Consider the following 201,103-nt stretch of genomic DNA (forward strand, 5'->3'; position numbering starts at 1 on the left):
GCACAAGCTCGTTGCCGTTCCATGTGCCCGTAGCCGGTGTGACCGGCACCAAACCCATCGAGTCGAACTGATGCATGGTGACGACGTCGTTCGGCTGATCGAAGCCGAACACATTATGCGCGCCGAACGAGATCGTGCCGTCGCGGCGCTGGCGGTAGCGCTGGACCACGAACTGGCCGCCGAACTGCGCGTCCGCAAGCACTTCCGAAGTCGCGGCGCCGGCATCGGTCCATTGCGTCGCCGCGACATCTTCCTCGCCACGCCACGCGCCGACCAGCGCCTGCAGGCGCTGGTGATCGGCCGAGAGGGATGAGAAAGGCGTCGCGTTCATGGCTCAGAGCCGCTTCAGATCGGTGACGGTGAGGTCGCTTTGGGCATTGCCGGTGTTGAGGGTGGTCGCCGGCTCGAACATAAGCACCACGGGCTCGATAGTCAGCGAACGCGGCCGATGCTCGACGCCGCGCGGCACGACAATGAAATCGCCCTCGCCGAGCTCGACCGGTCCATCGCGGAAATCGATGGCGATCTTGCCGCGCAGCACGAGGAAGGCCTCGTCCTCGTGATCATGCGCGTGCCAGTCGAAAACCTCGCCGAACTTGGCGACCTTGGCCTGGCTGTCGTTGACGTCGCCGGCGATGTGCGGATCGAAGACCTTGGCGATCTTCGCATCCGCCGCCTCGACCAGGTTTATCTTGCGCGGAGGCATCCGCTTTAGCCCTTCACCGCCCTGACGATCTTCTTGGCCGCGTCGTCGAGGTCGTCTGCCGAGACGACGTTCAAGCCGCTGTCATTGATGATCTTCTTGCCGAGCTCGGCATTGGTGCCTTCCAGCCGCACGACCAGCGGCACCTTCAGCCCGACTTCCTTGACCGCGGCGATCACGCCCTCGGCGATGACATCGCACTTCATGATGCCGCCGAAGATGTTGATCAGGATGCCTTCGACCGCCGGATCCTTGGTGATGATCTTGAAGGCCGCCGTCACCTTCTCCTTCGAGGCTCCGCCGCCAACGTCGAGGAAGTTGGCCGGCTCGGCACCGTAGAGCTTGATGATGTCCATCGTCGCCATGGCGAGGCCGGCGCCGTTGACCATGCAGCCGATATTGCCGTCGAGCGCGACATAGGCGAGGTCGTATTTCGACGCCTCGATCTCCTTCTCATCCTCTTCGGTGGTGTCGCGCAGCTCCATCACGTCGGGATGGCGGAAGAGAGCGTTGTTGTCGAACGACACCTTGGCGTCCAGCACGCGCAGCCGGCCGTTCTTCATGACGATCAGCGGATTGACCTCGAGCAGGCTCATGTCCTTCTCGACGAAGGCCCTGTAGAGCAGCGGGAACAGCGTGCCGCCGTCTTGCGCCGCATCGCCGTCGAGCTGCAGCGCGGCGTTGAGCTTCTTCACATCATCGGCCGTCACGCCCTTTTCCGGATCGATGGCGACGGTGAGGATCTTTTCCGGCGTGTCATGCGCGACCGCCTCGATATCCATGCCGCCCTCGGTCGAGACGACGAAGGCGATGCGCCCGACGGAACGGTCGACCAGGATCGACAGATAGAGCTCGCGGTCGATATCGGCGCCGTCCTCGATATAGAGGCGATTGACCTGCTTGCCGGCCGGTCCGGTCTGCTTGGTGACCAGCGTTTGGCCGAGCATCTCGTTGGCGTTGGCGACCACTTCGGCCGCCGACTTCGCCAGCCGCACGCCGCCCTTGGCGTCGGGGCCGAGTTCCTTGAACTTGCCCTTGCCGCGGCCGCCGGCATGGATCTGGCTCTTCACCACATAGAGCGGGCCGGGCAGCGTCTTGGCGGCGGCTTCCGCCTCGCTCGCCTTGAACACCGGAACGCCGCTTGCGACGGGCGCGCCGAACGACTTCAGCAGCGCCTTGGCCTGATATTCATGGATGTTCATGCGCTTGGTCTCCGGAGAGGGACGATTACTTGCCGGCGAGATGCGGGGCGATCTTGGTGCAGGCCTCGGTGAGGCCCTGCACGGCCGCCACCGAATTGTCGAACATCTTCTGCTCGGCCTTGGAGAGGTCGATCTCGATGACGCGCTCGACACCGCCGGCGCCGATCACCACGGGGACGCCGACATAGGTCCCCTTGACGCCGTACTGGCCAGACAGGTGCGCAGCGCAGGGCAGCACGCGCTTCTTGTCTTTCAGGTACGATTCGGCCATGGCGATGGCCGAGGCGGCCGGCGCGTAATAGGCTGAGCCCGTTTTCAAGAGGCCGACGATCTCGGCGCCGCCGTCGCGGGTGCGCTGCACGATCTGGTCGAGCTTGTCCTTGGAGGTCCAGCCCATCTTGACGAGGTCGGGCAGCGGGATGCCCGACACGGTCGAATAGCGGATCATCGGCACCATCGAATCGCCATGGCCGCCGAGCACGAAGGCGGTGACGTCCTCGACCGAGACCTTGAACTCTTCCGCCAGGAAGTAGCGGAAGCGGGCGCTGTCCAGCACGCCGGCCATGCCGATGACATGGCTGGTCGGCAGGCCCGAAAACTTCTGCAGTGCCCAGACCATGGCATCGAGCGGGTTGGTGATGCAGATGACGAACGCCTTCGGCGCGTATTTCTTGAGACCCGCGCCGACCTGTTCCATGACCTTGAGATTGATGCCGAGAAGATCGTCGCGGCTCATGCCGGGCTTGCGCGGCACGCCGGCGGTGACGATGCAGACATCCGCGCCCTCGATGCCGGCATAGTCGTTGACGCCTGTCAGTCTGGAGTCAAATCCGTCGACCGGCGAGGACTGGGCGATGTCGAGACCCTTGCCCTGCGGAATGCCCTCGGCGATGTCGAACAGCACCACGTCGCCGAGATCCTTCAGGCCGATCATATGGGCGAGCGTGCCGCCGATCATGCCCGAGCCGATGAGCGCTATCTTGTTGCGTGCCATGTCAGGATGTTTTCCCTTTGTCTGTGACGGTGCCGTGACGGGGGCCGGGGGCCGGAAGGAATGCGGGAAACCGCAGGATTTCGCCGAACCCAATAGCTCCGGCATGGAGAAAATTCAAACGGTTATTTTGCACCTAGTGTTTTCAATCGGTTAGATGCATTGGGAATTACGTAAACGTCAAAATTTTCGAGGTAACTGAACAGAATTTATACAATAAACGATGAAATCAGAAGGCCTTCATCCCGGCGATGACGCCGTTGTGATTTTAGGACGGGCGGACAGAGGCAAGTGGGGCGGCCGAGCGGTTTGGCAGGTGCGCATTCAGGCGACGAAGCGCTTATCGCTTCGCGTCGCTCTGTCTAAGGATGACGACTCCAGGCGGCTACGTTCACGCCTGCCGCGCCTCCGCGGGTTCCGCCCCGACTTGCCGCCTCTCCGCCCAGCCTTCCAGCCAGTCGCGGCTCTGCATTTCGATCAGTCGCGAGGCAGTGCGCTCGAATTCGAAGACTTCCGTGCCGCGCCTGGCGGTGTAGAGCCCCTCGGGGGGCGCGGCGGCGCTCATCACCAGCCGCATGTGGTGGTCGTAAAGCGTGTCGATGAGCAGAATAAAACGCTTGGCTTCGTTGCGCTTGCCTTCGCCGAGCACCGGCACATGGTCGATGAAGACGGTCGAGAAGCGGTCGGCGATGGCCAGATAGTCGCGCGCGCCGAGCGGCTTTTCGCAGAGATCGGCGAAGGAGAAACGGGCGGCATCGCCGGCAGCGCGCGGCACCACGAGCTGACGCCCTTTCAGCGTCAGCGTCATCGCCGCGGTCGGCCTGCCATGTGTCATCGTCTTCCAAGCGTCGTCGAGCGCGCGGTCGGCCGCGGCGTCGGCGGGCGTGACATAGATCGGCAAGCGGTTGAGCTTTTCCTGCCGGTAGTCCTTTTCGGCATCCAGCGTCAGCACATGCGCATGACGTTCGAGCAGGCCGATGAAGGGCAGGAAAAGCTGCCGGTTGAGGCCGTCTCGATAAAGGTCATGAGGCGCGACGTTGGAGGTGGCGACCAGCACGACGCCTTTGGAAAACAGCGCCGAGAACAGGCGCGACAGGATCATGGCATCGGCAATGTCGGTGACCGAAAACTCGTCGAAGCACAGCACCCAGGCCTCCTCGGCCAGCGCCCGCGCCACCGGCGGGATCGGATCGTCTTCCTTGACATCGCCGTTCTTGCGCGCCGCCCGGTGTTTTTGGATGCGGTCCTGCACGTCGGCCATGAAATCGTTGAAATGGACGCGGCGCTTTCGCCTGACCGGCAGGAGATCGAAGAACATGTCCATCAGCATCGTCTTGCCGCGCCCGACGCCGCCATGGATGTAAAGGCCCTTGACAGCCTCGCGCGGCTTGTTGCTGCGCGCAAACAGCCAGCCCAGCGCGCTCGATTTCTGCGCCAGCCTTTTTGCGGAGATCTCGTCGGTCAGCCGGTCGAGCGCAGCGACGACGCGCTCCTGCGCAGGATCGCGTTCGACCACGCCGGTTTCCACCAGATGGTCGTAGCGCTGCCTGACGGTCGCATGCGTCTGAAGGCCGTCACGCAGGTGCATAGGTCACGTCGTTCTCGGGCAATTCGGAAAGCGGCTTGCCGTCCGAAACTGCGTGAAACAATAGGGGAGGGTCCGCCCTACCTTGTAAGCGAGATCGGCTGGCCGTTGGAAGTCTGGCCGTCGAACTTTTCGCCGCCGGAGGAATAGAGCCTGGCCAGCGTGCCGCCGTTTTCGTCGTAGAGCGTCAGCTGCTTGCCGGCGACATTCCACGACTTGATGCCGTCGATCGGAGCCGGGCAATGCAGCGGACCGGCGCGGTAGCCGGCGCCGAACTTGGTCTGCGGCGTCGCCACTTTGCAGCTCTGGCCGGAGACACTGACATTCCAGACGCCGGCGACGCTGGCCGCGGTCAGGTCCGCGGCGCCCGTGGGCGCCGAACCGTCCGGCGGCAGCGAAGCCATCTGACTGTTCTTCGGCGCGGTGGGGAATTGCGACGGGTCGGTGGTGCCCGGAGCAGCCGGCGGCGGCAGCTGGTTCTGCGTCACCGTGCCGGAGGGCGCCGGCGTGAGCGGCGCCGGCTGCTGATCGTCCATCGATGAGAAGCGCGAGGTCGAGCAGCCGCTCGCAACGAGCGCGGCCAGCGATACGGCCAAAAGGCCAGTCTTCGAAAAAATCATTCCAACCTCCGTCGGATCCGGTGGGGGGCGCCGTCCGCGTAAACACTCGCTTCACCAAGATGGCGAAGGTGGCAGAATTTCAACCCGATATGGTTAAAATAGGGTTTTCGGAGCTGGTGTTGCAAATTTGTCGCGACGGCCTTCCTTACCGGGGCGCCAGTCGAGAAATTGGACCGTAACGTCTTGAAATTTCAGGCTTGCAGCGGCGCGCTGGGCACGAAGAGATACCCGTCCGGACCAACGATATAGCATTCGCGCAAGCCATGCGGCTTGTCGATCGAACCGGCCAACACGATGTGGCCGAGTGCTGCCGCCTTTTTTTCGACCGCATCCGGATCGGCGCCATAGAGGCGCAGCTCGATGCCGGCGCCACGCGTTTCGGCTCCGGCAAAGACGCCGGTCATCGGATTGTCGAGATAGGAATGGTCGGCATGCAGCATGAAGATCGAGCCCAGCAGCTCGATGGCCGCGAAATCCTCGTCGGCATAGATGATGCGCGCGCCTAGCACATCGCGGCAGAAAGCCTCCATCGCCGCCATGTCGGTGACAAGCAAGTTGACGCCCAGCCCATGCGGCAGCGAGCGGCCGAAATCCTCGGCCTTCATCCACGGTGTCCCGGTCCGCTTCTTCGCCACGGTGCTGTCCCTCCACACATCGTCGATCCTAGTCGAAGCCGACCGTTGGCCCTTGGCATTCCCCAGCAAAATGCTTGCGCCAGGCGGCGGCGTCCTTATTTCAGGACAAGCGACAGGGAGTGGGCGGAGAAACGATGGCCGCAAGAACAAGAGCAGCCAACCGCTACTATAGCGGCCCACTCAGCGATCATTTCGACGGTAGCCTCTTTTTCAATCCCGAGGGCAGGCCGCCGGCGCGCTTCACCGATTTGCTGAAATGGCAATTGAGCGGTGGGCGCTCGAAATGGCCGGCGGCCTGGCCGAGCCCATATCCCCAGGCGAAGCCCGAACAACGGATCGAAGGCGCCGCGCTTCGGCTCACCATGGTGGGTCACGCCTCGCTGCTCATCCAGACAGCCGGCCTGAATATCCTGACCGACCCGGTTTGGTCCGAGCGTGCCTCGCCTTTCGGCTTCGCCGGACCGAAGCGGGTCAACGCGCCGGGCATCGCCTTTTGCGACTTGCCGCCGATCGACCTGGTGCTGCTCAGTCACAACCACTACGACCATCTCGACCTCGCGACCCTCAAGCGGCTAAAGCAAAGCCACGACCCGATGGTGATCACGCCGCTCGGCAACGATGCGATCATCGGCACTGCCGTGCCCGGCATGCGAGTGTCGGTACATGATTGGGGCGACAGCGTCGAAGTCGCCAGCGGCGACATCATCCACATCGAGCCGGTGCATCACTGGTCGGCGCGTGGCGGGCGCGACCGGCGCATGGCGCTGTGGGCGGGCTTCGTCGTCGATACGGCGGGCGGCAAGGTCTATTTCGCCGGCGACACCGGCTTCCACGGCGGCACCAACTACCGCCGAATGGCGGAAAAGCATGGCGGGTTTCGGCTGGCCATCCTGCCGATCGGCGCCTATGAGCCGCTGGTTCATGGCCCCGCAGCACCAGAATCCGGCGGAAGCCGTCCAGGGCATGAGGCTGTGCGGCGCCGTCCATGCTGCCGGCTGCCACTGGGGCACCTTTCAGCTCACCGACGAGCCGATCGAGGAACCGGCGCAAAAGCTCGCCGAGGCACTGACGGCCGAAGGCATTTCGCCGAAGCGTTTTCGCGCCATGCGCCCGGGCGAAGCATGGGATGTGCCGCCGCCTGGCTAAGGAACCCAGCCCGGGCAAACGCGTTGGTTGCACAGCGCAAATCCGCCTCGGAGCTTTCCATGATCAAGTGGATCATCATCCTTCTTATCGTTGCCGCTGCGGCAAGCCTGCTTGGCATGCCCGCGCTCGCCGGCGCCGCCGCCACAGGTGCCCGCATCCTGATCGGTATTGTGCTGATCATCTTCCTGCTGATCGTGCTCGGCGTCTTCGCCGTGACTTAGCTCGCATATTCGCCGCGGCAGGCCAGAGCCGCGTTCCTGGCCAGGAGTCGCGTTGCACTGGTAATTCCCGCCCGTTTCCGCCATATAGCGCCAAACGGAATTGGAACGACCGGTTAGATGGCAGGCACTGCCCCATTCGCCAAGATGAACGGCATCGGCAACGAGATCATCGTCGCCGATATGCGCGGCCGTGGCGACAAGGTGACCGCAGCCGCGGCGATTGCCCTCAATGCCGACGCGGCGACCAAGTTCGATCAGATCATGGCGATCCATGATCCGCGCACGACCGGCACTGCTTATTACGTCGACATCTTGAATTCGGACGGCACCGGTGCGCAGGCCTGCGGCAATGGCATGCGCTGCGTCGTGCAGGCGCTTGCGGCCGAGACCGGCCAAAAGACCTTCACCTTCGAAACCCGCGCCGGCATTCTCAATGCTCAGGAACATGCCGACGGCTCGATCTCGGTCGACATGGGCAAGCCGCGTTTCGGCTGGCAGGAGATCCCGCTTGCCGAGGAGTTCCGCGACACTCGCATGATCGAACTGCAGATCGGCCCGATCGATGCGCCGGTGCTGCACTCGCCTTCGGTCGTCTCGATGGGCAATCCGCACGCGATCTTCTGGGTCGACCGCGACGTCTGGTCCTACGAGCTCGACCGATTCGGTCCGCTGCTCGAGAACCATCCGATCTTTCCCGAGCGCGCCAACATCACCATCGCTCAGGTCACCTCGCCGGAGACGATGATCATCCGCACCTGGGAGCGCGGCGCGGGTCTCACCAAGGCCTGCGGCTCCGCGGCCTGCGCCGCCGTGGTGGCAGCCGCCCGCACCAAGCGCACCGGCCGCAGCGTGTCGCTGGTCACGCCCGGCGGCGGCGAGCTCAATGTCGAGTGGCGCGACGACGATCACGTCATTTTGACTGGCGCCGCCGAATGGGAGTTTTCCGGCAGCTTCGACCCTTCGAACGGCGCCTGGGCCCGCGACACCGAAAGCGCCGCCTGATGTCCGCTCTTCAAAAGGGCCCGGCGCCCGAAGGGCCTATCGGCAACGGTATCGACGTGGTCACGTTCGGCTGCCGCCTCAACACCTATGAATCGGAGGTGATGCGCCGCGAGGCCGAGAGCGCCGGCCTCGGCGCGCTGGAAGGCGGCGCCGTCATCTTCAACACCTGCGCCGTCACCGCCGAAGCCGTGCGCCAGGCCAAGCAGGCGATCCGCAAGGCCCGTCGCGAGAACCCTGAAGCGCGCATCATCGTCACCGGCTGCGCCGCGCAGACCGAGCCGCAGAACTTCGTCGCCATGGACGAGGTAGACCTGGTGCTCGGCAATGAGGAGAAGCTCAAGGCGAACTCCTACCGCGCGCTGCCGGACTTCGGCGTCAACGATACCGAGAAGGCGCGCGTCAACGACATCTTCTCGGTGCGCGAGACGGCGAGCCACATGGTCGACGCCATTGAGGGCCGGGCGCGCGCCTTCGTGCAGGTGCAGAATGGCTGCGACCATCGCTGCACCTTCTGCATCATTCCTTACGGCCGCGGCAATTCGCGCTCGGTGCCGATGGGCGTCGTGGTCGAGCAGGTCAAGCGTCTCGCAGGCAACGGCTATGCCGAGATCGTGCTCACCGGCGTCGACATGACCAGCTTCGGCGCCGACTTGCCGGGCAGCCCGAAGCTTGGGAAGCTGGTGAAGACGATCCTGCGCCAGGTGCCCGAGGTGAAGCGCCTGAGGCTGTCGTCGATCGATTCGATAGAAGCCGACGACGAGCTGCTCGACGCGATTGCCACCGAGCCGCGGCTGATGCCGCATTTGCATCTGTCGCTGCAATCGGGCGACGACATGATCCTGAAGCGCATGAAGCGGCGGCATTTGCGCGATCAGTCGATCCGCTTCTGCGAGGACGTGCGGAAGCTCCGTCCCGGCATCGTCTTCGGAGCCGACATCATCGCCGGCTTCCCGACCGAGACCGAGGCTATGTTCAAAAACTCGGAGAAAATCGTCGAGGAATGCGGCCTGACGCATCTTCACGTCTTCCCGTTCAGCCCGCGCGAGGGCACGCCCGCCGCGCGCATGCCGCAGCTGCGCCGCGAGGTGGTGAAAGAGCGCGCCGCACGGCTGCGCGCCGCCGGCGAGGCCGCCTATCGCCGCCATCTGGCCGCCCTTGCCGGCACGCGGCAGTCGATCCTGATCGAGCGCGACGGGCTCGGCCGCACCGAAGGTTTCACGCTTGCCGCGATTGGCGTTGGACAGCCGGGCGAGATCGTCGAGGCGGTTGTCACCGGCCATGACGGCGCCCGGCTGATCGCGGCGCCGCTCGCCGCGCAAGCCGCCTGAGACTGCAAGACGTATGGCTGGTTTCTTCAAGAAGATATTTTCGTTCGGCAAGAAGGAAGTCGTCGAGGAGCGCGTCGACGAGACCGCGCCCCTGCCGCCGATCAAATGGGACGCGCTCGAGGCGCTGAAACCGGAAACCGAGCAGGAGCCTGCGTCCCGCAGCGCCGACGCCGGCGCCAATCACCCTCGAGCTGCGCTCGGGACCTCCCCCATCGAGGGGGAGGCAGGACCTGCGCCACAACCGGTTCCCGAGGAGCCGAAGCCCGAACCCGCACCGGACATTGCGCCGGCGCCGGAACCCGTCATCCCGCCGGCACCGGAGCCGGTCGTTCCATCCGAGCCGGAGCCGCTGCCGCAGCCCCAGCCGGAAGAAGAGCCGCGGCCCGCCCCGGAGCAGCCGCAGCCGCCTGCACCCGAGGAAGTGCCCGCTCCGCCCGGACCTGCACCTGAGCCGGTGCCCGCGCCGGCACCGCAGGAGGTGCCTGCACCCGCGCCGGCCGAGCCGGAGATCGAGCCTTCGCGTCCGGAGCCGCAGCCGGTGCCGGGGCCCGTCGAAGTGCCGACGACGCCCAGCGAAGTCCCGGCCGAGGCGCCAGCGCCGATCGAAGTTCCACCGGGCGAGGCACCTTCTATCGAGCCATCTTTAGAGGTCGGCGCCGCGCCCCATCCGCCTGCCGGCACCTTCTCCCCGTATAGTGACGGGGAGAAGGAAGAAGCGCCAACGCCAACGCCCCCTTCTCCCCGTTCTTCACGGGGAGAGGATGAGGGTGAGGCGCAGCGTAAGCCTGCGGAGGATTTGCCGCCACCGGAGCCGGCTCCGCCGGCGGAAGCCCTGCCTCCCATTCGCCAGGCTGCGCCGGTCGAGCCGGGGCGGATCCTTGCCGAGATTGCGCCCGAGCCGGAAGCCATTCCCGCCGCGCCGCCGACCCCCTCTGCCGGCAAGGTGACGGTCGCCAAAAAGGTCGAGCAGAAGGCCGAGCCGCAGAAGGCACCGGAGCCGGCGCCGCGGCGGTCCTGGTTCCAGCGCATGCGCGACGGGCTTGCCCGTTCCTCGCGCGAGCTCACCGGCAACATCGCCGGCGTCTTCACCAAGCGCAAGCTGGACGAAGACACGCTGCAGGATCTGGAGGACGTGCTGATCCGCGCCGATCTTGGCGTCGAGACGGCGCTGCGCGTCACCGATTCTCTCGCCTCAAGCCGATACGGCAAGGACGTTTCCGACTCGGAGGTCCGCGCCGTGATGGCGGCGGAAGTCGAAAAAGTCCTGACCCCGGTCGCCAGGCCGCTCGAGCTCGATCTCAGCCACAAGCCGCATGTCATCCTGGTCGTCGGCGTCAATGGCACCGGCAAGACCACGACCATCGGCAAGCTAGCTGCCAAGCTGACCGAAGGCGGACTTTCGGTCATGCTGGCGGCCGGCGACACGTTCCGCGCGGCCGCCATCGAGCAGCTGAAGATCTGGGGCGAACGCACGAAGTCGCCGGTCATCGCCACCAAGCTTGGCGCCGACGCCGCCGGCCTCGCCTACGATGCCTTCGAGAAGGCGAAGGAGGCAGGCTCCGACGTGCTGATCATCGATACGGCCGGCCGCCTGCAGAACAAGACCGAGCTGATGGCGGAGCTGGAAAAGATCGTGCGCGTGCTGGGCAAGCTCGATCCGGAGGCGCCGCACACCGTGCTGCAGACCGTCGACGCCACCACCGGTCAGAATGCGCTCAGCCAAGTCGAAATCTTCCGCAACGTCGCCGGCGTCAACGGCCTGGTGATGACCAAGCTGGACGGCACGGCGCGCGGCGGTATTCTGGTGGCGATCGCCGCCAAGCATAGATTGCCGGTCTATTTTATCGGCGTCGGCGAGCAGGTCGACGACCTCGAACCCTTCTCGGCCAGCGAATTCGCCAGGGCGATCGCTGGCGTTGCTTGAACGACCCAAAAGCGCCGACTTTCGGGACAACAAGGACTTTCATGAACATCCTCGAACGCGACCCGTCCGACCCGCAGAAACAGAAGAAGGAGGGCATCAACCCCCCGCTCAAGCTGGTACTCGAGCTCGGGCCGCTGCTGGTCTTCTTCTTCGCCAATGCGCGCGGCGAATGGCTGGCGCAGAAATTTCCGGCCTTGGCCGAGCTCGGCGGCCCGATCTTCGTCGCCACCGGCCTGTTCATGGCCGCCACCGCGTTGGCGCTGATCGCCTCGTGGCTGCTCACCCGCACCTTGCCGATCATGCCGCTGGTGTCGGGCGTCGTCGTCCTTATCTTCGGCGCGCTGACGCTCTATTTGCAGGACGACGTCTTCATCAAGATGAAGCCGACCATCGTCAACACGCTGTTCGGCGGCGTGCTGCTCGGCGGCCTTTTCTTCGGCAAGTCGCTGCTTGGCTATGTCTTCGACTCGGCTTTCAGCCTCGATGCCGAAGGCTGGCGCAAGCTCACCTTCCGCTGGGGTCTGTTCTTCCTCTTCCTGGCCCTCGTCAATGAAGTCGTGTGGCGGAATTTTTCAACCGATGCCTGGGTTACCTTTAAGGTCTGGGGCATCATGCCGATCACGCTTCTCTTCACCTTCAGCCAGATGCCGCTGATCATGCGCCACTCGCTGGAGGAAAAAACAAAGGAAGAGCAGGCGAGTAAATAGAGCAGGTTCCGGGAGGGGCGGCATGGAATTCCTCACCACGCGCGATGAGCTGAGGACGATCTACAAGACGCCGCGGCCGACCGACGGGTCGATCCGCAAGGAACTCAAGGCGCTCGATGGCCACTGCCGTTCCTTCATCGGCAAGAGCCCATTCGTGCTGATCGGCTCCTCCGACGGCGCCGGCAATGCCGACGTGACCCCGAAGGGCGACAAGCCCGGCTTCACCGCCATCCTCGACAGTTCCACCATCGCCATCCCTGACCGTCCAGGCAACAACCGGCTGGACACGCTGGAAAACATCGTTCGTTACCCGTCGGTAGGGCTGCTCTTCCTCATTCCCGGCATGAACGAGACGCTGCGCGTCAACGGCGAAGCCCACATAACCATCGACGCCGGACTGCGCGCCCGCCTGGCCGTCGACGGCAAGGAGCCGCTGAGCGTCATCGTGGTGACGGTCAAGGCCGCTTACATGCACTGCGCCAGGGCCTTTATGCGCTCCGAGCTGTGGGAGCCGGAGACCTGGTATGACCGCGCGAGCCTGCCGACGCTCGGCCAGATCATCCGCGACCAGCTGGCGCTTACAGAGAGTGCCGGCGAGATCGACCGCGAACTGGACGACGATTACCGGCAGACCATGTGGTAGGCTCCCGGGCTATTCGTCCGAACCGCCCCCGTCACCCTTGCTGAACCTCCTCGCCATATCCGGCAGCCTGCGCGCCGCCTCGACCAATTCGGCCCTTGTCGCGGCGCTTGCCGCCAACGTGCCCGCGGATTGCCGCGTCACCGTCTATGACGGGCTCGGCCGCTTGCCGATCTTCAACCCGGATGAAGAGGGCGCGCGCACGCCGTGTGAGGCAAGATACCTGATCGAGGCCGTCACCCGCGCCGATGGCGTCATCGTCTCCTGTCCCGAATACGCCCATGGCGTGCCGGGCGGCATGAAGAACGGGCTCGACTGGCTGGTGTCGCGCGACGCCGCCGTCGGCAAGCCGGCGTTGCTGGTGCACGCCTCGCCGCGGTCGCTCTTTGCCCGCGCCGCCCTTGCCGAGATCATGCGCACGATGTCCTTCGCGCTTTACGAAGAGAGCGCGCTGGAGATCGCGCTGCTCGGCAAGAAGCCGCCGGAGGTGGAAGAAATCCTGGCTGAGCCGACCAGTCGGCAGGCGATGCGCGACGCGGTTCGGGCTTTCGCCGGCTTTATCCGCGGCCGCTGACGCCGTTGCCGGTCAATAGGTCTTGGCCCCATTCACCATCAGCCAGACCACATAGAGCGAGGTGGTGCCGCAGATGTAGAGGCGGTTGCGCTTGGCGCCGCCGAAGACGCAATTGGCGACGACTTCCGGCACTTTGATCTTGCCGATCAGCGTGCCGTCCGGATCGTAGCAATGGATGCCGTCGGCGGCGCTCGTCCAGATGCGCCCGCTTTCGTCCAGCCGGAAGCCGTCGAACAGGCCGGCCGTGCAGTCGGCGAAGACCTTGCCGCCCGAGACCTTCTTGCCGGCCTTGCCGACATTGAAGACGCGGATATGCGCGGGGTTCTTGGCGCCATGGGTGCGGCCCGTGTCGGCGACATAGAGCAGGCTTTCATCGAGCGAGAAGGCGAGCCCATTGGGCCTGACCATGTCGGTGATGACGGCGTCGATCTCGCCCGTGCCGGGGTCGACGCGGTAGACATTGCAGGCGCCGATTTCGCTCTCGGCGTGGTCGCCTTCATAATCGCTGTCGATGCCGTAGGCCGGATCGGTGAACCAGATCGAGCCGTCGGAACGGACGACGACGTCGTTTGGCGAGTTGAGCCGCTTGCCGCGCCATTTGTCGGCGATGGTGGTGACCGAACCGTCATGCTCGGTGCGGCTGACGCGGCGGCCCGAATGCTCGCAGGTGATCAGCCGGCCCTGCCGGTCGACGGTGTTGCCGTTGGAATTGCCGGACGGCTGGCGGAAGACGCTCACGCTGCCATCGGTCTCATCGTAGCGCAGCATGCGGTTGTTGGGGATGTCGGACCAGACGAGGTAGCGGCCGGCGGCGAACCAGGCCGGGCCTTCCGCCCACCGGCACCCGGTGAACAGCTTCTCAACCCGCTCATTGGCGTTGAACAGCCGCGAGAAACGCGGATCGAGAAGTTCATAGTCAGCGGCCGTCATGCTTTCCCTCCCGGCAATCAAAAGACGCGCGATCAAGCCAGCACAGAGCGGAGAAGGCAAGATCGCGGATGCCTCTCACGGCATGTTGACGCGTGTAGGGGCTAAGACGCCATTAACCGGCTATGCGCTGCTTGCAATGGTGCATTGCAACATCTTTCTTTTGCAATGCACCATTCCTATGTCATTCTCGCAATCGATCAGGGAGGAATAACTCAGAAGGAACCTCGTCATGATCTTCGACAACCTCGTCACCCGCGCTCGCACCAACCTCGCCAAGCGCCGCCACTACAATCGTCTCGTCGCAGAAATCGAGAACCTGTCGAGCCGCGATCTCGCCGATCTGCGTGCCGACCGCTCCGAGATGCTCTACCAGATCCACAAGCAGATTTACGGTTGAGTCCGAGGCCGGTCGAGCCGGCCTTTGCGCCGCGTCGCTTCGCTCCTTGCCTCGCACTGGAATGACGACGCAAGGGGCGCCTAACCCGAAACCGCCAGGGCCTTCTCGATCTGCGGCAACAGCAAATCCTTCGCCGATTCCGGCGTCAGCGGCCCGACATGCTTGTAGGCAATCTTGCCGTCCTTGCCGATGACGAAGGTCTCCGGCACGCCGTAGACGCCCCAGTTGATCGCCGCGCGCCCGGCCGGATCGACGCCGATCGCCTGGTAGGGATTGCCGAGATCGCCAAGGAAGCGACGGGCGTTTGCCAGCTCGTCCTTGTAGTTCAGCGCGGCAAGCGTGAACCGCTTGTCCTGCGACAGCGCCAAAAGCACCGGATGCTCTTCCCGGCACGGCGCGCACCATGATGCGAAGACGTTGACCAGCGTCACCTTGCCGGCGAAGGATTTCGAGTCCAGCCCTGGCAGGTTCGAGCCTTCGAGCGGCGCCAGGTTCGTCTGCGGCGCCGGCAGGCCGATCAGGGCCGAGGGAATTTCAGACTCGTCGCGGCCGGACAAAAGCTGCGACAGGAACAACCCCGCCAAGCCCAGGAATACCAGCAGCGGAAGCAGCACGAACAGGCGGCGACGGGGCGATGCCGGGGCTCCGGTTTCCGCGCTCACGGCTTCGCCGTCCCGGCCTTGTCGGAGCGCCGCCGCACGCCGGCCGCGTCGAGCGCCGCGAGCTCACGCTTGCGCGCCCGCTGGTCGAGCAGGATCCAGCCGATCAGCCCGACGAGCACGATCGCGCTGATGGCATAGGCGGCGGCGACATAGAGAGCATGCGCGCTCATATCAGCCGCTCCATCTGCGCACCTTCCGCGCCTGCCATGCCAATCCGTTCGACCATGCCTTCCCTTAACTCTGCGGCACATGCCGCGCAATCAGGCGCGGCGCCGCAGTTGAGAAACGCCCCAGCGCCTCAATCCGTCCCGTGCCTCAACGCCAGCGCCGCGGCCAGCGGTCCGACCACGGCAAGAAACAGCGTCAGCGCGGCAAGAATGAGGAAGGGCTGCAGGAACGGCGCGGGATCGGCCACCGCGCCATAGCTCGCCGAGACGCCGAAGATCAGCACCGGAATGGTGAGCGGCAGCACCAGCACGGAGATCAAGAGCCCGCCGCGCGGCAGCGCCACAGCCACAGCCGCTCCGGCGGCGCCGATGAAGGTTATGGCCGGCGTGCCGACAAGAAGCGTAAATGCCGTCGCGCCGATACCGAGCGGCTCCATGTTCATGAACAGGCCGAGCAAAGGTGCCGCGATCACCAGCGGCAGCACGCTGCCCGCCCAATGCGCCAGACACTTGGTCAGCACCGTCAACGCCAGCATGTGACGGTCGCTGTTGAGCACCAGAAGATCGAGCGAGCCGTCCTCCCGATCGGCCTGGAAGAGGCGATCGAGCCCAAGCAGGCAGGCGAGCAGGGCGGCGATCCACAGGATCGCCGGACCGATGCGCGACAACAGGTTGAGGTCGGGCCCGACGCCGAACGGGATCGTGGCAATCACCGCCAGGAAGAAGATGACGCCGATCAGCGCGCCGCCGCCGGCGCGGATGGAGAGGCGGATATCGCGGAGGAAGAGGGCTAGCATGACTTGATATGCCTTCGCCCAGGGGTGCCTCGGGCCGACATCAGTCACCCATCCTCAACGTCTTTGCTCCCTCGAGCCCGAGCGGCAAATGCGTGGCCGCCACGATGATGCCTCCCTCTCGGCAATGCCCTCTCATCAATCCCGCGAATCGTTCCTCCGAAGCCTTGTCCAGCCCAGCGGTCGGTTCGTCGAGCAGCCAGACCGGCCGGCGGCTGACCAGGAGCTTCGCGATCGACGCGCGCCGCTTTTGCCCGGTCGAAAGGTAGCCGAACGGCAGGTGCCCGAGCCCATCCAATCCGACCGTCTCCAGCGCCTGCCCCACGCTCAAACCAGCCTCGCCCTGGAAGGCGCGCCAGAAGCCCAGGTCTTCTTCGACGCTCAATGCCGTCTTCATCGCATTGAGATGGCCGAGATAGTGCGAGGCCGAAGCGACCGATGGAAACTCGTCGCCGCCGCCCTCGACCTTCACCTTGCCTTCGGCCGGCGGCAGCAAGCCGGCGATGACCCGCAAAAGCGTCGATTTGCCGGCGCCGTTCGGCCCGGTGACGACGAGCGCCTCGCCCCTTTCGAGGGCGAATTCGATACCGGAAAAAACCGTCTCGCCGCCGCGCTCGCCGCCCAGATTTTCGGCGATCAGCCGCATCCTTGCCCGTCCCGAAAGCACCGTTTCGCGGCCGCCGCCGCATCGCACAAATTTGCTTTTCGACTGTCTAGAACTATTCCAGAAAATTCTCTATATGCGGTTCATCCGTGCCAGCGGTCGGCGCGGGAACAGAATTAGCGCCGAACCAGCGCACGCGCCGCCTTCAACGGCTCGGGTTGCTCGGGAGCGGACAGCGGAAATGGCCGTACCCGCACCTTTGCGCGTGATTGCATGCCAACGGCGTCCGTTCCCTTTCAGGCTGAACAGACAAGGACGGATCTCCGTGACGAAATCCCTCGATAGTTTCAACTGCCGCCGCACCCTGACCGTGGGTGGCGCGGACTATGTCTATTTCGACCTCGCAGAGGCGGAGAAAAACGGCCTTGGCGGCATTGCCCAGCTGCCCTATTCGATGAAGGTGCTGCTGGAGAACCTGCTGCGCAACGAAGACGGCCGCTCGGTCACCAAGGAAAGCATCCAGGCGGTCGCGGCATGGCTCACCGACAAGGGCACTGCCGGCGTCGAGATCGCCTACCGCCCGGCGCGCGTGCTGATGCAGGATTTCACCGGCGTTCCGGCCGTTGTCGATCTCGCGGCCATGCGCGACGGCATCAGGGCGCTCGGCGGCGATCCGGAAAAGATCAACCCGTTGGTGCCTGTGGATCTCGTCATCGACCACTCCGTCATCGTCGACGAATTCGGCACGCCGATGGCCTTCGCCCGCAATGTCGAGCTCGAATATGAGCGCAACGAGGAGCGCTACAAGTTCCTGAAGTGGGGCCAGCAGGCCTTCCGCAACTTCCGCGTCGTGCCGCCGGGCACCGGCATCTGCCACCAGGTCAATCTCGAATATCTGGGACAGGTGGTGTGGACCAACGCGGAAGAGGGCGAGACCACAGCCTATCCCGACACCTGTGTCGGCACCGATTCGCACACCACCATGATCAACGGCCTGGGCGTGCTCGGCTGGGGCGTCGGCGGCATCGAGGCCGAGGCCGCGATGCTTGGCCAGCCGGTCTCCATGCTTCTGCCGGAGGTGATCGGCTTCCGCCTCACCGGCAGGCTCAAGGAAGGCGTCACCGCCACCGACCTCGTGCTCACCGTCACCCAGATGCTGCGCAAGAAGGGCGTCGTCGGCAAGTTCGTCGAGTTCTTCGGCCCAGGCCTGTCCAACATGACGCTGGCCGACCGCGCCACCATCGGCAACATGGCGCCGGAATATGGCGCCACCTGCGGCTTTTTCCCGGTCGATAGCGAGACCATCCGCTATCTGACAATGTCCGGCCGCGAGGAAAGCCGCATCGCGCTGGTCGAGGCCTATTCTAAGGCGCAGGGCATGTGGCGCGACGCCGGCTCGGCCGATCCGGTCTTTACCGATCTGCTCGAGCTCGATCTCGGCGACGTCGTGCCGTCGATGGCCGGCCCGAAGCGCCCGGAAGGCCGCGTCGCGCTGCAGGATATTCCCGCCGGCTTCGCCAAGGCGATGGAGACCGAGTACAAAAAGGCCGTCGAGATCTCGAAGCGTTACGCCGTCGAAGGCACCGCTCACGATCTCGGCCATGGCGACGTCGTGATCGCCGCCATCACTTCGTGCACCAACACCTCTAACCCAAGCGTCTTGATCGGCGCCGGCCTGTTGGCTCGCAATGCCAACCGGCGCGGCCTGAAGCAGAAGCCGTGGGTGAAGACCTCGCTGGCGCCCGGAAGCCAGGTGGTCGCCGAATATCTCGAGAAATCCGGCCTGCAGACGGAACTCGACCAGATCGGCTTCAACCTGGTCGGCTTCGGCTGCACCACCTGCATCGGCAATTCCGGCCCACTGCCGGCGCCGATCTCCAAGACCATCAACGACAAAGGCCTGATTGCTGCCGCGGTGTTGTCCGGCAACCGCAACTTCGAAGGCCGGGTTTCTCCGGACGTCCAGGCGAACTATCTCGCCTCGCCGCCGCTGGTGGTGGCGCATGCGCTGGCCGGCACCGTCACCAAGGACCTCACCACCGAGCCGCTCGGCGAGGGCAGCGACGGCAAGCCGGTCTATCTCGAGGACATCTGGCCGACCTCGGCCGAGATCCAGGAGTTCATCGAGAAGAACGTCACGCGCGAGCTTTTCGCCCGCAAATATGCCGACGTCTTCAAGGGCGACGAATATTGGCAGAAGGTGAAGGCGCCGGAAGGCCAGACCTATGCCTGGGACGATCATTCGACCTATGTGCAGAACCCGCCTTATTTCGCCGGCATGGGCCGCGCCTTCGGCAAAGTGGGCGACATCAAGGGCGCGCGCGTGCTTGGTCTCTTCGGCGACAAGATCACCACCGACCACATCTCGCCGGCCGGCTCGATCAAGGCGGCTTCGCCGGCAGGCAAGTACCTCACCGAGCACGGCGTCGGCGTCGCCGACTTCAACCAGTACGGCACGCGGCGCGGCAACCATGAGGTGATGATGCGCGGCACCTTCGCCAACATCCGCATCCGCAACCACATGCTGGGCGAGAACGGCCGCGAAGGCGGCTACACGATCCACTATCCTTCGAAGGAGGAGATGTCGATCTACGACGCCGCCATGGAATACAAGAAGGAAGGCGTGCCGCTAGTCATCTTCGCCGGCGTCGAATATGGCAACGGCTCCTCGCGCGACTGGGCAGCCAAGGGAACCAACCTCCTTGGTGTCCGCGCCGTCATCGCCCAGTCCTTCGAGCGCATCCACCGCTCGAACCTGGTCGGCATGGGGGTCATCCCCTTCGTCTTCGAGGACGGCACCTCATGGGCTTCCCTCAACCTCAAGGGCGACGAGCTGGTCGAGATCGACGGCCTGGATGCCATCAAGCCGCGCCAGAAGATGACGGCCAAGGTCACCTATGGCGACGGCACGCTGAAGAACGTGCCGATCATCTGTCGCATCGATACGCTGGACGAACTCGACTACTTCAAGAACGGCGGCATCCTGCAATACGTGCTGCGCGATTTGGCTGCGTAGCGACAGGGAATAGGGTAGGCATAGGCAGGGGGGAGATACTCCCACTGCCTAGTGCCTACTGACGTTCTAATTAAACTGCGGCAGGCCAAGCATTCTCCGCCCGGCTCAAAGTCCAAGTCCGATTGGCGCGCAATAGAAATCCTCCGGCAGCAGCAAACTTACCCCTTCGCGGCGATGCGGTCCCGAAATCGAACCGGGTCGAAGAATGCAGTGGCCCCTCCTGTCGCCGCCTTACCTACGGTCGCGGCGACAAAATTTCACCGCAACGTGACTTCCCGTTGACTGTCCGTTCTGCCACATATTTTAGCAACCAGAACAAGGCCGGCGTGACCGGCGGGAATTGGAACGGTCATGGCATTGCGAGGACCATTGCGGCTTACGGCAGTTGCGCTGGTCCTCACGGCGTTGAGCCGCGTGGCCTCGGCAGCCGAGCTTGAGAAAGCCGCGACCGGCAAGCCGCAGACTGAAAAGCCTTTGGGTGTCGTCGAGTTGTTCACCAGCCAGGGCTGCAGCTCCTGTCCGCCGGCCGATGAATTCTTCGCCGAGCTGGCGGCGAAGGAAAATGTCGTCGCGCTCGCATATCACGTCAATTACTGGGACTATCTGGGCTGGCAGGACACGCTGAGCAACAAAGAGAACACCGAGCGGCAGTATGACTATATGCGCGCCTTTGGCAGCCGTTCGGTCTATACCCCGCAAGCCGTCATCAACGGCCGCAGCCATGTCAACGGCGCCAACCGCAAGGAGATAGACGGCGCGCTGGCCCGCATGGACAGGACCGGCGAGGGCATGCGGGTCGGCATCAAGGTGAGCCGCACCAGCGATCGGGTCATGATTGACGCCGGCGATGCCGGCAATGGGCCGACCGACGCCCATGTGGTGATCGTCTATTTCGATCCGCCGCAGATGGTGAAGATCGGCCAGGGCGAAAACAGCGGCCGCAACATGACCTATTGGAACGCCGTTTCCGACATCCAGATCGCCGGCATGTGGAACGGCAAGGCGCAGCGTTACGAGCTGCCGATGACGGAGATTGCGAAGAAGGGCGGCTGTGCCGTGCTGCTGCAGTCCGTCGGCAAGGACGGCGTCCCGGGACCGATTCTCGGCGCCGCGCTCATCCGCAAGCCTGACCGGCTCTGACGGCTCCGCTGACAAAACCTGATCGCCGACGAAAGCCGGCCGGGGCCCACGAAGCAGAGCATCCATGGCAAAGCGACCCGAGCCGCACCCGATTCTCCTGACGACGCGGCTACGCCTGCGTCAGTTCAGGGCTGAGGACACGGATGCGATGCACGAATGCTTTGCCGACCCGGAGGCGATGCGGTTTTGGAACGCACCAGTCCACACCAAGCGGACCGAGACCGAGCGCACCGTGCTCAGATATGTCGCCTGCACCCCGTCCTACCATCGGCACTGGGCGGTCGCCGACATTGAGACTGACCGCTGCCTCGGCCTCGTCAGCTATCACGATGGCCACATCCGCAACAAGCGTGCGGCCATCGGCTATTTCATCAACCCCGCATATCAGAGCCGAGGCATGGCCACCGAGGCTGTCTCGGCGATGCTCGACTTCTGTTTCGACGATCTCGGCCTGCACCGTCTGCAGGCGTTCATCGATCCCAACAACACCCCGTCGCGCAAATTGGTCGAGAAACTCGGATTCGGGCGCGAAGGCCTACTGCGTGATCATTTGCGTGTCGGCGGCATCTGGCGCGATGAGATCCTGTATGCGCTCCTTAGGACTGGTCGCTCATCCAGCGCAGCGGTTCCAGCTCTCATTCCCTGAGCGTGCATTGTGATGACGCCCGCCTGGCCGCGAGACAGGGGCCGGCGGGCCAGAGCGGACAGGCATGAAAAAACCGGCGTCAGCTTGCTTCTGACGCCGGTTATTCAGGTTTTGGGATCGTCGCACCTGATTTTTCCAAGGAAAAACCGAGGTTGGTTCGATCCGACGCTGACCCGTGGGCGGGGGGCTTGGGGTTTACGAGCCGGTGCCGGACCGAACCGTCTCAGGCAACGCGGGTAAACTCGTCGGACATTGGGGCATGAGCGCGGATAATTTGTGGCGACAATGTGGCAGAGCATCACCAATTCCAACACGCGTTTTGCAAACGTGACTGGACCTTTCGGAAACGGCGGACCGCAAGCCTGCTTCGCCGGCCCTTGCAATTCGGCCGCGAAAGCGCGAACCTTGGCCGGCGCAAGATTCAATCGAAGGATCGCGGCATGACCGATCACAGCAGCGGGACGGAGGATGGGGAAGCATCCGGAATACTGATCCCGCTGCATGAGGCGCGCAGCGCACGCCTCGACCAGCCGGTGCGCTTCGACCGGCGCGAGCTCGACCAGATCCTAAGGCTTTACGGACGCATGGTGGCGGCCAATGAATGGCGCGACTATGCGATCGACCATCTTTCCGATCGCGCTGTCTTTTCGGTCTTCCGCCGCGCCAGCGAAGTGCCGCTGTTCCAGATCGTCAAGGACCCGAAATTGGCGCGCCGACAGGGCGCCTTCGCCGTCATCGCCGCCGGCGGACGCATCCTCAAGCGCGGCCAGGAACTCGGCCGCGTGCTCGGCGTATTCGATCCCAAGCTGAAGCTGGTCGAAGCTTAACTATCCAATTTGCCGCGAAATCTCCGCTCCGGCAGTGACTCCGGATCCGGCGGCACTTCCGCGCCGCCGTTGAGCGGCAGCTGCATGAACACGGTGTCCAGCCAGCGCCCATGCTTGTAGCCGGAGCCTTCCAGGCGCCCGGAGTGACGAAAGCCGAGCTTCTCGTGCAGGCGCACCGAGGCGCTGTCGGCATGGCCGTCGCCGATCACCGCGACGATCTGGCGAAAGCCGGCCAGGCGTGCCGCCTCGATGAGCGCCAGCATCAGCAGGCGGCCGATGCCCTGGCCCTTGGCCTCGGGCGCCACATAGACCGAGTCCTCGACGGTGAAGCGATAGGCGGGCCGGGGCCGGAAGGGTCCGGCATAGGCGTAGCCGAGCACGACGCCCTCCCTTTCAGCCACAAGATAGGGAAAGCCGCCTCGTGCCAAACTGTCGAATCGATCGCCCATTTCGGCGCGGCTGGGCGGCTCCAGTTCGTAGCTTGCGGTGCCGTGCGTGACCGCGTCCGCATAGATTTCGGTTATTCGGTCGAGGTCGGCCGCAGTAGCGGCTCTGATCGCCAGATTGCTCATAATTTGTGCAGTTCTTCCTGTTGCCTCAATATCAGCAGAGGAGCGCACAAAAGGAAAGGGCGGCCGTTGGGTCGCCCTTTCCGAAGTCTATGGTCCAGCCGGACGGCGTTTAGCGGCGGTCGCCCATGAACTGCAGCAGGAACATGAACAGGTTGATGAAGTCGAGATAGAGCTGCAGCGCGCCCATGATCGCCTTGCGGCCGGCGACATCCGCGACGTCACCCTCGAAATACATCTCCTTGATGCGCTGCGTGTCGTAGGCGGTCAGACCCGCGAACACCAGCACGCCGATCGCCGAGATGGCGAAGGCCAGCGCCGACGACGCCAGGAAGATGTTGATGACCATCGCGATCAGCAGGCCGATCACGCCCATGATCAGGAACGAGCCGAACGCGCTCAAATCGCGCCTGGTCGTGTAGCCGTAGAGCGACAGGCCGCCGAAGGCCGCGGCCGTGGCGAAGAAGGTCTGGGTGATGCTGGTGCCGGTGTAGACGAGGAAGATCGTCGACAGCGACAGGCCGACAAGGCCGGCATAAACCCAGAATGTGGTCTGCGCCGCAGCCACGCTCATCGATTGGATCCTGAAGGACAGGAACATCACGGCAGCGAGAGGCGCCAGGATAACGACCCAGCGGAACGCGCTAGCATAGATGAGCTGGCCGAAGGCGGTGAGCTGGCCGTCGCCGGTGACGGCCAGCTGGAATGCGCCCCAGGCGGCAATGCCTGTGATGAGCAGGCCAAGCCCCATCAGGTTATAGACTTTGATCATATAGGCCCGCAGGCCCTGATCGATATCGACGCGCGCGCCGGAGGCGGCGGACGTCTGGTAGTTGCGAATGGGATCAGCCATTGGAAATCCTCTATTGCTTCTGCCCCGTCCGGTGACAGGTCCTTGGAGCGACCTCCTTGGACCAGGCGCCGCTGGCGGGACTCCAGCATGCCTAGCGCGAAATATGAGCGTTCTCGACCTCAAGAACAAGACGGTAACGAGCGGTAACGCTTCGTGAGAAGGCAAAAGCCCGATTTTCAGCCTTTTCCCGCCGGCATTCTTACCAAGATTTAACGCAGACAGGCCACCGAAGGGCGCTGCCGGATCAAAGCTCGCGCAGCACCGGCGCCGCCTTGTGGCCAAGCACCCGCCAGGTGCCGGCAAGGCCGATGCCGACGGTGACGGCGAGCGAGACGAGGATCGTCGCCACCGCAACTTCCGGCATGAAGTGCGACGGCAGCGTCATGATGCGGGCCACCACGAACCACGCCGCGACGCCGCCCGCGGCAAGCGCGAACAGCGCGGTCGCAAGACCTGTCAGCACATATTCCAGCGAGAAGGCCGCAATCAGCGTCCTCCTTGTCGCGCCGAGCGTCTTCAGCACCACCGCGTCGTGGATGCGCGCCCGGTTGCCGGCGGCCAAAGCCCCGGAGAGCACCAGCACGGAGGCGATCAGCGCCACGCCGGCTGCGGCGCGGATCGCAGTGCCCAGCTGCGCGACCAGCCGGTTGACGATGTCGAGCGCGTCCTTGACCCTCACCGTCGTCACTGCCGGAAAGGCGCGGGTGACCGCGTTGAGCAGCCGCGCGTCGTCGGCCGTGGTGGCCTTTCGGTCGGTCAGCGTCGCCAGCCAGCCATGCGGCGCGCCGGCGAACGTATTGGGCGAGAAGATCATGACGAAATTGATACCCATGGTTTCCCACTCGACCTGGCGGAAGCTGGCTATTCTTGCCGTCACGTTGCGGCCGAGCACGTTGACCGTGACCGTGTCGCCGAGCTTCAGCCCGATCGCTTTGCCTTCCTCGGCCGAGAACGACACCAGCGGCTCGCCGGAATAGTCCTGCGGCCACCATTTGCCTTCGGTCAGCGTAGCGTTTTCCGGCTGCTTTGCGTCATAGGTCAGCCCGCGGTCGCCGCGCAGCACCCAGGCGCCGTCGGTGGGGACCTTCACCTTGTCGACGTCGATGCCGTTGAGCGCCATGATCCGGCCGCGCAGCATCGGCACCTTGAGCAGCATCCCTTGTGGCGCTTCCTTTTCGACCAGGCCGGCAAAGGCATCGACATCGCTGCTCTGGATGTCGACGAAGAAGAAGTTCGGCGCCCGCTCCGGCAGGCTGCCGGAGATCTGGCGTCTGAGATTCCCGTCGATCAGCGCCAGCGTCACCAGCAGCGTCAGGCCGAGCCCGAGCGACAGCACCACCGATGGCGTCAGCGCGCCGGGCCGATGGATATTGCCGAGCGCCAGCCTGAGAGAGACCGACCGCAGCCGCGGGCTTCGCCGGGCCAGCCATTGGACCAGCGCCGCCACCAGCCGCAGCACCAGGAAGGCAAAGACGGTGGCGCCGACGAAGATCGAGGCGATGCGCCGATCGTCGGCGGAAAGGATGGCGAGCGCCGCCAGCGCGAGCACGATCGTCAGCGCGGCGCCGACATAGGGCAGGCGCGGCAGGCCGCGGCTTTCGAACCCCATCTCGCGAAACAGCGCCGTTGCCGGCACGTCGCGGGCGCGGCCGAGCGGCAGCAGCGCGAAGGCCAGCGTCACCAAAAGGCCGAACAGTGCCGCCATCGCAAGCGCGCCGGGATAAAAGCCGCCTTGCGCCGGCACCGGAATGACCGACTGCAGGAGCGCGCTCGCCACGAACGGCATTGCCGCACCCAGGATCAGGCCGAGCACGATGCCGAGGCCGGCAATCAAAAGGATCTGCACGAGATAGATGGCGAAGACGAAGCCCCCGGAGGCGCCGAGGCTCTTGAAGGTGGCGATGACGCCGCGCTTGCCGTCGAGATAGGCGCGGACCGCATTCGCCACGCCGACGCCGCCGACCACAAGCGCCGTCAGCCCGACCAGCGTCAGGAACTGCGAGAAGCGCTGGATGTTGGCGGAAAGCGCCGGGGCTGCGTTGCTGCGCGTGCGGATCGACCAGCCGGCCTGCGGAAAGTCCTTCGCCGCTTCGGCTTGAATGCCTTTGATCCGCGCCTCGCTCGCGCCATCGGGCAGTCGGATCTTATAGGCGTTCTCGACCAGGCTGCCGGGCTGAACCAGCCCTGACGCGACCAGCCCGTCGTGCGAAATCATCAGCCGCGGCGCGAAGCCGAAACCGTCGGAAATCGCGTCGGGTTCGCTGACCAATCGGGCCCTCAGCTCGAACGTTGCGCCGCCAAGCTTCAAGCGGTCGCCGATATGCAAATTGAGGCGATCGAACAAGAGAGCGGGCGCGGCGGCGCCGAAGATGCCGGATCTTTCGCCGAACAATTCATTCCTGGGCAGCTGCGGATCGGTCTCCAGCGTGCCGTAAAGCGGATAGGCGTCGTCGACCGCCTTGGCTTCGACCAGCGCCTGGTCGGAGCCGTCCTCGAGCCGCGCCATCGAGCGCATGCCGGAATTCAGCGAGACCGTGCCGAGGCTCTTGATGAAGCCGAGCTCGGCGTCCGAAGCGCTGCGCTGGTTGATCTGGAAGCGCAGGTCGCCGCCGAGCAGCGTCTGGCCCTGGTTGGCGACGCCGGCGGTAATCGCCTGCGCCACCGAATTGACGCCGCCGATCGCCGCGACGCCAAGCGCGATGCAGGCGAGGAAGATCATGAAGCCGGACAGGCCGCCGCGCATCTCGCGCAGCGAGAAGCGGAGGGCCAGCCTCAAAGTCCGCATCAGGCCGGCACCCTAGCCTGTCTTGGCGCGTCCTCGATGCGTCCCGAGCGCATCGACACCTGACGCGAGCAGCGGCCCGCAAGCGCCGGATCGTGCGTGACCAGCACCAGCGTCATGCCGCGCTCGGCCGCCTTGGCGAAGAGGAGGTCGGCGATCTGCTTTCCCGTCGCCTGGTCGAGGTTGCCGGTCGGCTCGTCGGCAATGAGGATGCGCGGCGAGGGCGCCAGCGCCCTGGCGATCGCCACGCGCTGCTGCTCGCCGCCCGAAAGCTCTCCCGGATAGTGCGTCACGCGGTCGCTCAAGCCGACCGCCGCGAGTTCCTGCGCGGCCACGCCGAACGGGTCGTTGTGCCCAGCGAGCTCCAGCGGCACCGCGACATTCTCGAGCGCCGTCATGTTGGGGATGAGGTGGAAGGACTGGAAGACAATGCCGATGTTTCGCCCTCGAAACGAAGCAATCTGGTCCTCGCTTTTGCCGTTGAGCAATTCGCCGGCGATCCGCACCGTGCCCGAATCGACCCTTTCCAGCCCGGCCAGAACCATCAGCAAGGTGGACTTGCCGGATCCGGACGGGCCGACGATGCCGGTGGCTTCGCCGGCGGCCACATCGAGGCTGACGCCCTTCAGCACATGGACGGAGGAGGCGCCCTCGCCGAGCGTCAGCGAGACATCCCTCAATGCGATGACGGCTTCTGTCACAATGAATGCGCCCTATATGGTGGAAGAAGGAGGCAAAAAATGTCTCCTTTGCATGAATCGTGTCGGTCATATGGGGCTCGCCGCATGGCTTTCAAACACTCAGCTGCCGCAGCCCTCACTCTTCTCCTGGCGGTTTGCGGCGCTATTTCGCCGGCGCGCGCCGATACGTTCAAGATCGTCGGCTTCGGCGACAGCCTGATGGCGGGGTTCAGCCTTGGTCCCGATGAGGGCTTCACCGATAAATTGCAGGCGGCCTTGAAGGCAAAAGGCCTCAACGTCGCCGTCGGCAATGCCGGGGTTTCCGGCGACACCACAAGCGGCGGCCTCGCGCGGCTCGACTGGTCGGTGCCCGACGGCACCGGGCTCGTCATCCTCGAGCTCGGCGCCAACGACATGCTGCGCGGCGTGTCGCCCGAGATCGCCGAGAAAAATCTCGACGCTATGTTGGCCAAGTTGAAGCAGCGGAACATCCCGGTGCTCCTGGCAGGCATGCTTGCAGCGCCCAATCTTGGCGCCGAGTACCAGAAGGCCTTCGACGCCATCTACCCGAAGCTTGCCGCGAAATACGCCGTTCCGCTCTATCCGTTTTTTCTTGACGGGGTCGCCGGCCACCCGGCCATGCAGCTGGAGGACGGTCTTCATCCCAACCCGAAGGGAATAGACGTCATGGTCAAAGGCATTCTACCGGTCGTGGAAAAAGCCATCGCCGCCAAGGGCGGCGCGTGATGGGACCAAAACGCCACGGTTTCCCCAGGGGAAAGCTTGTGGACAACAAACCGCTTGCCCCGCATGGCTATCGATGATTCGCTAGGGGCGAGAGTTTCGATTCGAGGACAGGAGGCTTCCCATGCCACGTCTTTTCACCGCCCTCGAAATTCCGCGTGATGCCGCGCTTTCACTCTCGCTGCTCCGGGGCGGCCTGCCCGGAGCCCGCTGGATCGACGTCGAAAACTATCATCTGACGCTGCGCTTCATCGGCGATGTGGAGGGCCATATCGCCGACGACATCGCCAATGCGCTCGATCGCGTCAACCGTCCCTCCTTCCCCCTGGCGCTCTCCGGCGTGGGCGCTTTCGGCGGCAAGAAGCCGCACGCCGTATGGGCCGGCGTGTCCGCCTCGCCGGACCTGGTGGCACTGCAGGGCGAGATCGACCGCATCTGCCAGCGGCTCGGCCTGCCGGCCGATCCGCGCAAATTCTCGCCGCATGTGACGCTCGCGCGCCTGCGCAATTCGAGCCCGGCGGATGTCGCGCAATATCTGTCGGCGCGCGGCAACTTTTCCACGCTGCCCTTCCGGGTCGGCCGCTTCGTCTTGATGTCGTCGCGCGATTCGGTCGGCGGCGGCCCCTACATCGTCGAGGAAGCCTGGCCGCTGGTTGGCGCCGATCCGCTCGCCTCCAGCCGCTTCGCCAGCGCCTCCGACGCCTCGCGGATCATGCGGTAGACCGAAACGAAGGCCTGCTGGTCTTCGTAATAGGGGTCCGGCACATCGCGCGCGATACCGCTTGCAAACTCCAGAAAGAGATGGATGCGGTCGCGCGCGGCCTGCGGCGCTAACGCCTTCAGATCGCGCACATTCGTCCGGTCCATGCCGAGAATCAGGTCGAAGCGCGAGAAATCGTCCAGCGCTATTTTGCGCGCCTTTTGCGCGGAAATGTCGATGCCGTGCCTTGTGGCTACCGCGATCGAACGCGGATCGGGCGCGGAGCCGACCTCCCAGCCGCTGGTCGCGGCCGAATCGAGAAGGATGTCCCGGCCTTCCCCGCGCTCGGTCCACACGGCGCGGAAGACGCCTTCGGCCAAGGGCGAGCGGCAGATGTTACCGAGGCAGACGAACAGAATGGATTTTATGGGCTTTGCGCTCATCGATCCGGCGCTATGGTTGGATTACCTCCGAATAGCACGGGAACCCGACATGACCAGGGAAAAACTCAACAAGGAAGCGATCACCGCAGCGCTGGCGGAACTCGAAGGCTGGTCGCTGGCGGCCGACGGCGCCTCCATCAAGCGCAGCTTCGGCTTCAAGAACTTCTCCGAGGCCTTCGCCTTCATGACCCGCGTGGCGCTGGCCGCCGAGAAGATGGACCACCACCCCGATTGGTCGAACGTCTACAAGACCGTCGACGTCACGCTGAACACGCATGACGCCGGCGGCGTCACGGCGCTCGACATCGAACTGGCGAAGCGGATGAACCGCTATTTCGGCTGACGACTGCCGATAAGTCCGATTCCGATTTGCCGGGCTGGCAACGGTGGAGACCTTGCAGGGGGGTGCCGCTTTCACCACATCTCCCGCGGTGGCCGCAACGCAAGCTGGCGCGTGGCCGAGGAGAGATTGATGGCGCAGGAATCCCGTTTCGATTTCTTTGGCTTCGGCGACAGGCTCGCCGGCGGAGGCGAGGTGCGCGAGAAGTTCTGGCGCACGGCCAAGAAGGCTGCCCGGCAGATCCCGTTCATGGAAGAGGTGGTCGCCGCCTACTATTGTGCCATGGACAAGGACACGCCGCTGCGCACCAAGGGTACCCTGCTTGCCGCGCTCGGCTATTTCGTGCTGCCGGTGGATTTCATCCCCGACTTCGTGCTCGGTCTCGGGTTCACCGATGACCTTGCCGTGCTCACCGCGGCAATCACCGCCGTCAGCGCCCATATCACCCCGGCGCACCTGCAGGCCGCCAGGGACGCCCTCGCCGACAAAGGTTGATCCTGGCTGACTTTTCGCCACAACGAAACCCCGAAACCGCCCGCGCGAAAAGACAAACTCTTGCCGCTTTCGTGCCCTCCAAGTTCGCGCCGGGACATCGCGACCGCCGCGTGGAAGCGGCGGCGCGAATGGCGGCGGTTTCCTGGGGTGAGTTCCTTTTGTTGGGAAAAATTCACCGTTTGGTAACCCTGATTAAATCAAAATGAAGCGACGGCAGGACGCCATGCGACCCGCCTCCGCACCATTTCGGAATACGGGAAGAACGATGCGCGGATTGATTGCTACAGTTTCCAGCCTGGTCCTGGCGGCCGCCTTCGCGGCGCCGGCGCTGGCGCAGCAGGCGACCAAGATCGGCCAGCACAACGCCTGGGGCACCTACAGCTATCAGTCGGCAGGCGGCAAGGTCTGCTATGTGCTGACGGTGCCGACCGACAAGCAGCCGCCAAAGCTCGACCATGGCGACATGTTCTTCTTCGTCAGCCAACGGCCCGGGCAGCAGGTGTCCTATGAGCCGCAGTTCATCGCCGGCTACAACTTCCAGGAAGGCTCCAAGGCCACCGTCACCATCGACAAGAAGTCCTTCTCGATGTTCACCCGCGGCAAGTCGGCCTGGGTCGAGAACGCCGCTGAAGAGCCGGTGCTGATCGCCGCCATGAAGACGGGCACCGACATGAAGGTGCAGGCGAAGTCCGGCCGCGGCAACCCGACTTCCTACGTCTTTTCGCTGAAGGGCATCTCGGCCGCGCTGGCCTCGATCGCCAAGTGCAAATAGACTGAGGCTCCCTTGGCGGAGGATAGCAATATCGAAGTCCGCCTCCCGCAAGCGCGGCCAGGGACAAGCGACTAAGGCGACAGCGCCAAGCTCGCCATTCAGCCTTGCTGCTCGACGGCCCTGCGCCGCCTGATCGCCTCGGCGATGAACACGCGCGACAGCGCGTGATAGAGCGGCTCGTTGGCAATCAGCCGCGCCGTGCCGTAGCCCAGCATCGCCGCGCACATCAGCGCGATGACGTTGTCATGGTTGCCGGTCATCTCGAGGATGATGACGAAGGCCGTCATCGGCGCCTGCACGACGCCGGCGAAATAACCGGCCATGCCGAGCAGCGCGGCGAGGCCTGTTCCGGCGCCGAACGCCAGGCCAAGCGTGCTGCCGAGACCGGCGCCCACCGCCAACGACGGCGCGAAGATGCCGCCCGGAATGCCCGACACCATCGACAGCAAGCCGGCCGCGAATTTTTCCAGGAAGAAGAACGCGGGTAGCGGCGCGCCTTCGACGGCGCCGCGGGCCTGAGTGTAGCCGGTTCCGAAGGTAAGGCCGCCCGAGACGAGACCGATCGCGGCAACCGCCAAGCCGCAGATGCCTGCCACGAGCAGCGCGCGCCACAATGGCTGCAGGCCATTCCAGCGTCGGACGCGCCGCGTGATCCTCAGCGCCAACAGCGAAAACAGCGCGCCGAAGCCGCCGCCGATGACGCCGCAGGCAATCACCAGCGGCCAGTCGGTGGCGAAGGCCACCGTGTCCCTGGCGACGCCGAAATAGGTGTAGTTGCCGAGCAGGCCGAGCGAGGCGAGGCCGGCGAGGATCACCGCCGTCAGCACCAGCCCGTTGGTCCGTGACTCATAGGCGCGACCCATCTCCTCGATGGCGAAGACGATGCCGGCGAGCGGCGTGTTGAAGGCGGCGGCGACGCCGGCAGCCGAGCCGGCCAGGATCAGGCCGCGCGCCTGCGCCATGCCGCCCCAGCGCGCCGCCTGAAGCATGAGCGAGGCGCCGACCTGCACCGTCGGGCCCTCGCGGCCGATCGATCCGCCGGAGGCGAGACCGATGACGGTAAGCGCAACCTTGCCCGCTGCCAGGCGCAGCGAAAGAAGATGGCCGCGATCCTCGTCATCGCGCAGGTGACGGGCGGCGATCGCCTGCGGAATGCCGCTGCCTTGCGATCCCGGAAAGAAGGAATGGGCAAGCCAGGCGCAAATCACGAAGCCCGCGGGCGTCATGACCAGCGGCAGATAAAAGCGCCAGCTGCCGCTATCGCCGCCGGTGACGACGTGGAACAGCGCCTGCGCCCGGTCGGCCAGCAGGGCGAACAGCACGCTGATCAACCCGATCGAGATGGCGCCGGCCCAGAACACAAGGCGCGGCTGCCAGACGCGGCGCGACGCCCACATAGCCTGCGAGCGCCGCAGCATCGGGTATCTACGCGATATGCCGGCCATGCCTGTCCTCTGGGTGATGACCCGCCCCTAGCACACTGAGAGGGAGGATCAAGCCTGCGAGGTCAGGTCAGGTCGAGGCGAGCGACGAAAATCGGAGATCGGGGAGCCAGGGCAGGACCGCGGTTTGGATATCCCGCCGGCCTGCGCCGGCGGGCAGCAGGGTTGGCGAGTCCGACCACTCTCACATCGCCATCTTTTCACATTCGGCCTGGGCCTTCTTGGTCGACGTATCGATCATGTAGGCTTTGCCTTTGGCGTCGGTGATTATCATCATGCAATGCTTGATCGGCTTCGCCATCTTCATCATTTCGGCGCTCATCTTGGCGTCAGGCATCATGGTGCCCATATGGCCGTCGGGCATGATCGCCGTCACTTGCCCACCCTTCATCATGGTCATCGTGCCCATCGTATCCTCGGCGAACGCCTGCGAGGCAAAAAGGCTTGCGAGACCGGCGACGGCAACAAGCTTGATCGAATGCATTCCGCGTACTCCCATTTCTGCAAGGGCATAGTCGCCCCTTTCAGGTTCGCGGGTGCGCTTCGAACTGTTACGCCAACACGAATATGTGATCTCACCCGAGGCGGGAATAGCGACACCGGCCGCCTCTGCCGCCGACATGACTCCGGCCGCAAGCTGTGCTATGCGCCGCGCTTCATTTCAGGCACGATGCTGAAATCGGCCGCAAACCGCTTATATTGGCGCAACCATGACCCTTTCATTCGATCTGACCGCCGAAGGCGCCCGCGACGCCTTGCGCGCCCGCGCCACGCCGGCCGAAAAGCCGTCGCTGATCGGCCTGACGCGCGCAGAGCTTGGCGCCGCTCTGGTTGACGCCGGCATCGTGCCGGAGCGCCAGGCGAAGATGCGCGCCCAGCAGCTCTGGCACTGGATGTATGTGCGCGGGGTCTCCGACTTCGCCCATATGTTCAACATCTCCAAGGATCTGCGCGCCGAGCTCGATAAGCACTTCACCGTTGCGCGGCCCGACATCGTCGAGGAGCAGATCTCTTCCGACGGCACGCGCAAATGGCTGTTTCGCTTTCCGCCGCGCGGCGCCGGCCGTCCGGTCGAGATCGAGACCGTCTATATTCCGGAGGAAGGCCGCGGCACGCTCTGCATCTCCTCGCAGGTCGGCTGCACGCTGACCTGCTCTTTCTGCCACACCGGCACGCAGAAGCTGGTGCGCAATCTGACGACGGAAGAAATCCTGGCGCAGCTGCTCACCGCGCGCGACCGCCTCGGTGACTTCCCCGACCGCGACACGCCGGACGGCGCCATCGTGCCGGCCGAGGGCCGCAAGGTGTCCAACATCGTCATGATGGGCATGGGCGAGCCGCTCTACAATTTCGAGGCGGTGAAGAAGGCGCTGCTGATCGCTTCCGACGGCGACGGACTTTCCCTATCGAAAAGACGCATCACGCTGTCGACCTCGGGGGTCGTGCCGGAGATTGCCCGCACCGGCGAGGAGATCGGCGTTATGCTGGCGATCTCGCTGCATGCCACCAATGACGACCTGCGCGACCTGCTGGTGCCGATCAACAAGAAGTATCCGCTGAAGGAACTGATCGCTGCCTGCCGCGCCTATCCGGGTCTCTCCAACGCCCGCCGCATCACCTTCGAATATGTGATGCTGAAGGACGTCAACGATTCCCTCGAGGACGCCAAGGCGCTGGTCAAGCTGCTCAAGGGCATTCCAGCCAAGATCAACCTGATCCCGTTCAACCCGTGGCCCGGCACCAACTATCAGTGCTCGGACTGGGAGACGATCGAGAAGTTCGCCGACTACATCAACAATGCCGGCTACGCCTCGCCGATCCGCACGCCGCGCGGCCGCGACATCCTCGCCGCCTGCGGCCAGCTCAAGTCGGAATCGGAACGCATGCGCAAGGTCGACCGGCTGGCGCTTGAAGCGATGATGATCGCGGGGCACGGCGAGGCGTGAGGCGTATCATCGCCTATCTCGTCCGCTTCGCCGCCATCCTGATCGGCTATGTGATCGCCTCGCTGGCGGCGAGCGCCTTTCTCAACGTGCTGTTCCTCGGCTATTTCGGCTATGCGCCGGAGCCCGGACATCAGACGATCGCGCCCGCGCTCTATTTTTCGGTGCCTTTCCTGGCATTGTTCGTCGCCTATTTCGGCTTCATGCCGGCAGCGATCGTCATCCTGATCGCGGAAGTGCTCGGCCGCCGCGACTGGCTGTTCTATGCGCTGGGCGGCGCCGTCATCGCCGTCGTCTTCCTCGGCTTCGCGCACAACGTCGGCGACGGCGATTTCGATGTCGCCGACAACAATGTCAGGCTCGCGCTGATCGGCAGCGGCATGGTCGGCGGCATCTTCTATTGGCTCTCCGCCGGCCGATCTGCCGGCAGTTGGCGCCGCGAGCCGTTGCCGGAGCCCTGAGCTCGGCGCGGGCTCTACTTCGCCTGTGCCGTCAGGATCTTGAGCGCGAAGGCCGAGAACACGCCGCCGAACAGATAGTCGACCACACGCGTGACGCGCGGGCTCGCCTTCATCGCCGCCGAGAACTTTTCCGCCGCCAGCACCATGGGCGCCGTCACCGGGATCGACAGCACGATGAACATCATGCCGAGGAAGAACAGTTTCGCCGAGGCGTTCAGATCGTGCGCGGAGACGAATTGCGGCAGGAAGGTCATGAAGAACAGGATGATCTTCGGGTTGAGCAGGTTGACGCCGAGCCCGGCCGCCCAACTGCGGAACAAGGAGACTTGCGGTCCGGTTCTCTTTTCCGGCGAGAAGGCCGAGCCCTTGGCGATCGCCTGCCAGGCCAGGAACACCAGATAGCCGGCGCCGAAGATCTTCAAGGCGAAGAAGGCCATCGGCGAGGCGACGATCAGCGCCGAGATGCCGACCACCACCAGTGTGGTATGGATCAGCGTGCCGCAGAGCGCGCCGGCCATCGAGGCGAAGCCGGTGGCGCGGCCCTGGCTCAGCGTGCGCGAGACGAACAGCGTCATGTCCGGCCCCGGCGTGATCGCCAGGATGACGGTGGCGATGGCGAACTGGATGAGCGTCGAAGTGTCGGGAATGAAGGACATGGGTCGCCTTGGGGGTCGCCTCGGACTGGATCGCACTGCCTATAGCGCGGCGTTTTTTCCCTCGCCAGCCCCTGCCGGAGCAAACATCTGGCCCAGCCTGTGCCATGGCGAGGCGCAGCTTCGTCTCTTGCGCCGCCCGGAAAGGCCGTGATACCTCGCCCGCGAAGCTCTTTCCCGCGGAACCGCCAAAAATGTCCAAGACCAAGAACGTCAAGAAAGTCGTGCTCGCCTATTCCGGCGGCCTCGACACCTCCATCATCCTGAAGTGGCTGCAGACCGAGCTCGGCGCCGAGGTCGTCACCTTCACCGCCGATCTCGGCCAGGGCGGCGAGCTGGAGCCCGCGCGCCGCAAGGCCGAGATGATGGGCATCAAGGACATCCGCATCGTCGACGTGCGCGAGGAATTCGTTTCGGACTTCGTCTTCCCGATGTTTCGCGCCAACGCCGTCTATGAGGGTACATATCTGCTCGGCACTTCGATCGCCCGGCCGCTGATCTCCAAGCACCTGGTCGAGATCGCCAAAGAAACAGGTGCCGACGCCATCGCCCATGGCGCCACCGGCAAGGGCAACGACCAGGTCCGCTTCGAATTGTCGGCTTACGCGCTGAACCCCGACATCAAGGTCATCGCGCCGTGGCGCGACTGGTCGTTCAAGTCGCGCACCGATCTCATCAACTTCGCCGAGCAGCATCAGATCCCGGTGCCGAAGGACAAGCGCGGCGATGCGCCGTTCTCGGTCGACGCCAACCTTTTGCATTCCTCCTCGGAAGGCAAGGTGCTCGAGGATCCGTGGAGCGAGCCGCCGGAATTCGTCCACCAGCGCACCGTCTCGCCGATGGACGCGCCGGACGTCGTCACCGAGATCGAGATCGAGTTCCTGAAGGGCGATCCGGTCGCGCTCAATGGCAAGAAGCTGTCGCCGGCTGCCATGCTGGCGGCGCTCAACGACCTCGGCCGCGACAACGGCATCGGCCGTCTCGACCTTGTCGAAAACCGCTTCGTCGGCATGAAGTCGCGCGGCGTCTACGAGACCCCCGGCGGCACCATCCTGATCGCCGCCCACCGGGCGATCGAATCGATCACGCTCGACCGCGGTGCCGCGCACCTCAAGGACGAGTTCATGCCGCGCTATGCCGAGCTGATCTACAACGGCTTCTGGTTCTCGCCCGAGCGCGTGATGCTGCAGGCAATGATCGACAAGAGCCAGGAAGACGTCGAAGGCGCGGTGCGGCTGAAGCTCTACAAGGGCAATGTCATCGTCACCGGCCGCAGGTCGAAGAAGACGCTCTATTCCGATGCGCTGGTCACCTTCGAGGACGACCGCGGCGCTTACGACCAGAAGGACGCCGCCGGCTTCATCCGTCTCAACGCGCTGCGGTTGCGGACGCTGGCGGCAAGGAACCGCGAAGGCTGATATCCGAACGTCGAAAGTTGAGATAAGCGGGAAAACCCGGCGGAGACGCCGGGTTTTATTTCGCGTATCTAATCTAAGAAAAGTTCAGACCACTTCAGAGAAATTATCGTTTGACCTTTCCGCCGCTCCAATCAAGTTCGCTAGCGGGATGCGGGGGGTTTCAACAGTGGCGGTTGCTGCGGCCACAACGGCGCCGCGGAACTCTAAATTCCGTACCTGCTCAAATGTTATCACCGGCTCCTTCGAGGTTGCCGCTTCCGAGAAATGCCCCGTAGGCGGCAGCTACTCGCAAGCTGCCGGAGTCCCGACGGTGATCGAGGACAGGCCGAAGGCGGCTCCTTCAGCGCCGCGGAACCCCAAATTCCGTACCTGCAACGGCACTACCGGTACCTTCCAGATTCCCGTTTCCCGGAAATGTCCATTGAGCGGCTACGCGAACGATTGAGAGTTAGGTGATGAGATCGAACCTGGTCGTTCCGGGTGGTTGGGTTTTGATCCTTGCTCCGTAACAAAAAGCCCGGCGCAGGCCGGGCTTCTCGTTGGAATGGAGATATTGCATCAGTTGGCGTCGATCGCCTCGGCGATGCGGGCGATGGCCTGCTGGTAGACGCTTGCCGAATTCCAGCCGGCGATGGCGCCCATATTCGCCTCATATCCCGCGCCGGCCTGCCAGCCATGGGCTTTGAGGAAGTTGGCGGTGGAAGCCAGCGCGGTGTTCCTGTCGCGCAGATTTCCGTTGCCGACGCCATACTTCAGAACATTTCCGGGCAGGAACTGCGTATGGCCGATCTCGCCATGCATGGCGCCGACCGAGGAGGCGGTCAGCGCGCCGCGATCGACCAGCTTCAGGGCGGCGATGGCATGGGGGGTGAAATAGTCCGGGCGGCGGCAATCATAGGCCAGCGTCAGAATGGCGGAGACCGTGTTCTGGTTGCCCATCGACGCGCCGAAGCCAGTCTCCATGCCCCAGATCGCAAGCAGGACGCCCGGCGGCACGCCGTAAGTCTGTTCGATCCTGTCGAACATCGCCGCGTTCTGCTTCTTCAACGCACGGCCCTTGGAAATAATCGCGGCCCCGCCACGACGCTGCATGAACGCTTCCACCGAGCCGCTGAAAGCCTTGTGGATCGCGCGGTCGGCAGCGATCGTCCTTGTCGCGTAAGTCGCGCCGGCCAACGCGGACAGACCCCTCTGGCCCACGCCCTCGGCTTGTGCTTCCGCGGCAAATTGCTGTTTCCATGCGTCGAAGCCGGCGCCGTTCTTGCCGCAGCTGGCCGCGGCCTGCGCGCCTGTCGCCAGCCCGAAAGCCGCCACAACGGCGGCCATGAAAATCCTTCCCTTGGCAAAAAATGCCATATCGTTCTCCTGGTTGCCTGAATCACGTCCCGGCTGCAAATCTGCCAGTGAAGCGCCCGGTTGTCACCGCCCGCGCGGGCTGCGCGGCGCTTGAAGCTGGCGAATGCCGGGGAATTTGCCCACGATCAAGCATAAATTATGGCGCAAGGATTTATTGTGGCGTGTCTTGAGGGAAGACGTCGATATTGTGATCATTGGCGCAGGCTCGGCTATGCGGCTGCCCATCCCGGCTGTTCCGAAGCGCGCGCCACACTGATGCAGGCGGTGGCGGAGAAGATCTTCTTCGCCGGCGAGCATGTCGCCGGACCGCTCACCCAGGCTTTGTTGCGGCGCGACATTGTCAGGCGAAAGCGTGGCCAGGCGGGGCGTCGCCCTGCTCGCGACGAAATAGAAACGGAACGACGGCCGGCGACGGGCGTTTGGGCGTTGCCCAACTTCGTTGACCTTTTTCTCGCGGTTCGATGACCGATGAAGCTGTTCGACTGCCCTCATTGCGGCCACCGTCTCTATTTCGAGAACGCGCAATGCCTGAACTGTTCAAGCCTGGTGCTTTACGATCCGGAGCGGGCGTGTTTCGTGCTTTGCGGCGGCGACGCCGTTCCATGCGGAAATGCCGACGAGTGCGCCTGCAACTGGCGGGCCGAGCCGGGCAGGATTTTCTGCCGCGCTTGCGCGCTCAACCAATTGATCCCCGACCTTTCGGTGGAGGGCAACCGCCGGCGCTGGATCCGCGTCGAGGCGGCCAAGAAACGCGCCGTCTATTCGCTGCTTGCCTTCGGCTTCCCGGTGGCGCCCAAGGCCGGACCGCAGGACGAGGCCGGGCTCGCTTTCGACTTCCTCGCCGATCCGATCGGCGGCGGACCAGGCGGCGAGCGCATCCTGACCGGCCACGACAACGGCAGGATCACCCTCAACGTCGCCGAGGCCGATTCCGCCGAGCGCGAGCGGCGGCGCGTCGAAATGGGCGAGAACTACCGCACCTTGCTCGGTCACTTCCGCCACGAGCTCGGCCATTATTACTGGGACCGGCTGATCCGCGACGATCCCGAGCGACTTTCGAGCTTTCGCGCTCTGTTCGGCGACGAGCGGGTTGACTACGAGCAAGCGCTGAAGGCCCACTACGCCAAGGGCGCGCCGCCGGACTGGGAGCAGCGCCACATCTCGGCCTATGCGGCATCCCACCCCTGGGAAGACTGGGCCGAGACCTGGGCGCACCACCTGCACATCACGGACACGCTGGAGATGGTGCATGCGCTGAATTTTCCGCTCGGCCGGCTGGAGACAGTGGAAGCCAACGACCTGCCGCCTGGCGATACAGGGGGAGATCCGCTGCGGGAGCCCGCCGAACCCGATCCGGCGCCGGAACCGTTCGAAAGGATCCTCGCCCGCTGGCTGGTGCTGTCGGAGGCCTCCAATTCGATCAACCGCTGCATGGGTCTGCCCGACCTTTATCCCTTCGTCATTTCGGAGATGACGGCGCAAAAACTGGCCTTCGTTCACCAGCTTTTGACCGACTTGCCCACAACAAATGGAACAATTCGTGAGCAGGCGACGGCACTTTAGCCGGAACGCATAAGGTTCTGGTTCGTTTTCGAGCCCGAGGGAGCGTTGAGAACGGAGAGAAATCATGAAAAGTCTATTGTTTCCGGCACTTGCCGGTGCGCTGCTTGCCATGTCGGGCGCGGCGCTTGCCGACACGCCCGTCTCGGCAGTGACGGATCTGAATGTCCGCGCCGGCCCTGGCCCGCAATATCCCGTTATCGGCGTGCTGGCTGCCGGCCAGTCGGCGACGCTCAGAGGCTGCATCGAAGGCAGTAAATGGTGCACCATCGCCGAAGCCGGCGGCAAAGGTTGGGTTTATTCCGACTATGTGACAGCCGAATTCGGCGGCAGCCGTGTTGTGGTGACGCGCCGGCCGGCCGATGCCGGCATTGCCGTCGTGGCTCCGCCGACCGATGATATCTACACCACTGACACCTACACCGGCGCCATCGTTTCCGGCGACGATGCCATCGAGCCGATCGCCAGGCCGCCGGCCGAGGTCGGCACCTATGTCACCACGCACCGGGTCGAACCGGTCTATCTCGAGGGCGAAGTGGTGACCGGCGCGGTGCTGCCCGACACGGTCGAGCTGCGCGAGATCCCGGATTACAACTACCGCTATGTCTATGTGAACAACCAGCCGGCGCTGGTTGATCCGGGCACGCGGCGCATCGTCTATGTGATGCGCTGATCCAGGGTATTCGAAAGGCGGCCGCCGGGAAACGGGCGGCCGCCTTTCGAAGAATGTCAAGGTTGGGTCAGGCTACCTGCAGCTGCTCGACAGCCGCCGATTTCGACCTGCAGCCTCGATTTCAGGGTTCACTCCGCTCGTTGCTCCGTCTTGGCACGAGGAAGCGGGGTGGCTCCGTCAAACGCTTCACGCCCTTGGATGCGCCCGGTCGTAAATGTCGAGCAGCCTTGCCGTGTCGACGCCGGTATAGATCTGGGTGGTCGACAGGCTGGCATGGCCGAGCAGTTCCTGGATGGTGCGCAGGTCGCCGCCACGGCCGAGCAGATGCGTGGCGAAGGAATGGCGCAAGGCATGCGGCGTCGCGGTGTCCGGCAGGTTGAGAGCCGAGCGTAGCTTGGCCATCTCGCGCTGGACGATGGCCGGATTGAGCGGGCCGCCGCGAGTGCCGCGGAACAGCAGCTCTTTCGGATCGATGTGGAAGGGACACAGCCGCCGGTATTCGGCGACCGCCCTGAGCGCCACCGGCAGCACCGGCACCAGCCTTGTCTTGCCGCCCTTGCCGGTGATGCGCAGGACCGTGTCAGCCTCGGTGGCGAGATCGGCCCCGGCTAAGCCCAGCGCTTCCGAGATGCGCAGGCCGGAGCCGTAGAGCAGCGTCAGCACGGCGGCGTTGCGGGCGGCGATCCAGGGTTCCTCCGCCAGTTGGCCCTCGACAGTCACGACCTGCTTGGCATCGCTCGCCGTCAGTGGTTTCGGTAGCGATTTCGGCTGGCGCGGCGCGCGCAGGGCGGCCGCACCCGCCGCGTTGACGAGGCCGCGCTTTTCGAGAAAGCGCAGCAGCGAACGGATGCCGGCCAGGCCGCGGCCGAGCGTGCGGGCGCCGGCGCCGCCGTTGCGGCGCGCGGCGAGGAAGCCGCGCAGGTCGGCCGGCCGCAGGTCGGCGATATCGGAGATGCCGGGCGGGCCGCCGCGATGCCCGGTCAGGAAATGCAGGAACTGGCGCGTGTCGCGCTCATAGGCTTCGACCGTTTCGGGCGACAGCCGGCGCTCGCGCGCGAGCATCTTGAGCCAGCTCTCGCGCGCCGCCTGGAGGTCGGGTTTTGCCGGGATGAGGAATTCCTGCATGCGGGCATTTTCGGGCAGTCAGGTTAGGAAGCGGTGAAGAGCCGATCATTGAAATGGCGGCTTCAGAGGGTTAGAGCAGGGCAAAGGAAGTGATGCCGATGTCGAAGCTCGAGAACCCTGTACAGATGGCCGTGATCGGCGCCGCGCACGGCATCAAGGGCGAGTTGCGGGTGAAAACCTTCACCGGCGATCCGCTGGCGCTGGCCGACTACGGGCCGCTGCATGCCAAGGATGGCCGAGCCTTCCAGATCCTCGACATCCGGCCGGCCGGCACGGTCGTGGTGGTGCGCTTCAAGGGCGTCAGCGACCGCAACACGGCCGAGGCGCTTGCCGGCACGGAGCTGTTCGTCGACCGTTCGGTGCTGCCGGACGACGGCGAGGAGGACGAGTTCTACCATGCCGACCTCATCGGCCTTGAGGTGAGGGACGATACCGGCGTCATCGGCAGGGTCGTCGCCGTGCATAATTTCGGCGGCGGCGACATACTCGACGTCACGCTCGCGGGCCGCAAGGGCGTGCTGATCCCGTTCACGCAAGCCGCGGTGCCGCATGTGTCGATCGCCGACGGCTTCGTTCAGGTCGATCCCCTGGCGGCGGGGCTGGTCGAGGACGAGGATAGCGAAGCCGCCGGGCGGCCCGGTTTCGACCCGAAGGGCCGGCCGCGCGGACCGAAGGACGCCGGGGGCAACCGGTGAGCTTTGCCGCCTCGGTGCTGACGCTCTATCCGGAGATGTTTCCGGGTGCGCTTGGGCTTTCGCTCGCCGGCCGGGCGCTGGAAGCCGGCACCTGGTCGCTGGAAGCGATCCAGATCCGCGATTTCGCCACTGACCGGCATCGCACCGTCGACGATACGCCGGCCGGCGGCGGCGCCGGCATGGTGATGCGCGCCGACGTGCTGGCCAGGGCGATCGACCACGTTTCGCCGCAGGGCGATGAACGTCCAAGGCTGCTGATGAGCCCGCGTGGAAAGCCGCTGACGCAGGCCAGGGTGCGCGGGCTCGCCGCCGGGCCCGGTGCCGTCATCCTGTGCGGCCGCTTCGAGGGCGTCGACCAGCGGCTGATCGAGGCGCGCGGTCTGGAGGAAGTCTCGATCGGCGATTTCATCCTGTCGGGCGGCGAGCCGGCCGCACTTGTGTTGCTCGATGCGGTGGTGCGGCTGCTGCCGGGGGTGATGGGCAACGCCGTCTCGGGCGAGGAAGAAAGCTTTGAGAACGGCCTGCTCGAGCATCCGCATTACACGCGGCCGCAGGAGTTCGAGGGCAGGCAAATCCCCGAAGTGCTGACCTCCGGGAATCACAGGAAGATCGCCGCGTGGCGTCGCGCCGAGGCTGAGAAGCTGACGCGGGAGCGCCGGCCCGATCTGCTGGCCGGTGCTCAGCCCTTGGTAAAGTAATAAAAGGCCAGAAACAGGCCGACGGCGACGACGAAGCCGCGCACGACACCTTGCGGCACGCGCCTGGCGATCCACACCCCGGCATAGCCGCCCAGCGCCCCGCCGGGGATCATGACGATCGCCTGCGGCCAGGCGACGACGCCGCCCGAAACGAAAACCAGGATGGCGATTGCCGCGATGACCACCGCTAGCATGTTCTTCAACGCGTTCAGCTTGTGGTAGTCGCCGGCCTGCGTCAGGCCGAGGGTGGCAAGCATCATCACGCCCATGCCGGCGCCGAAGAAGCCGCCATAGACCGAGGTCAGGAACTGCGCCAGCGACCCGGCGAGCGAGCCGACCGAGGCCTGGTGCTCCGGTCCGGCCGCCGGCTTCAGCCACGGACCGGCCGCGAACAGGGCGGTCGCGGCGATCAGCAGCCAGGGCACAAGCGCGCGGAAGGACGTGTTGGAGAGCGCCAGCAGAATGAGCGAACCGGCCAGCGCGCCAAAGCCCGATATCACGCAGAGCACAAGCGCCTGGCGCCAGAAATGCCTGATGTCGTCGAGATAGGCGAGCGTCGAGGTGATGTAGCCCGGAAACTGTGTCACCGAGGACGTTGCGTTGGCAACGATCGGCGGCAGGCCGACCAGCGTCATGGCACCGAAGGTGACGAAAGTGCCGCCGCCGGCGACGGCGTTCACCGCGCCCGAGACAAAGCCCGCGAAGAAGAGCAGGACGGCATCGAAGAATGTCATCGAGGGAGGCCTGGGAAATAGCTTTCTCCGACTTAGAAAGCTTGCATGGCGCGCGCAACCCGGCACGGCGGCAATATGATGGGGCCATAGTTTTCAAAAATTAGGCGTCAAAGGCGTGACAAAGCGCCGAAATAGCTGTATGTCGCCGCCCGAACCGGAAGAACGATCTTCCGGACCCGTCAACAAATGGCGGTGTAGCCGTCCCTGTCCGATGCCCCCGATTTGAATGTCTGGGCAAAGGACATAGCCGAGCGGTCATTGGAACTGCAAGGCAAGTCGAGGACGCTCTGGCTGTCGGAAGAACAAGAAGTGGATATTTGAGATGGATCTCATCCGTCAGCTCGAGGCCGAGCAGGCCGCCAAGATCGAAGCCAAGCGCAAGCTGCCCGAATTCCAGCCTGGCGACACCGTGCGCGTCCAGGTGCGCGTCACCGAAGGCAGCCGCACCCGCGTCCAGGCCTATGAGGGCGTCGTCATCGCCCGTTCCGGCTCCGGCTTCCAGGAGAATTTCACCGTCCGCAAGATTTCCTACGGCGAAGGCGTGGAGCGCGTGTTCCCGGTCTACTCGCCGATGGTCGAAGGCGTCGAGATCGTGCGCCGTGGCAAGGTGCGCCGCGCCAAGCTCTATTACCTGCGCGACCGTCGCGGCAAGTCGGCCCGCATTTCGGAAAACACCGGCGTGCGCGCCCGCAAGCTGAACGATGAAGAGCGTGATGCGCTGAACGCCGAACGCGCCCGCATCGAGGCCGAGAAGGTCGCCGCCGCCGAGGCTCTGGCTGCGGAGAAAGCCGCGCAGGACGCCGCCGAGAAGAAGGCTGCCGAGTCCGCGTCGGCCGAATAAGGCGCTTCCGCAGATCGTTTTGGAAAGGCGGCTTCGGTCGCCTTTTTCGTTTGGCGGTAGGCAACGTCGTCATCGCAGGGCGCGGCACGGGCGCAACTCCGTCGCGGAGACCCTGGATCCCTCGCTCGTAGGGGCCGCCGCGATGCCGCCGACGAGTGCAGGGTGCTGGTCGAGCCGACAGCCAACGGCCAGGCGCTGCGGTCGAACATGAAGGATGTGCAAGCGGCGCTTGCCTGCAGCATGCCGCCGGAACGCGCCGAGCTGAAAGCCCTGCATGGCACGCTGACCCGGCTGGTCGCCGGGTTGCGCGAAGCGGTTGCGGATTGCGCGGATGGTCCGTCGCAGGCTGGGTTCGGGAAGCGTGCCGATCAGAGCATGGGAATCCGCTTTGGCGCTCATCGGTGCAGCGGATCGGCTTGCAAGGCGCTTGCGGAAAGCTAAAGTCGGCGCCGGTTTTCTCTTGGGGCGAGCGTAGCGCCGCCAATCAAGTCGGGAGTTCGTCATGATCAAGTCGAAACTGCTGCTGGCCGGCCTGCTGGCCTGCCTTCTCGCGCCCGCTGCGGCGCTCGCCGACACGCTGCCCGATCTCGGCGGCAGAAAGGTCGTGGTGGTGACCGAAAACGCTTACCCGCCGCTGCAGTTCATCGACAAGAAGACCGGCAAGCAGATCGGCTGGGAATATGACGCGATGGATGAGATCGCCAAGCGGCTGCATTTCAAGGTCGAGTACCAGAACACCTCCTGGGACGCGATGATCCAGGCCGTTTCCGACAACCAGTACAATATCGGCATGACCGGCATCACCATCAAGGACGAGCGCAAGGCGAAGGTCGACTTCTCGGACCCTTACATGCGATCGGAACAGTTCATGCTGGTGCGCGGCGACGAGAGCCGCTTCACCGACGCCAAGAGCTTTGCCGCCTTCAAGGACGGGCTGATCGGCGCGCAAGCCGGCACGACGCCCTTCTACACCGCCGTCTACAGCGTGCTCGACGGCAATGAGCAGAACCCGCGCATAAAATTGTTCGAGACCTTCGGCGCCAGCGTGCAGGCGCTGAAGTCCGGCGATGTCGACGTGGTGCTGACGGACGGCACCGCCGGCAAGGGCTATGTCGACGCCTCCGAGGGCAAGCTGAAGCTGATCGGCGGGCCGCTCGGCAGTGAGGATTTCGGCTTCATCTTCCCCAAGGGCTCCGACCTGGTGAAGCCGGTCAACGCCGCGATCGCCGCGCTCAAGGCCGATGGCACGCTCGATGCGCTGAACAAGAAGTGGTTCCTCGACTACAAGATGGGGCAGTAGCCCACGTTGTTGACGGCAGTGCCTGTGCAGGAAATCGCGCTGACTTGGCGCATGAGCACCCCCCTCTGCCCTGCCGGGCATCTCCCCCTCAGGGTGGGAGATTGGCAGTTTCAGCGCCTCCGCACATTCTGCATCGATGGTTTGCGAAAGCCGATCGACCATCTGATCTCCCGCCTTGAGGGGGAGATGGCCTGCAGGCCAGAGCGGGGTACCTGGGCGCCATCCTTTCTGGGTCGTTACACCGGCGGCACATCCTGATGACCGCCACGACGTCCACCGCCAAATCCGAATTCCCCTGGTGGCTGGCCGCAGCGGCCGTCCTGGCGCTCGCCGCGGCGCTGGCCATCGCCGCCAGCGACCTTTACGCTGAGGTCTTCGCCACCGTCGCCAAGGGCATCGGCATCACCGTCTTCGTCACCGTGGTCGGCTTCGCGCTGGCCTCGGCGCTTGGACTCGGCATCGCGCTGATGGCCTTGTCGGGGTCGCAATGGCTGCGCCAGATCGCGCGCTTCTATGTCGAGATCATCCGCGGCGTGCCGATCCTGGTGCTGCTGTTCTGGATCGCTTTTGCCGGGGCGCCGGCATTCGTCGCGGCGTGGAACGCGCTGACGGCGCCGCTGCAGAGCGCCGGCTGGATCGGCGAGCTCCTGGTGCGCGACATCTCGCTTCTGTGGCGCGCCATCATGGCTCTGACCATCGGCTATTCGGCCTTCATCTCGGAAGTGTTCCGGGCCGGCATCCTGTCGGTCGAGAAGGGTCAGATCGAGGCGGCAAAGGCGCTCGGGCTGACGCGCGTGCAGCGCTTCCGGCTGATTGTCTTTCCGCAGGCGATCCGCACCATCCTGCCGCCGCTCGGCAACGATTTCGTCGCCATGGTCAAGGACTCCTCGCTGGTCTCGGTGCTGGGCGTTGCCGACATCACGCAGATCGGCAAGGTCTATGCCGCCGGCTCGTTCCGCTTCTTCGAGACCTATTCGATCGTCGCCTATATCTATCTGATCTTGACGGTCGGCCTGTCGCTGGCGCTGCGGGCGCTCGAGAAACGGCTGCGACGGCAGCATGAGCAATAGCCCCCGGGCCAAGAGCGCGCTACGCTTCCTGGGTTAGTAACGTCCAGGAGCTGACCCATGAATTTCGACAAGGCCAATGCGGCGCTGGATTCCGTCTATTCGGCCGAGACGCCGGAGGCGCTCGCCAAGGCCTATGCCGAATGGGCGGCGACCTATGACGGCGAGACCGCCTCGCTCGGCTATCTGCTGCCCTTCCTTATCACCGCCTGGGTGGCGCGGCATGTGCCGGCGGGCGAAGGCCCGCTGCTCGACGCCGGCTGCGGCACCGGCCTGTCCGGGCCGTCATTGAAAGCGCTGGGCTATGGCGACATCTGCGGTCTCGACCTTTCAGACGACATGCTGAAGATCGCAGGCAGCCGCAATGCCTATGGCGAGCTGAAGAAGGCGATGCTCGGCGGTCCGCTGCCCTGGCCCGACAGTCATTTCCGCGCCTTCTTCTCGACCGGCGTCTTCACCATCGGCCACGCGCCGGCCGAGGGCCTGCACGAACTCGTGCGCATCACGAAGAGCGGCGGCCACGCCATCTTCACAGTGCGCGACCAGGTTTTTGAGAGCGGTGGCTTCCAGGCGGTGTTCGACGATCTCAGGCAGGCAAGGAAATGGCGGCTGGCCGAGGAAAGTCCGTGGTTTCGCTGCTATGCGATCGGCGACCCGGACGCGCTGGTGAAGACTTTCGTATTCGAGGTGCTGTGAGCGCGGCTTCCCCTTCTCCCACAAGGGGAGAAGGCAAAGCTACCGCAATTGCCGAAAAGCCAAAACGTTGATATGAGCAGCGCCATGGAAGAGCTTTTCGGCGATCCGGCCTATAAGGGTTTCGTGCTGCAGGACAGGAAGCGCCTGCCGTCGCGATTTGCCGCGCGCGTCTGCGGCGCGCTCACCAGCCGACTTAGCTGAGGCGACTTATCCGATCGCTTCGCCGGTCGGAAGCCCCGGCGACAGCTTTTGCCATTCTCATATCGACGGATTTACGCACATGAGCGCACCGCGCACCCTCTACGACAAGATCTTCGACGACCATGTCGTCGACCGCCAGGACGACGGAACCTGCCTGCTCTATATCGACCGCCACCTCGTCCATGAGGTCACCAGCCCGCAGGCCTTCGAAGGCCTGCGCATGAGCGGCCGAGACGTTCGCCATCCTGAGAAGACGCTCGCCGTGGTCGACCACAACGTGCCGACCTCGCCCGAGCGCAAGTTCGGCATCAAGAACGAGGAAAGCCGCATCCAGGTCGAGGCGCTGGCCAAGAATGCCAAGGATTTCGGCATCGAATATTATTCGGAGAACGACGTCCGCCAGGGCATCGTCCACATCATCGGGCCGGAGCAAGGCTTCACGCTGCCCGGCATGACCATCGTCTGCGGCGACAGCCACACCTCCACGCATGGCGCGTTCGGCGCGCTGGCGCACGGCATCGGCACTTCGGAGGTCGAGCATGTGCTGGCGACGCAAACTTTGATCCAGCGCAAGGCCAAGAACATGCTGGTGCGCGTTGACGGCCAGCTTCCGGAAGGCGTCACCGCCAAGGACATCATCCTCGCCATCATCGGCGAGATCGGCACCGCCGGCGGCACCGGCTACGTCATCGAATATGCCGGCGAGGCGATCCGCTCGCTGTCGATGGAAGGCCGCATGACGATCTGCAACATGTCGATCGAAGGCGGTGCGCGCGCCGGCCTGATCGCGCCGGACGAGACCACCTTCGCCTATGTGAAGGACAAGCCGCGCGCGCCGAAGGGTGCCGCCTGGGACGCCGCGCTTGCCTACTGGAAGACGCTGCATTCCGACGAAGGTGCGCATTTCGACAAGGTGGTCGTGCTCGATGCGCAAAAACTGCCGCCGATCGTCTCCTGGGGCTCCTCGCCCGAGGATGTCGTCTCGGTGCAGGGTTTCGTGCCGAATCCGGCCGACATCGCCGACGAGAACAAGCGTTCCTCGAAGCTCCGCGCGCTCGACTATATGGGGCTGACGCCCGGAACCAAGATCACCGACATCGCGCTCGACCGCGTCTTCATCGGGTCCTGCACCAATGGCCGCATCGAGGACCTGCGCGCCGCCGCCAAGGTGGTCGAGGGCAAAAAGGTCAATCCGCGCGTGAACGCCATGATCGTGCCGGGCTCCGGCCTGGTGAAGGAGCAAGCCGAAGCCGAAGGGCTCGACAAGATCTTCGTCGCCGCGGGCTTCGACTGGCGCGAGCCCGGCTGCTCGATGTGCCTGGCGATGAACGACGACCGGCTGAAGCCGCATGAGCGCTGCGCCTCGACTTCGAACCGCAATTTCGAGGGCCGGCAGGGTTTTAAGGGCCGCACCCATCTTGTCTCGCCGGCCATGGCGGCGGCGGCGGCAATCGCCGGCCATTTCGTCGATATCCGCGACTGGAAGTGACGGCCTGCCGCGGAGGCGATCAAAGGCCCGGAGCGCACCGCGTTCCGGGCCTTTTGTCGCTCAGCGGTCGCCGAGCCGGATAATCTCGTGGAACTCCTCACGTCGGCCAGGCTCGTCGGCAGCGACGATCAGCGCCAGTTGCTGCTCGTCGAAAATCTTGAACCACTCGTCCCATTCGACCAGCTCGTAGCCACCGGCGTTGGGAGGCCGCTCCGGGCGGTCGTCGTCCTCATAGGCGTTCTGGCCAAAAACCAGGCGCAGCATGGGTTGCGTGCCGGCCTCGGGCGAAATGTCGACAATGGCCGGAAATCCGGCGCGCGCCGCCGCCCAGGAACGGATCGCATCGTGCTCGGTCAGGGTGATTGTACCGGCCATAGGCGTTCTCCTGTTTTGTGTTGAGAACGCCGGCCTCCCGGAGCTGTTCCGTGCCGTCGCTTAACCGCTTGTTTGTGCTTCCGGACTAGCATCTCCCCCTGGGTAACTTGGGGAAGTCACGGTCCGTTGGACACCGGTCTGCTCATAGCGCTGCTCAATCCGACGATAGCGCTGGCGCTCGGCGCTGCGTTCCTCGTGCTGTGGTTCTATCAGCGCCATCGTCCGTATCTGGCGGTGCTGGCGGCGAGCTACTGCCTGTCGGCGTCGGGTTTCCTGCTGCAATATTTCACGCTGCCGCTCGGCATCGTGGCGACCAAGCTGATCTCCAACATATGTTTCACGATAGCCGCCTGCTGCCTTTCCGGCGCGATCATCGCCCGCTACGGCCGGCGCGTGCCCTATTTCGGCATCGGCCTCATGGCCGGCGGCGGGCTCGCCGCCTTCGCATGGTTCATGTTCGTCGAGCCGGATCTTACCTGGCGCGTGCTCAGCATGAATTTCGGCTTCGGCGGCCTGAGCCTGCTCGTCGCCGCCGAGCTCAGGACAGTGCGCAACAATGGCCCTGAGAAAATCCTGGTCGCGCTGGCCCTGCTTTCCGCGCTGAACTTCACCGCCCGTACCCTGATCGTCGTCATCGCGCATGGACCGTTCCCAAGCTATGACGGCTTCTACGGCTCGTCCTACTGGACGACGGCGCTGCTCTCGCACGCGCTTTTGTCGCTTCTGATCGCGCTCTGCCTGTTCACGGCGGCCGCCCTCGATGTGCTGAAGGCACTGAAGGCCGAGACGCACACCGACCCGTTGTCCGGCCTTCTCAACCGGCGCGGCTTCGAGGACCGGGCAGCACTTCTGCTCGATCAATGCGCCAAGGCCGGGTTTCCCGTCGCGTTGGTGCTTGCCGACCTCGATCACTTCAAGGCGCTCAATGACCAGCACGGACATGAGGCAGGCGACCGAGTGATTGCCGATTTCGCTGCCAAGCTGCGCTTTGCCACCGGCGCGCGCGGCGCAGCGGGCCGCATCGGCGGCGAGGAGTTCGCCGTGCTCCTGCCGCTTAGCGATCTCGCCGCGGCGCGCCTGTTCGCCGAAGCGATCCGCACCTTCTATTCGGCCGGGGCCGTCGACGGCCTGCCGCTCGGCACCAGGGTGACAGCGAGCTTCGGCGTCGCCGCCCGCAGCGGCGCGGAAGGGCTGGCGCCGCTGATGCGGCGCGCCGACGAGGCGCTTTACAAGGCCAAGAGGAATGGCCGCGACAGCGTCCGCCTTTCCTACGAGCGCCCCGAAACCGCCTTCGTGCCCGAAGCGGTGAGCGTCGGCTGAAAATCGCAGGCTCCAGAGCACCTGACAACAGCCAACATCACTGCCCGAAGGCGACGGACGTTAACGTGTTTTTCGCCCGTCGATGGTTTTCTGCCCGGGGGGCTTCGAAGGGAACATGGGCAGCGCTGATTTCATCCTGGTGATCAATCTGCTCGTCGCCGGGCTGTTGGCCGCGGCCTTCGCGGCGATCGCCGTCCACGACGTCGGGCGTGTGTCGGCGCGCTGGCTGGCTTTCGGCTATTTGCTCGGCATGGCCTATTTTGCCATCGAGTTCAGTATCCCCGCTTTTGCCGATGCCCGGCTGCCGGTCGTCATGGCCTTCGCTGTCTTCCTCGGCGCAACCATCGCTTTCAACGGCGGGCTTGCCCACAAATATGGCGTGACGCCGCCCTGGGCGCCGATGCTGGTCTTCCTGGCCGTGGCCTCGGCCGCCGTCTATCTGGTGCAGGACCTGCCGCGATACTCGCTCACCCGCATGTTGGCCTATCAGCTTCCTTATGCGGCCATGCAGTGCACCGCGCTTGGCATCGTGCTGTCCTCCAGGCAGCGGCTCGAGCGGCTCGATCACCTCCTGATGCTCGTGCTCGCGGCAAGCGCCCTGCAGTTCGCATCAAAGCCTTTCATCGCCGGCGCGCTGGGCGGCTGGGGCGCCAATCCGCAATCCTATGTGCAGACGGGTTATGCACTGGTGTCGCAGTCGCTTGGCACCGTGTTCGGTCTGGCGCTGGCGCTGCTCGCGCTCGCCATCCTGGTGCGCGACGTGCTGGCCGAGGCGATGTCGAAATCGGAGACGGACACGCTGTCGCGGCTCCTCAACCGCGGCGGTTTCGAACGCCATGCCGAGTTGGCGTTGCGCGATGCGGTGCGCCGGGGCGTACCGGTGGCGCTGGTCATTGCCGACCTCGATCACTTCAAGAGGATCAACGACAGCTACGGGCATGTCTGCGGCGATCGTGTCATCGAGACCTTCGCAGGCCTGCTGCGCGAGGCGGCGGCCGAGCATCACGTCGCCGGCCGCATCGGCGGCGAGGAATTCGCCATCATCCTGCCCGGTACCAACCTTGCTGCCGCGCGATTGTTCGCGGAAGGCGCGCGCAGCGCGTTTGGCGGGCTGCCGATCGAAGGCCTGCCCGCCGATCATCGCTGCAGCGCGAGCTTCGGCGTCGCCGAGCTTGCCACGGATGAGGATTTTCCAGATCTGCTGCGGCGCGCCGACGAAGCGCTTTACGCGGCCAAGAATGCCGGCCGCGACTGCGTGCGCGTCTCGCTCGGGACCGCGCGCCGGCAGTTCCCGGCGGTCAGCGGCAGGGGCTGAGGTTGGGCATCTCGCCGTCGGAGAGGCCGTACATATAGGAACGGCCCTTGATGAAGACCGGCGGCTGGTAGCAGCCCGGGGCGCCGGCAGCGTCGGAATCGTAGATGACATCTGGCTGGCCGGCGCCGGTGAAGTTCGAGAGCTGCTTGGCGTGCCGGCCCTCGCCGACGATGATGCGCTTGTAGCCGGCGGCGCTGTCGATGACGAGATTGCCGAAGGAATCGGCATAGACGCGGTCATGATGGCGCAGGCCGGCTTCGGCCGGCACAGCAACGGCGGTGGCAAGTGCAGCCAGCGTCGCGACCGCCAGGCCTGCCCGCACTGAATTCGAACGCATGTCGCTCTCCCTTGGACGGTGCGACCCTCGGGATCGCCCTGCAAACGTCGTGCGAATCGGAAATTAACCCTTTCTTAACCTTTGTTAAGGGGCAGACAGGCTTCAGGAGGGGAACTTAATGAACATGGTTAATTTCGGCGCCTTGGCTCCACTCCGTCCATCGCCCCGCCCCGGCCCAGGCGAGCTTGATCTTGGCGCATTGCGTGGCTAGCGTGCCGCGCACGAAAGGGGCAGCACATGATGTTTGGCCGTGCGATTTGGGTGTCGCTCGTTGTTCCGCTGCTTCTTGCGGCTGCGGCCTGTATGCCGCAGGACGGCGTGCCGAAGGCGGCGAATACTTTATCGCCAACAGTCTCGCCCGTTCCAACCAGCCAACCCGTCGCTCCCGGGGCCGGAGCTGCCGCAGCGCCCAAGACATCGGCAACAGCTTCGCCACCCGCAACCAAAATCACCACCGACTTGACCATGCCGCGAGCCGGCGTCGGAACGGCCACCTACAGATGCGGCGATGGCGGCATGATCACCATCCAAAATCTCGGCTCTTCGCTGCGCGTGCTCGGGCCGGATGGCTCGGCCGAAGTGTTTCCAGCGTCGCCCGCCAACCAGACCAGCCGCTACCAGGAAGCGGCGACGCATGACGCAATCGTGATCGACGGTCGCGAGGCGCTGGTGATGAAAAAGGGGTCCACGCCGCAGAGCTGCAAAAGATAACGGATCTTATTGCACTGCAGCGACGTTGCGCCGGCTGCAGATCGGCCGCTAATCGATTGAAGCTGAATTTCCCCGTTTTGTCAGACTAAATGACGTTTCCAAAACGATTTTCCGGCTTTGACGCGGTGCAAAAAGCGCATTAGAAACCCGCTATCCGAGGCCCTATGTCGTGGCGGCAAAAGCCGCATCCTTCGCGGCTCAGGAACGCCGATCTGGGGGAGCCATGAGCAAATCACCAGCCACCCGCGCAATTGCCAGACGTGAACGGCCGCTTTCGCCGCACCTGACGATTTACAGGCCCCCGATCACGATGACGATGTCGATCATCCATCGCATCACCGGCGGCGCGCTCTATTTCGGTACGCTCCTGGTGGCGGCCTGGTTGATCGCTGCGTCGAGTTCGCAGGCTGCGTTCGACTGGGTCAACTGGGCCTTCGGCTCCTGGCTCGGCCGACTGGTCCTGTTCGGCTACACCTGGGCGCTGATGCACCACATGCTGGGCGGGTTGCGCCATCTCGTCTGGGACACCGGCGCCGGGCTCGAAAAACACACCGCCTCGAGGATCGCATGGGCAACGCTCGCCGGCTCGATCGTGCTGACGCTGCTGATCTGGATCGCGGGCTACATGGCGCGGGGGGCACTCTGATGACCGCAAAGAATTCGGACATGCGCACGCCGCTCGGGAGGGTTCGCGGCCTTGGTTCGGCCCGTGAGGGTACCGGCCATTTCTGGCGCCAGCGGCTGACGGCGGTGGCCAATATCCCGCTCATCCTGTTCTTCGTCGGCTTCCTGATCGCCCTCAACGGCCACGGCTATGCTGAAGTGCGGGCGTCGCTCGCGAACCCCTTCGTGGCGCTGGTGCTGTCGTTGGTGCTGATTTCCGCGCTCTACCACATGCGGATCGGCATGCAGGTCATCATCGAGGACTATGTGCATGGCGAGGGCATGAAGCTGGCGCTGATCGCCGTCAACACATTCTTCTCAATAGCAGTCGGCGTCGCCTCACTCTTCGCTCTGCTCAAACTCGCATTCGGAGGCTGACGTCTTGGCCAACGCAAACACAGCCAGCACGGCTTCGGCCTACACCTTTGTCGATCACAAATTCGATGTGGTGATCGTCGGCGCCGGCGGCGCCGGGTTGCGCGCCACGCTCGGCATGGCCGAGCAGGGGCTGCGCACCGCCTGCATCACCAAGGTGTTCCCGACGCGCTCGCACACGGTCGCGGCGCAAGGCGGCATCGCCGCCTCGCTCTCCAACATGGGCCCCGATTCCTGGCAATGGCACATGTACGACACCGTCAAGGGCTCAGACTGGCTGGGCGACGTCGACGCCATGGAATACATGGTGCGCGAGGCGCCGGCCGCCGTCTATGAGCTCGAGCATTACGGCGTGCCATTCTCGCGCACCGAAGAGGGCAAGATCTATCAGCGGCCGTTCGGCGGCCACATGATGAATTATGGCGACGGCCCGCCGGTTCAGCGCACCTGCGCCGCCGCCGACCGCACCGGGCACGCCATCCTGCATACGCTCTACGGCCAGTCGCTGAAGAACAACGCGCAGTTCTTCATCGAGTATTTCGCGCTCGACCTGATCATGGAGCCGGGCGGCACATGCACCGGCGTGGTGGCGTGGAACCTCGACGACGGCACCATCCACCGCTTCTCGGCAAAGATGGTGGTGCTGGCGACCGGCGGCTATGGCCGCGCCTATTTCTCCGCCACCTCGGCGCATACCTGCACCGGCGACGGCGGCGGCATGGCCGCGCGGGCCGGGCTGCCGCTGCAGGACATGGAGTTCGTGCAGTTCCATCCGACCGGCATCTACGGCGCCGGCTGCCTGATCACCGAAGGCGCGCGCGGCGAGGGCGGCTATCTCGTCAATTCCGAGGGTGAGCGCTTCATGGAGCGCTACGCGCCGTCGGCCAAGGACCTCGCCTCGCGCGACGTGGTCTCGCGCTGCATGACGCTGGAGATCCGCGAGGGCCGCGGCGTCGGCAAGAACAAGGACCACATCTTCCTGCATCTCGACCATCTCGATCCGGCGGTGCTGCACGAGCGGCTGCCGGGCATCTCGGAATCGGCCAAGATCTTCGCCGGCGTCGACCTGACCAAGGAGCCGATCCCGGTGCTGCCGACGGTCCACTACAATATGGGCGGCGTGCCGACCAATTATTGGGGCGAGGCGCTCAACCCGAGCTTCGACAACCCCGACCGCGTGTCGCCCGGCCTGATGGCGGTGGGCGAAGCCGGCTGCGCCTCCGTGCATGGCGCCAACCGGCTCGGCTCCAACTCGCTGATCGATCTGGTCGTGTTCGGCCGCGCGGCCGCAATCCGCGCCGGCCAGGTGATCGATCGCAAGTCGGCGATTGCGTCGCCCAATCAGGAATCGGTCGACAAGATCATGGATCGCTTCGACAAGCTGCGCCACGCCAGCGGCTCGACCCCGACCGCGGCGCTGCGCGAAAAGATGCAGCGGGCGATGCAGGAAGACGCGGCGGTGTTCCGCACGCAGGAATCGCTGGAAAATGGCTGCAAGCGCGTTTCTCAAATCTGGAGCGAGCTCAAGGACGTCAAGGTCTTCGACCGCTCGATGATCTGGAACTCGGACCTGGTCGAGACGCTGGAGCTCGAAAACCTGATGATCAATGCCATCGCCACGGTCTACGGCGCCGAGGCGCGCAAGGAGAGCCGCGGCGCGCATGCGCGAGAGGATTTCTCGGCGCGCGACGACGCCAACTGGCGCAAGCACACGCTGGCCCACGTCGGCGAGGACGGCAAGGTGACGCTTTCCTACCGCCCGGTGCACACCGACCCGCTGCTGGCGGAAAAGGACGGCGGCATCAGCCTGGCCAAGATCGCGCCAAAGGCCAGGGTCTACTGACATGGCATTGGCGGCCGCGGGATATTCCGGCACGCCCCTTGCGGCCAAGCTCGGCCTGAAGGACGGCATGGTCGCCGCCTTCATCGCGCTGCCGCCGGAGCTCGACGAGTTGGCTGGGGCCGTCGCGTTTGCCGGGGTCGACCGAGTGCCCAACTGGTCGGCGATCTCGGGCAACCGGAAATACGATGCCGTGCACGCGTTCACCCGGCAGCGCGCCGAGATCGAGGACGGCCTGGCCGGCATCGAGACGGCGATCAAGCGCGACGGCATGGTCTGGGTCTCCTGGCCGAAGAAGGCTTCGAACGTGCCGACCGACGTCACCGAGGACGTCATCCGCGCCGAGGCGCTCAAGCGCGACCTTGTCGACGTCAAGGTCGCGGCCGTCAACGATATCTGGTCCGGGCTGAAGCTCGTCATCCGAAAGGACCGCAGGTAATGGTCGAACTCACGCTACCCAAGAATTCGAAAGTCCAGCAGGGCAAGACCTGGCCGAAGCCGGAGGGCGCCACCAATCTGCGCGAATACCGCATCTACCGCTGGTCGCCGGACGACGACGAGAATCCGCGCATGGACACTTATTTCGTCGACATGGACGATTGCGGCCCGATGGTGCTCGACGCGCTGCTGTGGATCAAGAACAAGATCGACCCGACGCTGACGCTGCGCCGCTCCTGCCGCGAAGGCATTTGCGGGTCCTGCGCCATGAACATCGACGGCTCGAACACGCTCGCCTGCACCAAGGGCGCCGACGACATTTCCGGCGCGGTGAAGATCTATCCGCTGCCGCATATGCCGGTGATCAAGGACCTCGTGCCCGACCTCACCAACTTCTATGCCCAGCATGCCTCGATCGAGCCATGGCTGAAGACGGTCTCGCCGACGCCCGCCAAGGAATGGCTGCAAAGCCATGAAGACCGCGAGAAGCTCGATGGGCTCTATGAGTGCATCCTGTGCGCCTGCTGCTCGACCTCGTGCCCAAGCTACTGGTGGAACGGCGAGCGCTATCTCGGCCCGGCAACGCTGCTGCAGGCCTATCGCTGGCTGATCGATTCCCGCGATGAGGCGACCGGCGAGCGGCTCGACAATCTCGAGGATCCGTTCCGGCTCTATCGCTGTCACACCATCATGAACTGCGCGCAAACTTGCCCGAAGGGGCTCAATCCGGCGAAGGCGATCGCGGAGATCAAGAAGATGATGGTGGAGCGGCGCGTCTAGAGTTTAGCGGCTCAAGTTCGTACGCAGCGATTCTTCGCGCCCCCCTCTGGCCTGCCGGCCATCTCCCTCACGGGTGGGGAGATTGGCTGTCATCGCGGCTTTCGCCAATCGCCAACGTTGAAGGATGAGCGCCGTCGGCGAAGCTGCTGATCTCCCCCCAAGTGGGGGAGATGTCCGGCAGGACAGAGGGGGGCGCTGTCCCGCCGACGTTCCGAAGGTTCTGCCTTGTCGCGGCGATCCGATTTCTGTCAAAATCGGTACCCGGAGAACCGACCTTATCGAAAAGCCAAACCCAATGACCGATCTCCCCGTCCTCTCTTCCGTCGAAGCCCGCGTGCTCGGCTCGCTGATCGAGAAGAAGGAGCTGACGCCGGACGTCTATCCGCTGACGCTGAACGGTGCGCATGCCGCGGCCAACCAGAAGACGGCGCGCGAGCCGGTGATGGCGCTGGAGCTGACCGACGTTAGGCGCGCGCTCAGCTCGCTCGAACAGAAGGGTCTGGTGCGCCAGGCTTTTGCTTCGCGGGTCGAGCGCTACGAACATCTGATGGCGCAGCGCTTTTCGCTGACCACGCCGCAGATCGCGATCGTCGGTCTGCTGCTCCTGCGCGGCGCGCAGACGGCGCATGAGCTGCTCGCCCGTTCCGAGCGCATGGCGCGCTTCGGGTCGATCGAAGAGCTTCGCGACAATCTCGACCTGATGATCGGCCGCCGTCCGCCGCTCATTCTGCTGCTCGAACGTGCGCCCGGGCAGCGCGAGGAGCGCTATGTGCATCTGCTCAGCGGTCCGGTGGAAGTATCAGCGGCGGCAGCGCCATGGCAACCGCCGGCGTCCTCCGACGCTTCCGATCTCGAAGCGCGGGTGCGGGCGCTCGAGGAAGAGGTCGGCGCGTTGCGTGCCAAAATCGAGGCGCTGGGCGGCTAGCGTGAGATGATGGCGGGAGAGCGCCCCCCTCTGTCCTGCCGGACATCTCCCCCACGAGGGGGGAGATTGGCAGTTCCAGCGCCTCGCCCGCGGCGTCGGTGATTGGCGAAAGCCGGCGCGAATATCCGATCTTCCCCCTCGTGGGGGAGATGTCCGGCAGGGCAGAGAGGGGCGCGACTGATCCCTGCCCCGCGCAGTCTACGTCAGCCCAGCCTGGCGTCGAGCGAGACCTTGATGGCGCCGAGCGCCTTTGAGACCGGGCACTCGGCCTTGGCCTTCTCGGCCAGTTCCTGGAACTTTGCCGCATCGATGCCCGGGACCTTGCCGACCAGGGTGATGGCGCTGCCGGTTATGCCGGTGCCGGGCACCAGTGTCACAACAGCCTTGGAGTCGAGCGCGGTGGCCGGGGTGCCGTTCTCGGCGAGGAAATGCGACAGCTGCATGGCGTAGCATCCGGCATGGGCGGCGGCGATCAGCTCTTCCGGATTGGTGCCGGATTTGCCGCTCTCATCCTCGAAGCGCGCCTTGAAGGAATAGGGTATGCCCTTCAGAGTCCCGCTCTGCGTCTCCAGCGTGCCCTTGCCCTCTTTAAGATTGCCTTTCCAGACGGCGTTTGCGGTGCGGTCCATGAAGTCCTCCTGGCTTGTCGGGGTTCGCGCCGGCGGGCGCCGGCGTTCCGCTGAACTATAGCGCGAGCGCGCCGGAAGACCATGGCGCGATTGGGTCGACGCCCGCGAAAAAATTCTCAAAAAAAGCGCGTGCAGAATGTCGACTTCCCGGCGGCCGGACCGTCCTGGGGGCGGCCACGAAGTTCGGGGCCGAAGGAGGTTGAAGATGGACAATCTGTTTTTCGGACTTTGGAGGCGCCCCGGCGGAAGGGTGCAGCGACCGGAAGAGTTCTGGCTGGATCCCCCGGCCTTCGGCCTCGGCCGGCTGGCGGCGGCCGTGGCCATAATCGGGATTGCGGCATGCCTGCTCGATCATGCGGCGGCCAGAAGCAAGGCTGACAGCATCGCGGTCGCCTCCTATGGTTCATCGCAGGAAGGGAACTGACAATGAAATATGTCCTGCTGGTCTACGGCGAGGAAAAGGACCTCTTCGCGCTCACGCCGGAACGATCCGCCAAGCTCGACGCCGATTCGCTCGCCTATGACAGGGAACTCGATCGACAAGGCAAGCTGATCATCGCGCAGGCGCTGCAGCCGGTGAAGATGTCGAAGTCGCTCAGGCGTCGCAAGGGCAAGCGGCTGGTTACCGACGGGCCGTTCGCCGAGACGAAAGAACAGCTGCTCGGCTTCGTCATGGTCGAGGCCGCGGATCTTGACGAGGCGATGGCGATCGCAGACGGCATTCCGCTGGCCGAGCTCGGCACCGTCGAGGTCAGGGCTGTCTACGACATACCGGGGTCATGACCCGGAGCTATTAGCGGTTTGTTCATCGCCGCAATTGTCGCGAGTTGAAGCGATGCTGTACTTCTTCTATCGTTGCCGCGGTTTCGGGGGAATTCGGCATGCCTTTTCTGCTCGCTATGCTTGGCCTGCTCGGCGTGGCGGCCATCTGGTGGTACCGGCTGAAGGCGATGAACGAGGCGGCCAGCGAGGTCGCCGACGTTATCGGCCGCGTGCAGGGCAATATCCGCCGCAAGAAGCTGCGCAAACAGGCGGCACTTTCGCCGCTGACGGCGATCGACGATCCGGTCGTGGCCGCCGCGACGCTGATCACCGCGATCGTTTCGGAACATGGCCCGATCCTGCCGCAGCGCGAAGCCGTCATCCGTGAGGTGATCGCGCAGATTGCCGACAACCCTAAGAAAACCGACGAGGCCGTCGTCTACGCCAAATGGGCGGCCGCGCAGGTCGACGACACCACGATCGTCATCGACAAGCTGGCGCCGTTCCTGCGCGAGCGCCTCGAGCCGCACGAACGGGACGATCTGCTCAGCATGCTGAACCGGGTGGCACAGGGCGGCGAGCACCGCCTGCGCATCGCCGATCAGCGGATGGTGAGGCTGCGGCAGAAGCTGGGTTTTGAGGTCAATTAAGCTGAAGCAGTGGCGGCCGGATCGCCTACCTTCGTGATTGGCCGAAACGCTTCTCGCATCGTCATTCTATGGCGGAGCAAGGAGCGAAGCGACGCGGCGCAGACCATAGAATCCATTCCGTTACCTATAAGCGTTGCAGCGGTGCAGAATTCTGCTCGGCGGCATTCTTCGACCAAGGTCACCGCATGGATCCTCGGGTCTTGGCGTCCGCTTCGCTCCCGCTCCGCCCGTGGATGACGACGTCGCGTAGGCACCGGCCAATTGCTAGGCGCTAGATCGCTTCGCCCTTCAATAGCCGCGGCGTGTCGCCTGACAGGCCAGACGCCTGACGGATGAAGAAGTCCTTGAGCTTCGGCATGCGCTCGACGAGGCCGAGGCCGAGGTCGCGCACGGCGCGCAGCGGGCCGATGTCGTTGGAAAACAGGCGGTTCAGCACGTCGGTGGTGACGCCCATCTGCAGCGTGTCGAAGCGGCGCCATTGCTGGTAGCGCTCGAGCACGTCGAGCGCGCCGATATCCTGGCCGAGCCGGTCGGCCTCGACCACCACTTCGGCAAGTGCTGCGACATCCTTGAAGCCGAGATTGAGGCCCTGACCGGCGATCGGATGGATGCCGTGCGCCGCATCGCCGGCGAGCGCGATGCGCGGTGCGACGAAGGCGCGCGCAAGGATCAGGCCGAGCGGCCAGGCGCGCGGCTTGTCGGCGACGCGGATCTCGCCGAGCTTCAGCCCAAAGCGCTGCTCCAGCTCATGCTCGAAGACGAATTCGTCGCCCTCGACCAGCTTCTGCGCGTCTTCCGTGCGCTCCACCCAGACGATCGAGGAGCGATTGGTGCCGTCCTCCTCAGGCTTCAGCGGCAAGGTGGCGAAGGGGCCGGCGGGCAAAAAATGTTCCTCGGCGCGGCCATTGTGCGGGCGCTCATGCGCGACCGTGCAGACGATACCGGACTGGCCGTATTCCCATTTCACCGTCTTGATGCCGGCCATGTCGCGCAGCTTCGAATTGACGCCGTCAGCGGCGACGAGCAGGCAGGCCTTAAGCGCGGCGCCGTCGGCCAGATGCACGGTGATGCCGGCGCCGTTCGTGTCGAAGGCGCTGACGGCCATGCCTTCGATGACGTCGATGCCGAGTTTTTCGGCGCGGCGGCGCAGCGCGCCGTTTAGGACCCGGTTGGCCACCATATGGGCGAAGGGTTCGCCGGGCGCCACCTCGCCGTCGAAGGTCAAAAACACCGGCCGCACCGGATCGGCGGCACGCGAATCGGTGATGATCATCTCGGTGATCGCCTGCGCCTCGGGCGCGATCTCGTCCCAGACGCCGAGCTGCTCCAGCATGCGGCAGGCTGCTGCGGCGATCGCCGAGGCGCGGCCGTCCTTCTGCCAGACGCCGGCAGGCGCGGCATCGACAATGGCGACGGCAAGGCTCGGTCGCGCCTGCTTCAGCGACACGGCCGCGGCAAGGCCGACATAGCCGGCGCCCGCCACCAGCACGTCCACCGAGCTTTTGTCCGCTGCATCCGCCTTGCGGTCGACCATGGCACTTTCCTTTCGCGACCTACGGCCACCGCGGCGGCCGTTGCAGCTTGACTGCCCGGCTCTCCTGTCCGAAACCCGCCATGACACATCTTCAAGGGAGGTGGAACATGACGGCGGCCATGGACGAGCTTCTCGACATTCTCGACCTCGAGCAGCTCGAACACAACCTGTATCGTGGTCGCAGCCCCAAGCTCGACTGGCAGCGCGTGTTCGGCGGCCAGACGATCGCTCAGGCGCTGGTCGCCGCCCAGCGTACTGTCGAGCCGGGGCGCCATGTGCATTCGCTGCACGGCTATTTCATGCGGCCCGGCGACACCAAGGTTCCGATCGTCTATGAGGTCGACCGCATCCGCGACGGCGGCTCTTTCACCACGCGCCGGGTGGTGGCGATCCAGCATGGGCAGGCGATCTTCTCGCTGGAAGCCTCGTTCCAGCAGGACGAGGTCGGGCTGGAGCATCAGCTGCCGATGCCACGCAACGTGCCGGCGCCCGACACGCTTCTGTCGCAGCGCGAGCTGCTCGGCAAGTTCGGCGAGGCGGTGCCGGAAGGCATCAAACGCTACTGGGAGCGCGACCGGCCGATCGAGATGAAGCCGGTAATGCTCAAGCACTATACCAGCCGCGAAAAGCTGGAGCCGGAGCAGAATATCTGGATCCGCACCACGGGCCCGGTGCCGGAAGACCGCGCCACGCAGGCGGCGGTGCTTGCCTATCTCTCCGACATGACGCTGCTCGACACCTCAACCTTCGCGCATGGCCGCGCCATCTTCGATCGCGACATCCAGGCGGCCAGCCTCGACCATGCCATGTGGTTCCACCGCAGTTATTCGCTGGACGACTGGATCCTCTACACGCAGGACAGCCCCTCCACGCAAGGCTCGCGCGGTTTCACCCGCGGATCGCTGTTCGCGCGCGACGGAACGCTGATCGCCTCGGTCGCGCAGGAAGGCCTCATCCGGCTGAAACGCTGAGCCGGCTTCGAGGCAAGCCTAGAAAGCAGGCATTTTCCAAATTTTGCCCGTTTTTTAATCATGAGCCATTGCGGCACTGCGCCCGTTTGTTGAGCAAGGGCTGCGGATCCCGTTTGTTTACAACAGGTTAATGCCCTGCTTCGGCAATTGGCACGGAGCTTGAATCCTGTCCTGCACTCTCCGGCTCTCCTCAGGATCGGTGAAGGTGTGCAAACGCGGGGGACCGCAACAGCAAAGGGTGAAACCTTATGAAAATCGTGATGGCAATCATCAAGCCGTTCAAGCTCGACGAGGTGCGCGAAGCGCTCACCGCCGTCGGCATCCAGGGCCTGACCGTCACCGAAGTCAAAGGCTACGGGCGTCAGAAGGGACATACGGAAATCTATCGCGGCGCCGAATACGCGGTCAGCTTCCTGCCCAAAATCAAGATCGAGGTCGCCGTCGGCGCCGACATGGTCGACAAGGCCGTCGAAGCCATCAGCTCCGCCGCCAAGACCGGCCAGATCGGCGACGGCAAGATCTTCGTCTTCGGCATCGACCAGGCGGTGCGCATCCGCACCAGCGAAACAGACACCGACGCGCTCTGAGCGGCGACCAGCTATTCCAACGGAGAGTTCAATGAATATTCCTTCCCCCTTGAAGACGACGGGACGCGCGGCCGCTGCGCTCGCTCTCGTAGCGTTCAGCACCGCCGCCGCCTTCGCGCAGGAGGCCGCTCCGGCAGCCACGGCCGCAGCGCCGGCCGCCCCGGCACCCGCGCTCGACACCGGCAACACCGCCTGGATGCTGACCTCGACGGCGTTGGTGCTGATGATGACCATCCCGGGCCTGGCGCTGTTTTACGGCGGCATGGTGCGCAAGAAGAACGTGCTCGCCACCATCATGCAGAGCTTCGCCATCACCTGCCTGGTGACGGTGCTGTGGTTCATGTTCGGCTACTCGCTGGCCTTCTCCGACGGCGGCGGCATGAACAAGTTTATCGGCGGTGCCTCGAAATTCTTCCACCACGGCATCACCACTTCCTCGCTGTGGGCGCCCGGTGTGGCGAACATCCCTGAATTCGTCTTCTCGATGTTCCAGATGACCTTCGCCATCATCACCCCGGCGCTGATCGCCGGCGCCTTCGCCGAACGCTTGAAGTTCTCGGCGCTGCTCATCTTCATGGCGCTGTGGCTGCTGGTCGTCTACGCGCCGGTCGCGCACTGGGTATGGGGCGGCGGCTTCCTCGCCACCGCCGGGGTGCTCGATTTCGCCGGCGGCACGGTCGTCCATATCAATGCCGGTGTCGCGGGCCTGGTCTGCGCGCTCGTTCTCGGCAAGCGCGAGGGCTACGGCACCACCAACATGGCGCCGCACAACCTGGTCTATTCGGTGATCGGCGCCTCGCTGCTGTGGGTCGGCTGGTTCGGCTTCAACGCCGGTTCGGAACTGGCCGCCGACGGCCTCGCCGGCGCTGCGATGTTGAACACGCAGGTCGCCACCGCAGCGGCGGCGCTGGCCTGGATGTTCGCCGAATGGATCGTCGCCAAGAAGCCTTCGGTGCTCGGCATCATCTCGGGCGCCGTCGCGGGCCTTGTCGCGGTGACGCCTGCTTCCGGCTTCGTCAACCCGACCGGCGCCTTCTTCGTCGGCATCATCGCCGGCGTCGTCTGCTACCTGTCGGCGGTCAAGCTCAAGCACGCCATGGGCTATGACGATTCACTCGACGCCTTCGGCGTCCACGGCGTCGGCGGCATCGTCGGCGCACTGCTGACCGGTGTGCTCGCCGATCCGGCGATCAACAGCCTGTCGTCGGGCGCCTCGCTCGCCAAGCAGGCATACGGCGTCGCTGTCACCATCGTATGGACGGCGGTCGCCACCTTGGTGATCCTCTACATCGTCAAGGCGCTGGTCGGCCTGCGTCCGAGCACCCAGGAAGAGGTCGAGGGTCTCGACGTCACCCAGCACGGCGAAGTCGTGCCGTAAGGGACCCTGCCAATGACCGGCGGATACTCCTCCCGCCGGTCCGGATATCAAGGAAAGCCGCGGCGCGGCTTTCCCGATTTACTCCCAAGATCCCGTCGTGATGCTCTCGAAAGGGGCTCACGCCTTGAGGCCCGGAAGATCTTCCGGGCCTCCTTTTTTCTGGGATATGAGCATGGAGCGTTTCGATCACATTCACTTGATCGCGAATGTGTGAAACGTCCGCCCTTCCGGTTCCGTACTGGGATTGCGAGCGCCATCGTGGTGTCGCCAAACATCAGGGAAGGAACCGACCAATGAACTGCAAGAACATCTTCCTGGGAGCAATGGCTCTGTCGATGGTCAGCGGTGTTGCACTTGCTGGCGCGCTCGACTCGCCTGACAATATGGCCCCGTTCTTCACCGATTCCAGCATGAAGACCATGAAGTCCGAGGCCGATTTCAAGGCCGCCTGGGCGACGACGGCAAAAGACAAGCAGGACGCGATGATGAAGGAGTGCCAGGACGCGGCGATGAGCAAGCCGCATGCCGAATTCTGCGCCAACCTGATGCAGTACGCCGGCCATAAGTGATTTGCGGCAGGTCGGGTCCTTACGGGCCTGACCGTTTCATCTTTGCCAATGAGAGATGGCGGGCTTCATGGGCCCGCCATCTCCTTTCCGGGGAGCATCTCGGTAAAAGGCCATGGTTAATGCGCCCTTAACCTTCCCGCCGATAGTCTGGGAGACGAATCTCCCGGCATGCGTCACGCATCCGGCCAGGCATCGACACACGGGGAAGAGGCATGCGTTCAGGCGCTTCAGCACCGCTCGCGCTGACCGATACGGGACACGGCATCCGGGCGTTCGCGCGGCGGCAGGTTGGGCGCCTGGTCGGCGCCGGGATGTTCGTGTTCACCGCTTTCGGCGTCGCCAGCCTCGCTACCTGGAACGTCGCCGATCCAAGCTTCTCGCACGCCACCAACAACCTCGTCACCAACGCCATGGGCTATGCGGGCGCGGTGTGTTCCGACCTTGCCATGCAGTTCTTCGGCCTTGCCGCCGTCGCTGGGCTGGTGCCGGCGGTGATCTGGGGTTTTCTGCTCTTCTCCGCCCGCGGCGTCGACAGGCTGGGCAAGCGCGGGCTTGCCTGGTTCGGCTTCGCGCTGCTTGCCGCGGCGATCGTCGGCTGCGTGACGCCGCCCAACACCTGGCCGCTGCCGACCGGTCTCGGCGGCGTGTTCGGCGATATGGTGCTGAAGATCCCGGGCATCGCCGTCGGCGGCTATCCGAAGGGCCTTTTCGCCACCATCATCGCCGTTGTGCTCGCGACGCCGGCGCTCTGGCTGTTCGCCTATGGCTCGGCGCTGATCGCGCGCAAGAACGGCTTTGCCGTCATGGAGCGCGCCGCCGAGCCGGAACCGCGCGAGCAGGACGATCTGCTCTTCGATGAGGATGAAGACGAGGGCGACGAAGGCATTCTTGCGCTCGGCGCCATCACCCATTGGTGGCTGTCGTTCCGTGCATGGATGCATCGGCGTGCCGCGCGCCGCAGGCAGGAGCGTGACGAGTTCGAGCCTCAGATGGAGCCGCGGGCCAGCGCCTGGCGCCGCGCCGCCGAACGGGTCGAATCGGCCGAGTACGCCGAATCCAGGATGAGCCCCGGCGGCCGCGCCCGTGTCGAGCCGGAATTCTTCGCCGCAATGGTCAACGACCGCAGCGCTTCGGTCGATCCCGTGGACGACAACGTCTTCGACGACGAGGAGGCCGATCTCGACGACTTCGACGACGAAGAGCCGGTCCAGCGCCGCGCCAATGTGCGCAATTTCCGCTCGGACGCGGCGACGCGCGTGGAGGCGCCTGCGCCGCGTCCGGTGCAAGGCGCACGCGTTCAGCGCGAGGCGCAGACCTCGCTCATTAGCTCCGGTACGTTCGAGATGCCGTCGCTGCATTTCCTGTCCGAACCGAAGAACGTGGCGAAAGACCCTAGCCTGTCGAAGGACGCGCTGGAGCAGAACGCAAGGCTGCTCGAAGGCGTGCTCGAGGATTTCGGCGTCAAGGGCGAGATCATCCATGTCCGCCCGGGTCCGGTCGTCACGCTCTATGAGCTGGAGCCTGCGCCCGGCATCAAATCCTCGCGCGTCATCGGCCTTTCCGACGACATCGCCCGCTCGATGAGCGCGATCGCTTGCCGCGTCGCCGTCGTGCCCGGCCGCAACGCCATCGGCATCGAGCTGCCGAATGCCAAGCGCGAGACGGTCTATCTGCGCGAGATCATGGCGAGCCGCGACTTCGAAACCACCAAGGCGAAGCTCGCCTTGGCGCTCGGCAAGACCATCAACGGCGAGGCGGTCATCGTCGACATCGCCAAGATGCCGCATGTGCTGGTCGCCGGCACCACCGGCTCGGGCAAGTCGGTCGCCATCAACACCATGATCCTGTCGCTGCTCTACCGGCTCACCCCGCAGGAATGCCGGCTGATCATGATCGATCCGAAGATGCTCGAGCTCTCGGTCTATGACGGCATCCCGCATCTGCTCACGCCCGTCGTCACCGATCCGAAGAAGGCCGTGGTGGCGCTGAAATGGACGGTGCGCGAGATGGAAGACCGCTACCGCAAGATGTCCAAGGTCGGCGTGCGCAATATCGACGGCTTCAACGCACGCGTCAGCCAGGCCGAAAAGAAGGGTGAGAAAATCTCGCGCACAGTGCAGACCGGCTTCGACCGCCAGACCGGCGAGGCGATCTACGAGACGGAGGATCTCGACCTCGAGCCGATGCCCTATATCGTCGTCATCATCGACGAAATGGCCGACCTGATGATGGTGGCCGGCAAGGACATCGAAGGCGCGGTGCAGCGCCTGGCGCAGATGGCGCGCGCCGCCGGCATCCACGTCATCATGGCGACGCAGCGCCCGTCGGTCGACGTCATAACCGGCACCATCAAAGCCAACTTCCCCACCCGCATCTCATTCCAGGTGACGTCGAAGATCGACAGCCGCACGATCCTGGGCGAGCAGGGCGCCGAGCAGCTGCTCGGCATGGGCGACATGCTCTACATGGCGGGCGGCGGCCGCATCCAGCGTGTCCACGGTCCCTTCGTCTCGGACGACGAGGTCGAACGCATCGTCGGCCATCTCAAACTGCAGGGCGTGCCGGAGTATCTCGACGCCATCACCGAGGATGACGAGGAAGACGATGAGGACGGCGCCTCGGGCCGGGGCGGTTCCGGCGGCGGCGGTGGGGGCGGCAATTTCGAGGATTCCGACGATCCCTACGATCAGGCGGTGGCCGTGGTGCTGCGCGACGGCAAGGCCTCGACCAGCTACATCCAGCGCCGGCTGGGCATCGGCTACAACCGCGCGGCGTCAATCATCGAAAAGATGGAGAAGGAAGGCATCGTCGGCCCGGCCAACCACGCCGGCAAACGCGAGATTCTCGTTCCCACCGAGGACGATAAGTTCTAGAGCGGCGACGTCCACGGGAGGCGGCCGGCAACTTTGAACCCTCTGGCGCGTTGATGCGACCAAGCGCCGTGCGACCCGCCAAACTTAGGCCCAACTGGCGGTCCAGAGACTGCGACCAAGGCAAATCACAGGAAGTGACCGGCATGAAGACCCAGACAGATTTCGCTCCGACCCGCCGACAGCTGCTCGGCCTTGGCCTGGTGCTTGCGGGCGCCGCCGCCATCAATGTCGTGCCGGGCTTCCAACTTCTGGCCTTGGCTCAGGCCGCCGTTCCGCCGGCGGCGCAAAAGATCGCCGACCATTTTTCCTCGGTCAAATCGATGAGCGGCGAATTCGTGCAGTTCGGCCCGAAGGGCGAGCAGACCGGCGGCAAGTTCTTCCTCGAACGTCCCGGCAAAATCCGTTTCAACTATGACGGATCGTCGAATTTCCGGGTGATCTCGGACGGCAAGTCGGTCGTCATCCTCAACAAGAAGCTGAACACCTCCGACCTCTATCCGCTGTCGAAGACGCCCTTGAAGCTTTTGCTCGACGACCGGATCGATCTCTCCGGCGGGCGCGTGAAGGCCGTCAAGGAAGAAGACGACCTCACCACCATCCAACTCTCCGACAAGTCGGTGTTCGGCAACGCCAAGATCACCATGATGTTTGATCCGAAGACCTATGAACTGCGCCAGTGGACGATCACCGACGCGCAGGGCAAGGACACGACGGTGATGATCTTCAACGTCAAGGAAGGCGTCTCCATTCCGGACGGCACCTTCGCCATCGACTATACGGCGAACCGCGAGCTCAATACCAAGACGCGGTAGGTCCGCCCATATTCAGGGCAGGGCCGGCTTGCAGCGCGGGCCGGCTTGTCTTTATGGCGCGTGGCTGGCAGTAGATCGGCGATCTTTTGCCGGACCTGCCTGAATGCCCTTCACCATAGCCACCTGGAACATCAACTCGGTGCGTCTGCGCATGCCGATCGTCGAGCGGCTGCTCAAGGAGCACGCGCCGGACGTGCTCTGCCTGCAGGAAACCAAGGTCCCGGACGAGCTGTTTCCGGAAAAGGCTTTCCGCAAGGCCGGATACCAGCACATCCTGTTCCACGGCCAGAAAGGCTATCACGGCGTGGCGACGGTCGCGCGCCGGCCGATCGCGCTGGTCGAGAAGCGGCGTTTCTGCGAGATCGACGACAGCCGGCATCTCTCGGTCAGGGTCCAGGCCGGCGGCAGGTCGATTCTGCTGCACAATTTCTACGTTCCGGCCGGCGGCGATGAGCCCGACCCGGAGATCAACCGGAAATTCCGCCACAAGCTCGATTTCGTCTATGAGATGAACAGCGTGCCGGCGAGCGAGCACGATGCCTCGATCCTGGTGGGCGACCTCAACATCGCGCCGCAGGAGCATGACGTGTGGTCGCACAAGCAATTGCTCAACGTCGTCAGCCACACGCCGGTCGAGACCGAAAACTTCGAGGCGATGCGGCGGGCCGGCGGCTGGGTTGACCTGATGCGGCTCAACGTGCCGGCCGAGCAAAAGCTCTACACCTGGTGGAGCTACCGCGCGAAGGACTGGCAAGCATCGGACCGCGGCCGGCGGCTCGACCATATCTGGTCGTCCGCCAATCTGGTGCCGAGCTTTGCCGGTTACGAGATTGTCAAGGCGGCGCGCGGCTGGGAGAAGCCGTCGGACCATGTGCCGGTCATCGCTAAGTTTGAATTGGATTGAGCGCTATCAATCGGCAGAGACGCTGCGGCGCGTCTATTCCGTAAACCGCGGCGCCAGCTCCTCGATGCGGGCGATCATCTCTTGGAATTCCTCCAGGATGCGCTCGTGCAGCTGCACCGCGAGCTCCGGATATTCCTCGAGGATGCGGCGAAACATCTTTCGGCTCAAGCGGATAACTTCCGAATCGATCGCGGCCGAGGCGCTGGTCAGCCGGTTGGTGTCGGCGATAAGGGCCAGTTCGCTGAGCATGGCGCCGGGGCCTGCCGTGCCGATCGGGACGCGTTCGCCGGTGCCTTGCTCGCGATAGAGGACTATGCGCCCGCTGACGACGATATAGGCCGAGTCGGCCACGTCATCCTCGCGGTAGAGCTTGTGGTCGGCCTGCAGAAAAGTGGTCTCGGCGCCGAAGGCCAGCAGGCGCAACTGTTCCTGCGTGAAGCCCTGAAAAAGCTTCACGGCGGACAGGATGCGGATGTCGTCATCCAGCGCCATGCTAGCTGTGTCCCCGAGCGGTCAGTCCAGTCCCTCCTTTGGAGCGCCGTCTCCTTGCGGGAGCGCGCACTCCAACTTTCAATCACGCATCGTGCGATGCGTGCAGCGAGCCGATCCATCACCCTCCAGCATCAGGATCGTACCCGAGGCAATCCCGCCCGACCGCCTATCTGTTTGGTTCGACGCAATTCCGATCGGAAAACCGCTTTCACACTTTTCCTGGAATCGCTCTAGATCATGAAATGTTTAAGGAACCAGCTTGTAGCCGCCGCTTTCTGTCACAAGAATTTCGGCATTGGAAGGATCGCGCTCAATCTTCTGGCGCAGCCGGTAGACATGGGTTTCCAGCGTGTGGGTGGTGACGCCGGAATTGTAACCCCACACTTCTTCCAAGAGCACGTCGCGCGTTACCACCTTCTGGTCGGCGCGATAGAGATATTTGATGATCGAGGCTTCCTTTTCGGTCAGCCGCACCTTGGCGCCGCGCGGATCGATCAAAAGCTTCTGGCTGGGCTTGAAGGTGTAGGGGCCGACCGAGAAGGTGGCGTCCTCGCTCTGCTCGTGCTGGCGCAACTGCGCACGGATGCGCGCCAAGAGCACCGCGAAGCGGAAAGGCTTGGTGACGTAATCGTTGGCGCCGGCCTCGAGCCCCAGAATGGTGTCGGAATCGGTGTCGTGGCCGGTCAGCATGATGATCGGGGCCTTATAGCCGCCCTTGCGCAGGATCTTCACCGCCTCGCGACCGTCCATGTCCGGCAGGCCGACGTCCATGATGAGCAGATCGACAAGGCCGCCGCGCGCCGTGGCGACGCCTTTTGCGGCAGTGGCTTCCTGCTGGACGTCGAATTCCTCGTAAAGCGCCAGTTGCTCGACGAGGGTGGCTCGCAGGTCGTCGTCGTCGTCAACGATCAGAATGGTGCGTGATGTCATGATCAATCCGTTGTTTTAAAAAGAATATTCAGTTGACCTCCCCCCATTTATGCGGAAGCTCACCGGCGCAACAGTCGTTCACAGTGATTTGTTCCGTGAGACAATCATACAAGAAAAAACGCGCGCGCAATGCGGCAGGCGAATTTTTGCCGAAGGGGCTGCATGTCCTGGTTGTGCGTGCGAGGCCCGGCAACCCTGCGCAGGGATTGCTGCAAGCCGGCCAAACGGTGTTTCCCTGCGCCCTCGGGCGCGGCGGCATTTCCGCCAGCAAGCGTGAGGGCGACGGCGCGACGCCACTGGCTGCGATGCGGATATTGTCAGGCTATTTCCGCAACGACCAGTTTCCCGGCGGCCGCCGGACGGGGCTGGCGATGGCGCCGATCGGCCCGGATCTCGGCTGGTGCGAGGTGCCGGACGACCGCAACTACAATCGGCCGGTGAAGATCCCTTACGGCGCCAGCCATGAACGGATGCGGCGCGCCGACCGGCTCTACGATGTGTGCCTGGTGCTGGACTGGAACATCGTGCCGCGCCGGCGCGGGTGCGGCAGCGCGATCTTCTTCCATCTGGCGCGTCCCGGCTTCACGCCGACGCAAGGCTGCGTCGCGGTGACGGCGCGCACCATGGCGAGGCTGCTGCCGCTGCTGTCGGACCGGACGGTGGTGAAGGTGGTGAGGTAGGGAGTAGGGGGTAGGGGGTAGGGGAGTAGGATATGTCACGGAGGACGCACGTCCACCGAAGCGAGATTCTCTGCCTACTCCCCTATTCCCTCAGTGCCGCTTAGGCTGCTGCCAGCCGGTATCCAGCAATCCGATCCGGCCAAGGTCCCGGTTCATCGCCTTTGCGACGTCCCTGCGCTCGACGCCGATGTCGCGCAGCTGACGGTCGGAGAGATCCTCGACGGATTCGTCGGGAAGCCGAGCGGCGACCCCGGCCTGGCGCAGCCACTCGAATGCCGAACGCAGCCAAAGCGTGATGCCGGAGTTGGATTTCGGAGCGGCGTGGGACTTCAGGACGATCTCGGTCATGGCGCTATCCGTGTTCTTCGGATATCAAATCCGGTTTGATGGTTTATCGATGCAGCCATCTTGCCGGATTGAAAAACAAACGGGAAACGAGTAGTTCTTGTCCGATTATCAAGTTTTTTTTGGAGATAGGGATGGCCCGCTTGCTGCCCGGAACGCGTGCGTTGAGGACGTTCGAGGCAGCGGCGAGGCACCTCAATTTTACCCGTGCCGCGGACGAGCTTGGCCTGACGCCGGCGGCGGTCAGCCACCAGATCAAGGAAATAGAGGATCAGCTCGACCTCGTGCTGTTCACGCGCACCAGCCGCACCATGCGGCTGACCGAAGCGGGAAACGTTCTGTTCGAAGCCTCGGTCGATGCGCTCGACCTGCTTGGCCGCGCCGTTACCCGCGCGCGCAAGATGGCGAGAGGCACGGCGCTGCTGAAAGTGACGCTCGACGCGCAGTTCGCAACCAAGTGGCTGATGCGGCGCGTCGACGGTTTCCGCCGGCAAAAGCCGGGCGTCGAGTTGCGCTTCGACATTACCTATGAAGTCAGAGATTTCGAGCGGGACGATGTCGATATCGGCATTCGTTTCGGTACCGGTAAATATCCCGGGCTCTGCGCGCACCGGCTGTTCGAGAACATCATCATCCCCGTCTGCAGCCCGGCGCTGCTCGCCTCAGGCCCGCCGCTGAAGGAGCCGCGCGATCTCTTCCACCATACGCTGGCGCATATCGAATGGTCTCGGCAGGGCGTCACTTGGCCGAACTGGAGCATGTGGATGCACGCGGCAGGGGTCGAAGATTTCGACGACAGCCGCACCCTTGTCTTCGCGTCCTCGACCGATGCCGCGCAGGCGGCGCTCGACGGCAATGCGGTGGCGCTTGCCGACTTCGCCATGGTGGCCAACGACCTTTCGCAAGGGCGGCTGATCCGGCCCTTCGAACTCGGCATCAAGGTCGCGCCGGAGTTCGCCTATTTCCTGGTTTATCCGGAAGCGATGAAGGACGACGCGCGCATCGTCGCCTTCCGCGAATGGCTTCTCGACGAAGTCACGAAAGACGCAGACGCGGGTTAGCGACGCTCCGGACCGCGCTCTCTCTCTGTTTGGCGCAATTCCGACGGAACCGTTTCACACTTTTCCTGGAAGTGCCCTAGCCTGCCGGCGCGGCCGGCGCGCCGAACCAACCGATCACGGCGCCGATGATGAGCAGCACGCCGAGCCAATGGCCGGCATCGATCAGCGTTAGGTCCCAGCCAAAGCCCTGATAGCGGTGGTTGACCGACAGCGTGGTGGCGACAAAGCCAAACCAGAGCACAAAGCCGAAGATCACGCCGGCGAGCGGGTTGGGCTCGCCGCCGGTCATCGCGCCGACCACCAGCGCCATGACCAGCGCCATGACGAGCTCGGCGACGAAGCTGACGATGAACGGAACGGCCGAGCGCTTCATCGTCGCCGGATCGAGCTTTGCCGCCTTCAGCCAGGGCCTGCTCAGGCCCATGTACCAGGCGGCACCGAACAGCCACGCCATGACGGCCGCGGCGATCACCGCCAGCCAGTTCACCGTTGAGAAATCCATAGAATCCCCTTCCCGAAAGATGAGCGATGGAATCCCTGTTGGCCGGCTGCGTCAAGCCGAAGCGGCGGAAACCCATCGCCACACGGTCGTGCGCTTGACCTCGGCATCCTCCAGCACGCGCGTCACCGGTACCTGGTAGACGGCGAGCGATTGCAGTCCGGTCTTCGGCAGATAGGCGCGCCCGGGATCGCCGACGAGGATGTCGGCGCCGCGCGCCTTGAGGCTCGTGAACCACGGCGTCAACCTCTCCGCCAAAGGCTTGTCGTAGAAGACATCGCCGGCCAAGACGACGTCCCAGCCGTCATCCGTGCCGATGGAGTCCGCATCCAGGAAATCGGCCTTCACGCCATTGGCTTCCAGGTTGAGGGCGATAACCGTCGCGCAAAAGGGATCGATATCGGCCGCGGTCAGTTCAGCCGCGCCGGCCTTCAAGGCAGCGATGGCGACCATGCCGGAGCCGGAAGCGAAGTCGAGCACGCGTTTGCCCTGCAACGTCGCCGGATGGTCGAGCACATAGCGGGCAAGGCCCTGGCCGCCGGCCCAGGCGAAAGCCCAGAAGGGCGGCGGCAGGCCGATCTCGGCCAGCTCCTCCTCGGTGCGCAGCCAGAGGTCGTGCGCCTCGTCAGCCAGGTGCAGCAGCACTTCCGGCACGTGCGGCGGCGCCATCAGCGCCGTATTGTCGAGGATGAATGTCCTTGCGTTTTTGGGGGTGAGTCTGGTCACGGTGCCGGGTCGAGGCCGGCCATGCGGCAGACTTCTTTCCACTCTGCCGGCGTCACCGGCTGCACGGAAAGCCGGCCAAGCCGCACCAGCGCCATGTCGGCCAGCTTCGGATTGGCCTTGACCTGTTCCAGCGTCACCGGCTTCGGCACGTCCTTGCAGGCGCGGATGTCGACGCATTCCCAGCGTGGATCGTCGGTGGTGGAGTCGGGGTGGGCAAGCGCGCAAACCTCGGCGATGCCGACGATGTCGAGGCCTTCATTGGAATGGTAGAAAAAGCCGAGATCGCCGATCTGCATGGCTTTCATGTTGTTGCGCGCGGCGTAGTTGCGCACGCCGTCCCACTGCGTGCCGGCCTTGCCCTTCGCCTTCAGCGCCTCGAAGGAAAAGACCGAAGGTTCGGACTTGAACAGCCAGTAGTTCATCTCAGTTGTCCCCTTGCCATTGTCGGTTCGCCCCGATTGAAGCGTTGGCGCTCTTCCTTATCCTTTCCCCGTTCTCGCGGGGAGAGGGAGCGCCGCGACCGGTCACGCGGCGGCGGGCTTCTGGAAGACCCAGTTCCATGGACGGATTTCGACGCTTTCGAACAGGCCGGCCTTGGCATAGGGGTCGGCGGCCGCCAGGGCTTGCGCGCCGGCCATGTCGGGCGCCTCGATCATCACCAGGCTTCCGTCAGGCTTGCCGGCAGCGTCGAGGAAGGGACCTGCAAAGGCAAGTCTTCCTTCGCTGATCAGGCCTTCCAGGAACGCCGCATGCGCCGGCCTTGTGTCGGCGCGCAGCTGCAAGCTGCCGGGCTTGTCCTTGCAAATCAACGCAAACAGCATGTTTCAACTCCGAGGCTTCAGATGTCGGTTTCGGTTTTGAGCGGCCGCGTCATCAGCGCCGTCACAGCCTGGCCGATGGTCACTTTGCCATCGAGGATGGCGGCGACCGCGGCAATGATCGGCGCCTCGATGCCGCGCTCGGCGGCGATGCGGGCAGCAATGCCGGCCGTCGGCACACCTTCGGCGAGCGGCAGGCCGGTGAGCTCCTTGCCTTGGCCGAGCGCCAGGCCGTAGGCGAAGTTGCGCGACTGCGCCGAGGAACAGGTGAGCAGCAGGTCGCCGAGGCCGGAGAGCCCCATCAGCGTCTCCGGCCTGGCGCCGAAGGCGGCGCCGATGCGGCGCAGCTCGACGAAGCCTCGCGTCACCATGGCGGCCTGGGCGCTGGCACCAAGCTTGGCTCCGGTGACGGCGCCGGCAGCAATGGCGAAGACGTTCTTCAGCGCGCCGCCGATCTCGACGCCGATGAGATCGTCGCTGGAATAGCAGCGCAGGTTCTCGGCCGAGAAGCGGGCAGCGAGATCGGCCGCCAGTTCTCCGTCGCGGCCGGCCACCACCACGGCCGTCGGCAGGCCGCGCGCGACATCGCTGGCGAAGCTCGGGCCGGAAAGTGCTGCGACCGGATTGTCGGGCAGGTTTTCCTCGACGATCGAGGACAGCAGCGCGCCGGTGTCGCGCTCGATCCCCTTGGCACAGAGGACGAGCGGCACGCCGGATGGCACATGGCCGGCGGCGGCGGTCAGCACCACGCGCAGCGATTGCGCGGGCGTTACCGCCAGCACGCAATTCGCACCGTCGAGCGCAGCAGCGATATCGCTGGTGGCGACGATGCCGGGCTCGATCGCGATGCCGGGCAGATAGTGCGGGTTTTCGCCACGGTCGATCGCGGCGACGGTGTCGGGATCGCGGGCATAGAGGCGGACAAAATGGCCGGCGCGCAGCATGGCGAGCGCCAGCGCCGTGCCCCAGGCGCCGCCGCCAAGCACCGCTACGCGCCAGCCGCTGGGCGCCTTGGTTTGTGCGCCGTTCGTGACCGCGTCAGTCATGCCTTTGCCCCGCGACGGCCCGAGCCGACCAAGGGAGCGGAAACACTGTCCAGCGGCCAGCGCGAGCGCGGCACGAAGTCGGCGGCGCTCGCGTCGGCCACCCCGGCGCGCAGCCGCTCGATGCCGGCCCAGGCGATCATCGCGGCATTGTCGGTGCAAAGCTTTTGCGGCGGCGCGACGAATGCGAAGCCGGCCTTGGAACAGCGCGCCTCCAACGTCGCCTTGATCGTGCGGTTGGCGGCGACGCCGCCGGCGACGACCAGCGCCGGCTTTGCCGTCTCGGGAAATTCCTTGCGGAAACGGGCGAGCGCCCGCGCGACACGGTCGCCCAGCGCATCGGCCACCGCAGCCTGGAAGGAGGCGCAGATGTCGGCGACGTCCTGGTCCCTGAGCGGCGCGATTGCCGTTGCCGCCTGGCGCACAGCCGTCTTCAGGCCGGAGAAGGAGAAATCCGGCTGCGCCGACCCTTTCATCGGACGCGGGAAGGCAAAGCGGCTCGCATCGCCGCCGGCCGCTGTCTTTTCTACGTTGGGCCCGCCCGGATAGGGCAGGCCAAGCATCTTGGCCGTCTTGTCGAAGGCTTCGCCCAGCGCATCGTCGATGGTCGTTGCCCAGCGCTGGTAGTCGCCGACGCCGCGTACAGCGACGATCTGGGTGTGGCCGCCGGAGACCAGCAAGAGCAGATAGGGAAAGTCGAGCCCCTCGGTCAGCCGGGCAGTCAGCGCGTGACCTTCGAGGTGGTTGATGGCGATCAGCGGCTTGTTCGCGGCGGCGGCGATCGCCTTGGCGGTCATCAGACCAACGATCAGCCCGCCGACCAGCCCCGGCCCGGCAGTCGCGGCGACGGCGTCGACCCCATCGAGCGATACGGCCGAATCGGTCAGCGCTGCCTCGACGATCCCATCCAGCGCCTCGACATGGGCGCGCGCGGCAATCTCGGGCACGACGCCGCCGAAGGCGGCATGCTCCTCGATCTGGCTCAAGACGACATTGGAGAGGATTTCGGGCGCGGAGTCGCCGTCCAGCGCCACCACGCTGGCGGCCGTCTCATCGCAGCTTGTCTCAATGCCCAGAACGCGGATCAATTCGTCGCTGTCCTCGAAGATTGTGTCTCCGACCTTTCCTATATAGGAGGTCTGTCGATAGTCAGGTCGTGCCAGCCTGCGAATGGCGGTTTTCTGCGCTTCCGGCGCTCACGTACCCAAAAGTACGCTCCGCTCCGGTTCTCGAGATCCGCTTTTTTCGGCTCGGCCTGACCTGAATCTCGGCAGACCTCGAAATCGCCTCGGGGGTTATCACGGACCGCGCGCCATGCAAACCACCTTGAAAATCGGAACACGCGGCAGCCCGCTGGCGCTCGCCCAGGCGCATGAAACGCGGGCGCGGCTTATGCAGGCGCATGGCCTGCCCGAGCAGGCCTTCGACGTTGTGCCGATCTCGACCAGCGGCGACCGCATTCAGGACCGGCCGTTGTCGGAAGCGGGCGGCAAAGGCCTGTTCACCAAGGAGATCGAGGAAGCGCTGCTCGATCGCCGCATCGATATCGCCGTGCATTCCTCGAAGGACATGCCGACGGTGCTGCCCAACGGGCTGGAGCTTTCCGTCTTCCTGCCGCGCGAGGACGCGCGCGACGCCTTCATCGGCAAGACCGCGAAGCGGATCGCCGATCTGCCGCATGGCGCCACGATCGGCTCGTCGTCGCTCCGGCGCCAGGCGCTGCTCCGCCGGATGCGGCCGGACCTCAATGTGGTGATGTTCCGCGGCAATGTGCAGACCAGACTGCGCAAGCTGGATGAGGGCGTGGCCGAAGGCACCATCCTCGCCTATGCCGGGCTGAAGCGGCTCGGGCTCGAGAGCGTGATCACCGATCTGATGCCGCTGGATGTCTTTCCGCCGGCGCCGGGGCAGGGGGCGATCGGCATCGAAAGCCGCATCGGCGACGGCGTGGTCGACAATATGTTGGCGGCTATTCACGACATGCCGACCGGTCAGGCGCTGGCCTGCGAGCGCGCTTTTCTTGCTGCGCTCGACGGCTCCTGCCGCACGCCGATCGCCGGCCATGCGACCGTCTCGGACGAAAACCTGTCTTTCGCCGGGCTGATCATCTCGCCCAACGGCACCGAGTCGCATGAGGTCAAATTGGACGGCCGGGCCCGGGACGCGGCGAATATCGGCGCGGAAGCCGCGCGGGCCGTGCGCGCCAAGGCCGGCGCAAAATTCTTCGACGGCTGGGCCTGATATGGCCCGCGTCCTGGTGACGAGGCCGGAACCGGGCGCCTCCCGCACGGCCCGGCGCCTTGAAGCCCAGGGGTTCCAGCCCGTGCTGCTGCCACTGACAAAAACGGCGGCGCTGCCGGTCGAGGCACGCGTCCTTGCCGCTGCTGCCGCGGTTGCCGTTACCAGCGCCAATGCGGTGCGCTATGCGCCCAAGGAACTGGTCGCCGCGCTTGCCGCCCTGCCTTGCCATGCGGTCGGGACAAGGACGGCGGAAGCCTGCCGTGCGGCTGGATTTACGTCCGTCTTTGAAGGCCCAGGCGATGCCGAAGCACTGGCCGGCCAGATAACCGCCGAACTTACGGGCAAGGAGATGGTTTATCTTTGTGGCCGGGTGCGCTTTCCGGTGTTCGAAGAACGGCTGGCGGCAGCCCGGGTGCGTGTCCGGCCTGTCGAGACCTACGACACCATCGAATTCGATTATGGCGACGATGCCGTCGTTGCCCGATTGTCGGGCACGCCGGTCGAGGCAGTGCTGCTCTATTCGGCCAAGGCGGCACCCATGATGATTGGCCTGGCCATGCGCCCAGCACTGCGGCATCTCTTTGAACGGGCGGAGTTTTTGGCCCTGTCCGTAAGAATCGCCAAAGAATTGGACGGGGTTGGCGGGCAAAAGGTTCGCATTGCCTCTCAACCCGACGAGGACGCGCTGTTCCAGCTTTTGTCGCTACCGGGCTGAGCCGCGTCATCACACCGCCCCTTTTCACCGCTTGGTGATGTGGTAGAGCATCCTTGAGCTGTAGACCCTTTGAACCATCCTCAAGCCAATTTGCGGAGCCCAAGCATGGTCAAGACGCCTAAGGTGCGACATTCGAAGAGCCGCCGCGAGCCGGTGACCATCGAACTCGAACCCGGCGCCGTCTCGCGAATCACCGACGAGGATGCCGACAATACCGATACCAACACGGAACGAACCGACGAGGCGAAGGCAGAGGAAGGGGCTGCTGCTTCGCAGCCGGAAGCTCCCGAAGAGCCGATCCATGCCGAACAGGCCGACATCGAGCCGTGGGAACACACCGACGCGGCGCGGGGCGGAGCTGACCAGGCTGGAACCAACAAGGATGGGGCGCAAGCATCCTATCCGGGCACGGATGAGGCTCCGAAGAGCGAACCAAAAAGCTTCGGCTACAGTGCCGAGGATGCGTCGGCAGCCAAGACCAGTTCTGCCGCCTCGGCGTCGAAGCCGAGCGAAACCCGAAGCGACGATCGCGACTTCCCGGCCGCCAGGCGCTCAGGCGTCAACATGATTGCTGCCGGCGTGATCGGCGGCGTTGTCGCGCTTGCCGGCGCCGGCCTTCTGCAAGCGGTAGGGCTGCTCGGTTCTCCGACTTCGGTCGGCGGGCCCTCGCCCGACGGCGTCACCGGCGAGATCGCTTCGCTGAGAAGCCAAATCGCGGCGCTTAAGGAGGTGGCCGATACCGGCGCTTCGGCCAAGGTCGACGGCCTGTCCTCGGCGCTCGACCAGGTGAAGTCGGACGTCGCGGCGCTGAAATCCTCGGCCGGACAGGGCGGCGACGGCGCCGCGCTCAAGGCGCTCACCGACAAGGTCGGCCAGATCGAGACGTCGGTCGCCGACCTGCAGAAGGCCGGAAATGCTGCACCGGTCGATCTCGCCCCGCTCAACGAGAAGCTCGCCGGGCTCGACGCGCTTGTGAAATCGGCGGGCGACGCGGCGAAGGCGGCGGACAGCCGGATCGCTGCGCTGGAACAGTCGGTGCAGCAGCTCTCCGGCAAGGTCGACGCGCAGGCCTCGCAGCCGAAGATCGCGTTGGCGATTGCCGCTTCGGCGCTGAAGGCGGCGCTCGATCGCGGTGCGCCGTTCGCGACCGAGCTCGACACGTTCGCCGCCATTGCGCCTGACTCGCCGGAGCTTGGCGTTCTGCGCGGCTATGCGGAAAAAGGCGTGCCCACGCGAGCCACCATCGCTTCCGAGGCCGAAGCCGCCGCCAACGCCATGATCGAAGCGGCAACGCCGGTCGACCAGAATGCCGGCTTCTTCCAAAGCCTGGTGTCGAGCGCGAAATCGCTGGTGCAGGTGCGGCCGGTCGGCGCCGTCGAAGGCAAGGGCGTGCCGGAAACGGTCGCGCGCATTGAAGTGGCAGTCGACCAGGGCGACTATGCCAAGGCGCTCGCCGAATACGATACCCTGCCCGATGCGTCGAAGGCGGCCGGCGCCGACTTCGCCAGCAAACTGAAGGCGCGGCTCGAAGTCGAAAAGCAGATCGAAGCGCTGATTGCCGGCGCGACCAAGGCATGAGGACCGTCAGATGATCCGCATCCTCGCCTTCCTCGCCGTCGTGTTCGCGCTGGGGCTCGGCTTTGCCTGGCTGGCCGACCGTCCGGGCGAGATGATCATCACCTTCAACGGTTACCAGTACCAGGTCACGCTGATGGTGGCGGCGGTGGCGATCGTCGCCGTGGTCGCAGCGGTGATGATCGTCTGGTGGCTGATCAAGTCGCTGTGGAACAGCCCCTATGCGATCTCGCGCTATTTCCGGGTCCGCCGCCGCGATCGCGGCTACCAGGCGCTGTCGACGGGGATGATCGCAGCCGGCGCCGGCGACGGCGCGCTGGCGCGCAAGAAGACCAAGGAGGCGGCCAAGTTGATCAGTTCCGACCAGGAGCCGCTGATCAACCTGCTCGATGCGCAGGCCTCGCTGCTCGAAGGCGACCATGACGGCGCGCGGGAAAAGTTCGAGCGCATGCTCGATGATCCGGAGATGCGACTGCTCGGCCTGCGCGGGCTCTATCTCGAAGCTGAGCGACTGGGCGACCGCAACGCCGCGCGCCACTATGCCGGTCGTGCCGCAGCTGTGGCACCGCAGCTTGCCTGGGCGGCGGAATCGACGCTTGAAGAGCTGACCGAGCGCGGCGACTGGGACGGCGCGTTGAAGCTGGTCGAGGCGCAGAAATCGACAAGGCAAATCGAACGCGATGCCGCCAACCGCCGCCGCGCCGTGCTGCTCACTGCCAAGGCGCAGGCGCTGGTCGACAGCGATCCGAACGCTGCCCGGACCGCGGCGCTCGAAGCCAACAAGCTGGCGCCCGATTTCGCGCCGGCCGCGGTGATCGCGGCCAACCTGCTGATTAAGCACAACGATGTGCGCAAGGGTTCCAAGATCCTGGAGACGGCTTGGCGGGCCGAACCGCATCCGGACATCGCCGAGCTCTACATCCATGCGAGGCCGGGCGATGCCGTGCTCGATCGCCTCAACCGGGCGAAAAAGCTGCAGGAATTGAAGAAGAACCATGCCGAATCGTCGATGGCCGTGGCACGCGCCGCGCTCGACGCGCAGGATTTCGCCACCGCCAGGCGCGAGGCGGAATCCGCCATCCGCATTGATCGCCGCGAAGGCGCCTATCTGTTGCTGGCCGACATCGAGGAGGCCGAAAGCGGCGACCAGGGCAAGGTGCGGCAGCTGCTGTCCAAGGCTGTGCGCGCGCCGCGCGATCCGGCCTGGGTGGCGGACGGTGTCGTCTCGGAGCGCTGGGCGCCGGTATCGCCGATCACCGGCAAGCTCGACGCGTTCACTTGGCGCGCGCCGATGGAGCGGCTCGGGCAACTAATCGACAGCGAGGTTGAGGAGGCGGTTCCCGCGATCGCTGCATCGGCGCCCGCTTTGCCGGCTGACGAGAGAGCGATCGACCTTGAGCGCGATAGTTCGGCCGAGAAGGCGGCCGCCGAGGCGCCGAACGGCATCGAGAGGGAAACCGAGGTCGCCGCCGCCGATGACATGGTGGTCGAGCAGGCGCCGGAGTTGCCGCGCTTGCCGGATGATCCCGGCGTCACGCCGGAAGACGAGGCGGAAAAATCGCCGCGCCGGTTTCGTTTGTTTTGAGGCTCGGCTTGGCGGACAGGGAAAAAGCATCGATGTTCGAACGCGTATTGTCCTTCCTGAGGGATTTGCCTGCTGCGGGCGCGAGCAAGCCAAGCGCGGACGATCCGCGCGTCGCGGCCTCGGCGCTGCTCTATCACGTGATGAACGCCGACGGCGTGCGCCAGGATATCGAGTGGGAGCGCTTCAAGGAGATCCTGGCCGAGACCTATTCGATCAGCGGCGACGACCTCGACGCGCTGGCCGCCGCCGGCGAGCGTGCCGATAACGAGGCGATCGACCTCTATGCCTTCACCAGCGTGCTCAAGCGCCATCTGGATGCCGAGGCGCGCAAGGCCTTCATCGGCCTGATGTGGGAGATCGTCTACGCCGACGGCGAGCTGCACGAGCTCGAGGACAACACCGTCTGGCGCGTCGCCGAACTGATCGGTGTCGAGCGCCACGACCGCATCGAGGCGCGCCGCAAGGCGGCGGCCGAAGCGCCGGGCGCGCGGGGCACATCGAGCGACGAATAGCTGGACCTTTCTTCTTCCATGCCACCCAGACCCAGGCCGAGACCAAAAATCCTGATCGTGCTGCATCAGGAGACTTCGAGCCCCGGCCGCGTCGGCCATATGCTTCTGGAAGAAGGTTTCGATCTCGACATTCGCCGGCCGCCGCTTGGCGAAGAGCTTCCCTGCACTTTGGACGGCCACGCCGGGGCGGTGATCTTCGGCGGGCCGATGAGCGCCAACGACCAGGACGAGTTCGTCCGGCGTGAGACCGAGTGGATCGAAATCCCGCTCAAGGAAAACCGGCCTTTTCTTGGGATCTGCCTCGGCGCGCAAATGCTCGCCAGGCATCTTGGCGGCAGGGTCGAGGGCCATGGCGAAGGACTGGTCGAGATCGGCTGGTATCCGCTGAAGGCGACCGACGCCGGCAAGAAACTGCTGCACTGGCCGGAGATGGTCTACCAGTTCCACCGCGAGGGCTTTTCCCTGCCGAAGGACGCGACGCTGCTCGCCACGGCCGAAACCTATCCCAACCAGGCTTTTCGTTATGGCGAGAATGCCTGGGGCATTCAGTTTCATGGCGAGCTGACCAGGGTGATGATGCAGCGCTGGGTGGTGCGAGGCGCGCATCGCTTCGAGCTGCCCGGCGCGCAGCCCGGCCGCGATCATCTCGGCGGTCGGCTGATCTGGGACATGCACCTCAAGCGCTGGCTCGGCGAATTTTTGAGCCTGATCTTCGGCAAGCCGGCCGTCGGATAGATTTTGCCAAGTTGCTGCGCCGGCAATTAGTTCCTGCTATTCAAATGCCGCACCTGCCGCAGCGCAGGGAACAACCAAGCCCAGATCCCGGCAACCGCGATGGCGCCGATGCCGCCGATCACCACCGCCGGCACGGTGCCGATCAGCGCCGCCATGGTGCCGGCGCGGAACTCGCCAACCTCGTTGGAAGCGCCGACGAAGACCTGGTTGACGGCGTTGACGCGGCCGCGCACCTCGTCCGGCGTCCAGAGCTGGATCAGCGTCTCGCGGATATAGACGCTGAACATGTCGGTGGCTCCGAGCATGGCGAGCGCCACGATCGACAGCCAGGTGATGGTCGAGACGCCGAACAGGACGGTGAAGGCGCCGAACAAGGCGACGAAACCGAGCATGATCTTGCCGGCATGGTCGCGGATCGGATGGCCGGCGAGCCAGACCGCCACGGCGATGGCGCCGATGCCAGGCGCCGAGCGCAGCAGGCCGAGGCCCCAGGGCCCAAGCTCCAGAATGTCGCGGGCATAGACCGGCAGCAGCGCCGAGGCGCCGGAGAGCAGCACCGCGAACAGGTCGAGCGAGATCGCGCCGAGCACGATCTTCTCGCCCCAGATGTAACGAAAGCCGGCAAACAGGGTCTGCATCGTCGGCTTGTCGGTGGCCGTCTGCTGCGCGGGCTTGGGGATGGTGAAGACGAGCAGCGCGGCGACAAGCATCAGGATCGCCGCAGTAGCGTAGGCGATCTCCGCCGAAAGGCCGTAGAGCAGGCCGCCGGCGACCGGGCCGACGATGGTTGCCGTCTGCCAGGCCGACGAATTCCAGGCAATGGCGTTGGCGAAATCCTGTGGCGGCACCAGATTGGCGACCAGCGAGGACGAGGCCGGCCCGTAGAAGGCGCGGGCGATGCCGAACATGGCGAGCACGACGAAGATCGGCAGCGGGCCGCCAAGGCCGCGCAGCGTCAGCAACAACAGAGTGAGCGCACAGCCGGCCTCGACGAACGACGCCAATGTCATGATCAGGCGGCGGCCGAAGCGGTCGGCGACGACGCCGGTGACAAGCACCAAGAGCAGCGACGGCAGGAACTGGACGATGCCGACGATGCCGAGGTCGAAGGGATTGCGCGTCAGGTCGTAGATCTGCCAGCCGACGGCGACGGAGACGATCTGGGTGGCGAAAGTGGTGAGGAAGCGCGCCGTCCAGTAGCTGAGATACGGCCGGTGCCGGAAGGCGGCGTAGCGCTGTTCAGGTGAAGTTGCTTCGGCGGTCATGATTCGAGGGCCCCGTTGTGACATCGGCCGGCGGGGCACTTCCACGGTGGGCGCTGTTCCGGCCGGAGACCCTTAGCCCAGTTCGCCTCGTCGCGCGCGCAAAAAATCGGCGCCGCATGAAGGATCTTCGGGATTGTCGTTCGCGGTGGAAAGAGGCTCAGTCTCCCAGCGCAGCGGAAATCGCTTGCAACCCGCCGCGCAATTCCGCCTCTTTCGGCCAGCCGAAGCCGACGCGGAAGAAGCGCTTCGGCATCTCGAACCAGTGGCCGGGGCCGACATAAGTGCCGTGTTCTTCCAGGAGCCGCAAGTAGAACCGGTCGAGGTCGAAATCCGCATCGACATTCAGCCGCGGGAAGCCGACCACACCGCCTTGCGGACGCACCCAGTCGACCAGCGGCTCGCCGTCGATCCAAGCCTGGACGATATCGCGGCGCTTGGCCATCTCCGGCAACAACGATGCAAGGAAGGCATCGCGCCGCTCGAGCATGAAGCGTGCGATCGCCTCGTCGATGACACTGCCGCAGATGCCGATCTGCTCCTTGGCGGCGAGGAAAGTCTCTTGCAGAGCGTGGTCCTTGCTGACCAGCCAGCCGATGCGGATGCCCGGAATGCCGAATGCTTTCGAAAGGGAACAGACGCTGATCGCGCTTGGACTGAGCGATGCCGCGGAGGGCAGGCGCTCGCCATAGGACAGATCGCGATAGGTTTCGTCGACCAGCAGCCGGCAGCGGCGGGTTTCGGCAAGCGCGACCAGCGCGTCGAGATCGGCGCCGGTCATCATCGTGCCGGTCGGGTTGTGCGGGCAGGTGACGCTGATCAGCCTGGTGTTCGGCCGCACCGCCGCCGCGACGCGCGCGGCATCCACGGCGAAGCCCTCGTCGAAGTCGAGATCGACATAGGTGATGGCGCAGCCGATCGCCTTGGGCGTCTCGATATTGGTGGCATAGTTCGGCCGCACGACGACGAGATGGTCATCGGCCGAAAGCAGCGAGGTAGCAATGATGAACAGCGCGCCGGCAGCGCCGGCTGTAACCAGCACGTCGTCCGGGGAGAGCCCTTTGTCCTGCCCGGCGATCAGCGCGCGCAATTCCTTGTCGCCGCGATGCTCGCCGTAGAACAAGGTGAGGTCGGGCAGCGAGAGGCCGATATCGGCAAGCTTCTGGTCGGCGATCGAGCTTTCGGAGAGATTGAAGCGGATCCGGTCGTAGCCGTATTCCTCCGGCGCTTCCTTCTCGATCACCATCCTCGCATAGTTCATGGCTCACCCGAACAGCATTCGCTTGTCTTATCCAAGCCAAAAGCAGGAAGCCTGCCAAGGCGGATTCCTTGGCAGGCTTCTTCAAACCGTTGGCACAGGGCCAAGATCGTTCAGGCGGGGGCCTTTACCTTCCTGGCCTTTGCCGGCTTCTCCGGCTCGGCTTCGGCCTTGCGGCCGAGGCCGATCGACTTGGCGAGCTCGGAGCGCGATGCCGCGTAGTTAGGCGCGACCATCGGGTAGTCTGCCGCCAGGCCCCATTTGGTCCGGTAGGCTTCCGGGCTCAGCCCGAAATGCACGCCGATATGACGCTTCAGCGATTTGAACTTCTTGCCGTCCTCGAGGCAGATGATGTAATCCGGCGTCACCGAGCGCCGGGGATTGACGGCAGGAACGGGCGGCGGTGCCGGCGGAGTCGGCGGCTGGTTCAGGGCGCCGATCGAGGAGGCGACACTGGCGATGAGCTCGCCCAGGCCCGAAGCAGGCAGCCGGTTCTTGGCGACATAGGCCGACACGATGTGGGCGGTGAGCTCGAGCAGGTCGACATCTTCCTTGGCTGCATTGGTTTCCTCGTCCACGTCAGTCCTCCTCTATGCCGCACGGCCACAAATCGGGATGTAAAATCAGCGCGCTGCCGCGCCCTTGGCGCGCCGAGGCAGGCGCATGTGCGGCAGGCCGGCGGATTCCTAGTCGGCAAACCTGCGCGGCGCAACGACAGGTCGTGCGACTACACGTTATTTTGAACGACTATACTGAAAAGTAAAAATATCAGACGATCAGCGCCTTATCGCGCCACAGTCGAAACCCGCCTTCGAAGGCACGTGTGTTGTCGCCGCGCCTGGATTTTGCAGGCAATTCATCGAGCTTGTCGACATTGCCGCCGCCGATGACCACATAGTCCGGCTGCAAGGCGGCGCGAAGCCTGTTTACGACATCGAAAACGTATCTGCGCCATTTTTTCTTGCCGCGCTTTTCCAGGCCGCGCTCGCCGACATAGTCCTCGAAGCTGCCGCCCTTCTTGTAAGGAAGATGAGCAAGCTCCATCGGCTGCCCGACATTGTCGAGGATCATGGCGGCGCCCAGGCCGGTGCCGAGGCCGAGGAACAGCATACGGCCGCCGTCATAGCTGCCGATCGCCTGCAGGAGCGCGTCGTTGACGACTTTGACCGGCTTGCCGAAGGCGGCGGCGAAATCATAGCCGTTCCAGCCCTTGCCGAGATTGAAGGGATCGAGCGACGGCTTGTTGTCCCTGACCGGACCGGGATAGCCCATCGAAATGACGTCGTAATCCAGGCCCTCGGCCAGCTTCTTCACCGAAGCCACCATCTGCTCAGGTGTCAGGCCCGGCCCGGACTCGGTGCGGCGCATCTCGCCGCCCGCGCTGGTGAGAATTTTCACACGCGATCCGCCGACGTCGATGGTGAGGACGACTTGCCCGTCCTTCGTCGAAGCCCGTTTTGCTGCTTTCGCCATCCGGTCCCCCGAGAAGCTATTTCGTCGGATTGATCCAGCCATTGGGCGGGCCGAAGCCGTTCATGGCGTCGGCCGGCCCCCAGGTCTTCGGCGCGTAAATCGGAGGCGGCGTGGTGTCGCCAAGCACCGGTCCGACGATCCGCCATGCAAGCTCGGCCGCGTCCTGGCGCGTGAAGAGCTGGCCGTTGCCGTTCATCGCGTCGCCGATCAGCCGCTCATAGGGCGGCATGTCGCCCTTGGTGTCGTCGAGCGCGGTCAGTTCCACCTGCTCGCCGATCATGTCGTCGCCGGCTACCTTGCGCTGGGCGCCGATCGAGATCGCCACCTGCGGATCGATACGGAAACGGACATAGTTGGCGTCGCCCGGCTTGATCGGATCGAAGACGTCGAGCGGCGGACGCTTCAGCCGCACGATCACTTCGGTCGCATGCACCGGCATGTTCTTGCCGGCGCGGATGAAGAAGGGCACGTCCTGCCAGCGCCAGGTGTCGACGAAGAAGCGTACGGCGGCGAAGGTCTCGACCGGCGAGTTCGGCCGCACGCCCGGTTCGGCCAGATAGCCGTCGAACTGGCCGCGCACGACATCGTCCTTGGTCAAGGTGCGGATGGCGCGCAGCACCTGCACCTTCTCGTCGATCAAATCGTCGGCAGAGCGGCCGACCGGCGGCTCCATGGCGAGCAACAGCAGGATGTTGAGCAGATGGTTCTCGATGACGTCGCGGATGCAGCCGACGTCGTCATAGAACTTGCCGCGGCCTTCGATGCCGAAATCCTCGGCCATGGTTATCTGCACGCTCTCGACGAAGTTGCGGTTCCAGATCGGCTCGAGGAAGGCGTTGGCGAAACGGAAATAGAGCAGGTTCTGGATCGCTTCCTTGCCGAGATAGTGGTCGATGCGGAAGATCGACTGTTCGTCGAACACCAGGTGCAACACGCGGTTCAGCCAGCGGGCCGACTGCAAATCGTGGCCGAAAGGCTTTTCGACCATCAATCTGGCGCCCCGCGCGGTGCCGGATTGTTCGAGCCCCTGGACGACGGTTTCGAACATGGTGGGCGGCACTGCCATGTAATGCAGCGGCCGCTGCGCCGAGCCGAGCGCTGCTTTCAATTTCTCGAATGTCGCCGGATCTCGATAGTCGCCGCTGACATAGCGCAGCAGCGAGGCGAGCCTGGCGAACACCTTGTCGTCGACGCCGCCCAGCGCATTGACGACGCCGTCGCGGGCACGGTCCACCAGCTTGCCAAGATCCCAGGGATCGAATGCGACGCCGATCACCGGCTCGCTCAGCGTCCCCTTGGCGACCATGTGATAGAGGGCCGGAAATATCTTCTTGTGCGCAAGGTCGCCGGTCGCCCCGAAAAGCACCAGCGTGTCGGATCTCTCCTGGCTCATCCCGTCACTCCCGCCCTCACGCCTTCGGCTTTTCGACATGGCCGCCGAAAGCGTAGCGCATGGCGGACAAGAGCTTGTCGGCAAAGGCGGATTCGCCTTGCGAGGAGAAGCGGTCGAACAGGGCCGAGGAGAGCACCGGCGCCGGAACGCCGGTGTCGATCGCGGCCTTCAAGGTCCAGCGGCCTTCGCCGGAATCGGAGACGCGGCCGCCGAACTGGGCGAGCGACGGATCGTTCTTCAGCGCGCCGGCGGTGAGATCGAGCAGCCAGGAGCCGATGACGCTGCCGTGGCGCCAGACTTCGGCCACGGCGGGCAGGTCGATGTCGAACTGATAGTATTGCGGGCTTTCGAGCGGGCTGGTTTCAGCGTCCGCCGTGCGGGCGCGCTTGCCGGCATTGGCCGATTTCAGGATGTTGATGCCCTCGGCGTAAGCGGCCATGACGCCGTATTCGATGCCGTTATGAACCATCTTGACGAAATGGCCGGCGCCGCTCGGCCCGCAATGCAGATAGCCGTAAGGCGCGGTTCCGGCGTCCTTCGGCGGATTGGAGCCCGGGTCGGCGCCCGGCGCCAGCGTGGCGAAGACCGAATCCAGGTGTTTCACGGCGTCGTCGGGGCCGCCGATCATCAGGCAGTAGCCGCGCTCCAGTCCCCAGACGCCGCCGCTGGTGCCGACATCGACGAAATTTATGCCCTTGGTCGCCAACTTCGCCGCCTGGTCGACGGCGTCGTGATAATAGGAATTGCCGCCGTCGATGATGATATCGCCCGGCTCCATCAGCGCCGCAACCTGGTCGACGATCCTGCCGGTGATCGCCGCCGGCAGCATCAGCCAGGCGCAGCGCGGCTTGGCGAGCTTGGCGACGAACTCCTCCAGCGAGGCGGCGCCGATGGCGCCGTCCTTGACCATGCCGGCGACACTTGCCGAATTGATGTCGTAGACGACGCATTCGTGGCCGTCGCGCATCAGGCGGCGCACCATGTTGGCGCCCATCCTGCCCAGTCCCATCATTCCGATCTGCATGGTGTTATCCTAATAGCTTGAGGAAAGAACCTTACTGGCTATCCGAAGGATCGATGCCGACGGTGAAGTCGACATTCTCCCAACGGCTCGCTTCGGGCCAGAAAAATGTGAAGACGACCGTCGATCCCGGCTGCAGGCCGGCGACATCCAGGTCAACCAGGTGGACGCCGAAGGCGTTCTCCACCGTGTTGTCGTCGCGCACCGTCAGCCATTTGTCGCTACTCCAGTGAACCACGCCGCGCGCCGCAAGTTCCACGCGCAGGAGCTTGCCGGCGGGAAGCGAGCGGATCTTGTTGTTGAAGCGCCATGTCCTGAACGGCGACACGGTTTTGCGCTTGATGTAGCGCTCGACGCCCTGCGGCGGCATGTCGAAGACCTTGCCGTCGCGCAGCGAGCGCAGCAGCTTGATGTGCTCGGCATGCGCCCAGACCAGCGGCATGGCGCTGCCCGATGGCGCGCCGAGCCGCAATTCGCGCTCCGGCAGGTCGGGTCTGTCCCAGACCTGCTCCGGCAGCAGGCCGCCTGCACCGGCAGAGCGCTCGAAGGTCTCGAGCAGCTCGGCCGCTTTGCCGGGTCGCCCGGCGGCCAGCTCGTAATGCGCGCGCTCGCCGGCGAGCAGCGGCCAGGGCCGGCCCCGGCCGGTGCCATCGAAGGGCGAACCATCCTCATGCTCGCCATAGCCGTCGCCGGTATAGCGGTACCAGAGCGGGCCCTGCGGCAACTCGCAGCGCAGAAGCGCGTCGATGGCTTTGACCGTGTTCACGATGCGCGCATCGTCGGCGGCTCTCAGTCCGAAGCGGACCAGCGCCAGCGCGTCGGGACTTATGATGGCCTCGGCCGGCCGATGGCTATCGCCGGGCGGCCGGTTCTTGATCGGCACGAAACCGTCCTTCGGCGAAGCGGCGCCAGCACGGTCGGGCGGTGCGATGCGGACATAGTAGCCGTCGACGCCCTCCCTAGCGCAGAGTTCGGTGCCGGTGACATAGGTCCAGCGCTCGATCTGGTCGTTCCAGCAATCGGCCGTCTCGCGCAGATAGTTTGCCGGCTCTTTTTTGTCGCAAGCATCCAGCATGTCAGCCGCCGCAAGCAGCGCCGCGATCTCGACGGCGAGCGTGAACGGGCTGTAGCCGGCGTCCTCTTCCCAGCGGTCCTCGCCGGTGACCGGGCCGTTGCGCACCACATAGGAAGCCGCGCTTTCGATCATGGCTAGGAAGTCGTCGAGCTTCGCGCGCGGCAGATGACCCGCGCGGCGGAGCGCGTCGGCAAGCAGCAGCGGAAAGGCGCATTCGTCCATCTGAATGCCAGGCCAGTAGGGCGTGCCGCTCGCCCAGCAGTTCTGCGGCCAATGACCGTCCGGCTGTTGGTTCGAGCGGAGATAGGTGAGAATATCGAGCGCCTGCCAGGCGTCGCCGGCTGCAAGGAAGCCCCCCGCCGTTTCGACCAGGTCGCGCGGCCAGACCAGATGGTAGCCGCCGAGATCGTCGTCGCCCTTGTTGAAGCCCCAGGGGATCGAAAGACTGGCGACTGCGGCTCCAGGCCTGGCGATCGACAGATGCGAGGCAAGCACCGCGGTACTGACGCGGTAGGTATTCAGGCCGGAGGCGGCTTGCCTGTCGAGCGTCTCCAGGCCGGACTGAAATTTCCGCCAGCTGGCGGCATAGGTTTCGGCGGCCGCATCGAAACCGTCCTTCAGGCTGGCCAGCGCGGCTTCAGCCGCCTCTTCCTGCGAGGCGCCGAAGCCGAGCGCCAGCAATGCGGTGCCCTTGCCTGTCGAGAAGCCGATCTCGCCGGTCAGCGCCACATTGCCATCCTCCGCGCGCTGAGCGGCAGGATCGAGCGCGCCGCTATTTCGCAGCTGCTGCCAGCCGTCGGAGAAACCGACATAGCCGGCCGAGCAGGCGCCCCAGGGCAGCGAGGCGGCAAGCGCGAGCGAGACGCCGCGGCCTGACGCAAAGAGGATACGCTGCCCCTTGTGCTCGCCGAGCCAGCCGGTGTTGCCCATGCCGCGATTGACGAGATGCGGCGCGAGCAGCGCGTAGACCTGGTAGTCCGAGGCTGAGCCTTTGAGCGCCGCGAATGTAATTTCCTGCAGCAGAACGGGCCGTTTCGAATCCGTAACAATGCGCTTTTCAATCCGATAGGAGCCATTGACCGCCGTGTTGACCAGGCGATAGCCGGGGACGCCGGCTTCAAATGGCTCGACAAGGTGGGCGGCATCGCGTTTCTCTTCCGAGAAATAGCCACCGGGACCGGTAATGATCAGCCCCAAGTCGCGCGTGCAGGCGCTGTCGAGGCGGGGATAATAGACCTCGTTCAATATGCCGTGACTGATGGTGAACCAAAGCGGGCTGTTCGCTGAAAGCCCGGTGCCGACGCCGCTCTTGGCGCTTGACGTCCAGCGCGCGGGAATTCCCGGGGCGCCCTGAGCAACGGTCGGCGTCACTGCCATCAATTGGCCTCCTGCGGCCGTTCCTAGACCAGGAGCCGGCGGCTTTTCAATCGCCGCACCCGAAGTTGATCGGGCTCGGGTCGCTTGACCCATCGTTGACAGCGGCGCCGTCAAGCGCTCACTATTTCTCGGGCAGGGAGGAACTGCGGAAAACAGGATCGAGGCCGCGCGGCGCGGCTTGGCTGTCGTTCCACGGCATTCATCAGGGGGACAGGGAGGAGACATGTCGGAGGTATCTCCCCAGCTGATCGATCGGCTGCTCGCGATCTCGCGGGCGCTCGCCGGCCATATCGATCCGGGCTCAGCGTTCCGGGCGACAGCGATCGAAATCGGCACGCTCATCCCGCACGACCATATCGATCTGGCGGTGTTGTCGCTCGATGGGCGCATGCATGCCTGCTACGAGGCCGGCTTCCATACCAGCTGGAGCGATCTGGCGCAGCATCCGGTCGAGGGCAGCCCGATCCGGCGCGTGCTGTGGGGCGACACGCCTTATCTTCTGACCGACAACGCGCTTCTCGACGACCGATTCCACTTCGAGGGAGCGTTCGACGGACCGATCTTCGCCGCCAAGCTGCGCAGCCGCATCATCGTGCCGCTGCGGGCACGCGGCAGCGTGATCGGCGCGCTCAACATCAGCCGGCACAAGGCCGGCTGCTACTCGCAAGAGGACGTCGAGGTCGCTCAGCAATGCGCCGACCTCATCGGGCCCTATATGTTCGCGCTGATCCAGACAGAGGAAGCGCGCCGCGCCATGCTCGCCGAAAGCGAGGCGCGCAACCGGGCGGAACTGCTGAGAGTCGGCGCCTCGCAACTGACCGAGGGCATGGAGCGCGAGCGGCGCCGCATGGCCATGGACCTGCACGACCAGACGCTCGCCGACCTTGCCCGCATCGCACGTCAGGTTTCTGCGTTCCGCAGCCGGGGCGTGGCGCGGACGGCCCAGCTTGCCGATCTCGAGCAGGAGGTGGCGGGCTGCCTGGCGGAGCTGCGCCACATCGTCGACGACATGCGGCCGAGCGTCCTGGAACTGTTCGGCCTGCGCGACGCGGTCGAGGCACATCTCAACCGCAGCGTTGCCAGGGCCAAGCCGCCGATCGCGGTGCGCATCGCCGACACCAGCGACGGCAGCGCCGACGGCCTGTCGGAAACACTTCGCACCGCGCTCTATCGCATCGTGCAGGAAGCCATCAACAATGCGGTCCGTCATGCCGCGCCAAGCCGCATCGAGGTGCAGCTGGCGTCGACGGCAACCACATTCAACGTGACCGTCACCGACGACGGGCATGGCTGCGGCGCGATCGATCCCGCCGCTCAAGGCGGCATCGGCCACATGCACACGCGAGCGGCCCTTGTCGGGGCGCGGCTGCGTTTCGAGCCGGCCGACCGCAAGGGCGGCACCAGGGTCGTGATCGAGATCGATCGCGAGTCCGCCGAGGCCGAGGCGGCGGCGTACGGCACCGCGATAACCGAAGCTCAGCCGGTGGCGGAGGCAGTCTGATGCTGGTCATGATCGCCGAAAATGACGGGCTGCACCGCACCTTCGCGCGGCGGACCGTCGAGCAATTGTGGCCCGGCGATGTCGAGGTGATCGAAGCCGGCGACGGCGAGGACGCCATCAATCTTGCGGCGGAACGGCAGCCGCCGCATGTCGTGCTCGACCTGCAACTGCCCAAGGCGACCGGGATCGAGGTGGCGCGCGCCATCTGGAGCCAGCGCGCCGGCACGCATATCCTGTTCTGGTCCAACTTCGCCGACGAGGCCTATGTGCGCGGCGTGGCGCGCATCGTGCCGCCGGGGTCGGTCTATGGCTATGTGCTGAAATCGGCGACGGAAGAAGGCATGCGCTCGGCGCTGCGGGGCGTGTTCCGCGAGGGGCATTGCATCATCGATCGCGAGATCCGCGGCATCCAGCACCGCGTCCAGGACCGGTTCGAGGGCATCACCGACGGCGAGTATGAAAGCCTGATCGACATCGCGCTCGGCCTCACCGACCGAGCGATCGCGGCGCGGCGCGGCCTGTCGATCCGCGGCGCGCAGAGCCGCATCAAGCATGTCTATGACAAGCTCGGAATAGTGCCGCCGGAGGAGGGTGCTGGCGAGGCGTCGGTGTTCAATTCGCGCACCCGCGCAATCTATCTGGCCATGGCGCGCGGCCTGATCAACATCGACGCGCTGCGGCGCGAGCAGGAGCAGCTCGACGCCTGGCTCGCGCAGGCAACGCCGTTGCAGGAGCAGTAAGCCCCGCGATGGGTGAACAGGCTCAGCTTGAATGCTGATTGCTCTTGGCCCTCAGAACGATCGGCTCGGTTTCGATCAATCGAAGCGACCTGACCATATCAGCCGTCCGCGCCTTGTATTTGAGAAAGTGCGGCGCGGTCAGGTGGGCGTGGTAGGCGGAATGATCGACGTAGCATTCGATGACGCGCACCGTTTCGGGCGAACCCTTTTATCGAGACCGCGTGCAGGAACAACACGCCGGGCTCGTTCTGCACCGAGGCCTCGATCTCTTCGGCGAGCAAGGCCCTGAAGATGTCGAGCTGGAAGGCATCGATCTCCAGCTCCGCAATCCGTACGATCGGCCTGCCGCATCTCTCCGCCATCAATGGTTCTCCTGTCTGCAGCCGCGGATGCCGGCGCCGACTGTGCAAAACCACAGTCGGTGCTGCGCTTAGACCGCTATCGCCCGGTCCGCGTCCCGACTAGCTTTTGTCCTACAAAAACAAGAATCACGGGGAAGCGCTCATGCCGTTCGTCAGCATACGGATACTCGAGGGTCATTCGCAAAAGCGCAAGAACGAGATCTCTCGCCGGGTCACCGAGGCGATCAGCGAGGTCGCCGGACTGCCCATGGACGCGATCTGGGTGGTGATCGAGGACGTGCCGGGCAGCGACTGGTTCGTCGCCGGCAAGCCGGTGCGGGAACCCAAGAGCCCGTGATGTCGATCCCGGCGCGCGCCCGTCATTCCGGCTTTGATGACGTCGTCGGCAATGCGGCGATGGAGCGGCTCGCCACCGGCTACGGCTTCATCGAAGGTCCGGTGTGGCATCCCTATGAGAAATGGCTGGTCTTTTCCGATATTCCGCAAAGCCGCATGTACCGGCGCAGCGCTTCCGGCGAAATCGCGGCGTTCCGCGACCCGAGCCACATGGCCAACGGCAACACGCTCGACCGGCAGGGGCGGCTGGTGACCTGCGAGCACGCTAGCAGCCGCGTTACCCGCGCCGAGCCGGGCGGCACCACGACCGTTCTCGCCACGCATTACCAGGGCAAGCAGCTCAACAGCCCGAACGACATTGTCGTCGCCACTGGAGGCTCGATCTATTTCACCGATCCGACCTACGGCCGAGCGGAATTCTACGGCGTGCCGAGGCCGCAGGAACTGTCCTACCAGGGCGTCTACCGGATCGACGGCGACGGCGCCGGGCTGACGTTGCTTGCCGACGATTTCGCGCAGCCCAACGGGCTCTGCTTCTCGCTCGATGAATCGCGGCTCTTCGTCAACGATACCACGCGTGGCCACATCCGTGTGTTCGGCGTCGAATCCAATGGTGACCTCAATGGCGGCGCCGTATGGGCTGTGACCGAGGGCGATGCGCCAGGCGCGCCGGATGGGATGAAGATCGACAGCCGCGGCAACCTCTATTGCACCGGCCCGGGCGGCATCCATGTCTTTGACGCGTCGGGCGATCTCCTCGGCGTCATCGCGACGCCGGAAGATTGTGCCAATTTCACCTTCGGCGACGAGGACCTGCGGAGCCTCTACATCGCCGCGTCGACGTCGCTCTACCGGCTGAGGGTACGGGTGCCGGGATTGAGGCTGTTTTGAGCGGGACCGTTCGCGCTCAGATCGGATGGGAGTGAAGCCGGCCCGCAGGGGCCGGTGGGAAGTGCAGCAGTCAACACATCTGGGAGGATAATGACATGAAGAAACTACTGGTCTTGAGCGCCTTTGCAGCCATGCTCGCCTCGGGCACCGCGCTTGCCGACACGAGCGGCAAGAAGATCGCCTTCTCCAACAATTATGCCGGCAATTCGTGGCGCCAGGCGATGCTCGACAGCTACGCCATCGTCACCAAGAAAGCGGTCGAGGACAAGGTCGTGGCGGCGGCGGATGTCTTCACCACCGCCGACAAGGAAGTGCCGACGCAAGCCGCGCAGGTGCAGAACCTGATCCTGCAGGGCTATGACGCCATCGTCATCAACGCCGCCTCGCCGGATGCGCTGAACGGCGCCATCAAGCAGGCCTGCGACGCCGGCATCGTCGTCGTTTCCTTCGACGGCATCGTGACCGAGCCTTGCGCCTACCGCGTCGTCGTCGACTTCAAGGACATGGGTAGGCAGGAAGTCGAGCAGATGGCCAAGTTCCAGCCGAAGGGCGGCAATTTGCTGGAAATCCGCGGGCTGGCAGGCACCTCGATCGACGATGCCATCCATGCCGGTATCCTCGAAGGCGTCGCCGCCCATCCCGAGTTCAAGATCGTCGGCTCCGTGACCGGCGACTGGGACCAGACCACGGCGCAGAAGGCGGTGGCGACCATCCTGCCGTCGCTGCCGGAGATCGTCGGCGTCGTCGACCAGGGCGGCGACGGCTACGGCGCCGCGCAAGCGTTCGCCGCCGCCGGCAAGCCGCGTCCGACCATCATCATGGGCAACCGTCAGGACGAGCTGAAGTGGTGGAAGGAGCAGAAGGACAAGGACGGCTACCAGACCTGGTCGGCCTCGATCGCGCCCGGCGTGTCGACGCTCGCCTTCTGGGTAGCGCAGCAGGTGCTCGACGGCCGCAAGGACGTGCCGCACGATCTGCTGGTGCCGTATCTCGCCTTCACCCAGGACAATTTCGAGGCCGCGCTGCCGAAGATCAAGGAAGGCGGCGTCGCTACCCACGAATACACCCAGGAAGACGCGATCGCGGCCATCAAGGCCAACATCAAGCAATAGCGGCGCGACATTGCCAGCCGCATCGCCGACCGGATATCGTTGAGGATGCTCCAGGCTATTGCAGACATCGTCAGGCTGGACGGCGCCGAAAAGCACTTCGGCGCCGTCCGCGCGCTCAACGGCGTCGACTTCCATGTCGGCGCCGGCGAATGCGTCGGGCTGGTCGGGCACAACGGCGCCGGCAAGTCGACGCTGATGCATATGGTTGCGGGCACGCTGCGGCCCGATGGCGGGCAGATCGCGGTGCGTGGCAACCAGGAAGCGAGCTATTCCGTGGCGCGCGCGCTCGAGCTCGGCATACGCTGCGTGTTCCAGGAGCTGTCGCTCTGCCCAAACCTCAGCGTCGCCGAGAACACGCGCATCAACCATCCCTCGCTCAGCGGGCTCGGCTGGCGGCGCAAGGCCGCCGATCTCATCCAGGCCAAGCTCGACGAGATCTTTCCCGACCACGGCATCGCGGCGGACGACATTGCCGGCGATCTGTCGATCGGACGCCGCCAGATGGTCGAGGTGGCGCGCGCCTTCACGCTGACCCGCGAGCCGCTGCATCTGGTCATCCTCGACGAGCCGACCTCGTCGCTCGATGCGCACACGGCCGGCCAGCTGCTTTCATTCGTGCGCCGCTTCGTCGCCGCGGGCGGCAGCTGCATCCTGATCTCCCATGTGCTGGGCGAGGTGCTGCAGAATGCCGACCGCATCGTGGTGATGCGCGACGGCAAGGTGGTCGCCGCCGACGCCGCAAGCGCGTTCGACCGGGACAAGCTGGTCGCCGCGATGGGCGGCGCCGGGGAACATCAGAAGGCCGCCGCCGAGACCCGCAAGGTCGCGGTTGGGGCTCTCAGGGTGCGGGCGCGCCCGGCGCGGCAGCAGGATGGCAAGGAGCTTGTCGCCCGGGCGGGCGAGATCATCGGCCTTGCCGGACTCGCGGGGCATGGCCAGACGGACCTGCTGCTCGCGATCTTCTCGGCCGCCTCGCGCGCCAGGGCCGGCATCGAAGTGACGGCGCCGGTGGCGCTGGTCGCCGGCGACCGCCAGGCGGACGGCATCTTCGCCCAATGGTCGATCGCCCAGAACATCGGCATCCGCTCGCTTCAGCGCCTGCGCGACGGCCTGCTGATCTCGCCGCAGCGCGAGGCGGAGCTGGCCGAATTCTGGAAGAAGAAGATCGGCATCCGCACGCCGGACATGAACAACAACATCTATTCGCTGTCGGGCGGCAATCAGCAGAAGGCGCTGTTTGCGCGCGCGCTCGGCTCCGATGCCGAGATCGTGCTGATGGACGATCCGATGCGCGGCGTCGACATCGGCACCAAGCTCGAAGTCTACGACCTCGTGCGCGAGGAGGCCGGAAAGGGCCGCACCTTCCTCTGGTACACGACCGAAACCGAAGAGCTCGACAATTGCGACCATGTCTATGTCTTCAAGAACGGCCGCATCGTCGCCAATCTTAGGCGCGACGAACTGACGGAGGAGAAGATCATCCAGTCCTCGTTCGGCGACACGGCCTGAGATGACGGCGATCGCTCCCGGCACGGTCCCCAAATCCTCGCGCGGCAGCGCGGCCCGCGCACGCACGCTGCGCAGCCTGCTGCCGGCGCTGTCGCTGGCGCTGGTGCTGATGGCCATCTCCTGGCTCAATCCGCGCGCCATCAGCTATTTCGGCTTCAATCTAATGCTGAACCTGGCGATCCCGATCGCGCTGGCGACGATCGCGCAGATGTTCGTCATCGCCGGCAATGAGCTCGATCTCTCGATCGGCACTTTCGTCGGCTTTGTCGGCTGCGTCACCGCCACCTGGCTCAGGGATGCGCCGTTCATCGGTGTCGCTGTGCTGCTCGGTTCAATCGGCGTCTACGCGCTGCTCGGCGCGCTGATCCATCTGCGCAACCTGCCCTCGATCGTGGTGACGCTCGGCATGAGCTTCGTCTGGCAGGGGCTGGCTATCCTCATCCTGCCGAAGCCGGGCGGCAAGGCTCCGGACTGGCTGCTGGCGATCATGTCTTTCAAGCCGCCCTATATCCCGTTCCCTATCCTGGCGGCATTGCTCATCGCGGCGATCGTGCATTTTGGCCTGATGCGCACTTCATATGGCGTCATCCTGCGCGGTTCCGGCGGCAATGCCGCGGCGCTCAGGCGCGCCGGCTGGTCGCTGCTCAAGACAAAGATCGTGCTCTTCGCGCTGACGGGCCTGTTCGGCGTGCTTTCCGGCATGGCGCTGATCGGCATCACCACTTCGGCCGACGCCAATATCGGCAACGGCTACACGCTGCTTTCGATTGCCGGCGTCATCCTTGGCGGCGGCGAGTTCGTCGGCGGCCGGGTGTCGCCGATCGGCGCGGTCATCGGCGCGCTGACGCTGGCTTTGGCCGCCTCGCCGCTCCTGACCTTCATGCACATCCCGCCCGATTGGCAAGTGGCCGCCAATGGCGCGATCCTGATCATCGTGCTGGCGGCCCGGGTGCTGATCAGCCGCAGGGAGAGGTGAACGATGACCTCTGTCCGGATGCTGCTTGAAAAACCCTGGCTCTGGTCCTTCGTCGGCGCCGTTCTCGTGTGGGTGGCGACCGTCGCCTTCACCGGCGGCTATGGCGCCGGCGGTATGGTCACGGCGGCACTTTCGCTTGCCGTCTTCACCGTCATCGTCGGCGTCGGCCAGATGTTCGTCATCACGCTCGGCCCCGGCAATGTCGACCTGTCGCTGCCCGCCAATATCGGACTGGCGAGCGCGGTGGCGATGAAGGTTATGGGCGGCAGCGATTCGATGATCGTCGTCGGGCTGTTGGCGGCGCTCGCCTGCGGCGCGGCGATCGGCGCCATCAACTATCTGCTGATCTGGGCGCTCAGGATTCCGCCGATCATCGCGACGCTGTCGGCGAGCTTCATCATCCAGTCGGTCGACATCAGCTACGGGCGCGGCCTGCAGATCAAGCCGCCGCCTGGCTTTGCCGATTTCACCAACTGGCAGGTGCTGGGGATCCCGGTGCTGGCGATGCTGACGGTGGTCTTCACCATCGCCGCGGCGCTGGCGCTGCAGCGCATGATCTATGGCCGCTCGGTGCTGGCGATCGGGCAGAACATCCGCGCCGCCTGGCTGGCCGGCGTCAATGTCGGCCGCATCCGCTTCCTCACCTACACGCTTTGCGGCGCGCTGGGTGGCATCGACGGCGCGCTGCTTGCCGGCTATTTCCGCGGCGCCAATGTCGATATCGGCAATGAATATCTGCTCGCCTCCATCGCGGTCGTCGTCATCGGCGGCACCTCGGTCGCCGGCGGCAAGGCCAACGTGCCCGGCGTCTGGGGCGCCGGCCTGTTCCTGGTGCTTTTGCTCACCATGCTCAACACCTTCGGCGTCAGCGCCGGCGTGCGGCTGGTGCTGACCGGGCTGATCATCGTCGGGGTGATCACGGCGGCGGGTGGCGAGAAGGCTGTGCGGTGACAAGTCGCGAGGAGGGGGTCGCTCTGCGGGGTCTCTCCAGCCAAATTTGACCATGTGGACAAAGGTCGGGCGTCGTTCCATAGTCCTCCCGTCTGACATGTTTTGAACGGCCGGCTCGACACGGTCGTCGAGCAGAGGGGATTTCAATGGAAAACGATCATCGCAAAACGCAACGCGCCGGCCTGTCGCGGCGCAATGTGCTGGAACTCGGCGCCCTCGGGCTGACCGCGGCGGCGCTGCCCGGCGTGGCCTTCGCCAAGGACAAGAAGCTGAAGGTGGCGGCGATCTTCGCGACGCCGATCGAGGAGCCCTGGGACAACCAGATCCATGTCGCCCTGCAGAAGGCCGAGAAGGAGCTGGGCATCGAATACAAATGGTCGGAGAAGGTGCAGACCGCCGACTTCAGCCGCGTGATGCGCGAATATGCGCAAGGCGGCTACCAGTTGGTGCTGGGCGACGCCTTCGCCGCCGAGCGCGAATCGCGGCGCACGGCAAAACAGTTCCCGAAGACGGCCTGGCTGTTCGGCTCCGGCGCCGGGCCTGCGGAACCCAATTTCGGCGTCTTCGACAACTGGATCCACGAGCCGGCCTATCTCTCCGGGCTGATCGCCGGCAAGATGTCGAAGTCGGGCACGATCGGCGCTGTCGCGGCAATGGGCATTCCGGAAGTGAACCGCCTGGTCAACGCCTTCTTCGCCGGCGCCAAGGAGGTCAATCCAAACATCAAGCGGAAGGTCGCCTTCATCGGCTCCTTCTTCGATCCGCCGAAGGCCAAGGAGGCCGCGATCGCGCAGATCGATGCCGGCGTCGACGTCATCTATGCCGAGCGTTTCGGCGTCATCGAAGCGGCGGTCGAAAAGAAGATCTACGCCATCTCCAACATGTCCGATCAGTCGAGCCTCGGACCCGACACGGTGATCACCGGCCCGGTATGGAATATGTATCCGACGGTCGAGCAGGCGATCAAGCTGGTCAAGGCGGGCGTCTTCACCGCGCAGGACTATGGCGACTTCTCGCGCATGGCCAAGGGCGGCTCCGATCTCGCCCCCTATCACAAGTTCGAGAAGACGCTGCCGGCCGAGGCCAAGGACCTGGTCGCCAAGAAGAGAGCCGAGATCCTGGAAGGCAATTTCCGCGTCGACGTCGACGAGAACACGCCGGTGTCGGATTGACCAGTACCCTCCCCCTTGCGGGGAGGGGTGCCGAGCGAAGCGAGGCGGGAGGGGTCGTCTCAACCGCTCGACCTTGACGACTGAAGATGGAGCGCGTCGCGGGCGACCCCACCCGGCCCTGCAGGCCACCCTCCCCTCGAGGGGGAGGGATATTAGGAGCATCCTTGCCCGTCCCACTGATCGAAATGCGCGGCATCACCAAGAGCTTCGGCGCCGTCAAGGCGAACGAGGGCGTAGATCTCAGCGTCGCCCCCGGCGAGATCCTTGGCCTGCTCGGCGAGAACGGCGCCGGCAAGACGACGCTCATGAACGTACTGTTCGGCGCTTATGCGCCGGATGCGGGCGAGATCCTGGTCGAGGGCAGGCCGGTCGCCATCCACAATTCGGCCGATGCACTCGCGGCCGGCATCGGCATGGTGCATCAGCATTTTCATCTGGCGCCGCGGCTGACGGTGCTGGAAAACCTCTTGATCGGCATTGCCGGCAAGTCCGGCCGCATCGACCGCACGGGCGGGCTGGCGCGGCTGAAGGAGATCGGCCGCCAACATGGCTTACATCTCGATCCCGGCCTGCCGGTCTCGGCGCTCTCGATCGGCGAGCAGCAGCGGCTGGAAATCATCAAGGCGCTGTTTCGCGGCGCCAGGCTCCTGATCCTTGACGAGCCGACGGCGGTGCTGGCGCCCAGCGAGGTCGATGGCCTCTTCGCCGCGCTGCGCTCGATGGCGGCGCAAGGGCTCGGCATCATCTTCATCTCGCACAAGCTCAACGAAGTCAGGGCGCTCACGCATCGTTGCGTCGTGCTTCGGCATGGCAAGGTCGCCGGCCGCGTCGATCATCCGGCAGGAACCACCTCGGCCGAGATGGCCAAGCTGATGTGCGGCCACGAAATCATGCCGCCGATCAAGGAGGTCTCGACGCCGGGCGCGCCCGTGCTGACGCTCGACGGCGTTTCCACCTCAGGTCACGGCGGCACGCCGCTGCGCGAGGTCTCGCTCTTTGTCCGCGCCGGCGAGATCCTCGGCGTTGCCGGCGTCTCCGGCAATGGCCAGCGGGCGCTGGCTGATGTGATCTCCGGCATGCTGTCGCCGAGTGCCGGTTCGATGACGATAGCCGGCAAAGCAGTTGCACAATTTTCGCCGCGGGCGCTGCAGGCGCTCGGACTCGGCCGCATCCCGGAAGACCGGATGACGACCGGGCTGGTCACCAATCTGCCTTTAGCCGACTCCATGGTGCTGCCCCGCATCGGCACCGAGGCCTTCAGCCGCATGGGGCTGCTCGATCCGGTGGCGATCCGCGCCTTCGCCGAAGCGCAGATCAAGGCCTATGACATACGCTGTCCCGGGCCCATGACGCGCGCCGGCGCGCTTTCCGGCGGCAATCTGCAGAAGGCGCTTTTGGCGCGCGAGCTCGCCTTCGACCCGAAGGTGCTGATCGTTTCGCAGCCGACGCGCGGCCTCGACATCGGCGCTGCACGGTTCATCCACGAAAAATTCCTGGCCATGCGGGCGAAGGGTTGCGGGATCATCGTGATTGGCGAGGATCTCGAGGAATTGCTGATGCTCTGCGACCGCATCACGGTGATGTATGAGGGTCGCATCGCCGGCACGCTTTCCGGCCCGGAGGCCACCGTCGCGAGGCTTGGGCTGCTGATGACCGGCGCGGAGGGGAGGGCGTAGAGCTATGGAATTGCCTCGGGAGCACGCCTGATGTTCCGTCTCGAAGTCCGCAGCTCGACGCCGGCCTGGTTCAATCTCGCACTACCGCTACTCGCCATCGCCGTCGCGCTGGTTTTGTGCAGCGGTCTCATCGCCGTCGCCGGCGCCGGTGTCATCGAAGCCTATGGCGTGATGCTCTCGGCCTCGCTCGGCGACAGCTACGCAATCACCGAGACGCTGGTGCGCGCCGCGCCGATGATCTTCACCGGCCTTGCGGTGGCGATCGCCTTCCGCGCCAAATTCTGGAACATCGGGGCCGAAGGCCAGCTGCTGGCCGGCGCGGTTGCGAGTTGTGCCGTAGGCGCCATCCCGATGCCAGGACCGCTCGCCATCCTGCTGATGGCGCTGGCCGGCGCGGCGGCCGGCGCCCTCGTCGCGCTGGTGCCGGCGACGTTGCGCGTCAAATTCAAGGTCGACGACGTGGTCAGCTCGCTGCTGCTCAACTCGGTCATCTATTACGCGCTGATGGCGCTGATCGAGGGGCCGTGGAAGGACACCTTTTCCGGTTATCCGATCTCGCCGCCAATCGAGGATTCCGCCAATTTCCCGGTGCTGATCGAAGGCACAAGGCTGCATATCGGCGTCGTCGTGGCGCTGATCGCAGCGCCCGTTTGCTGGTTCCTGATCGCGCGCACCACGCTCGGCTTCCGCATCCGCGTCACCGGCGAGAATGCGGAGGCGGCCCGCTATGGCGGCATCAATACCCAGCGCGTGCTGCTCTCCACCGCGCTGCTTTCCGGCGCGCTGGCCGGACTGGCCGGCGTCGGCGAGGTTGGTGGCGTCCATTTCCAGGTGATGAGCGACATCTCGCCGGGCTACGGCTATTCCGGCATCGTCGTCGCGATGCTCGCCAGGCTCAATCCGCTCGGCGTCGTGCCGGCCGCGATCTTCCTTGCCGCGGTCATGACCGGCGCCGAGGCGATGTCGCGCGCGACCGGCGTGCCGGCCTTCCTCAGTGAGGTCATCCAGGGTACAGCGCTGCTTGCGATGCTGGTGGCGCTGCTCTTCACCGCCTATCGCATCCGCCGCGTGGGGGCGTCCGCATGAGCGCGGTGTTAGAGCAGATTTTTCAGGTCGGCTTTCTCGCCGCCATCATCCGTATCGCCACACCGCTCGCCTTCGCCACGCTAGGCGAGATGTTTTCCGAGCGGGCGGGCGTGCTCAATCTCGGCATTGAAGGCATCATGCTGTTGGCGGCCATGGCCGGCTTCACCGCCGCGAGCCTGAGCGGCAGCCTGTGGCTGGGCATGCTGGTGGCCGTGCTTGTCGGGGCGGCGATGGGCGCGGTGCATGGGCTGTTCACGGTGGTCTTGGGCCTCAGCCAGCATGTCTGCGGCATCGGAGTGACGCTGTTCTGCTCTGGGCTCGCCTATTTCCTCTACCGGCTGATCTTCGGCCAGCAATCGGTGCCGCCCAGCATCAAGGGCTTTCAGCCGGCGCCGATCCCCCTGCTGTCGGACATTCCGATCCTGGGGCCGGCGGTGTTCAACCAGTTCACGCTGGTTTATCTCGCGATCATCGCCGTTCCGTTTGCCGCCTTCGTGCTCTACCGCACGCCCTGGGGGCTGTCGGTGCGCATGGTCGGCGAGAACCCGCGCGCGGCGGATTCCGCCGGCGTCAGCGTGATCGCCACGCGCTTCCAGGCCGTGATCCTCGGCGGCGCGCTGATGGGTCTTGCCGGCGCCTTTCTCACCATGGCGCAGTTCAACGCCTTCACCTTCGGCGTGGTGTCGGGGCGCGGCTGGGTGGCGATCGCGCTGGTGGTGTTCGGCCGCTGGGACCCGTGGCGTTCGGCGGGCGCGGCATTGCTCTTTGCCTTCGTCGACGCGCTGCAGCTCAGGATGCAGGCCAGCGGCCTCGGGCACATCCCTTACGAAGCCTTCCTGATGCTGCCCTTCATCTTCACCATCGTCGCCATGGCCTTCATTTCGCGCAACGCGGTCGCGCCTTCGGCGCTGCTGAAGCCGTTTCGACGCGAGGAACGGTAGGTAGATTCTTTCCTCGACGGTTGCAAGGTGGTTCCCCCAACGGATCAAGGTGCAAGAACCTTCCTGCACCGCCAAGGGTCGACCCCCCACTCCGTCGAGCTGCGCTCGACACCTCTCCCCCGATCGACGGGGTAGAGGAAGGGCGCCCAGCTTGGGACGCCTCAGATCGCCGTGAAGGCGTTGTCGACGAACAGATGCGCGCCGTTGACGAAGCTCGATTCGTCGCTCGCCAGGAACAGCGCCGCCTTGGCCACTTCCTCCGGCTCGCCGATGCGGCCCTGTTGCGCGGCCATGGCGGCATCGGAAACATCGACGCCGAGCTTCCCGAGGTCGGCGACCTCGCGCATTCCGTGCGGCGTGCGGATGAAGCCGGGACAGATGGCATTGCAGCGGATGTTGCGATCGCGGAACTCCACCGCGATGGCACGCGCGAACATGTGGCAGGCGCCTTTAGTGGTGTCATAGAGCACTTCGTTCGGCGTCGCTGCCACCGCCGAGATCGACGAGGTGCAGACGATCGAGCCGCCGCCGGCGGCGATCATGCCGGGCAGCACCGCGCGCGTCATCAGGAACATCGAGCGCACATTGACGGCGTGCAGCCAGTCCCATTCCTGCAGGGTCGTCTCCAAGAAGGGTTTAATCACGATGGTGCCGGCGTGGTTGAACAGCACGGTCACCGGCCCGAATTTTTCCGCGGCCGCCTTCGCCGCCGCCTCGACCTGCGCCTCGTCGGAAACGTCGGCTACGAAATGTTCCGCGACATGGCCGCGCGCGCGGATCGCCACGGCGGTCTTGCCGGCGGCCCCGCCATTGCGGTCGATGATCGCAACCTTGGCGCCTTCGGCGGCAAACAGCTCGGAAGCCGCTCCACCCATGCCCGTCGCGCCGCCCGAGATTATGGCGACCTTGCCCGCCAGCCTTCCACCCATGTTTTTCTCCCTGAGTCCTGTGAGACTATTTTGATGCTATCCCCTCGCGTACCGAATAGCCAAGCGCTTGAACGAGGCCGTTTGCCGCCGAAAAGCCGGAGCTACAGGCATTTTGTCGGATCCTCCCGGTGGCGCATCTCCGCACGTTTTTCGATCTCGGTGAGAATAAACGCCCCTCAAGTTTGCCGTTTCCGAGGACGTCCTTCCAAAAACCGGCGCAAAATAGCACTCGACAAAGTCTACTAACTTTATAGATTAATGGCCGAGAACGAGGTTCGACCATGACCTACATGCAGAATGCTCAGCGCAAGGGCCAGAGGCTGACCGCCGACCAGAGCTGGAGGCCCGCCTATGGCGGAACCTTCGCCTATCTCGTTTTCGCGCTGGCATTCGTGTTCACCGGCGCGGTGGTGCTTGGGATCATCCCCTGACAGAGCCGGGGGCCCTACGGCCCCGCCGTCCAAAAATCTGAGTTGGAGTAACCGGAGTAGATAACTGGCCGAGCGCCAGGGCGCGTCGGCGCGCCTGCGCGCATTGGATTGTTCGAGGTGGAGCGGGGCAAGCCAACGTGACGGAGGAGATGGCAATGCCGATCGAGTTCACGCATGTTCCCGGTAAGCCTGCGAATGGCAGCTTCTTCTACGATTTCGCCGAGACGGCGACCAAGCTGTCGCTGATCGAGGATGCGGGGTTCCGCAAGCTGGTGATCGACGATCCGGCCGGCCTGCTCGCCAACATGGACATCGCCGCGCAGACGCTCGACCGCACCCCGGCGCTGGAAGTGGTGCTGACGCACTGGGCCGGTGTGGTCGAGCCGGCGGTGGCGGCAAGGCAGCTCGCGGCGCTCGACCGCAGAGGCGGCGGCCGCCTGTCGCTCAGGATGCTGAGCGAGCCGCTCCAGGACAGTGATGCCGAGGCGCGGCCGGTCGGCCACAGCGTGGTGTGGCAACGCATCGACGAATATCTTGTGCTGCTGAAGCGGCTGTGGTCGAACGACAAGCCCTTCGACCATGAAGGCGCCTTCTACAGCGTCAAAGGCGGTTACGTGCCGCGCAAGGGCCCGCATGGCGGCAACCTCACCATCCGGCTTGGCGGCCAGTCCGGCACAGCGCTGAAGGTCGCCGGCCGGCATGCCGATATATTCGAGCTGGCGGCCGGCTCGCCGGACGAAGTCGCGCAGTTGATGCAGCGTGTGCGCGGCGCTGCAGCCGAGCACGGCCGCGCCGGCAGATTGCGCTTCGCGCTTCCCGTCCGCATTCGCCCCGAAGGCTGGTCCGGCGCCTCCGACCACAAGGCGGTCGAGGTCGCGGGGCCGCCGGCGCGGCTTGCGCTCTCGCTGTTGCCCTATGCCGCGCTAGGCATCGAGGAATTCATGATCGGCGGTATCGACCGTCCCAGCGAGATCGCGCGGATCGCGAGACGGTCACGCTGATCGCGAATTCGCTGGCTCGGTGCGACGCCGACACCCTGGCGCCAGGAACGTTCGCGTCGCGCTCGTTCACCGGGGCACACCTTCGGTGAAATCGCGGAGCGAGGTGAGATCGGCCGCTGCGGCTGCCGGTTTCATCAAGACGGGACATAGTGAAGACATTGATCAAGGTCACTGCGGTCGACATGGCTTGGCTCCGTCTGTCTTGGCGGCGGCGGCTAACCGTGAAGACGAAAGCGATGCCGGGAACGGAACGGTGCACGCAAAAAGATTTGTGACCGGCGGATTCTGCGATCCCGAAATCCCGATATCAATCCCGTTCTTCTGCGATCCGCGACAGCGCGGCGATGACCGCCTCCGAGCTCGCCAGCGCGCCGAAGACGCCGTCCTCGACCGTCACCATATGCAGCGCGGCTTCGTGCGCCCGGCCGTCGCCGCTGGCGCAGGCGTCCGCAATCGTCAGGCATTGGAAATTGCGGTCGCAGGCCTCGCGCAGCGTCGTGTGAACGCAGACATCGGTCGTGCAGCCGGTGAACATCAGATGGGTGATGCCGCGCGCCCTCAGCACCAGTTCCAGATCCGTATAGGTGAAGGCGCCGTTACAGGTCTTGTCGACAATGATGTCCTCGGGCCTGACTTCTATGTCGGCGACGATCTGGAAGCCTGGGCTGGAGCGCAGCAGGATATCGGTGCCGTCCAGTCCCGCCCGCTTGCGGCGCCATTTTTCGTAAGCCGTCATATCGGCCATGTCGGCGCGGTAGCCTTGCCTCGTATGGACGATTGCGAGGCCGGCGGCGCGCGCGGCCGCAATCAGCCGATTCACCGTCGGCAGAATGGCCCGCAGCGGCGAAGGGTCATAGCCTTTCCTGGCGAAATAGCCTGTCGGCGACAGGAAATCCGCCTGCAGGTCGATCACGAGCAGGGCGGTGTCTTGCGGCACCAGCCTTCCGTCATAGGGGAAGTCGAACGGGGTCGCCTTGATCATCGCCTGCTGCCTCGGTTGTGGCTGACATGGTGGCCCAGCGACGGCGTCGCAGTCCAGACCTCACGGCGTCCCCGGCTACCGGCGCGCGACCCGGATATTTGATGGTGATGGACATCTTAATAGTTGACTCGCTAACTCATGTTTTCTAGTCAGACGGCATTGGCGTGCAATGATGAAGCGAGGACTAGCCTTGTCCCGGAACAGTCTTTTTGTGGTGCTGGCCGCGTTCGCCATTCTTGCGGCCGGCTCCTTTCTTCCCGACGTCGCGCTGGCGCAGGAGCAGCCGGCACCCGCGGCACCGGCCGCACAAGCGCCCGCTCAGCAGCCCATAACAGCTCCGGCAGTCGTGCAGGCAGCTCAGGCCCCGGCCGCGGCACAGCCCCCGGCGACGGAGGCACCAACCGCTGCCGCACCGACCGAACCGCGCGTTCAGCCGGCGCCGGGCACTGCCGGGGGCGAAGAGACTTCCGCCGTTGCGCTGACGCTGCCGCATGACCTGTCGCCCTGGGGCATGTTCATGAATGCCGACATCGTGGTGAAGGCGGTGATGGTCGGACTTGCTCTCGCTTCTCTGGTCACCTGGACGATCTGGCTCGCCAAGTCGCTGGAGATCCTCGGCGGCAAGCTCAAGGCGCGGCGCGCGGCGAACGCGATCGGCAATGCCGCGACGCTGATGCAGGCCGGCCGCGCGCTCGGCCACAGCGGCGGCCCGGGCGCGCTGCTGGTGCGGGCGGCGGAGGAAGAGCGCGCGCTCTCGGCCGGTGCGTTGGATCACATCTCGGGCGACGGCCTGAAGGAGCGCGTCACCTCGCGGCTGTCGCGCATCGAGGCGGCAGCTTCCCGGCGCATGTCGCGCGGCACCGGCCTGCTCGCCACCATCGGCTCCACGGCGCCCTTCGTCGGCCTGTTCGGCACAGTCTGGGGCATCATGAACGCCTTCATCGGCATCTCGCAGGCGCAGACCACCAATCTTGCGGTGGTGGCGCCGGGCATCGCCGAAGCCCTGCTCGCCACGGCAATGGGTCTGGTGGCTGCGATCCCGGCGGTGGTGATCTACAACGTCTTCGCGCGATCGATAGCCGGCTACAGGCAGATCCTCGCCGACGCCTCGGCAGGCGTCGAGCGGCTGGTCAGCCGTGACCTCGATTTTCGCACGGTGCCGCCGGCAACCGCGTTGGCAGCGGAGTGAGCGGCCAATGGCGGCGCGGATTCGCGAGACGGCCGGCGACGATCTCGAGGAAAGCCACGAGATCAACGTCACCCCGTTCATCGACGTCATCCTGGTGCTTTTGATGATCTTCATGGTCGCGGCTCCGCTTGCGACCGTCGACGTCAATGTCGACCTGCCCGGGTCGACGGCGACGCCGGCGCCACGGCCGGAGACACCGCTGTTCCTGACGCTGAAAAGCGATCTTTCTCTGGCGATCGGCAATGAGGCTGTGCCGCGACCGAGCTTCGCCACCGTGCTCCACAGCCGCACCAAGGGCGACAAGCAGACGCGCATCTTCCTGCGCGCCGACAAGACGGTGGGCTATGGCGAGCTGATGGAGGTAATGAACCTGCTGCGCGCTGCGGGCTACCTCAAGATCGCGCTGGTCGGGCTGGAGACGGCGTCCGGCACCGGGGCTGCGGCCGCGGGCGCCACCTCCGCGCCGGCGACAAGCGGAAGCGCGGCGCAATGACGCAAGCGATCGCCGCCTTGTCCACCCAGCCACGCTTCGGCTTCCGCGAAGCCGGTCTGTGGGCAAGCGCGGCCACGGTTATTTTCGCCGCGCATGTCGCGGTCGCTTATGCGGTGCAGAATCTGAGCTTTACCGAGGTGCCGGACGGCGGCCCGCCGCCGGCGCTGGCAGTCGAGATGACGCCGCTGCCGACGACGCCTGGCGTGCCGGAAGAGGCGGCCATGCTGGACACGGTCACGCCGGAGCCGCCCGATGCAATCAAGGAGGCGCCGGCGGTCAGCGAAGTGAAGCCGGTGATCGATCCGGCGCCGGTCATGAAAAGGGTCGAGCCGGTCGCCGAGCCGCCGGTCGATTCCGACAAGGCGGAGGAGGCCGAACCGGCGGAGACAGCAGCTGCGCTCAGCGAGCGGCCGCCGCTAGACGAGGTCGTGCCCGACCCAGTCGAGACAGTTACTCCCGACGGCTCCGTTCCGCTGCCGCAGCCAAAGCCTGTCGAGGCGCAGCCGAAGGCAAGCCAACCCGTCGAGGCGAGGAAAAAAGCGGAAAAGAAGCCGGTCGAAAAGCCGAACCAGAGGAAAAGGGCAAAGGCCGCGCCGCCAAAGGCCGTGACGATGGCCAGCATCGATGCCAACGCAGGCGCGAAAGCCGCCGCGCCGCAATCCTCCGAGTCGGTGTCGCGATCGAGCGTCAGCCCGTCGCGCTGGAATTCCAGCTTGGCGGCATGGATCAGGCGGAATATCCGGTATCCGAGCGCGGCGCGCTCCAGGCGCGTCGAGGGCACGCCTACCGTAACCTTCACGGTAGACGTCTCCGGCAGGGTGGTCTCTGCCCGGCTGGCGCAATCCTCGGGCGATCCGGATCTCGATCGCGCCGCGCTCGGCGTGTTGCAGGGCGCGTCGGTGCCGGCGCCGCCGGCCGAACTCGGCGCCCACGTCACCCGCACCGCGCCTTTCGTCTTCAGCCTGCGCGATTAGATGCCCCGCCGCGCCATGCAACTTTGAGGCTTGACTGGCGGGCGGTAGGGAATAGGGTAGCTGCGAACATATCGGCCTCGGTCGCCGGACGGCAAGAATGCCTCGTATGCCTCGCCTGTCGGCGGCGGCTGCGGGGCTTTTTCATTTTTGGGGCATTGCTTGAAACGGCGTATCGAGATCGGCGTCCTCTATTCGCGATCCGGCAGCTACCAGCTCGTCTCGGACGCGTGCCGTACGGGCGCGATGCGGGCGATCGCCGACATCAATGCCGACCGAAGCTGCGGGATCGAGCTGGTGCCGGTCGAACGCGATCCGCAAAGCAATGCCGACCGCTACGCCTCACTTTGCGAGGATATCTTCCGGACCAGCAGCGCCCGCCACGTGATCGGCTGCATTACCTCCTGGAGCCGCAAAGAGACGATCCCTGTGCTGGAGAAGGCGGGCGGCATGCTCTGGTATGCCTGCCCCTATGAGGGGTTCGAGGCCAACGAGCATGTCGTCTACATGCATGCCTGCCCGAACCAGCATCTGGTTCCGCTGATGGCTCATGTAGCGCCGCGTTTCGGCGCCAACGGCTTCCTGCTAGGCTCGAACTATATCTGGGGCTGGGAGATGAACCGCGTCGCGCGCGACCTGATCGCCGACGCTGCGGGCAAGGTGCTCGGCGAGCGCTACCTGCGCATCGGCGAAACCGACGTTTCGCGCCTGATCGATGAAATCCGCGCCACGCGGCCGAACTTCATCCTCAACAACCTCATCGGCACCTCGTCCTATGCCTTCCTGGCGGCATATCGCGACTTGGGACGCGAGAATGCGGCCTTCAAGGCCGATGCCTGCCCGGTCATATCCTGCAATCTCACCGAGGGCGAGTTGCCGGCGATCGGCGAAACGGGCAGGGGCCATTTGTCGGCCGGACCCTATTTCGCGCCGCGCCCGGCTGCCTTCGCCTCGTCCTTCGAGGCGTCCGCCTATGCATCGGTGCAAGTGATGGCGGACGTGCTCTCCGGCGATCCCGACGCCGGCCCGGCGGCGTTCTCAAAAGCCTTCGCCGGGCGCCGCTTCAGGACCCGCCTGGGGCCTATCGCAATCGATCCGCACACGCAGCATGCAACCCTGCCGGTGATCATCGGGCGCATCGCCGATGGATTTTTCGAGGTCGTCAGCCGCGAGGAAGAGGTGGCGCCCGATCCCTATCTGTCGCGTTACGACCCGGCGAAGACCTTCGGCCGTCCGCGGCTCAGGGTGGTGTCGTGAGCCGGTCCGCACGCATCCCCAATCTCGGCGGCGCGCGGGCCTTCGTGCTGCATCGCCCGCACGCGACGGTGCAGGCGATCACCAGGCAGCTGTCGGCGATCGGCCTTGAGGCGGTCGAATGCTGGCCGCAATTGCCGGCAGAGGCGCTTGCCGCGGATTTCGTCTTCTTCGACGCCGATCTCGGCTTCGACGAGCAGTTCCCGTGGCAGCCGGGCGAGGCGCCGATGCCCCTGGTGGCGCTGATCGGTTCGGAAGCGCCGGGCCGCATCGAATGGGCGCTGTCGCAAAAAGCCGACGCGCAATTGTTGAAACCGGTCGGCAATGCGGGCGTGTACAGCGCGCTGCTGATCGCCCGGCAAAGCTTCGAGGCGGGGAAACGGCTGGCCGACGAGATCGCGTCGCTGCGCCAGCGCGTCGGCGAGCGCCAGACCATCGTGCGCGCGGTCGCGGCGCTGTCGAAAGGCAGCGACGACGATCGCGCCTATGCGCAGTTGCGGTCGCTGGCGATGAGCTGGCAGATCAGCGTCGAGGAAGCGGCCCGGCGGATCGTGGCGATGACGGAAAACGAGGATGGCGGTGACCAATCCCATCGCGCCTGATCTCCCGGCGCCGGGCCAAATGCCGGTCAAGCCGCGCGCCGGCGTCTGGCGCCGGCTGCTCAAGCGGCCGCTGGCGCTGCTCGGACTCTTCATCGTCGCCATCGTGCTTGCTGGCGCCATCCTGGCGCCGTGGCTGACCGGCTACGATCCCAACGAGCAGATGTTCGACGGACTGACGCTGGAAGGTTCGCCCTTGCCGCCGAACGCCAAGTTCTGGCTGGGCACCGACCTGCTCGGCCGCGACCTGTTGACCCGCATCCTGTTCGGCGCTCGCACCTCGCTGATCATCGGCATCGTCGCCAACGGCGTGGCGCTTCTGATCGGTACGCTGGTCGGCGTCACGGCCGGTTATTTCCGCGGCTGGATCGGCAGCGCGCTGATGCGCTTCACCGACCTGATGATGGCCTTCCCGGCACTGCTTCTCGCCATCTGCCTGGCGGCGGTGTTCGAGCCGAGCCTTTGGATCGTTGCCATGGTGATCGCGCTGGTCAACTGGGTGCAGACCGCGCGCGTCATCTACACCGAAACCTCGTCGCTGTCGGAGCGCGAGTTCATCGATGCCGAGCGCACGATAGGGGCGAGCGCGCCGCGCATCCTGTTGCGCCATATCCTGCCGCATCTGCTGCCGACCATCATCGTCTGGGGCACGCTCGGCATCTCGACCACGGTGCTGCTCGAAGCCACGCTCAGCTATCTCGGCATCGGCGTGCAGCCGCCGACGGCCTCCTGGGGCAACATCATCTTCGAGAACCAGACCTATTTCCAGGCGGCGCCCTGGCTGGTGTTCTTCCCCGGCGCCGCGATCCTGGCGCTTGCGCTTGCCTTCAACCTGATCGGCGACGCGCTGCGCGACATCCTCGACCCGACGCAGAGGGGGCGGGCATGATCGCCTATCTCGGCCGACGTCTCATCCAGTCGCTGCTCATCCTGCTCGGCGTCTCGCTGATCACCTTCGCGCTGCTCTATCTGCTGCCGGCTGATCCAGTGCGCCAGATCGCCGGCCGCAGCGCGACGCCCGACACGGTTGAAAACATCCGCAGGCAGCTCGGCCTCGACCAGCCCTTCATCGTCCAGTACTGGCACTATCTCACAAGGCTGCTCCGCGGCGATCTCGGCCGCTCCTACATCCAGCGCTCGGAAGTCACCGAGCTCATCGTCTCGCGGCTGCCGGCGAGCCTGCTTCTGATGGTCGGCGCCATCCTGTGCGAGCTCGCGATCGGCCTTACCATGGGCCTGATCGCCGCCGTCAAGCGCGGCACCTCCACCGATCAGACCTTGATGGTCGCCTCCTTCGTCGGCGTCTCGGCGCCGCAATTCGTCGTCGGCCTGCTCCTGCTCTATGTCTTCGCCGTCCGGCTCGGCTGGTTCCCGATCGGCGGCTACGGCAGTTGGCGGCATCTTGTGCTGCCCTCGCTGACCATGGGCATACTCGGCGCCGGCTGGTATGCGCGCATGATGCGCTCGTCGATGATCGACGTTCTGCGCCAGGACTATATGCGCACCGCCCGCGCCAAGGGCCTGGCGCGCGGCGCCATCCTGTTCCGCCATGCGCTGCCCAACGCCATCCTGCCGGTGGTCGCCATGATCGGCATCGACATCGGCGTCTTCATGGGCGGCATCGTGGTGGTCGAAAGCGTCTTCGGCTGGCCCGGCATCGGCCAGCTCGCCTGGCAGGCCATCCAGCGCGTCGACATCCCGATCATCATGGGCGTCACCCTGGTCTCGGCCTTCGCCATCGTGCTCGGCAACCTGCTGGCCGACGTCATCGCGCCCTTCATCGACCCCCGAATTAAACTCAGATGAACAAGGCAACAACCAGAGAAAGGGAACAGTGACATGAGACGATTTCTGGCATCCACCGTGGCGGCCTCGGCGCTTGCGCTGATGCTCGGCATGGCAAGCGCGCGCGCCGACGACGCGATCGACCCTAACGCCAAGCAGGGCGGCGCCATCACCATCACCTACAAGGACGATGTCGCGACGCTCGATCCGGCGATCGGCTACGACTGGCAGAACTGGTCGATGATCAAGAGCTTGTTCGATGGCCTCATGGATTACGAGCCCGGCACCACCAAGTTGAAGCCCGACCTTGCCGAAAGCTACGAGATCTCGCCGGACGGCAAGACCTTCACCTTCAAGCTGCGCCACGGCGTGAAGTTCCACAATGGCCGGGAGATGACGGCCGACGACGTTAAATACTCGCTCGACCGCGTCACCAATCCGAAGACGCAGAGCCCGGGCGCCGGCTTCTTCGGCTCGATCAAAGGCTATGACGAGGTCGCCGCCGGCAAAGCGAACAGCCTCTCCGGCGTCACCGCGGTCGATCCCTATACGATCAAATTCGAGCTGACCCGCCCGGACGCCACCTTCCTGCATGTCATGGCGATCAATTTCTCGCATGTGGTGCCGAAGGAGGAGGTCGAGAAATACGGCGCCGACTTCGGCAAGCATCCGGTCGGCACCGGCGCCTTCAAGCTTGCCGAATGGACGCTCGGCCAGCGCATCGTCTTCGAGCGCAACCCCGACTACTGGCACAAGGGCCTGCCGCATCTCGACAAAATCACCTTCGAGATCGGCCAGGAGCCGATCGTGGCGCTGCTGCGCCTGCAGAAGGGCGAGATCGACGTGCCCGGCGACGGCATTCCGCCGGCCAAGTTCCAGGAGGTGATGAACGATCCGGAGCAGAAGGCCCGCGTCGTGGTGGGCGGGCAATTGCACACCGGCTACATCACCATGAACACCACCATGCCGCCCTTCGACAATGTGAAGGTGCGCCAGGCGGTGAACATGGCGATCAACAAGGACCGCATCGTTCAGATGATCAACAACCGCGCGGTGCCGGCCAATCAGCCGCTGCCGCCGTCGATGCCCGGTTACGACAAGGCATTCAAGGGCTATCCCTATGACGTCGCCAAGGCCAAGGCCCTGCTTGCCGAGGCCGGCCACCCCGATGGCTTCGAAACGCAGTTGTTCGCCATGAACACCGACCCCAATCCGCGTATCGCGCAGGCGATCCAGCAGGACCTGGCTGCCATCGGCATCAAGGCCAGCATCCAATCGCTCGCCCAGGCCAACGTGATTGCCGCCGGCGGCGACAAGTCCGGCGCGCCGATGATCTGGTCGGGCGGCATGGCCTGGATCGCCGATTTCCCGGATCCGTCCAACTTCTACGGACCGATCCTCGGCTGCGCCGGCGCGGTGCCGGGCGGCTGGAATTGGGCGTGGTACTGCAACAAGGATCTCGACGCCAAGGCGGCCGAAGCCGATTCGGTCGTCGATCCGGCAAAGTCCGCGGATCGCGAGAAGATGTGGAGCGCGATCTACGACAAGATCATGGAGGACGCACCCTGGGCGCCGGTCTTCAACGAGCAGCGCTTCACGCTGAAGTCGGCCCGCATGGGCGGCGCCGACAATCTCTATGTCGACCCGGTCCATATCCCTATCAACTACGACAATGTGTATGTGAAAGATGTGCAGTAACTGCGACTACACCATCCACGGGCGCCATCACCACTTCGGCTGGGACAATTCCTTTGCCCCGGCCGAGCGCGTGGCGCCTGGCTCGACGATCGAGTTCCAGTGCCTGGATTCCTCCGGCGGGCAGCTCAAGGCCGACAGCACCGTCGGCGATATCGCCAGCCTCGATTTCGGCATGATCAACCCGGTGACCGGGCCGATCTTCGTCGAGGGCGCCGAGCCCGGCGACGCGCTGAAGGTGACGATCGAAATGTTCAAGCCGTCCGGCTTCGGCTGGACGGCGAACATTCCGGGCTTCGGTCTGCTTGCCGACGACTTCAAGGAGCCGGCACTCAACATCTGGAAATATGACCCCGGCTCGCTCGAGCCGGCGCTGTTCGGCAGACAAGGCCGCGTGCCGCTGAAGCCGTTTGCCGGCACGATCGGCAACGCGCCGGGCGAGATGGGCCACCATTCGGTGGTGCCGCCGCGGCGCGTCGGCGGCAATCTCGACATAAGGGACCTTGCCGCCGGCACCATTCTCTATCTGCCGGTGGAAGTGGCAGGCGCGCTGTTTTCGGTCGGCGACACGCATGCCGCGCAGGGCGACGGCGAAGTGTGCGGCACTGCGATCGAGAGTCCCATGGACGTCGTGCTCAAGCTCGACCTGGTGAAGGACGCGCGGCTGAAGACGCCGCGCTTCACCACGCCGGGCCCGGTGACGCGGCATCTCGACGCCAAAGGTTATGAGGTGACGACCGGGATCGGGCCCGACCTGATGACCGGCGCCAAGCAGGCGGTCAGTCAGATGGTCGACCTGCTGGCCGGCCGATACAAGCTCGACCCGGTCGACGCCTATATGCTGGTCTCGGTCTCCGGCGATCTCAGGATCAGCGAGATCGTCGACATGCCGAACTGGGTGGTGTCGTTCTACTTCCCGCGCTGCGTGTTTGAATGAGAGGTCGGCGCCCCACCCCCGCCCCGCTGCTTCGCAGCGACCCTTCCAACAAGAGGGAGGGTAAAACGCCAGCGCCTTACCTCCCCCTCGTCGGGAGGTCGGACCAAAGGTCCGGGTGGGGACCGGCGCTCCGACTTGCTCGGGGAGAGCAATGACGCAAAGCGTTCGCGAAGTTCCATCAGCGCTGGCCGGCGAGGCGGTGCTGGAAATCGCCGGCCTCAGCGTCAGCGTGCGCGGCGAGGATGGCGAGCGCGAGGTGGTATCCGGCCTATCGCTGTCTCTCAAACGCGGCGAGACGCTGTGCATCGCCGGCGAGTCCGGCTCCGGCAAGTCGATGACCGCGCTGGCAATCATGCAATTGCTGCCGCAGCCGGCCGGCCGCATCGCCGCCGGCACGATCCGGCTTTGCGATAAGGATGGCAGTGCCGTCGAGCTGACGGTGCTCGACGAACGGCGCATGCGCGACATTCGTGGCGACCGCATCGCCATGATCTTCCAGGAGCCGATGACCTCGCTCAATCCGGTGCTGTCGATCGGCCGGCAGCTCACCGAGTCGATCGAGGCGCATACCGGTGTATCCCACACGGAGGCCAAGCTGCGCGCGGTCGCGGCGCTAAAGGCGGTGCGCATCTCCGAGGCCGAAAGCCGGCTGAAACAATTTCCGCACGAGCTGTCCGGCGGCATGCGCCAGCGGGTGATGATCGCGATGGCGCTGGCGCTCGAACCCGCAGTGCTGATCGCCGACGAGCCGACGACGGCGCTCGACGTGACGGTGCAGGGCGAGGTGCTGGAACTGCTGCGCGACCTGCAGCGCCAGCACGGCACCAGCGTGATCCTGATCACCCACGACATGGGCGTCGTGGCCGAAATGGCCGATCGGGTGATCGTCATGCGCAACGGCCGCATGGTCGAAGAGGGGACGACATCGGCTATTTTTGCCAGGCCGCAAGCCGCGTATACGCGCGAGCTCCTTGCCGCCGTTCCGCGCATCGGCTCCGGCGCGCGCCGCCGGGCTTCCGGCGAGTCCGACGTGGCGGCAATGCAAGACAAGGTGGCGGTCGTGAAAGACCTGCATGTCCGCTTCGACCTGCGCGGTGGCTTCTTCGGCCGCGTCAACCGAAGGGTGCATGCCGTCGAAGGCATTAGCTTCTCGATCGCGCCGAACGAGACGCTGGCGCTGGTCGGCGAATCCGGCTGCGGCAAGTCGACCACCGCCAAGGCGCTGGCCGGCCTCGTTCCTTATAGCGGCGGCGTGACGATCGGCGGACGCGAATTGTCCCGCCTCGGGCGCGACGAGCGCAAGGCGGTGCGACGAGACGTGCAGATGGTCTTCCAGGACCCTTATGCCTCGCTCGACCCGCGCATGCGCGTCGGCGAGCTGGTGGCGGAGCCGCTGCTGATCCATGGCATCGGCTCGAAGGAAGAACGGCGGGAGCGCGTGGCAGCGCTGTTCGAGCGGGTCGGTCTCTCGTCTGAGCAGATGGAGCTTTATCCGCATGAATTCTCGGGCGGCCAACGCCAACGCATCTGCATCGCGCGGGCGCTGGCGCTGAGGCCGAAGCTGATCATCGCCGACGAGAGCGTTTCGGCGCTCGACGTTTCGGTGCAAGCGCGCGTGCTCGATCTCTTGAAGGAGCTGCAGCGCGAATTCGGCGTCGCCTATCTGTTCATCTCGCACGACATGGCGGTGGTCGAAAACGTCTCGGATCGTGTCGCCGTCATGTATCTCGGCCAGATCGTCGAGATCGGCAGTCGCGACCAGGTGTTCTCCAATCCGCGCCATCCCTATACGCGGCGGCTGATCGAGGCCGTGCCTGTTCCCGATCCGTCATTGCGCCGGACACGCTTTGCCCGTCTCGACCGCGAAATTCCAAGCGCGACGCGGCGGATCGGCGAGAGCGTGCCGAAACTGTTGCTCAAGGATTTCGGCGGCGGACATTTCGCCGCCGTCGGAGATTGATCAGGATCACGGCCTGCCGCATTCAGCCTGGCATTCGATTGGCTTTCGGGAGCGGCGATCTGTCCGTTTCGGGATGTACGCGAATGATGGTAGAGCCTGAAGCCGCCACTCACCCATTCCGGATTCTCAATGTCGGTCCTCACACGCCGCAAACTCCTGCAGGGCGCCGCGGCGGCCGGCGCGGCCGGCATCGGCCTCTCGACCGCCGGCAAGTTTGCCGGTTGGGCGGCGGCGAAACCCGAACCGCTGATCTTGAAGACGGCAGGCATAGCAGCGCAGTTGATGGCCGGCGCGCCAACGAAGAATGTCCTGACCTATGGCGAGGCCGGCCCGCCGCCGGTCATCAGGATGAAGAAAGGCAAGCCATTCGCTGCGCGGCTCGTCAACGGCATCGACGACCCGACGACCATCCATTGGCATGGCATCCGCGTTCCCAACAAGATGGACGGCGTGCCGTTCATGATCCAGCCCTATGTGTATCAGGGCGATCATTTCGACTACGCCTTCGCGCCGCCAGACGCCGGCACCTTCTGGTATCATCCGCATTGCAACACGCTGGAACAGATGGGCCATGGGCTGACCGGCGTCATCGTGGTGGAAAACCCGAACGATCCTCCCTTCGATGCCGAAGTGGCGCTCAATCTGCGCGACTGGCGCCTCGGCGATGACGGCCAGTTCATCGCGCAGTTCCGGCCGCGCGATGCGGCGCGCAGCGGCACCTATGGCACGGTGCGCACGGCCAACTGGCTCGACCAGCCGCAATATGACGCGCCGGCCGGCGGGCTGGTGCGGCTGCGGGCCGCCATCACCGACGTCACGCGCATTTATGGCTTCCGCGTCGACGGCGCCGAGGCCACCGTCATCGCGCTCGACGGCAATCCGGTGCCGCAGCGCTTTGCGCCCGACGCCCTGCAGCTCGGGCCCGGACAACGGCTGGAGCTTGCCATCCGCATGCCCGACGACGAAGGCGCGATCGTCAGCCTGCGGGATGTCAGGGGCACGAAGCCAAAGGTTCTGGCGACACTGCGTGCGGTCGGCCAATCGCTCAAGCGCGATCTTCGCGATCTCGGCCCGCTCGAGCCCAATCCGGTGGCGGAGGTGGACGTCGCCGCCGCGAGGCGCATTCCGCTGGCGCTGAGCGCCACGGCCGAAAATGTCGCGGCCGACAGCATCTGTGGGTCGCTCGGCTATAGTTTCTGGGCGATCAACAAAGTGCCGTGGCCGGGCGACACGCCGGACCCGACCGCGCCGCTGGCCGAGCTGAAACTCGGCCAAAGCTACATCATCGACATGGAAAACCTGACGCCGCACGCGCACCCGATCCACCTGCACGGCATGAGCTTCAAGGTGCTGTCGTCCTCGACGCGCGCGGTCCAGCCGCTTATCTCCGACACCTATCTCATCCAGCCCGACGAGAAGGTGCAGCTGGGCTTCGTCGCCGACAACCCCGGCGACTGGCTGCTCCACTGCCACATCATCGAGCACCAGAAGACGGGCATGACGAGCTATTTGCGGGTGACGTGAACACGTAGAGCGATAGGCGCCCTCGCCTTTGACGGGAATTCGCGGACCTCGACGGGTTGACGCCGTTGCCCGCTTGCCTAGGTAGGCAAGAGGCGCTGGGGCGGCACGCAACTCCGACCGACGGCATGACAACTTTGCGCATTCAAAAACTTGCCCTTGTTGCGGCAGGCATCTCCATCCTGTCGTCCTGCGTCATCCCCGACGATACGTCGCGGGTCGCGAAAGAGGATGCCACCACGGCCGCCGCCCGCAGGGAAATGGTCGGCCTCAGCGAGGCCGATGTCCGCATGTGCGCCGGCTTTCCGACCGCGACCGCCGATGTGGGACCTTCCGGCCAGATCTGGACCTATCAGCGCAGCGTGCAGCGCGGCAATCTCAACATCGCGGTGCCGACCATGGCCCTGGGCGCTATCCCCGCAGTTGGAGGGTCCGTCAACGTCGCGCCCGGCGGCTATTGCAACACGCAGATTCGCATGCTCGGCGGCCGTGTCGCGGAAGTGACCTATGCCGGCGACAACAATTTGCCCAACAGCATCGATGCGCTCTGCGTCAGCACGGTGGACGCCTGCGTGGCCTATGCGCGACAGCGCAATCGCAAAGCGACGGCGGTCTCCAGGTGATCGGGCAATACCGGCCACGCGGAGCCTCCAGTTGGCACTTATCCTGGAGCTGCTTTAGCGTCCGCCGGGATGAATGGCGCCGGGCTCTTTTTCGGAGGCGCCGGGTGAAATTTGCCGGCCCATGTTTGTGCGGGTTTCGGGCGGCGAGGCATCCATCAGGTTCCTGACCTTGGCGTTGCTGTGCGCATGGATGATGGCTCGGCCGAGATGGAGCAGGATTCCCACCACTGACATTGGTACTTCTCCGTTGAGATGGCGGATATGTCGGCGGCGGGACGCCCAACCCAATGCGCCCCGTCTGTTTCGTGGGAATGACGCGGAAGATGGCTTCTCGTTGCCAATTCGTGACCTGGAAACAGAGCAGGCCGGCGTGCAGGACGCAGGATGCTAGTGGAAACATGATCTGACGCCCATATGTGCGGCGGGAACGAAAAGTGATCCTGGTCGCCGCAAATCGTCCTGAATCCGAAGGTCTTTCGGCCGCCCAATTCGAGACGATGGAGAGGTCGATGAAATTGTCCGTCCTTACCCTTGCCGGCACCATGCTGGCGCTGGCGCCCGCGGTTCAGGCGGCGCCGATGATCGGTATCCCGGCTGGAGACGGCCTCGTGCAGCAGGCGCATGTGACATGCGCGTACCTGACGGAAGACGGCTATTGCGTGAGCCCGCACAAGAAGCACAAGCATTGGAAGCGCGAGCGGCACTACCGGCCGATCTATCGCACCTACGAGCCGCAGCCGTCGGACGAGTATTACTGGCGCTACGAGCGCCAGCGGCCGATTGTCCGCGTCATCCCCAGCTATCCGCGGCAGGATGAAGATAATTGGGACGATTGGGATGACTGAGCGACTGGCGGGCCCAGAGCCCGCCCCTGCTTTCGGCTGGTGGAGCTGAGGGGGATCGAACCCCTGACCTCATCATTGCGAACGATGCGCTCTCCCAGCTGAGCTACAGCCCCGTTCCAGCGGATCGGCTTGTATCGGTCGCGGCGGTTTGATGTCAAGGCGAAACGGCTGCCCGGCATCGAGCGCCGAAACGGCCGGGCCTTGCCGGTTCCGCGCGCAATGGCTACATGTCGGCGACAATTTGGAGACCGGCATGATCGCCCTTATTCAAACCATCGTCATGGCGCTTGATATCTACTGGTGGATCATCATCGCCTCGGCGATCTTTTCCTGGCTCTATGCCTTCAACGTCGTCAACTCGCGCAACCAGTTTGTCGGCACCGTCGGCAATATGCTTTACCGTCTGACCGAGCCGGCGCTGCGGCCGATCCGCCGCTACATGCCCGATCTTGGCGGCATCGACATCTCGCCGATCATTCTTCTTTTGATCATCTTCTTCATCCGCCAGTTTTTGATCACCACCGTCTTCTCCTGGGTCGCTTAAGGCCGATCCATGGCCTCGCCGTTCCGTCCGCGCGACGACGGCATCGACCTTTTCGTGCGGCTGACGCCGAAGGCGGCGGTGGATCGGATCGAAGGCATTGAGACGGCCGCCGACGGGCGCAGCCATCTCAAGGCGCGTGTGCGCGCGGTGCCGGAGAACGGCGCCGCCAATACTGCGCTGGAGCGGATGATGGCGAAGGCGCTTGGCGTGCCGGGATCGGCGGTTTCGGTGGTGGCCGGAGGCACGTCCCGGCTTAAGACGCTGCGGATCTGGGGTGATGCGGTTGAGCTGGCGAAGAGCGTCGAGGCGCTTTCCGGGTAATCCAAACTTGAGAGGCGAGGCGGGCCAGCGCCCGCCTCTGTCCTGCCGGACATTTCCTCCGCTTGGGTTCCCACTCGGGGCGATCGGCAGTTCAGCGCCGGCGCTTCAATCTCCCAGCGGCAGCTTCGGATCGTCGACCTTCAGCGTGTTCACGCTCTGCTTGATGCGGCGCAGGTTCTCCAGCACCTTCGGCCCGCGCGATTCCGCCACCGTGGTGGCGATCATGTCGAGAATGGCAAGCAGTGCGTAGCGCGACGAGGTCGGCTTGTAGATATTGCCGTCCTCGAAAGACTGCAGCTGGATGACCGTGTCGGCGACCTTGGCCAAAGCCGAATCGGGCGCGGTGATGGCGACGGTGGCTGCCCCATATTGCTGCGCGACCTCGACCGCCTCGATGACCGAGCGGGCATAGCCCGAGACCGAGAAGGCGACCAGCGTCGTCTCCGGTGTCGCGACCGCCGCATACATGCGCTGTAACTGGCCGTCGACCTGGGCGAGCGCCGAGAGGCCCAGCCGGAACAGCCGATTTTGCATCTCCGTCGCCATCATCGAGGAGATGCCGCCGGAGCCGATGCACAGCACATTGCCGGAACCGGCGATGCGGGCGCCGACAGCCATCAGCGTCGTCATGTCGAGATTTTCGCTGGCGCGCTGGATGGCGGCGACCGCTGCCTCGGTAATGGCGGAAGCGATGCGCTGCTCCCGCGCGTCGCGGCTGAGCGGTTCCGGCGACAGGTACTGACCGCCGATGGCGATCGCCTGCGCCAAATAGAATTTGAAATCGCGCAGGCCCTCGCAGCCGAGATTGCGGCAGAAGCGGGTGACGGTCGGCTCGCTGACGCCGACACGCGCGGCAATCTCCGAAATCGCTGCCTTGGAGGCGAAATCGAGATCGGAAAGCACCAAGCCGGCCAGCCGGCGGTCCGATTTGGTGCCGTCCTGCGACATCAGTTGCAGGCGGGTGATGATGTCGGCCGGGGTCTTCATCCTTTCATCTCACAGCGGCAGGCCCGTCGCCTTGTCGAAGAGATGGATGTTGCGCGGGTCGACGCTCACTGGCAGCCGGTCACCCGGCTTCACCTGCAGCCGGTCGCGGAACACGGCGCGTACCGTGTCGTCGCCGATCGAGCCATAGACATGGGTCTCTGAGCCGGTCGGCTCGACCACGTCGACGTCGATGGCGATGGCATCGTCACGCGCGCCGATGATGAAATGCTCGGGGCGGATGCCCGCCTCGACCGTGTCGCCGCCGGACGCTGTCTTGCCGGCAAGCGCCAGCCGGCCGCCGCCTTTGGTCTCGAACCAGGACTTGGCGTCGGCGGTCTTCAGCGCGCCGGAAACAAAACTCATCGACGGCGAGCCGATGAAGCCGGCGACGAACTTGTTGGCCGGCCGGTCGTAGAGTTCGAGCGGCTGTCCGACCTGTTGGATGCGACCACGATCCATCACGACGATGCGGTCGGCCATGGTCATGGCCTCGATCTGGTCGTGGGTGACGTAGACGATGGTCGATTTCAGCCGCTGGTGCAGCGCCTTGATCTCGGTGCGCATCTGCACGCGCAACTGCGCGTCGAGATTGGAGAGCGGCTCATCGAACAGAAAGACGGAGGGCTCACGCACGATGGCGCGGCCCATGGCGACGCGCTGACGCTGGCCGCCGGACAACTGCCTGGGATAGCGGTCGAGATAGGAGAAGAGGTTGAGCACGCCGGACGCTCTCTTCACCTTGTCGTCGATCGCGGCACGCGTCTCGCCGCGGATCTTCGGGCCGAAGCCGATATTGTCGGCGGCCCTCAGATGCGGGAACAGGGCATAGGACTGGAAGACCATGGCGATGTTGCGCTTCTGCGGCGGCAGGTCGTTGGCACGGGTGCCGCCGATCACGAGATCACCGGAGGAGATCGTCTCCAGCCCGGCCAGCATGCGCAGGAGCGTGGACTTACCGCAGCCGGACGGACCAACCAGCACGACGAACTCGCCGCTTTTGATCTCGAGGTTGATGTCCTCGAGGATTTTATGCTGGCCGAAGGATTTCGACAGGTTGCGAAACTGGACATCGGTCATGGTCACGCTCCCAAAATGTCGTCGATGAAAGGCAGGTAGCCGGCTGTCAGTCCGGCGTCCACCGGCACCACGGCGCCCGTTATGCCGGATGCGCGGTCGGAGGCAAGGAAAGCCACGGCCTCGGCCACTTCCGACGCATTCACGATGCGGCCGAGCGGATAGAGCCGCTTCAGCCGGCCGAGGATCTCGGGATCCTTAGCCAGGCGATGATCCCAGGCGGCAGTGCGGATCGAGCCAGGGCAGACGACGTTGGCGCGCACGCCGCTGCGGCCAAGCTCGACGGCGATCGACTTGGCGTAGGCGTTGATGCCGGCCTTGGCGGCGGCATAGGCCGGATTGCCGAAATGCGCGATGGCGTTGACCGAGGAGATGAAGACGACGCTGCCCGAGCCGCGCGCGGCCATCGCCTTGACCAGCGGATCGGCGAAACTCATCACACCGGCGAGGTTGAGATCGAGCTCCTGTTCTATTCTCTCCGGCGTCAACGCTTTCAGCGTCTCGGCGCGCGTCCAGCCGGCATTGTTGACAAGGATATCCGGCACGCCGTCCTTGTCGAGCAGGCTTGAGATCGCCGCTTCGATCGAGGTGCGGTCGAGCAGGTTGAAAACGTGACACGAGGCGATGTGCGGGCTGGTCAGCGCCTCGGCCGACTGGTCGCAGCCGACGATGCGGCCGCCGCGCTCGGCCATCAGCGCCACGATCGCCGAGCCAAGACCGCCGCCGGCGCCGGTGACGACAATTGTCTTGCCCTCGAAATCGCCCTGCGACACCACGATCAGTGCTCCTCGCCACTTCCGACAGGGAGAGAACGCTACTCAACGAAATGTAATTAAGCAACATGATAAACTGCTTGCTTCCCCGAAAACCATCGATAATGTAGGAAAGTAACATAAATCCTGTGCCAACCGGCCAGGCGCGAATGCGCATTATGGGAGGAGATCAGATGAGCCTTGCGAAATGGACTGTCGGCCTGTTGGCCGGAATGAGCATGCTGGCGCTTGCCGCGCCGGCCGATGCGGGCGAGGTGCGCGTCACCGTCGCCGAATACAGCGCCAAGACTGGCCCCTATTTCGAAGAGGTGAAGAAGGAGTTCGAGGCGGCCAATCCCGGCATTACCATCAAATATGAAGTGGTGCCGTGGGACGTGCTCCTACAGAAGCTGACCACCGACATCACTGCCGGCACCAATGCCGATCTGTCGATCATCGGGACGCGCTGGCTGATCGACTTCGTGCAGCAAGACGTCGCCGAGCCGCTCGACAGCTACATCAAGCCCGAGTTCAAGGACCGCTTCATAGATACCTTCCTGCAGCCCTCGATCATGAACGGCCATACCTATGGCCTGCCGATCGCCGCCTCGGCGCGTGCCATGTATTACAACAAGGAGCTGTTCGAGAAGGCCGGCATAGCCAAGCCGCCGGCAACCTGGACCGAGTTGCAGGAGGACGCGCGCAAGATCAAGGCGGTCGGCGCCTTCGGCTACGGCCTGCAAGGCAAGGAGATCGAGACGGACGTCTATTACTACTACGCGATGTGGTCATTCGGCACCGAGATCCTCAACAAGGACGGCACGTCGGGTCTGAGCACGCCGGGCGCGCTTGAAGCGGCCAAGCTTTACAAGTCGATGATCGACGAGGGCCTGACCGAGCCTGGCGTGACCTCCAACAACCGCGAGGACGTGCAGAACCTGTTCAAGCAGGGCAAGGTCGGCATGATGATCACCGCGCCATTCCTCTCCAACCAGATCAAGGAAGAGGCACCGAGCCTGAAATACGGCGTCGCCGCCATTCCGGCCGGGCCGACCGGCGCGCGCGGCACCTATGGCGTCACCGATTCCATAATCATGTTCAAGAACTCCAAGAACAAGGACGAGGCCTGGAAGCTGCTCGACTTCCTGTTCACCAAGGAGCAGCGCGCCAAGTTCACGCAAGGCGAAGGCTTCCTGCCCGTGAACAAGGAAGAGGCGAAGATGGAGTATTACGTCAACAACGCCGACCTCGCCGCCTTCACCGCGCTGTTGCCCGACGCTCGCTTCGCGCCGGTCATCCCGGGCTGGGAAGAAATCGCCCAGATCACTTCCGACGCCATGCAGAAGATCTATCTCGGCAGCGCCGAGCCGGAGGCCGCTTTGAAGGAGGCGGCAGACAAGGCCAACGGCGTACTGAAGAAATAGGGCGTATCTCCCTGCGCCCGTGGCGCGCCCCACCCCGTCGGGGCGCGCCACATCTCTCCGGCTTGGCAATCCCAGGAGAACGGGCGCGGTTTTCTGTCGGATTGCGGAAGAACGACCGGGCAATCGGTTCAGACAAGGACAATCATCGATGTCGGCTCAAACGCCGGCGAGGAATGCAAATCCTGAAGCAATTGCCCAGGAAGAACGACAGCCAAGCCGGCAGGCCAGCGAAATTCCAATGCGGGGACCGTGCCTTGAGCACCAATGCCACTGCCATCTACCCGCAACGCGGTGCAAGCCAGCCGATGCAAAGCCGTGTCGTGCCCTATCTGCTGACGCTTCCCAGCCTTTTGCTGGCGGCGGTGGTGATCTTCTGGCCCGTCTGGGATCTCGTGCAGATCTCGACGCATGACGTGAATCGCTTTGGCCAGCTGCGCGACTTCAGCGGCCTGGCCAATTTCCGGGCGCTTGCTGCCGATCCCGATTTTGTCGCCGCCCTGTGGCGCACCGGCCTATGGACCGTGCTGGTGGTCGGCGGGGCGCTGCTCTTGTCGATCCCGGTGGCGATCATACTCAATACCGACTTCTACGGCCGTGGGCTGGCCCGCGTCATCATCATGCTGCCCTGGGCGGTGTCGCTCACCATGACGGCGGTGGTATGGCGCTGGGCGCTCAACGGCGAAAGCGGCATGCTGAACTCGGGGCTGATGAAGCTCGGCCTAATCAGCCAGAACATCCAGTGGCTGGCGAGCGCCGAGACCGCCTTCCCGATGCAGGTGCTGATCGGCATACTGGTGACGGTGCCGTTCACCACCACGATCTTCCTCGGCGGCCTGTCGTCGATCCCCGACGATCTCTACGAAGCCGCGGCGCTGGAGGGCGCGACCCCCTTACAGCAGTTCCGCGAGATCACCTTTCCGCTCCTAAAACCGTTCATCAACATCGCGATCGTGCTCAACACGATCTACGTCTTCAACTCCTTCCCGATCATCTGGGTGATGACTCAAGGGGGACCGGCGAACTCCACCGACATATTGGTCACCCATCTCTACAAGCTCGCCTTCCGCATCGGCAAGCTGGGCGAGGCTTCGGCGGTGTCGCTGGTGATGTTCGTCATCCTGCTCATCTTCACCATGATCTATGTGCGGCTCGCCATGCGGGAGCAACGCGCATGAGAAAGGGCAAGCTGAAACGCTCGATCATCGCCTGGCTGCTGCTTGCGCCATTGATCGTGGTGACGATCTTCCCCTTCGCGGTGATGTTCCTCACCGCGGTCAAGCCGCGGACCGAAGTGCTGACGCCAACATGGTGGCCGAGCGAATTCCGCTGGTCGAATTTTGCCGATATGTGGGTGGCGACCGGTTTCGGCCAGGCGCTTCTCAATTCGCTCTATGTCTCGGCGCTGGCGACGATCGGCGCCATCCTGATCTCGGTGCCGGCGGCATATGCCATGTCGCGCTTCCGCTTTGCCGGTTATGGCGCCTTCCGCCAGTTCCTGCTGATCTCGCAGATGATCTCGCCGATCGTGCTGGTGCTTGGCCTGTTCAGGCTGATGGCCGCCTGGGGGCTGGTCGAGAGCACGACGGCACTCGGCTTCATCTACATGGCCTTCAACGTCGCCTTCACCGTCTGGATGCTGCAGAGCTATTTCGACACCATTCCGCGCGACCTCGAGGAGGCCGCCTGGATGGAAGGCGCCGGCCGCTGGCTGACGCTGCGCAAAGTGTTCCTGCCGCTTTGCCTGCCGGCAATCGCTGTGACGGCGATCTTCACCTTCATCAACGCCTGGAACGAGTTCGTCGTGGCGCTCACCATGCTGCGCAGCCAGGAAAGCTACACGCTGCCGATCCAGGTTTTCTCGCTGGTCGCCGGCCGCTACACGATCGAATGGCACCACGTCATGGCGGCCACGCTGCTGGCGACGCTGCCGGTGGCGATCCTCTTCATCTGGCTGCAGCGCTACCTGGTGCGCGGGCTGGCATTAGGAGCGGTGAAATAGCAATCCCGGCAATTCCAGGAAAACTGTGGAGCGGTTTTCCGTCCGGAATTGCCAAAAACAAATAGTCCACGGAGTTTTGATGCGCATCTTCACCGCCTCCCTGGCGACGGAAACCAACACTTTCTCGCCGGTGCCGACCGACCGGGCCTCGTTCGAGATGGCCTTCTATGCCGAACCGGGAAAACATCCGGAGACGCCGACGCTGTGCTCCTCGCCGATCGTGGCGCTGCGCCGGCGCGCGACGAGCGAAGGCCTGACCGTCATCGAAGGCACCGCCACCTGGGCGGAGCCCGGTGGGCTGGTGCAGCGGCAGACTTTTGAGGCGCTGCGCGACGAGATCCTCGACCAGCTCAATGCCGCCCTGCCGGTCGATGCGGTGATCCTCGGCCTGCACGGCGCGATGGTGGCGCAGGGTTATGACGACTGCGAGGGCGACCTGCTGGAGCGTGTGCGCGCTATCGTCGGGCCGAAGGTGGTGATCGCCTCGGAATTCGATCCGCACAGCCATCTGACGCCCAAGCGCGTCGCGGCCTCCGACATCATGGCCTATTTCCTCGAATTCCCGCACACCGATTTCTACGAGCGCGGCGAGCATGTGGTCGAGCTCGGCCTTGCCGCGGCGCGGGGCGAAATCAAGCCGGTGATCTCGACCTTCGACTGCCGCATGATCCAGGTGCTGCCGACCAGCCGCGAGCCGATGCGCTCCTTCGTCGACAAGATCAAAGCGCTGCACGGCAAGGACGGCGTGCTGTCGGTCTCGGTCATCCACGGTTTCATGGCCGCCGACGTGCCGGAAATGGGCACGCGAATCCTGGTCATCACCGACAACGACAAGGAAAAGGGCGAGAAGTTTGCCGAGACGCTGGGACGCGAGCTCTATGCGCTGCGCGAAAAGACGGCGATGACGATGCTCTCCGCCTCCGCCGGCATCGAGCGGGCGCTTGCCGTGCGTGCGGCACAGAAGGACAAGCCGGTCGTGATCGCCGATATCTGGGACAATCCGGGCGGCGGCGTGCCGGGCGACGGCACCATCGTGCTCTCCGAATTGTTAGCGCGCGGGATCGACAGGGTCGGCGTCGCCACGATCTGGGATCCGATCGCGGTGACCTTCTGCCAGGCCGCCGGCGAGGGCGCCGTCATCGACCTGCGCTTCGGCGGCAAGGCCGGGCCGCAGGCGGGCGAGCCGATCGACGCACGCGTCACGGTGCTCAAGGCCGTCAGCGAGGGCTGGCAAAGCTTCGGGCCGAGCCGGGTGACGCTCGGGCCGGCTGCGGTGGTTCGCATCGAGGGCACCGAGGTCGACGTCATCCTCAACACCAACCGCACCCAGACCTTCGAGCCGGACATCTTCTCCAATATCGGCGTCGATCCGATGTCGAAGGACATCCTGCTGATCAAGTCGACCAACCATTTCTACGCCGGCTTCGCGCCGATCGCCGCCGAGGTCATCTATGTCGCGGCGCCGAGTTCTTATCCCAGCAATCCGGCGGTGACGGATTACAGGAAGCTGAGGAGACCGATATGGCCGAGGGTGAAGGATCCGTGGAAGGATGAGGCTCCTCCTTCTCCCCCTGTGGGAGAAGGTGTCGCCGCAGGCGACGGATGAGGGGTGCTCCAAGGAATGCTGACGTCTCACTCCGCTGGAACACCCCTTGTATCTGCGCGGAGGAGACTTTGTGCGAGAAGAGCGACTGAGCCTCGAACCGGACGGCCATCCGATTCGAGGCTTGGCGAAGTCGCCCGACACCCCTGCGGTCACAACCGTGGATGAGCCAGGGATCTTCGCCTCCGTCACGTACGACCGAATAGTCGCTTGGCTCCAATCGCACGCACAAGGCAGGTTACCGTGGACAAGACCATCTGTGGAGTGGACGTTTCGAAAGAATGGCTCGATGCCCATGTCGAGCCGAACGGGGCGGCAGGCCGCTTCCGTAACGATGCGGCAGGCATCACCGATCTGGTCGCTTGGTGTCAGGGCCATGGCGTCGAGCTTGCCGTCATGGAGGCCAGCGGCGGCTACGAGCGGCTGGCCTTGCTGCTGCTGTGGGATCTGAGCCTGCCTTGCGCTCTCGTCAATGCGCGCAGCGTGCGCCGTTTTGCAGAGGCGATGGGCTTCCTGGAAAAGACCGATGGGATCGATGCCGCCATGATCGCCGGCTACGCGCAGGCCAAGCGCGTACAGCCGACTCTGCCGCCGAGCCCGGCCCAGCAGCGGCTCAAGGCCTTGGTGGCACGGCTCGGTCAGGTCACCGGCGATCTCACCATCCAGAAGCAGCGCAAGAGTGCTGCCGCCGACACCGAAACCATCGCCAGCCTCGATGAGGTCATCGCGTTGCTCGTGCGCCAGAGCCGCAGGCTCGAGGGCGAGATCGCCTCGCTGATCGACGACGATCCGTTGTGGGCATGCCTTGACCGCGCCTTTCGCTCGCTCAAAGGGATCGCCTCGCGCAGCGTTGCTCGCCTGATGGCCGAATTGCCCGAGATCGGCATCCTGTCCAACAAGGCCATCGCCAAGCTGGCCGGCTTGGCGCCGATCGCCAATGACAGCGGTAAGCGCAGCGGCCGAAGACCGGTGCGTGGCGGTCGCGCCGGGCCCCCCGGGGCGTGCTCTTCCTCGTTGCCCGCATCGTTGCCAAATACGATCCGCACCTGGCCGCCTTCCAGCACCGGTTGCAGGACGCTGGAAAGGAAAAGATGGTCATCCGCATCGCTCTCGCCAGAAAGCTGCTCGTCATTCTCAATGCAAAAGCACGCGACGCGCGAACCGAGTTCGCAAATGCAACTTGACACCTCAGATAGTCGCTCATCCGTCTCGGCGCTCCGCGCCGATCCACCTTCTCTCACATGGGGAGAAGGGAGGGGCGCGCTACACCAACCCTCTTTTCACCATCATCGCCTCGGGCGAAGGCATCTTGCCGCGGAAGGCCGTGTAAAGCTCTTCCGGATCCTTCGCTCCGCCGGCGGCGTAGATGTTCTTCCTCAGCCGCTCGGCCAGTTCCGGGTTGAAAGGATCGCCTGTTTCCTCGAAGGCGGAAAAGGCGTCGGCGTCCAGCACCTCCGACCACATGTAGGAATAGTAGCCGGCTGAATAACCTTCGCCGGCGAAGATATGACCGAAATGCGGGGTGCGATGACGCATGGCGATGGTGTTGGGCATATGCAGCTTTTCCAGCGTTTCAGCCTCGAACGGAAGCGGCTCGGCCGGCGCGTCCGGCCTTGCGTGATAAGCCATGTCGATCAGCGCCGAGGCGGTGAACTCGACCGTGGCGAAGCCGGCGCCGAAGGTGCGTGCGGCGAGCATCTTGTCGAGCAGGTCCTTCGGCATCGGCTTGCCGGTCTTGACGTGCAGCGCATGCTTTTCCAGCACCGCCGGCACCGTCAGCCAATGCTCATAGAGCTGCGAGGGCAGTTCGACGAAGTCGCGGCTGACCGAGGTGCCGGAGACCGACGGCCAAGTGACGTCGGTCAGCATGCCGTGCAGCGCATGGCCGAATTCGTGAAACAGCGTCTTTGCTTCGTCGACGGAGAGAAGGGCCTGCTCGCCGGCCGGCGGCTTGGCGAAGTTCATGATGTTGTAGATGACGGGCTTCGCGCCTTTCCCAAGCTTGTAGCCGGATTTCAGCGCGCTCATCCAGGCGCCGGAGCGTTTCGAGGGCCGCGCGAAGTAATCCGCCAGAAACAGGCCGCGCTCGCTGCCGTCCGCGTTCTTGACCACGAAGACGCGCGCGTCGGGATGCCAGGCGGCAATGCCCTTCTTCTCCTCGAAGCTGACGCCGAACAGCTTGGTCGCGACATCGAAGCAGGCGTCGATGATGCGCTCAAGCTGCAGGTAGGGCTTCAGCTCGGCTTCGTCGAAAGCGAATTTCTCCGTGCGCAGCTTCTCCTGGTAGAAGCGCCAGTCCCATGCCGCGAATTTGTCGTTGCTGCCGGCTTCGGTGGCCAGCCGCTCCAACTCCTTCTGATCGGCGGCCGCTTTTTCCAGCGCCTTTTCCCAGACCGGATCGAGCAGGTTGTGCACCGCCTTCGGCGTCTTCGCCATCGTGTCGTCGAGCTTAAGCGCCGCGAAAGACTCATAGCCGAGCAGCTTCGCCTTCTCGGCGCGCAGCTTCAGCATGTCGCGCACCACATCGGTATTGTCGCTGGCGCCGCCATTCTGGCCGCGCATGATGAAGGCGCGGAAGGCGATCTCGCGCAGGTCGCGGCGCTCCGAGAAGGTCGAGAACGGCTCGTAGATCGAGCGCGACAGCGTCACCGCATAGCGACCTTTCTGGCCACGCATCTCGGCCGCCTCGGCCATCGAGCTCTTCAAGAAATCCGGCAGGCCGACGAGATCAGCCTCGTCGAGGAACAGCGCCCAGTCGCGTTCGTCGGCCAGCACATTCTGGCCGAATTTGGTGCCGAGCGAGGAGAGTTCCTCGTTGATTGCCGCCAGCCGCTTCTTGCCTTCCGCATCGAGCTTCGCACCGGAGCGGACGAAGCCTTTCCAGGTCTTTTCCAGCACACGCAACGTCTCGGGATCGAGGCTCAGCCTGTCGCGGCGCTGGTAGAGGTCGTCGATGCGGGCAAACAGCTTCTCGTTCATCGAGATCGCGGAGAAGTGCCGCGACATCCTGGGCGAAATCTCGCGCTCCAGCTGCTGGATGGTGTCGTTGGTGTGGGCGCCGGCACGACACCAGAAGATCGACGAGACATGGTCGAGCGGCTCGCCGGCGAGCTCAAGTGCAGCCAGCGTGTTTTCGATCGTTGCCGCCTCGCTGTTGCCGGCGATCGCGTCGATCTCAGCCTGGTGCGCTGCCAGCGCCGCGTCGAAGACCGGCCCGAAATCATTGTCGCCGATGCGGGTGAAATCGGGCAGGCCGAGCGGGCCTTGCCAAAGCGTCAGCGGATGGGCGGCGAGGTCGACGGTCTTTGACATGGGCAAATCCATAGGCGCTTTTGGTGGGGCTGAATGCAGGCGGGTTATCCCGATGTAGGGCGGTGCTCGGCACCGCGCAACAACAGGATCAGTAGGCGCTGCAGTCCTGCGCGACCGCCGTCTGAGTGCTGGCGGTGATCCGGCCGCCGACGACGGTGAAGGTCTCGCGCATCAGCGTGTCGTTCTCGGGGAAATCGTAGCAGGCGAGCACCGTGGTCTCGCCCTTTTCGCTCTTCTCGATGCGATGGCGGGCGGCGCCGGCAACCGCGCCTTGCCATTCGTCGATCGACGCGAGGAATTCCTGCTTGTCCTGGACGACGCCGACATCGTCGAGCTTCACGTGCACCTCTTCAGAAAGCAATTCGGACAGTTCGGTGCGGTCGGCGACCAGGAGTGCCGAATACCAACGATCGATGACGGCGCTGTCATCGGCGCTGGCGCTGATCGTCGCGGACAGCAGCAGCGCTGCCGCAAGGAGAAACCTACACCAGATCCGCTCCATCAGCCCTCCATCAAAGCTCCGGCCGCTCGAAATCGCCGGTCTCCTTGTTCATCACCCAGAGCTCGCCGGTCGAGATGTCGAACCAGGCGCCGTGCAGGGTAAGCTTGCCCTTGCCCTCGAGGATCGAAACGCAGGGGAATGTCCTGAGATTGGCGATCGAATAGCGGATCGAGATGCGCTCCAGCGCCGTCTGCCGCTCGGTCGCCGTCATGAAGGTGCTGGACGAGACGGTCTCGGCAGCCGGCGCGATCAGGCTCATCCATTTGCCGATGAAATCGCCGGGCGACAGCGGCGCAAAATTGGTATCGAGCGCGGCGCGGATGCCGCCGCAGCGGCCATGGCCCATCACCACGATGTTCTTAACCCTCAGGCTCTGCACGGCGAACTCGAGCGCGGCAGAGGTCGAGTGGAACTCGCCGTCCGGCTCATAGGGCGGCACGAGATTGCCGACATTGCGCAGCACGAAGAGCTCGCCCGGCCCGGCATCGAAGATCGCTTCGGGGGCCGAGCGGGAATCGCAGCAGGCTACGATCATGGTCTCGGGCGCCTGGCCCTCGCGCGCCAGCGAGCGGTAGCGGTCGCTTTCGGCGGGATAGCGGCCGCTCATGAAGTTGCGATAGCCGGTCAGCAGATGTTCGGGGAGATGGGGCATGGGCGCCTTTCCGGGTTTGGGGCGGCAGCTCGTTGCGATCGAAAAAGCCTCTAGCGGCAAAAGCCGGTCGCGGGCAATGCCGAATTGCGGATGGCGGCGTCGCAAACGGATGCCGGCCGCCCCGTTCGGTCATGCCCAGATGGCGACCTGAATGCCGAAGCGGTCGGTCAGCGGCGGATCGGGCGAGGGCCGCGCCTCGCCGCTGGCGATGCGGCCGGCGATCAGCATCATGGCGGCCGCGTCGAGGAAGTCGTCGCTGGCGGCACCCTTCGGCGGCGCCTGGTTGAGGAAGGTCTTGTCATAGCCTTGCCGGCAAAGCAGCGCCTTGCGCTCCTCCATGCCGGCCGGGTTGATAGTGCCCTTGATCTTCTTGGGCAGGATCATCGCGGTGCCGCCGTTCAGCCGACAGAAGGCGACTTCCGGGTGCGATTCGAAGATGCGGCCGCGTAAATCCGGTCGCGCGATCAACAGCTGGTCGATCTCGCGAATCTTCGAAAAAATACCGAAGGCCTGGATGGAAACGCCGCGCGGCGGATCGGAAGTCGTCATAGCCACCTCGCTTGCCCGCCGGTGCGCGGCATACCAGGCTTCCTCCGTGGTGAAGTTGCCGGTATCGGCGTAAAGCGCAGCGCGCGATGGTATGGCAAAGACGCTCGACTGCCGTGCTCCGAGCAGCGGCCGCACCAGCGCCTCCGGCCCGCGACCGCCGCGGTTGGAAAAATCAGGCAGGCCGATCGGCATGTCGACGGCGATCGTGGCGTCGGGCAGGGCGTGTAGCAGAGCCTCGAAAGTCGCGAAGACCGATGCCGATGGCGGCGCGCCAGGCTGGCGATGGACGGCGATCCAGCCGGCCTTGCAGCCGTCGACGCCGGCCAGCACGCCGCCGCCTGGCCTCACGCCCGCTTGTCCCGCCCCGGGTGGAGGAGATGGCGAAGCTGCACCATGGCCATCGGATGCGACAGGCTCTGCGCGTCGGTCTCGAGCTGCAGCTCGTCGCCGCCGCGTTTCGCCGTGCGCGCCAGGATCTCATAGACGGCGGCGGTGGTCGACTGCAGCGCCTTCGCCGCCGGCTGGCCGGAAAGGATGCGGGCGAGATAGACGGCGGCCGTCAGGTCGCCCAACCCGTTCGGCGGCTTCTCGATCAGGCGGTGCTCGGCAAGCAGCGCCTGGCGGCCGTCGAGGAGGAAGTTACCGGTGCCGCCCGCCATCATCGAGGGTGCCGAGGTGACCAGCATGGTGGCGGGACCGGCGTGCAGGGCGGCCGCCGTCACCGATTTGATGTCGGGTAGCGGCGCTCCGGCCATCCATTCGAGCTCGTAGCGGTTGGGCGTGGCGATGTCGGCGATCGGCATCAGCCTGTCGCGCAGCGCGACGGCCGTCGGCTCCGGCACATAGAGCCCGCCTGAATCGCCCATCACCGGGTCGCATACATAAAGGGCATCCGGCGTCCTCGCCTTGACGGCCGCAACCAGCGAAGCGACGGCCTCCGCCTGGCCGGCCTCACCGAGATAGCCCGAGAGCACCGCGCTCACCTCGCCCAGCCACGGCGCGCGCTCGAGGTCGGCCATCAGCGCCTTGAACTGATCGAGCGGCGGCACGATGCGGGTGGCGCGGCTGTGGCCTGGGTGCCAGGGCAGGATCACGGTCGGCACCGCCCAGACCGGGAAACCCAGCGTCTCCAGCGCGAAGACCGCGGCGCGGTTGCCGACCGAGCCGCGGGCGACATGGCTGGAGATGACGATGACCGCGCGCGGCGCGTCGGTTTTTTCAGCATTCATGAAATTCGGTTCCTAGCCACCCTGCGTGGCGGCATACACCAGCCAGACCAGCAGCCCAATGGCGATGATGAGGCCGAGCGTTCGGCCAATGCGGGTGCCCCAAACTTCGATCGGATCGGAGCGGTCGGCATCGGCCGCGGTCACGTGGTCGCGTGCGTCCTTCGCGGTGCGGGCGACGAAGGAAGCGCCGCCCGGCGTCGTTTCGCGCGCCACGCGCTCGAGGATGCGGCGCGATTCGTTCTCGTCGTCCCGGCGCTCGGCCATGGCAAATGTCCTTTCCAGCCCGGAGCTTAGCCTGTTCGATCGCGTATTCACAGGGGGCGAGCGGCCGGACCAAGGCTGCGTCATCACCGGGTCATTTTCTTGCGCACGGATTGTGGTAATGCTTCGCATCACAACTTCTGTCGAGGGGACCAATCATGTTCGCCGAGCGCCTTCTTCTACCCTCCGCTTTCCGCAATTTGCCGGCCTTGCTGATGATGGCCTTCGTGCTGCCGCTGCTTGCCGGCTGCGGCTACAACACCATCCCGACGGCGGAGGAGAATGCCAGGGCGGCCTGGAGCGAGGTGCTCAACCAGTATCAGCGCCGCGCCGACCTGATCCCCAACCTGGTCGAGACGGTGAAGGGCTACGCCTCGCACGAGAAGGACACGCTCGACGCGGTCGTCCAGGCGCGCGCCAAGGCGACGCAGGTCACGGTGACGCCGGAGACGCTGAAAGATCCGGAGGCTCTCAAAAGATTCCAGGATGCCCAGGCCGGGCTGACGGGCGCGCTGTCGCGGTTGATCGCGGTCTCGGAAAACTATCCCGACCTCAAGGCCAACCAGAATTTCCTCGCGCTGCAGGCGCAGCTCGAAGGCACCGAGAACCGCATCGCGGTGGCGCGTCGCGACTACATCCAGGCGGTCAGGGAGTACAATCTGACACTGAGGACCTTCCCGTCGGTGCTGTGGGCGACATTCTGGTTCCGCGGCAATGAGCCGTTTGCGAACTTCACCGTAGAGGAAGACAAGATGCAGGTGCCGAAGGTGGATTTCGGCACGAGCACCAAGCAGGGCGGGTGAGCGGCGCGACTCAAATTTATTCGAGCTTGCAGCCTTGCGTTCCTTCGCGCCCCCCTCTGTCCTGCCGGACATCTCCCCCTCTTGGGGGGAGATCGGCAGTTTCGCTGACCGTGCATCTCCTGCAACGCAGGCGGTTGGCGAAGGCGGCGGTGACATCCAATCTCCCTCCTTGCGGGGGAGATGGCCGGCGGGCCAGAGGGGGGTGGGACGGAGTGCCTTCATTGGCCTTTTGCTGAGCATCTTCTGCCTCCTCCTCCCCATCGCCGCCCTTGCCGCCGACCTGCCCCCGCTTAGCGGCCGTGTCGTCGACAATGCCGGCATTATCGATGCCGGCACGCGCGCGGCGCTGACCCAGAAACTCGCCGATTTCGAGAAGAAAGGCTCCGATCAGATCGTCGTCGCGACCATCCCCACCCTCGGCGGCGAGGAGATCGAGCCCTACGCCAACCGGCTGTTCCGCTTCTGGAAGCTCGGCCAGGCCAAAGAGAACAATGGTGTTCTTCTCCTGGTTGCGCCGAACGATCGCAAGATGCGCATCGAGGTCGGCTACGGGCTGGAAGGCACGCTGACCGACCTGCACACCAAGCTGATCATCGAAAACGACATGGTGCCGGCCTTCCGCGCCGGAGACTTCTCCGGCGGCATCAGCAAGGCCGTCGACGACATGATCATGGTGCTGGAGGGCAATCCGGAGGAGCTGGAGGCGCGCGGCAAGCGCAACGAGCAGGCGCCGTTCAACTCCGACGACCTGTTCTTCGCCATCTTCATCACCCTCTGGGCGCTGATCTTCTTCGGCAGCATCGCCCTGACGGTGCTGCCGCCGATCTTCGGCCAGAAGATCGGGCCCGGCCGCTACCGCTGGCTCGGCATGACCTTCGAGCCCAGCCGGCGATCCTCCGGCGGATGGTCGTCCGGTGGCGGAGGCTGGTCGTCGGGCGGTGGAGGTTGGTCCTCCGGTGGCGGCGGTGGCGGGTTTTCCGGCGGCGGCGGTTCGTCGGGCGGCGGCGGCTCCTCTGGAAGCTGGTGAGAAACCATGGCAACGCGACCGATCAGCCCCGAGGACCATGACCGCATCGCCGAGACCATCCGTGCCGCGGAAGCAAGGACCGACGGCGAGATATACTGCGTCGTGGCGGGGTCCAGCGACGGCTATTTCTTCCCGGCCGCGTTCGCGGCGGCGCTCGCCACGATTGTCGTCAGCCTCGCAGTGGCCTACGGGCTGGAAGCCTTGTGGCTGACCATCCGTTTGCCGCATTTCGTGCTTGCTCAGCTTCTGGCGTTTGGCTGCATGCTTGCGCTCCTCTGGGCGCTGCCCGGCTTGCGAATTCACCTCGTGCCGAAACGGCTGCGCTACCAGGCGGCGCATGCCAATGCGATGAAGCAATTTCTCGCCCGCAACGTCCACCGCACCCAGGCGAGGACGGGCGTGCTGATCTTCGTCTCCATCGCCGAGCGCTATGCCGAGGTGGTGGCCGACAGCGGCATCGACGCTAAGGTCAGCCAGCATGTCTGGGATGGCGTGGTGCGGGACCTGACAACGCACGCGGGCGACGACCGACTCGCCGACGGTTTCGCCAAGGCGATCGAATCGGTCGGCGCGGTGCTGGCCGAGCATTTCCCGGTTACCGCCGACGACACCAATGAATTGGATGACCATCTCGTCGAGATCTGACGGAACTGGCTGAAAATCTGCTCTGCCGGGGCCGGGTGAGGGCTGGTTTTCGGCGCCTCCGATGCCGCCAAGCTCGCTTGTGAGAAAGCGCGGGCGCGACAGCGCGGACTCTTTGCAGTCGGGCCAAGCGGGTTTATGATTAACAAATCATGAACACGCTGACGATCGACATCCGGAAAGCCGACCCTCGCGATGCAATGGCTATCGCGGACGTGCACCAGGAGGCATGGCGCGGCGCCTATTCCGGCATCATCCCGCATCGCACGCTGACGGCCATGATCAATCGCCGCGGCCCCGATTGGTGGGCGAACGCAATTCGCAAGGCGGCTACCGTGCTGGTGGTCGAGATCGGGGGCACGATCGCCGGCTATGCCACGATCGGCAGGAACCGCGCCCGCGAGCTCAGGCAGCAGGGCGAGATCTACGAGCTGTACCTGCGTCCGGAATATCAGGGCATTGGCCTCGGCAGCAGGCTGTTCAAGGCGGCGCGGACGCGCCTTGCCGACCATGGGCTCAGAGGCCTGGTGGTGTGGGCGTTGGAAGACAATTACAACGCGCTGGCCTTTTATGCCGGCAATGGCGGCCGCGACGTCGCCGAAGGCGTCGAGGTCTTCGAGCAGAAGGCGCTGAAGAAGGTTGCCTTCGTCTGGGAATGATGGCCGCCACTTAAAACGCGTTGCGGTGACGTGCTTCAAGTCTTCGTTTGATGCATATCGTTTGCCCAAAACCGCTGCGCAGCCTTGGGCGACATGCATTGGGTTACAATCCATCACAAACTGTGCGCTTCCATTAGCGTCCAGTGCTATTCGCCGCATTGCACCATGAAGCGCCGCCCGCTATCGATCTCACAAATCGAGAGAGGGATTTGAGCATGCGTATCGAAGCCGTACCAACGGGGAAGAATCCGCCCGAGGACATCAACGTCATCATCGAGGTGCCGATCGGCGGCGAGCCGATCAAGTACGAGATGGACAAGGAGGCCGGCACGCTGTTCGTCGACCGCTTCCTGCACACCTCGATGCGCTATCCCGGCAATTACGGCTTCGTGCCGCACACTCTGTCCGGCGACGGCGACCCGATCGACGTGCTCGTCTGCAACACGCGCGCGCTGGTGCCGGGCTGCGTCATCAATGTGCGGCCGATCGGCGTCTTGATCATGGAAGACAATGCCGGCCAGGACGAGAAGGTGATCGCGGTTCCCTCGCCGAAGCTGACGCTGCGCTACGAGAATGTCACCGAATACACGCACCTGCCGGAAATCACCCGCCAGCAGGTGCAGCACTTCTTCGAGCACTACAAGGATCTCGAGCCCGGCAAATGGGTCAAGATCGAGGGCTGGCACGATTCCAACTATGCCAAGAAGATGATCGTCGAGGCGATCGAACGGGCGAAGGCGGTCAATTAAGTAAGCGGCAGCCAACGGCTGGGCGATGGGGCTTGGGCGAAGCCCTCAACGTCGTCATCCCAGGGCGAAGCAGGAGCGCAGCTCCGTCGCGGAGACCCTGGGATCCATGCCGTGAGGTCGCGCGAAGATCGTTACGGAACAGAATTACTGCACCGTGGCAACGCCTTGATGTAACGGCATGGATTCTTGGGTCTGCGCCGCGTCGCTTCGCTCCTTGCTCCGCCCAAGGATGACGAATGCGCAACCTTCGCCGTCTCGCATTCGTCGAACACCCTCTGATTTCTAGTTATCTACTCGCCCGAAGTCCGGCACGTTGCCGATCACCTCGCGCTTGTCCTTGCCGCAAGCAAAACCCTTCGCCTTTTGGTCGGCGAGCTTGCGGGCCTGATCGTTGGCCTGAGGGTTGCCGGTAGCGAGCACGAGGCCGATTGTGCAGCCCTCATGCTCCTCCGGCTGCGCGACCTTGGCGACGACCAGCACCTCGGTCGGCTTGTTTTCGTTTTCGGGATTGCTGATCTCGCGACGATGAATCACGGCGAAGGGCACCGCCTTGTCGCCATTGGTTTCGATGCGCCACTCGACCTTCGCCCCAGCGGTGTTGAACCCGGAGAAACTCTCCCAGATGGCGGTCATGTCGTCGGAGGGAAAACCGTAGTAGACGGACTCGCGCGCGTCGTCATAGCCGATCAGCACCGGATAGCCGCGATAGCCCGCGCAGGCGAGGTTCGCCCAGTCGCCGTCGCCTTCTTCCGATTGCGCGTAGGTCACGCAGTCCTTCTTCCAGTCGAGGTCGGTATAGTCGCTGGAAATGTCGCCGGCATGGGCCGAGCCACCAAGGATGACAAAGGCAGTAAGAGCAAGCCAGGCGCGCATCCGAAGACCTCCGTTTGGTGCAGCAGCGTAGCGTTAAAACCCGCGTGAGCCTAGGAAGCTGGGTTGGCGCGAAGGGTCAATTGTCTAGGCCACCGACGCCCGGAACTGGGCAGTCGGACGGTGCGGACCACTATTTCTTCAAGCTGGCTTCAATCAGCAGATCGGCGTTGCGGGCGACTGATGCCGCCGGTCCGCCGAGGCCGAACAATTGGCCGCTGATATAGGCGCCCTCGATCAGCAGCAGCAGCCCATCGCCCAGCGTGTCGGAATCAGTCGCACCCATCGCGGCTGCCATGGCGCGCAGGCGCCGGCGCAATTCCTGCTTGTTGTTCTCGCTCACCACCCGCGCGGGATGGCCGTGCTCGGGATATTCGACCGCCGCATTGGTCATGCCGCAGCCGCGATAGTTCGGCCTCTGCGTGCGTTTGCCGACGCGGGTGAGGAATGCGATGATCTGCGCGCGCGGATTGCCAGGATGCGCGTCCACAGCCTCGTCGAACCGCTGCCAGAATTCGAGGTCGTACTTGCGCAGATAGGAAGCGGCGAGTTCGTCCTTGGACGGGAAGGTCCGGTACAGGCTGGGCTTGGTGACGCCGGCGCGCCTGACGATCTCATCGACGCCGATCGCCCGGATGCCTTCGCGATAGAACAGGTCGCGCGCCACGTCGAGGATCTTGTCGGCAGCCTTCGGTGCCGGCGCCGTGCCGGCTCCGCTGATCGACGCTTCAATTTTATTGTCCGATGGCATTCAACAAACTCGCTTGACAATGTTACTGACCGGTACGTATGAATGGAGCCGCTCCATTGCAACGTACCGGTCAGTAACATGATAGCTCATTCCCGTCCCTTTGGCCAGCGCTACGCCTTCGTCGTCGTCGCAGTCATCTTCTTCTGCCTGCTCATCGCCGCCGGGCTTCGTTCCGCGCCGGCGGTCATGATGCTGCCGCTGGAAGAGAGCTTCGGCTGGCGGCGCGATGTCGTCTCGCTTGCCGCTGCTGTCGGCATCTTCCTCTATGGCCTCACCGGGCCGTTTGCCGCGGCGTTGATGGAGCGGATCGGGCTACGCCGCACGCTGCTTGCCGCGCTGCTGATCATGTCGGGTTCCACAGCGCTCAGCCTGCTGATGACCAAGCCGTGGCATCTGCTGATCACATGGGGGGTATTTTCGGGCATCGGCTCGGGCGCGGTCGCGACCGTGCTCGGAGCCACCATCGTCAATCGCTGGTTCAAGACCAATCGCGGCCTGGTGATGGGGCTGATGTCCGCCTCGAGCGCGACCGGCCTGCTGGTGTTCCTGCCGCTGCTCGCCTCGCTGGCTCAGTCGGGAGGTTGGAAGCCGGTCGCCGTTGCCATCGCCATTGCCACGGCGGCTCTCGTGCCGCTGGTCTTTCTGCTGGTGCCGGAGCGCCCGGCTTCCATCGGCCAGGTGCGTTATGGCGCCGATGCCGACGACGTGCCGCCGGTGTCGCCGGCCGCGCAAGGCAATTTCCTGGCGCATACGCTGAACACGTTGCGCCGTGCCGCGGGAACCAGGGTGTTCTGGTACCTGTTCGCCACATTCTTCGTCTGCGGTTTCACCACAAACGGCCTCGTCGGCACGCACCTCATCGCATTTTGCGGCGACATGGGCATCGGCGAGGTGCAGGCAGCCGGGCTGTTGTCGATGATGGGCATCTTCGACCTGATCGGCACGACGCTGTCCGGCTGGCTCACCGACCGTTTCGATCCGCGCAAGCTGCTTGGCGTCTATTATGCCGTGCGCGGCCTGTCGCTGATCTATCTGCCCTATTCCGGCTTCTCGGCCGTCAGCCTGGTCATCTTCGCCGTGCTCTATGGGCTCGACTGGATCGCCACCGTGCCGCCGACGCTCAGGCTCGCCAACGAAGCTTTCGGCGACCGCAGCGGCCCGATCGTGTTCGGCTGGATCGTCGCCGGCCACCAAGTGGGCGCCGCGGCGGCGGCGGCCTTCGGCGGCACGATGCGCGAATTGCAGGGCAATTACGAGCTTGCCTTCCTGATCGCCGGCATGACCGGCATAGCCGCGGCCTGTATTTCGCTCTTGATCAACACGAGCAAGCCGGCTTTTGAGCCGGAACCGCAGGCGGCGTAAGCGCGACTTCCCTTCTCCCGCAAGGGGAGAAGGGGAGAGCTGTGACCTGTTATCAAAATTTCATGGTTCCGATATGCGCCTGAAACATTGAGGCCGGAGGTTGGCGGTCCCGTTCAACGCCATCCGGAGACAGCCATGAACAAGCTCTCGTTAACCCGCCGCCCTTTCGTCACCTCGGCCAGCGCCTTTGGCCTAGTCGGCGCCTCCGGACTCGCGTTGCCTTACTATTCGCGCGCCAATCAGCGCCCGGCCTTCACCCACGGCGTCCAGTCCGGCGATATCGACGCCACCTCCGGCATGGTCTGGACCCGCACCGACCGGCCGGCGCGCGTGATGTACGAAGTGTCGACCACCGAAAGCTTCGTCGACGCCGTCAGGCTGGCGCCGCTCGATACCTCGCCCGCCAGCGACTATACGGTGAAGCGGCTGCTCACCGACCTCGCCGCCGACCAGGACATTTTCTTCCGGATGACGGCCGCCGATCTTTCCGACATCAACGCCATCTCCGAGCCGATCGTCGGCCGTTTCCGCACCGCGCCGGCGTCGAAGCGCGACGTGCGCTTCGCGTGGTCGGGCGACACCGCCGGCCAGGGCTGGGGCATCGACGAGACCGGCATGAAGACCTACTCCACCATCGCCAAGCACACGCCTGACTTCTTCCTCCATTCCGGCGACACGATCTATGCCGACGGCGCCATGAAGGACGAGGTCGACCTGCCCGGCGGCGGCAAGTGGAAGAACGTCGTCATGATCGACGGCAAGCGCAAGGTCGCCGAAACGCTGGACGAATATCGCGACCAGTGGAAGTACAACATGATGGACAAGCACGTGCTCGCGCTTAGCGCCATCTGCCCGACCTTCTACCAGTGGGACGACCACGAGGTGGTGAACAACTGGTCGGATTCGAAGGACCTGACGGCCGACAACCGCTACACGGAAAAATCCATCCATGTGCTGGCGGCCCGAGCGGCGCGCGCCTTCCATGAAATGACGACCATCCGCTACGAGCCTTCGGAACCGGGACGCGTCTATCGCAAGATCGCCCACGGGCCGCTGCTCGACGTGTTCTTCCTCGACATGCGCTCCTACCGCGGCCCGAACGGCCCCGACATGGAGGACACGCTGACGCCGAAGTCGCGCATGCTCGGCGAGCAGCAGACGCAGTGGCTGAAGCGCGAGCTGGCGAATTCCAAGGCGACCTGGAAGATCATCGCCGCCGACATGCCGCTCGGCCTCGTCGTCTGGAACGACGCGGCCAAAAAGGTCGGAGCCGAGGCGGTCAGCAACGGCGACAATGGCGCGCCGAAGGGCCGCGAGCTCGAATTCGCCGACCTGCTGCGCTACATCAAGACCGCCGGGATCACCAACACGGTGTGGCTGACCGCCGACGTCCACTACACGGCGGCGCATTACTACAATCCGGACAAGGCGCAGTTCCAGGATTTCAACCCGTTCTGGGAATTCGTCTCCGGCCCGATCCACGCCGGCACCTTCGGTCCCAACGATCTCGACATGACCTTCGGGCCCGAGCTGAAGTTCATCAAGGCGCCGAGCGCCGAGCAGGGCCAGAACCTGCCGCCATCAGCGGGCCTGCAGTTCTTCGGCCTGGTCGACATTTCCGGCGCCACCGAGCAGCTAACGGTGCGGCTGATGGATCGCGACGACAACCAGCTCTACAAGGTCACGCTCGATCCGGTGCGGTCGGCTTAGGGTCGGCGCCAGGCAACCCTCTCTGTCCTGTCGGACTGTCCGTCACGGCAGAGGAGGGTGTGCCGGAGTGCTACCTTTGTCGATAGCCGTCGCAATATTAATCCGGATAGCAAGTCGCGGGAATGCTCGGCCAGACGGCGGTGTCGCAGTTGGCTGCCTTCTGGCGCTGCTTGAAGGCGGCGCTGACCGGGCCGGTGACGATCGGGTCGACCCCGTCCGGGGCGTCGGCAAACATCTGCTGCGCGGTTTTGGCATCAGGGGGCGAGGGGTCAGCTTCTCTCAGGGCGGCCGCCGACTGCGCGGCGCCAGCCGCAACAAGCACGCCAAGCGCTGCCCACGCGAAAACCGGACGCAATCTGGACATCTGATCGGTCATGAACATGAAATTGCCCGGCCCCTCAAAGGTTCCGCCTTGGTTAACAGAATCATTTCACACCAAGACGTTTAAGAATCAGTGACCATTTATTTGGCGCGGGGCCTCCCCTTTCGCAATTGCGAAAAACCTTGTATGAGCCGCCCAACGAAAAAGGCGGCGCTTTCGGGCCTGCTGCCTGCAACGCTCCCGAGACCAGACAATGAACCTCCGCAATATCGCGATCATCGCGCATGTCGACCATGGGAAAACCACGCTCGTCGACCAACTCCTGAAACAGTCCGGCGCCTTCCGCGAAAACCAGCGCGTCGCCGAGCGCGCCATGGACTCCAACGACCTCGAAAAAGAACGCGGCATCACCATCCTGGCCAAGGCGACCTCGGTCGATTGGAAGGGCACCCGCATCAACATCGTCGACACGCCCGGACACGCCGACTTCGGCGGCGAGGTCGAGCGCATCCTGTCGATGGTGGATTCGGCGATCGTGCTCGTCGACGCCGCCGAAGGGCCGATGCCGCAGACCAAATTCGTCGTCGGCAAGGCGCTGAAGGTAGGTCTGCGGCCGATCGTCGTCATCAACAAGATCGACCGCCCGGACGCCCGTCACATCGAGGTGGTCAACGAGGTGTTCGACCTGTTCGCGGCGCTCGATGCGACCGACGAACAGCTCGACTTCCCGATCCTCTACGGCTCGGGCCGCGACGGCTGGGTGTCGGAAAATCCTGAAGGCCCGAAAGACCAGGGCCTTGCGCCGCTGTTCGATCTCGTCGTCAAGCATGTGCCGGCGCCGACGGTGCATCCCGGTCCGTTCCGCATGATCGGTACGATCCTCGAAGCCAATCCGTTCCTCGGCCGCATCATCACCGGCCGCATCGAGTCCGGTTCGCTGAAGCCCAACCAGGCGGTCAAGGTGCTGCACCATGACGGCACGCAGATCGAGACCGGACGAATCTCGAAAATCCTCGCCTTCCGCGGGCTCGAGCGCCAGCCGATCGAGGAAGCCCAGGCGGGCGACATCGTCGCCATCGCCGGCCTGTCGAAGGGCACCGTCGCCGACACCTTCTGCGATCCGAGCGTGAGCGAGCCGCTGCATGCGCAGCCGATCGACCCGCCGACGGTGACCATGTCCTTCCTGGTCAACGACAGTCCGCTTGCCGGCACCGAGGGCGACAAGGTGACCAGCCGCGTCATTCGCGACCGGCTGCTGCGCGAGGCCGAAGGCAATGTGGCGCTCAAGATCGAGGAATCGCCGGAGAAGGATTCCTTCTTCGTCTCCGGTCGCGGCGAGTTGCAGCTTGCCGTGCTGATCGAGACGATGCGCCGCGAAGGCTTCGAGATCGCCGTGTCGCGCCCGCGGGTCGTCATGCAGAAGGGCGATGACGGCCAGTTGCTGGAGCCGGTCGAGGAAGTCGTCATCGACGTCGACGAGGAGCACGCCGGCGTGGTCGTGCAGAAGATGTCGGAACGCAAGGCCGAGATGGTCGAGCTGCGCCCCTCCGGCGGCAACCGCCAGCGCCTTGTCTTCCATGCGCCGACCCGCGGCCTGATCGGCTACCAGTCGGAGCTGTTGACCGACACGCGCGGCACCGCCGTGATGAACCGGCTGTTTCATGCCTATGAGCCGTACAAGGGCGAGCTGCCCGGCCGCACCAATGGCGTGCTGATCTCCAACGAACAGGGTGAGTCGGTCGCCTATGCGATGTGGAACCTGGAGGACCGCGGCCCGATGATCATCGATCCGGGCGTCAAGGTTTACCAGGGCATGATCATCGGCATCCATTCCCGCGACAACGACCTGGAAGTGAACGTGCTGAAGGGCAAGAAGCTCACCAACATCCGCGCCGCCGGCAAGGACGAGGCGGTGAAGCTGACGCCGCCGGTCCGCATGACGCTGGAACGCGCGCTGGCCTGGATCCAGGACGACGAGCTGGTCGAGGTGACGCCGAAGACCATTCGGCTCAGGAAGCTCTATCTCGACCCGAACGAGCGCAAGCGCTTCGAGAAGTCGGCCAAGGTGATGGGCGCGGCGTAGGGTTTTAGCCCAGGCAGTTACTCAAGGGAGGGGGCATCGCTCCCTCTCTTTTCACTTCATGCACATGCGGCCGAAACGACAGCGTCACGGCCGGTCTCGCCGGAGAGGTCGACGCGTACCACCATGCCGTCGCGCACCGGCCTGCGCAGGGCTTTGGCGCCGCACGGTTCGATGGCGAGCAACCGCCGCGCTTCCCAGGCCTGCAGCCTCGACCGGGAGATGCCGAGCTCGCCGGCGAGCAAGCGGTCAAGCCGCAAGGGCGTTGCGGCATCGAGCCGAAGCTCAAGCCAAAGCGCCGTCGCGCCTTCCGGCCTGCCATCCAGCGCCTCCTTTCGCACCGTGACTTCCGGAGATTCTTCGATCCGCCCGACCCGATTTCTGAGCGCCACGGCATCGAAGCCATAGTGTCGGACCAGCGTCGGATCGTTGCGCTCCAGTGCAGCCATCAGCGCCGGTGCGATGTCGCGACGGTTGCATCGCTCGAAAATGGTTCGGTTCCAGGAATTGTCGCAGTCGGTGCAGCGATAGATCAGCCAGGCATCGATGCGCTTGCCGTTGGCGTTGACGCGGAACTTTCCGCTGCATTGGTAAGGTTTGACGCCGCCGCAGCGATTGCAGTTGATGAGAGGTCGAGGCGCGACTGCGGGCGCGACCACCCAGCGAATGCGCAAAGTTCGAGACATGCCGATAGGCCCTTCCCGTCGGGAAGTCCGTCAGCGCGGCAATGTCCGAGATGCCCATGCGGGCACGGTGTGGCGAAAGGCTGTAGTGGTTGAAAATCAGGCGCCCGCGCGATTGCGCGACGGCGGCTCAGCAATGCCAAACCGGTCTCGCTCCGCCGCCTGAAGAACACATGAAATGAATGCAGGTGCCGCCAAAGCGCGCCTGCGGTGCTTTCGGGAGTAGACGAGACCGGCGGTTACTGAGGCAAAGTGAAACTCGAAATCGGGAAAGGATCGGCTCTTCTAGCCGTGCGACGGCGGGCGGGCAAGAGTATGCCGCCCGCCGTGTTTCACTGTGACGACCTTCGGGCGCTTTGGCGCTACATCATCTCGATGATCGGCGCGACCTCGACGCTGAAGGCCGGGTTCATCAGGATCGGACAATCCCTGGCCTTGGCGACGGCATCGTCGATATCCTTCGCTTCGACGATCGTGTAGCCGGCGGTTGGATTGCTGCCGCCATTGTTCTCGACCGCGCCGCCGGGCAGCACCGTTCTCGACATGCCGACAGGATTGCCGCCGTCGATCACGGCCGAACCCAGCTTGTCGTACCAGCCGGTCCAGGCATCCATCGCGGCTTTGCGCTCGGCCTCGTCGGTCGGCATCTTGCCGGAGCCGTGATAGACATAGAGAAATTTCGCCATGTTCTCCTCCCTTTTCGGCAGCGTCGAGCCGGGATGCGGCAGCGCCGCCTGGCGGTATGCGGCTATGTCGCAATCCGATATGCGGCTACGCCGCAATCCGATATGCGGCTACGCCGCAATCGTTGATATGCGAGCTAGCCGCAATCATCGATATGCGGGCTAACCGCAATCGTTGATCATCGACCCAAACGGCGGGGCGGGCAACGAGAAATTCGACGTTGCTAATGTGAGGCCGGTGAGCCTCACCTTGCCATGGCGTGGTATTCGGGGTTCGGTCGCATGTCGACCGCGGCGGCCACCCGGTTCGACATGTTGAAGAAGGCGGCAGTCGAGGCGATGTCCCAGATGTCGCGATCGCTGAAGCCCACCTGTCGCAACGCGGCGCGGTCGCCCTCGACGATCTTGGCTGGCTCCTCCGTCAGCTTGACCGCGAATTCCAGCATCGCCGTCTCCCTTTCGGGCAAGCCGGCGGCGCGGAAATTCATCACCATCATCTCGCCAAGAGCGGGCTCACCGGAAAGCTGGCGCACCGCCGCGCCATGCGCGGTCAGGCAGTAGTAGCACTGGTTGATCGAGGAAACGGCGACCGCGATCATCTCGCGCTCCAGCTTCGACAGGCCGGACTCGCCCAGCATCAGCTCGTTGTACATGTCGGTGAAGGCGCGCAGCTTCTTCTCGTCGAAGGCGTAGGCCAGAAGCACGTTGGGCACGAGGCCGAGCTTTTCCTCGCATTTGGCGAAATAAGCCTTCGTCGCTTCGCTCAGCTCCGCCCGGGCCAGGTCGAGCGCCGTAATCCTGTCGGTCATATCCGTTCTCCTCGCAGGGTGAGCGTCGGTTCGATTTTCTTAAAGCGTCGTCAAACCTTTGTCGCCAAATAGCGCTCATCTGCTACCATAGACCCAAAAGCATGTGACGGGAGGGACTTCACATCATGGCCAGCCTGAAAACCGCAAGCCAGCCGAAAAAAACCAGTCCGGCAAAAGGAGGCGCGGCAAGGGCAGGCGAAAAGCCCGGCAGGCTCGCCGACTATCTCCTCGCCCGCACGCCGGCCGAAGACATCGCCGCCTATGACGTCGCCGACCTCGAACGCGCCGCCGATCTCGCCGGCCGGGCGGTCGCCAGGCACAGAAAGGGCGATTGCATCATTGCCATAGACGTGGATTCCGGCGTGACGCGCCAGGGCCGGCCGATGACGGTCATCACCGTCGTCAACGACAACATGCCGTTCCTGTTCGATTCCATCCTCGGCGAGATCACCGAGAGCGCCGGCGAGCCGCTTTTGGTCACCCATCCCGTCATCGTCGTCCGGCACGGCAAGAGCGGCATCGAGGAGATCCTCGGAGACGGCGGCTCCGTCAAGGGCGAAACCAGCCATGACCGGCTGAGCGTCGTCCACGTCCATATCGGCCGCCTTTCGGCGGATCAGGCCGAAGCCCTGGCCGGCCGCCTGAAGAAGCTGCTGGACCAGGTGCGCGCCGCCGTCGCCGATTGGAAGCCGATGCTTGCCCGGCTCGATCAGGCCATCTCGGAATTCCGCTACGCGCCGGTGCCGCTCGACAAGGCGCATGTCACCGAGGCGATCGCCTTCCTCGAATGGCTGCGAGACGACAATTTCACCTTCCTCGGCATGCGCGAGTTCAACTACACCGGCGGCGAGAAGAGCGGCATGCTGGAGCGCGCCGACAAACCCGGCCTCGGCATCCTCGCGGATCCCGACGTCCTGGTTCTCAGGCGCGGCACCGAGGCGGTGTCGACAACGCCGGAGATCCGCGCCTTCCTGCATGGGCCGGAACCGCTGATCGTCACCAAGGCCAATGCCAAGTCCCTGGTGCACCGGCGCATCTATCTCGACTATATCGGCGTCAAAACCTACACCGCCAAGGGCGTGCTTTCAGGCGAGCTGCGCATCGTAGGCCTGTTCACCTCGACCGCCTACACGCGTTCGGTGATGAAGATCCCCTATCTGCGCTCGAAGGCCGAGACGGTCATCGCCAAGTCCGGCTTCAATCCACATGACCATTCCGGCAAGGCGCTGATCAACGTGCTGGAGAGCTATCCGCGCGACGAGCTGTTTCAGGTTCCGGTGCCGATCCTCAGGAAGCACGCCGAAGCCATCCTCGGACTGATCGAACGGCCGCGCGTCAGGGCGCTGGTGCGGGTCGATCAGTTCGACCGGTTCGTCTCGATTCTCGTCTTCGTGCCGCGCGACCGCTACGACAGCGTCGTGCGCGAGAAGATCGGCACCTACCTGAAGACAGTATTTCAGGGCCGGCTGTCGGCATATTATCCGGCCTTCCCAGAAGGCGGGCTGGCGCGTGTGCATTTCATCATCGGCCGCTCCGGCGGCAAGACGCCGAAGGTCGAGCCGGCAACGATAGAGGCAGCGATCCGCGACATCGTGCGCACCTGGGACGATGCGCTGCGCGAAGCAGTGTCGGAATCGGGCGCCGATGCAACGCTTACGGCAATTGCCTCGCGCTTTTCGGAAAGCTATCGCGATTCGTTCTCGCCGGCCGTGGCGCTGGCCGATGCAGGACGCATCGCCAGGATCGATGCGGCCAATCCAATCGCCATCGACTATTACCGCCATGCCGACCAGAAGCCGCACCAGGCGGCGCTGAAGATCTATCACCACGGCAGTCCCGTGGCGCTGTCGCGGCGCGTGCCGGTGCTGGAGAATATCGGCTTCCGCGTCATCAGCGAGCGCACCTTCGAGGTTGGCGACGAAGCCTCCGGCATGGTGTTCATCCACGACATGGAGCTGGAGAACAGCTACGGCAAGCCGATCGACCTCGGCGACGGTGCGCTGTTCGAGGATGCCTTCCTGTCGGTCTGGCGCGGCGACGTCGACAATGACGGCTATAACGGCCTTGCCCAGACCGCGGGTCTCTGGTCGGGCGAAATCACGATCCTGCGCGCCTACGGCCGCTATTTGCAGCAGGCCGGTATCCCGCAGAGCCAGGATTTCATCGCCGCCGCGCTCAACCGCTATCCGGAGATCGCGCGCGGCCTGCATCAGCTGTTCGTTGCCCGCCTTGGCCCGACGGCCGAGACCGAGGGCGTGGTCGCCGCCAAGCACCTCAAGGCCAAGATCAAGGACGCGCTGGAAGAGGTGCCCAACATTGATGACGACACCATCATCCGTCGTTATCTCAACCTGATCGAAGCCTCGCTGCGCACCAATCATTTCGTTGCCGATACGAAAGACAAAGGACAGTCGCTGGCGATCAAGCTGGATTCGCAGGCGGTCGACGGGCTGCCGGCGCCCCGCCCCTGGCGCGAGATCTTCGTCTACGGCTCGGAGGTCGAGGGCGTTCATCTGCGCTTCGGCCCGGTGGCGCGCGGCGGCCTGCGCTGGTCTGACCGCGCCCAGGACTACCGCACCGAGGTGCTGGGTCTGGTCAAGGCGCAGCAGGTCAAGAACGCGGTCATCGTGCCGGTCGGCGCGAAGGGCGGCTTCTATCCGAAGAAACTGCCGATGAGCGCCGGCCGCGACGCGATCTTCGAGGCCGGCACTTCGGCCTACAAGAATTTCGTCTCCAGCCTGCTTTCGATCACCGACAATATCGGTGTCGACGGCATCATCCCGCCGGCCGGCGTGGTGCGGCGCGACCAGGATGATCCCTATTTCGTCGTTGCCGCCGACAAGGGCACGGCGACCTTCTCCGATACGGCCAACGCCATTTCGGAGACGCACAATTTCTGGCTGGACGACGCCTTCGCCAGCGGCGGCTCGGCCGGCTACGACCACAAGAAGATGGGCATCACCGCCAAGGGCGCCTGGGAAGCGGTGAAGCGGCATTTCCGCGAGATGAACCGCGACATCCAGACCGAGCCCTTCACGGTCGTCGGCGTCGGCGACATGTCGGGCGACGTGTTTGGCAACGGCATGCTCCTGTCACCGGCAACCAAGCTGATCGCCGCCTTCGACCACCGCGACATCTTCATCGACCCCGACCCGGACATGGCGGCCTCGCTGGCCGAGCGCCAGCGCATGTTCGGACTGCCGCGCTCGTCGTGGCAGGACTATGACAAGTCAAAGCTGTCGGAAGGCGGCGTCATCGTCTCGCGCAGCCTGAAGTCGATAACGCTGCCGCAGGCGGCGGCCGCCGCGATCGGCCTCGCCAAGACCACGGCAACGCCGGTCGAGATCATGAACGCCATCCTCAAGGCGCCCGTCGATCTTTTGTGGTTCGGCGGCATCGGCACCTATGTCCGGGGCTCCGGCGAGACCAATGCCGATGTCGGCGACCGCGCCAACGACGCCATCCGCGTCACCGCGCTCGACGTGCGCGCCAAGGTCATCGGCGAGGGCGCCAATCTTGGCGTCACGCAGCGGGCGCGCATCGAGTTCGGTATGAAGGGCGGCCGCTGCAATTCCGACGCCATCGACAATTCGGGCGGCGTCAACTGCTCGGACGTCGAGGTCAACATCAAGATCGCGCTGGCGTCGGCCATGCGCAAAGGCTCGCTGGCGCGGCCGGCGCGCAACAAGCTGCTTGCCGAGATGACCGACGAGGTGAGCACGCTGGTGCTTTCCAACAACTACCAGCAGACGCTGGCGCTGTCGCTGGCGCGCAAGCGCGGGCTGGCCGACATCGCGCACCAGGCGCGCTTCATGACGGCGCTCGAAGCGCGCGGCCTGCTCGACCGCGCCGTCGAGACGCTGCCTTCGCCGGCGGCGCTTGCCGAGCGCGAGGCTCGCGGCGAGCCGTTGACCAGGGCCGAGCTCGGCGTGCTGCTTGCCTATGCCAAGATCGTGCTCTTCTCCGACATCGTCGCCAGCGACGTGCCGGACGATCCGCATTTCGACCGCGATCTGATGGGCTATTTCCCGGAGCGGATGGCGAAGAAATTCGCCGGCGAGATCCGTGCCCACCGGCTGCGGCGCGAGATCATCGCGCGCGTCGTCGCCAACGATCTCGTCAACCGCGGCGGGCCGTCTTTCGTCAACCGGCTGCAGGAAGCGACGGGCCGCACAGCGGGCGCCGTCGTGCGCACTTTCGCCCTGGTGCGCGACGGTTTCGCGCTGCCTTGGCTCTACAAGGAGATCGATGCCCTCGACAACCAGATCGACGGCCAGACGCAGCTCGATCTCTACCAGGCAGTCAGCCGGCTCATCTTCATGACCAGCGGCTGGTACCTGAAGAACGACCTATCCTCCGCGCCGCTCGGCCAGCGCATCGCCGACTTGCAGGAAGCGCGCAAGTCTTTGGAGCCGAAGCTCATCTCGCTGCTGCCGGCCTTCTCGCGCGAGCGGATCGAGGCGCGGCGCCATGACCTGTTTGAGGGCGGCGCGCCCGACAAACTTGCCGAAAAGCTGGCGCTGGCCGAGGTGAGCGACCTGATCCCGGACATCGCGCTCACCGCACGCACGGCCAATGCCGACATCGTCAGCGCCGCCAGGGCCTTCTTCGCCGTCAGCGACGCTTTTCGCATCCCTCGGGTCGAGGAGGCCGCGCGCTCGATCATGCCGCCGGACTATTACGACCAGCTGGCGCTGTCGCGCGCGACCGACACGATCGGCGCCGCAAGACGCGGCATCGCGGTCGCGGCGCTCACCGCCCACGGCCAGGCGGCGGATCCGGTGGCGGCCTGGCTGGAAGCAGGCGGCGAGCAGGTCGGGCGAATCCGCGAGAGGCTGCAGGCGCTGACCGAAGGCGGCGACATCACCGTGTCTCGGCTGTCGGTGGCGTCCGGCCTGATGAGCGACCTGACGGGGATGTAGGTTTACCCTGCCCCTTGCGGGGAGGTCGCTGCGAAGCAGCGGGGCGGGGCTCGGCGCCACCCCCATCCGGACCTGAGGTCCGATCTCCCCAGAAGGAAGAGGTCGCGGCCGGCGCTCTTGTTCCCGCTGACGCGGAGTGGAAACGCGCAAGCCAATGAGCGGCGGCGCCGTGCTTGTTCATTTGCATCGCCGCCCGAAAACATGCAGACATGCGCGGGGCGCGGGGCAAGCGGACGATGCCGGAGGGGACATGGCCGAAGTAGCAGTGCAGCGGGCAACGGGGCGCGGCATCTGGGGCTGGATGTTCTTCGACTGGGCAGCGCAACCCTTCTTCACCGTCGTCACCACCTTCATCTTCGGGCCATACTTCGTCTCGCGCATGGCGAGCGACCCCACAACCGGGCAGGCTGCCTGGGGCTACGGCATCGCTGCCGCGGGTCTCGTCATCGCGGTGCTTTCGCCGGTGCTCGGCTCGATTGCCGACCAGACCGGGCCGCGCAAGCCATGGATCGCCTCCTTCGCGGCGGTCAAGATCATCAGCCTTACGCTGCTTTGGTTCGCCGCGCCCGGCTCCAGCCTGTTCCTGATCGTGCTGCTCTTCTCGCTCGCCTCTGTGGCCGCGGAATTCTCCACCGTCTTCAACGATTCCATGATGCCGCGCCTAGTGCCCAAGGAGGACATCGGCAAGATCTCCAACATCGCCTGGGGGCTCGGCTATCTCGGCGGCATGGTGGCCTTGATCTTCGTGGTGCTGTTCCTGGCCGGCAATCTGGAAACCGGCAAGACGATCATCGGCCTCGACCCGCTGTTCGGGCTCGATCCTAAGCTCGGCGAGGACGCGCGCTTCACCGGGCCGATGTCGGCCGGATGGTACTTCCTGTTCATCCTGCCGATGTTCATCTTCACGCCGGACGCCATCAAGGGGCTTTCAATGGGCCCGGCGGTGCGGGAGGGCCTGTCGGAATTGAAGTCCACGCTCTTCGAGGTGCGCAAGCGCGTCGGCATCTTCCGCTTCCTCGTCGCCCGCATGATCTATCAGGACGGCGTCAACGCGCTCCTGGCGCTCGGCGGCACCTTTGCCGCCGGCATGTTCAACTGGTCGATCACCGAGATCGGCATGTTCGGCATCATCCTCAACGTCGTCGCGATCTTCGGCTGCTGGATCGCCGCGCGCCTCGACACCGCGCTCGGATCGAAGGCCGTGGTGATGATTGCGCTGATGCTGCTTTTGCTGGCTACGATCGGCGTCGTGTCGACCGGGCCAGGCTTCACGCTGCTCGGCCTAATACAGCTGCCCACCACCGATTCCGGCGGCCTCTTCGGCACCGCGGCCGAAAAGGCCTACATCCTCTACGGCCTGCTGATCGGACTCGCCTTCGGGCCGGTCCAGGCCTCCTCGCGCTCCTACATGGCGCGCAGCGTCACGGCCGCCGAGTCCGGCCGCTATTTCGGCATCTACGCGCTGGCCGGCAGGGCAACGAGCTTCCTGGCGCCGTTCCTGGTGTCGACGATCACGCTGGCCAGCGGCTCGGCACGGCTCGGCATGGCGGTGATCGCGCTGTTCCTCGGCCTCGGCATGGCAATCCTGGTCAGGACGCCATATCCGGCGGACAAGCCGGTGGAATAGCGCTCTCCTTCTCCCCTTGTGGGAGAAGGTGTCGCCGAAGGCGACGGATGAGGGGTGCTGGACGGAATGAGGCGGCGGCAATTTCAAGCGCATTGCCAAGCTGGAACACCCCTCATCCGTCTCGGCGCTAAGCGCCGATCCACCTTCTCCCACAAGGGGAGAAGGGAAGAAGGGCCCTCAATGCCTGAAGTGCCGCACGCCGGTGAACACCATGGCGATGCCGTGCTCGTCGGCGGCGGCGATCACGTCCTCGTCGCGCATCGAGCCGCCGGGCTGGATCACGGCCGTGGCGCCGGCCTCGATGGCCGACAGCAGGCCGTCGGCGAAGGGGAAGAAGGCGTCGGAAGCGACGACCGAACCCCTGGTCAGCGGCTCGGCCAGGCCAGCCGCCTCGGCAGCGTCGAGCGCCTTGCGGGCGGCGATGCGCGAGGAATCGACGCGGCTCATCTGGCCGGCGCCGATGCCGACGGTCGAGCCGTCCTTGACGTAGACGATGGCGTTCGACTTGACGTGCTTGGCGACGCGGAAGGCAAATTTAAGGTCGGCCATCTCGGCCGGAGTCGGCGCGCGTTTCGTCACCACCTTGAGCTCGAGGTCGTCGACCACCGCATTGTCCCGGCTTTGCACCAACAGCCCGCCGGCGACCGATTTGGCGACCGTGCCGGCGGCGCGCGGGTCGGGCAGACCGCCGGTGACCAGAAGGCGCAAGTTCTTCTTCGCCGCTATGATCGCCGCGGCCTCATCGGTGGCATCGGGCGCGATGATGACCTCGGTGAAGGTCTTCACGATCTCTTCCGCTGCCTCGGCGTCGAGGATGCGGTTCATGGCGACGATGCCGCCATAGGCCGAGACCGGATCGCAGGCCAGCGCCTTTGCGTAAGCCGCCTTCAGCGTCGCGCCCTCGGCGACGCCACACGGGTTGGCGTGCTTGATGATGGCTATCGCCGCTGACCGGGTCGGATCGAATTCACCGACCAGCTCGAAGGCGGCGTCGGTATCGTTGATGTTGTTGTAGGAAAGCTGCTTGCCCTGCAGCTGCCTGGCGGTCGCGACGCCCGGGCGCTTGTCGCCGGAGAGATAGAAGCCGGCGCCCTGATGCGGGTTCTCGCCATAGCGCATCACCTGGTCGAGACGGCCGCCGAAGGCCCGCCAGGTCGGATGCTCGATTTCGAGCGTGTCGGCAAACCAGCCGGAGATCGCCGCATCGTAGGTCGCGGTGCGAGCAAAGGCCTTCGCCGCCAGCTTCTTGCGGAAATCGAGCGACAGCGAGCCGAGATTCATCTCGAGCGCGTTGAGCACCGAGGCGTAGTCGGCAGGGTCGGTGACGATGGCGACATAGGCGTGGTTCTTGGCCGAGGCGCGGATCATCGCCGGGCCGCCGATGTCGATGTTTTCCACGATCGAGGCGTAGCCCGCGCCGGAGCGGCGGACCTCCTCGAACGGGTAGAGGTTGGACACGACGAGGTCGATCGGCTGGATGTGGTGGTCGTGCATCGCTTTCGCGTGCTCGGCGTCGTCGCGCACGCCGAGCAGGGCGCCATGCACCGAGGGATGCAAGGTCTTGACGCGACCGTCCATGATCTCGGGAAAGCCGGTCAGCTCCGAAACATCGCGTACGGCCAGGCCGGCCGCGGCGATCTCCTTCGCGGTGCCGCCGGTGGAGACCAGCTCGACGCCGGCGGCGGCAAGGGCTTTGGCAAAGTCGATCAAACCGGTCTTGTCGAAAACGGAAAGCAGCGCGCGGCGAATCGGAACGAGGTCGGGCGCCGGAATGTTCTTGGCGGGGACGGCCATGGCTGGCGGCCTTTCAAGGCTGGTTGGGAACGTTCGCGGGCCGTAGCATATGAGGCTCGGAAATCAAGCGCGCAACTCGGGTTCCTTGGCCGCGAATCAATTGTTCTCGGGATAGCCGGCGACGGCGGCGCGCGTCAGCTGCCAGTGCACCTCGGCGATCTCCGAGGCCTTGAAGGCAAGCACGATCTGCCGGCTGCGGCGCGGTCCGCCGAGCCCGGCGAAATAGATCGATTCCTCGATCTCGGGCGCCACTTCGGCACAAGTGAACACCCAGGTGTCGCCCTGGGCGGCCGCCAGGGTCAGGCGGTCCTGCTCGTCGTGCAGCAGGCCGATGTCGGGATGGATATGGAAGCGCACGGTGACGAAGTCGCGGCCATTGTTGCGGATCGCCGCACCTCCGGGGCGAAGGAAGCGGTCGCGGCCGGTCAGCACATTGCCGTTCTCCGCCAGCTTCACCTCCCGCTCGTGCAGCAAGCCGAAGCGCGCGGCATAGCCGTCGTGGCGCGCGACAAAGCCCTGCACACCCTTCTGGTCGATGCGCTTGCAGGGCACATGCTGCGGGCCGCCGATCAGCGGCGAGCCGAGCAGGTCGCTGACCCGCAACGAGTGACTGAAGCGCGCCGAGGACGTGTCGTTGACGGTGGCTGTCGAATGCGCGGCGGTGGCGCGGGCGAGCGGCCGGAATTCGGCGGCGCCATAGGTATCGATGCCTGCGTTGACGATGAAATGCTGGCGCCCGGAGGAAAGCTCGAAGGCGAGGCAGCCGGCATGCGCCGCGTTGGAGATGTCGACAGGCGGCGGCAGGCCGGTGTCGGCAATCACCGTGACGCCGCCCATCGACAGGCGCTCATAGCCGGAATGGGGCGCGTGCAGCAGCGGCGCGCCGACCGTGTCGTCATGACGCAGGATGGTGGCGATGCGATCGTGGATGGTGGCGCCCATGCCGTTGAAGCGGGCAAGGCTGCCGTCCTGGTGGCGGAAGAAGCGCAGCGCCGGCAGCATGCGGTCGATGGCGTTGATCAGCGCCGGCGGCGGCGCCTCCGCCTGGTTGGCATAGGTCTGGCGCAACGGCAGAAGGTCGGCGAGCAATTCCAGCACCGTCATCGGGTTGCGCGAGATGTGACCGCCGTCCGGCAGGATCTGGTGGTCGAGCTCCTCGGCCAGGTTGCGCGTGGCGGCGCGCAGCGCCGAGGCCGGCGCGGGTAGCGACAGGGTGGAGAAGGCGAGCGCGATGCGAGCGCGCAGCCTGTCCTTGCCGTCCGGCATCTCGCGCGCCATCGATCTGAGATAACGGATCTGCATGGCGAGCGATTTGAGGAAGGCGCGGTAGAACGGGAATTCGGCGCCTTGCAGCACGACCGAGGAATGCTGCAGCCAGGCAATCACCCGCTTGGCTGTCGTGCCAGGCTCCCAGGCGACGCCCGATATCTGGTTGCCGTGCATGACGATCCAGTCCGAGACCAGGGCGCGAGCATTGGCGGCGGCGAGCTCGGTGCCGGCAGCGCGCATATGGCGCAGCCAGCGGAAGCCGTGCAGCGACTTTTGCCAGCCGCGATTGGGCACATTGATCTGGAAAGGCGATTTGCCGCCGGTCTCGACCATGTGGCCGGACAGCGGATAGCGGCCATAGTAGATTTCGAGCGCGATCTGCGGGTCGGCGAGCCTCAGATCCGGCGGCGCGATGAGGACGCGCTCGGGCGTGCGGCCGGAATAACGCCAGCGATAGATAGGGCCGGCACGAAGGCGCCGGCGCGTTTTGCGCCAGAACTCCCTCGCGACAAGCGTCCAAAGACGCGTCGTGCTGCCGGCAGCAAGTGCCAAAACCCCTCCTGATAGTCGTCAGCCCCTAAGCACAAGCTTATATGATTCAAGAACTTATGCGAAGGCGGATTCCACGAAGTGAACCCCTTCACGCGGCCATGACCTGGGCATCGCTAAAAAAGTCGGCAAGATTTATGCAATAACGTCCTAAATCGTCCTTCTCATCCGGGCGGCAAAGAAGCCGTCGAGCCCCGAAACCCCCGGTGAATTCAGCACCAAATCGGCGGGGGTGGTGCGCAGCGTGCCATCGGGCGTGAGGAAGGGATCGAGGCCGGCGAATTCACCCGCTTGGATCGGATCGGCGATCACGCCGCGAGTTCCGGCAAGGAAGACGCGATAAAGCTCCTCGCCCTCGATCGGGTCGAGCGAGCAATTGGAAAAGACGAGCCGTCCGCCCGGTTTGACGAGAGTGGCGGCGTGAGCGAGCAGGCGCCGCTGCAGCGTGGCGAGCTTCTCGACATCGGCCATGGTTTTGGTCCACGGCACGTCGGGATGCCGGCGCACGGTGCCGGTCGAGGAGCAGGGCGCGTCGAGCAGCACGGCGTCGAACGGCTCCGCCGGCCGGTAGTCGAGCAGGTCGGTGTGCGCCAGTTCGGCCGAAAGGCCGAGGCGTTTTAGGTTCTCACCCAGCCTGGCCAGCCGGTTCTTTGAACTGTCGACGGCGGTGACGTTCGCGCCGGCGAGGATCAGCTGGGCCGTCTTGCCGCCGGGCGCGGCGCAAAGATCGGCGATGCGTTGTCCCTCGATGGCGCCGAAAAGGCGCGCGGGCAGGGCTGCCGCCGCATCCTGCACCCACCAGGCGCCGTCGGCGAAGCCGGGCAGATCGGTGACGCCGGTCTGCAGCTTCTCGACGCGCACCGTGCCGGTCGGCAGCACGATGCCGCCCAGCTTCTCCGCCCAGAGCGAAGGGTCGGTTTTAACGGTGAAATCGACTGGAGCCTCATGGCGATGGGCAGCAAGAATGGCCTCCGCCCTGGCGGCGCCATAGGCTGTGGCCAGTCGGTCTGCGAACCACTGGGGCGCCTCGGTCGTCGCGGCGAGCGTCGGCGCCAGCTCGGCGCCCTTGGCACGCGCCAGCGAGCGCAGCACGCCGTTGACGAGACCGGAGAAACGCAGCGTGCGTGGGTCGGACTTGGCGTGGGTGACGGCGAGGTCGACGGCGGCGCTGTCGGGGATGTCGAGAAACAGGATCTGCGCGGCGGCCACGTGCAGGATGTGCGAGAGCACGGTGGCGTTGGCCGGCAACGGCCTTTCCAGACGCCTTGCGAGCAGTCCGGCAATGGTCATGCGGTGGCGCAGCGCCGTGACCAGAATGGCGCGCACCAATGCGCGGTCGCGCTGGTCGAGCGCCTTGTATTGCGGGTGGCCGTGCTCGTTGTCGGTCAGGCCGTCGAGCGGGGTATGGGCATCGATGACGGCGGCAAGCAGGCGGGCGGCCGCCTTGCGCGCCGCGAGGCCGGCGACCGTTTCGCTCGCACTTGCGTCACCTCTGCCTTGGGTTTGCGGTCGGCGCTTCGCTCCGCTCACGACCACGGATCTTTGGATCCTGTGCCGCGGGGGCCGGTCGGGTTGCGACCCCAGGGATTGCGCTTCGGCCGCTCCGGCTCGGCCGGCTGGCTCCATGGTCCTGCCTGCGGCTCGTCCGGCTGGCCTGGCGCAGGGGCTTCGCGCCGCGCGGCTTGGGCGGCACCGCTCATCTCGCGCGCCATCTGCTGCAGGGCGGCGATGCGGTTCTCTGTGCTCGGGTGGGTCGAGAACAGATTGTCCATGCGCTCACCGTGCAACGGATTGATGATGAACAGATGTGCCATCGCCGGATTTCGCTCGGCATCCGGATTGGGAATGCGCTCGGCGCCGCGCGCGATCTTGTCGAGCGCCGAGGCGAGCCACAGCGGATTTCCGCAAATTTCGGCGCCGCGCCGGTCGGCCTCGTATTCGCGGGTGCGGCTCACCGCCATTTGCACGATCATGGCGGCAAAGGGCGCAACGAGCATGGCGACAAGCACGCCGACGAAGCCCAGCGGATTGTTGTTTTCGCGGCTGCCGCCGAAGAAGAAGGCGAAATTGCCGAGCATCGAGATCGCGCCGGCAAGCGTCGCGACAATCGTCATGGTAAGCGTGTCGCGATGCTGCACATGGGCGAGTTCATGCGCCATCACCGCCGCGACCTCTTCGTGGCTGAGCCGCTCCAGCAGGCCGGTCGATGCGGCTACAGCGGCGTTTTCGGGATTGCGGCCAGTGGCGAAGGCGTTCGGCTGCGGACTGTCGATCAGATAGGTCCTCGGCATCGGCAAGCCGGCCTGCTTGGCCAGCGCCTCAACGATCGCATAATATTCGGGAGCGTTCCTCTCGTCGACCTCGATGGCGCGGTTCATCGACAGCACCATCTTGTCGGCATTCCAGTAGCTGAACAGGTTCATGCCGGCGGCTAACAGCAAGGCGATCACCATGCCGCCGGTGCCGCCGATCAGAAAGCCGACGCCCATGAACAGCGCGGTCATCGCAGCAAGGAGCATGGCGGTGCGAAGCGTATTCATCGTCTCTTCCGTCTGGCGTGGTGGCGAATAGGGGTCGATCCTGCCATTGTCATGGCTATATGATGGGAAAGGCCGGTCCCCGTTTCAATCGGCAGGAAGCATCGCATGACCGATCAACCCAACAAAACCGCAGGCGCCAAGCCGCAAAGGACGCTGTCGCCTGAGGCGCAGCGCGCATTGGCGGAAGCGGAAGCCAGGCGGAAGGCATACCGCGAGGCGGAAGCCCGCCTGCCGAAAGAGTTCGGCGGACGCGGCGGCAAGGAACCCGGGCGCTACGGCGACTGGGAGGTGAAGGGTCTGGCCACTGATTTTTAATGACACTCAAGGCGCGTCGCGCTGAGGCGGATTCAGGCGACGCGCTTTAAGTCATTGTTCGTGCTGTCGTCTTCGCAAAACCGCTGCACACCGCGACATGCATCAGGCCGCGTCGCGCTGCGGCTCGATGATCATCCAGCCATTGTCGTCGGTGGCGACGCCGAGCGCATCGTAGGTGGCGATGCTGGCGTGCTGCGTCACGACCGGATGGACATGCGTGGCGCTGATCACCATCACCGAGGCGCCGGAGGCTTCGCCCGCGGCGATGCCGGCCGGGGCATCCTCGAAGACGAGGCAATCGCGCGCCTCGACGCCGAGACGCTTTGCCGCCAAAAGAAAACAGTCGGGCGCCGGCTTGCCGCGGGTGACGTCCTCGGCCGAGACCATGATGGCGGGCACCGGAATGCCGGCCGCCGCCATACGCAGCAGCGCGAGTTCCCGCGGCGCCGAGGTGACGACCGCCCAGCGCCCCGGCGGCAGCGACTTGAGAAACGCCACAGCACCCGGAATCGGAACGATGCCCTCGAGGTCGGCCGCCTCGGCCTCGAGCAGCGCATCGGCTTCCACGACGGGATCGACGCCGGGAAGCTTCAGCGCGGCGATGGTCTCGATCGCGCGCTTGCCGTGGATAGTCGGCAGGAAGCTCGCGACGTCGAGGCCGTGACGGCGAGCCCACTTGGTCCACACGCGTTCCGCCGCGGCGATCGAATTGAGGACCGTGCCGTCCATGTCGAAAAGGAAAGCGGCGAACTTTCTGCCTGGGAACATCGGATATCCTGGGGGAATCGTTTTCGGGGAGCGCGAAACGCACCGCTATCCTAACCTCCGAAGCCGAGCCTGCAAAGGCGCATGCCGGCATTTCGACTCGCCGCCGGAACAACGCTCCTCATTGCGGCGTTCTCCAACCAGTCTTGCAAGACCACCAACAAGGGCAACACCACCAACAAGGGCAAGACCACCAACAAGGGGAAGTGATGCTGATCAGGCTCGGCTACGAAATCGCCATCGAATGCGATGCCGCGACGCCGATCATCGCGCTTCTCGACATCCACCCGGATCGCCATGCCGACATCAAGCGGCAGACGCGCTTTCTCACCTCGCCTTCGGTGCCGACGACCACCTATCGCGACAGCCATGGCAATATCTGCCGCCGCTTCACGGCGCCGGCCGGCGGTTTTCGCATCCTCTTTGATGGGGTGGTCGAGGACAGCGGCGAGGCCGACGAGATCAACACGCTGGCGCGCGAAATGCCGGTGGCGGAGCTGCCGGACGAGGTGCTCGTCTACCTGCTCGGCAGCCGCTATTGCGAAACCGATCACCTCAGCAACCTCGCCTGGGAGCTGTTCGGCCACCTGCCGCCCGGCTGGGCGCGCGCGCAGGCGATCGTCGACTATGTCCATAGCCGGCTTTCGTTCGGCTACGGCTATGCCCGCGCCACCCGCACGGCGGCGCAGGCGCATGAGGAGCGCGTCGGCGTTTGCCGCGACTTCGCGCATCTCGCGATCGCGCTCTGCCGCGCGATGAACATTCCAGCGCGCTATGTGAACGGCTATCTCGGCGACATCGGCGTGCCGGCCGATCCGGCGCCGATGGATTTCTCAGCCTGGATGGAAGTGTTCCTCGACGGGAAATGGTACGCGTTCGATCCGCGCCACAATCGTCCAAGGATCGGCCGCGTCGTGATCGCGCGCGGCCGCGACGCCACCGACGTGCCGCTGCTGCACAGCTTCGGCCCGCATCGGCTTACCCTGTTCAAGGTGTGGACCTATGAGCAGCAAGGCAACCTGTTCAAGCCGCCGCATCACGGCATCGACAGGACCGCGAGCGCCCAGATGCTCGCGTAAGCCAGGCGGCTGTTTCACTGCGGCGCCAGCACCAGCGCTGACCCGCTTTGGCACAGGGCGCACTGTGCCGAAGCGGGAAGGGCCGCAATGGCTCCGCCACTCATGGTAAGCGCTTTATGAACGGCATTTCCCTATTGCGTTTCCATTTACCCGCCATTCACCTTCCTGTCTGCCGTGTTCCAGCAGAAACAATGAGTTAGCTGTCGCTCCGCGCTTTCGAACAGAAGGGTGGCCGTGTCTGGCCGAAGTCCTGCAGCGCTTCCGTTGAGCGGCACCGAAGCCGCAGCAGGCGGGGGTGAGGATGCGGCAGTTGAAAGGTCTCGTTTGTGGGGTGGACGGCTTTGCGCGGGATCGCGGAGGCAATTTCGCGGTTCTGTTTGGGGCTGCCGCATCGGTGCTGGCGCTGGGGGTGGGATTCGCAGTCAATATCGCGCAGGTCTACAATGCGAGATCGAGTCTGCAGAGCGTCGTCGATGCCGCTGTGACCTCGACGGCACGCGATCTCACCCTTGGTGTCATCAAGGAAGCCGATGCCGACGCGTCGGTACAGGCATTTCTCGACGCCAACAGCGCGGCCGGCATCCTGCAGGCCAAACAGATCGTGCTCGACAAGCTCACCATCGACAGGACATCGAAGACCGTGCAGGTGAATGCGCATGCCGATGTCGGCCTCTATTTTCCGCTGTTCAGCGTTGGCGATATGCAGCGTGTCGGCGCCTCGACCACCGCGCTCTATTCAGACAAGAAGATCGAGGTGGCGCTGATGCTCGACATCACCGGCTCCATGGCGGCCAACAAGCGCGCCAAGACCAATAAGATCGGCGACCTGCAGGCGGCCGCGTCGCAGACGGTCAAGGATCTCCTGGGACAGAACCGGGATCCCAGCGAGCCTCGGGTCCGGGTGGCGATCGTCCCCTATGCCGAGGCCGTCAACACTGGCGGCCTCGCCGACACCGTCTTCGTCGAGACGTCGGCCGGACCGAAGCTGCCGCCGCCGATCGATGCGCCGCTTGCCATTTCCGTGACGACCGCGCCTGACAAATGCGCCACCGAGCGCAAGGACAAGGACGGCTATGCCGATTATTCGTCGGATGGCCCGTATACGCTGAGGCAGGACAACAATGGCAGGACCTATCAGGCCAAGGTCAACCGCGACTACCGCATGAAAGTGTGTCCATCCGCGGCTGTGGTTCCGCTGACGGCCGATCAGAACACGCTGCTCACGGCCATCGGTCATTTCCAAGCTGCGGGCGTGACGGCAGGTGGGATTGCCGCGCAATGGGGCTATTACATGCTTTCGCCGTCCTGGCGTTCGGCCATCGCCGATGCCCGCCTGGGCGCCGGTCCGGCGAATTTCGATCCGAAGAAAGTGGCAAAGATAGCCATCCTGATGACGGATGGCCAGTTCAACACCGCCTTTGCCCGCGGGCGCGGCACGTCCGCGTCCGACGACGAGGGCCGGAGGTCGCGCGCCAATGCCGAAGCCATTTGCGAGAATATGAAGCACGACGGCATAGAGGTTTTCACCATCGGCTTCGATCTCAACGATCCGTCGATGACGACGACCGAGAGGGATCAAGCGAGATCCGTATTGAAGGACTGTGCGACCGACGACACGTCGTCGCTGAAGCATTTTTACGAGGCCGCCACGGGCACCGAACTGTCAGATGCCTTCGATCAGATCACCCGCAATATCGAGAAGCTCACCATCAATCGCTGACCCACAGGGCAGGCCGCGAGAAAAGGAAAAGGCCGCCGCTTCTTGACGAAGCAGGCGGCCTTCCGTGTTTCCGTCCATGACGCGGCTCCTGGCGGCGACCCCTTCGGGTCACCTGCCGCGCGTCTCGCGCCTTAACGGGAAGACTGCTTCCCGGAAGTGCAATCCGCTGAGCTCACGTTATGGAAAACGAAATCACTCGACATCGGATCACCTCCTTTCGGTTTGTTGAACACAGCCAAATGATGGGGTGCGTCGCGGCAAAACACAAGATGACGCTACGGAATGGCCGTGCATCGGGCGAGGATCATCCTCGCGCGATGCTTTTGCGCAACAGATCGGGATTGCGGTCGACGGGCCGGTGGACGACAGTGGCGCTCGAGGGCGGGGTTCGCCTATTGGGAGGTGGGAATGGACGCCGCCGACAGAGCCGCGCGGATCGTACGCAGGGTCGTCGAGACGTTGAAGCCGGGTTTTGCGGTCAGGCTTTGGACCGGCGAGCGGATCGGGCCCGCCGGCGGTCCGGTGCTTGCCATCAACGATCAGGACATCGTCTGGCAACTGGTGCGGCGTCCTGCCTTCTCGACGCTTGTCGAGATGTGGATTTCCAAGACCGTCGACATCGAAGAGGGCACGCTGTTCGACTTCTACGCCGTGCCCTCGCAGGGCAGGCTCAAGACGAAGCTCAGATCATTGCCCAAGCTGGAGATCCTGCGCGACCTGCCGGTGGTGCTGTTCTCGCGAAAACAGATGACGGCGCGCAGCGACCTCTCCGGCGGCAACCCCTATGTCAGCGGGTCGAACAAGGAAGCGATCCAGCATCACTACGACATCTCGAATGCCTTCTACCGGCTCTTCCTTGACGAGCGCATGGTCTATAGCTGTGGGTATTTCAAGGATTTCGCCAACGGCATCGACCAGGCGCAAGTCGACAAGCTCGACCATATCTGCCGCAAGCTCAGGCTGAAGCCCGGCGAAAGGCTGCTCGATATCGGCTGCGGCTGGGGCGCGATGCTGATCCATGCGGCGAAGCATTACGGCGTCGTCGGCCATGGCGTCTCGTTGTCGCGGGCCCAGACGCAGCTTGCCCGCGAGCGCATCCGCGCCGAGGGTCTCGAGGACCGCATCACCATCGAGATCAAATCCTACGCCGAGCTCTCCGGCGCATTCGACAAGATATCGTCCATCGGCATGTTCGAGCATCTGGGTATCGCCAATCACGACGCCTACTTTTCGGCCGTCCATCGTCTGCTCAAGCCCGGCGGCGTCTATCTGCACCACGCCATCACCAGGCGCAGCAAGGGCGACATCCGCAAGACGTTGCGCAAGGGCCCGGAATACAAGGCGCTGATCAAATACATCTTCCCAGGCGGAGAGCTCGACACGATCGGCATGACGCTCGGCAATCTCGAGGCGCGTGGCTTCCTCGTCCATGATGTCGAGAACCTTCGCGAGCATTATCAGCGCACCTGCCGGCTGTGGGCCGAGCGTCTCCATGCGCGCTTCGACGAGGCGATCGCCGAGGTCGGCGAGGCGAAAGCGCGGCTATGGCTGCTCTATCTCACCGGCTGCTCGATCGCCTTCGAACGCGCCTCGGCGCAGATTTTCCAGACCGTCGCCACCAAGCGCGCGCGGGGACCAAGCGGCCTGCCGCCGACGCGTGAAGATTTGTACCGGTAGGGACAAGGCAGGTCAGGCGAACCGCACTTCCGCGCCGATCTCGACGCGTGCCGGCCGGTCGACGGTGCAATAAACGCCGATATTGTGGGCGTTGTAGCGGACCAGGTTGCGCAGGATGCCGGGGTCGTTGTCGAAGCCGTCCTGGGCGATGATGGTGAAGCCGCAGCGGCGGCAGGGCTCGGAGATCGTGAGCAGCAGATCGCCGATCGCGAGCTTGCGGCCGAGCCATTCCGTCTCCGGGAAGGAGCCTTCCACCGGCTCCATGTCGACGACGATGTTGGGGCGAAAGCGGCGCGAATCTGGCACGCCTTGCGGATGCAGCGCCTTCAGCCGCGCCAGCGAGGCGGTGGTGAGCAGATGGATCGGCGTCCTGCTGTATCGCTCGGCCGTCAGCGGGCCGGCATAGCCCGGCGCGTGCTCGCGGAAGTAAGGCCGGATCGAGGCGTCGAAGCCGAGAAATTCGGAAAGAACCCGGTCGCTTTCCGGGTCGGGCGCCGGCAGCCAGTCGCCGCCGGGCACAGCCACTTCGAGCCGGCGGTCTTCGGTCAGCCGGGTGCGGATCAGCGGCACCTTGTGCCATTTCGGTCCGCGGTCCGGCCTGGCGATCTCGCCATCCGAGGCATCGACCAGGCCGAACAGCCGGTCGCCGTCGACAGTCGACGTGCCGACGGAGATGGTGTCCAGCCGCTCGCCGGCGAGCGAGCTCGCCGGATAGCGCCATAGCTGGCTGACGGTGCCGAGTGCGGACTGCGCGTTCATCAGGCCCTTTTATTCTGCCGGTTGGCAACGAGATCGTCGACCACGGCCGGATCGGCGAGCGTCGAGGTGTCGCCGAGCGCGCCGTAATCGTCCTCGGCGATCTTGCGCAGGATGCGCCGCATGATCTTGCCTGAACGGGTCTTGGGCAGGCCCGGCGCGAACTGGATCTTGTCGGGCGTTGCGATGGCGCCGATCTCCTTGCGGACATGGGCGACAAGCTCCTTGCGCAGATCCTCGCTCGACGTCGTGCCGGACATCAGCGTGACGTAGCAGTAGATTCCCTGACCCTTGATATCGTGCGGATAGCCGACGACGGCGGCTTCCGAGACCTTGTCGTGGCTGACCAGCGCCGATTCAACTTCCGCCGTGCCCATGCGGTGGCCTGAAACGTTGATGACGTCGTCGACGCGGCCGGTGATCCAGTAGTAGCCGTCGGCGTCACGGCGGCAGCCGTCGCCGGTGAAGTATTTGCCCTTGTAAGTCGAGAAATAGGTCTGCACGAAACGGTCGTGATCGCCATAGACGGTGCGCATCTGGCCGGGCCAGGAATCGGTGATGCAGAGATTGCCGTCGGCCGCGCCTTCCAGCACCTTGCCTTCGCCATCGACCAGCTGCGGCTTGACGCCGAAGAAGGGCCGTGTCGCCGAGCCGGCCTTAAGGTCGGTGGCGCCCGGCAGCGGCGTGATCAGGATGCCGCCGGTCTCGGTCTGCCACCATGTGTCGACGATCGGCACCTTGGCGTTGCCGACGACGTTGAAATACCACTCCCAGGCTTCCGGATTGATCGGCTCGCCGACCGTGCCCAGCACGCGCAGCGACTTGCGCGAGGTCTTCTTCACATGGGAATCGCCGGCGCCCATCAGGGCGCGCAGCGCCGTCGGCGCGGTGTAGAAGATGTTGACCTGGTGCTTGTCGACGACTTCCCAGAAGCGCGACTGCGACGGGTAGTTCGGCACGCCCTCGAACATCAGCGTCGTGGCGCCGTTGGCCAAAGGGCCATAGACGATGTAGCTGTGGCCGGTGACCCAGCCGACATCGGCGGTGCACCAGTAGATGTCGCCGTCATGGTAATCGAAGACATACTGGTGCGTCATCGAAACATAGACGAGATAGCCGGCGGTGGTGTGCAGCACGCCCTTCGGCTTGCCGGTCGAGCCCGATGTGTAGAGGATAAACAACGGGTCCTCCGCCTTCATCTTCTCGGGTTTGCAGTCGGCCTTAACGGTCGCGGCCTCATCGTGGTACCAGACGTCGCGGCCCGGCACCCAGCCGGTCTTGCCGCCGGTGCGTCGCACCACCACCACTTTTTCCACCTTGGTGCCGGCCTTGGCGGCGATGTCGATGGCCTTGTCGGTGTTGTCCTTCAGCGCAATCGGCTTGCCGCCGCGCAGGCCCTCGTCGGCGGTGATGACGATGGTCGACTTGCAGTCGTCGATGCGGCCGGCCAGCGCATCGGGCGAGAAGCCGCCGAAGACGACCGAATGGATGGCGCCGATACGCGTGCAGGCAAGCATCGCGTAAGCCGTTTCGGGGATCATCGGCATGTAGATGGTAACGCGGTCGCCCTTCTTGACGCCGTGCTTCTTCAGGACATTGGCGAAGCGGCAGACATGCGCATAGAGCTCGTTGTAGGTAATCTTCCTGTCATCGTAAGGGTTGTCGCCTTCCCAGATGATGGCGGTCTGGTTGCCGCGCTTCTTCAGATGCCGGTCGATGCAGTTGTAGGAAACGTTGGTCTGGCCGTCCTCGAACCACTTGATCGAGACCTTGCCGTCGAAGGAAGTGTTCTTGACCTTGGTGAAGGGCTTGAACCAGTCGATGCGCTTGCCGTGCTTGCCCCAAAACTTGTCCGGGTTCTTCACGCTGTCGGCATACCATTTGAGATAGGTGTCGTTGTCGATCAGCGCGTTTTTCTTCCACGCCGGCTGGACGCGGTGGACATGGACATCGGACATTTTCTAGCTTTCCTCCGAAACCGTTCCGCCGGCTTGATGTGCCGACGGCATCACGGCGAAGCAGCCGTGAATTCGCGGCATTATTAACAGTTCCGCCGTGACGGCAATATTAGACGTTGGATTCGCGCGGCGGGATGACGCAGGGGCAAGTGCAAACGCCTGTCAGCACTCTCGCCCTAGGGCTGCTAACCGTCTGTTTTTCCGATGGAAAACTTGGGTCTGATGTGCGAAAATCAATAGACGGTTAAGCAACGAGGCGCAGAGTTTCGCGTTGGGAGGAAAGGAGAATCAACTGAGGACGGCAATGCGCCATCATCTCGAAATGGACTTGATGCTCAGCGGCTATGGGCTGACCACGGCCAAGATCCTTTATCACTTCCCAGACCATCCACATCTGCTGCAAAGCTATATCTGGCAGGATTACGACATCGCGCCGGAGTTTCCGGTGCTGATCCGCTTCATCGAATTCTGGAAGACCAAGCTCGACGGCCCGCTGCATTCGGTGACCTACACGCACCAGAAGCTGATCGCGCCGAACGAGTGGCGGAAAGTGGACGGGGAGTTCGTGCTGCACTGAGCGGCGCAGAGGTTCTCTGTACGTCGAATGTTGGCGGAAACGCCCATCACTCGTCATCCGCGGGCTTGTTAGGAACGGCCCGGTTCGTTTCAAGCGCCGGCGGAAGCGTTATCGTTCGATTGTCGGGTCGGTAACAAGATCGCTGCCAGCGTGTCGAGGCGCTTAGCGACTGCCGAAGATTGCCGAGCCCAGCCTGACACTGGTCGCGCCGAAGGCGATCGCGGTCTCGTAATCGCCGGACATGCCCATCGAGAGCATTGCGACGCCGGCCTCGCGGGCGATCTTTTCCAAAAGCGCGAAATGCGGGCCGGGATTCTCGTCCGCCGGCGGGATGCACATGAGGCCCTCAATGGCGAGGCCGTGCACCTCGCGGCAGCGTTTGACGAAAGCGACGGCGTCGCGCGGCTCGATGCCGGCCTTCTGCGGCTCGGAACCGGTGTTGACCTGGACATAGAGTTTCGGCGCCCGGCCTTGCCTGGCGGTCTCCTTGGCAAGCTCGGCGGCGATCTTCTCGCGATCGACGGTCTCGATGACATCGAAAAGCGCCACCGCTTCCTTCGTCTTGTTGGATTGCAGCGGCCCGATCAGGTGCAGCTCGATGTCGGGAAACGCCGCTTTCAGCGCCGGCCATTTACCTTGAGCTTCCTGCACGCGGTTCTCGCCGAAAACACGCTGGCCCGCCTCGATGACCGGGCGGATATCTTCGGCCGCGAAGGTCTTCGAGACCGCAACCAGCATGACGGCGCCGGGCTCACGCTTTGCCTCGCGTTCGGCGCTTGCGATCTTCGCCTTGACCGCGCGAAGCTGTTCGACGGGGCTCGTCATGTCCATATCCTGCCCATAGTTTTAGCACCAACGCCGGATCGCCACAGTTGACGGGTCTGGCAATCCATGGTGAACACCGCGACGACATTGTCTCGGCTGCCGGCCTTGCCCAGCGCCGCGCACCCGCTTTTAAGTGAAAAACATCCGATGGCAACCGAACGATACAATCCGCGCACGTCAGAGCCCAAATGGCAGAAGGCCTGGGCCGAAAAGAAGCTGTTCGAGGCCAGGAACGAGGACCCGAAGCCGAAATACTACGTGCTCGAGATGTTCCCTTATCCCTCGGGGAAGATCCATATCGGCCACACCCGCAACTATACGATGGGCGACGTCGTCGCGCGCTACAAGCGGGCCAAGGGCTTCAACGTGCTGCACCCGATGGGTTGGGACGCCTTCGGCATGCCGGCCGAGAACGCAGCGATGCAGAACAAGGTCCATCCCAAGGACTGGACCTACGAAAACATCGCCGTCATGCGCGAGCAGCTCAAGATGATGGGCCTGTCGCTCGACTGGGCGCGGGAGTTCGCCACATGCGACGTCGACTACTATCACCGCCAGCAGATGCTGTTCCTCGACTTCGTCGAGAAGGGGCTGGTGACGCGCAAATCCTCCAAGGTCAACTGGGACCCGGCAGACATGACGGTGCTCGCCAACGAGCAGGTCATCGACGGCCGCGGCTGGCGCTCGGGCGCGCTGGTCGAGCAGCGCGAGTTGACGCAGTGGTTCTTCAAGATCACCGATTTCGCGCAGGACCTGCTGGATTCGCTCGGCCGTCTCGACGAATGGCCTGAAAAGGTCAAGCTGATGCAGCATAACTGGATCGGCCGCTCGGAAGGGCTGCTGATCCGCTGGCCGCTGGCGGCTGCAAGCTCTGCCAAGATCGGCGGCGACATGCACGAGCTGGAAGTCTACACGACCAGGCCGGACACCATCTTCGGTGCCTCCTTCATGGCGGTCGCGGCGGATCATCCGCTGGCCAGACAAGCCGCCGAGAACAATCCGGCGCTGGCCAAGTTCATCGACGAGGTCCGCCATATGGGCACCTCGGTGGCGGCGCTTGAGACGGCCGAAAAGAAGGGTTTCGATACCGGCATCCGCGTCGTCCATCCTTTCGACGACAGTTGGACGCTGCCTGTCTATGTCGCGAATTTCGTGCTGATGGAGTATGGCACGGGCGCCATCTTCGGCTGCCCGTCGGGCGATCAGCGCGACCTCGACTTCGCCAACAAATACGGCCTGCCCGTAGTCCCGGTAGTGATGCCGGAAGACGGCGACGCCAAGACCTTCCAGATCATCGAGGAGGCCTATGTCGACGACGGCGTGATGATCAATTCGCGCTTCCTCGACGGCATGAAGCCGCAGCGCGCGTTCGACGAGGTGGCGAAGCTGCTCGAACAGAGGACGATCGGCGGCCGGCCGATGGCGGAGCGCAAGGTGAATTTCCGCCTGCGCGATTGGGGCATCTCGCGCCAGCGCTACTGGGGCTGCCCGATCCCGATGATCCACTGCGAGGCCTGCGGCGTGGTGCCGGTGCCGAAGGCCGATCTGCCGGTGAAACTGCCTGACGACATCGAGTTCGACCGTCCGGGCAATCCGCTCGATCGGCATCCGACATGGCGTCACGTGAAATGCCCGCAATGCGGGCGCGACGCGCGGCGCGAGACCGACACGATGGATACGTTCGTCGATTCGTCGTGGTATTTCGCGCGCTTCACCGCCCCCTGGGCGAACGAGCCGACCGAGCCGAAGGCGGCGGACGAGTGGCTGGCGGTGGACCAATATATCGGCGGCATCGAGCACGCGATCCTGCATCTGCTCTATTCGCGCTTCTTCACACGTGCCATGCGCGAGACCGGCCATTTGAACCTCGCCGAGCCGTTCAAGGGCCTGTTCACGCAAGGCATGGTGGTGCACGAGACCTACCGCGTCGGCGGTCCGTCGACAAATGGGCGCTGGCTGTCGCCGAGCGAGGTCAGGATCGAGGACGCCGGCGGCAAGCGCCGCGCCATCGAGATCGCGACCGGCGAGGAAGCGACGATCGGCGCGCTCGAGAAGATGTCGAAATCGAAGAAGAACACGGTGAGTCCGGAGGAGATCACCGACGGCTACGGGGCCGATACCGCGCGCTGGTTCATGCTGTCGGACTCGCCGCCGGAGCGCGACGTCGAATGGACCGACGAAGGTGCCGCCGGCGCGCATCGCTTCGTGCAGCGCGTCTGGCGCCTGGTGCAGATCGCGGCCGAACAGCTTGCCGACGTGAAGCCGGCCGCGGCGAGCGAAGGCGAGGCAGGTGCCGTTTCCAAGGCCGCGCACAAGATCCTTAAGGCGATCGGCGAGGACATCGAGAAGCTCGGCTTCAACCGAGCTATCGCCCGCATCTACGAGCTTGCCAATGCGCTGGCCGTGCCGCTCAACGACGTCGCCGAAGGCAAGGCTGACGCGGCGCTGAAGGGCGCCTGCCGCGAGGCCGTCGAGATCCTGGTGCATGTGATCGCGCCGGTGATGCCGCATCTGGCCGAGGAATGCTGGGAGGCGTTGGGCGGCACCGAGATGGTCGCCGAACGGCCTTGGCCTGCCTACGATCCGGCCCTAGTCGTCGACAACGAGATCATGCTGCCGGTGCAGGTCAACGGCAAGAAGCGCGGGGATTTGACAATTGCCCGCGACGCGGATCAAGGTGCCGTCGAAAAAGCGGTGCTGGCTCTCGACTTCGTGCAGAAAGCGCTCGATGGTAAAGCCCCGCGCAAGGTGATCATCATCCCGCAGAGGATCGTCAATGTCGTTGCCTGATCCGGAAAAGTCACAGGCGGCGCGTTTGCTGCGTCGCGCTGCTCTCAGCGGCCTGATCGCCTCGCTGGCACTGGTCTCCGCCTGCACGGTGCGGCCGCTCTATTCCAGCGCGCCGCTCACCGCCGGGTCGCAGGTCGGGGCCGCCGCCGAGCTGGCCTCGATATCGATCAAGCCGGTCAGCACGCGCCCTGCGCAGCAGGTGCGCAACAACCTGATCTTCGCTTTCGGCCAGGGCTCGGGCGAGCCGGCATCGCCTGCCTATACGCTCGACCTCGGCGTCACCGAGCTTGTCGAGTCGGCGGCCATCGTTCAGGTGCAGACCGAAGAGGACGAGCCGACGGCCGGCACCGTGACCCTCACCGCCAATTATGTGCTCAGAGACGCCGCGACCGGCACGGTGGTCGCGCTCGGCAAGCGCTCGATTCCTTCCTCCTTCGACCGGCCGCGCCAGGAGTTTGCGGCCTACCGGGCGCAGATCGACGCCGAGAACCGCGCCGCCCGCGAGCTCGCCGATCTGCTCAGGCTGGCGATCGCCCAGGACCTGGCCAAGAATGGCAAGAAGGCCTGAGCAGGTCTCTGGGCGCCGCCGCGCTATTCCCCTATTCGATGCAACAAAAAGGCCAGGTTATCCCGGCCTTTTTGTTGTCTGATCTCGGGCCTCAGCCAATCTTCTGGCCGGTCTTGGCCCAGTCGGCGAGGAAGGCGGCGAGGCCCTTGTCGGTGAGCGGATGGTTGACCAGCGCCTTCAACGTCGCCGGCGGCGCGGTCACGATATCGGCGCCGATCAAAGCCGCCTGCTTGACGTGGTTCACCGTACGCACGGAAGCGGTCAGGATCTCGGTCTTGAAATCGTAATTGTCGTAGATGGTGCGGATTTCCGATATCAGCTCCATGCCGTCCGAGCCGGTGTCGTCGATGCGGCCGACGAAGGGCGAGATGAAGGAGGCGCCGGCCTTGGCGGCAAGCAGCGCCTGGTTGGCCGAGAAGCAGAGCGTGACGTTGACCATGCGGTTCATCTCGGTGCGGATCGTCTTGCAGGCCTTCAGACCATCCAGCGTCAGCGGCACCTTGATGGCCACATTCGGTGCGATCTTGGCCAGCACCTCGGCCTCGGCCATCATCTCCTTGTACTCGGTCGCCACGACCTCGGCCGAGACCGGGCCTTCGACAATGTCGCAGATCTGCTTGGTGACCTCGGCGATCTTGCCGCCCGATTTGAGGATCAGCGACGGGTTGGTGGTGACGCCATCGAGCAGCCCCAGATCGTGCAGCTCCTTAATTTCCTTGATGTCAGCGGTATCGACAAAAAACTTCATGGCTGTCTCCTTGGGGATTGCCTGACGCCAGCCAGGCAGATGCGGGGGTCCCCTTTGATCTAGAGCAAAGTCGGGGCAAGGTCACGCCCGATGATCGAAGATTCGCCCTTTGTCGCGGCCGCGCCGGTGCTGGTGCCGATGCCGGCCGAACGGCCCTACACATATGCCGTGCCGCCAGGCATGCGCGTGGTGCCGGGCTCGATCGTGCGCGTGCCGCTGGGGCCGCGGCAGGTCGCCGGCATCGTCTGGGACGCCGTCGTCGAATCCGTCGATCCGAAAAAGCTGCGGCCGATCGAGGAGGTCTTCGACTGCCCGCCGATCGACAAGGCGATGCGCCGTTTCGTCGACTGGATCGCCCAATACACGCTGTCGGCGCCCGGCATGGTGGCGCGGATGTTGTTGAGGGCGCCGGAAGCTTTCGACCCGGAGCCGTGGATCGAAGGCCTGCAGCGCACGCTTGCCGAGCCCGACCGATTGACCGACGCGCGACGCCGCGTGCTGGAGACGGCCGAAGGCGGGCTTGCCTGGACGCGCTCCGGTCTCGCCCATGCGGCGGGTGTCTCCTCGACCGTCATCGATGGCTTGAGGGCACAAGGCGTGTTTGAGACGGTGATGATCCCGCCAAGGCCGGTGGTCGCCGCACCCGATCCCGGCCATGCCGTGCCGGAATTGATGCCGGACCAGAAGGCGGCGGCCGAGAAGCTGCGCGCGGCGATCGCCGCCGGCGCCTTCAACGTCACCCTGCTCGACGGCGTCACCGGATCGGGCAAGACGGAAGTCTATTTCGAGGCGGTGGCGGCGGCGCTCGACAAGGGCAAGCAGGTGCTGATCCTGCTGCCGGAGATCGCGCTGACGCACGCTTTCCTCGAACGCTTCCAGGACCGCTTCGGCGCCAAACCGGCGGAGTGGCATTCGGACCTGCCGCCCCGGATGCGCGAACGCGTCTGGCGGCAGGTGGCGGAGGGTGGCGTGCGCGTCGTCGCCGGGGCGCGCTCGGCGCTGTTCTTGCCGTTCAAGGAGCTAGGCCTGATCGTCGTCGACGAGGAGCATGACCCGGCCTACAAGCAGGAAGACCGCGTCTTCTACAATGCGCGCGACATGGCGGTGGTGCGCGGCCATATCGGCGCTTTCCCGGTCGTGCTCGCCTCGGCGACGCCGTCGGTCGAGAGCCGCGTCAACGCCAGCCAGGGCCGCTACCAGCGCGCGGTGCTGTCGGCGCGTTTTGCCGAGGCGGCGCTCCCCGACCTGAAATCGATCGACATGCGGCGCGCGCCGCCGGCGCGCGGCGGTTTTCTGTCGCCTCTCCTTCTGGAGCAGATGGAGCGCACGCTGGAGAGACAAGAGCAGTCGCTGCTCTTCCTCAACCGGCGCGGCTATGCGCCGCTGACGCTCTGCCGCGTCTGCGGCCATCGCTTCGGCTGCCCGGTCTGCTCGGCCTGGCTGGTCGAGCATCGCTTTCGCGGCCAGCTCGTCTGCCATCATTGCGGCCACAATGAGCGGCGGCCGGAGGCCTGCCCGGAATGCGGCACGCTCGATCATCTGGTCGCCTGCGGGCCGGGCGTCGAGCGCATCGCCGAGGAAGTGGTGGCGCATTTCCCGGAAGCCCGCACGATCGTATTGTCGTCCGATCTCTTGGGCGGCGTGCGCCGGCTGCGGCTCGAGCTCGAGGCCGTCGCCAATGGCGAGGCCGATATCGTCATCGGCACGCAGCTCGTCGCCAAGGGTCACAACTTCCCCGGCATGACGCTCGTCGGCGTGGTCGACGCCGATCTCGGCCTCGCCAATGGCGATCCGCGCGCCGCCGAGCGCACCTTCCAGCTGCTCAGCCAGGTGACCGGGCGCGCGGGCCGCACCGGCAAGAAGAGCCTCGGCCTGCTGCAGACCTACCAGCCCGACCATCCGGTGATGCGGGCGATCGTCTCCGGCGATTCGGAAGCCTTCTACGAGCGCGAAATCGCGGAGCGGGAGCGCGCCGCGCTGCCACCGTTCGGCCGGCTCGCCGGCATCATCGTCAGTGCCGCGACACGCGCCGAGGCCGAGACCCATGCGCGGGGCTTGCGGCGCGCGGCACCTACAGCCTCCGATCTCTTCGTGCTCGGACCGGCCGAGGCGCCGCTGTCGCTGATCGGCGGCCGCCACCGCTTCCGCTTGCTTGTCCAGGGCGGGCGGCGCGCGGACATGCAAGGGTTTATTCGAGCCATGCTGGCGGAGGGGCCGAAGCTGCGCGGCTCCGTCAGGGTGCAGGTCGACATCGACCCGCAGAGCTTCCTATAAGCGAGAAAGACAGTCCCAACGGAGTGCTCGCTTTATGAAAACCCTCGGCCTTATCGGCGGCATGAGCTGGGAATCGACGGCGATCTACTACCGACTGCTCAACGAGATCGTGCGCGAGCGGCTGGGCGGGCTGCATTCGGCCGAGCTGTTGCTCTGGTCGTTCGACTTCGCCGAGATCGCCGAACGCCAGCATGCCGGCGACTGGGACGGCGCCGGTGTCCTTCTGGTAAAAGCAGCGCGCAAGCTGGAGGCCGGCGGCGCCGAGGGCTTGATGATTTGCACCAACACGATGCACAAACTCGCCGACACGGTGCAAGCGGCCATCTCGATTCCCATTATCCATATCGCCGACGCAACTGGACACGCTGTTGTCGCCGCAGGCGTGAAGCGCCCGGCGCTGCTGGCGACACGCTTCACCATGGAACAGGATTTCTATAAAGGGCGGCTCGCCGACAAATACGGCCTGCAGCCGGTCGTGCCCGCCCAGGCCGGCCGCGACATGGTGCACCGGATTATCTATGATGAGCTCTGCCAAGGCGTCGTCAAAGCCGACTCGAAGTCCGCCTACGTCGAGGAAGTCGGCCGTCTGCGGCGCGACGAAAAGATCGACGGCCTCATCATGGGCTGCACCGAGATCACCATACTGATCGGCCAGGGCGATTTCGACATGCCGGTGTTCGACACCACGCGCATCCATGCCGAGGCAGCGATCGACTTCGCATTGTCCTGATCGGGCGCTGTTCTGTCGCTTCTTCTCTTGCGGTCTTTTCAAATGTGCCGGCCGACATCTGGCGCGCGGATTTTCCTCGGCTAGAATGCCGGCAATTTCAGAACAAGACTTTACGAGGGGGATCAGATGGAGTTCGCGTTTCCGTGGCCGGCGAGCCAGGGCGAGTGGCTGGCATGGTCGAGCGCCGTCGTGACGCTGCTCATCGGCCTCGTCCTCTTCCTGGCGCCGAATCTCGCCTTCCGCATCCTGCGCCTGCAGGCAAAGCCGGAGAAAGCGGCGGCGATCGCCGAAGGGCGCGGCCGCATGTCGGGCTTCTATCTCGGCGTCAGCCTGTGTTGCATCCTGCTCGCGCAGCCGCTGCTCTATATGGCGCTCGGCTTCTCATGGCTGTTCACCGCTTTCGGTCGGCTTTTGTCGATGATGTCGGACGGCGCCAATACACCTTTCAACTGGGCTTCCATCGTGGTTGAATTGGCCCTGGCGGCGCTGCCGCTTGCCTTCGCCTTCGGCTTCGTACCGTGAATTCGTGACTAATCCGCCGCTCAGGCTCGGCCTTCGCCGCCTGATGCGACAAAAGTGCCTGAAAACCATGCCGGACGATGCATTGCGGTCTCAAAAGGCCTGTGCTAGACGGCAATCGACTTTCGGCCGGGGATAGCGGAAGCCATCCCTCCGTGCTTGGAAAAATCGTAGTAAGGTCAAAGATTTAGCCAGAGTTTTCGCTCGCGCCAACAATCTGCGGCCTGTCAGACAAGAGAAAAGACGGTCCGTGGCCCAATCGTCATCGCCAATCTCAGCTGTCGCAGAGCGCTATGCAAGCTCGTTGTTCGAGCTCGCGCTGCAGGAAAATTCGGTCGCCCAGGTCGAGGCCGACCTCAACGATTTCGAGGCGATGCTGAACGGCAGCGCCGACCTTGCCCGGCTCATCAACAGCCCGGTGTTCTCCAGCGACGATCAGGCCAAGGCGATCGGGGCGATCATCTCCAGAGCCAACATCACCGGCCTCGTCGGCAATTTCCTGCGCGTCGTCGCCCGCAACCGCCGCCTGTTCGCCGTGCCCGGCATGATCAAGGCGTTCCGCCAGATTGCCGCCGACCACCGTGGCGAGGCGTCCGCCGAAGTCACCTCCGCGCATGCGCTGACGGATGCGCAGCAGGCCGAACTCAAGGCGACGCTGACGGGCATCGCCGGCAAGGACGTGGCCATCGCTATGACCGTCGACCCGTCGCTGCTCGGCGGCTTGATCGTCAAGATGGGCTCGCGCCAGATCGATACGTCGCTCAAAACCAAACTCAATTCGCTCAAGCTTGCACTGAAAGAGGTCGGCTGATGGACATCCGCGCCGCGGAAATTTCCGCAATTCTGAAAGACCAGATCAAGAATTTCGGCAAGGAGGCCGAGGTCTCCGAAGTCGGCCAGGTTCTGTCCGTCGGTGACGGCATTGCCCGCGTCTACGGGCTCGATAACGTCCAGGCGGGCGAGATGGTCGAATTCCCGGGCGGCATCCGCGGCATGGCGCTGAACCTCGAAGCCGACAATGTCGGCGTCGTCATCTTCGGCAACGACCGTGACATCAAGGAAGGCGACACCGTCAAGCGCACCGGCGCCATCGTCGACGTTCCGGTCGGTCCCGGCCTGCTCGGCCGCGTGGTCGACGCGCTCGGCAATCCGATCGACGGCAAGGGCCCGATCCAGGCGACCGAACGCCGCCGCGTCGACGTCAAGGCGCCCGGCATCATTCCGCGCAAGTCGGTGCATGAGCCGATGTCGACCGGCCTCAAGGCCATCGACGCGCTGATCCCGGTCGGCCGCGGCCAGCGCGAGCTGGTCATCGGCGACCGTCAGACCGGCAAGACCGCCATCATCCTCGACACGATGCTGAACCAGAAGTCGGTGCACGACAACGGCCCGGAGAAGGAGAAGCTCTACTGCGTGTACGTCGCCGTCGGCCAGAAGCGTTCGACCGTCGCGCAGTTCGTCAAGGTGCTGGAGGAGCGCGGCGCGCTCGACTACTCCATCATCATCGCCGCCACCGCCTCGGATCCGGCGCCGATGCAGTTCCTGGCGCCGTTCGCCGGCTGCACCATGGGCGAATATTTCCGCGACAACGGCATGCATGCCCTCATCAGCTATGACGACCTGTCGAAGCAGGCCGTCGCCTACCGCCAGATGTCGCTGCTGCTGCGCCGCCCGCCGGGTCGCGAAGCCTATCCGGGCGACGTGTTCTACCTGCATTCGCGCCTGCTGGAGCGCGCCGCGAAGCTCAATGACGATAATGGCAACGGCTCGCTGACAGCGCTGCCCATCATCGAGACGCAGGCCAACGACGTGTCGGCATACATCCCGACCAACGTGATCTCGATCACCGACGGCCAGATCTTCCTCGAGACCAACCTGTTCTTCCAGGGCATCCGCCCGGCGGTGAACGTCGGTCTGTCGGTGTCGCGCGTCGGCTCCTCGGCGCAGGTCAAGGCGATGAAGCAGGTCGCCGGCTCGATCAAGGGCGAGCTCGCGCAGTACCGCGAAATGGCGGCCTTCGCGCAGTTCGGCTCCGACCTCGACGCCGCCACCCAGCGTCTGCTCAATCGCGGTTCGCGCCTGACGGAGCTCCTGAAGCAGCCGCAGTTCTCGCCGCTCAAGACCGAAGAGCAGGTCGCGGTGATCTTCGCCGGCGTCAATGGCTATCTCGACAAGCTGGCGCTGAACCAGGTCGGCAAGTTCGAGCATGGCCTGCTCAGTCACATGCGCTCGGCCGGCAAGGACGTGCTCGACGGCATCCGCAAGGAGAAGGCGCTGTCGGACGACCTGCGCGGCAAGCTCAAGGCCGAGATCGACGCCTTCGCCAAGACCTTCGCTTAACGAGCAGCCGGACGCACGGGATCAGGTTTGAAGCATGCCTTCATTAAAAGACCTTCGTAACCGTATCGCCTCGGTCAAGGCGACGCAGAAGATCACCAAGGCGATGCAGATGGTCGCCGCGGCGAAGCTGCGTCGCGCGCAGGAAGCGGCGGAAGCGGCGCGTCCCTATTCCGAGCGGATGGGGGCGGTGCTGGCCAACATCACCCAGGCGATCGGCGGCGGCGGCGATGCCCCGGCGCTGATGACCGGCACCGGCAGGGACGACGTGCATCTGCTCATCGTCTGCACCGCCGAGCGCGGCCTGTGCGGCGGCTTCAACTCCCAGATCGCGCGCCTGGCCCGCGAGCATATTCGTAAGCTTCTCGCCGACGGCAAGCAGATCAAGATCATCTGCGTCGGCAAGAAGGGTTTTGACATCCTGCGCCGCGAGTACGGCTCGCTGATCCTCGAGCGCGTCGACTTGCGCGAGGTCAAGACGCTCGGCTTCGTCAATGCCGATGCGATTGCGCGCAAGGTGATCAACCTGTTCAACCAGGGCGGCTTCGACGTCTGCACGCTGTTCTATTCGCAGTTCAAGTCGGTGATCAGCCAGATTCCGACGGCGCAGCAGATCATCCCGGCGGCCCCAGCTTCCGCCGCTGCCGAGACGAGCAACGGCGCCACGGCCGTCTACGAATACGAGCCGGAGCCGGGCGAGATCCTCTCCGACCTCATCCCGCGCAACATCGCGGTGCAGATCTTCCGCGCGCTGCTGGAAAACGCGGCTGGCGAGATGGGCGCCAAGATGAGCGCGATGGACAATGCGACGCGCAACGCCGGCGACATGATCAACAGGCTGTCGATCACCTACAATCGCCAGCGGCAGGCGCAGATCACCAAGGAACTCATCGAAATCATTTCGGGCGCCGAGGCGCTCTAGGCGCGCCCCGCCGCCGAGGCCATCGACCTCGCGGCAAAGGCGTGAGCAACAGACAGACGAAAAGGGCAAAGACGATGGCGAAAGCAGCTACCCCGAAGACCGCCGCCAAGGCGGCACCGGCCCCCAAGGCGGCAAAGGCTCCGGCAGCAGCCGCGAATGCCGCTCCGGCCAAGAAGGCGGCCGCTCCGGCCAAGGCAGCGGCTCCGGCGAAGGCGGCCAGCGTTGCGGCGAAGCGGGTCGGCGCCGCCGGCAAGGTGCGCCAGGTCATCGGCGCCGTCGTCGACGTCCAGTTCGAAGATCATCTCCCGGCCATTCTGAATGCGCTGGAAACCGACAATGTCGGCAACCGCCTGGTCCTCGAAGTCGCCCAGCATCTCGGCGAGAACACCGTGCGCTGCATCGCCATGGACTCGACCGAAGGTCTCGTGCGCGGCCAGGATGTCTATGACACCGGCGGACCGATTTCGGTGCCGGTCGGCCCGGGCATGCTCGGCCGCATCATCAACGTCATCGGCGAGCCGGTCGACGAGGCCGGCCCCGTCGACGCCGTCGAAATGCGCGCCATCCACCAGCCGGCTCCGGCCTATGTCGACCAGTCGACAGAAGCGCAGATCCTGGTCACCGGCATCAAGGTTCTCGACCTGCTGGCGCCTTATGCCCGCGGCGGCAAGATCGGCCTGTTCGGCGGCGCTGGCGTCGGCAAGACCGTGCTGATCCAGGAGCTGATCAACAACGTCGCCAAGGCCCACGGCGGCTTCTCGGTGTTCGCCGGCGTCGGCGAGCGCACCCGCGAAGGCAACGACCTCTATCACGAGTTCATCGAATCGGGCGTCAACAAGAAGGGCGGCGGCCAGGGCTCGAAGGCCGCGCTGGTCTACGGCCAGATGAACGAGCCGCCGGGCGCGCGCGCCCGCGTCGGCCTGACCGGCCTCACCGTCGCCGAGTATTTCCGCGACCAGGGCCAGGACGTGCTGTTCTTCGTCGACAACATCTTCCGCTTCACCCAGGCGGGCTCGGAAGTGTCGGCGCTGCTCGGCCGCATCCCCTCGGCCGTGGGCTATCAGCCGACGCTCGCCACCGACATGGGCGCGCTGCAGGAGCGCATCACGACCACGACCAAGGGCTCGATCACCTCGGTGCAGGCAATCTACGTTCCGGCCGACGACTTGACCGACCCGGCGCCGGCCACCTCCTTCGCCCACCTCGACGCCACGACCGTGCTCAACCGCGCGATCTCGGAAAAGGGCATCTACCCGGCCGTTGATCCGCTCGATTCGACCTCGCGTATGCTCGACCCGATGGTTGTCGGCGAGGAGCACTACCAGGTCGCCCGCCAGGTGCAGTCGATCCTGCAGCGCTACAAGTCGCTGCAGGACATCATCGCCATCCTTGGCATGGACGAGCTGTCGGAAGAGGACAAGCAGACCGTTGCCCGCGCCCGCAAGATCGAGCGCTTCCTGTCGCAGCCGTTCTTCGTCGCCGAAGTGTTCACGGGCTCGCCCGGCAAGCTGGTCGACCTTGCCGACACCATCAAGGGCTTCAAGGGCCTCTGCGCCGGCGATTACGACCATCTGCCCGAAGCCGCCTTCTACATGGTCGGCGGCATTGAGGAAGCGGTCGAGAAGGCGCAGCGCCTGGCGGCTGAAGCGGCGTAAAGAAGCGAATAGCGAATAGGGAGTAGCGAACAGGGATCAGTGGGCCGGCCGAGTTTTTCACTACTCGCTACTCGCTATTCCTACTCGCTAGATTGGCATGGCTGAAGCTTTCAAGTTCGAATTGGTCTCGCCGGAGCGGCTGCTCGTTTCCGAGCAGGTCGAGTCCGTCGTCATCCCGGGCGCCGAAGGCGAGATGACCGTGATGGCGCAGCACGCTCCGGTCATGACCACGATCAAGCCCGGCGTCGTCACGGTGAAAACCGCGGCGGGCAAGGAAGAGCGCTACGTCGTGTTCGGCGGCTTCGCCGACATCCTGCCCTCCGGCTGCACGCTGCTGGCCGAATCGGCGGTCGCCGTCGGCGACATCGACCGCGCTGACCTCGCCCGCCGCATCCAGGAAGCCAGGGAAGACGCCGCCGACGCCAAGGACGACGAGGCCCGCAGCAAGGCCGAGCAGTTTCTCAGCCAGCTCACCACGTTGGAAGGCGCGCTGCTGCCGGCCTGACGGCGGCCTCTTACGATGGACTGAAAGAGAGCGGGCTTGCCCGGGGCTTGCCCCGCTTTTTTGTTTGCCCCGTTTTCTCGTTTTCTCGTTTGGGAGACGGTCCGCCCTGCTTGTCAGGGTGTCGTGCCGTTTCATGCAAACGGCGAGCCGCTCTAATCTCGTCAGCAAGGCAGTGCGCCTGTTCTGAAACTCGAACGGGGGCCGACTATGCCACACGGCAGGTCGTGAACGGTCGGGCGAGTAGTCGGTACAGACGCGCTACTCGGCCAGCTGGGGCGGTTCTTTGCCGATGCCGATCGCCGCGAGAGCCAGGTTCGGACCGCCCTGCTTGAAATGGACGAGATGAGTGGCGACAGACTCGATCAACTTCTGTCGCTCCGGATGAGCTTTGGCAAAGCCGGCGAGGTCGAACACGGCCTCCGTCATCTCCGCCGTCGGCAGAATCCGGGCGAAGATGTCGCTGAGGGCGGTATCGAGTGGATCGGTGAAATGGCCCTCCGGCAAGCTGCCACCGCGCGCGGCGCATGCGGCGATCCAGGCGGCGACCACCAGCGTCAGGTGTACGAACTCGGTCCCGGCTTCGAGGCATTCGATGGCTGACGCGACGATGCGCTGCGGCAGTTTCTGGCTGCCGTCATTGGCGATCTGCGCCGTGCGATGGGCAAGCGCGGTGTTGGAGAAGCGCTGGGCGAGCTCGGCCGTGTAGGCGGCCGTATCGAGACCTGCATCCTGGGGCAGCGTCGGCACGGCTTCGGCCCACAATGCGTCGACAAACCGTCGGATCGACGGGTCGGCGAAGGCGCGGTCGACGGTGGCGTGGCCGCTGAGCAGGCCAAGATAGGCGATGCCGGAATGCGCGCCGTTGAGCAGCCTCAGCTTCATGTCCTCGAAGGGACCGACATCCTCGACCATGGTGACGCCGAATTTCTCCCAGGCCGGCCGCCCGGTGGGGAAACGATCCTCAATCACCCATTGCCGGAACGGCTCGGTCATCACCGGCCAGGCATCCTCGAGACCAAGCTCGCCGGCGATGCGGGCGCGGTCGGCGTCGGTGGTCGCCGGCACGATGCGGTCGACCATGGAAGACGGGAAGGCCACTTCGTTGGCGACATGGCTGGCGAGTTCGGTATCGCCCTGTCGAGCGAGCCCGGCATCGCCCTGTCGAGCGAGCCGTAAGTCGCGCAGTTTCGCGAACTCGAGCAACAGCTTGTGCAGCGTGGCGCCGTTGGCCGGAAGGTTGTCGCAGCACAGCACCGTGAAGGGCGGCGTGCCGGCGGCGCGGCGGCGCGCAAGCGCCTCGGCCAGGAAACCATGCGCCGTCTTCGGCGATCCAGGGTTTCCCAGATCGTGGACGATGTCGGGATGAGTTTCGTCGAGCCTGCCGTCGGCGGCCCTTAGATAGGCCTTTTCGGTGATGGTCAGCGTGACGATGCGGGTGCGCGGATCGGTGAGCGCGGTAAGCACAGCGTCCGGATCTTCGGGCGCCACCAGCAACGACAGGATCGAGCCGATGATCTGCAACTGCTCGCCGGCGCTTTCCCTCACCGCCAGCGTGTAGAGACCGTCCTGCGGCGACAGCGCATCGCGTGTATCGGGACTGCGCAGCGAGACGCCAATGATGCCCCAACCTGTATCGCCATCCGCCAGGACGGCGTCGACATAGGCCGCCTGATGAGCGCGATGGAAGGCGCCGACGCCGAGATGGACGATGCCGGGCGTCACGGCGCCGCGATCGTAGCGGGGTACGGCGATTGCGCCCGGCAGCTGCGCGATCGAGGCGTTCGACAGACGGCTGTTCATTGGTTTGAAGTCTCCGATCGGCGCGTCGAGCCTGGCAGGAATGGCGGCAGCGGCGTAGCACCCGCCGCTGCCCGGTACAATGGCCGGGCTTTATGCAAAAGTCATCATACAACTGGCTGGTTTTTGTATGTTGACATTGTTGTTTGCCACTCTACCAATGGGTTAGCCTGGGAGGAGCGAAGTGGCTGCATTGACTGATCCGGACCTGTTGTTCGCGCCGGAAACGCGAACGCTGGCTCGCGCCCTTCATGCAGGGGTCAAGGACCTGCCGATCGTCAGCCCGCATGGCCACACGGACCCGCGCTGGTATGCGCTCAACGAGCCCTTTCCCGACCCGGCGCAGCTCCTGATCGTCCCGGACCACTACATTTTCCGCATGCTGTTCAGCCAGGGCGTGCCGCTGGAAAAGCTCGGCGTGCCGACGCTCGACGGAGCGCCGGTCGAGACCGACGGCAGAACGATCTGGCGGCGCTTTGCCGAGCATTACTATCTCTTCCGCGGCACGCCGACCCGGCTCTGGCTCGACCATGTGTTCGAGCACCTGTTCGGCATCGACGAACCGCTCAACGCCAGCACCGCTGATCGGTGCTACGACACGATCGCCGCGCTTCTTCAGCGCGCCGACTATCGGCCGCGGGCGCTGTTCGAGCGCTTCAACATCGAGGTGATCGCCACCACCGAAGGGGCGCTCGACGATCTCAAATGGCATCGGATGATCCGTGACAGCGGTTGGCAGGGCCGCGTCGTTACCGCCTACCGGCCGGACGCCGTGGTCGATCCCGATTTCGAAGGGTTTCTAGCCAATCTCGATCGCCTGGGCGAAATCACCGGATGCGACACCGGCACATGGGCCGGCTATCTCGAGGCGCACCGAAAACGCCGCGCCTATTTCAAGGAATTCGGCGCCACCTCGTCCGATCACGGCCATCCGACCGCCGACACCGCCAATCTTTCCGACACGGCGGCGCAGGAACTGTTCGACAGCATCCGCCGCGGCTCGGAAGACGAGCGCGAGCGAAAACTGTTCCGCGCCCAGATGCTGACCGAGATGGCCAAGATGAGCCGCGACGACGGGCTGGTAATGCAGATCCATCCCGGGTCGTGGCGCAATCATTCGCCGGCTGTTTTCCAGAAATTCGGCCGCGACAAGGGCTTCGATATCCCGACCCGGACCGACTATGTGACGGCGCTGAAGCCGCTGCTCGACTGCGTCGGGCTGGAGCGTGACCTGACGATCATCCTGTTCACGCTCGACGAGACGAGCTATGCGCGCGAGCTGGCGCCGCTCGCCGGCGTCTATCCGGCGCTGAAGCTTGGGCCGGCCTGGTGGTTCCACGACAGCCCGGAAGGCATGCGCCGCTTCCGCGAAATGACCACCGAGACGGCGGGCTTCTACAATACGGTCGGCTTCAACGACGACACGCGCGCCTTTCCATCGATCCCGGCGCGCCACGACGTCGCGCGGCGTGTCGACTGCGCCTTCCTGGCGCGGCTCGTCGCCGAACATCGGCTGCGCGAGGAGGAAGCGCATGAGCTGGCGCGCGAGCTTGCCTACACGCTTGCCAAGAAGGCGTACCGGCTCTGAGCCGGGCGCCAGGATTTGAAGGGCATGAAGTTCGGCAAGATCACGGTCTGGGAAGCGATACGCTCGAACTGGCCGTTCTAAGGCGCGGGTATCGTGGTTCTGGCGCTGGTGACGTATATTCCCGCGATCTCGCTGTGGTTGCCAAGTGTCTTCAAGTAGGCGTCCTCAAATAGGGCGTTCAGATAGAGGAGTGCGACGGTGGCCGGGCCCATGACGGATCTCAGGGTCGAACGGAAGCCGAAGCTGTCGGAAACGGTGGTCGCGGCGATCCGCAAGCAGCTGTTGGCGGGCGAGATCCCGCCCGGGCACAAGCTGCCGACCGAAGGGCAGCTCACGGAAACCTTTGGCGTCAGCCGCACCGTCATTCGCGAGGCGCTGGCAAAGCTTGCCGCCGACGGTCTCGTCGAGGCGCGGCAGGGCGCCGGCGTCTTCGTAACCGAACACATCTCCACCACGCTCGGCGTTTTAGCCGCCGATATGGGCGCCAAGGATTCGATCGCGCTCAACGTGCTCGAGGTGCGGCTGGCGATCGAGATCGAATCGGCCGGCCTTGCCGCCATCCGCCGCAACGCGGCGCAAGAGGCGGCGATCCAGGAGGCTTTCTTCGAGTTCGAGCGGCTTCTGCTCGCCAGCCAGCCGACCGGTCCGGCGGATCTCGCCTTCCATAGGGCAATCGCCAGCGCCACCAATAACCCGTTCTATGTCGAGATGCTCGACGTGCTCGGCCGCCGCGCCATCCCCTGCGACGTCACCTCGCCCTGGTCGGCCGAGCTCGTCCAGTCCGACGAGTACCAGCGCGGCCTGCAGCGCGAGCATCTGGTGATCCTCAACGCGATTTCGGCGGGCGACGCCAACGCCGCGCGCGAGGCGATGCGGGCACATCTCACCTCCAGCCAGCAGCGCTACCGCGAGCGCCTGCAGGCGCGGCAGGCCTATTACGCAAAGTCCGTGGCGGCTGCGTCGACCGGATAATCATTCGAGCAAGGTAGAGATGGACCAGACACACACCGGCGCTTTCATCTGGGCCATGGCCGGCGACAATGTCGACCATATCGACGTCGACCAGGTGGCGATGGACCAGCTCAAGTGAGCGATCTTTTCGCCTTCAGCCTTGCAGGAAAACGCATCCTCGTCACCGGCGCCAACACCGGCATCGGCCAAGGCATTGCCGTGTCGGCCGCGCGCGCCGGCGGCGCCGTCATCGGCATCGGCCGCTCGGCGATGGATGAAACTGCGGAGAAGGTCGCGGCCATTGGTGGCCAATTCGAAACCGTGGCTGCCGATCTCGGCGCTCCTGCCGCGGCTGCCGCAATGCTCGACCTGATATGGGATGAGAAGGGACCGCTTGACGGCTTGGTCAACAATGCCGGCATCATACGACGCGCCGACGCGGTCGACCTGACCGAGGCCGACTGGGACGAGGTGATGGACATCAATTTGAAGACGGTCTTCCGGCTTTGCCAGAGTTTTGCCAGACGCGTGCTGGCCGAGCCTGGGCGGCGCGGCAAGATTGTCAACATCGGCTCGGTGCTGAGCTTCCAGGGCGGCATCCGCGTCGCCTCCTACACCGCTTCGAAACATGGCGTGCTTGGCCTCACGAGGCTGCTCGCCTGCGAATGGGCGGCGAAAGGCATAAACGTCAACGGCATCGCGCCGGGCTATATCGAAACCAACAACACCGAAGCCTTGCGCGCCGACCCCGACCGCAGCGCCGCCATCCTCGGGCGCATTCCCGCGGGGCGCTGGGGCCGGCCGGACGACATCGGCGATGCTGCCGTTTTCCTGCTCGCGCCCGCGTCGGACTACATGCATGGCGCGGTGATGCCGGTGGACGGCGGCTGGCTGGCGCGGTGACCATTCTGCCAATTTCGAACGGAAGCTAAGCGATGACGCCTCTCTTTTCACATGCCGGCGAAAAAGCCTGGGAGCCGACGCCCGACGGCAACAGACGGCGCGTGCTGGTGCACACGGCCGAACTGATGATGGTCGAATTCGCCTTCAAAAAGGGCGGCCTCGGCGCGCTGCATTCGCATCCGCACGTCCAGGCAAGCTATGTCGCCGAAGGCCGCTTCGAAGTCACCATCGACGACAAGTCAGAGATCCTGGCAGCGGGAAGCAGCTTCATCGTGCCGTCCAACCTGGTGCACGGCGTCAGGGCGCTGGAAGCGGGGCGGCTGGTCGACAGTTTTGCGCCTTATCGGGCCGACTTCCTATAGCGATATTCCTGTTGCCAAAGAAAAACCCGCGCCGTGAGGCGCGGGTTTGTTGCCTGGGCGCAGGTGGCGCCGCCGCGGTACTCAAACATTGCCGCAGGACGACAACGGTGCCGCAACATGGTGAAGATAGGTTTAACGAAGAGGACTGGCACTCTGCCGGCATATCGGCCAAAGAGACGGCGCGCCGCAGCTTTGGCAACGGATGAACTAAGCCGGCGGGAGCGGAAGTCGGAAATGGACGTCGCACGAAAATCAGAAGCCTTTTTGCGCAAGGCCATCAGGCGGCCGATCAGAGAGGTTCGGCGCTTGGCGCTGGATGTGAAGCGGCTGTGGCGGCTTTGGTTTGCTGGACGCTCGGCGCCTTACAAGAAGATATTCATTGCCGGTTGCGCGCGCAGCGGCACGACGCTGACCCAGCGCCTGATGGGGTGTTTCGAGGACACCTTCGTCCATCGAGCCGAAGCGAAATACACCCAGCTGGATATGTTGGACCGCTCCGAATCCAACCTTGTCGTCAAGCGCACGGATCGGGGTCATATGCATCTGGCGAAATTGCCCGCCGCCATTGGCCTGATCTATTGCGTTCGCCATCCTTTCGACGTGCTCACCAGCTCGCATCCGGAAAGCAGGGCGGAGCGCCGGTTCCATGTCACCTCCGAACGCTGGCTGGCCGAGTACGAGGCCTTGCTGCGGCTGAGAAAGGCGCAGCCGGAGCGCGCGATCGTCTATGTCCGTTACGAGGACATGATCGCTCGGCCGGACGAGGTCCAGGAGAGGATCGCGCGAGCATTCGACCTCAGGCCGCGTATCCGCTTCAGCGAGGATGCCGGCAACCCGATACGGGCAACATCGCTCAAGAAGTGGGAACGGAACGAGGAATACCTTGCCTATCTCAAAGCCCTGCCCGCCGCCTTCCTCGCCCGGCTGAGAGGGTTCTGTGACGAGTTCGGCTATGACATGCCGGAGTGGGCAAACGCATGACGTCGATGCTCGGCCTTTCAGCCGAACGGCGAGGACCGTTGATTACGCCCGATATGCTGCCGGGCGATGAGGGAGCCAGCATAAACGGCCCATCGCTGGTGAGGATGCCGGCGTGGGCGACCGGCCGGCTCGCAACGTATCACCTCTATTTCGCGCATCACAACGGCACCTACATCCGCCTAGCCTATTCAGATACGCTGCAGGGTCCTTGGAGCGTTCACCCGGGCGGCGTGCTTTCGCTTGGCGAATGTCCTTTTCTGAGGGATCACATCGCCTCTCCCGACGTGCATGTCGACGAGCAGACCCGACGCATCGTCATGTATTTTCACGGCCCCGAGCGACATGGCCGCGAGCAGACGACCTTTGCGGCGACATCGGTCGACGGCCTTTGCTTCAACCCCAGTCCCCAGGCGCTAGGGCCGTTCTATGCGCGGATCTTTCGGCATGACGGCTGGTGGTATGGGCTTTTCGGCACCGGCAGTATCAGGCTTCGCCGATCTATCGATGGTCTTTCCGGTTTCGAGGAAGGGCCGGTCGTGCTGCCGGGCTCGAGCCGGGTTCGGCCGCGGCATGTGGCGGTGCAGAAGAACGGGGATTCGCTGATTGTCTATTATACGCGCAAGGGCGACGCGCCGGAGCGCGTGATTTACGGCAGCATCGACCTTTCCAAGGACTGGCGGCGCTGGGTCGTGCGCGGCAGGACCGAATTGCTGAGACCCGGCACCGACTACGAGGGCGCCGGCCTGCCGGTTCGCCGCAGCAAGGCGGGCGTGGCAAGAAGCAAGGAGAACGGGCTGCGCGATCCGGCCATTTTCGAGGAGGATGGCCGGACCTGGCTGCTCTATGCCATTGCGGGCGAGAGCGGCATCGCGCTGGCCGAAATCCGACCGGGGGAACCCCGGGCTGCCGGGCTGCGAAAATTGATTGCGGATCTATGGAGCCGGCTTGGAGTCTAACGCGCCCTGCCTTTGCTAACCTCGGCTCAGTGGACACTGCCGACCGCCTTGCCCTGCCATCTCGGTATCGCCGGGTTGCGGCGCAGGGAGGAGCCGACACCTCCGGCAGAGACGGCGGCGCCGGCAGGCAAAAACGGCGGACAGCACGGGTTGCGATGGCGTTCGGGCGATCCGCGCCTTAAGAACGTGACCTCAGCCGAAACCGGGAATCACTCTCAAATGCAAAACGCGATGGCGGGGCGGGCATCGGTGGCGGGCATTGCGGCGGAGGGGCGCGATCCGAAGCGGCGCGTGCTGAAGGACGTGTTCGGCTTCGACGATTTTCGACCCGGTCAGGCCGAGGTGATAGAGGCGCTGCTGTGCGGCCGCCACGTGCTGGCGGTCATGCCGACCGGCGCCGGCAAGTCGCTCTGCTACCAGGTTCCGGCGCTGGTCCTTGGCGGGCTCACCATCGTCGTCTCGCCGCTGGTGGCGCTGATGCAGGACCAGGTCGCGGCGCTGCGGCTCGCCGGCGTCGCCGCCGATACGATCAACTCCTCGCTCGATCGCGATGCCAATGTCGCGGCGTGGCGCCGCGTCGCCTCGGGCCAGACGCGTCTGCTCTATCTGGCGCCGGAGCGGCTGATGACCGAGCGGATGCTCGACGCGTTGGCCAGGCTCGACATCCGGCTGATCGCCGTCGACGAGGCGCATTGCATCTCGCAATGGGGGCCAGCCTTTCGGCGCGAATATGAGGACCTTGCGCGGCTGCGGGACCTCTTTCCGAAAGTGCCGATGATCGCGCTGACCGCGACCGCGGACGAAACGACGCGCACCGACATTTCGGCGCGGCTGTTTGCCGAGCGTGTCGACACGCTGGTGCTGGGCTTCGACCGGCCGAACATCAAGCTTGCCATCGAGCCGAAGCAGGACAGCAAGCGCCAGCTGCTGCGTTTCGTCGAACGCCATGCGGGACAGAGCGGCATCGTTTATTGCCTGTCGCGCAGGAAGACAGAGGAGATGGCGGCCTTCCTCGAAAAGAACGGCGTCACCGCGCTCGCTTACCATGCCGGCATGAGCAAGGAGGCGCGGGACGCGAACCAAAACGCTTTCATGACGCTGTCCGGCGTGGTCATCGTGGCGACCATCGCCTTCGGCATGGGCATCGACAAGCCGGACGTCGCCTATGTCTTCCACACCGACCTGCCGGCGAGCCTCGAGGCCTATTACCAGGAGATCGGCCGTGCCGGCCGCGACGGGCGGCCGGCCGAGGCGCATATGCTCTACGGCCTCGGCGACATCCGCACGCGGCGCCTGTTCATCGACGACGAGGATGCCTCGCCGGAGCACAGGCGGCGCTCGCATGGCCGGCTGGACACGCTGATCGGCTATTGTGAGACGGCGCAATGCCGGCGCCAGGTCCTGCTTGGCTATTTCGGCGAAGGCGCCTCGCCTTGCGGCAATTGTGACAACTGCCTCAGCCAGGCGCCGCGCGCGGACGGAAGCATCGAGGCGCGCATCATCCTTTCGGCCGTCGCGCAAACCGGCGAGCGGTTCGGGGCCTCGCACATCGTCGACATCCTGCTCGGCCACGAGACCGAGAAAGTGCTGGCCCGAGGTCATCAAAGGCTTGCCAGCTTCGGCACCGGCGCGGCGCACAAGCGACCCGCGTGGCTGTCGCTGATCCGCCAGCTTGTGGCGGGCGGGTACCTGGTGCCGGACCCGGACGGCTATGGCGGCCTTGCCATTTCCGAGAGCGGCCGCGCGCTCGGGCGCGGCGAGATCGCCTTCGAGTATCGCGTCGAGACGCGGCACCGTTCCCTGCGCGACAAGGCGCGTTCGGCCCAGGCAGCGGCGGACGCCGAAGACCTGGACGCCGCGCTGCTCGCCACGCTCAAGGCGCTGCGGCTGCGCCTGGCGAAGGAACGCCAAGTCCCGGCCTATGTCGTTTTCTCCGATCGCACGCTGATCGCCATGGCCGAGCGCTGCCCGCGCGACCTCGCTGCCTTCGCCGAGGTGAACGGTGTCGGCGAAGCCAAGCTCAAGGAATTCGGCGAGGTCTTCTTGAGCGCGATTGCGGAGCATCAATCCGGCGGATCAGGTTGAGGCAAAATCGGCCGGCGCATCACGCTCGTCCGGCCCAACCTACAAACCGGATCACGCATTCAAACGATGATTGCCCGCAGCCGACGCGCAACGCCCGCTCTCAAGTTGCGCCCTGGATGGCCCCGACCATGGTTCTCACAGCGTCCAAGGGCTGCAAGCCGGCCTCGCGCACCAGCGTGCACGCTGGCGCTCATGCTCGGCCGGTCATTTTCGGGCGATGGTGCCGCGGCCCTGCGGGCGCTCGTTGCGCATCGCCGAAGGTCAGCCGTTGAAATGTGAACGGCGCCGATCGGTGGTTCCGCGCCGTTCCTGTGGAAACATTCCTGTTGCAATCTTCGAGGCAAACAGCTCGAATAAAGTCTTTCCGGGGGAACAAGAATTGTGAACAAGGGTGTGGTACGGCTTATTCCAAAGCCGAGGGCCTCAATATTCATCTGTGGTTGCGGTCATACCGGGTCGACCTTGCTCGCCCGGATATTGGCAGCGCATCCGGATGTCTTCAGTGTTCCGCGGGAGACAAGCGCTTTCGTCTCGGACAAAGGCGCCAGATGGACTAAGCTAAGCTTGCTTTTGCTTGAGGCGGCGATTTCGCGCCGGAGCGTCTGGGTCGAGAAAACCCCCGGGCATATTCATTACACCCGTCAGATACGCGAGACGATCCCGGACGCCCGTTTCATTGTGGTGACGCGCGATGGCCGTGATGTCGTGGCATCGCTCGGGCAGCGCTACGAGGGCGATTTCGACAGAGCTTTCCAAAGGTGGGTCGCCGACAGCAGGGCCTCGATGCTCTGCATCGAGAGGGGCGGGGCCATGTTGTGGCGCTACGAGGACTTTATCGAGTCGCCTGCGCTCTCCATCGAACGGCTATGCCGCTTCATGGATGTGGCCTTCGATGCTGCCATCCTGGACTATCACCGGCATCCGGTCGTCTGGGGAAGGGCAAGAAGAGTTCGCACGGCGCATTCGGCTCGCCGTTCGACGCAGGTCAACCAACCGATCACCGACTACAGGGGCGGCTGGCGATCGAAGCTGCCTGCGGAATTCGCCTCGCGTTTCGAGGCAGGTGAGGCCCAGGAGCTGATGACCTATTTCGGATATCGCTGAGGGCGACTGTCGCGCTCCTTCGCCAAGGCTTCGGAGGCTATCTCGCTCGCTCTTAAGGGATTTGAGGCTTGTCCTGCGAAAGCGCGCAGCTCGAAGCAGGATGGCGGAGAGGGAGGGATTCCCTTTCACCTCTATGATACTGAAAATACTAGTCTTTTCGCGCTTTTTGTTACACAGTTTGTTACACAGCTACAACTACGATTTATAACCGCTCTAAGCTCGCAGCTTTTGGGCTCGCCTGCCCAATCCATCCGATCTGTCGAAACCGATGGCTTGTAGGACACTCCCGCGTGTGTACGTTGGGGCTTGGGTCAGAAGGTGACCCACAGCAAAGACGGGAGCGCCGCAGCGCAAAAGATCTCATCGGTCAAGGAACAGATAGTGAAGTAGCCTGTGACAATCGGCGCCAGCATCACCTCCAAAGCCGACCAGGAAAAACCCGCAAAAAACGTCGCCCTCAGATACCCCGTCGGCAATGAATATGGGACCGAAGTTGCGCGGCAGATCGGGCGTTAGATGCCTTCATGACATCTGAACCTGAGCAGGCTCCTACGCCGCGAGCCGGCACATTTCCGAACGGAGTTTCGTCCGGCTGCGCAAAAAGGTGCCCTGTCGAGACTTACTTGTTGGCCAAATGGCTTAGCAGGGACGAACTCGTGAAGAGATTGATAATGCAACACTATCAGTCGTTGTGCTGATCCGACAGGCTGTGCGTTTTGGCACGAAAATCATGGCGAAAAGCGCACCGGCACTTTACTCTCCAAATTATGATTCGCCTCGATCCCGCGACCGCCAGCTCCTCTGCGCCGCCCTCCGTTCCCGCGTGGGCGATCACAAGCGCCGGCGCGCCGAGTGACGGCGACGCCGCCTTCCGGGCCGGCGCCGCCCTGGGTGCCCTCGACACGCTCGCCCGCGCGCAGGCAGCCTGGGCCGGCGCTTGGCGGCAGCGGCTGGCGGTTCGCTGCGCCGCCTCCAGCATGCGGCTCGCCGGCCGCGCCGAGGATGCGGCCGCCTTGCGCGATGCCTGGCATTTGCGTCCCCTACGTGCTGACCCCGGTCCCGCAGGCGCCGTCTTTGGCGCCTGGCGGCAGTTGGCCAGGCAGCCGCCCGCCGCTACGCCCGGCCGGCTCGGGAAGATACTCGACCAGCTTGGCCTCCATTGGGACGGCGCCGCGCTCGCCGACCTTTGCACGCAGATCGAAAAACTCGGGGTATCCCAGCGGTCGGCGCCATTCGACGCCGCGGCGATCGCCGCTGAGGTCGTCGCCATGCGTCCCGATGCCGAAGTCTTTGGCTGGTGGCTCGCCGACCTGGTACTGGCGCAACGCCTGGGCTGGCCGCAGCCCCTGCCGCTCCTAATGGCGCAGGGTTTTGGACCATCTTTCCGCACCGAGGCCGGCGGTGGCCGGCGCATCCGGCCCGGGGACAAGAATTTTGAGCGGGCGGTTTGCATCGCGCTCGTCGCGGCCGCCGCGGACGCTTGTCGGTTGGCCGCCGAGCTGTCGCGCCGGGCCGAAAAACTCCTGGCGGTGGCGCCGAAACTGCGCGCCAAAGGCGCCGGCGACGTAATCTTTCTGCTGCTCAGTGAAGACGCCGTGTCCGGATCGCTGACGACGGACAATCTGTCGCGCTTTGCATCGCGACGGCTGTTCGAACGGCTGCAGCAACTGGAGGTCGTGCGCGAGCTCTCCGGCCGCCCCACATTCCGGCTGTTCGGGCTGTAGCGATGAGCGAAGCGTCCGCCCGCCGCAAGCCAAACGATCAGCCGGCGCTGCTCGACACCGAACTGGAACATCTGCCGCCGGAGCTGCGCTGGTGCGAATGGATGGCCCGCGTCGAAGCGGTGATCTTTGCGGCAAATGAACCGGTGACACGTAGTGTCCTCGCGCGGGTGGTGGGAAAAAACTGCAATATCGAGCTGATCATCGACGACATTCGCGCCGAACTCGCCGGCCGCCCTTACGAGCTGGTCGCGGTCGCCGGCGGCTGGCAGCACCGGACCAAAAAGGTTTTTGGCGACGCCATTCACGCAGCCTTCGGCACGGCAGCGGGCGAGGGAGCAAAAGAACTGTCGCAGGCGGAGGCGCTTGTCTTGATGTGCATTGCCTATTTCCAGCCGATCACCCGTGGCGAGCTGTCGAGCTTTTTCGGCAAGGAGGTGTCACGTGACCTGATCGGCGTGCTGCGCGCTGAGCAGCTGGTCGCCTCGGGGCCGCGCAGCCCGCAGCCGGGCGCGCCCTACACCTATGTGACGACCAAAACTTTTCTGTCGCAGTTCGGGCTCGACACGCTGCGCCAGCTGCCGGATTTCGAGGCGCTCGAGGACGCCGGGCTGCTGTCGAAGGAGAAGCTGCTGGATCATCCCAGGGTTTGCAGATATCGACGATGATGGCGCCAGCGCCGCGCTCGACGAATAGATGATCCCATCACGGCGGGACACACGCGATCTCGCCGCTCGTCACATAGAAGATTGCGCCACGCACGCCGTCTGGTCTCGCCGGCTGGGTCCTTCGCGTGACGGAAGGGAGGTGGCGGCACGCGTCCGCTTGTCGATGAAGGATAAGCGAACAGGCAATTGATCGAGCCTGGTCGCACATGTCGATCACCATTGAGAGCTCTCGAAGGGAGAAAGTTCAATTGAACCACGTCTACCTTGAGCTTCTCGCGACGATTGAGGCGTTAAGATCCAGCCCATCGGGGCGACCATTCAGACGCTGATGGACAAGGTTCGCGACCTTTCACAGACGATCAAAGCCCTGAAAGACGATCTCCACCAGACAGCCGGCTATGGCCTGCTAAGAACCTAGCCAGCCGGCGAGTGCCCATCCCGGCCATTGTCAGCGAGGCGGCCATCCCAACAAGATCGCCTTGCCGCCACCGCCAATGGCGGATGCTGACAGCAGCGCCATAAGAACGCCAACGTAGATGGGGAAGATCATCCTCGGGCTATTCGTCCTTCCAAATGACAGTCTTCCCCCGAAAATCCCAATGAAATTTGAGGTTGGCTTTCAGTACCTCGGTGGGGATCCTCGGCTCGATCGCTGTGTGGAGAGCGTTATACGTTTCTCGGCAGAAGCTCGGCGGCGGGACATTCAGCTTGTACCCCGACGGGTACCTAAAATCTTGCTGAGAATTCATCAGGTCAAGGTTGTTGGCAATCATCTTCACGTTCCCAATCGGCGGCATTCCTAGGGCCACTGCGGCTTCGTAAATGTCCTCGATCTTGTGACCGAAGCCGAGCCGGAGACCGCGTTTCGACACGCCCTTTGAAGCTAGATACGCTTTCAAGAGGAGTTCTAGGTGTGAGCTTTCGAGAGGTTGTCCATTCGGACCGGACCGAGGAGACTGGAGTTACCACGCTTCAGCATCCATC

Annotated in this window: 200 protein-coding genes, 1 tRNA gene and 2 pseudogenes (1 of these 203 cut by a window edge); 129 read left to right on the plus strand and 74 right to left on the minus strand. The window is 64.7% G+C overall.

The window, feature by feature from the left end:
* From P9217_RS11790 to P9217_RS11820, 7 genes are all read right to left on the minus strand, one after another.
* On the minus strand, positions 1 to 331 hold the 5' portion of the coding sequence (locus P9217_RS11790; RefSeq protein ID WP_278085958.1) for a DUF1579 family protein. Its footprint begins 167 nt before the window's first position; only the first 331 of its 498 coding nucleotides appear in the window; it begins with the start codon at positions 329 to 331; its stop codon lies off the left edge, out of view.
* Between the two features lie 3 nt (positions 332 to 334).
* Positions 335 to 706: a cupin domain-containing protein gene (locus P9217_RS11795; protein ID WP_127247358.1), complete on the minus strand. Its 372-nt coding sequence runs from the start codon at positions 704 to 706 to the stop codon at positions 335 to 337.
* 5 nt (positions 707 to 711) lie between these two features.
* Positions 712 to 1,905, minus strand: a complete 1,194-nt coding sequence (sucC, locus tag P9217_RS11800) for an ADP-forming succinate--CoA ligase subunit beta (protein WP_278085957.1) — start codon at positions 1,903 to 1,905, stop codon at positions 712 to 714.
* Positions 1,906 to 1,930: 25 nt separating this feature from the next.
* Positions 1,931 to 2,899, minus strand: coding sequence for a malate dehydrogenase (gene mdh, locus P9217_RS11805; RefSeq protein ID WP_095825158.1), 969 nt, complete (start codon positions 2,897 to 2,899; stop codon positions 1,931 to 1,933).
* 388 nt (positions 2,900 to 3,287) lie between these two features.
* Positions 3,288 to 4,484, minus strand: coding sequence for a cell division protein ZapE (gene zapE / locus P9217_RS11810; RefSeq protein WP_278085956.1), 1,197 nt, complete (start codon positions 4,482 to 4,484; stop codon positions 3,288 to 3,290).
* Between the two features lie 77 nt (positions 4,485 to 4,561).
* Entirely contained in the window at positions 4,562 to 5,101 is a 540-nt protein-coding gene (locus P9217_RS11815; protein ID WP_067323653.1) for a protease inhibitor Inh/omp19 family protein, read from the minus strand.
* 191 nt (positions 5,102 to 5,292) lie between these two features.
* Complete coding sequence (locus P9217_RS11820) at positions 5,293 to 5,736, minus strand: VOC family protein (protein ID WP_245322415.1); 444 nt, start codon at positions 5,734 to 5,736, stop codon at positions 5,293 to 5,295.
* Between the two features lie 134 nt (positions 5,737 to 5,870).
* On the opposite strand from P9217_RS11820, the pseudogene P9217_RS11825 reads away from it, so the two are divergent.
* The 8 genes and pseudogenes from P9217_RS11825 (at position 5,871) to P9217_RS11860 (ending at position 13,278) form a co-directional block, all read left to right on the plus strand.
* Positions 5,871 to 6,882 (plus strand): annotated as a pseudogene (locus P9217_RS11825) (MBL fold metallo-hydrolase).
* Positions 6,883 to 6,941: 59 nt separating this feature from the next.
* Positions 6,942 to 7,103, plus strand: a complete 162-nt coding sequence (locus P9217_RS11830; protein ID WP_066991727.1) for a DUF1328 family protein — start codon at positions 6,942 to 6,944, stop codon at positions 7,101 to 7,103.
* Between the two features lie 117 nt (positions 7,104 to 7,220).
* Positions 7,221 to 8,105 (plus strand): diaminopimelate epimerase, encoded by an 885-nt coding sequence (gene dapF, locus P9217_RS11835; RefSeq protein ID WP_067323659.1) that lies wholly within the window; start codon positions 7,221 to 7,223, stop codon positions 8,103 to 8,105.
* Positions 8,105 to 9,433 (plus strand): tRNA (N(6)-L-threonylcarbamoyladenosine(37)-C(2))-methylthiotransferase MtaB, encoded by a 1,329-nt coding sequence (gene mtaB / locus P9217_RS11840; RefSeq protein ID WP_278085955.1) that lies wholly within the window; start codon positions 8,105 to 8,107, stop codon positions 9,431 to 9,433. The genes dapF and mtaB overlap by 1 nt, the downstream gene beginning before the upstream one ends.
* Before the next feature lie 13 nt (positions 9,434 to 9,446).
* On the plus strand, positions 9,447 to 11,357 hold the full coding sequence (ftsY, locus tag P9217_RS11845) for a signal recognition particle-docking protein FtsY (protein WP_278085954.1): 1,911 nt from the start codon (positions 9,447 to 9,449) through the stop codon (positions 11,355 to 11,357).
* Between the two features lie 41 nt (positions 11,358 to 11,398).
* Positions 11,399 to 12,064, plus strand: coding sequence for a septation protein A (locus tag P9217_RS11850; RefSeq protein WP_066991739.1), 666 nt, complete (start codon positions 11,399 to 11,401; stop codon positions 12,062 to 12,064).
* 22 nt (positions 12,065 to 12,086) lie between these two features.
* On the plus strand, positions 12,087 to 12,707 hold the full coding sequence (locus P9217_RS11855; protein ID WP_278085953.1) for a pyridoxamine 5'-phosphate oxidase family protein: 621 nt from the start codon (positions 12,087 to 12,089) through the stop codon (positions 12,705 to 12,707).
* 37 nt (positions 12,708 to 12,744) lie between these two features.
* The gene (locus P9217_RS11860) at positions 12,745 to 13,278 is read left to right on the plus strand and encodes an NADPH-dependent FMN reductase (protein WP_278085952.1); all 534 of its coding nucleotides are present in this window, start codon (positions 12,745 to 12,747) and stop codon (positions 13,276 to 13,278) included.
* 12 nt (positions 13,279 to 13,290) lie between these two features.
* On the opposite strand, the gene P9217_RS11865 is transcribed toward P9217_RS11860, so the two are convergent.
* Positions 13,291 to 14,208 (minus strand): SMP-30/gluconolactonase/LRE family protein, encoded by a 918-nt coding sequence (locus P9217_RS11865; protein WP_278085951.1) that lies wholly within the window; start codon positions 14,206 to 14,208, stop codon positions 13,291 to 13,293.
* Between the two features lie 229 nt (positions 14,209 to 14,437).
* Here P9217_RS11865 and P9217_RS11870 point away from each other — a divergent pair, with 229 nt between their 5' ends.
* Positions 14,438 to 14,605 carry a hypothetical protein gene (locus tag P9217_RS11870; protein WP_082953829.1) on the plus strand — a complete coding sequence of 56 codons (168 nt, stop codon included), beginning with the start codon at positions 14,438 to 14,440 and terminating at the stop codon, positions 14,603 to 14,605.
* An 80-nt stretch (positions 14,606 to 14,685) separates the two neighbouring features.
* On the opposite strand, the gene P9217_RS11875 is transcribed toward P9217_RS11870, so the two are convergent.
* The 4 genes from P9217_RS11875 to ccmA all read right to left on the minus strand — a co-directional run bounded on the left by P9217_RS11875 (position 14,686) and on the right by ccmA (position 16,874).
* The gene (locus tag P9217_RS11875; RefSeq protein ID WP_278085950.1) at positions 14,686 to 15,267 is read right to left on the minus strand and encodes a DsbE family thiol:disulfide interchange protein; all 582 of its coding nucleotides are present in this window, start codon (positions 15,265 to 15,267) and stop codon (positions 14,686 to 14,688) included.
* A complete protein-coding gene (gene ccmD, locus P9217_RS11880; protein WP_095782730.1) occupies positions 15,264 to 15,437 on the minus strand; it encodes a heme exporter protein CcmD in 174 nt (57 codons plus the stop codon). The genes P9217_RS11875 and ccmD overlap by 4 nt, the downstream gene beginning before the upstream one ends.
* A gap of 128 nt (positions 15,438 to 15,565) precedes the next feature.
* Positions 15,566 to 16,231, minus strand: a complete 666-nt coding sequence (gene ccmB, locus P9217_RS11885; protein ID WP_095779955.1) for a heme exporter protein CcmB — start codon at positions 16,229 to 16,231, stop codon at positions 15,566 to 15,568.
* Between the two features lie 40 nt (positions 16,232 to 16,271).
* Positions 16,272 to 16,874, minus strand: coding sequence for a heme ABC exporter ATP-binding protein CcmA (ccmA, locus tag P9217_RS11890; RefSeq protein WP_278085949.1), 603 nt, complete (start codon positions 16,872 to 16,874; stop codon positions 16,272 to 16,274).
* Between the two features lie 283 nt (positions 16,875 to 17,157).
* Here ccmA and acnA point away from each other — a divergent pair, with 283 nt between their 5' ends.
* From acnA to P9217_RS11910, 4 genes are all read left to right on the plus strand, one after another.
* Complete coding sequence (acnA, locus tag P9217_RS11895; RefSeq protein WP_278085948.1) at positions 17,158 to 19,848, plus strand: aconitate hydratase AcnA; 2,691 nt, start codon at positions 17,158 to 17,160, stop codon at positions 19,846 to 19,848.
* A 351-nt stretch (positions 19,849 to 20,199) separates the two neighbouring features.
* Positions 20,200 to 20,988, plus strand: a complete 789-nt coding sequence (locus P9217_RS11900; RefSeq protein ID WP_127239847.1) for a thioredoxin family protein — start codon at positions 20,200 to 20,202, stop codon at positions 20,986 to 20,988.
* A gap of 64 nt (positions 20,989 to 21,052) precedes the next feature.
* Positions 21,053 to 21,634 carry a GNAT family protein gene (locus P9217_RS11905; RefSeq protein ID WP_095782727.1) on the plus strand — a complete coding sequence of 194 codons (582 nt, stop codon included), beginning with the start codon at positions 21,053 to 21,055 and terminating at the stop codon, positions 21,632 to 21,634.
* 440 nt (positions 21,635 to 22,074) lie between these two features.
* Positions 22,075 to 22,461: a DUF2794 domain-containing protein gene (locus P9217_RS11910; RefSeq protein ID WP_095779977.1), complete on the plus strand. Its 387-nt coding sequence runs from the start codon at positions 22,075 to 22,077 to the stop codon at positions 22,459 to 22,461.
* On the opposite strand, the gene P9217_RS11915 is transcribed toward P9217_RS11910, so the two are convergent.
* The 4 genes from P9217_RS11915 to P9217_RS11930 all read right to left on the minus strand — a co-directional run bounded on the left by P9217_RS11915 (position 22,458) and on the right by P9217_RS11930 (position 27,366).
* Positions 22,458 to 23,033 carry a GNAT family N-acetyltransferase gene (locus P9217_RS11915; protein WP_067323686.1) on the minus strand — a complete coding sequence of 192 codons (576 nt, stop codon included), beginning with the start codon at positions 23,031 to 23,033 and terminating at the stop codon, positions 22,458 to 22,460. The two genes, P9217_RS11910 and P9217_RS11915, sit on opposite strands and share 4 nt — an antisense overlap.
* Positions 23,034 to 23,142: 109 nt before the next feature.
* Entirely contained in the window at positions 23,143 to 23,883 is a 741-nt protein-coding gene (locus tag P9217_RS11920) for a Bax inhibitor-1/YccA family protein (protein ID WP_067323688.1), read from the minus strand.
* Positions 23,884 to 24,127: 244 nt separating this feature from the next.
* Entirely contained in the window at positions 24,128 to 26,668 is a 2,541-nt protein-coding gene (locus tag P9217_RS11925) for an ABC transporter permease (RefSeq protein ID WP_278085947.1), read from the minus strand.
* Positions 26,668 to 27,366, minus strand: a complete 699-nt coding sequence (locus P9217_RS11930; RefSeq protein ID WP_067323692.1) for an ABC transporter ATP-binding protein — start codon at positions 27,364 to 27,366, stop codon at positions 26,668 to 26,670. Before P9217_RS11930 ends, P9217_RS11925 begins: the two co-directional genes overlap by 1 nt.
* A gap of 84 nt (positions 27,367 to 27,450) precedes the next feature.
* On the opposite strand from P9217_RS11930, the gene P9217_RS11935 reads away from it, so the two are divergent.
* Positions 27,451 to 28,092, plus strand: coding sequence for an arylesterase (locus P9217_RS11935; protein ID WP_278085946.1), 642 nt, complete (start codon positions 27,451 to 27,453; stop codon positions 28,090 to 28,092).
* 121 nt (positions 28,093 to 28,213) lie between these two features.
* A complete protein-coding gene (thpR, locus tag P9217_RS11940) occupies positions 28,214 to 28,810 on the plus strand; it encodes an RNA 2',3'-cyclic phosphodiesterase (RefSeq protein WP_066991784.1) in 597 nt (198 codons plus the stop codon).
* On the opposite strand, the gene P9217_RS11945 is transcribed toward thpR, so the two are convergent.
* Positions 28,714 to 29,232, minus strand: a complete 519-nt coding sequence (locus P9217_RS11945) for a low molecular weight protein-tyrosine-phosphatase (RefSeq protein WP_278085945.1) — start codon at positions 29,230 to 29,232, stop codon at positions 28,714 to 28,716. The two genes, thpR and P9217_RS11945, sit on opposite strands and share 97 nt — an antisense overlap.
* A 49-nt stretch (positions 29,233 to 29,281) precedes the next feature.
* Between P9217_RS11945 and P9217_RS11950 the strand changes: the two genes are divergently transcribed.
* From P9217_RS11950 to P9217_RS11965, 4 genes are all read left to right on the plus strand, one after another.
* Positions 29,282 to 29,575, plus strand: coding sequence for a 4a-hydroxytetrahydrobiopterin dehydratase (locus P9217_RS11950; RefSeq protein ID WP_066991930.1), 294 nt, complete (start codon positions 29,282 to 29,284; stop codon positions 29,573 to 29,575).
* A 129-nt stretch (positions 29,576 to 29,704) separates the two neighbouring features.
* Positions 29,705 to 30,067, plus strand: coding sequence for a YkvA family protein (locus P9217_RS11955; protein WP_278085944.1), 363 nt, complete (start codon positions 29,705 to 29,707; stop codon positions 30,065 to 30,067).
* The gene (locus tag P9217_RS11960) at positions 30,064 to 30,273 is read left to right on the plus strand and encodes a hypothetical protein (RefSeq protein ID WP_278085943.1); all 210 of its coding nucleotides are present in this window, start codon (positions 30,064 to 30,066) and stop codon (positions 30,271 to 30,273) included. Before P9217_RS11955 ends, P9217_RS11960 begins: the two co-directional genes overlap by 4 nt.
* 59 nt (positions 30,274 to 30,332) lie before the next feature.
* The gene (locus P9217_RS11965) at positions 30,333 to 30,839 is read left to right on the plus strand and encodes an invasion associated locus B family protein (protein ID WP_066991787.1); all 507 of its coding nucleotides are present in this window, start codon (positions 30,333 to 30,335) and stop codon (positions 30,837 to 30,839) included.
* Between the two features lie 98 nt (positions 30,840 to 30,937).
* On the opposite strand, the gene P9217_RS11970 is transcribed toward P9217_RS11965, so the two are convergent.
* Together P9217_RS11970 and P9217_RS11975 are read right to left on the minus strand one after the other, a co-directional pair.
* Positions 30,938 to 32,284 carry a chloride channel protein gene (locus P9217_RS11970; protein ID WP_278085942.1) on the minus strand — a complete coding sequence of 449 codons (1,347 nt, stop codon included), beginning with the start codon at positions 32,282 to 32,284 and terminating at the stop codon, positions 30,938 to 30,940.
* A gap of 181 nt (positions 32,285 to 32,465) precedes the next feature.
* Complete coding sequence (locus tag P9217_RS11975) at positions 32,466 to 32,903, minus strand: hypothetical protein (protein ID WP_245460568.1); 438 nt, start codon at positions 32,901 to 32,903, stop codon at positions 32,466 to 32,468.
* Positions 32,904 to 32,991: 88 nt separating this feature from the next.
* Here P9217_RS11975 and rlmN point away from each other — a divergent pair, with 88 nt between their 5' ends.
* Both rlmN and P9217_RS11985 read left to right on the plus strand, forming a co-directional pair.
* Positions 32,992 to 34,227: a 23S rRNA (adenine(2503)-C(2))-methyltransferase RlmN gene (gene rlmN, locus P9217_RS11980; protein WP_278085941.1), complete on the plus strand. Its 1,236-nt coding sequence runs from the start codon at positions 32,992 to 32,994 to the stop codon at positions 34,225 to 34,227.
* Positions 34,224 to 34,685 carry a hypothetical protein gene (locus P9217_RS11985; RefSeq protein ID WP_127403552.1) on the plus strand — a complete coding sequence of 154 codons (462 nt, stop codon included), beginning with the start codon at positions 34,224 to 34,226 and terminating at the stop codon, positions 34,683 to 34,685. Before rlmN ends, P9217_RS11985 begins: the two co-directional genes overlap by 4 nt.
* A 14-nt stretch (positions 34,686 to 34,699) precedes the next feature.
* On the opposite strand, the gene P9217_RS11990 is transcribed toward P9217_RS11985, so the two are convergent.
* Positions 34,700 to 35,341 (minus strand): LysE family translocator, encoded by a 642-nt coding sequence (locus P9217_RS11990; RefSeq protein ID WP_127403551.1) that lies wholly within the window; start codon positions 35,339 to 35,341, stop codon positions 34,700 to 34,702.
* A 191-nt stretch (positions 35,342 to 35,532) separates the two neighbouring features.
* Here P9217_RS11990 and P9217_RS11995 point away from each other — a divergent pair, with 191 nt between their 5' ends.
* Positions 35,533 to 36,756: an argininosuccinate synthase gene (locus P9217_RS11995; RefSeq protein ID WP_278085940.1), complete on the plus strand. Its 1,224-nt coding sequence runs from the start codon at positions 35,533 to 35,535 to the stop codon at positions 36,754 to 36,756.
* Between the two features lie 558 nt (positions 36,757 to 37,314).
* Here P9217_RS11995 and P9217_RS12000 read toward each other — a convergent pair.
* Positions 37,315 to 38,112 (minus strand): lytic transglycosylase domain-containing protein, encoded by a 798-nt coding sequence (locus tag P9217_RS12000; RefSeq protein WP_066991813.1) that lies wholly within the window; start codon positions 38,110 to 38,112, stop codon positions 37,315 to 37,317.
* A 63-nt stretch (positions 38,113 to 38,175) separates the two neighbouring features.
* Positions 38,176 to 38,604 carry a hypothetical protein gene (locus tag P9217_RS12005; RefSeq protein ID WP_278085939.1) on the minus strand — a complete coding sequence of 143 codons (429 nt, stop codon included), beginning with the start codon at positions 38,602 to 38,604 and terminating at the stop codon, positions 38,176 to 38,178.
* On the opposite strand from P9217_RS12005, the gene P9217_RS12010 reads away from it, so the two are divergent.
* Positions 38,581 to 39,675, plus strand: a complete 1,095-nt coding sequence (locus tag P9217_RS12010) for a putative zinc-binding metallopeptidase (protein ID WP_278085938.1) — start codon at positions 38,581 to 38,583, stop codon at positions 39,673 to 39,675. The genes P9217_RS12005 and P9217_RS12010 overlap by 24 nt on opposite strands.
* Before the next feature lie 64 nt (positions 39,676 to 39,739).
* Positions 39,740 to 40,345, plus strand: a complete 606-nt coding sequence (locus tag P9217_RS12015; protein WP_066991818.1) for a DUF1236 domain-containing protein — start codon at positions 39,740 to 39,742, stop codon at positions 40,343 to 40,345.
* A 186-nt stretch (positions 40,346 to 40,531) separates the two neighbouring features.
* Here the strand turns inward: P9217_RS12015 and P9217_RS12020 are convergent, their stop codons facing one another.
* Positions 40,532 to 41,470, minus strand: a complete 939-nt coding sequence (locus P9217_RS12020) for a tyrosine recombinase XerC (protein WP_278085937.1) — start codon at positions 41,468 to 41,470, stop codon at positions 40,532 to 40,534.
* Positions 41,471 to 41,568: 98 nt separating this feature from the next.
* Between P9217_RS12020 and rimM the strand changes: the two genes are divergently transcribed.
* Together rimM and trmD are read left to right on the plus strand one after the other, a co-directional pair.
* Positions 41,569 to 42,165 (plus strand): ribosome maturation factor RimM, encoded by a 597-nt coding sequence (rimM, locus tag P9217_RS12025; protein ID WP_066991935.1) that lies wholly within the window; start codon positions 41,569 to 41,571, stop codon positions 42,163 to 42,165.
* Positions 42,162 to 42,863, plus strand: coding sequence for a tRNA (guanosine(37)-N1)-methyltransferase TrmD (trmD, locus tag P9217_RS12030; protein ID WP_067323716.1), 702 nt, complete (start codon positions 42,162 to 42,164; stop codon positions 42,861 to 42,863). Before rimM ends, trmD begins: the two co-directional genes overlap by 4 nt.
* Here the strand turns inward: trmD and P9217_RS12035 are convergent.
* Positions 42,845 to 43,597, minus strand: coding sequence for a sulfite exporter TauE/SafE family protein (locus P9217_RS12035; RefSeq protein WP_278085936.1), 753 nt, complete (start codon positions 43,595 to 43,597; stop codon positions 42,845 to 42,847). The two genes, trmD and P9217_RS12035, sit on opposite strands and share 19 nt — an antisense overlap.
* A gap of 322 nt (positions 43,598 to 43,919) precedes the next feature.
* On the opposite strand from P9217_RS12035, the gene rplS reads away from it, so the two are divergent.
* The 6 genes from rplS (at position 43,920) to leuC (ending at position 49,191) form a co-directional block, all read left to right on the plus strand.
* Positions 43,920 to 44,438 (plus strand): 50S ribosomal protein L19, encoded by a 519-nt coding sequence (gene rplS, locus P9217_RS12040; protein ID WP_040974610.1) that lies wholly within the window; start codon positions 43,920 to 43,922, stop codon positions 44,436 to 44,438.
* A 162-nt stretch (positions 44,439 to 44,600) separates the two neighbouring features.
* Positions 44,601 to 44,879, plus strand: a complete 279-nt coding sequence (locus tag P9217_RS30415; protein WP_336618887.1) for a hypothetical protein — start codon at positions 44,601 to 44,603, stop codon at positions 44,877 to 44,879.
* 61 nt (positions 44,880 to 44,940) lie between these two features.
* Positions 44,941 to 45,738 (plus strand): transporter substrate-binding domain-containing protein, encoded by a 798-nt coding sequence (locus tag P9217_RS12050; RefSeq protein ID WP_067323722.1) that lies wholly within the window; start codon positions 44,941 to 44,943, stop codon positions 45,736 to 45,738.
* A gap of 257 nt (positions 45,739 to 45,995) precedes the next feature.
* A complete protein-coding gene (locus P9217_RS12055) occupies positions 45,996 to 46,808 on the plus strand; it encodes an amino acid ABC transporter permease (RefSeq protein WP_095799636.1) in 813 nt (270 codons plus the stop codon).
* A 57-nt stretch (positions 46,809 to 46,865) separates the two neighbouring features.
* Positions 46,866 to 47,501, plus strand: coding sequence for a class I SAM-dependent methyltransferase (locus P9217_RS12060; RefSeq protein WP_127214587.1), 636 nt, complete (start codon positions 46,866 to 46,868; stop codon positions 47,499 to 47,501).
* Between the two features lie 280 nt (positions 47,502 to 47,781).
* Complete coding sequence (leuC, locus tag P9217_RS12065) at positions 47,782 to 49,191, plus strand: 3-isopropylmalate dehydratase large subunit (RefSeq protein ID WP_278085935.1); 1,410 nt, start codon at positions 47,782 to 47,784, stop codon at positions 49,189 to 49,191.
* 60 nt (positions 49,192 to 49,251) lie between these two features.
* Here the strand turns inward: leuC and P9217_RS12070 are convergent, their stop codons facing one another.
* Positions 49,252 to 49,566: a hypothetical protein gene (locus P9217_RS12070; protein ID WP_066991843.1), complete on the minus strand. Its 315-nt coding sequence runs from the start codon at positions 49,564 to 49,566 to the stop codon at positions 49,252 to 49,254.
* Positions 49,567 to 49,692: 126 nt separating this feature from the next.
* Between P9217_RS12070 and P9217_RS12075 the strand changes: the two genes are divergently transcribed.
* Both P9217_RS12075 and P9217_RS12080 read left to right on the plus strand, forming a co-directional pair.
* On the plus strand, positions 49,693 to 50,886 hold the full coding sequence (locus tag P9217_RS12075; protein WP_127247335.1) for a GGDEF domain-containing protein: 1,194 nt from the start codon (positions 49,693 to 49,695) through the stop codon (positions 50,884 to 50,886).
* Between the two features lie 115 nt (positions 50,887 to 51,001).
* On the plus strand, positions 51,002 to 52,201 hold the full coding sequence (locus tag P9217_RS12080; RefSeq protein ID WP_278085934.1) for a GGDEF domain-containing protein: 1,200 nt from the start codon (positions 51,002 to 51,004) through the stop codon (positions 52,199 to 52,201).
* On the opposite strand, the gene P9217_RS12085 is transcribed toward P9217_RS12080, so the two are convergent.
* Positions 52,185 to 52,538: a hypothetical protein gene (locus P9217_RS12085; protein ID WP_095799639.1), complete on the minus strand. Its 354-nt coding sequence runs from the start codon at positions 52,536 to 52,538 to the stop codon at positions 52,185 to 52,187. The two genes, P9217_RS12080 and P9217_RS12085, sit on opposite strands and share 17 nt — an antisense overlap.
* Before the next feature lie 465 nt (positions 52,539 to 53,003).
* On the opposite strand from P9217_RS12085, the gene P9217_RS30420 reads away from it, so the two are divergent.
* The 7 genes from P9217_RS30420 to P9217_RS12120 all read left to right on the plus strand — a co-directional run bounded on the left by P9217_RS30420 (position 53,004) and on the right by P9217_RS12120 (position 58,270).
* A complete protein-coding gene (locus tag P9217_RS30420; RefSeq protein ID WP_336618886.1) occupies positions 53,004 to 53,249 on the plus strand; it encodes a hypothetical protein in 246 nt (81 codons plus the stop codon).
* Between the two features lie 223 nt (positions 53,250 to 53,472).
* Positions 53,473 to 53,895, plus strand: a complete 423-nt coding sequence (gene sdhC / locus P9217_RS12095; RefSeq protein ID WP_067322933.1) for a succinate dehydrogenase, cytochrome b556 subunit — start codon at positions 53,473 to 53,475, stop codon at positions 53,893 to 53,895.
* Positions 53,895 to 54,290, plus strand: coding sequence for a succinate dehydrogenase, hydrophobic membrane anchor protein (sdhD, locus tag P9217_RS12100; protein WP_278085933.1), 396 nt, complete (start codon positions 53,895 to 53,897; stop codon positions 54,288 to 54,290). The genes sdhC and sdhD overlap by 1 nt, the downstream gene beginning before the upstream one ends.
* Before the next feature lie 4 nt (positions 54,291 to 54,294).
* Positions 54,295 to 56,130 carry a succinate dehydrogenase flavoprotein subunit gene (gene sdhA / locus P9217_RS12105; protein ID WP_278085932.1) on the plus strand — a complete coding sequence of 612 codons (1,836 nt, stop codon included), beginning with the start codon at positions 54,295 to 54,297 and terminating at the stop codon, positions 56,128 to 56,130.
* Position 56,131: 1 nt separating this feature from the next.
* Entirely contained in the window at positions 56,132 to 56,566 is a 435-nt protein-coding gene (locus P9217_RS12110) for a DUF3052 domain-containing protein (RefSeq protein WP_278085931.1), read from the plus strand.
* Positions 56,566 to 57,345: a succinate dehydrogenase iron-sulfur subunit gene (locus P9217_RS12115; RefSeq protein WP_127214597.1), complete on the plus strand. Its 780-nt coding sequence runs from the start codon at positions 56,566 to 56,568 to the stop codon at positions 57,343 to 57,345. The genes P9217_RS12110 and P9217_RS12115 overlap by 1 nt, the downstream gene beginning before the upstream one ends.
* Before the next feature lie 295 nt (positions 57,346 to 57,640).
* On the plus strand, positions 57,641 to 58,270 hold the full coding sequence (locus tag P9217_RS12120; protein WP_127241010.1) for a DUF480 domain-containing protein: 630 nt from the start codon (positions 57,641 to 57,643) through the stop codon (positions 58,268 to 58,270).
* Between the two features lie 203 nt (positions 58,271 to 58,473).
* Here the strand turns inward: P9217_RS12120 and P9217_RS12125 are convergent, their stop codons facing one another.
* Positions 58,474 to 58,899 carry an OsmC family protein gene (locus tag P9217_RS12125; protein WP_095779974.1) on the minus strand — a complete coding sequence of 142 codons (426 nt, stop codon included), beginning with the start codon at positions 58,897 to 58,899 and terminating at the stop codon, positions 58,474 to 58,476.
* 205 nt (positions 58,900 to 59,104) lie between these two features.
* On the opposite strand from P9217_RS12125, the gene P9217_RS12130 reads away from it, so the two are divergent.
* The 3 genes from P9217_RS12130 (at position 59,105) to P9217_RS12140 (ending at position 60,311) form a co-directional block, all read left to right on the plus strand.
* Positions 59,105 to 59,323, plus strand: a complete 219-nt coding sequence (locus P9217_RS12130; RefSeq protein WP_095799644.1) for a hypothetical protein — start codon at positions 59,105 to 59,107, stop codon at positions 59,321 to 59,323.
* A 2-nt stretch (positions 59,324 to 59,325) separates the two neighbouring features.
* A complete protein-coding gene (locus P9217_RS12135; protein ID WP_095782697.1) occupies positions 59,326 to 59,682 on the plus strand; it encodes a YciI family protein in 357 nt (118 codons plus the stop codon).
* 98 nt (positions 59,683 to 59,780) lie between these two features.
* The gene (locus P9217_RS12140; RefSeq protein ID WP_095799646.1) at positions 59,781 to 60,311 is read left to right on the plus strand and encodes a hypothetical protein; all 531 of its coding nucleotides are present in this window, start codon (positions 59,781 to 59,783) and stop codon (positions 60,309 to 60,311) included.
* A gap of 271 nt (positions 60,312 to 60,582) precedes the next feature.
* Here P9217_RS12140 and P9217_RS12145 read toward each other — a convergent pair whose 3' ends face one another.
* A complete protein-coding gene (locus P9217_RS12145; RefSeq protein WP_095799647.1) occupies positions 60,583 to 61,845 on the minus strand; it encodes a ubiquinone biosynthesis hydroxylase in 1,263 nt (420 codons plus the stop codon).
* Positions 61,846 to 61,952: 107 nt separating this feature from the next.
* Between P9217_RS12145 and tesB the strand changes: the two genes are divergently transcribed.
* The 7 genes from tesB to P9217_RS12180 all read left to right on the plus strand — a co-directional run bounded on the left by tesB (position 61,953) and on the right by P9217_RS12180 (position 69,939).
* The gene (gene tesB / locus P9217_RS12150) at positions 61,953 to 62,816 is read left to right on the plus strand and encodes an acyl-CoA thioesterase II (protein WP_278085930.1); all 864 of its coding nucleotides are present in this window, start codon (positions 61,953 to 61,955) and stop codon (positions 62,814 to 62,816) included.
* Between the two features lie 248 nt (positions 62,817 to 63,064).
* Positions 63,065 to 63,403 (plus strand): P-II family nitrogen regulator, encoded by a 339-nt coding sequence (locus P9217_RS12155; protein ID WP_278085929.1) that lies wholly within the window; start codon positions 63,065 to 63,067, stop codon positions 63,401 to 63,403.
* A gap of 196 nt (positions 63,404 to 63,599) precedes the next feature.
* Positions 63,600 to 64,781 (plus strand): ammonium transporter, encoded by a 1,182-nt coding sequence (locus P9217_RS12160; RefSeq protein ID WP_245322420.1) that lies wholly within the window; start codon positions 63,600 to 63,602, stop codon positions 64,779 to 64,781.
* A gap of 293 nt (positions 64,782 to 65,074) precedes the next feature.
* Positions 65,075 to 65,350 (plus strand): hypothetical protein, encoded by a 276-nt coding sequence (locus P9217_RS12165; protein ID WP_066998346.1) that lies wholly within the window; start codon positions 65,075 to 65,077, stop codon positions 65,348 to 65,350.
* A gap of 212 nt (positions 65,351 to 65,562) precedes the next feature.
* Positions 65,563 to 68,223: a DNA translocase FtsK gene (locus P9217_RS12170; RefSeq protein ID WP_278085928.1), complete on the plus strand. Its 2,661-nt coding sequence runs from the start codon at positions 65,563 to 65,565 to the stop codon at positions 68,221 to 68,223.
* A 143-nt stretch (positions 68,224 to 68,366) separates the two neighbouring features.
* On the plus strand, positions 68,367 to 69,035 hold the full coding sequence (locus P9217_RS12175; RefSeq protein WP_066998340.1) for an outer membrane lipoprotein carrier protein LolA: 669 nt from the start codon (positions 68,367 to 68,369) through the stop codon (positions 69,033 to 69,035).
* A 103-nt stretch (positions 69,036 to 69,138) separates the two neighbouring features.
* Positions 69,139 to 69,939: an exodeoxyribonuclease III gene (locus P9217_RS12180; RefSeq protein ID WP_067322968.1), complete on the plus strand. Its 801-nt coding sequence runs from the start codon at positions 69,139 to 69,141 to the stop codon at positions 69,937 to 69,939.
* A gap of 33 nt (positions 69,940 to 69,972) precedes the next feature.
* Here the strand turns inward: P9217_RS12180 and P9217_RS12185 are convergent, their stop codons facing one another.
* Together P9217_RS12185 and P9217_RS12190 are read right to left on the minus strand one after the other, a co-directional pair.
* A complete protein-coding gene (locus P9217_RS12185; RefSeq protein ID WP_067322970.1) occupies positions 69,973 to 70,431 on the minus strand; it encodes a cyclic nucleotide-binding domain-containing protein in 459 nt (152 codons plus the stop codon).
* A 246-nt stretch (positions 70,432 to 70,677) separates the two neighbouring features.
* Positions 70,678 to 71,361 (minus strand): response regulator transcription factor, encoded by a 684-nt coding sequence (locus P9217_RS12190; RefSeq protein WP_066998380.1) that lies wholly within the window; start codon positions 71,359 to 71,361, stop codon positions 70,678 to 70,680.
* A gap of 146 nt (positions 71,362 to 71,507) precedes the next feature.
* Between P9217_RS12190 and P9217_RS12195 the strand changes: the two genes are divergently transcribed.
* Entirely contained in the window at positions 71,508 to 72,041 is a 534-nt protein-coding gene (locus P9217_RS12195; protein WP_245466583.1) for a L,D-transpeptidase, read from the plus strand.
* 90 nt (positions 72,042 to 72,131) lie between these two features.
* Here the strand turns inward: P9217_RS12195 and P9217_RS12200 are convergent, their stop codons facing one another.
* Positions 72,132 to 72,389 carry a hypothetical protein gene (locus P9217_RS12200; protein ID WP_278085927.1) on the minus strand — a complete coding sequence of 86 codons (258 nt, stop codon included), beginning with the start codon at positions 72,387 to 72,389 and terminating at the stop codon, positions 72,132 to 72,134.
* Between the two features lie 131 nt (positions 72,390 to 72,520).
* Here P9217_RS12200 and gcvA point away from each other — a divergent pair, with 131 nt between their 5' ends.
* Entirely contained in the window at positions 72,521 to 73,447 is a 927-nt protein-coding gene (gcvA, locus tag P9217_RS12205; protein WP_127241137.1) for a transcriptional regulator GcvA, read from the plus strand.
* A gap of 76 nt (positions 73,448 to 73,523) precedes the next feature.
* Here the strand turns inward: gcvA and P9217_RS12210 are convergent, their stop codons facing one another.
* The 6 genes from P9217_RS12210 to tsaD form a co-directional block, all read right to left on the minus strand.
* On the minus strand, positions 73,524 to 73,949 hold the full coding sequence (locus tag P9217_RS12210) for a DUF1761 domain-containing protein (protein ID WP_127241136.1): 426 nt from the start codon (positions 73,947 to 73,949) through the stop codon (positions 73,524 to 73,526).
* A gap of 51 nt (positions 73,950 to 74,000) precedes the next feature.
* Positions 74,001 to 74,672 carry a methyltransferase gene (locus P9217_RS12215; RefSeq protein ID WP_127216599.1) on the minus strand — a complete coding sequence of 224 codons (672 nt, stop codon included), beginning with the start codon at positions 74,670 to 74,672 and terminating at the stop codon, positions 74,001 to 74,003.
* A complete protein-coding gene (locus P9217_RS12220; protein WP_095826266.1) occupies positions 74,669 to 75,094 on the minus strand; it encodes an EVE domain-containing protein in 426 nt (141 codons plus the stop codon). The genes P9217_RS12215 and P9217_RS12220 overlap by 4 nt, the downstream gene beginning before the upstream one ends.
* A gap of 102 nt (positions 75,095 to 75,196) precedes the next feature.
* A complete protein-coding gene (locus P9217_RS12225; RefSeq protein ID WP_066998315.1) occupies positions 75,197 to 75,493 on the minus strand; it encodes a YciI-like protein in 297 nt (98 codons plus the stop codon).
* A gap of 17 nt (positions 75,494 to 75,510) precedes the next feature.
* On the minus strand, positions 75,511 to 76,536 hold the full coding sequence (locus tag P9217_RS12230; RefSeq protein WP_127241134.1) for an NAD(P)H-dependent glycerol-3-phosphate dehydrogenase: 1,026 nt from the start codon (positions 76,534 to 76,536) through the stop codon (positions 75,511 to 75,513).
* The gene (tsaD, locus tag P9217_RS12235; protein ID WP_278086920.1) at positions 76,533 to 77,618 is read right to left on the minus strand and encodes a tRNA (adenosine(37)-N6)-threonylcarbamoyltransferase complex transferase subunit TsaD; all 1,086 of its coding nucleotides are present in this window, start codon (positions 77,616 to 77,618) and stop codon (positions 76,533 to 76,535) included. The genes P9217_RS12230 and tsaD overlap by 4 nt, the downstream gene beginning before the upstream one ends.
* A gap of 229 nt (positions 77,619 to 77,847) precedes the next feature.
* Here tsaD and hemC point away from each other — a divergent pair, with 229 nt between their 5' ends.
* The 6 genes from hemC (at position 77,848) to P9217_RS12265 (ending at position 83,896) form a co-directional block, all read left to right on the plus strand.
* Positions 77,848 to 78,774 carry a hydroxymethylbilane synthase gene (hemC, locus tag P9217_RS12240; RefSeq protein ID WP_278085926.1) on the plus strand — a complete coding sequence of 309 codons (927 nt, stop codon included), beginning with the start codon at positions 77,848 to 77,850 and terminating at the stop codon, positions 78,772 to 78,774.
* Between the two features lies 1 nt (position 78,775).
* Positions 78,776 to 79,489: a uroporphyrinogen-III synthase gene (locus P9217_RS12245; protein WP_278085925.1), complete on the plus strand. Its 714-nt coding sequence runs from the start codon at positions 78,776 to 78,778 to the stop codon at positions 79,487 to 79,489.
* Positions 79,490 to 79,594: 105 nt separating this feature from the next.
* Positions 79,595 to 81,067, plus strand: a complete 1,473-nt coding sequence (locus P9217_RS12250) for a mitofilin family membrane protein (RefSeq protein ID WP_278085924.1) — start codon at positions 79,595 to 79,597, stop codon at positions 81,065 to 81,067.
* Between the two features lie 10 nt (positions 81,068 to 81,077).
* The gene (locus P9217_RS12255) at positions 81,078 to 82,649 is read left to right on the plus strand and encodes a heme biosynthesis protein HemY (RefSeq protein ID WP_278085923.1); all 1,572 of its coding nucleotides are present in this window, start codon (positions 81,078 to 81,080) and stop codon (positions 82,647 to 82,649) included.
* A 32-nt stretch (positions 82,650 to 82,681) separates the two neighbouring features.
* The gene (locus P9217_RS12260) at positions 82,682 to 83,161 is read left to right on the plus strand and encodes a TerB family tellurite resistance protein (RefSeq protein ID WP_278085922.1); all 480 of its coding nucleotides are present in this window, start codon (positions 82,682 to 82,684) and stop codon (positions 83,159 to 83,161) included.
* Between the two features lie 18 nt (positions 83,162 to 83,179).
* On the plus strand, positions 83,180 to 83,896 hold the full coding sequence (locus P9217_RS12265; RefSeq protein WP_278085921.1) for a glutamine amidotransferase: 717 nt from the start codon (positions 83,180 to 83,182) through the stop codon (positions 83,894 to 83,896).
* A 26-nt stretch (positions 83,897 to 83,922) separates the two neighbouring features.
* On the opposite strand, the gene P9217_RS12270 is transcribed toward P9217_RS12265, so the two are convergent.
* From P9217_RS12270 to P9217_RS12300, 7 genes are all read right to left on the minus strand, one after another.
* Positions 83,923 to 85,161, minus strand: coding sequence for an MFS transporter (locus tag P9217_RS12270; RefSeq protein WP_066998282.1), 1,239 nt, complete (start codon positions 85,159 to 85,161; stop codon positions 83,923 to 83,925).
* Positions 85,162 to 85,318: 157 nt separating this feature from the next.
* Complete coding sequence (locus P9217_RS12275; protein WP_278085920.1) at positions 85,319 to 86,419, minus strand: pyridoxal phosphate-dependent aminotransferase; 1,101 nt, start codon at positions 86,417 to 86,419, stop codon at positions 85,319 to 85,321.
* A gap of 110 nt (positions 86,420 to 86,529) precedes the next feature.
* On the minus strand, positions 86,530 to 86,994 hold the full coding sequence (locus tag P9217_RS12280) for a MucR family transcriptional regulator (RefSeq protein ID WP_067323014.1): 465 nt from the start codon (positions 86,992 to 86,994) through the stop codon (positions 86,530 to 86,532).
* A gap of 190 nt (positions 86,995 to 87,184) precedes the next feature.
* Entirely contained in the window at positions 87,185 to 87,889 is a 705-nt protein-coding gene (locus P9217_RS12285; protein WP_278085919.1) for an ROK family protein, read from the minus strand.
* Positions 87,890 to 87,905: 16 nt separating this feature from the next.
* Positions 87,906 to 89,282: a glucose-6-phosphate dehydrogenase gene (zwf, locus tag P9217_RS12290; protein WP_278085918.1), complete on the minus strand. Its 1,377-nt coding sequence runs from the start codon at positions 89,280 to 89,282 to the stop codon at positions 87,906 to 87,908.
* A gap of 16 nt (positions 89,283 to 89,298) precedes the next feature.
* On the minus strand, positions 89,299 to 90,306 hold the full coding sequence (gnd, locus tag P9217_RS12295; protein WP_095779804.1) for a phosphogluconate dehydrogenase (NAD(+)-dependent, decarboxylating): 1,008 nt from the start codon (positions 90,304 to 90,306) through the stop codon (positions 89,299 to 89,301).
* A 31-nt stretch (positions 90,307 to 90,337) separates the two neighbouring features.
* A complete protein-coding gene (locus tag P9217_RS12300; RefSeq protein ID WP_278085917.1) occupies positions 90,338 to 92,755 on the minus strand; it encodes a glucan 1,4-alpha-glucosidase in 2,418 nt (805 codons plus the stop codon).
* A gap of 223 nt (positions 92,756 to 92,978) precedes the next feature.
* On the opposite strand from P9217_RS12300, the gene P9217_RS12305 reads away from it, so the two are divergent.
* Together P9217_RS12305 and P9217_RS12310 are read left to right on the plus strand one after the other, a co-directional pair.
* Positions 92,979 to 94,256: a histidine kinase gene (locus tag P9217_RS12305; RefSeq protein ID WP_067323031.1), complete on the plus strand. Its 1,278-nt coding sequence runs from the start codon at positions 92,979 to 92,981 to the stop codon at positions 94,254 to 94,256.
* The gene (locus tag P9217_RS12310; RefSeq protein WP_278085916.1) at positions 94,256 to 94,996 is read left to right on the plus strand and encodes a response regulator transcription factor; all 741 of its coding nucleotides are present in this window, start codon (positions 94,256 to 94,258) and stop codon (positions 94,994 to 94,996) included. The genes P9217_RS12305 and P9217_RS12310 overlap by 1 nt, the downstream gene beginning before the upstream one ends.
* 98 nt (positions 94,997 to 95,094) lie before the next feature.
* Here P9217_RS12310 and P9217_RS12315 read toward each other — a convergent pair whose 3' ends face one another.
* Positions 95,095 to 95,358, minus strand: a complete 264-nt coding sequence (locus tag P9217_RS12315) for a hypothetical protein (protein ID WP_311202689.1) — start codon at positions 95,356 to 95,358, stop codon at positions 95,095 to 95,097.
* 142 nt (positions 95,359 to 95,500) lie between these two features.
* Here P9217_RS12315 and P9217_RS12320 point away from each other — a divergent pair, with 142 nt between their 5' ends.
* From P9217_RS12320 to P9217_RS12365, 10 genes are all read left to right on the plus strand, one after another.
* The gene (locus P9217_RS12320; RefSeq protein ID WP_067323038.1) at positions 95,501 to 95,695 is read left to right on the plus strand and encodes a 4-oxalocrotonate tautomerase family protein; all 195 of its coding nucleotides are present in this window, start codon (positions 95,501 to 95,503) and stop codon (positions 95,693 to 95,695) included.
* Positions 95,695 to 96,585: an SMP-30/gluconolactonase/LRE family protein gene (locus P9217_RS12325; RefSeq protein WP_095826272.1), complete on the plus strand. Its 891-nt coding sequence runs from the start codon at positions 95,695 to 95,697 to the stop codon at positions 96,583 to 96,585. Before P9217_RS12320 ends, P9217_RS12325 begins: the two co-directional genes overlap by 1 nt.
* Before the next feature lie 95 nt (positions 96,586 to 96,680).
* Positions 96,681 to 97,697, plus strand: coding sequence for an ABC transporter substrate-binding protein (locus P9217_RS12330; protein ID WP_066998252.1), 1,017 nt, complete (start codon positions 96,681 to 96,683; stop codon positions 97,695 to 97,697).
* Positions 97,698 to 97,742: 45 nt separating this feature from the next.
* Positions 97,743 to 99,206, plus strand: a complete 1,464-nt coding sequence (locus P9217_RS12335) for a sugar ABC transporter ATP-binding protein (RefSeq protein ID WP_278085915.1) — start codon at positions 97,743 to 97,745, stop codon at positions 99,204 to 99,206.
* Position 99,207: 1 nt separating this feature from the next.
* Positions 99,208 to 100,182 (plus strand): ABC transporter permease, encoded by a 975-nt coding sequence (locus P9217_RS12340; RefSeq protein ID WP_278085914.1) that lies wholly within the window; start codon positions 99,208 to 99,210, stop codon positions 100,180 to 100,182.
* A gap of 3 nt (positions 100,183 to 100,185) precedes the next feature.
* A complete protein-coding gene (locus tag P9217_RS12345) occupies positions 100,186 to 101,133 on the plus strand; it encodes an ABC transporter permease (protein ID WP_067323048.1) in 948 nt (315 codons plus the stop codon).
* 146 nt (positions 101,134 to 101,279) lie between these two features.
* Complete coding sequence (locus tag P9217_RS12350) at positions 101,280 to 102,305, plus strand: BMP family protein (RefSeq protein ID WP_278085913.1); 1,026 nt, start codon at positions 101,280 to 101,282, stop codon at positions 102,303 to 102,305.
* Between the two features lie 164 nt (positions 102,306 to 102,469).
* On the plus strand, positions 102,470 to 103,981 hold the full coding sequence (locus P9217_RS12355) for an ABC transporter ATP-binding protein (RefSeq protein WP_127247316.1): 1,512 nt from the start codon (positions 102,470 to 102,472) through the stop codon (positions 103,979 to 103,981).
* A gap of 30 nt (positions 103,982 to 104,011) precedes the next feature.
* The gene (locus P9217_RS12360) at positions 104,012 to 105,067 is read left to right on the plus strand and encodes an ABC transporter permease (protein WP_095799675.1); all 1,056 of its coding nucleotides are present in this window, start codon (positions 104,012 to 104,014) and stop codon (positions 105,065 to 105,067) included.
* Positions 105,064 to 106,008 carry an ABC transporter permease gene (locus P9217_RS12365; RefSeq protein WP_278085912.1) on the plus strand — a complete coding sequence of 315 codons (945 nt, stop codon included), beginning with the start codon at positions 105,064 to 105,066 and terminating at the stop codon, positions 106,006 to 106,008. The genes P9217_RS12360 and P9217_RS12365 overlap by 4 nt, the downstream gene beginning before the upstream one ends.
* A 161-nt stretch (positions 106,009 to 106,169) precedes the next feature.
* Here P9217_RS12365 and P9217_RS12370 read toward each other — a convergent pair whose 3' ends face one another.
* Positions 106,170 to 106,937 (minus strand): SDR family oxidoreductase, encoded by a 768-nt coding sequence (locus P9217_RS12370; RefSeq protein WP_095799677.1) that lies wholly within the window; start codon positions 106,935 to 106,937, stop codon positions 106,170 to 106,172.
* A gap of 281 nt (positions 106,938 to 107,218) precedes the next feature.
* Here P9217_RS12370 and P9217_RS12375 point away from each other — a divergent pair, with 281 nt between their 5' ends.
* Positions 107,219 to 107,368, plus strand: coding sequence for a hypothetical protein (locus P9217_RS12375; protein ID WP_082953811.1), 150 nt, complete (start codon positions 107,219 to 107,221; stop codon positions 107,366 to 107,368).
* Positions 107,369 to 107,523: 155 nt separating this feature from the next.
* A complete protein-coding gene (locus P9217_RS12380) occupies positions 107,524 to 108,369 on the plus strand; it encodes an LLM class flavin-dependent oxidoreductase (protein ID WP_278085911.1) in 846 nt (281 codons plus the stop codon).
* A 307-nt stretch (positions 108,370 to 108,676) separates the two neighbouring features.
* Here the strand turns inward: P9217_RS12380 and P9217_RS12385 are convergent, their stop codons facing one another.
* Positions 108,677 to 109,351, minus strand: a complete 675-nt coding sequence (locus P9217_RS12385; RefSeq protein ID WP_095799679.1) for an isochorismatase family cysteine hydrolase — start codon at positions 109,349 to 109,351, stop codon at positions 108,677 to 108,679.
* A 190-nt stretch (positions 109,352 to 109,541) separates the two neighbouring features.
* Between P9217_RS12385 and exbB the strand changes: the two genes are divergently transcribed.
* From exbB to P9217_RS12445, 12 genes are all read left to right on the plus strand, one after another.
* On the plus strand, positions 109,542 to 110,540 hold the full coding sequence (gene exbB, locus P9217_RS12390; RefSeq protein WP_278085910.1) for a tonB-system energizer ExbB: 999 nt from the start codon (positions 109,542 to 109,544) through the stop codon (positions 110,538 to 110,540).
* A gap of 7 nt (positions 110,541 to 110,547) precedes the next feature.
* Complete coding sequence (gene exbD, locus P9217_RS12395; RefSeq protein WP_278085909.1) at positions 110,548 to 111,033, plus strand: TonB system transport protein ExbD; 486 nt, start codon at positions 110,548 to 110,550, stop codon at positions 111,031 to 111,033.
* Positions 111,030 to 112,007, plus strand: coding sequence for a TonB family protein (locus tag P9217_RS12400; RefSeq protein WP_278085908.1), 978 nt, complete (start codon positions 111,030 to 111,032; stop codon positions 112,005 to 112,007). Before exbD ends, P9217_RS12400 begins: the two co-directional genes overlap by 4 nt.
* A 159-nt stretch (positions 112,008 to 112,166) precedes the next feature.
* A complete protein-coding gene (locus P9217_RS12405; protein ID WP_278085907.1) occupies positions 112,167 to 113,261 on the plus strand; it encodes a transporter substrate-binding protein in 1,095 nt (364 codons plus the stop codon).
* Positions 113,258 to 113,860 carry an ANTAR domain-containing protein gene (locus P9217_RS12410; RefSeq protein ID WP_066998217.1) on the plus strand — a complete coding sequence of 201 codons (603 nt, stop codon included), beginning with the start codon at positions 113,258 to 113,260 and terminating at the stop codon, positions 113,858 to 113,860. The genes P9217_RS12405 and P9217_RS12410 overlap by 4 nt, the downstream gene beginning before the upstream one ends.
* A gap of 19 nt (positions 113,861 to 113,879) precedes the next feature.
* Positions 113,880 to 114,746: an ABC transporter permease gene (locus tag P9217_RS12415; RefSeq protein WP_176478976.1), complete on the plus strand. Its 867-nt coding sequence runs from the start codon at positions 113,880 to 113,882 to the stop codon at positions 114,744 to 114,746.
* The gene (locus P9217_RS12420; protein ID WP_278085906.1) at positions 114,743 to 115,663 is read left to right on the plus strand and encodes an ABC transporter permease; all 921 of its coding nucleotides are present in this window, start codon (positions 114,743 to 114,745) and stop codon (positions 115,661 to 115,663) included. Before P9217_RS12415 ends, P9217_RS12420 begins: the two co-directional genes overlap by 4 nt.
* Before the next feature lie 33 nt (positions 115,664 to 115,696).
* The gene (locus P9217_RS12425; protein ID WP_067323083.1) at positions 115,697 to 117,340 is read left to right on the plus strand and encodes an ABC transporter substrate-binding protein; all 1,644 of its coding nucleotides are present in this window, start codon (positions 115,697 to 115,699) and stop codon (positions 117,338 to 117,340) included.
* A complete protein-coding gene (locus P9217_RS12430; RefSeq protein WP_278085905.1) occupies positions 117,330 to 118,274 on the plus strand; it encodes an acetamidase/formamidase family protein in 945 nt (314 codons plus the stop codon). The genes P9217_RS12425 and P9217_RS12430 overlap by 11 nt, the downstream gene beginning before the upstream one ends.
* A 151-nt stretch (positions 118,275 to 118,425) precedes the next feature.
* Complete coding sequence (locus P9217_RS12435; protein WP_278085904.1) at positions 118,426 to 120,234, plus strand: ABC transporter ATP-binding protein; 1,809 nt, start codon at positions 118,426 to 118,428, stop codon at positions 120,232 to 120,234.
* A 129-nt stretch (positions 120,235 to 120,363) separates the two neighbouring features.
* The gene (locus tag P9217_RS12440) at positions 120,364 to 121,758 is read left to right on the plus strand and encodes a multicopper oxidase family protein (RefSeq protein WP_278085903.1); all 1,395 of its coding nucleotides are present in this window, start codon (positions 120,364 to 120,366) and stop codon (positions 121,756 to 121,758) included.
* A 125-nt stretch (positions 121,759 to 121,883) separates the two neighbouring features.
* A complete protein-coding gene (locus P9217_RS12445) occupies positions 121,884 to 122,378 on the plus strand; it encodes a hypothetical protein (RefSeq protein ID WP_127239489.1) in 495 nt (164 codons plus the stop codon).
* A 54-nt stretch (positions 122,379 to 122,432) separates the two neighbouring features.
* Here the strand turns inward: P9217_RS12445 and P9217_RS12450 are convergent, their stop codons facing one another.
* Complete coding sequence (locus P9217_RS12450; RefSeq protein WP_278085902.1) at positions 122,433 to 122,612, minus strand: hypothetical protein; 180 nt, start codon at positions 122,610 to 122,612, stop codon at positions 122,433 to 122,435.
* A 275-nt stretch (positions 122,613 to 122,887) separates the two neighbouring features.
* Between P9217_RS12450 and P9217_RS12455 the strand changes: the two genes are divergently transcribed.
* Positions 122,888 to 123,223, plus strand: a complete 336-nt coding sequence (locus P9217_RS12455; RefSeq protein WP_127334911.1) for a hypothetical protein — start codon at positions 122,888 to 122,890, stop codon at positions 123,221 to 123,223.
* A 37-nt stretch (positions 123,224 to 123,260) separates the two neighbouring features.
* Here the strand turns inward: P9217_RS12455 and P9217_RS12460 are convergent.
* A tRNA-Ala gene (locus P9217_RS12460) sits at positions 123,261 to 123,336 on the minus strand.
* 140 nt (positions 123,337 to 123,476) lie between these two features.
* Between P9217_RS12460 and P9217_RS12465 the strand changes: the two genes are divergently transcribed.
* Both P9217_RS12465 and P9217_RS12470 read left to right on the plus strand, forming a co-directional pair.
* The gene (locus P9217_RS12465; protein ID WP_067002157.1) at positions 123,477 to 123,767 is read left to right on the plus strand and encodes a YggT family protein; all 291 of its coding nucleotides are present in this window, start codon (positions 123,477 to 123,479) and stop codon (positions 123,765 to 123,767) included.
* Between the two features lie 9 nt (positions 123,768 to 123,776).
* The gene (locus tag P9217_RS12470) at positions 123,777 to 124,088 is read left to right on the plus strand and encodes a DUF167 family protein (protein WP_278085901.1); all 312 of its coding nucleotides are present in this window, start codon (positions 123,777 to 123,779) and stop codon (positions 124,086 to 124,088) included.
* A 105-nt stretch (positions 124,089 to 124,193) separates the two neighbouring features.
* Here P9217_RS12470 and P9217_RS12475 read toward each other — a convergent pair whose 3' ends face one another.
* Genes P9217_RS12475 through P9217_RS12485 form a run of 3 tightly spaced genes read right to left on the minus strand, consistent with a single transcriptional unit; the run spans position 124,194 to position 126,925 of the window.
* On the minus strand, positions 124,194 to 125,075 hold the full coding sequence (locus P9217_RS12475; RefSeq protein WP_067001412.1) for a MurR/RpiR family transcriptional regulator: 882 nt from the start codon (positions 125,073 to 125,075) through the stop codon (positions 124,194 to 124,196).
* A gap of 9 nt (positions 125,076 to 125,084) precedes the next feature.
* Positions 125,085 to 126,152 carry an ABC transporter ATP-binding protein gene (locus P9217_RS12480; RefSeq protein WP_278085900.1) on the minus strand — a complete coding sequence of 356 codons (1,068 nt, stop codon included), beginning with the start codon at positions 126,150 to 126,152 and terminating at the stop codon, positions 125,085 to 125,087.
* 2 nt (positions 126,153 to 126,154) lie between these two features.
* Positions 126,155 to 126,925, minus strand: coding sequence for an SDR family oxidoreductase (locus P9217_RS12485; protein ID WP_095799691.1), 771 nt, complete (start codon positions 126,923 to 126,925; stop codon positions 126,155 to 126,157).
* A 170-nt stretch (positions 126,926 to 127,095) separates the two neighbouring features.
* Between P9217_RS12485 and P9217_RS12490 the strand changes: the two genes are divergently transcribed.
* From P9217_RS12490 to P9217_RS12510, 5 genes and pseudogenes are all read left to right on the plus strand, one after another.
* Positions 127,096 to 128,325 (plus strand): sugar ABC transporter substrate-binding protein, encoded by a 1,230-nt coding sequence (locus P9217_RS12490; RefSeq protein WP_095827478.1) that lies wholly within the window; start codon positions 127,096 to 127,098, stop codon positions 128,323 to 128,325.
* 305 nt (positions 128,326 to 128,630) lie between these two features.
* Positions 128,631 to 129,500, plus strand: a complete 870-nt coding sequence (locus P9217_RS12495; RefSeq protein ID WP_127215915.1) for a sugar ABC transporter permease — start codon at positions 128,631 to 128,633, stop codon at positions 129,498 to 129,500.
* Complete coding sequence (locus tag P9217_RS12500) at positions 129,497 to 130,324, plus strand: carbohydrate ABC transporter permease (RefSeq protein WP_278085899.1); 828 nt, start codon at positions 129,497 to 129,499, stop codon at positions 130,322 to 130,324. Before P9217_RS12495 ends, P9217_RS12500 begins: the two co-directional genes overlap by 4 nt.
* Before the next feature lie 79 nt (positions 130,325 to 130,403).
* The gene (locus P9217_RS12505; RefSeq protein ID WP_278085898.1) at positions 130,404 to 131,930 is read left to right on the plus strand and encodes a M81 family metallopeptidase; all 1,527 of its coding nucleotides are present in this window, start codon (positions 130,404 to 130,406) and stop codon (positions 131,928 to 131,930) included.
* A gap of 240 nt (positions 131,931 to 132,170) precedes the next feature.
* Positions 132,171 to 133,111: pseudogene (locus P9217_RS12510) on the plus strand (IS110 family transposase).
* A 79-nt stretch (positions 133,112 to 133,190) separates the two neighbouring features.
* Here P9217_RS12510 and P9217_RS12515 read toward each other — a convergent pair.
* From P9217_RS12515 to P9217_RS12540, 6 genes are all read right to left on the minus strand, one after another.
* Positions 133,191 to 135,245: a M3 family metallopeptidase gene (locus P9217_RS12515; protein ID WP_278086919.1), complete on the minus strand. Its 2,055-nt coding sequence runs from the start codon at positions 135,243 to 135,245 to the stop codon at positions 133,191 to 133,193.
* 82 nt (positions 135,246 to 135,327) lie between these two features.
* Positions 135,328 to 135,741: a nuclear transport factor 2 family protein gene (locus P9217_RS12520; RefSeq protein WP_278085897.1), complete on the minus strand. Its 414-nt coding sequence runs from the start codon at positions 135,739 to 135,741 to the stop codon at positions 135,328 to 135,330.
* A gap of 10 nt (positions 135,742 to 135,751) precedes the next feature.
* Positions 135,752 to 136,393 (minus strand): carbonic anhydrase, encoded by a 642-nt coding sequence (locus P9217_RS12525; protein ID WP_278085896.1) that lies wholly within the window; start codon positions 136,391 to 136,393, stop codon positions 135,752 to 135,754.
* A 129-nt stretch (positions 136,394 to 136,522) separates the two neighbouring features.
* Entirely contained in the window at positions 136,523 to 137,290 is a 768-nt protein-coding gene (locus P9217_RS12530) for a DUF429 domain-containing protein (RefSeq protein ID WP_278085895.1), read from the minus strand.
* Positions 137,287 to 138,171 (minus strand): pyridoxal kinase PdxY, encoded by an 885-nt coding sequence (pdxY, locus tag P9217_RS12535; RefSeq protein ID WP_278085894.1) that lies wholly within the window; start codon positions 138,169 to 138,171, stop codon positions 137,287 to 137,289. The genes P9217_RS12530 and pdxY overlap by 4 nt, the downstream gene beginning before the upstream one ends.
* A gap of 12 nt (positions 138,172 to 138,183) precedes the next feature.
* Positions 138,184 to 138,435: a hypothetical protein gene (locus tag P9217_RS12540; RefSeq protein ID WP_067001435.1), complete on the minus strand. Its 252-nt coding sequence runs from the start codon at positions 138,433 to 138,435 to the stop codon at positions 138,184 to 138,186.
* A gap of 155 nt (positions 138,436 to 138,590) precedes the next feature.
* Between P9217_RS12540 and P9217_RS12545 the strand changes: the two genes are divergently transcribed.
* The 5 genes from P9217_RS12545 to ppa all read left to right on the plus strand — a co-directional run bounded on the left by P9217_RS12545 (position 138,591) and on the right by ppa (position 142,312).
* Positions 138,591 to 139,235 carry a LemA family protein gene (locus P9217_RS12545; RefSeq protein WP_278085893.1) on the plus strand — a complete coding sequence of 215 codons (645 nt, stop codon included), beginning with the start codon at positions 138,591 to 138,593 and terminating at the stop codon, positions 139,233 to 139,235.
* A 202-nt stretch (positions 139,236 to 139,437) separates the two neighbouring features.
* Positions 139,438 to 140,262, plus strand: a complete 825-nt coding sequence (locus P9217_RS12550; RefSeq protein WP_127215293.1) for a YgcG family protein — start codon at positions 139,438 to 139,440, stop codon at positions 140,260 to 140,262.
* Between the two features lie 6 nt (positions 140,263 to 140,268).
* Positions 140,269 to 140,907: a TPM domain-containing protein gene (locus P9217_RS12555; protein ID WP_127239478.1), complete on the plus strand. Its 639-nt coding sequence runs from the start codon at positions 140,269 to 140,271 to the stop codon at positions 140,905 to 140,907.
* 149 nt (positions 140,908 to 141,056) lie between these two features.
* Positions 141,057 to 141,563: a GNAT family N-acetyltransferase gene (locus tag P9217_RS12560; protein WP_067324917.1), complete on the plus strand. Its 507-nt coding sequence runs from the start codon at positions 141,057 to 141,059 to the stop codon at positions 141,561 to 141,563.
* Positions 141,564 to 141,778: 215 nt separating this feature from the next.
* Entirely contained in the window at positions 141,779 to 142,312 is a 534-nt protein-coding gene (ppa, locus tag P9217_RS12565) for an inorganic diphosphatase (protein WP_278085892.1), read from the plus strand.
* A 282-nt stretch (positions 142,313 to 142,594) separates the two neighbouring features.
* Here ppa and P9217_RS12570 read toward each other — a convergent pair whose 3' ends face one another.
* Positions 142,595 to 143,185, minus strand: coding sequence for a hypothetical protein (locus P9217_RS12570; protein WP_067324919.1), 591 nt, complete (start codon positions 143,183 to 143,185; stop codon positions 142,595 to 142,597).
* A 130-nt stretch (positions 143,186 to 143,315) separates the two neighbouring features.
* On the minus strand, positions 143,316 to 143,933 hold the full coding sequence (locus P9217_RS12575) for a TetR/AcrR family transcriptional regulator (protein WP_278085891.1): 618 nt from the start codon (positions 143,931 to 143,933) through the stop codon (positions 143,316 to 143,318).
* Positions 143,934 to 144,011: 78 nt separating this feature from the next.
* Here P9217_RS12575 and P9217_RS12580 point away from each other — a divergent pair, with 78 nt between their 5' ends.
* Together P9217_RS12580 and P9217_RS12585 are read left to right on the plus strand one after the other, a co-directional pair.
* Positions 144,012 to 145,295 carry an MFS transporter gene (locus P9217_RS12580; protein WP_278085890.1) on the plus strand — a complete coding sequence of 428 codons (1,284 nt, stop codon included), beginning with the start codon at positions 144,012 to 144,014 and terminating at the stop codon, positions 145,293 to 145,295.
* 135 nt (positions 145,296 to 145,430) lie between these two features.
* Positions 145,431 to 147,005 (plus strand): alkaline phosphatase, encoded by a 1,575-nt coding sequence (locus P9217_RS12585; protein ID WP_278085889.1) that lies wholly within the window; start codon positions 145,431 to 145,433, stop codon positions 147,003 to 147,005.
* 97 nt (positions 147,006 to 147,102) lie between these two features.
* On the opposite strand, the gene P9217_RS12590 is transcribed toward P9217_RS12585, so the two are convergent.
* Positions 147,103 to 147,387 (minus strand): hypothetical protein, encoded by a 285-nt coding sequence (locus tag P9217_RS12590; RefSeq protein WP_245475361.1) that lies wholly within the window; start codon positions 147,385 to 147,387, stop codon positions 147,103 to 147,105.
* A gap of 193 nt (positions 147,388 to 147,580) precedes the next feature.
* On the opposite strand from P9217_RS12590, the gene typA reads away from it, so the two are divergent.
* A complete protein-coding gene (gene typA, locus P9217_RS12595) occupies positions 147,581 to 149,410 on the plus strand; it encodes a translational GTPase TypA (protein WP_067001463.1) in 1,830 nt (609 codons plus the stop codon).
* A 56-nt stretch (positions 149,411 to 149,466) separates the two neighbouring features.
* Here typA and P9217_RS12600 read toward each other — a convergent pair whose 3' ends face one another.
* From P9217_RS12600 to P9217_RS12610, 3 genes are all read right to left on the minus strand, one after another.
* Positions 149,467 to 150,093, minus strand: coding sequence for a DUF1062 domain-containing protein (locus P9217_RS12600; protein WP_278085888.1), 627 nt, complete (start codon positions 150,091 to 150,093; stop codon positions 149,467 to 149,469).
* Between the two features lie 359 nt (positions 150,094 to 150,452).
* Positions 150,453 to 150,776, minus strand: coding sequence for a YciI family protein (locus P9217_RS12605; protein WP_095799958.1), 324 nt, complete (start codon positions 150,774 to 150,776; stop codon positions 150,453 to 150,455).
* Positions 150,777 to 151,018: 242 nt separating this feature from the next.
* A complete protein-coding gene (locus P9217_RS12610) occupies positions 151,019 to 151,582 on the minus strand; it encodes a peroxidase-related enzyme (protein ID WP_067001468.1) in 564 nt (187 codons plus the stop codon).
* A gap of 125 nt (positions 151,583 to 151,707) precedes the next feature.
* Between P9217_RS12610 and P9217_RS12615 the strand changes: the two genes are divergently transcribed.
* Positions 151,708 to 156,504: an NAD-glutamate dehydrogenase gene (locus tag P9217_RS12615; RefSeq protein ID WP_278085887.1), complete on the plus strand. Its 4,797-nt coding sequence runs from the start codon at positions 151,708 to 151,710 to the stop codon at positions 156,502 to 156,504.
* 250 nt (positions 156,505 to 156,754) lie between these two features.
* A complete protein-coding gene (locus P9217_RS12620) occupies positions 156,755 to 158,131 on the plus strand; it encodes an MFS transporter (protein ID WP_095799959.1) in 1,377 nt (458 codons plus the stop codon).
* 177 nt (positions 158,132 to 158,308) lie between these two features.
* Here P9217_RS12620 and purH read toward each other — a convergent pair whose 3' ends face one another.
* From purH to htpX, 4 genes are all read right to left on the minus strand, one after another.
* A complete protein-coding gene (gene purH, locus P9217_RS12625) occupies positions 158,309 to 159,925 on the minus strand; it encodes a bifunctional phosphoribosylaminoimidazolecarboxamide formyltransferase/IMP cyclohydrolase (RefSeq protein WP_095799704.1) in 1,617 nt (538 codons plus the stop codon).
* A 96-nt stretch (positions 159,926 to 160,021) separates the two neighbouring features.
* Entirely contained in the window at positions 160,022 to 161,746 is a 1,725-nt protein-coding gene (locus P9217_RS12630; protein WP_095799705.1) for a heparinase II/III family protein, read from the minus strand.
* A 147-nt stretch (positions 161,747 to 161,893) separates the two neighbouring features.
* The gene (locus P9217_RS12635; protein ID WP_245432964.1) at positions 161,894 to 163,279 is read right to left on the minus strand and encodes an RsmB/NOP family class I SAM-dependent RNA methyltransferase; all 1,386 of its coding nucleotides are present in this window, start codon (positions 163,277 to 163,279) and stop codon (positions 161,894 to 161,896) included.
* A complete protein-coding gene (htpX, locus tag P9217_RS12640; RefSeq protein ID WP_278085886.1) occupies positions 163,270 to 164,283 on the minus strand; it encodes a zinc metalloprotease HtpX in 1,014 nt (337 codons plus the stop codon). The genes P9217_RS12635 and htpX overlap by 10 nt, the downstream gene beginning before the upstream one ends.
* 105 nt (positions 164,284 to 164,388) lie before the next feature.
* Here htpX and P9217_RS12645 point away from each other — a divergent pair, with 105 nt between their 5' ends.
* On the plus strand, positions 164,389 to 164,598 hold the full coding sequence (locus tag P9217_RS12645; RefSeq protein WP_278085885.1) for a DUF1674 domain-containing protein: 210 nt from the start codon (positions 164,389 to 164,391) through the stop codon (positions 164,596 to 164,598).
* A gap of 102 nt (positions 164,599 to 164,700) precedes the next feature.
* Here P9217_RS12645 and P9217_RS12650 read toward each other — a convergent pair whose 3' ends face one another.
* Positions 164,701 to 165,366 carry an HAD-IA family hydrolase gene (locus P9217_RS12650; RefSeq protein ID WP_278085884.1) on the minus strand — a complete coding sequence of 222 codons (666 nt, stop codon included), beginning with the start codon at positions 165,364 to 165,366 and terminating at the stop codon, positions 164,701 to 164,703.
* An 81-nt stretch (positions 165,367 to 165,447) separates the two neighbouring features.
* Between P9217_RS12650 and P9217_RS12655 the strand changes: the two genes are divergently transcribed.
* The 4 genes from P9217_RS12655 to P9217_RS12670 all read left to right on the plus strand — a co-directional run bounded on the left by P9217_RS12655 (position 165,448) and on the right by P9217_RS12670 (position 169,839).
* Entirely contained in the window at positions 165,448 to 165,573 is a 126-nt protein-coding gene (locus P9217_RS12655; RefSeq protein WP_278085883.1) for a hypothetical protein, read from the plus strand.
* Positions 165,573 to 166,442, plus strand: coding sequence for a transglutaminase family protein (locus P9217_RS12660; RefSeq protein WP_278085882.1), 870 nt, complete (start codon positions 165,573 to 165,575; stop codon positions 166,440 to 166,442). Before P9217_RS12655 ends, P9217_RS12660 begins: the two co-directional genes overlap by 1 nt.
* A 301-nt stretch (positions 166,443 to 166,743) precedes the next feature.
* The gene (locus P9217_RS12665; protein WP_278085881.1) at positions 166,744 to 168,162 is read left to right on the plus strand and encodes a pilus assembly protein; all 1,419 of its coding nucleotides are present in this window, start codon (positions 166,744 to 166,746) and stop codon (positions 168,160 to 168,162) included.
* Between the two features lie 408 nt (positions 168,163 to 168,570).
* Positions 168,571 to 169,839 (plus strand): cyclopropane-fatty-acyl-phospholipid synthase family protein, encoded by a 1,269-nt coding sequence (locus P9217_RS12670; RefSeq protein ID WP_278057111.1) that lies wholly within the window; start codon positions 168,571 to 168,573, stop codon positions 169,837 to 169,839.
* Positions 169,840 to 169,851: 12 nt separating this feature from the next.
* On the opposite strand, the gene P9217_RS12675 is transcribed toward P9217_RS12670, so the two are convergent.
* Positions 169,852 to 170,598: an MOSC N-terminal beta barrel domain-containing protein gene (locus P9217_RS12675; protein WP_278085880.1), complete on the minus strand. Its 747-nt coding sequence runs from the start codon at positions 170,596 to 170,598 to the stop codon at positions 169,852 to 169,854.
* A complete protein-coding gene (gene acs, locus P9217_RS12680; protein WP_095824161.1) occupies positions 170,598 to 172,553 on the minus strand; it encodes an acetate--CoA ligase in 1,956 nt (651 codons plus the stop codon). Before acs ends, P9217_RS12675 begins: the two co-directional genes overlap by 1 nt.
* A gap of 304 nt (positions 172,554 to 172,857) precedes the next feature.
* On the opposite strand from acs, the gene P9217_RS12685 reads away from it, so the two are divergent.
* Positions 172,858 to 173,130, plus strand: a complete 273-nt coding sequence (locus P9217_RS12685) for an aspartate-semialdehyde dehydrogenase (protein WP_067001506.1) — start codon at positions 172,858 to 172,860, stop codon at positions 173,128 to 173,130.
* 162 nt (positions 173,131 to 173,292) lie between these two features.
* Here the strand turns inward: P9217_RS12685 and P9217_RS12690 are convergent, their stop codons facing one another.
* Complete coding sequence (locus P9217_RS12690) at positions 173,293 to 173,955, minus strand: YggS family pyridoxal phosphate-dependent enzyme (protein ID WP_127247285.1); 663 nt, start codon at positions 173,953 to 173,955, stop codon at positions 173,293 to 173,295.
* Positions 173,956 to 174,102: 147 nt separating this feature from the next.
* Between P9217_RS12690 and leuS the strand changes: the two genes are divergently transcribed.
* Both leuS and lptE read left to right on the plus strand, forming a co-directional pair.
* A complete protein-coding gene (gene leuS, locus P9217_RS12695; RefSeq protein WP_278085879.1) occupies positions 174,103 to 176,745 on the plus strand; it encodes a leucine--tRNA ligase in 2,643 nt (880 codons plus the stop codon).
* Positions 176,732 to 177,313, plus strand: coding sequence for an LPS assembly lipoprotein LptE (lptE, locus tag P9217_RS12700; RefSeq protein ID WP_067324955.1), 582 nt, complete (start codon positions 176,732 to 176,734; stop codon positions 177,311 to 177,313). The genes leuS and lptE overlap by 14 nt, the downstream gene beginning before the upstream one ends.
* A gap of 91 nt (positions 177,314 to 177,404) precedes the next feature.
* On the opposite strand, the gene fsa is transcribed toward lptE, so the two are convergent.
* The gene (gene fsa, locus P9217_RS12705; protein WP_095799713.1) at positions 177,405 to 178,061 is read right to left on the minus strand and encodes a fructose-6-phosphate aldolase; all 657 of its coding nucleotides are present in this window, start codon (positions 178,059 to 178,061) and stop codon (positions 177,405 to 177,407) included.
* A 90-nt stretch (positions 178,062 to 178,151) separates the two neighbouring features.
* Here fsa and P9217_RS12710 point away from each other — a divergent pair, with 90 nt between their 5' ends.
* The 8 genes from P9217_RS12710 to P9217_RS12745 all read left to right on the plus strand — a co-directional run bounded on the left by P9217_RS12710 (position 178,152) and on the right by P9217_RS12745 (position 187,003).
* A complete protein-coding gene (locus P9217_RS12710; RefSeq protein ID WP_095830934.1) occupies positions 178,152 to 180,335 on the plus strand; it encodes a primosomal protein N' in 2,184 nt (727 codons plus the stop codon).
* Positions 180,336 to 180,369: 34 nt separating this feature from the next.
* Positions 180,370 to 181,065: an aspartate/glutamate racemase family protein gene (locus P9217_RS12715; RefSeq protein WP_127214112.1), complete on the plus strand. Its 696-nt coding sequence runs from the start codon at positions 180,370 to 180,372 to the stop codon at positions 181,063 to 181,065.
* A 126-nt stretch (positions 181,066 to 181,191) separates the two neighbouring features.
* Positions 181,192 to 181,587 (plus strand): DUF4345 family protein, encoded by a 396-nt coding sequence (locus tag P9217_RS12720; RefSeq protein ID WP_067324963.1) that lies wholly within the window; start codon positions 181,192 to 181,194, stop codon positions 181,585 to 181,587.
* A 247-nt stretch (positions 181,588 to 181,834) separates the two neighbouring features.
* Positions 181,835 to 182,395 carry a F0F1 ATP synthase subunit delta gene (locus P9217_RS12725; protein WP_067324965.1) on the plus strand — a complete coding sequence of 187 codons (561 nt, stop codon included), beginning with the start codon at positions 181,835 to 181,837 and terminating at the stop codon, positions 182,393 to 182,395.
* A complete protein-coding gene (gene atpA / locus P9217_RS12730) occupies positions 182,395 to 183,924 on the plus strand; it encodes a F0F1 ATP synthase subunit alpha (RefSeq protein ID WP_067001528.1) in 1,530 nt (509 codons plus the stop codon). The genes P9217_RS12725 and atpA overlap by 1 nt, the downstream gene beginning before the upstream one ends.
* 34 nt (positions 183,925 to 183,958) lie before the next feature.
* Positions 183,959 to 184,843 carry a F0F1 ATP synthase subunit gamma gene (locus P9217_RS12735; protein WP_278085878.1) on the plus strand — a complete coding sequence of 295 codons (885 nt, stop codon included), beginning with the start codon at positions 183,959 to 183,961 and terminating at the stop codon, positions 184,841 to 184,843.
* Between the two features lie 74 nt (positions 184,844 to 184,917).
* The gene (gene atpD / locus P9217_RS12740; RefSeq protein WP_067002177.1) at positions 184,918 to 186,498 is read left to right on the plus strand and encodes a F0F1 ATP synthase subunit beta; all 1,581 of its coding nucleotides are present in this window, start codon (positions 184,918 to 184,920) and stop codon (positions 186,496 to 186,498) included.
* Positions 186,499 to 186,595: 97 nt separating this feature from the next.
* On the plus strand, positions 186,596 to 187,003 hold the full coding sequence (locus tag P9217_RS12745; protein ID WP_067001534.1) for a F0F1 ATP synthase subunit epsilon: 408 nt from the start codon (positions 186,596 to 186,598) through the stop codon (positions 187,001 to 187,003).
* 258 nt (positions 187,004 to 187,261) lie between these two features.
* Here P9217_RS12745 and P9217_RS12750 read toward each other — a convergent pair whose 3' ends face one another.
* A complete protein-coding gene (locus tag P9217_RS12750; RefSeq protein WP_278085877.1) occupies positions 187,262 to 188,803 on the minus strand; it encodes a mannitol dehydrogenase family protein in 1,542 nt (513 codons plus the stop codon).
* 181 nt (positions 188,804 to 188,984) lie between these two features.
* Between P9217_RS12750 and uxaC the strand changes: the two genes are divergently transcribed.
* The 10 genes from uxaC to P9217_RS12800 all read left to right on the plus strand — a co-directional run bounded on the left by uxaC (position 188,985) and on the right by P9217_RS12800 (position 200,119).
* A complete protein-coding gene (uxaC, locus tag P9217_RS12755) occupies positions 188,985 to 190,388 on the plus strand; it encodes a glucuronate isomerase (protein ID WP_127214116.1) in 1,404 nt (467 codons plus the stop codon).
* 210 nt (positions 190,389 to 190,598) lie between these two features.
* Positions 190,599 to 191,360, plus strand: a complete 762-nt coding sequence (locus tag P9217_RS12760; protein WP_082953895.1) for a FadR/GntR family transcriptional regulator — start codon at positions 190,599 to 190,601, stop codon at positions 191,358 to 191,360.
* Between the two features lie 114 nt (positions 191,361 to 191,474).
* Positions 191,475 to 192,242, plus strand: a complete 768-nt coding sequence (gene kduD, locus P9217_RS12765) for a 2-dehydro-3-deoxy-D-gluconate 5-dehydrogenase KduD (RefSeq protein WP_278085876.1) — start codon at positions 191,475 to 191,477, stop codon at positions 192,240 to 192,242.
* Between the two features lie 32 nt (positions 192,243 to 192,274).
* A complete protein-coding gene (locus P9217_RS12770; RefSeq protein ID WP_067324975.1) occupies positions 192,275 to 192,604 on the plus strand; it encodes a cupin domain-containing protein in 330 nt (109 codons plus the stop codon).
* Between the two features lie 234 nt (positions 192,605 to 192,838).
* Positions 192,839 to 193,585, plus strand: coding sequence for a sulfotransferase (locus P9217_RS12775; protein WP_067324977.1), 747 nt, complete (start codon positions 192,839 to 192,841; stop codon positions 193,583 to 193,585).
* Positions 193,582 to 194,541 (plus strand): hypothetical protein, encoded by a 960-nt coding sequence (locus P9217_RS12780; RefSeq protein WP_067324979.1) that lies wholly within the window; start codon positions 193,582 to 193,584, stop codon positions 194,539 to 194,541. Before P9217_RS12775 ends, P9217_RS12780 begins: the two co-directional genes overlap by 4 nt.
* A 219-nt stretch (positions 194,542 to 194,760) precedes the next feature.
* Positions 194,761 to 196,626 carry a DNA helicase RecQ gene (gene recQ / locus P9217_RS12785; RefSeq protein WP_067324981.1) on the plus strand — a complete coding sequence of 622 codons (1,866 nt, stop codon included), beginning with the start codon at positions 194,761 to 194,763 and terminating at the stop codon, positions 196,624 to 196,626.
* A 381-nt stretch (positions 196,627 to 197,007) separates the two neighbouring features.
* On the plus strand, positions 197,008 to 197,730 hold the full coding sequence (locus P9217_RS12790; protein WP_164746618.1) for a sulfotransferase: 723 nt from the start codon (positions 197,008 to 197,010) through the stop codon (positions 197,728 to 197,730).
* A 767-nt stretch (positions 197,731 to 198,497) separates the two neighbouring features.
* Complete coding sequence (locus P9217_RS12795) at positions 198,498 to 199,454, plus strand: DUF1403 family protein (protein ID WP_063169437.1); 957 nt, start codon at positions 198,498 to 198,500, stop codon at positions 199,452 to 199,454.
* Between the two features lie 2 nt (positions 199,455 to 199,456).
* Positions 199,457 to 200,119, plus strand: a complete 663-nt coding sequence (locus tag P9217_RS12800; protein ID WP_063169436.1) for an SMC-Scp complex subunit ScpB — start codon at positions 199,457 to 199,459, stop codon at positions 200,117 to 200,119.
* Positions 200,120 to 201,103: the final 984 nt, after the last annotated feature.

The organism is Mesorhizobium sp. WSM4989 (assembly GCF_029625795.1).
Taxonomy (GTDB): domain Bacteria; phylum Pseudomonadota; class Alphaproteobacteria; order Rhizobiales; family Rhizobiaceae; genus Mesorhizobium.

Bases quoted from the DNA above. Each gene is read 5' to 3' on its own strand.
- P9217_RS11795 (WP_127247358.1), bottom strand. From the start codon at position 706: ATGCCTCCGCGCAAGATAAACCTGGTCGAGGCGGCGGATGCGAAGATC.
- sucC (WP_278085957.1), bottom strand. From the start codon at position 1,905: ATGAACATCCATGAATATCAGGCCAAGGCGCTGCTGAAGTCGTTCGGC.
- mdh (WP_095825158.1), bottom strand. From the start codon at position 2,899: ATGGCACGCAACAAGATAGCGCTCATCGGCTCGGGCATGATCGGCGGC.
- zapE (WP_278085956.1), bottom strand. From the start codon at position 4,484: ATGCACCTGCGTGACGGCCTTCAGACGCATGCGACCGTCAGGCAGCGC.
- P9217_RS11815 (WP_067323653.1), bottom strand. From the start codon at position 5,101: ATGATTTTTTCGAAGACTGGCCTTTTGGCCGTATCGCTGGCCGCGCTC.
- P9217_RS11830 (WP_066991727.1), top strand. From the start codon at position 6,942: ATGATCAAGTGGATCATCATCCTTCTTATCGTTGCCGCTGCGGCAAGC.
- dapF (WP_067323659.1), top strand. From the start codon at position 7,221: ATGGCAGGCACTGCCCCATTCGCCAAGATGAACGGCATCGGCAACGAG.
- mtaB (WP_278085955.1), top strand. From the start codon at position 8,105: ATGTCCGCTCTTCAAAAGGGCCCGGCGCCCGAAGGGCCTATCGGCAAC.
- ftsY (WP_278085954.1), top strand. From the start codon at position 9,447: ATGGCTGGTTTCTTCAAGAAGATATTTTCGTTCGGCAAGAAGGAAGTC.
- P9217_RS11850 (WP_066991739.1), top strand. From the start codon at position 11,399: ATGAACATCCTCGAACGCGACCCGTCCGACCCGCAGAAACAGAAGAAG.
- P9217_RS11855 (WP_278085953.1), top strand. From the start codon at position 12,087: ATGGAATTCCTCACCACGCGCGATGAGCTGAGGACGATCTACAAGACG.
- P9217_RS11865 (WP_278085951.1), bottom strand. From the start codon at position 14,208: ATGACGGCCGCTGACTATGAACTTCTCGATCCGCGTTTCTCGCGGCTG.
- P9217_RS11870 (WP_082953829.1), top strand. From the start codon at position 14,438: ATGATCTTCGACAACCTCGTCACCCGCGCTCGCACCAACCTCGCCAAG.
- ccmD (WP_095782730.1), bottom strand. From the start codon at position 15,437: ATGAGCGCGCATGCTCTCTATGTCGCCGCCGCCTATGCCATCAGCGCG.
- ccmB (WP_095779955.1), bottom strand. From the start codon at position 16,231: ATGCTAGCCCTCTTCCTCCGCGATATCCGCCTCTCCATCCGCGCCGGC.
- ccmA (WP_278085949.1), bottom strand. From the start codon at position 16,874: ATGCGGCTGATCGCCGAAAATCTGGGCGGCGAGCGCGGCGGCGAGACG.
- P9217_RS11900 (WP_127239847.1), top strand. From the start codon at position 20,200: ATGGCATTGCGAGGACCATTGCGGCTTACGGCAGTTGCGCTGGTCCTC.
- P9217_RS11905 (WP_095782727.1), top strand. From the start codon at position 21,053: ATGGCAAAGCGACCCGAGCCGCACCCGATTCTCCTGACGACGCGGCTA.
- P9217_RS11910 (WP_095779977.1), top strand. From the start codon at position 22,075: ATGACCGATCACAGCAGCGGGACGGAGGATGGGGAAGCATCCGGAATA.
- P9217_RS11915 (WP_067323686.1), bottom strand. From the start codon at position 23,033: ATGAGCAATCTGGCGATCAGAGCCGCTACTGCGGCCGACCTCGACCGA.
- P9217_RS11920 (WP_067323688.1), bottom strand. From the start codon at position 23,883: ATGGCTGATCCCATTCGCAACTACCAGACGTCCGCCGCCTCCGGCGCG.
- P9217_RS11925 (WP_278085947.1), bottom strand. From the start codon at position 26,668: ATGCGGACTTTGAGGCTGGCCCTCCGCTTCTCGCTGCGCGAGATGCGC.
- P9217_RS11935 (WP_278085946.1), top strand. From the start codon at position 27,451: ATGGCTTTCAAACACTCAGCTGCCGCAGCCCTCACTCTTCTCCTGGCG.
- thpR (WP_066991784.1), top strand. From the start codon at position 28,214: ATGCCACGTCTTTTCACCGCCCTCGAAATTCCGCGTGATGCCGCGCTT.
- P9217_RS11945 (WP_278085945.1), bottom strand. From the start codon at position 29,232: ATGAGCGCAAAGCCCATAAAATCCATTCTGTTCGTCTGCCTCGGTAAC.
- P9217_RS11950 (WP_066991930.1), top strand. From the start codon at position 29,282: ATGACCAGGGAAAAACTCAACAAGGAAGCGATCACCGCAGCGCTGGCG.
- P9217_RS11955 (WP_278085944.1), top strand. From the start codon at position 29,705: ATGGCGCAGGAATCCCGTTTCGATTTCTTTGGCTTCGGCGACAGGCTC.
- P9217_RS11965 (WP_066991787.1), top strand. From the start codon at position 30,333: ATGCGCGGATTGATTGCTACAGTTTCCAGCCTGGTCCTGGCGGCCGCC.
- P9217_RS11970 (WP_278085942.1), bottom strand. From the start codon at position 32,284: ATGGCCGGCATATCGCGTAGATACCCGATGCTGCGGCGCTCGCAGGCT.
- P9217_RS11975 (WP_245460568.1), bottom strand. From the start codon at position 32,903: ATGTCGGCGGCAGAGGCGGCCGGTGTCGCTATTCCCGCCTCGGGTGAG.
- rlmN (WP_278085941.1), top strand. From the start codon at position 32,992: ATGACCCTTTCATTCGATCTGACCGCCGAAGGCGCCCGCGACGCCTTG.
- P9217_RS11990 (WP_127403551.1), bottom strand. From the start codon at position 35,341: ATGTCCTTCATTCCCGACACTTCGACGCTCATCCAGTTCGCCATCGCC.
- P9217_RS11995 (WP_278085940.1), top strand. From the start codon at position 35,533: ATGTCCAAGACCAAGAACGTCAAGAAAGTCGTGCTCGCCTATTCCGGC.
- P9217_RS12000 (WP_066991813.1), bottom strand. From the start codon at position 38,112: ATGGCATTTTTTGCCAAGGGAAGGATTTTCATGGCCGCCGTTGTGGCG.
- P9217_RS12010 (WP_278085938.1), top strand. From the start codon at position 38,581: ATGAAGCTGTTCGACTGCCCTCATTGCGGCCACCGTCTCTATTTCGAG.
- P9217_RS12005 (WP_278085939.1), bottom strand. From the start codon at position 38,604: ATGAGGGCAGTCGAACAGCTTCATCGGTCATCGAACCGCGAGAAAAAG.
- P9217_RS12015 (WP_066991818.1), top strand. From the start codon at position 39,740: ATGAAAAGTCTATTGTTTCCGGCACTTGCCGGTGCGCTGCTTGCCATG.
- P9217_RS12020 (WP_278085937.1), bottom strand. From the start codon at position 41,470: ATGCAGGAATTCCTCATCCCGGCAAAACCCGACCTCCAGGCGGCGCGC.
- rimM (WP_066991935.1), top strand. From the start codon at position 41,569: ATGTCGAAGCTCGAGAACCCTGTACAGATGGCCGTGATCGGCGCCGCG.
- P9217_RS12035 (WP_278085936.1), bottom strand. From the start codon at position 43,597: ATGACATTCTTCGATGCCGTCCTGCTCTTCTTCGCGGGCTTTGTCTCG.
- rplS (WP_040974610.1), top strand. From the start codon at position 43,920: ATGGATCTCATCCGTCAGCTCGAGGCCGAGCAGGCCGCCAAGATCGAA.
- P9217_RS12050 (WP_067323722.1), top strand. From the start codon at position 44,941: ATGATCAAGTCGAAACTGCTGCTGGCCGGCCTGCTGGCCTGCCTTCTC.
- P9217_RS12055 (WP_095799636.1), top strand. From the start codon at position 45,996: ATGACCGCCACGACGTCCACCGCCAAATCCGAATTCCCCTGGTGGCTG.
- P9217_RS12060 (WP_127214587.1), top strand. From the start codon at position 46,866: ATGAATTTCGACAAGGCCAATGCGGCGCTGGATTCCGTCTATTCGGCC.
- leuC (WP_278085935.1), top strand. From the start codon at position 47,782: ATGAGCGCACCGCGCACCCTCTACGACAAGATCTTCGACGACCATGTC.
- P9217_RS12070 (WP_066991843.1), bottom strand. From the start codon at position 49,566: ATGGCCGGTACAATCACCCTGACCGAGCACGATGCGATCCGTTCCTGG.
- P9217_RS12080 (WP_278085934.1), top strand. From the start codon at position 51,002: ATGGGCAGCGCTGATTTCATCCTGGTGATCAATCTGCTCGTCGCCGGG.
- P9217_RS12085 (WP_095799639.1), bottom strand. From the start codon at position 52,538: ATGCGTTCGAATTCAGTGCGGGCAGGCCTGGCGGTCGCGACGCTGGCT.
- P9217_RS30420 (WP_336618886.1), top strand. From the start codon at position 53,004: ATGCCGCGAGCCGGCGTCGGAACGGCCACCTACAGATGCGGCGATGGC.
- sdhC (WP_067322933.1), top strand. From the start codon at position 53,473: ATGAGCAAATCACCAGCCACCCGCGCAATTGCCAGACGTGAACGGCCG.
- sdhD (WP_278085933.1), top strand. From the start codon at position 53,895: ATGACCGCAAAGAATTCGGACATGCGCACGCCGCTCGGGAGGGTTCGC.
- P9217_RS12110 (WP_278085931.1), top strand. From the start codon at position 56,132: ATGGCATTGGCGGCCGCGGGATATTCCGGCACGCCCCTTGCGGCCAAG.
- P9217_RS12115 (WP_127214597.1), top strand. From the start codon at position 56,566: ATGGTCGAACTCACGCTACCCAAGAATTCGAAAGTCCAGCAGGGCAAG.
- P9217_RS12120 (WP_127241010.1), top strand. From the start codon at position 57,641: ATGACCGATCTCCCCGTCCTCTCTTCCGTCGAAGCCCGCGTGCTCGGC.
- P9217_RS12125 (WP_095779974.1), bottom strand. From the start codon at position 58,899: ATGGACCGCACCGCAAACGCCGTCTGGAAAGGCAATCTTAAAGAGGGC.
- P9217_RS12130 (WP_095799644.1), top strand. From the start codon at position 59,105: ATGGACAATCTGTTTTTCGGACTTTGGAGGCGCCCCGGCGGAAGGGTG.
- P9217_RS12135 (WP_095782697.1), top strand. From the start codon at position 59,326: ATGAAATATGTCCTGCTGGTCTACGGCGAGGAAAAGGACCTCTTCGCG.
- P9217_RS12140 (WP_095799646.1), top strand. From the start codon at position 59,781: ATGCCTTTTCTGCTCGCTATGCTTGGCCTGCTCGGCGTGGCGGCCATC.
- P9217_RS12145 (WP_095799647.1), bottom strand. From the start codon at position 61,845: ATGGTCGACCGCAAGGCGGATGCAGCGGACAAAAGCTCGGTGGACGTG.
- tesB (WP_278085930.1), top strand. From the start codon at position 61,953: ATGACGGCGGCCATGGACGAGCTTCTCGACATTCTCGACCTCGAGCAG.
- P9217_RS12155 (WP_278085929.1), top strand. From the start codon at position 63,065: ATGAAAATCGTGATGGCAATCATCAAGCCGTTCAAGCTCGACGAGGTG.
- P9217_RS12160 (WP_245322420.1), top strand. From the start codon at position 63,600: ATGCTGACCTCGACGGCGTTGGTGCTGATGATGACCATCCCGGGCCTG.
- P9217_RS12165 (WP_066998346.1), top strand. From the start codon at position 65,075: ATGAACTGCAAGAACATCTTCCTGGGAGCAATGGCTCTGTCGATGGTC.
- P9217_RS12170 (WP_278085928.1), top strand. From the start codon at position 65,563: ATGCGTTCAGGCGCTTCAGCACCGCTCGCGCTGACCGATACGGGACAC.
- P9217_RS12175 (WP_066998340.1), top strand. From the start codon at position 68,367: ATGAAGACCCAGACAGATTTCGCTCCGACCCGCCGACAGCTGCTCGGC.
- P9217_RS12180 (WP_067322968.1), top strand. From the start codon at position 69,139: ATGCCCTTCACCATAGCCACCTGGAACATCAACTCGGTGCGTCTGCGC.
- P9217_RS12185 (WP_067322970.1), bottom strand. From the start codon at position 70,431: ATGGCGCTGGATGACGACATCCGCATCCTGTCCGCCGTGAAGCTTTTT.
- P9217_RS12190 (WP_066998380.1), bottom strand. From the start codon at position 71,361: ATGACATCACGCACCATTCTGATCGTTGACGACGACGACGACCTGCGA.
- P9217_RS12200 (WP_278085927.1), bottom strand. From the start codon at position 72,389: ATGACCGAGATCGTCCTGAAGTCCCACGCCGCTCCGAAATCCAACTCC.
- gcvA (WP_127241137.1), top strand. From the start codon at position 72,521: ATGGCCCGCTTGCTGCCCGGAACGCGTGCGTTGAGGACGTTCGAGGCA.
- P9217_RS12210 (WP_127241136.1), bottom strand. From the start codon at position 73,949: ATGGATTTCTCAACGGTGAACTGGCTGGCGGTGATCGCCGCGGCCGTC.
- P9217_RS12220 (WP_095826266.1), bottom strand. From the start codon at position 75,094: ATGAACTACTGGCTGTTCAAGTCCGAACCTTCGGTCTTTTCCTTCGAG.
- P9217_RS12225 (WP_066998315.1), bottom strand. From the start codon at position 75,493: ATGCTGTTTGCGTTGATTTGCAAGGACAAGCCCGGCAGCTTGCAGCTG.
- P9217_RS12230 (WP_127241134.1), bottom strand. From the start codon at position 76,536: ATGACTGACGCGGTCACGAACGGCGCACAAACCAAGGCGCCCAGCGGC.
- hemC (WP_278085926.1), top strand. From the start codon at position 77,848: ATGCAAACCACCTTGAAAATCGGAACACGCGGCAGCCCGCTGGCGCTC.
- P9217_RS12245 (WP_278085925.1), top strand. From the start codon at position 78,776: ATGGCCCGCGTCCTGGTGACGAGGCCGGAACCGGGCGCCTCCCGCACG.
- P9217_RS12250 (WP_278085924.1), top strand. From the start codon at position 79,595: ATGGTCAAGACGCCTAAGGTGCGACATTCGAAGAGCCGCCGCGAGCCG.
- P9217_RS12255 (WP_278085923.1), top strand. From the start codon at position 81,078: ATGATCCGCATCCTCGCCTTCCTCGCCGTCGTGTTCGCGCTGGGGCTC.
- P9217_RS12260 (WP_278085922.1), top strand. From the start codon at position 82,682: ATGTTCGAACGCGTATTGTCCTTCCTGAGGGATTTGCCTGCTGCGGGC.
- P9217_RS12265 (WP_278085921.1), top strand. From the start codon at position 83,180: ATGCCACCCAGACCCAGGCCGAGACCAAAAATCCTGATCGTGCTGCAT.
- P9217_RS12270 (WP_066998282.1), bottom strand. From the start codon at position 85,161: ATGACCGCCGAAGCAACTTCACCTGAACAGCGCTACGCCGCCTTCCGG.
- P9217_RS12275 (WP_278085920.1), bottom strand. From the start codon at position 86,419: ATGAACTATGCGAGGATGGTGATCGAGAAGGAAGCGCCGGAGGAATAC.
- P9217_RS12285 (WP_278085919.1), bottom strand. From the start codon at position 87,889: ATGGCGAAAGCAGCAAAACGGGCTTCGACGAAGGACGGGCAAGTCGTC.
- zwf (WP_278085918.1), bottom strand. From the start codon at position 89,282: ATGAGCCAGGAGAGATCCGACACGCTGGTGCTTTTCGGGGCGACCGGC.
- gnd (WP_095779804.1), bottom strand. From the start codon at position 90,306: ATGCAGATCGGAATGATGGGACTGGGCAGGATGGGCGCCAACATGGTG.
- P9217_RS12300 (WP_278085917.1), bottom strand. From the start codon at position 92,755: ATGGCAGTGACGCCGACCGTTGCTCAGGGCGCCCCGGGAATTCCCGCG.
- P9217_RS12305 (WP_067323031.1), top strand. From the start codon at position 92,979: ATGTCGGAGGTATCTCCCCAGCTGATCGATCGGCTGCTCGCGATCTCG.
- P9217_RS12310 (WP_278085916.1), top strand. From the start codon at position 94,256: ATGCTGGTCATGATCGCCGAAAATGACGGGCTGCACCGCACCTTCGCG.
- P9217_RS12315 (WP_311202689.1), bottom strand. From the start codon at position 95,358: ATGGCGGAGAGATGCGGCAGGCCGATCGTACGGATTGCGGAGCTGGAG.
- P9217_RS12320 (WP_067323038.1), top strand. From the start codon at position 95,501: ATGCCGTTCGTCAGCATACGGATACTCGAGGGTCATTCGCAAAAGCGC.
- P9217_RS12325 (WP_095826272.1), top strand. From the start codon at position 95,695: ATGTCGATCCCGGCGCGCGCCCGTCATTCCGGCTTTGATGACGTCGTC.
- P9217_RS12330 (WP_066998252.1), top strand. From the start codon at position 96,681: ATGAAGAAACTACTGGTCTTGAGCGCCTTTGCAGCCATGCTCGCCTCG.
- P9217_RS12335 (WP_278085915.1), top strand. From the start codon at position 97,743: ATGCTCCAGGCTATTGCAGACATCGTCAGGCTGGACGGCGCCGAAAAG.
- P9217_RS12340 (WP_278085914.1), top strand. From the start codon at position 99,208: ATGACGGCGATCGCTCCCGGCACGGTCCCCAAATCCTCGCGCGGCAGC.
- P9217_RS12345 (WP_067323048.1), top strand. From the start codon at position 100,186: ATGACCTCTGTCCGGATGCTGCTTGAAAAACCCTGGCTCTGGTCCTTC.
- P9217_RS12350 (WP_278085913.1), top strand. From the start codon at position 101,280: ATGGAAAACGATCATCGCAAAACGCAACGCGCCGGCCTGTCGCGGCGC.
- P9217_RS12360 (WP_095799675.1), top strand. From the start codon at position 104,012: ATGTTCCGTCTCGAAGTCCGCAGCTCGACGCCGGCCTGGTTCAATCTC.
- P9217_RS12365 (WP_278085912.1), top strand. From the start codon at position 105,064: ATGAGCGCGGTGTTAGAGCAGATTTTTCAGGTCGGCTTTCTCGCCGCC.
- P9217_RS12370 (WP_095799677.1), bottom strand. From the start codon at position 106,937: ATGGGTGGAAGGCTGGCGGGCAAGGTCGCCATAATCTCGGGCGGCGCG.
- P9217_RS12375 (WP_082953811.1), top strand. From the start codon at position 107,219: ATGACCTACATGCAGAATGCTCAGCGCAAGGGCCAGAGGCTGACCGCC.
- P9217_RS12380 (WP_278085911.1), top strand. From the start codon at position 107,524: ATGCCGATCGAGTTCACGCATGTTCCCGGTAAGCCTGCGAATGGCAGC.
- P9217_RS12385 (WP_095799679.1), bottom strand. From the start codon at position 109,351: ATGATCAAGGCGACCCCGTTCGACTTCCCCTATGACGGAAGGCTGGTG.
- exbD (WP_278085909.1), top strand. From the start codon at position 110,548: ATGGCGGCGCGGATTCGCGAGACGGCCGGCGACGATCTCGAGGAAAGC.
- P9217_RS12400 (WP_278085908.1), top strand. From the start codon at position 111,030: ATGACGCAAGCGATCGCCGCCTTGTCCACCCAGCCACGCTTCGGCTTC.
- P9217_RS12415 (WP_176478976.1), top strand. From the start codon at position 113,880: ATGCCGGTCAAGCCGCGCGCCGGCGTCTGGCGCCGGCTGCTCAAGCGG.
- P9217_RS12420 (WP_278085906.1), top strand. From the start codon at position 114,743: ATGATCGCCTATCTCGGCCGACGTCTCATCCAGTCGCTGCTCATCCTG.
- P9217_RS12425 (WP_067323083.1), top strand. From the start codon at position 115,697: ATGAGACGATTTCTGGCATCCACCGTGGCGGCCTCGGCGCTTGCGCTG.
- P9217_RS12430 (WP_278085905.1), top strand. From the start codon at position 117,330: ATGTGCAGTAACTGCGACTACACCATCCACGGGCGCCATCACCACTTC.
- P9217_RS12435 (WP_278085904.1), top strand. From the start codon at position 118,426: ATGACGCAAAGCGTTCGCGAAGTTCCATCAGCGCTGGCCGGCGAGGCG.
- P9217_RS12440 (WP_278085903.1), top strand. From the start codon at position 120,364: ATGTCGGTCCTCACACGCCGCAAACTCCTGCAGGGCGCCGCGGCGGCC.
- P9217_RS12445 (WP_127239489.1), top strand. From the start codon at position 121,884: ATGACAACTTTGCGCATTCAAAAACTTGCCCTTGTTGCGGCAGGCATC.
- P9217_RS12450 (WP_278085902.1), bottom strand. From the start codon at position 122,612: ATGTCAGTGGTGGGAATCCTGCTCCATCTCGGCCGAGCCATCATCCAT.
- P9217_RS12455 (WP_127334911.1), top strand. From the start codon at position 122,888: ATGAAATTGTCCGTCCTTACCCTTGCCGGCACCATGCTGGCGCTGGCG.
- P9217_RS12465 (WP_067002157.1), top strand. From the start codon at position 123,477: ATGATCGCCCTTATTCAAACCATCGTCATGGCGCTTGATATCTACTGG.
- P9217_RS12470 (WP_278085901.1), top strand. From the start codon at position 123,777: ATGGCCTCGCCGTTCCGTCCGCGCGACGACGGCATCGACCTTTTCGTG.
- P9217_RS12475 (WP_067001412.1), bottom strand. From the start codon at position 125,075: ATGAAGACCCCGGCCGACATCATCACCCGCCTGCAACTGATGTCGCAG.
- P9217_RS12480 (WP_278085900.1), bottom strand. From the start codon at position 126,152: ATGACCGATGTCCAGTTTCGCAACCTGTCGAAATCCTTCGGCCAGCAT.
- P9217_RS12490 (WP_095827478.1), top strand. From the start codon at position 127,096: ATGAGCCTTGCGAAATGGACTGTCGGCCTGTTGGCCGGAATGAGCATG.
- P9217_RS12495 (WP_127215915.1), top strand. From the start codon at position 128,631: ATGCAAAGCCGTGTCGTGCCCTATCTGCTGACGCTTCCCAGCCTTTTG.
- P9217_RS12500 (WP_278085899.1), top strand. From the start codon at position 129,497: ATGAGAAAGGGCAAGCTGAAACGCTCGATCATCGCCTGGCTGCTGCTT.
- P9217_RS12505 (WP_278085898.1), top strand. From the start codon at position 130,404: ATGCGCATCTTCACCGCCTCCCTGGCGACGGAAACCAACACTTTCTCG.
- P9217_RS12520 (WP_278085897.1), bottom strand. From the start codon at position 135,741: ATGGAGCGGATCTGGTGTAGGTTTCTCCTTGCGGCAGCGCTGCTGCTG.
- P9217_RS12525 (WP_278085896.1), bottom strand. From the start codon at position 136,393: ATGCCCCATCTCCCCGAACATCTGCTGACCGGCTATCGCAACTTCATG.
- pdxY (WP_278085894.1), bottom strand. From the start codon at position 138,171: ATGAATGCTGAAAAAACCGACGCGCCGCGCGCGGTCATCGTCATCTCC.
- P9217_RS12540 (WP_067001435.1), bottom strand. From the start codon at position 138,435: ATGGCCGAGCGCCGGGACGACGAGAACGAATCGCGCCGCATCCTCGAG.
- P9217_RS12545 (WP_278085893.1), top strand. From the start codon at position 138,591: ATGTTCGCCGAGCGCCTTCTTCTACCCTCCGCTTTCCGCAATTTGCCG.
- P9217_RS12555 (WP_127239478.1), top strand. From the start codon at position 140,269: ATGGCAACGCGACCGATCAGCCCCGAGGACCATGACCGCATCGCCGAG.
- P9217_RS12560 (WP_067324917.1), top strand. From the start codon at position 141,057: ATGAACACGCTGACGATCGACATCCGGAAAGCCGACCCTCGCGATGCA.
- ppa (WP_278085892.1), top strand. From the start codon at position 141,779: ATGCGTATCGAAGCCGTACCAACGGGGAAGAATCCGCCCGAGGACATC.
- P9217_RS12570 (WP_067324919.1), bottom strand. From the start codon at position 143,185: ATGCGCGCCTGGCTTGCTCTTACTGCCTTTGTCATCCTTGGTGGCTCG.
- P9217_RS12575 (WP_278085891.1), bottom strand. From the start codon at position 143,933: ATGCCATCGGACAATAAAATTGAAGCGTCGATCAGCGGAGCCGGCACG.
- P9217_RS12580 (WP_278085890.1), top strand. From the start codon at position 144,012: ATGATAGCTCATTCCCGTCCCTTTGGCCAGCGCTACGCCTTCGTCGTC.
- P9217_RS12585 (WP_278085889.1), top strand. From the start codon at position 145,431: ATGAACAAGCTCTCGTTAACCCGCCGCCCTTTCGTCACCTCGGCCAGC.
- P9217_RS12590 (WP_245475361.1), bottom strand. From the start codon at position 147,387: ATGTTCATGACCGATCAGATGTCCAGATTGCGTCCGGTTTTCGCGTGG.
- typA (WP_067001463.1), top strand. From the start codon at position 147,581: ATGAACCTCCGCAATATCGCGATCATCGCGCATGTCGACCATGGGAAA.
- P9217_RS12600 (WP_278085888.1), bottom strand. From the start codon at position 150,093: ATGTCTCGAACTTTGCGCATTCGCTGGGTGGTCGCGCCCGCAGTCGCG.
- P9217_RS12605 (WP_095799958.1), bottom strand. From the start codon at position 150,776: ATGGCGAAATTTCTCTATGTCTATCACGGCTCCGGCAAGATGCCGACC.
- P9217_RS12610 (WP_067001468.1), bottom strand. From the start codon at position 151,582: ATGACCGACAGGATTACGGCGCTCGACCTGGCCCGGGCGGAGCTGAGC.
- P9217_RS12615 (WP_278085887.1), top strand. From the start codon at position 151,708: ATGGCCAGCCTGAAAACCGCAAGCCAGCCGAAAAAAACCAGTCCGGCA.
- P9217_RS12620 (WP_095799959.1), top strand. From the start codon at position 156,755: ATGGCCGAAGTAGCAGTGCAGCGGGCAACGGGGCGCGGCATCTGGGGC.
- purH (WP_095799704.1), bottom strand. From the start codon at position 159,925: ATGGCCGTCCCCGCCAAGAACATTCCGGCGCCCGACCTCGTTCCGATT.
- htpX (WP_278085886.1), bottom strand. From the start codon at position 164,283: ATGAATACGCTTCGCACCGCCATGCTCCTTGCTGCGATGACCGCGCTG.
- P9217_RS12645 (WP_278085885.1), top strand. From the start codon at position 164,389: ATGACCGATCAACCCAACAAAACCGCAGGCGCCAAGCCGCAAAGGACG.
- P9217_RS12650 (WP_278085884.1), bottom strand. From the start codon at position 165,366: ATGTTCCCAGGCAGAAAGTTCGCCGCTTTCCTTTTCGACATGGACGGC.
- P9217_RS12655 (WP_278085883.1), top strand. From the start codon at position 165,448: ATGCCGGCATTTCGACTCGCCGCCGGAACAACGCTCCTCATTGCGGCG.
- P9217_RS12660 (WP_278085882.1), top strand. From the start codon at position 165,573: ATGCTGATCAGGCTCGGCTACGAAATCGCCATCGAATGCGATGCCGCG.
- P9217_RS12665 (WP_278085881.1), top strand. From the start codon at position 166,744: ATGCGGCAGTTGAAAGGTCTCGTTTGTGGGGTGGACGGCTTTGCGCGG.
- P9217_RS12670 (WP_278057111.1), top strand. From the start codon at position 168,571: ATGGACGCCGCCGACAGAGCCGCGCGGATCGTACGCAGGGTCGTCGAG.
- P9217_RS12675 (WP_278085880.1), bottom strand. From the start codon at position 170,598: ATGAACGCGCAGTCCGCACTCGGCACCGTCAGCCAGCTATGGCGCTAT.
- acs (WP_095824161.1), bottom strand. From the start codon at position 172,553: ATGTCCGATGTCCATGTCCACCGCGTCCAGCCGGCGTGGAAGAAAAAC.
- P9217_RS12685 (WP_067001506.1), top strand. From the start codon at position 172,858: ATGCGCCATCATCTCGAAATGGACTTGATGCTCAGCGGCTATGGGCTG.
- P9217_RS12690 (WP_127247285.1), bottom strand. From the start codon at position 173,955: ATGACGAGCCCCGTCGAACAGCTTCGCGCGGTCAAGGCGAAGATCGCA.
- leuS (WP_278085879.1), top strand. From the start codon at position 174,103: ATGGCAACCGAACGATACAATCCGCGCACGTCAGAGCCCAAATGGCAG.
- lptE (WP_067324955.1), top strand. From the start codon at position 176,732: ATGTCGTTGCCTGATCCGGAAAAGTCACAGGCGGCGCGTTTGCTGCGT.
- fsa (WP_095799713.1), bottom strand. From the start codon at position 178,061: ATGAAGTTTTTTGTCGATACCGCTGACATCAAGGAAATTAAGGAGCTG.
- P9217_RS12710 (WP_095830934.1), top strand. From the start codon at position 178,152: ATGATCGAAGATTCGCCCTTTGTCGCGGCCGCGCCGGTGCTGGTGCCG.
- P9217_RS12715 (WP_127214112.1), top strand. From the start codon at position 180,370: ATGAAAACCCTCGGCCTTATCGGCGGCATGAGCTGGGAATCGACGGCG.
- P9217_RS12720 (WP_067324963.1), top strand. From the start codon at position 181,192: ATGGAGTTCGCGTTTCCGTGGCCGGCGAGCCAGGGCGAGTGGCTGGCA.
- atpA (WP_067001528.1), top strand. From the start codon at position 182,395: ATGGACATCCGCGCCGCGGAAATTTCCGCAATTCTGAAAGACCAGATC.
- P9217_RS12735 (WP_278085878.1), top strand. From the start codon at position 183,959: ATGCCTTCATTAAAAGACCTTCGTAACCGTATCGCCTCGGTCAAGGCG.
- atpD (WP_067002177.1), top strand. From the start codon at position 184,918: ATGGCGAAAGCAGCTACCCCGAAGACCGCCGCCAAGGCGGCACCGGCC.
- P9217_RS12745 (WP_067001534.1), top strand. From the start codon at position 186,596: ATGGCTGAAGCTTTCAAGTTCGAATTGGTCTCGCCGGAGCGGCTGCTC.
- P9217_RS12750 (WP_278085877.1), bottom strand. From the start codon at position 188,803: ATGAACAGCCGTCTGTCGAACGCCTCGATCGCGCAGCTGCCGGGCGCA.
- P9217_RS12760 (WP_082953895.1), top strand. From the start codon at position 190,599: ATGACGGATCTCAGGGTCGAACGGAAGCCGAAGCTGTCGGAAACGGTG.
- P9217_RS12770 (WP_067324975.1), top strand. From the start codon at position 192,275: ATGACGCCTCTCTTTTCACATGCCGGCGAAAAAGCCTGGGAGCCGACG.
- P9217_RS12775 (WP_067324977.1), top strand. From the start codon at position 192,839: ATGGACGTCGCACGAAAATCAGAAGCCTTTTTGCGCAAGGCCATCAGG.
- P9217_RS12780 (WP_067324979.1), top strand. From the start codon at position 193,582: ATGACGTCGATGCTCGGCCTTTCAGCCGAACGGCGAGGACCGTTGATT.
- recQ (WP_067324981.1), top strand. From the start codon at position 194,761: ATGCAAAACGCGATGGCGGGGCGGGCATCGGTGGCGGGCATTGCGGCG.
- P9217_RS12795 (WP_063169437.1), top strand. From the start codon at position 198,498: ATGATTCGCCTCGATCCCGCGACCGCCAGCTCCTCTGCGCCGCCCTCC.
- P9217_RS12800 (WP_063169436.1), top strand. From the start codon at position 199,457: ATGAGCGAAGCGTCCGCCCGCCGCAAGCCAAACGATCAGCCGGCGCTG.